Raw genomic sequence first — 223,237 nt, 5'->3', positions numbered from 1 at the left:
GGTCAGTCCGGCAGCCATGTTGTGCGCGAGGTCGTCTCGGTCACAGTCAGCTAGAGGAAAACACAACATGCAGGCAGATCGCCGGCCGACGGTCACCGACGAGGTGATTGCGATCAACGACGACCTCGAGATCAACTACGGGGTGTTCAAGAACGACTTCACCTTTCGTCGGCCAGCAAACTCGTGGCGGCTCTGGCCGATGCTGGGCTTCGTGCCGCCCCGGCTGAATGCCACCATCGCTGAGATGTACCAGGCAGGCGTTACCTGGACCCTGTGCGAGCATGTCTCGATCTGCATCAACGGATCCGCCGACTACGTGTTCGAGGGCCCTGACGGTCCGATCATCCAGACCTGGACCCCTGGCTGCCACAATGTCGAGAATGGCGGTGGCTATCTCCCGGCCGGTGAATTCACCCGGCACTTCCACCACGATTTCACGCTGTGCTGCTTGGTGCAGAAGTTGAAGCGGACGCCTGGTGTACAATACCAGTTCAAGGTGCTGACCGAGCCTCGCGTGCTCACGCAAGCCGCGCTGTTCATCCACTACGCCACCGGCCCACGCCAGCGCCAGACCGACTTCAATCCAACGCCGGGCTACGCTGTCGATCTTGCGCCCGGTGACATCGCCATCATCTGCTCGATCCGCTGAGGCCTGCCATGCCCGAACAAGACCCCGCCGTGGAAATGGCGCTCATCCGTGCTGACCTCGAAGCCGTCCAGGCTGAGCTCAAGGCCGTGCGCAAGGAACTCAAAGATCTGCTCGACGCGTGGAACACAGCCACTGGCGTCGTCCGCTTTGTCAAATGGCTCTCGACCCTGGTTGCCGCGATCGCGGTGATTACGGCTGCCTTCAAGGGCTTTTCCGGCCGTTAACCTCCCACAGGAGAAACTCCCATGAACGCTCTGCCGCCGGCCTATGGCTGGCTCGATGAACTGCGCCCATTGCCCCGGATGCTGGAAGAAGCGCGCAAGCTCTATGGCACCTTCGAAGTGGCTGGCCCGGCTAGCAATCCGCTGATCCTCGACTGGGCCAAGGAGGTCGGGCTTGCCCGGACCTATTTGGAAGACGGCATCCCGTGGTGCGGTCTGTTCATGGCTGTGGTAGCCAAACGCGGCGGCAAGCCGATCGTCGAAGGTTCGCTCTGGGCACGCAACTGGGCAAAGTTCGGCAAGGCCGCTGACAAGGCCCAGCTGGGCGATGTGCTGGTGTTTCGCCGCGGCCAGGGATCCGGTCATGTCGGGCTCTATGTCGGCGAAGATTACGGCGCCTACCATGTGCTCGGTGGCAACCAGTCTGATGGAGTGACCATCACCCGGATTGCCAAGGACCGCTGCATTGCCGTGCGCCGGCCGGCCTATCGCAAGGCGCCGGCAACCGCGAAGCCGGTGCAGTTGGCCGCCACCGGTACTCTGTCCGCCAACGAGGCCTGATCAGACCCCGACCAATCCGCTGCCACCTTTGCGCAGCTGGACAACCACCCGCCCTTTGGCGGGTTTTCTTTTGGAGAACCGAAATGGAAGACTTGAAGCCCTGGTGGACCTCGAAGGCCATCTGGACCGGGATCATCGGCAGCATCTGGGGTGTTGCTGGCGCAATCGGCATCTTGCCGGAAGGTCTCAGCCAGACGGACGTCCTGACCGTCGTCCTGGCGCTGACCGGCATTGGCGGGGTCCTGTTCCGCAAGACGGCGACCACCCGGATCGGCTGAGATCAAATGGCGGGGGCTGCGGCACCCGCCACCCTCCTTTCCCACAGGTGAAGGCATGACCAGGCTGACCATCCGTCGGGGCGGCACCAAGCGCGTGCGCGCCACCTTTTTTGCAGACCAGGGCGCCGGGATCGCTCGGGATCTCTCCGGTCTCGCGCTCATGGTCATTGACCAGAGCCCGAACATTGCACCGCCTGCGCTTGCCATTCTGCTGCCGGCAACGGACGGCCAGATCGAGGTGCTGTGGACCGACGAGCAGACTGCGCCGCTGAAGTCGGGCGCTGGGCGGGTCTGGCTGACGCTCGGTTTCGAGAATGGCAGCGGGGAGCGTGAGGTCCTGCCGACCCTTACGTTTGATGTCGAATGACGGCCGCGCTGCAGATCATCGAGGCGGTTCAGACCATCCTCGTCGAGAGCGACGGCACCAGCATAACCCTCGAGGTCTCAAACGCCGGGATCTCAGGTCCACGCGGGTTTACCGGACCTCAGGGCCCACCAGGTCCACCCGGGCCGCTCAGCGCGCTGACGGACTTGTCCGACGTGGACTTGGCCGCACCCGAGGGCGGCGACGTCCTCACCTACTCATCCCCCACCAACACATGGATCAACGAGAAAGCGGCCAGACTGGTCGACGGAGGTAATTTCTGATGGCCAATACCCTGCGTATCAAGCGCCGGGCCGCAGGCGGTGCGGCCGGGGCTCCGGCATCGCTCGCCAATGCCGAGCTCGCATTCAACGAGCAGGACAACACACTCTACTACGGCACCGGCACCGGGGGTGCTGGCGGAACAGCAACCACGGTCATCGCCATCGGCGGCCCGGGCGCCTTCGTCGGGCTCTCGGGCGACCAGACCGTCGCCGGGATCAAGACCTTCTCGAGCACGATTGTAGGTTCGATCTCGGGCAATGCTGGCACTGCAACCGCGCTGGCAACGGCGCGCTCGCTCGGCCTGTCCGGCGATGTGACCGGCACGGCCTCGTTCAATGGCACCGCCAATGCGACCATTACCGCGACCTTGGCGAACAGCGGCGTCACCGCTGGCTCCTATGGTTCTGCCACGCAAGTCGGTCAGGTCACGGTCGATGCGAAAGGCCGGGTGACAGCCGCCAGCAATGTCGCGATCACATTCCCGGTGACTTCGGTGGCTGGTCGTACCGGTGCCATCACTCTCTCCACCAGCGACGTCGCCGAAGGCACCAACCTCTACTTCACCGATGCCCGGGTGCGCGCCAACCGGCTCGACCAGTTGGCTGCACCTACGGCTGCAGTGGATTTCAACAGCCAGCGCATCACAGGCCTTTCTGACCCGACAGCTGCCCAAGACGCAGCCACCAAGAACTACGTCGATCTGACCGTTCAGGGGCTCGATCCCAAGGCTTCAGTGAAAGCCGCATCGACTGCCAATATTGCCTCGCTGTCAGGCACAATGACGATCGACGGCGTGGCGCTAGTGGCAGGCGACCGCGTGCTGGTGAAGGACCAGACTACGCCATCCCAGAACGGCGTCTATGTCGTTGCCTCTGGCGCATGGGCGCGCGCGATCGATCTCTCGACCTGGGACGAGCATGTCTCGGCTTACCTGTTTGTCGAGCAGGGTACCGTGAATGCCGACGTGGGCTACCTTTGCACGGTTGATGCGGGCGGCACACTGGGCACAACAGCCATCACCTTCGTCCAGTTCAATGGCGCGGGTCAGATCGTTGCCGGCAATGGCCTCACCAAGACCGGCAACACGATCGACGTGGGGGCTGGCACAGGCATTGCCGTCGCCGCTGACGCTGTCGCACTGACCGGTCAGGCGCTGGCGCTCCACAACCTTGGCGCCAACGGGATTATCGCCCGTACGGCCGCTGGGACTGTGGCAGCGCGCACGCTGACGGCCGGCTCGACCAAGATCGCAGTCACCAATGGCGATGGTGTGGCGGGCAATCCGACTGTCGATGTCAACGAAGCAAACCTGACGCTGGGCAATATCGGCGGTACGCTCGGCGTGGCCAAAGGCGGCTCGGGGGCCACCACGCTCACCGGCTACCTCAAGGGCAACGGCACGGCGGCGTTCACGGCATCCGCGACCATTCCTAATACTGACATTTCTGGCCTTGGCACCATGTCGACGCAGGCAGCGAGCAACGTCGCCATCACCGGGGGCTCAATTGATGGCGTGACGCTGGACGGTGGAACCTTCTGATGCCGAACACCATCCTGCTCAAACGGTCTTCAACTGCGTCCAGCGTCCCTGCCGCCGCATCGCTGCAGGCGGGCGAACTGGCGGTCAATCTGGCTGACCAGAAGCTCTATTCGAAGACTGCGGGCGGCACCGTCGTTCAGGTGGGCTTTGGTAATTTGACCTCTGGGATGGTGACGACCGCGCTGGGCTTCACACCTTATAATTCGACCAACCCCAGCGGCTACATCACGGCCAGTGGGTCGATCACCGGTTCGTCAGGATCCTGCACCGGCAATGCCGCGACAGCGACTAGGTGGGCAACGGGGCGCACCATTGCGCTGACCGGCGATGTGACCGGCACCAGCGCGGCATTCGACGGATCCGCTGCTCTGTCATTTGCCGCGACGTTGGCCAATAGCGGTGTGACGGCCGGGACCTACTCCAAGGTCACGGTCGATGCGAAAGGCCGAGTGACAACGGGCGCAACGCTCGCTTCTGCGGATGTAACCGGCGCGTTGGGCTTTACCCCTGCCAACAAGGCGGGTGACAGCTTTACCGGTAGCATTTCCGTGTCGGGATCGATTACCGCGACCGGCGATATCACGGCCTATTCCGACGGCCGCCTGAAGACGGACATCGAGACGATCACTGGCGCGCTGGACCGGGTCCGGAAACTCCGTGGGGTGACCTTTAGTCGGCGCGAGACAGGCAATCGCGGCGTTGGTCTCATCGCCCAGGAGCTGGCGCTCATTGTGCCCGAAGCGGTCATGACCCACGAGGATGGCCTGCTGTCTGTCGCCTATGGCAATCTCGTAGGGGTACTGATCGAGGCCGTGAAGGACCTGGCCGACAAGGTCGAGCGCCTCGAGGCCCAACCATGACCCTGCAGACATCCGGGCCGATCTCGCTTGGCAATGTCGCGGTGGAACTCGGCCGCACATCGACCTCTACGACTTCGCTCGGCGAAGCAGCCGTGCGGACACTGGCTGGTGTCACATCCGGGCCGATCTCGCTCTCCAACCTTTACGGGAAGTCGAACGAGAGCTTCTGGTATGCGACCTTTGGCTCGACCGTTGTCAATTTCCTGATCCTGGGCACTGACAGCAGCGGAAACATCTACGCCAGTGCCACGAGCGCGGTCTTCAAATGGGACCGTGACGGCGCGTTCATATGGGCCCGCAACGTCTCTGGGCCTTTCATCAACGGTGGCTGGATTGATGCCAGCGGGAATGTCTACCTCGCTGGCGCCTACTACTCGAGCAACTACTATGGCTGGCTGGCCAAGCTCGACACCTCGGGAACCCTGCAATGGCAGCGCAGCCTCAACGGCTCCGGCCAGGATCTCTGGTATAATGCGGCGGTCGATGCATCCGGCAACGTCTATGTGGCCGGCTATTCAACATCGAGCGGTGGCTCCGGCAATGCCGACGCTCTGATTGCCAAATACAACAGCGCCGGCACCCTGCTGTGGCAGCGCTCGATTGGTGGCTCGGGCAACGAATATGCCAGCCAGATGGCGCTGAGCCCGGACGGCAGCATGCTGGTCCTCTCGGGCAACACCTCGACGTCAACAGCGGGCAACATCGATGCCTTGATCACCGTCATCAGCACCGCCACCCCCTCTGTCAGCTGGCAGCGCTCGATCGGGAGTACTGGCTATGATTACGGCTATGGCGTTGCGATAGACAGCAGCAACAACATCTACTGGCTCGCGGGCATCAACGGCACGCTGAGCCTGCTTAAGATCAGTTCTGGCGCTGTGATCCAGTGGCAGCTGTCCCTGCCTTCCAGCTACGGCAGTGGTTCGGTGAACCTCGGCCCCGACGGCAGCCTGCGGGTTTTTGCGCCGGTCTATGCCGGGGCGGACATCTATCAGTTTTCGATCGATGGCACCTTGTTGCTGGCCCGGACCGTCAGCCTGGACACGAGCAATGGCGCGAACTCTTTCAGCCTCACGGGTCTGGCGGTTAGCTCAACGGCTATGGTGTTCTCCATCTACACCATGATGGACTTCTCGCCCTACGGGTACATGGATCTGTGCGGCGCCATCTTCAAAGTGCCAATCGACGGATCAAAGACCGGCACCTGGTCAGTGGCCGGGGCCTCGACCCAGGGCGTGACCTACAACACGTCGTCGCCCAGCATTGGCACCACATTCTGGTCGCTGACCTTCCGCAGTTTCTCGTTGCTGAGCCGCACGCTGACCGCGGGGACCCCCACCTACAGCTTTGTAGCCGGGTCCTACACCAACACCACGACCGGGATCTAACCCATGATCATTTCGCATGACCGCCAGACGCTGTTCATTGGCGTGCCGAAGAGCGGGTCGCAAACGGCTCGGGCCGTACTGGGTCAGATCGGGGTCGACCTGGTTGGGGAGTTGGGACGGCATCCGACAGTAACGGAAGCGATCGGGCTGGCGGAGGCGTTGTTACCTGGGGAAACCATTGCGCCAACGACGATTTACGCCTTCTGGCGAGATCCGGTAGAGCGGTTCTGCTCGGCGGTCGAGTTCCACAAACGCTGCCTGCCGAATTCATTAATGCAGCTATTCCCCGATCGGTTTGTTGGCATCAAGCCGCATCCGCGATGGTTCGAGACCAACCCGGCGGAAGTGGCAGCCGATCTTCGCACGTTGATCGAGAGCATCCCCCCGTTAGATATCCTTGCGGCATTGCCGCCGCCTCCTGTTCCCGGTGGCACTCGCCAGCCACGAGGAGGTAATCTCAGTTTCTATCAGTCGCAGTCAGGATGGCTCGACGATCCCCGAATGACGGTGCTCGCTTTTGCAGATTACGAGAATAATCTGCACAAGGTTGCAGCACGGTTTGGTTGGGTAGGATCCAAGTTGGAGATACCTAAGCTCAACAGTTCTGTTGGACCTCTGCCCAATCTTACCGACGTGGAGATTGAAGAGGTGCAAAAATATTATAGCTGAAATTCATTATTTTACGGCAATGCAGGCCAGGACGGTGGAGATGCCGGTAACATTTCTCGCAATGAGGCTGGCTCAATCACCTCAACCTGATCTCCCCAAGACATCAGGTGCCAAGCCATTTCCAATAAACCGCCTGCGCAAAAACGGACGATCAATTCGCCATTGGGTTGATCTTCAATTTCTTGGCTGTGGTGAAAAACGAACGTTCGTGCAAACGGCGCTGCTTCGGCCGAAAAGCGCCAGACGACATTGACGGGCTTCTCTTCAAAAACGCCGAAACTCTGAGAAACAAAGTCCTTTAAGTTGAAGGCTGGATCACGCTCAAAGCTGTCTTGCTCGAGGCGGAGCTTCCCAATGGACGGTAAGCTGAAAAATTTTGGCTTTGGTGTACCGTCCTGAAGGGCAACGAGATAATGTCGATGCCCGTACAGGAAGCCCAAAGGAGCAACTATTCTGCGGCTCGCAGATTTGCCACTCCGTGAGGCATAATCAAAAGAGACTTTCCGGAACGATTTGATCGCCGTCCGCAGGGTATCGAAGACAGCGTGCGGTATATGTGGTCTCGGTCCCGCACGGTGAGCGAGGCCTTCCGCTTCAGTCAGAGCTTCTAGGTCTGGTTCGATTTGGCTGAGCGATGAAACTTCGATCAGGTTTCGCATTTTTGACGCAACCCCCCGCAAGTTCTGCGCATGGATAGGGAGGTTCGCAGTTTCCATCGCGGACGCGGCCACTTCGATGCTCGCGAGATCGTCTGATGTAATCCCTGCGAAAGTCTGCGCGGCACCGGAATTGAGCCGCCAGCGCTTTGTGCGTTCGCCTGTCTGAACTTCACTGGAATTTGGGAATGCCCTAATTACTGCATCCCTCATTCGGATGGCAGTCCGACGGCTTACCTCGAATTTTTCCTGGATCTCGGCGATGGTCAATCCACCACGAGCAGCCTGCATTTCCAACGCTAGTTGGATCAACCGTTCAGCCCTGCTGTAGCGCATATGCCCCCCTTTGACCTACACGATTAGCAAGGCGTTGCACCAAGAGCACCTGCAAAAACCTGATCTGTGCCCCAATCTGACACTCGTGTCGGCTCTCAATCATCAGCCGATTGCGAAGCCTTCAGCCAACGAGGCTTGCCCCGCGGCAGCGTGACCAGGTGGTATTGCCGGTAAAATTGGTCAGCTGAGGTTGTGGCCTTCAGGACCAGACTAACTTCATCCTCGGCCGGCAGGCTGCTCAGAAACTGATACAGCTTTTCAAGGTCGGTGATTGTCCGGTTGTTGATCGCCACGAGATGATAGCTGGGATAAGCTTTCGTCATTTCCGCAGGCGAACCGGGAAGCACAAAGTCGATAACTGGATAACCTTCATGCTGGAATTCAGCACTATCCAGCTTCCATTGATTAGAGATCACCAATCCCGAGAACTCGATCGATCGATTGTCCGTAACCTCAGGCATCACAAATGTGGCTGCCTTTAGGGTGACTTCCACCCCTTCCCGATCAACAATGACATCAACCAAGCCATCAGCACCCCGGAGCCGATTGGCTAGATCCGAGCTGTTTCGAATGTCCTTGCGACCGTTGATCCCGACGACGCGATCACCAATTTTGAGACCAGACGCTTGATCGAAGACGGTCGCCACGATCGGTCGATCATCGTCTTCCGCTGTCGCATATGCGGCCGGCAATTGTCGGTAACGCGCATCGCGCCCCGCTTTGAGCAAATCGAGGATCTGACAAACAGGGCGGATTGGCTCTGAAAAAGAGACCGCAGTTGAATGGTCATCATCCGTGTCGCGGTAGCTGGCTGCCGCGATTCCGACAATCTTGCCAGTCGAAAGATCAATGAGCGGCCCACCCGAGTTGCCCCCATTAATCGTTGCGTCACTCTGAATGATTTCGGTCGGGAAAACCCACGATACACTGGAGATGATCCCGCGTGTCGCGGTGTAAGAAAGATCCCCAGGATGGCCAAAAATGGCCACAGGATTGCCAACCCTCGGCGGCTGGATGCACTCCAGATCTGCCGTCACCGCGTCGGCAGGAATTGCGCCCTTATCAATCTCAAGGACAGCCACATCGGTCAGCCGATCAACAAACACGCGCCGGGCGGGGACATATTTGTGCCCCTTGAACGATACCGTAATTGTTGCTGGCGACCGGCTGGCAACATGAGCGTTCGTCAGGATCCACCCACGGGTTCGATCAACCAGAAACCCGGTCGCACTAGCTGAAGTACCTTCGTCCTCACTGAGGCCGATCGACGCGACACGCCGAATTTTCACTGTGTAGTGATTGGCCTGATCCAGGATCACGTCAGCTGTAGGTGTTCGTGCACTTGCGGGTGTCGAGGCCAAAAGCAGCGCTACTACAAAAATCGGATGCCTCATTTTTCCCCCTGACATGTCGCCGCTAGGCAGCTTGCCTCTAGCAGACGTCGCCCACCTGCCTAGCGCAAGCATGCCAAATAAGGACATTCTGTGGGAAAGCTTGGCTGGCTGATAGATCAATTTCATTGCAAGAAGCGTCGCACACGCTAAGTGTTGCGCATCGTCAAGAAGGGCATCTGCCCTGCCAACCGGCCAACTCCGGCATCGGTGGCTCAACGACGAGGCCCAAGGGCAAACATAGGAGGCGAAGATGAAATGCTTTCATATTTGGACTTTGTCAGAATGCTCGGAATTATATCCGAAGTACCGGCATAGCGGGCTGCTGCCATGCTGACGTCCGGCTATTTTCCGCGCCATGGATCAAGACTGATTGACCTTCGCAACGTTCGTCCAGATCCCTTTGATGATATCTTGGGCGCCAAGATCCGGCGCATGCAGACTATTGAAGGCTGGACTTCAGAGAAGCGGCGTCTGCAGCGGGACCTTGAAGCAATGAGTGCCTGGTTTGGCTATGTCGGTTGGACCGTCGACCCCAGGACCTATCTTGTCCACCAAGTCGGCCAATCGTTCCTGTATGACGTACCACTGAACAAGCGCGGGAACTTTGCGATTTTTCGCGGCAAGCGGGTTCGTATAATCTGTCTCGGCAGCGGAGCATTCACCCGCTGGGTTAGAGTTGGGCCTTTAAACCCTCTGGATATCGAGGCCCCCAGCCCTGAGATGAGCGTACAGCGGGGTAGGGAGCAACTGCACCGCTAAATCTGATCACACCAAGCATAGCGAGTGAGGCTGACGCCTCCGCCAACCTGCCCGCCCGGGTAAGGTGGTTCCGCCAAATGGCGGCATGCGGCCCAAGGCAATCAAGCGGGCAAGACATGGGATGCGGGCAGCCCTCCTCGGCCAACACCGAAGAGGACAAACAAAATGAACGCCCTAACAATCGACGAACCAAGCCAAGCCAAGGCGGGCGCCCACGGTGAAGCGCACAAACTCTCCAAATTCCTGCCTGGCCTTGGGGTTTATGGCTTTGATGAGCTCGAGGTCGCCATCCTGGCTGCTCTCGTAACTGAGGACCCGCTTCTACTCATTGGTCGGTCAGGGACCGGCAAGACCTATTTGCTTAACTCCCTGTCTGAGGCTCTGTGCCTCGAGCACCGCCATTACAACGCGTCACTGATCTCTTTTGACGATCTGGTGGGCTTCCCGTTTCCAGAACAGGAGGCCGGCACTGTCCGCTTTCTGGAGACGCCGGCTACAGTTTGGCCTGCACAATCTGTCCTGATCGACGAGATCAGTCGCTGTAAGCCCGAACACCAGAACCGCCTGTTCGCCCTTGTCCACGAGCGCAAGATTCAAGGTATCGCGCTTTCCAATCTGCGCTTCAGGTGGGCAGCCATGAACCCGCCATCAGGCGATCAAGGCGGCGACGATGATTATCTAGGTTCCGAGCCACTCGACCCGGCATTGGCCGACAGGTTCAGTCTTTTCGTTGAGGCCGCCGATTGGGAACAACTGAGCGAACAGGAACGCCGGGCTATCGCAACGCCGGCCGGCGAAGGCCGAATTGCTAACGATGGCGGAGCCTTGGCCACAGCTTTGACCAACTGGCGTCTCGAGTTCCTGACGCAACTAGGTCGCTGCCCTTCCCATCTGTTGGATTATGTAACAGCTGTCACCAACCACCTCGTAGTCACTGGCATCAGGATTTCGCCGCGCCGCACCAGGCTGCTTGCCCGCAGTCTGCTCGCAGCCGGCATCATCGCTGCAGATGTGCGTGAGGACATCTACCTCTCGATCTTACGATGCAGCCTCCCTCACAGGGCGTGGGGGCAGCAGCTTCCCGCTGACGTTGTCCAGGCAGCCCACCGCGCCGCCTGGGATACTGCAAACAGTACGCAGGCCGCCTGGGTCCATGCATTTCTTGCCGAACCTTCAATTGCACGAAAGGTGGAGATCCTGCTCGACCGGTGCCCCTCTTCTGACGAAGGCACGCAGGCCGTCGCACAGTTGCTTGCGACAGAGCGAAAAGAGAGAGCTGCCGCCTTTGCCTATGTCACCTATCCGGCAGCATCTGCAGGACACCTTCCTATCGGTGCAGAAGGAGTAAATGATCTTGCCAGATTAGCTGCTCCCATCCTTGAAGTTGATGGTCACCTAGAGTGGGGCCAACCGCCAGGCACCAAATCCAGCCATCCCTCAAAGTTAACCAAAGTAGCTCGGCATCTCCAAGAGCTTGCAGGTGCGCGGCTCTCGCGCGCTCGACAGTTTCTGTACCACTGCCTTGTTGAACAGATCCCTATCGAACGGCCTGATCAACTCGAAGAGGATATTCATGCTGCAGTCGAATTTATCCGTTCGCGGGTGCAGCCGTGATATCGATCAGCACCAGTTCGGCACGATATGCCAACTCAGGCGCTCCAATGAGCCGCCGGCACAGGGAGCATCTAACGAGCTCTCTGCTCGGCCCAAGAGATGCCTTCGTGAAGATCCCGCTCGTATTGAGAGTGGGCATCTGGTTCGGAATTGGAGCCAACTCTCGCGAGTTTATGGAAGACCTGCTCAGCGACGCCGGCTGCAACACACCCGAGGAACTGCGCGACCTGTTTGACCATCCGCCGCGGCGCCTGATGGCGCGTCCGGCGCCAGGACACTTTTCACCAAAGGACGTCCGGCTCGAAAAGCCCGAAGTGATCCTGCGTGAAGCTCTGATCCTCGGGTTAGCGACTGGCTCCATTTATGACCCTGGGCGACCGGTAATATGGACAGAGTCAAGCCTTGGGCGGCGCCTCGAACTCTACGATCCGGGGAGCTTTTATCAATGAAACCCGATCATTTCCTCGCACTCTATCGCGAGCTCATCGACGAGAACCCGTTTGCTGTCAGGGCGGTTCTGCGGATCCTTGAGGTGACCTTTACCGACAGTATTCCGACCCTTGCGGTGAGCTGCGAGGCCCAGCCGCGCTTTCTGGTGAACCCGGATTTCGTCGCGACTCACTGCAAGACCGAGAGCCATGTGAAGGCGGTCATTGTTCATGAGTTTCTCCATGTCCTGCTCCGCCATACGGAGAGTTCTGGACCCCTTACGCGTGCCCGCCACATTGCCTTCGATGCAGTGATCAATGCGATCATTTGCCGGACCCAGGGAGAGGATTGGGCATCTTTCTTCCGCACTTATTACGCCGAAGCACAGGGACTTACGAAACTCCTGCGCCCCCCAAACGCGGCAGAGCAAACGGACTTATGGCGCAGCAGCAATGCCCTACCCATCGATCGTGCATGGAAAGGCCTGTACGCTGGCACGTTGGTGGCGGATGACATTGCTGAACTTGCTGAAGAGGTGGCGCGTTCTCAAGCACAGGAAGCCGGCGCAACTGGCCAAACAGGTGAGACCAATGCTCACGGCGACCTGATCGGTAACCACGAAGAGTTGGGCGGCCATCTGCCCCAAGTAATTGCGGGTGCGCTTGAGCAAGCCATGCGCGAAATGAACGGCGCGGGCATATGGCGCGGACAACGTGCGGGCCTTGGTAACAGCCAAGCCCTTGCCGACCTTGAAAAAGCAGCGAACGATCCTGTTCGCCAATGGGAAAAATCGACACTGGATATCCTGCGGCGCCATGTTCTTCCCGATCCAAAAGCCAAACGCTCGTCAAGTGAGACCCGCTCCATCCAGCTTCCGGTCTTGTCCTCCGGAGACCGCCGCGCATTCGTAAGATCGCTATGGGACCCCATCCTGCCTCAATCACGATGGGACAGCGTAGCCTTACAAAAAGGCGCAACCGCTCAGGTCTATCTCGATGTCTCGGGCTCCATGAATTCAGAAATGCCGGCGCTCATCGCGTTGCTGGCAAGGCTTGCCGGCCACATCCGCAAGCCATTCTGGGCATTCAGTGATGAAGTAGTCCCAGCGCGCATCCAAGCGGGACGGCTTGTCACCTCAACGACCGGCGGCACCAGCATGGCCTGCGTCTTGCGGCACGTCATCGAGACGCGCCCCAGAGCCGCTGTTGTAGTCACTGACGGGTTCATCGAAGGGCTCGACCCCAGTCTGGTCGCCGCGGCACGTTCTGCAGTCCGGCTGCATGCAATCATCGCAAGGCACGGTGCGCCTGCAGCCTTGAGAGCGGCCGGCATTCCTTACACCCAATTGCAAAGGTACCCCTCATGATCCGGTTCAGTGAAGCCGTTCTTCCCGGCCACCCAGATAAATTCTGCGACTTGGTTGCGGACGCTATTGTGCAGGAAGCGACCCGGGTCGACAGAGACGCCTATGCTCAGGTGGAGGTCTCCATCTGGTCAGATCAAATGTGGATTTCGGGCGGCGTGGCAACCAGCGTTCCGTTCGAGCGAGCCCTTTCGGAAATCGTGACCGGAGCGGGCAGATCGATAGGTCTCGATGGCTCCAACTGGATTGATGCCAGTAGGTATCGCATTCACTCGGCGCTCTGCCTGGAAACACGTGACCCGGTGCCTTGGTCTCATCATGTCAACGACCAGTGCGTGATTACAGGCTGGGCTGGCTACGATGCAAAAGTCGCCTTCCTGCCACCCGAGCATTTCCTCGCCCTTGCCCTGCGAGATGCGCTGTTCAACTCTTGTCGCGCTGGACAGATCTCGGGGCATGGACCGGACGGCAAGGTACTTGTGCGCCTGCGCGAGGAGAATGGCTGCTTCGAGGTCGAACACATCCTCGTCACTCTGCAGCAAAAAGATGGTGCGCCTTTCCTTCCTTTCGTCGCGGCAGTCGGCGAAGTTGTCTGCGAAGCATATTCGCGACTGCAGACCTCGGATGAGCGCTGGACTGCGCCGTTTGAAAATATCGAGTTGCTGATCAATCCAAACGGCCCCTTGATCCAGGCTGGCAGTGATGGGGATAACGGCCAAACCGGGCGAAAACTTGTAGCCGACTATTACGGGCCAAGGATCCCAATTGGTGGCGGTGCGCTCTTCGGCAAACACTGGACCCACATTGATCGAATTGGAGCAAGAGCAGGTCGGCGGGCCGCGATCGAAGCTGTCAAATCCGGGGCACAGGAATGCTTGCTTAGGATCGCATACGCACCTGGCATCGATAGCCCGCTGGACGTTGTAACGGAAATGATTGGCCGCGGGACCGCTCCTAAACCGTCATCGTTTGCACATTCGAGCCTCAGAGACAGTCTTCTTCCAGAGGACGTCTATCGTCCCTTGGCACACCTATGAAGTGTGTCCTGCAATGGCATCTTATCGGCTCGAATCGTTCCCCATTAGGGCCGGGAGAAGATAGGTTAGTTGATCTGGAATCAGACACCTGACGGTCCGAGAAGTGGAGATTTTATATGGCAATTAACAAGATCGCCGCTCTGGTTGGCCGAGGCAAAGGCAAGGAAGCTGAGTTGGCGGCGACCGATGCTGAGGTGGATGAAACCGTAGCCCAGCCAGTAACATTAAGCCGTATCGCTCTGTTGATGCAGGAAATGGGCTACAGGGGGAAGGTAACCGATGGCGAAGACTGGTGCTGGGTCGAGAGCGCGACCAACGGCACCAAGTTCAACATTTACGCCTTTTCCGATCAACTCTCAGATCCAGACAGCGAGGCAAGATCGATCCAGTTCGATGGCGGATGGGGCGGCTTGTCCTCTATGGACGCCAGGCGCTTCGTGATGCTCTGCAACCGGTTCAATCATGACTGGCGCTATGCCAAGGCCACCATCTCTGCTGACGGAGAACGATACAGCCTCACCGTCAAACTCGACCATTATTGTCCAATCGGTCTCACCGATGCCGAGTTTTATGCGGTTGCAGATATGTACATTCGCTTGATCGAAGACATGGCCAAACGGGCCTTTGCCCCGAACGATGAAGCTCTGAATGTCATGACCGAGCGTCATAAGACAGCGACGGCCATGATGTGGAGCCACGATGCAGATCCTGCCAAGGCGTTAGCAATCTTCATGGCGAACGCGCGTGCCGGTTATGGGCCCTCCATGAACAGTCTTGGCGATGTCTACGAGTGCGGCATTGAGGTTATCGAATCTGCCCCGATGGCTGCACATTTCTTCACGCGTGCTGCCGAACGAGGTCACCCCTCTGCTTACTACGGCCTTGCCCGCATTTTTGCTGAAACTGAGGAAGACGAGGCAATACTGGTAGAGGCAGCAAAGTTTGCCATGCTAGCCTATCGCGATTTGCCGGAAGGCCAGACAAGACATGACGCTGGTGAACTGAGAGACCGATTGATGGAAAAGCTCGACACTGATGCCCGGGAACTCGCCGAGGGACTGGTCGGCAACTGGGCGCCTATGGCGTTTGAGGGTGGTCCAATCGACCCCGAGCCCGTTCTTGATTATGTACGAACTCCGCCCAGCAGCGCTTTGAACTGAGCCAACGGCGATTATTGATGATGGGAGTATAAGTGGGAGGGCAAAAGAGCCTCAGTGGCAAGGCCCATGGCCTGTCAAAATCTCGGATAACTGCTTTCGAGCAGTGCCCAAAGAAGCTTTGGCTTTCGGTGCACCGCCGGGATTTGGCTGAAACCCAAGCACAATCAGAACTGAGGTTCGCCGCAGGTCATCAGGTTGGTGCCATCGCTTGCGACCTCGTGCCTGGGGGCGTGATGGTCGAAGCGCAGCCGGATCTCAAAGCCGCTCTCGAACAAACCACCAATTTGTTGGCTGCAGGACATCAAGGCCCAATCTACGAAGCAACATTCGTCCATGATGGGGTTCTGGTTCAGGTAGACATCCTTGAACCCACTCCGGCTGGAAGCTGGAAGATGGCCGAAGTTAAAAGCTCGACGGGAGTAAAGGATTATCACCTCGGCGATTTGGCAACTCAGGTATGGGTTCTGGAGGGCTGCGGCATGGCAATCGAGGCCGCAACGATCCGCCACATCGATACTGGTTTCGTTTTGGCCGAGCCAGGAAACTATGACGGCTTGCTCCGTGACGCCCATCTTTTGGAAGCGGTACGCCCAATCGCGGAAAGTCGGACCGACATTGTCTCCAAAGCTAGGGAGACGCTTGCAGGCGGTGAGCCCTCAGTAGATGTCGGTGCCCACTGTACCAAGCCATTCAGCTGCGAATTTCAAGCCTATTGCGGCAAAAACCAGCCGCAGCCACCAGAGTGGCCGATCGACATTCTGCCCCGCGTTGGCCGCCGTCTTGCAGACGAAATGGCCCAAGAAGGGGTCTTCGATCTCAGAGAACTTTCACTCGACTTTCTGAAGAAGCCTCAACACCGCATTGTTCACCAGGCAACGATTTCCGGCATCCCTTACCATGACCCTGCCGGTGCAATGAAGGTGACGGAAAACTGGCACTTCCCGAGGTATTATCTCGACTTTGAGACCATTGCCCTGCCTGTACCGGCGTGGATCGGCACAAGACCATACCAGCAAGTCCCATTTCAGTTTTCCTGCCATAGGGAGCTAGCGGACGGGTCTATAACCCATCGCAGTTTCCTAAGCGTAGATGGTGCTGATCCTCGACGAGTATGTGCAGAGGCGCTGATTAAATGCGTCGGAACCGCTGGCGCCATCATAGCCTATAATGCGAGCTTTGAGCGGAGTTGTGTCAGGGGCTTGGCAGATGCAGTGCCTGACTTGGCGCCAGAGCTTTTGGCTATTGCAGAGAGGTTCGTCGATCTCCTGCCTGTTACCCAAGCTCATTATTACCACAGAGATCAACGCGGCAGCTGGTCGATCAAGAAGGTGCTCCCGACAATTGCGCCTGAACTCGACTATTCCGACCTCGAAGTGGGTGACGGCGCCGCTGCACAACTCGCCTGGCTTGAAGCGGCGTCGCCCAATTGCGCACCGGAGCGCAGAAAACAAATAGCCTCCGCCCTCGAAGCATATTGTGAGCGGGATACGTGGGCGATGGTTGTGCTTCTTAGTCGGATGGTTGGATCGCCTTATCCGACCCATCGAAAAGCCGAGTAATGCCATTCAGGGACATAGATGCCTCGGCATATGGCAATCATGCCTGGCTTTGTTCCAATCGAAGGGTACGGTACCTGTAAATTCAGACGTGCGAGGTAATGATGCGGATCGGTTTTCTAACTTTGGTTGCCATCGGCACGCTTTTGGCACCCTCGCAGGTTAATGCCCAAACGATAACCGCATACAAAACTGGCGAAGTTTCCTCAGGCATGACCAAGCAGTGCATCTATGATGGCTTGGGCAGCACGTACACGAGAACAATTTCGTCAGTGGCGCTTTGCCCTTTGTCGATCCAAGTCTCGCGGCCGTCGCCTGCGACTGAAAATCAAATGCGCCAGCCGTCAGGTGGATCAATAACTGCTTATAAGTCTGGTGAGGTCGTCACTGGCATGACCAAGCAGTGCATCTACGACGGTTTGGGCAATACATACACTAGAACAATCTCTTCGGTTGCCCTATGCCCACTGACAATCCAGATCAACCGATAGTCGGCAAGCTAGGGCTAAGTGTTCGATTGGACGCACAAATCAGGATTGGCCCGTTCAGGCGGGCCGTGCCGCACGTATGGTTTGCTCCTTACGTTGCTGATAACTTTGCGGCACGGTCCACCTGAGCGGGACAAGATTTACGGCAAACTGTTTTGATTGATAGCGCTTCTCACTCCATGGAATATAATCTGGATCGTTTTATTGAGGCGCAAACTAGCATCTATTCTCAGGCGCTTAGCGAGATCACTCGCGGCAGAAAAACATCACACTGGATGTGGTTTATCTTTCCTCAGTTGGCGGGACTGGGCAGGAGCGAGACAGCCCAACGTTACGGGATCGGTTCGCTTGACGAAGCACGAGCGTATCTAGCTCATCCGGTTCTAGGCAACCGGTACCTCGAATGCGTTGAAGCCCTTCAGGATTTACCGCTTTCCGATCCTAAAGCTGTGCTTGGCTCAATCGACGCAACGAAGCTGCACTCTTCCCTTACCTTGTTTGCCGAGGCTGCCCCCACGCAGAAGCTCTTTACGGCGGCTCTCGAGCGGTGGTTTCGGGGGACTAGGGACCAGCACACACTCGATTTGCTAAGGGCCATGTAGCCGACCATGCACGGACAAGTTGGGTTTGCTGCCGCGCTAAACTGAGCAATGCCACTTTGGGGCACATTCCCCAATGCCGTCCAGCGACCCGTGCCCGGTTTTGACACTCTGAAAGTCTAAAGAACCTGCAGGTTGCGGGAATCGCCCGCGTCCGTTTTTTCAAAACATTCACCTTCAGGGGGTCTTATGACTAAGCGTCTCTTCGCTGCCACTATTGGCGCACCGATCGCCATTCTCGTTTCCACCGCTGCACATGCCGAAAGCTTTCAGGGCTTCCGCGTGGATCTGCACGGCGGCTACGATGCCGTTTCCAGTGTCTATACCGTCGATGGCGCAACTGCCGGTGTTGGTATCGGCTACGATTTTCCCGTCGGTGAGACCGTCATTGTCGGCGTTGAAGCAAATCTCGACTACTCGTCTGTGAAGGATGAAGGCGTTTATCTTGGTGTGGCCTATTCGCAGGTCGCGCGCCGGGACATTGAACTTTCGGCACGCGTCGGCGCCAAGCTCAGTGATGGGACCCTCGCATACGTTAAAGCCGGCTACAGCAATGCCGGCTACGAAGGTGCAGCAGCCGGCTACGGCCTTTGGGCTTATGAGAGTGGCACCAGTGACGGCATTCGCCTCGGCGCAGGTCTTGAGCAACGCATTGCAGACCGTTGGTTCGTAAAGGGCGAGTACCGGTACACCCGCTACGGTTCTGAAGATGTAAACCGCAACCAGGCCATCTTCGGCGTCGGCTACCGCTTCTGATACTCATTCTCCCGGGGCACCTACGGTGCGCCGGGAGGGTTCCCCCCGTTCAAGAAGGCCTTCTTCATGAAAATCCATCATTTTGCCTGGGCTCTATCCATTGCAGCCATCAGCCCCCAAGTCAGTGCTCAGCCAACGACGACCGCTCCGGCACCAATGCCCACACAAGTCGCACAGCGAGCCCTTCCCGCCAGCACACTGATTTCGGTGACGCCCGATGCCGAAATCTCTTCCAAGCATGTCGAGGTTGGCCAAAAAGTCGGTTTCACGGTCGTCAACGACATATCCGATGGTGGGGTGGTAGTTATTCCCCGGGGCTCACAGGTGGTTGCCAGCGTAACCTGGAAAACCGGCAAGGCGGTTGGCGGCAAATCTGGCAAGTTCGAGGTCACCTTTGAAAAGGTGAATGTCCGAGGCCGCGACTATGCCATGCGCGGCGTCCATCGTCAGGAAGGCAAAGGCAACACGGTCGCCGCCGTATTCGCAACATGGCTGGTAAGCGGCCGCTCGGCTGTGATGCAACCGGGGCAGTTCGTGAACGCCTTCACGGCGGAAGCCATCCCATACTGAATTTGCTTAGTTTCTAGGGGGCTCTAAGCTGCCCCCTAGAACAGCAACTTTAGGTTAGGAATTGCCGAAGGCAGTGAGGAAATACGATGACGACGATGGATCAAAGTGAGCGCACCTGCTCCGCGTGTGGCAAGAAAAGCAAACAGACCGCCATCATGAGTACAAATCAATTTGGTTCGCCAGATCTTGATTTGCGACCACCGGAAATGATGCGATCGACCATGGCATACTGGGTCGAAGAGTGTCCACACTGTCACTATGCCTATCCGTCGATTGAGACCAAAGTCGAAGGCGTGGAAGCGTTGCTGAATGAATTGGCGCAAATGGAGACTTCATGGGCGTCTCGAACCCAAGGCTTGATAAGGCGCTTCATGACCGCGAGCCATATTGCGGAATTCTCGGGCCAGAAAATGGAGGCCGCCGAGTACGCCCTTAATGCAGCTTGGGATGCAGATGACAGTCACGATGATGTGTCAGCGCGCGAGTGCCGCAGGCGCGCTGCTTCATTGCTCGAGAGCGCCTTGGCAAGCGAAGAGCTAGAAGCAGACGAAAAGATCAGCCTCTCTACGCGATTGGTCGACATGATGCGACGCAGTCAACGGTGGGATCCTGCTTCGGAGTTGGCCACATCGCTCCTCATGCAAAATCCCTCGAGCCCAATCGACAAGATCCTGGAATTTCAGATTGAAGCTTGTCGCCGACATGATGCGACCTGCTACAAAATCTCTGACGTGATAAATTAACAGGCTTCGCGGTTTACCCGATAACCTGCGCCAACAGCGTCGCCAGAACGATTAGGGTAAACCATGGCCAAGGCGTCGCCCATGGGTACTGGACCTTCACGTTCTCCAGCCTAGCTATGGCCACTTGAACGGCCGCCTGCTGGAAATGCAGGTCCTTGATAGCGGCCCTCATCACTTCTGCCTCAACATAGCTTGTCGCGTCATCGGCCAACAGTTCGACTTCTTCCAAGAGGCGGAGCACTGCGCGCAGGCGTGGCAGGGCGTTCGGATCAGGCGTGCCGAGCAACGCCATGGCCTCCTGATGCTTGCTCTTGGCCAGCGTCAGCATCTGGCTGATGTGTTCAACAGCAGCGTCAGGCAGGTCTGGATCGGCAGCGTCCATGGCTCACTCTTACCCCATCTTCGCGGCAGGTATATCCCCCCAACGGGTCGTGAAGCTGGGCGAAAGGTTTTCTCGGCGCATGCGCCATTCAGCATCCTTTTGGGCCAACCCCAACCGGGCGGTCCCACGGCCATAGCGACCGTTGATCCGGTCGATCGCCTGCATCAGTCCATCGTCGGGCGCCTCGATTACGTCGAAGAGCGATGCTGGGGCAGACCCGGGGGCAGCCAGATCGAGCAGCAGCACGCCGGCCTTCCGCCAGCCATATCCATCTCTCCAGATGCGCTCGAAAATCCTCAAGACCGCGGCAGTGATGTCGCGGGTGTCGGACGTTGGCCGGTGGAACGTCGCAGAACCTGATACTGACTTCTGTGGCAAGTCCTGCGCGAACGGATCGGTCCGTATGAATAGCTGCACAGCACCTGCCGCCTGACCGGCATGACGCACCTTTTCCGCCGCCCGCTCGGCAAAGCTCATCACGGCATCATGGACCTGGCCCTTGTCGAAAATGGCTTTGCCAAAGGTACGCGAACAACATGTCGTCTGTTTCGGTGGCGGCTGGTCTTCAAGCGCGTGGCAGACGAGGCCGCGCAATTCATGAACGGTTCGAAGACCGACGATACCCATTCGCTGGCGCACCCAGCCGTCCTGAGCGTTGGCGAGGTCGTGGGCTGTCCGGATGCCGCGCTCCTCCAGCATAGCGCTCCATCGGCGCCCCACGCCCCAGACATCGCCGATCGGCGTTTTGCGCAAGGCCGCATCGATCCAGTTCGGATGATGCACCAGGTCGAGCACGCCGCCGGCCTTTGCCGACTTCTTCGCCAGTCGGTTGGCCAGCTTGGCAAGGGTCTTAGTCGGCCCCACGCCGACAGACACTGGGATGCCTGTCCACTGCAGGGTCGTTTGCCGAAGGTTACGGCACCATTCGGTCAGATCCGCCACGGCTAAGCGGTCGAGATCCAGGAAGCACTCGTCGATGCTGTAGATTTCATGGCCCGGAGCATTTGACCCCAGAACGCTCATCACGCGTTCGGAAATGTCACCGTAGAGGGCGTAGTTGGACGAGCAGACAGCAATATCGTGCTCCTCGATCAGTTTGCGGATCTTGAACAACGGCGCGCCCATGGCGACACCCAGCGCCTTCGCCTCATTCGACCGTGCAATTACGCATCCATCGTTATTCGAGAGAACCACAACCGGCCGCCCCCGCAAGCGGGGCTGGAAAAGCCGCTCACAGGATGCATAGAAGTTGTTGCAGTCTACCAGCGCGAAGGTGGCCATCAGCGGCCGCAGTGGCGCCGGATACTATGGGTCACCACGCCCCAGATCTCGCAGTCGCCTTCCACGAGCGGCAATGACGGATACGCGCTGTTTTCGGCAGCCAGGTGCCAGTTCCCGTCGGTCTTTCTGAGGCGTTTGACGGTTAGCTCGCCCTGCAAGATAGCAATGACGATGTCGTCGGGATGCGGGGCGACACCACGGTCGATGATGGGACTGTCAGGAATTCCGTGTGTGGTCGGGCGTTTGAACATTACGCCGCCATGGCCTTGATGAAGCGTTCGCCGAACAGAACGGCGAACTGGGCCTTGGCCATGGACCACTCACGTGGTGGCATTTTCCACTCTTTCTCCGATCGGTTCAAGATCAGATAGAGCAGTTTGGTGGCGGCCTCGTCGCTCGGGAAGTGGCCCCTGGCCCGGACGGCCCGCCTGAGCTTCGAGTTCAGGGCTTCGATCGCGTTCGTGGTGTAGACGATCCTGCGCACCTCGTCGGGAAATGCGAAGAACGGGATGACCTCGCCCCAGGCGCGCCGCCAGCTCTGGCCGATGGCAGGATAGCGCAAGCCCCAAGGCCCCGCCTCGAACGCGGTCAGCGCCTGTTCGGCCGCGTCGGCGCTGGGAGCTCGGTAAATCTCCTTGAGCGCCGTCGCCAAGCCCTTGCGGTCTTTCCAGGAGACGAAGTCCATCGAGTTACGCAGCAGGTGGACGATGCAGGTCTGCACGATCGCGTCCGGGAACACGGCGGTGATCGCCTCGGGAAAGCCCTTCAGGCCATCGACGACGGCCAGCAGGATATCCTCGGTGCCGCGGTTGCGGAGCTCATTCATCACCCGCAGCCAGAACTTGGCGCCTTCATTCTGCTCGAGCCACAGGCCCAGCACCTCCTTGGCGCCATCGGCGCGGACGCCCAGCGCGATGTGGATCGCCTTGTTGCGGACTGTGCCCTCATCGCGGATCTTGACCCGGATCGCGTCGAAAAAGACCAGCGGGTAAATCGCATCAAGCGGCCGCTGCTGCCAAGTGGCGACTTCATCGAGCACCGCGTCGGTCACCGTGCTGATCAGGTCGGGCGAGACGTCGATGCCGTACAAATCGTGCAGGTGCCCGACGATCTCGCGGGTGCTCATGCCGCGCGCGTACATCGACACGATCTTGTCATCGAACCCCGGAAAACGGCGCTGATACTTGGCGATCAGCTGCGGATCAAAGCTCGACTGACGGTCGCGTGGAACGTCGATGTCGATCCTGCCGCTGTCGGTGATCACCGTCTTGCGGCCGTAGCCGTTGCGGCTGTTGCCGGCCTGGCCATCGCCAAGATGATGATCCATCTCGGCATTGAGCGCCCGTTCGGCCAGCGCCTTCTTCAGATTGTCCAGCAAGCCGCCTTGACCCAAGGCAGCAGCGGCATCGGTGCCGGCCAGAAGCCGGTCAAGCAAATCAGACGGGATCGTCGGCTCTTTGCGTCGTGACATAGTGGGACTCCTTTTTACCCATTATGCCCGACCACACACGGAATTCCTGACAGTCCCTCGATGATCAACAAGTCGCCATCAAAGATCCCGGCTCCGCGCATCGACTCCCCTGACGCCCGCACGAAGAACGTGGCTGCCGGCCGGCGCACGAGATGTTCGTTCAGGTCGAGCTTGCCTTCGATGTGGTCGTCCGCCGGGCTCGGGAAGCCGGCCGGCACCGTGGAGGTGAACAGCGGCAGTTCCAAAGGCGTGGGATTATCGACAAGGCGCAGCACGTTTCATATTCCTGGATGAATGGAACATAAATAGAACATCGACACACCGATTCGTCAATTGGACAGATGCCCCCACCTGGTCAGTGCAAGCGTGTCAGCCAACCCAATCAGGGTCGACGGCCTCCTAGATGCCAATCAAAGAGGAACACGCCATGACTTCAACCGGCGCTTTGTATGGTAAGACCTTGCCGCCATCGTCTTCATTGCCTCAGCAAGACGGCCATTGAGCGTATCTGCATGTTCGGAGCCTGACTTGGCCAGTGTGTGGGCGAACTGGATAGAACGCCTAAGTTCGGGGCCCTTCATCGCGTCGAACACCGCCATAAGTTGCTTAGCGGTCAGCGAAGCTAGAAGTTCAACATCCTCCTCTTCCCAACCCTGTTGCGCGCTCATTTGGATTAGAACCTGGCCTGGGTCTCGAACGTCTACGAATGTTGCGCGCTTGGCCTCAAACGCGGCGATAAGCCTAGGATCGGGTGCGTCGCCAGACATGAAGTGATGTTCGTAGAGGTCAAAGAAGGCTTTCCCCTCGTCTTTTCTCGCCTCCATGTAGCGATCAATCAGGTCATCGGCTTCCGCGTTCATACCTGATTCGCGAAGCAACCCGGCGGTGCCACTAAGGTTGACCGGATTTATGATCCCAAGGTTTTCTAGCGCCCCCGTATGAATGTCTTTGAGCAGCTTTTCGTCTGGTACCGATAGATCATGCCAATATTGATCCCACGCCTTGGCGTAGGAATTGTCCCGCGAGTTTTGGATGATTGAATCCTCAAGCGACTTTGCAGCACATTTCAGTTTCTGCTCATCAAAGAAGCCACTCTGGACCCCTTCGAAAATGACGAGGTCAAGATCGTCGGTATGGGTAAAGTCATAGTTCTCCAGCCGATCGGCCCACTTGGGGCGCTCCTCTTCTCTATCGCTCTTACCAGCTTTAAGAGACATAACGAGGCGGTTGTAGCTTTTCAGCGTCTCGAACGCTGGTGCCTCGCTAGGCTGTAATTCCGCCCAGCCACCTAGGACAACAGACGAGACAGCTTGCTCCATTACCTGCTTGTTGGTGCCCGCTAGGATCGCGCAGATGCGAGCAGCTAATCGCTCGATCTTCTTGATAACGCGGATGTTGACGATACCCAGCGAGATCGTCCGTTTGCGAAGCATATCATCCAATTCGGTATTACCGGACAGGGCAATTGCAGCTGCCTCCTGAGGGTTTGGATCGAATACAAGCGAAACGTCCACCACCTTCTCGAGCTGGCGCTCAAACTCCTGCTTCTGCTCAGGAGCCATCTCCTCGACATTGAGAAGCAGCACAACCTTGCAGTTGCGTTGCTCCTTAAGCGCCGACGCAAGTCCAAGAACGTCCCGTTGTGCCAAGCCTTCACCGGCGCGCTCCAAGTCATCAAGGCACACCAACTGGTTCTTCACGAGCATGTAGGCGCTGCGGAACAAGGCTTCACCGCCATCCTTGGAGCCAGCCAGCGCCAGAATGGGTTCGAGCAAACCCTTGGACTTTCGGCCCAGATCAAAGCCCTTCCGGACGAGCGCGTTTACCGTCGATACGTCCGGCCCGGTAAGCAGGTGTTCAGGAGTAACCGTCGCTTCGAATATCGAGTATTTTAAAATATCCAGGGAGTTGAGCCCGAACAAGGAGACGTAGGCATAACTCTTCGACTTCAGGGATCCATCCGCTTCGATATCAGCAAGCCACTTCCGCCACGCGAAAGTCTTTCCAACGCCCCACTTACCTTTGATGCAAAGCACCTCGGCGCGGTCGTCACGAAGAAACCGCTTAATCTCGGCCTCGATCAAAGAAGTTGACATGAGCGGCTCCTTAAGGGGGGCGGAGCGCTTGAATACGAGAAGGGGGGGCAAAGGTTAAGACAAAAGCAAACGTCTGACCTATGGCTTATCGGCTGCGCAGTGAGGCAAGGCTGAGCTGCGGAGGTCGTGCAGACCCTGCTCGATTATCATCCCTCAAGCATGTGAAGGTGCGTCCGAATCTCAGTCCAAAGAAGCTGACAAATGACTGGATGGGGTATCCCACCAGCGACTGGTGTTTTGACGTTCACCGGAAAAATATCGTCAACCCGCGAGTGAACGTCCGGTACCCGAAGGCGCGCTCAACGCGGGACGACCTAGTCAGCGATTGGTCCTCCTTGTCAGAAGCCCTCGCTTAGCGATACATTCAAAAATCGGCGGGAAATGCCAGAAACGGTCATGCGGGGCGACATTTGTTGGGCCTCTTGAAACACCAGCTTTTGCACTCTATCGGATGGAGACAGTTCGCTATCGGGCTGCTATCCACGACCATTCAATACGCGCGAATTCAAAACTGCCCCAAGGGGGCCGAAAAACGGCAGAATTCTGGGGTTTTTCAGAACGGAGAAATTTGGAGATTTTCCAATTTCACCCCCAAAACAGCCAATATTTTTTCCACAACCTCTGGACCGGAGATGGGCTAGGTCACAGAATTCTGCTGTTTCTAGAGCCCGGAACGGGCAATCACAGTTTCCAAAACGCGACGGCTTAGCCCAGACTTCAGACTGCTATTGCCTCCCGTCAGCTAGCGGGGAAAAGTGCTGGAATTACAGTGGCGGGCACAGGCAATGTTACTACGCCATTGACGTAGTTTGGGACGCAAAATAGCAATCGGGAATGAGGCAAAAGCGCAAACCATGGAAAGCCGTGAAGGTCTCTGTAAGCGTCGCATCACCTGACGATCTGATAACCCGCCCGCCTCGTGCCCACGTGCCAGTTGTCAACGTATCCGCGATTAGGGCCAAGGCCGGAATGTCACAAAGCGCTTTCGCGGCAAGCATCGGGGTGCCTCTGGGCACCTTGGTAAACTGGGAACAAGGCCGCCGACAGCCGACAGGAGCCGCCAAGGTTTTGCTCGCATTGCTTGCAAAGAAGCCCTCTCTTGTGGGTGATCTGTATCCAGCGCCCCGCCCAAAGACGCTTCATTGGCCCCCCGGCAGCCCAGACCCCAACGAAATGACCGCCAAGGAGAGGCTGGCTGAGGTCGGTGAAATATTGGCCAAGGGCGTTGCTAGAATGCTGAAAAAGTCAGCGGAGCATTCTTGATCATATTAGCGCGATCTCTTGGGGCGTGCCGGCTCGCCACATAACCGGCACGCCCGTTCATACATCATGCGCGGCAACACCGCGCATGCGGCCGGTCCTTATGACGGCCGGCCTAGTGGGCTCCGAGCGGGTTCGCCGCCATCCCCACACCCATGCTCGATCCGCCCCACAGTGCGGCTTCTCCCATGGTCCCCGCGCTTATCGGGTCCGGGTCCCCATCACACTCAATCTTGAATTGGCAGCGTGGCTGATGCCGGCGCGATCGACTCCATTTCCGCGATCCGCTGGAACTCGCTGAGATATTCCTGGTGATGCTGAGAAAGCCACCGAACGATGAGGGCATTACTTAGGAGCTTGACCATGTATCCGCGCGCTACGGTAAGGTGCAGGTTGTCGATGCCGTAGCTGTCTTCGACCGATTTCACCTGCGTCTGCAGGGCTGCAAGCTCCCGCTCCATTCGAGCGATCTGCTGGGCCGTCGGGCCATTCGCATCGGCCTTCTTATCTTTCTTCGGTTGCTTCGCGAGCTGATCGTCCGGCGTTGCGGCCAGAAGAGCTTTTGCGAACATCAGGCTAAAATTGTTCTGACCGACCATCAGATCTGCCGCTTCGATTTGCCGCGTGGGTGACATGCGGCGCAAAATGTCGAAAGCGTTCATCGGACAGATGGTGTCTTTCAGTATCTCCGCGGCCTCGGGGCAGATTCCATCCAGTAAGCGAAATTTGCGGTGTATCGACGCGACATCCAGCCCTAAAGCCTCGGCTATCACGGTCGGCGCCACCCCTCGCTCTACTGCTCGCGCGATCATGCGATGTTCCTGAAGAGGCGGCAGGCGATTTACACGCTTGTTGTAGGTGTAAGTCTCATCGTCGGTCGCCACGAGACAATCGACCGTTTCGGTGCCGAGCTCTTTGAGTGCCTCGATGCGCAAGTGCCCATCGAGCAGAAAGTACCGCCCAGAATGCTGCGTGTCAGCGATGATGACTGGCGCTTCAACCAACCCGATCGCTTTGATCGAATTTACAATTTGGGCATATTTCTTGCTCTCGCGAATACCTTCGCGGAGCGACTTCAACGGCACAATGACAGAAATCGGGACTGAAACGGTCTGGCGTTCAAAAGCCAGATGAACGTCTGGATCGTCAGAAGCTTCGATAACGTGCTGAGGGAGCCAGTCAGCCATCCAGGCCTCCCGCAATCTTGATAGCAAGCGCCCGTGGCATGGTTTCCAGACCCTCAGCCCTTAGTAAGGTGGTAAACCCCTCGTCGCTCAGGAGATCTTTGATAGCCTCGACAACGAAAAGAAGGCGGGTCTGGGTGAAGTCAGATTTCTTCACGAGCAGGCGCTGTTTCTCGGCTTCGCGTTGATAGACCTGCAGCAGGTCGTTTGCCGTTATGCGGCGGTTGCCACCGCGCGAACCCGACCGGCCTGAATGAATTCCTTTATTCTTGCTCCGCAGGCGCCGATCAAGCAGGCGACGGACAGATGCGAGCTTTTTGCCTTTCAGTTTCCCCGATTCATAGGCTTCGAGCAGAAGGTTTTGAGCCTCTTCTGTTTCAGCCTTTGCCACCTCCATGGCCATCGTTATCGGTATGAGACCAGTTTCAACTGCCGACAAAAGTCGATCCTCGCCGCGCTCGAGCAGCGATACTACCATGCTGACCCAAGAGTTATGGACACCGATCTTCCGGGCGATATCAGCCTCGCTGTAGCCCCGTTTCCTGAGTTCGCCGATTTCCTTCATCACATCGATCGGGCGCTGAACCCGGCGCGCGATATTCTCGACCAAGCTCATGACGAGGCATTCATTCTCAGCCGCCTCGATCACGACGGCCGGGATTTCCTCCTGTCCCAGCATCTGAAACGCCTCAAGGCGCCCTTGCCCGCAGACCAAGTCATATCTTGGCCCACCCGGCCCCTGCCGCAAGCTGACTGTGATCGGCCGTTTCAAGCCGATTGCCTCGATATTGTTCACGATTTCACGGTGCTGCCGCTTGTTGCGGGAACGGGGGTTGAGCACGTTAATCCGTGAAATCGGAATCATCTCGATCTGTTGCGAGCCCATTTCGGTCATCAGGCAGCCTCCGCAATGCTGACTGGGGCGGCAATTTCATAGAGGTAGTCCAGGGTGTCGAAACGATAGGCGTCGAGGCTCAGGCCATTGTCTTCGGCCATCCTTAGCCGCTCGGAGGTTACGTCGATCCGCGGGAACAGGTAGAAATCGAGCGGCGCCCTATTGTCTATGTCCATGCGCACCACGATCGTGATGTCTGACATGGCTGATGTGTCGAAGCGCATCTTCCAGCGCAGCAGGCCCGTTGGCGTGACTAGGCATCGGACTATGACGATCGACAGGCTGAACTCGCCATTGACGATGACGCTGTCGGAAGTGAGATCCTGCCAGGCATCGCTGCCCTGCCCACGCAGCCCGTCCAGTACCTGCCTGAGAACATCGGGATGCATCTGGCGCAGGGTTCGATTGATCGCGACGTACCGGTAGTCCCGGTCTGGAGTGAACCCCACCAGGCTATAGGCTCTCAGCAGGCTGCCGAAACGGGAGCTATAGGCACTGCTTGAGGGCAAACCATCGCACTCGTCGATGACGATCCCCGAGAGCAGGCCTTTGCTGGCATAGAGCCCGCGCAAGGCTTCCAGCATTTCATCATCTGACAGTCGGAACGAACGCGCCGCAATGATCGAATGGGCAGCTTCAAACAGATCCCGCTCTACGATGCCCTCGAACGCACCCTGAGACCGAATCCACATCTCGGGCGCATTCTGTACGCGCTTCTTCTTCAGTTTGAACGAACGGCGGTTCCAAACGTTGTCGCCGACATATTTCTCATTGATCAGTAGCTGGTGAACGGTGCCGCGGGTCCATGGGCGGTCGAGGTCGGTCAGGATCCCCCTGGCGTTGAGGTCTTCCGCGATCTCGCGCTCACTGCGGCCTCCATGCACGAAGGCGTGATAGATCTGACGAACAGTATCTGTTTCCTCTTCTGGGCCCGGCGTCAAAATAACCCGGTCGGTTTGGATGCTCTTGTGCTCGCCGCGCCCCAAAACGCCTTTGATTGCTCCACTCTCGTCGATCAGGGTTCGGCGAAGTCCAAAGCCCGCAGGGCCACCCTGGCGGTAGCCTTTCTCGATCAGCCTGCCCTGCCCAGCGAACACCTTGGTTGAGAGCTCTCGGCTATATTCCCCTGCCATGGCGCGTTTGACGCCTTTGACGATAGTCGAAACTGGACTGCCATCGTTCTCGAATTGCTCCGCGCAGTACTGGACTGCAATCCCAGCGCGCTTGCAGATGTACTCGTAGTAGGCGCTTTCATCCGCGTCCTGGAAACGCCCCCAGCGACTAATGTCGTAAACGAGAATCATGGTGTAGTCGGCTAAGCCAGACTGAACATCATCGATGAGTTGCTTAAGGGCGTCGCGCCCTTCGATCTTCAGGCCGCTCTTACCCGCATCCGCATAGGTACGAACAATGTCGATACCCCGCGCAGTGGCGTAGTGGCGGATCGCATCTGCCTGGTTCTCGGTCGAGTATTTCTGGTGGTCCGTGGACATACGGACATATTCAGCCGCCCTTACATTGCGCCCTGTTTGTTCAGGGCGCTTCCCCCCGTCCTCGTAGTGCCAGTTGCTCAACTCACGCCCTTTCAAATTAAGCCGCCGCAGCAGTCCAGGGCGTCCACCAGCTGCAGTCCGATCAGCGCCTCTGCCTACCGTTCCGCACACACGCGAATGTAACGGGGGAAAGGACGGAGGATGTTGCCGAAAAAGGGCAAGATGTTGCACCTGTGGGTGGGGCTGGCGAAGTCGCCAAAGGACTATGCCGAGTTGATCGCGGACGCTTTGAAAGAGGAGCATGGCGACACGCATCGATCAGTCAAAACGATCATGGGCTGGACCAACGCAAGTGAGCGCAGCGTCAAGAATTGGCTGAGCGGCGAATCCGGGCCAAGCGGGTATTTCTTGATGAGACTTTTCGCAAAATCGGCGGCCGTCCAGGCACTGGTTTTGGAGCTGATTTCCGATGCGAGCGCCCAGCCGCCAACGCCGCAAGTGACCGCTAGGATTGATCTTGGAACCGATGATCGACCGGGCACAGAGGTCGAAACCGGCACTGATTATGGTGACATTATTGGTGACATTTATGGTGACATCGATGTCACCATAAATTGTGCCGAGTTTTCCGGACTTAACCCGAGACAAGAATGGTTTCTGGAGCGAGTCGCACGAAATGAGAAATGCACCGCCGAGGACATCGCCAACCATTGGCAGGTCACGCTGAGAACCGCGAAACGTGACATAGGGGTGTTGCGGGACAACGGTAGAATCATCTTTGTCGGATCGCGTCGCCTGGGACGGTATGTAATGCTGGAATGAGGTGACAGCGCGCCCAGCCATACGTCATTGACCTATGGGTCATTGACGTATAAATAAGGCTTCATGACCACTTTACAGACCGTCGTGGAGCTGCCCGAGTTCCTTCGACGGGCGAAGGCCATCATGACCGAGGCCGAACGCCTCGGTCTTGTGAACTATATCGCGGCAAACCCGGATGCGGGAGTGTCTTTGGGCGGTGGCCTACGCAAGGTAAGGATCCCCCGCGAAGGCGGTGGCAAGAGCGGCGGATACCGGACCATCTACGTTTTTGGCGGCACGCACATGCCCATATTTCTGGTCACAGTGTTCGCCAAAAATGAGAAAGACAATTTGACCAAGGCCGAACAGGCAGCAGCGATCCAGCTAAGCAAGATCCTGGTCGATACCTATGGAGGCAGCCAATGAACGCACATGACAGCATTATGCAGGGTCTTAATGAGGCTCTTGCCTTTACCCAAGGCCAGCATGTCGGCTCGAATGTCCATCACGTCGAGGTGCCTGCCGTCGATGTCGCCGCCATCAGAGCGAGAACAGGGCTGTCGCAAGGCGCATTCGCCCGAAGCATTGGTGTAGCCAAGGGCACATTGCTCAATTGGGAGCATGGCCGACGTCGCCCGACTGGTCCGGCCCAGGTGCTGCTAGCCATGATTGAGAAGAAACCATCGTTGGTAGCAGAACTACTGCGTTAGGGCCGGCCAGTCAGGGCAACAGAACCTTCTCACTGCCTGCACTAACACGGGCATGCCTATTTCTTGGCTACAATCCAGACGGTTAATTTTATTACACCACTGTTATTATTGAATTTTTTACTGGAGACAGTTCGCTATCGGGCTGCTATCCACGACCAATTTCGGCTTTGGCCGCGCTCGTTCCTGACATGCCCGTTGAGGGCCGGAATTCACTGTCCTGCGCCAATGCGCGGGGGGCCCTGCGCGCTGCCGAAAACGCGCCGTCACACCCGCTTTTCGCGACCCCGTAGCCAGCCCCAAAAGGTTAACGCGCTGATTTTTGGCGAATCGCCAGAGGCTGGAATCGCGAGTCCCAAAACGGGATTCGCAGGTCTTTCGGGCTGGGCCATGCCGCATCATGCGAGACGGCGCAGGTCGCGCGATTTCCGGACGCAGGCAACAAAAAAGCCCCGGTTTCCCGAGGCTTCCTTGTTTCGATCGAGTCGGCAGCTTAGCGCTTGCCGAACAGATCAGCGATCCATTCCCACATAGTTGCCTCCAAATAGCTACCAACCAGCTAGAGGCATATTTAACACAAAATTAACCTTAATCAACCGTTAACTACGTTTCTTCCCTCAGCCATCATGCCCAGCAGCTCGGCCATGGAGATCGCCCGCGCGAACAGGTAGCCCTGCGCCTGGTCGCAACCCATGGCGCGCAGAGCCGTGGCGACCGCCTCGTCCTCGACCCCTTCGGCCACCACCACCTTGCCCAGTGAATGGGCAATCTCGATGGTCGCACGCACCACGGCGCGGCTTTCTTCCGAACTTGCCATGTGCTGGACGAACTTCTTGTCGATCTTGAGCTCGGAGCTCGGCAGCTTCTCGATATATTCGAGGTTGGACTGGCCGGTGCCGAAATCGTCGATCGAAAGGCCGATGCCGCGCTGCTTTAGCGCTGCAATCTGGGGCGCGATCAGCTTGTCCTCGAGCTTGGCCGTCTCGGTCAGTTCGAGCGTGAGGTTTTCCGCCGGGAAGCCGATGCGGCCCAGCATCGTCATCATGTCGAACAGCAGATCGGTGTTGCTGAGGCTCTTGGCCGACATGTTGACCGCCAGCTTGAAGCCGGGATCCACAGCAATCGCGCGGCGGCCTTCGGTAAGCGCGGCTTCCATCACGATCAGGGTCAGTTCGTTGATGCGATCATTGGCTTCGGCCGCCAGCACCAGCTCCTGCGGGTTGACGAAGTCCTGCCCTTCCGGCTTCCAGCGGATCAGCGTTTCGGCCCCGACGATGCGGCCTGTGGCGAGATCGATCTTGGGCTGGTAGGCCACCCCGATCTTGCGCTCCCGCAGGCCCTTTTCGAGCACACGCATGATTTCGAGGCGGTGGTTGCGCGCTTCGAGATAGGCGGCATCATTGATGATGAAGCGCACCCCGCGGCTGGCGGCCTGATCGGCGGCCTGCATCGCCTTCTTGATGCGCTGGCCGAGCGGCAGATCATGGTTGGTATCGATCCCGATCGCCGGTGCGCTGCTGGCTGATTGCCAGTCGTGGCTGATCGCGGTCTTGAGCATCAGCGCCAAGCCATCGGCATGGCGTTCGAGGCTGGCGGCATCCATCCTGGGCGCAAGCCACACAAGGCTGTCGCGCTCGAAAGCGACGTCGCCCACCTCGCCCGGACCCTTCACATAGGTGATCAGGGTGTTGACGAATTCGCCCAGCTCGCGCTCGCCCCAGTCTTCCGACATTTCGGCAAGGTTGGCGATCTTGAGTGCGTAGACATCGAGCTCGGCGCCGACCTTGTCCAGCCCCAGTGCGCTGGTGGTCATCGCGTCGGCCTCGCTGCTGTAATACTTGCGCGAGATCCGGTGGAAACCGAAAGCCGCAGCGATCACCGCGAGCACCCCCGAAAGGATGTCGAGATTGATCCCCGCTTCATCGAGGAACAGGGTGATCGCAGAAAGGCCGATCACGGCAGCCCAGAGCGGCTTGTACGAGCGCGACTGGCGCAGGGCCTGGAAAAGGATGGCGATCCCTGCCACGAGCAAGGCCGGATACCACATCAGGTCAACCGGAGTGCTGCGCTTGAGGGTCTGGGCGCCGAGGATGTGAAAATAGGGTCCGGCGACCTTGCCGTAGAGGGGATGACGGAAAACGTCGCTGGATTCGATGTAGGTTGCGCCGACGATCACGTTCTTGCCGCGCAGCTTGTTCGCTCCAATCCGGCCGCGCAACACATCGGCATAGCGATAGGTCGGGATGTCCTTGGGATTATACGCGAAATCGGGCCGATAGCGCACCGGCGGTCCTTCGTAATCCGCCAGCACGGCCGAGATCGAGGGATAGGTGCCGCCCGCCAGTTCCACCTCGGTCGGGAACACCACCGAAAGGTTGAACGGTGCCGAAAAGCCCACCATCGCCGCCATGTTGGCATGATCGCGGAACATCTTCTGTGGGACGATCGCATCGACCTTCTGGAAGGTGAATTCGAGTTCGGGTGTCATCCCGAGCCAGACCCTGCCCTTGTGGCGCTCGAGCGTCTCGGCAAACTGGGCGTCTGCTTCAGGCGTCTCGGGATCGGCATGGGCACGGTCGAACACGACCTTCCGAACCCCGGCGGCCACCAGACGGTCGATCAGCTCGCTTTCATGCTTGCGGGTGGGAAGCGCCACACCGAGCTCGTTAAGCGTGGCGTCATCGATCGCGATCATCGCGACATCCTGCGGCACCATCCGCGCCCGGACCTGCGAGCGGGCCAGCCGGAAAGCATCCTCGGCCGGCAGCGGCATTTCGATCGCGGCGGAAACAATGCCGAAGATAATGGCGAAGATCGCCACCTTCACGCGCTTGCGACGGAGCAGTGACTCGCCCGATTTGAGCGACTTGTCTTCGGTGAGCGCAGAGACACCGGACAAGGCGCCGCCGAGGCTGCCGCGCAGCATTCTCTTCAGCGATGGCATACGAGCAATCATCAAGTTCCCGGGGTCCGCGTTGAAAACCGGGGTTTTGCCTAGATGAGAATGGTTAATTCATCGCCAACGATGCCCGCTGGCCAGTGCGGACTAGACGCCCATCGCCTGCCCCGCAGCCAGACCCAGCGCAATCGTCAGCCCACCGAGACCCAGCGAAAGGTGCCAGCGCAGCCGCAGGAAATCGGGCGCGGCAAAGCCGAGCGCGCGGTCGATCAGCGGCGAGGCGAGGATCAGCGCGCCAAGGTAGAGCAGCGCAGGACCAGGCCAGCTCCACCCGAAAGTCCACGGCAGGAACAGCGCCACCGCCAGCAGGCTCGGCGACACTGCGAGGAGATAGGCGCCGGTGCTGGCCCGCCCCGATTGCACCGCCTGTCCCCACCACACTCCGCCAAGGAAGCTGAAGATCGCAGCCGCGTAGGCAAAGCCGCCGGCCATCGCCGAATAGCGCCATTCATGGCCCGACAGCACCATGGCAAGGCAGATGATCTGAGGGGTGAGCCCGGCATATCCCAGAACGCGAGCGGCGGGAGAAAGCGAAGATTGTCCGTCCATGGCGGCTCAAAACCTGTAGCGCCCAAGCGTTCCCGCGCGCTTGCACAGGATAGCCGTTTGCGCCACTTGGAGAGCCATGGAACTGTTCGATCTCACCGGCCGCACGGCCATCATCACCGGCGGCAACGGCGGCCTCGGTCTTGCCATGGCGCGCGGTCTCGCCAAGGCCGGGGCCAATGTCGCGATCTGGGCGCGCAATGCCGACAAGAACGCAGCGGCAGTGGAGGAATTGCGGACACTGGGCGCGGGCGATGTGCTCGCGCTGACCTGCGATGTGGCGGACGAGGCTGGCATCGAACAGGCGATGGAGCAGACGCTGGGCGCCTTCGGGCGGGTGGATGTGTGTTTCGCCAATGCCGGGATCTCGGGCGCAGGCACCGCCATCCCCGACATCACGGCCGAGGGCTGGGACCACACCATGGCGGTCAATACCCGCGGCGCGGCGCTGGTCTACAAGCATGTGACCCGCCACATGATCGCACGCGCGAAGGACGGCGATGCGGGCGGCAAGCTGATCGCCACCTCCTCGGGCCAGTCGATCATGGGGGTCAACCGCTCGTCCGATTACGCCGCCTCCAAGGCCGCGCTGAACGGCCTCACCCGCGCCGCCGCCTTCGAACTGGCGCGCCACCGGATCACCGCCAACGCGCTCCTTTTCGGCTATTACGAGACCGAGATCACCGCCAAGGCCGATCCCAAATTCGGCGAATGGATGAGCCGCCGCATCCCGCTGCGCCGTCCGGGCGATCATGCGGGGCTGGAGGGACTGGCAGTGTTCTTCGCCTCGCCCCATTCCGATTACATCACCGGCCAGTGCCTGCCCGTTGACGGGGGCCTGTGCATCTCCTGAGCCGGAACAGGCCCGCAGCCCGAACGTTAGCCGCCTGACGCCCCCGAAAGATCAAGGCCCCCTCACCCCGTGTCCGACGACGACCAGATCCCTGATTTCGACAAGCTCCCCGAAGACCGCTCCCGCCAGCGCGCCGTGCCTGCGGGGCGCGTGGCGCGGCTGGGCACCTTCGGGCGGCTGGTGGGCGGCGTGGCGGGCGGCATGGTCGCCGAAGGCGCAAGGCGGCTGGCGAGCGGCGATAGCATCTCGGCGCGCGACATGATCCTCACCCCCGGCAATGTCCAGCGCCTTACCGACCGCCTCAGCCACCTGCGCGGCGCGGCGATGAAGATGGGGCAGATGATCAGCCTTGATGCGGGCGATTTCCTGCCGCCCGAATTGTCGCGCATCCTCGCCACCCTGCGCGATCAGGCCAATTTCATGCCCACCCGCCAGCTTGACGCCGTGCTCAAAAGCGAATGGGGGCCGGACTGGCGCAAGCAATTCCGCTGGTTCAATCCCCGCCCCATCGCCGCAGCCTCTATCGGTCAGGTCCACAAGGCGCTGACCCGCGATGGCGAGGAGCTGGCGATCAAGGTGCAGTATCCCGGTGTCGCCCAGTCGATCGATTCCGATGTCGACAATGTCATGACGCTGCTCAAGGTCGCAGGCTTTGCCCCGCCCGAGTTGGAGATGGGCAAGCTGATGGCGGCCGCCAAGCAGCAGCTTCACGAGGAAGCCGATTACGAGCGCGAGGGCGCGCAGATGGCGCTTTACCGCGAGCAGCTTGCAGGGGTGGACGGCTTTGTCGTGCCGCGCCTCCACGAAGGGCTGACGCGCGGATCGATCCTGGCGATGAGCTTTGAAGAGGGCGTGAGCATCGAGGAACTCGGCAACGAGAGCCCCGAACGCCGCGACGAGGTGTTTGCCCGCCTGATCCGGCTCGTCACGCGCGAGCTGTTCGATTTCGGCGTGATGCAGACTGACCCCAACTTCGCCAATTTCCGCTACCGGCGCGAGACGGGCGAGATCGTGCTGCTCGACTTCGGCGCCTGTCGTCCCGTCGATCCGGCCGTGGCGAACGGCTATCGCAAGATGCTGCTGGCCGGGCTCGAGGGCGATGCGCAGGAGGTCCTCGCCGCCACCATCGAGGCCGGCTTCATGATGCCGATCGTCGCCGAAAAGCACCCCGAGCGGGTCAATCGGATGATCGATATCGTCATCAATGAAATGCGCGCGGATGCGCCCTTCGACTTCGGCGATCGCGCCTTCATCCCGCTCCTGCGCGAGGAAGGCTGGGCGATCGCGCAGGACAAGGACACCTGGGCCTTCCCGCCGATCGAGACCCTGTTCGTGCAGCGCAAGGTATCGGGCACCGCGCTGCTCGGCGCGCGCCTGAAAGCCAGGGTCAACATCCGCCGGATCACCGAAGAGGTGCTGGCGAGCACCCAGCCAATGCCGGTGGGCTAACCAGCGGTCTTCTTCGCAAGCCACGCATCGACGTGGCTCTCCAGCACCGATAGCGGCACAGAGCCGTTTTCGAGCACCACATCGTGGAATTCGCGAAGGTCGAACTTCGCACCCAGCCGCTGCTCGGCGCGCGCGCGCAATTCGCGGATCTTCAGCTCGCCAACCTTGTAGGCCAGCGCCTGCCCCGGCCAGGTGATGTAACGATTGACCTCGGCATCGATATTGGCCGCGCTCAGCGCCGTGTTATCGCGCATGAAGTCCACCGCCTGCTGCTTGGTCCAACGCTTGGAATGGATGCCGGTGTCCACCACCAGCCGCGTCGCCCGCCACATCTCGTAGGACAGGCGCCCCATTTCCTTGGCCGGGGTGTCATAGAGCCCCATCTCGATCCCGAGCCTTTCGGAATAGAGCCCCCAGCCTTCGACAAAGGCGGTGAAGAAGGTGCCGTTGGCGCGCAGCGGATGGATGTCGAGCTCCTGCTGGAGCGCAATCTGCAAGTGGTGCCCCGGCATCGCCTCGTGCACGCCGAGCGCTGGCAGTTCCCACAAGGGCCGCTGGTTCAGCTCGGTGGTGTTGACGCGGTAAATCCCCGGGCGTCCGGCAGCAAAGGAGCCGGGCTCGTAATAGGCCGTGGTGTTGCCCGGAGCGTTGGCGGCGGGGATCGGTAGCACGGTATAGGGCTGGCGCGGCAGGCGGCCGAACAGCTTGGGCAGGAAGCCGTCGATATGCTTCGCCAGCGCGGCGGCGTGCATCATGTAGGCGTTCGCATCGGTGAGGTAATACTGCGGATCGGTGCGCAGATGCTGGATGAAGGCCTCACGCGTGGTATAGCCTGCCGCCTTTGCGACCTCTTCCATCTCGGCCCGGATGCGGGCGACTTCGGAGAGGCCAAGCTGGTGCACCGCATCAGGGGTCAGATCGGTGGTGGTGTAGCTCTTCACCCGGTTGGCATAATAGGCCGCCCCGCCCGGGGTTTCGGAAATCCCCGGCAGTCCGGCGCGGCACCTGGTCTCGTATTCCTTGGTGTAGAAATCGAGAAAGTCGCCGATTGCGGGCGTGACGATCTCGCTCATCGCCAGCGCGGCGCGATCCTGCAGCGCTTGCCATTCGGCCTCGGTAATGGAATCCGGGCGGCGGGCGAAGGGCTTCCAGAACACCGTCTCGCGCGGGTTATCATCGAGCAGCGTGACGACCCGGTCCGACAGCCCCTTCATCGGCTCGCACGGCTGGGTCAGCCCGCGCGCCACTGCCTCGCGGCTGCGGGCGATACCATCGGCATTGATGCGTCCGAAGGCTTCGAGCCGCGCGACATAGCTTTCATAATCGGCGCGGGTGAAGAAGGGCGAGCGCTCGGGCAGACCGGCAATCGAGAGAAACCACCCGCCGCGATTGGTGAAGATCACATAGCGATCGTGATCATGCTGCGCGGCTTCGAGTTGCGCGACCAGACTGCTGCGCAGCACTGCGCGATCGACCTTCAGCGCTTGCGGCAGGGCGTCGGCGTCGATCGCGTCGAGCCGCGCCAGAAAGGCCCGCGCCTCGGCCAGCGAGCGATCATATTCGGCCAACGAGAGATCGCCGAGCTTGCCGTCGCCGCGCCGGTCTCCGACGCTGGTGGCAAGCCCCGGTGAACTGTCGAGGGTGGCCTGCCACATCGCCTCGCGCAGCGCCTCGTAATCCTCGACCGGACCGGCCTGCAGCGGCGCTGCCGTAAGGCTCGCCCAAATCCCCAATGTCGCCAGCCGCGATGCGCGCATGATCTGTCCCCTTCCCGATGGTGGCAGGCGGTGTGCAGACATTGCCGCGAATAATCCAGATGCACGCGTCCGAAATGATGGGCAAAGGCATGGGTAAAGCACGACAATGTCTGAAAAAGTTCAATCTTTTCTGCCGCTCGTTTTCTGCTATAGGCCGCAGCCATGCATGGGAGGGGACACCATCAAATCGCTGTGCTGTTCGTGTGTCTTGGCAATATCTGCCGGTCACCGATGGCTGAAGGCGCGTTTCGTGCGGCGGCAGCGCGGCACGGGCTGGAGTGCGATGTGGATTCGGCCGGAACGGCGACCTACCACATCGGCAACCCGCCCGATCCGCGCGCGATTGCCACTGCGCACAGCAATGGCGTGGACATCACCGTGCAGATCGCCCGCCAGATCGCGCGCGAGGATTTCTACCGCTTCACCCATATCATCGTAATGGACGAGGCAAATCTCGCCGGTGTCCGTTCGCAGGCGCCGCGCGATGCCACCGCCAATATCGCCATGCTGATGGACGCGCTGGAGGGCAGCGAGGGCGCGCAGGTGCGCGATCCTTATTACGGTGACGAAGCCCTGTTTGCCGAGGTGTGGGACGAAATCTCGGCAGCGGCCGAAGCGCTGGCCCGCCGCTTTGTCGAAGAGGGCGTTGCAGTCCGGCTCTAGCCGCCCCGCAGCAGCTGCACGCCCCAGTCCCGTTCGAACAGATAGAGCAGCAACCGCGCCGCCTCGCCGCGCGGGGAGGTAAGGCCGCCGTCGCGCTCCATCAGCAGACGGGCATCGGCATGGGCAGCGGGCAGCAGGCGCTGCACCTGATCGAGGCTGGCAATGCGGAACGCCGCCTCTCCCGATTGCCGCGTGCCGAGCAGCTCGCCCCCGCCGCGCAGGGCAAGGTCTTCCTCGGCAATGCGGAACCCGTCCTGCGTCTCGCGCATCAGCGCCAGCCGCGCGCGGCCCGTCTCGGACAATTCGCCTCCGCGCAGCAGCAGACAGACGGATTTCTCTGCGCCCCGCCCCACCCGGCCGCGTAGCTGGTGCAGCTGGGCGAGGCCGAAACGCTCGGCCTGTTCGATCACCATCAGCGTCGCCGCGGGCACATCCACGCCGACTTCGATCACTGTCGTGGCAACCAGCAGCTTCGCCCTGCCGCTGGCGAAACGCTCCATGTTGGCGTCCTTCACCTCGGGGCGCAGCTGGCCGTGGACCAGCACGATATCCTCGCCGAAGCGCTCTTTCAGCGCGGCATAGCGCGCTTCGGCGGCGGCGATATCGGCCACCTCGCTATCGCGCACCATCGGGCACACCCAATAGGCCTGTTGCCCGCCCGCCAGATGCCGCGCGAGGCCTTCTACGACATCCCCCATCCGCTCCTGCGGCACCACGCGGGTGTCGATCGCCTGCCGCCCCGGGGGCAATTCGTCGAGGCGGCTGACATCCATCTCGCCATATTGCGCCAGCGTCAGCGAGCGCGGGATCGGGGTTGCGGTCATCGCGAGCGTATGCGGCGCGCGGCGACCCTTGGCGGCGAGCGCCAGCCGCTGCGCGACGCCGAAGCGATGCTGCTCGTCGATCACCACGAGGCCGAGATCGCGGTAGGTGACGCTCTCCTGAAAGATCGCATGGGTGCCGACCAGAATGTCGATCGAGCCATCGAGCAGGCCCATCAGGATCGACTCGCGCTCGCGGCCCTTGGCCCGGCCCGTGAGCAGCGCGACTTCGGCACCCGTAGGCGCGGCGAGCTTGCGCAGTGTCTCGAAATGCTGGCGCGCAAGGATTTCGGTCGGGGCGAGAAGTGCTGCCTGCTTGCCCGCCTCGACCGCGATCAGCATGGCATTGAGGCCGACCACGGTCTTGCCCGCGCCGACATCGCCTTGCAGCAGGCGCAGCATCGGGGCCTCCTGCGCCATGTCGCCCTCGATCTCGGCAATCGAGCGCGCCTGCGCGCCGGTGAGGCCGAAGGGCAATTGCAGCTTGGCGCGCAGGCTCCCGTCACCGGCCAGCGCCTGCCCCTTGCGGCGGCGCCCTTCGGCTTTCACCAGCAGCAGCGCGAGGCTGTTCGCCAGCAATTCGTCATAGGCGAGGCGGTCACGCGCCTTTTCCTCGGTGCTCTCGTGGCCCGCCAGCAGCGCCGCGCGCCAGGCGGGCCAGCCGGTTTGCGCCAATTGGCCGGGTTCGATCCATTCGGGCAGCTCGGGCAACCGCGCCAGCGCCTGATGCGCAAGTGCCGCAATGCGCGGCTGGGTGAGGCCTTCGGACAGGCGATAGACCGGTTCGGACAGCCGCTCCATCTGCGCCGCGCTCGCCTCCTCGATATGGTCGGGGTGAACGATCTGGAGCATGTCGCCATAGCGATCGAGCCGCCCGGCCACCCACCGCGTCTCGCCCACGGGGAGCAGTTTCTTCGCCGAATAAGCCGCCTTGCCGAACCAGCTCAGCGAACAGACATTGCCCGCACGGTCCTGCGCCAGCACGCGGTATGGCCCGCGGCTGCCGGCACGCGGCGCGCGGTGTTCCACCGGCGTGAGCGCGATGATCACCTGCTCGCCCTCGCTCGCGCTATCGAGATCGGCGATCGCGCGGCGGGTGACGAAGCGTTCGGGCAGGTGGTAGGCGAGATCCTTGACCCGCGTCAGGCCGAGCTTCTCAAGCGGCTTCATCAGCTTCGGCCCGACGCCTTCCAGCGTCTGGACTTCGGCAAACAGCGGATTGAGAGCCTCGGGGCGCATGGGCCTTCGCTATCACTTGGGCAGCGTCATTGCGAGTTGAAGCGGCGAAGACCTGTGGCTAGATGCGCCCCATGAGTGACACGCCCTCCTTTGCCCAGCGCCTCGCCCGCGCCAAGTTCCGCGCCTGGCACCGCGGCACGCGCGAGGCCGATTACATGATCGGCGGCTTCTATGACCGCTATCATGCCAATTGGGCCGAGGCGGAACTCGCATGGTTCGAAGCGCTGCTCGATGAAGACGATGTCGATGTCATGGCCTGGGCGCTCGGCACCGCCGTGCCGCCGGCGCATATCGCGGGCGATCTGCTGACGGTGATGCAGAAGCTCGATTACGTCGACATTCCGCGCTAGGGGCCGGGCACCGCACGTCCGGCGGGAACCGCTGGGCCAAGCGATGCTTGATGGAAACCAATGCCCGATCTGAACCGCATCCTTGCCACCCGTGAGCCGCTGACCCTGTCCTCGCTGCCGCGCGGGAGCCTGCCGCTGGTGCTGGCCGATCTCGCGCGCGCGGCGCAGGGGATAAAGGGCGGGCAGCGCGCGGTGTTCATCGCGCCCGATGAAGCGGCGATGCGCGTGGCGGGAGAGGCTGCGCGCTTCTTCGCGCCCGAAGTCGAGGTGATCGAGTTTCCGGCATGGGACTGCCTGCCCTATGACCGCGCCAGCCCTGCGCTCTCGATCAGTGCCGAGCGGCTGGCCGCGCTGCACCGATTGCAGAACCCGGCCGCCTCGGCGCAATTGCTGCTCACCACCGTCAACGCCGTGCTCCAGCGCGTGCTCACGCCGTTCCGTGTGCGCGAATCCGTGCGCGAGTTTCGTGTCGGCACGCAGATCGGGCACGAGAGCCTTGCCGCGCTGCTCACCCGGCAGGGCTACAGCCGCACCGACACGGTAATCGATCACGGCGAATTCGCGGTGCGCGGGTCGATCGTCGACATCTTCCCCTCCTCGCTCGACAATGGCCTGCGGCTCGATTTCTTCGGCGACGAGCTGGAGAGCCTGCGCCTGTTCGATCCCGCCACCCAGCGCACGGTGGAACGGATCGACAGCCACCTGCTGCTACCCGCGTCCGAAGCGCTGGTGGACGAGGACAGCATCAAGCGTTTCCGCACCCGCTACCGCGAAATGTTCGGCGCCCATGCCACGCAAGACCCGCTCTACGAGGCCGTGTCGGACGGGCGCAGGCTGGCGGGGATGGAGCACTGGCTGCCGCTGTTCGAGGAGCGGATGGCGAGCCTGTTCGATCACCTTGCGCCCCATGATCTGGTCGTGATCGACCAGAGCGCGCTGGGCGCGGCGGAGGAGCGGCTTTCGGATATCACCGATTATCACGAACAGCGCGGCCGCATCGCCAGCGAGCGCAAGGGAAGCTACCGACCGCTCTCGCCGGACGCGCTCTATCTCACCCGCGCCGAATTCGATGCGGGCCTCGCCAAGGCCCCGGCCCACCGCGCCACCGGCTTTGCCGCCGAAGCGGGCGCTGGCACGATCGATTTCGGCTTCCGTTCGGCCCGCGATTTCTCGCCTGAACGCGGGCGGGGCGAGAACGTCTACGAAGCCGCCGCCGCACACTTGAAGGCGGTTGCCAAGGCGGGCCGCAAGCCGCTGTTCGCCGCCTATTCCACCGGCAGCGCGCGGCGCATCGCCTCGATCCTAGAAGAGGCCGGCGCGCCGACCGCTGTGGCGGAAAGCTGGCAGCAGGGTCTCGGCCTTGCTGCAAAAGCCAAGGTCGCGGTGGTGGTGCTGCCGCTCGAGACGGGCTTTGCGGGCGAGGCGCTCGAACTCCTCACCGAGCAGGACGTACTCGGTGACCGGCTGGTGCGGCGCAAGAAGAAGCGCAAGGATTCCGACGCTTTCCTCGCCGAACTTCAGGCGCTGTCGCGCGGCGATCTGGTGGTCCATGTCGAACACGGCATCGGGCGCTATCTGGGCCTCGAAGCCATTCCAGTCGGCAAGAGCCAGCACGATTGCGTCGCGCTCGAATATGCGGGCGGCGACAAGCTTTTCATTCCAGTCGAGAACATCGACGTCCTAACGCGCTACGGCTCGTCCGAACACGCCGTCGCGCTTGACCGGCTGGGCGGCGAGGCATGGCAGCGCCGCCGCGCCAAGCTCAAGGAGCGCATCACCGCGATTGCCGGCGAGCTGATGCAGGTCGCCGCCGCGCGCGCCTTGCGGCAGGCGCCTGTGCTGGCGGCGGAGGATGCCAGCCTCAACCAGTTCGTCGACCGCTTCCCCTGGGCCGAGACCGAGGATCAGGAACGCGCCATCGGCGATGTGCTGGGTGACCTCGAAAGCGGCCGGCCGATGGACCGGCTCGTCTGCGGCGACGTTGGCTTCGGCAAGACCGAAGTCGCTCTGCGCGCCGCATTCGTTGCCGCCATGGCCGGCCAACAGGTTGCCGTCGTCGCCCCCACCACGCTGCTCGCCCGGCAGCACTACCAGAACTTTGCCGAGCGTTTCGCGGGTTTTCCCCTGAAGGTCGGCCGCCTCTCGCGCCTTGTCAGCGCCAAGGAAGCCGCCGAGACCCGAGAGGGACTGGAAAGCGGGCAGATCGATCTTGTGGTCGGCACCCATGCGATCCTGTCCAAGACCACGAAGTTCAAGAACCTCGGCCTGGTGATCGTCGACGAGGAGCAGCGGTTCGGCGTCACCCACAAGGAAAAGCTGAAGCAGCTGCGCGCCGACGTCCACGTCCTCACCCTCACCGCCACGCCGATCCCGCGCACGTTGCAGATGGCGATGAGCGGCCTGCGCGAACTCTCCACCATCCAGACCCCGCCGGTCGATCGCCTTGCGGTGCGCACCTATGTGATGGAGTGGGACGACATGGTGATCCGCGAGGCGCTGCTGCGCGAACATCACCGCGGCGGGCAGAGCTTCATCGTCGTGCCGCGCATCTCGGACATGGCCGATGTCGAGGAATGGCTGCGCGAAAACGTTCCGGAAGTGAAGTCCGTCTCCGCCCACGGGCAGATGAGCCCCGGCGAGGTCGAGGACCGGATGGGTGCCTTCTACGATCGCAAGTATGACGTGCTGCTCTCGACCACGATCGTCGAAAGCGGGCTCGACATTCCCTCCGCCAACACCATCATCATCCACCGCGCCGACCGCTTCGGCCTCGCCCAGCTCTACCAGCTGCGCGGGCGCGTGGGCCGGGCCAAGCTGCGCGCCTATGCCTATCTCACCCACGAGAAGGACGTGGCGCTTTCGGAAGTGGCCCAGAAGCGGCTGAAGGTGCTGGGCGATCTCGACAGCCTTGGCGCAGGCTTCCAGCTGGCGAGCCACGATCTCGACATTCGCGGCGCGGGCAACCTGCTGGGCGACGAGCAATCGGGCCATATCCGCGAAGTCGGCTTCGAGCTCTATCAGGCAATGCTGGAGGAGGCGATTCTGGCGGCCAAGGCGGGCGAGATGGGTTTGGATCGCCCCTCGGACAAGCTCACCCCGCAGATCACGGTCGATGCGCCGATCATGATCCCGGAGGACTACGTCCCCGATCTCACTGTGCGCATGGCGCTCTATCGCCGATTGAACCAGGCCGAGGGGCAGAACGAGATCGAGAGCCTTGCTGCCGAAATGATCGACCGCTTCGGCGATCTGCCGCAAGCCACCAAGAACCTCATCCGCCTCATCGAGATCAAGCATCAGGCGATCACCGCCAATATCGCCAAGATCGATGTGGGCGCGCGCGGCACGCTGGTGGCGTTCTACAAGGACGACTTCCCCGATCCGGCAGGCCTCATCGCCTATGTCGCGCGCCTCAACGAAGGCGGCAAGGATACCGCCAAGCTGCGCCCTGACATGAAGCTGGTGATCAACCGTGCCTGGGGCGATCCGCTCAGCCGTTTGAACGGGCTGTTCCAGCTGACCAAGGGGCTCTCGGGGATCGTGAAGAAAGCCGCAAAAGCGAAGAAGGCGGCGTAAGCGGTCAGATCGCCGAGAAGCGTTCGATATCCTTGATCTTGCCCGAGACCACCAGTTCGTCATCGGGGAAGATGATCGTGTCGGGCACCGCGTGGATGAACGCCTCGCCCGCGCGTTTCACGCCGACAACCGTGACATTGTACTTCTTGCGGCACGCACTGGTGACCAGCGGCAGACCGATGATCGGCTCTGGCGCACTGAGGCGGGCGATGGCGAATTCGTCGTCGAAGGCGATGAAGTCGAGCAGCCGTTCATTGAGCAGATGCGCCACACGCTCGCCCATGCGCTCCTCGGGGAAGACCACATGGGTCGCGCCGATCCGTTCCAGAATGCGGGCGTGATTGGCGTTGCTCGCCTTGGCCCAGATATTGGTGATGCCCATGTCCGCCAGTGCCAGCACCGTCAGCACGCTGGCTTCGACGTCGGTGCCGATGCCGACCACTGCCGTTGCGAAATCACCCGCGCCCAGCTGGCGCAACACGGCAGGATCGGTGCAATCCGCCTCGACCACCTTGGTCAGGTGTTCGGCATGATCCTGCACCAGTTCGGGGTCACAATCGACCCCCATCACCTCGGTGCCCATGCTGGCAAGCCGGCGGGCAACCGACCCGCCGAACCGGCCAAGCCCCACCACCAGAACGGGTTTGCGCATATCAGCCGACAATGAGGTTCTCCTTGGGATAGCGGTAAAGCTGCGGATGGCTGCCGATTGCCAGCGCCGTGGCAAAGGTGATCATGCCGACCCGGCCGATGAACATCAGAGCCGCAATCACGACCTGCGCGCTCGGTGGCAGATCGGCAGTGATCCCGGTCGACATGCCGACCGTTGCGAACGCCGAGATACATTCGAACAGCACCTCGGCCAGCGGCAGGGTAGTGATCGAGACGATATAGGTGGTCGCCGCGAAAACCAACGATGCGGCGAGCACGGTGACGGTCAGCGCCTGCCGCTCGACCTCGTGCCCGAACCGGCGGCCGAACAGCCCGACATCGCGCCGGCCAAACACTTCGGCCAGCACAATCGCGAACAGGACGATGAAGGTCGTCACCTTGATCCCGCCCGCCGTGCCCGCACTGCCGCCGCCGATAAACATCAGGAGGTAGTTCACCATCAGGGTCGATTCGCGGAAGGCGCCCACATCGAGGCTGTTGAAGCCCGCCGTGCGCGGCATGACCGAGTGGAACGCCGCGTTCAGCGCCTTGTCTCCCAGCGCCATCGGGCCGAGGGTCTGCGCATTGTTCCACTCCATCGCCAGGATCGCGACGAAGCCCAGCACCAGCAGCGCCGCCGAGCCATAGATCGTGACCTTGGAATGGAGCGACCAGCGCCGCCAGTCGAACCGCTTGTCGCGCAGGTCCTGCATCACCGGAAAGCCGATGGCCCCGAGCGTGATCGCCACCATGATCGGGATGAGGATCAGCGGATCGCTCTGGTAGCCCATCACGCTGTCGGCATGGGTCGAAAAGCCGGCGTTGTTGAAGGCGCTGACGGCATGGAACACCCCGTTCCACAGCGCCATGCCAAGGCCCATGTCATAGGCCGCAGCCATGCGGATGGCGAGAACCAGCGCAACCGCCGCCTCCACCGCCAGCGTCACGCCGATGACGAGCTTCAGCACCGAAAGTGCATCGCCGCGTTCCAGCCGCCCGCGCTCCACTTGCGTGGCGAGGCGTTCGTGCAGCCCGAAACTGCGCCCGGCAATGATACCGAACAGCGTCGCGGCCGTCATGATCCCGAGCCCGCCGATCTGGAACATCAGCAGGATCGCGACCTGTCCGAATGGCGACCAATAGGAGCCGGTATCGACCACCACCAGCCCAGTCACTGCCACGGCCGATGTGGCGGTGAACAGCGCAGTGAGGAACGGCGCCCGCACGCCGTCTGCGGTGGCAATCGGCAGGCTGAGCAGTGCGGTCCCGATCGCAATGGCGAGCAGAAACAGGCTCGGCACCAGACGGATCGGATTGTGGAAGAGCTTCACAGCACGACCTTGCCGAAAGTCGCTGCGGCGGGCAACCGAATGATGCCGCCTTCCCCTACCCGTGCCCCATGCCCCGCGCCGTGCGGGCCAGCGCCAGCACGGCATCGCTCGGCATCGGCTGGGCGCGCAGGAAGCCTTGCCAGTAGTCGCAAGCCTCGGCTGTGATCGCAGCGCGCTGGATTTCGGTCTCGATCCCCTCGGCATAGATCGCAAGGCCCAGCGCCTTGCCGAGCTGCACGATCGCGCGGAACACCGCGAGCGCGGTGGGATCGCCCGGCACGCCCTCGACCATCACCTTGTCGAGCTTCAACGCATCCAGCGGAAGCTCGCGCAAATAGCGGAAATTGCAGAACCCCGCGCCGAAATCATCGAGGGCCGTGCGGAAGCCGAGTCCGCGCAGGGCCTTCAATGCGCTCGCTGCCTGGGCGAGGTTCCTGAGCAGCAGATCCTCGGTGATCTCCAGCATCAGCCGCTGCGGAGCGATGGTGGACTGCCCGATCAGCGCGGCGAAATCGGCGGCGAAGCGCGGGTCGCCCAGTTCTTCGGGCGTGATGTTGAGCGACAGGGTGAGGTTGTGCGGCCAGTGGCTCGCATCCTCCAGCGCGCGGGCCACCACATGGCGCGACAGCGGGGCGACCAGCGCAGCCCGCTCGGCAATCGCGAACAGATCGCGTGCGCCGATTTCGCCAAGCGTCGGGTGGCGCCAGCGGGCCAGCGCTTCGGCTCCTGTCACTGCGCCCGAGGCGCAGGCGAATTGCGGCTGGAACAGCACTTCGATCTCGCGCCGGTCGAGCGCGCGCAGCAGATCGGCCTCCAGCACGCCGGGGCGAACGCCGGGAAAGGCGCCGCGCGCCGATCCGCGCAAAGATGTCCGGCCCTGCTCCATCTGTGCCCCCTTTAGCGCGAGATTGTGCGGCTGCCTTCCATCAATTGCAATCTGGCCAAATCTGGCACATCAGGGCGAACCGCTAGCACGGCGCCGTGGATAAGTGGCATGGTGGCGGCGTGGGGCTGGTGGGGGGCATCCGCCCGTGGAGGGGACGAATGGCGAGCAATGGCACACCTTTTCAGCGGCTTGCGCTGCTGGCTTCGGACACGCCGCGGGCCGAGGAAGCGCGCGAGACCCTTGCCGCGCAAGGCGAATGGGTGCCGCTTGAAGAGGCCGATGCCGTGGTGGTGCTCGGCGGTGACGGCTTCATGTTGCAGACCCTACACGCGATGATCGATGCGCGGCGCGTGATCCCGGCCTATGGCATGAACCTTGGCACGGTCGGCTTTCTGATGAACCGTTACGACAAGCGCGCGGCGATTGCGGCACGGGTCGCCAAAGCGCGGCGCTGGACAATTGCGCCGCTGCGGGTCGAGGCCGTGACGCAGGACGGCGAGACCCACGAGATGTGCGCGATCAACGAAATCTCGCTGCTGCGCGAAACCCGCCAGACCGCCAAGATCGAAGTGACCGTGGGTGACCGCGTGCGCATCAACGAACTGGTATGCGACGGGGTGCTGGTGGCAACCCCGGCGGGCTCGACCGCCTATAACCTGTCGGCCCATGGCCCGATCCTGCCCTTGGACAGCAAGCTGCTGGCGCTGACCCCGATCAGCCCGTTCCGCCCGCGGCGCTGGCGCGGGGCGATCCTGCCCGACCGGATGAAGATCATCCTGAAGGTGCTCGATCCGGCCAAGCGTCCGGTGGCGGCCGTGGCCGATCAGAAGGAACTGCGCGACATTGCCGAAGTCCGGCTCGAAATCGCGCAGGACCGCGAGTTGACGCTCTTGTTCGACAAGGGCCAGAGCCTCGAAGAGCGGATCGTGGCGGAGCAGTTTGTCACGGGTTGATTTTCCGCACGCCCTCCGGCGTGCGGTCCTCGCTATACGCGCAGCAAGCTGCGCCCGCTGCGGGCGCGCGTTCGCGCTTGCGGTCGCGGTGCGACCGATGCTCCAGCGGACACGCAGGTTTGGTCTAAAACACCCTTGCAATCGTCCAGCGCCCCCCATATAGGCGCGCCTCTGCCAGCGGTTTTGGCCGCTGGTTGCTCCCCGATAGCTCAGCGGTAGAGCATTCGACTGTTAATCGAATGGCCGTAGGTTCGAATCCTACTCGGGGAGCCACTTCCTTCCAAAATCCGGCATCCTGACGCCGCCTGTTCGCGCAGGTTCGGCGCCGCTCTGATGCGCATGATCCACCCTGCCCTCGCACTTTTGCGAGGCGCAGGCGGCGGAACCAAAAAAAATCTCGGCGATTTGGGCTGACCAAGTGCCTGCTTGCGCGGCGTTCTTGGCGCACCCGAATTTGTGACCAAGCCATTAACTTTAAACTTTAAGACCGCGCCAAGCATGGCGGCATAGCCTTGCGCTGTCTTTCCCTATTGGACATGCGATGATGAAAAAACTTGCTGCTCTCGGCCTTGCGGCCGCCATGATTGCCTCGCCGAGCACGGCCTCGTCCTATGGTGTCGAGCTGCGCGGCCATGTTGCCGTCAGCTGCCATGTCACCGGTCAGGCGCCGGTCGTTAACGTGGCGGGCGGTGTTGCCGATCTCGGCGTGCTGCGCGAATTCTGCAACAACGCGGCCGGCTACAACCTCTATCTCGACTATGCGCCGCAGCTTGCCGGTGCGGTGGTGACGGTGGACGGCACCAGCATCCAGCTAGGCTCCGAAGGCACCGCGGCGCTTGCTGCCGAAGCCGGTCCGGCGATGCGTTCGCGTAGCGTGCAGATCGACCTGTCCGAGGTCGAAGATGCATCCAACCTGGCGATCGCCTTCCGCATCGTTCCGCGCTGAGGCCTAGCCGGGCCGCGCTGCATCACAAGGCGGGACAGTTGAGCCCGCCCGGAGTACCGCCTGCCAGCGGTGCCAGCGTGATGCTGATGATGTCCTGATAGTCCTCGCTCGGCGCTTTGGTCGTCCCGCCCTCGTTGAGCTCGGCGGTCAGCGGCAATTGCTTGGTGTCGAGCGTCGCGCGGGAGCAGATCACCGTGGTGTAGGTCGGGCTGGCATTGTTGACCGACTGACCGGCGAAAGTCGCGGTATAGAGCAGGCGCTGCGTCGGATCAGCCGGATTGCCTCCCGGGAAGGTCAGCAGATACCCGTTCTGCGACACCATATCGACGGTGTAGGGGCCGGAGCTTCGGACATTGACCCAGCCGCTCTTGGTGTAATTGTCCTGATCGGCTGCGATGTCAGCATCGGTCTTGTCGCCGACCTCGCCGAAGTCGAGGACATGCCCCGAATAGCTCGCCTGAAGCCCGCTCAGCACCTTGATGGGGAAGCTCACCGCATTGGGGATCACGCCCTCATCCTCGAACGGCTGTCCGCCGCCTGTCCCGCTGCAATGATAATTGGCGTCGAAATCAATCGTGGGATTGGCGGGGATATCGAGATTCCGTGGCAGCTGGATATCGAAGACAACCGTTACGAAGTCCGAAGCAGCGTTGTTGCCGGTGAATTCGACGATCATGTAGCCCTGCGGGGTGTTGGTCGCGAGATTGAGGAGCGGCCCGGGCGTGCCGTAATTGTAGAAGATGTTCTGGTTGGTCCCGTAGATCGTGACGGACCCGGCCGCACTGATCGGAGTGACGATCGCGTTGTTCGATCCCTCGTCCTGACCGGTCAGGTAGAAGGCCACCAACGCGGTCTTCCCGCCGCCGGCTGGATTGATCCGCTGCATCGTCAGCGTCACCCGCGTCGTGGGCAGGCCGGTGTTGCCGAAAGGATCATAGATCGCCGCCTGCGCAACTGCGCTGCCGGTGATCCCGCAGGTAATCGTCTGCGCCGAGGCAGTTTCGGGCAAGGCCGTGGTGGCCAGCGCGGCCAGCGCGGCGAAAGCGAGCGAGCGAGCGGCGGATCTGTTCATCTCATTGATTTCCCGTTGCACGAACATTGCCAAGACGGATCACATTGGCCTCCGGCGTATCCGGAATGGCGATGATCACCGTGGTCTTTTCCTCATCCATCATCTCGAGCCGCCACTTGCCCGGCGCGAGCCCGGGAATGCCGAAGCGGCCTTCGCGGTTGGTGAACACCTCGTAGCTGATCGGGTCGTCGCCCTCCGCCTGGGTGATCTTGCCGATCGCCAGCGAGACCGGCGCACCATTGCTGCCGAGCAGCACACCGATCGCGGTGAGCGAGAATTCCGAGCCGACGATCATCTTGTAGCCGCTGCGATACTGCGGAATGATCCGGAAGGTGCCGGTGCCAAGGTCGGTGCCAGCCGGCGCCTCGGGGGCCTCGACGGTGATGGTGCGTTCCGAATAGGAATTGAGGCTTGGATGCACCCCGGCACCGAACGGATCGGTGTCGGCCACCCTGCCGTTGATCGTGGGGTCGATCAGGATCCGCTCGCCCTTCAGCTTGGCGTGGGGCTTGATGATCGCGAAGCTGTCGTAGATCGGGCGGCCAATGGCAAAGCTGTCGCCGGCAAAGGCCAGTGAAGTCGCCATCCGCAGCGAGGTGCGCTGGCTGCGCGACTGTCCGAAATCACCGCCGAAATCGCCGAAATGGGCCAGCCCGAACTCGCCGATGTTCGAATAGTAATTGCCGTTGAAGTTGAACCCGCTGCCGAAATCGCTGCGTTCGATATCGGCGCTGAGGTTGAACGAGCCGACGCCCTGCCCGGTCAGCGTCTGGAACGAGGCGCGCGCGCGGTTGTCGCGGGTGTCATACTGCACCCGTCCGCTGGAGAAGCCGCCAAGCCGGATGTTGACCGAGACGAAGGCGCTGATCTCGTCGCGGAAATTGTTCTTCTCGTACCGTGCCTCGGCATTGAGACTGATGCGGTCATTGACGCGGTAGCCGCCCGAGAGGCGGTAGTTATGCTGATCGGTAAAGCCGTTGCGGGCCTTGGAATAGCGCCCGTCGATGCCCACGAAAGCGCGCTCGCTGAGTGCGTGCGAATAGCCGCCACCCACTTCGAAGGCGAAGGGATTGACCGGCAGGAACACCGAGATCGGCGCGAATTTCGCGCTGCGGGTCTCGACAAACAGGTTGAGCGAATCCGCAAAGCCCTGTGGCCGCTGGAACAGGCGCTGGAACGAGACCGTCCCCGCCCAGCCCTCGCCGATATTGTCGACATGCGAGAGCGAAAGGTTGCTGGCAAAGGTGCCGATGGCGGTGCCGAACACCGCCTCGATGCCGCCCATTGCCGAGTTCTCGTCAAGCTGGAGATTGCCGCCCAGCGTCAGGGCGTCGGACAGGCCGTGGCGCACGAAGCCGGTGAACACCAGATCATCCGAATAATCCGGCCCGTCGGCGGAAAGCGGGGCCTGCACGCCCAGATGCACCGCAAACTCCGTGAGGCCCTTGGCGAGCTGCGTCTGGTCGAGGAAGATGTTGAACCGCAGGGTTTCCTGCCGCCCGCTGTCGTCGATGATGTTGACGCGGATGTCGTTCGCGCCCTGCGTGTAGGGAAAGTCGTTGAGGTTGTAGTTGCCCGGGTTGAGCCGGGTGCGCCGGGCCAGCGATCCGTTGACGAAGATCTCCACCGTCGCCGGGCGTTCGAGCAAGAAGGTGCGGTTGCCGCGCGGACGGATGATCTGCTGCGGGCGCAATTCGCTATAGGAGCGCGCCAGCGAGAGCCCGGCCATGTTGGGCGTGACCTGAAACCCGCGCGCAACCGGCTGGAGGTCGCCAGCGGTCATGCGGAACAGGCTGTCGAGATCATCATAGACCAGCCGCGTGCCCTGCCGCTGGAGATCGGGCGCATTGTTCGCGCCAGGCTGCCAGAAGGCCTCGCTTTCGATCACCACATCGCCCAGCCGCGCCGCGCCATCGAGAAAGATGGTCGGCTCTTGCAAGCCCGTCAGCGGGCCATCGCTGACATAGTCGAGCGCGCCGCGGATATTGAGATAGGCGCTGAAATCCTCGGGCGCGAGAAAATCCCCGATCCGCCCGCGATCCAGCGCGCTGACCTGCAGGTTGCGGGTGGCGCGCATCTCGCTCGGCACGACAAATTCGAGCGTGAGCTTGCGCGGATCGAACCGCAACCCGATGCCCGAGGCCTCGAATTCCTCGATACTGATCTCGCGCGGCACGAGGATCGTGCCCTCGATCGCGCGCAGCCGGTCGGCATCGACCGCCTCGGCGAGCAGATCGAGCACCCGGCGCGAGGCGATCCGCAGCCGGTCATCGGCGGTGACCACCACCGGCACATCGCCAAGGATCACCGGCCCGTCGACCGCCGAGATGGTCAGACGGATATCGCGCGCGGTCGGGTTGAGGTCGATCGGCTCGGCGCTCGACCCGCGGTTGACCGGCAGGATGATCTCGGACGGGCGGGCATTGCCGGCAAGGTCCTCCTGATCGGCCGCCACCGCCGGGCTCGCGGCAAACGCCGTGCCCAGCGCAAGCGCCAGCAACGAGGGGACGAACCGCAGGCCGCGGCGCTTATTCAGGCGTGAATCGCGCATCCACGCGTCCTCCTGCTGAGGGAAGCTCCACCGGCACCTGGATGGTGCGGGTGGTATTGGCACCGACCAGGCCGAAGCCGACGATCTGGAGCATCTCCGGGCCGGAGATCGAGCGGCTGAAGACCTGCTCGCCGGCCTCGTTGAACTGGGTGATCTTGAGCCGCCCCTTGGACAGATAGCCATGGGCGCTTGAGCTGTTCGACACTGTCACCGCAGGCACGGGCTTGCCTTCGCGGTTGGTCTCGATCGCCGCCGAGACGATGTCGATCGCCGGACGCGTGGCGGCGGGCGCGACGCTGACGAGCACCTGGAAATTGTAGAGGATCTGGATCGCCGACTGCCCCTCGGCAAGCTTTACCGGAAGCTGGGCGACGGTGACGTAGTAATGCTTGCTCTGCGCCAGTTCGGGATCGCCGACATACTGGACACGAAAGCTCTGGGTCTGCCCCGGCTCGATCAGCGCCTGGGGCGGAAACACCAGCAGATCACCAGGATCCTTGTGGGTGTTGACCAGCTGGCCGTTCTCGAAGGTCAGTTCCTCGATCCGCAATTCGACCGGCAAGCGTGTGGCAAAGGTGTTCTCCACCGTCACCACCCGCGACATGCCGCTGCCGAGCGAAGACAGATCGATCACAACCGGTTGGACGGTCATGGTCCAGGCCGGGCTGACGGGAACCACCGCCGCTGTCGCCATCGCCGCCGCCAGTGCCAGCTTTCTCCAGATACGCATCGCGTCAGGCCTTCCTCTCGTGGTTTCGGTCAATTCGCTGCGGTGATTTCGATCTGCAGCGTGTCGGCATAGGCCCCGGCGACCATCGGCGCGTCGGAGCCGGCAATGGCGATATCGACCCGCAGCAGGCCCTGCCCGGCATTGGGCACGCCCAGCAGCAGCGGTTCGGACAGGTCGGACGTGCCGGTGAGCGTCTGGCCGACCCAGTCGAGCGCAACGGTGTAGGGCAGGAACTGGATGAAGCCCGCGACCGTGCCGGGTGCACCGCCGCTGCGCAGCATCCCGCCATTGGCGCTGCGCAACGAGACCGCGTGGGCGCTGTTGCACACCACCGGGATCTCGACCTGAACCGAGGCCGGGTTGGCCCGGGCGGTTTGCGGGTCGGCAAAGCGGGTGATCGCCACGGTTCCGCCGCTGGTGCCCGAGGACTGGAAGCTGGCATTGTCCGATCCGGCGACCGATCCCGGCGCGATGTTGCAGGCGGGCGCAGCGGTCGCGACCACCTCGATGCGCTGGCGGGCGGCGGGCTCGAAGGTGCCGTTGGCGCGGTCCTGCGCATGGAGCGCAGCAGGCAGCATGGCGGCGATCATGCAGCCCGATGCCGCCGCAAGGGTCAGGGTCCGCGGGCTCATTGTTGGGGCTCCAGAATGATCGTCAGCGTGTCGGAATAGGCGCCCGAGACCATCGGGGCGTTGGCCGACAGGTTGGTCGCGCCCGCGAGGATCTCGAACCGCAGCCGCAGATCGCCGCTCGCCGGACGGGCAATCGGAACGCTGCGCTCGCGCGGTTGGCGGATCGCGGCATCGGCCGAAATCTGCACCACCTGATCGGTCCAGCGCGCGGTGAGGTCATATGGCACCGCCGTGCCGAAGCCTGCGGGCCGGGTCGGCGGGGTTTCGGACAATTGCCACAGCCCGTTGTTGAGGCTTTCCATGCGGATCCGGTGCGCGGTGTTGCACACCCCGTTCAAGGTCAGCTCGAAGGAGGCTGCGCGGGTCGAGAGCGTTGCGGCATCGATCATCTGGTCGACGCGGTAGACGTTGCGGTCGGCGCTGCTGAAATTGTTGAAGCCATCGCCCGAACCCGGCCCGCTGGTGAGCGTGCAGACCACAGGCGTGCGCCCGGCAACGAGGAATTCGGCGCTGTCCTGTGCGGTGGCGCCCTGCCCTGCCCCCTCCTGCGCCGCGAGGGCGGCAGGCAAGGCGCCGAGACTGGCGGCCAGCACGCAGACGAGGATGGGGCGGCGCAGCACCGGACCTACTCCGCCGCCGAGAGAGTGACAGTGATTTCGCCGAGATATTCGTCGTCGGCCACCGGACGCAGGCTCGCCCCGCCAGCGGTGACAAAGTTCGAGACGCCGACCGCAATATCGCCGGTAAAAGCGCTGGCGCGCACCTGGGTCGCACCCGGATTGGTGCTGGCCGCCGTGTTGAAGGTGGCAGGCGTCACCGTCCAGCCGCGCGCGGTCGCGGTGTAATCGACTGCGCTGGAGAAGCCCGCAGGCGGGGTTCCGGCAAAGTTGAGCGCCTGCATCGGCGTGGCACCGATCACGATCGTGCTGCGCGCCGAACAGAAGGCGCCGGCGAGCAGCTTGTCGGGCGCAGCAAGATCGGTGCGCAGCAGGCCGGTGGTGGTGTCGACCAGCACGCCCATGTCGAACACGCCGCCGCTGTTGTCGGGGATGCCGACCGAGCACAGCGCAGGCACCGTGCCGATCACCTGAAACTGCTCGGTATCGGTGGCAGAGCCGCCATTGTCCTGCGCGGCAAGCGGTGCAGCGAGCACCAGAATGGCAGTGGTGGCGGCGAGAATGGGCAGGCGTTTCATGGGTCTATCCTTCACATTTGCGTGGCAGGGCCGAGCGTGACGGTGATCAGCCCGGAATATTCGCCGGCCACCAGCAGCGCGTCCGACGGGGCGGCAAAGCCCGAAAGATCCATCGTCAGGTCCGAAACCTGCGGCAGCGGCTGGCTGGCGCTGGCGGCATTGCCGGCGGGACCGCTGCCATCGGCTGCGGCGGCGGTCAGCAGATCGGCTTCGGCCGCTGCCCAAGGCCCTACCACCACGCGGTAGTTGACGGTGCGGCTGAAGCCGGTGTTGAGCGCGGCTCCGCTTTGCTCGGTCATGGCGCTGGCCACGATCGAGACCATCGTGTTGGCGTAGTTGCAGAAGCTGCCCGGCATGGTGACACTGCGCGGTGCGAGCGCCGCCATGCGTCCGATACGCGGCCCCGAGGTGTCGATCAGCGTGCCGAGATCGATCACGCGTTCCGAAGGCTCGCCGAGCATACAGATCGGCGCGACCGAACCGATCACCTGCACCTCGCCCTCGTCGCTGTCGCCCTGGGTCTGGGCGAGCAGCGGCGCGGGACAGAGGCAGGCAAGCACGGCGGCGAGCACCGGAATGCCGCTTACCGGAGCCTTCGGGGTGTGCGGGGCCGACACCGGATTACTCCGGCTGTCCGAAGCTGACGTTAGGCGCCAGCGTTACCCGGACCAGACCCTGATAGTCGCCCGCAACAAGGATGCCGCTGCCGGGGGAGCTTGCGGCACTGAGAGCGACCGGGATCGGCCCGGTGAACATGCCGACAGCAACCGCGCTGCCGGCCCCTGAGGTGACCGAGGTGTCAGATCCCGCCACCGCGTTTGCAGTTGCAGTCGCGGTGTAGTTGACCACCCGGTCGAAACCGGAAGGCGGGGTGGCGGTGAAGCTGACATTGGCGATGGGCAAAGCCTCGACCGTCATTGTTGCAGCTGTCCCGTTGCACCAGCCTTCCAGTGTCTCGCTTGCGCCGTTGACCTTGCTTGCATCGAGCCGGCCTGCGCTGCCATCGGTGCCCGGCAGCGACAGCTCGCCGAGATCGATGACCTTGGAAGGCACGGTGAACAGGCAGCGATCAGCAACGCGGCCAATGATCGTCACTTCACCCTCAGCCGGTGCGGTCTGGGCAGCCAGCCCTTGCGAGCACAGCGCCAGGCCAAGCGACAGGGCGGCGAATGTCGAAAGCGGTTTCATGCGCTTGTCTCCTTGGATGAGATGGGATCAGCCGGGCTGCGATCAGTTCGGCGAGATCGTGACCGAGACCGTGCCGGTGTAGGTCCCGGCAGTCAGGACATCGGCGGGATCCGGCGTGTGGAAGTTGCTCAGATCGATCTGGACATTGTCCGGACCGGTCGCGAGACGTGCGCTGAGCGAGCCGCTATCGGTCGCGGTGCCGTCGGTGACGACGGTGAAAGTGTCGGTGCCGCCAACGACGCTGAAATTGGCATCGGCGGTGAAGTGGACCGTGTCGGCATAGCCGTCCGGTGCGGTGACAGCCGGGTTGACCATCGGCGCAGCGGTCACCGAGACGCTCGGCGTTGCCGTGGTGCAGACCACCCGGAAGCCGAGATTGTCGAGATCGCTCGATGCGCTGATCGCCGCAATGTTGCGCAGCGTGCCGTCGGTGTCGTCCAGTTGGCCGAGTTCGATCAATCCACCGAAATCGGGATCCGGCACGTCACCCGCGTCGGTGACGATGCACTTGTCGCCCACGGTCCCCGTGATCGTGACGGTGCCGCTCACATCTTGCGCGGCTGCGGGCTGTGCCGCTGCGACGAGCGCGAGAACGGCAATGCTTGCTGCAGTATACTTCATATCTACTCTCCTTGCCTTCCTGATTGATTGAACGAATTCTGGGCGCATTTTCAGGGCGATGCGCTCAGAGTGACGGTAAGAATGTCGTTGTAGGTGCCGCTCGCGAGCACGCTCGCGCCGGTATAGGGGCCGGCCAGCACACGGATGCTCGAGACCGCGCCGGAGGTCGAAGGACCATCGAGCAGCAGGCCGGTATCCTCGTCGGCCGGGCCGGTGAAATTGGTCTGGGTGCCGCCCGCGCCGCCATAGGCGACCGAGCAACTGGTCGAGCCGGCAGCGAGCGAGGCCGCATCGCAGCTAGCCGCAGCCGTCACGCCGTCGTCGCCAGCGAGCGCCAGCCCGACATCATAAGGGGCGATGTTGGCATAGCCTGCGGGCAGGCTCGTATCCTGGTAAAGGCCGCCATTGCTGGAGACCACCGCGACACGGGCCGGGCCAGAGCAGTCGAGCACGAAGTTGAAGGTCGCATCAAAGCCGGTCACATCGAAATTGGCTTGGTTGACCTCACCGAAAGGCGCCTGCGCCTCGGCAAAGCCGCAGCGTCCTCCAACCGAGGCACGCACATAGATCGGGGTCAGGGTGATGCTGGTGCCTGCGCCGCTGCCGGGCGGAATGTCGCCGGGTGCATAGACGGTCGCGGAGATATCCTCGGCCGCAGCGGGTGTCGCAAGCGGCAGTCCAAGCGCGGCGGCAGCGGCAAGCGCTGCTGCGAAGGCTGTCCCCGATCTGTTGCGTGCGTAAGACACGGCTGCCTCTTCCCCATGTTGCAGCCAATCGATGCCGTGTCGGCGAAAATACTCGGAAGGAGATCTCAGTGTAGTCTGGTGATCCCTTCCGAAGCTTTTCTCTTCGGCACCGTTTGACTTGGTAAAGAAGACGTTAATTAGTCTTGGACAGCACGGATAATTGGGGAATCTCCGTAGATCGTTTTCTGTCGCGATTTGGAACAGAAACGTACGGGCACCACCAACAATACGATTGATTCAAAAGCGAAAATCTCGGGCAACCTGTGGACGATTTGCCCTGTTGCGCATGGTTCGCAGCGGCTGGGTGCCAAGTCGATGGGCGAACTCTTACAGCGACTCACCCAATCTACGTATAATCACGTAATATCGGTCCGCCTGCGTGCATTGCTATCGCATCGGCACAGCCCTCGGGCGCTTCTTGCGGGAGAGCCCGCGCGGGCCAGAGATGGCCTGACAGTTTGTGCAATGGACGAAAGGGTGTCAGGGGTCAAAGCGGGTGAGATGTTCCGAAAGGCAATGCCTTGAGTGAGGTTATGACCGACGACAGCCTGATCGCGTCGTTGTCGCAGAGCGATCAGCTGCGCGTTATCCTCGAAACCTCGCCCGCTGCCATGGTGGTGATCGACGATGCCGGGATCATCCGCGGCTTCGGCAAGGCCGCGCAGAAGCTGTTCGGCTATAGCGAGGAGCAGGCAATCGGGCGCAATGTCAGCCTGCTGATGTCTGCGGCCCATGCCGCCCAGCACGATACCTATCTCAAACGCTATCATGCCACCGGCGAGCGGCGGATGATGGGCTTTACCCGGGTCGAAAACGCCTGTGACTGCAACGGCCATGTCTTCCCGGTCGAGATCACGCTGGGCGAGGCCCATGTCGAGAACCGCACCTATTACATCGGTTTCCTGCGCGATGTCGGCGAACAGCTCGCCGACAGGCGCCAGCTGCGCGACATTCTCGACGAGCTCGCCCACGCCTCGCGCATTTCGGCGATGGGTGCCTTTGCAACAGCGATCGCGCACGAACTCAACCAGCCGCTAACTGCGATCACCAACTATGCCGAAGGGGTGCGCGACATTCTCGCCCGGCGCAGCGATCTGGCCGATCGCGAGCAGCTCGTCGAGATCCTCGACAGCTGCAGCAAGCAGGCCGTGCGCGCGGGCCAGCTGATCCATCGCCTGCGCGATTTCGTGCGCGGCGGACGGCCGCGGATCGAGCTGACCGATCCCGCCGCGCTGGTGGACAACTCGGTGACCCTTGCGATGATCAATGGTTTCCGCCGCGACGTGCGGCTTGAAATCACGATCCCGAAAGGCCTTGAGAAGGTCGCGGTCGATCCGGTGCAGGCCCAGCAGGTGCTCTTCAACCTGATCCGCAACGCCTTTGAGGCGATGCATGCCGGAGAGGGCGCTGGCGGCCGGCTTCGCATCGAAGTCATGCCACATGATGCAGATCACATCGAATTCGTGGTCGAGGACAGCGGACCGGGGATCGATCCGCAGGTGGCCGACCGGATGTTCGAAAGCTTCGTCACCACCAAGGGCGGCGGCATGGGCGTCGGCCTGTCGATCTGCAAGCAGATCGTCGAGAGCTACGGCAGTTCGATCTGGGCCACCCGCTCGCCTTCGCTGGGCGGCGCTGCCTTCCATTTCACATTACCCGCGGGTCGCGAGAGTGATGTCGAGGAGAAGGAATGATGCATGTCTACATCATCGACGACGACCCGGAGATCCAGCGCTCCATGGCCTTCATGCTCATGTCCGAAGACATCGGGAGCACATCCTTCGGCAGTGCGGAGGAGTTTCTGCAGCACCTCCCGCAGCTGACACCGGGCTGCCTCCTGCTCGATCTGAGGATGCCGGGCATTTCAGGCCTCGCCTTGCAGGCGCAGCTTCACCAGGCGGGTTGCCAGATGCCGGTGATCATGATGACCGGCCACGGCGAGGTCTCGAGCGCGGTCAGAGCGATGAAGGATGGGGCGATCGACTTTCTCGAAAAGCCGTTTTCCAAGTCCGATCTGATGGCTGCGCTCAAAGCGGCGGGCCGCGCTGGCGAACAGCCGGTCGTAACCTCGCATGAGCAGCAGAAAGCAGAGGAGCAGATCGCCCACCTCACCAACCGCGAACGCGAAGTACTGATAGGATTGGTGCAGGGGCACCTCAACAAGCAGATCGCCTATGATCTCGACATCAGTCCGCGCACCGTCGAGGTGCACCGCGCCAATGTGATGAAAAAACTGGGCGTCCACAGTCTGTCGGAGATGCTGCAGATCGCTTTTCTGGCTGGCTACTCGCGCCTGCCCGACAAGGCGGCAGGATAGGCGGCTAGGCGGAAAACTTGTGGGGGCCGGCGGGAAGATAGCCGCATGCGACCACCTCGAACAATTCCGCCGGCCCTGCCCCGGGCCGCAGAGCAACGGTAACGCCGAGTCCGAAATTGGTGCCGTAAAGGCGCGTGGGGGGCTGCGCATCGGCAAGGCCCTCACCCCAAGTGAAGATGCATTGCTTGTCCTTCACTTCAAGCGCGCCCGATATGACGCCACCTTCAGGCAATTCGCGCGCCACCACTGCGCGGTCCCGGTTGGCGGCGAGTTCGTGCAGCGCGATCCGGCCGTCGCTGATCAGCGGCAGATCTATCGTGTAGCGCGGCGAACCGGGCGCGCATCGCAGCGCGTCAATACAGACCGGTTCAAGTGTAATGCGAGACCATCGCACGGCATCCTCCTGTCCGTGTCGAGGTGTTTTATCCCAGACCGGGACAGCGCGCGGCAACTTGGGGAATCTACGCAGACAATCCCGGCGACGAGCAGTTTCGCCCCTAGACGCCTGCCAGAAGGCGTACGCCCACGACCAGCACCAGCAGCGCTGTCAGCCAGCGGATCCACTTGGGCGGCAGCAGGCGCGCGGCGAGCAGACTACCGATCTGGCCGCCAATCACCACCGCCACCAGCAGCGGGAGGGCAGCACCCAGCGCCGCGCCCAGCAGGCCGGGGCCATTCTTCACCATCTGACCAGCAAGGCCGAACAGCGAGTTCACCAGAATAAACAGGCTCGCCGTCGCCGCGATTCCCCGCGCCTCGTGCCAGCGCGACAGATGCAGCAGGGGCGCGAGGAAGATCCCGCCGCCGATCCCCACCAGCCCCGCGAAATAGCCCAGCGGCGCGGCCGCCAACGGCATCCAGCGCGCCGCCTTTGTGGGTGTACCATCGGCATTTTCGCGCACCGGAACCAGCATGGTCAGGCTCGTCAGCACCAGACTGGCGCCGAGCAGCGCAAGGAAGGTCTCCTCCTTGATCGGCGTGAGCCCGCCCACAAAGCTGAGCGGCGCGCCCAGCATCACGATCACGCCCGCCTTTTTCCACGGGGTCAGGCCAGCGCGGGCGAAGCGGATGCTCGATCCGCTCACCACCACGATATTGCAGGCAAGGCTGATCAGCGGCAGCAGCCGGTAATCAAGCCCGGAGAGCGCGAGCAGTGCGGAATAGGTCGACCCGCCGCCAAAGCCGACACTGGCATAGAGCAGCGCAGTGACAAGGAATGCGAGCGCCAGAAGCGCCGGCACTGCTCCGATCATCATCGCCCCTGCCCCTATCCCAAGACCGGATGCGCCGGACCTAGCTCACCGCGCCGTGGCAATGCTTGTACTTGTTGCCGCTGCCGCAGGGGCATGGCGCATTGCGGCTGATGTCGAGATTGGCGAAGGGGTTGTCGCCGCCGCCAGTCGCCGCAGCCACAGCGCTGTCCAAAGCGCCGAACGTTTGCGGGACCATCGGCGCGCTGTCTTCAATCCCGGCAAAGGGTTCGAGCGGGCCGGTGAGGAAATCGGGCAGTTCGGGCAGGCTCTCGGTCTGCGGCGGCTCGATGCGCAATTCCGCGCGGAACAGGATCTTGGTCACCTCTTCGCGCAGGGTGTCGAGCATGGTCTCGAACAGGCCGAAGGCTTCCTGCTTGTATTCGTTGATCGGCTGCTTCTGCGCAATCGACCGCATCCAGATCACCTGCCGCAGCGCATCGAGCGTGGCGAGGTGTTCCTTCCAGTGGTGATCGAGCTGGCGCAGCAGCACGTCCTTTTCGACAATCCGCCAGATCGCCGGATCCGATGCGCTGATCTTGGTCTCGGACATGGTGTCGGTCAGCTCGCGCAGCCGCTCCTCGAGCAGTTCGGGTTCGACCTCCTCTTCAGCGAGCCAGTCGTCGAGCGGCGGCTCGAAGCCGAAGGTCTCCTCGATCTTGGCCTTGAGCCCGGCGACATCCCATTGTTCGGGATAGGAGCCCGGCGGGCAGGCAGTGCCGACCATGGTGTTGATCGTATCGTGGCGCATGTCGATCACGACATCGTCCACCGCCTCGCTATCCATGATTTCGGCGCGCTGTTCGTAGACCACCTTGCGTTGGTCGTTCATCACGTCGTCGTATTGCACCACCTGCTTGCGCATGTCGTAGTTGCGCGCCTCGACCTTCTTTTGCGCGGTCTCGATCGCCTTCGACAGCCATTTGGAGCCGATCGCCTCGCCGTCCGCGAGGTTCGACTTCATCATCTTGGAGAACAGCGTGTCGGGGCCGAAGATGCGCAGCAGATCGTCTTCAAGGCACAGGTAGAAGCGCGACAGGCCCGGGTCACCCTGACGACCCGAACGGCCGCGCAGCTGGTTGTCGATGCGGCGCGATTCGTGGCGTTCGGTGCCGAGCACGAAGAGACCGCCGGCAGCCTTCACGCGCTCCTTTTCCTCGGCCACTTCGGCGCGGATGGCAGCGACGGCGGCGTCGCGTTCCGGGCCTTCGGGCAGATCGCGCAATTCATCGGCGATACGGAATTCGACATTGCCGCCGAGCTGGATGTCGGTGCCGCGCCCGGCCATGTTGGTGGCGATGGTCACCGCGCCGAACCGCCCGGCCTGCGCCACGATATGGGCTTCTTGCTCGTGGAAGCGGGCGTTGAGAACCGAGTGCCTGACCCCTTCCTTGTCGAGATAATCGCTCAGCAGTTCGGACTTCTCGATCGACACCGTGCCGACCAGCACGGGCTGGCCGATTTCCTGCTTTTTCTTGATCGCCTTGGCAATCGCGCCGAACTTGTCGGCGGTGTTCTTGTAGAACTCGTCTTCCTCGTCGATGCGGGCGACCGGCAGGTTGGTCGGAATTTCGACCACGCCGACCTTGTAGATATCCCAGAACTCCGGCGCTTCGGTGGCGGCCGTGCCGGTCATGCCGGACAGCTTGGGATACATGCGGAAATAGTTCTGGAAGGTGATCGAGGCCATGGTCTGGTTCTCGGGCTCGATCTTCACGCCCTCCTTGGCTTCAACCGCCTGGTGAAGCCCGTTCGACCAGCGGCGGCCATCCATCATGCGGCCGGTGAATTCATCGATGATGATGATCTTGCCGTCCTTGACGATGTAGTCGGTGTCACGCTTGCGGGCGAAATTGGCGACCAGTGCCTGATCGAGGTGATGGACGACCTGGGTGTTCTCGACGTCGTAGAGGTTGCTGGTGGCAAGCAGGCCCTTTTCAGCCAGGATCTTCTCGACTTCCTCAAGCCCGTCCTCGGTCAGCTGGACGCGGCGCACCTTCTCGTCGATATCGAGCCATTCGAGCGGCAATTCGCGCGCCACGGCATCGAGCGCCACGTAAAGTTCGGACTTGTCCTCGGTCGGGCCGGAAATGATCAGCGGGGTGCGCGCCTCGTCGATGAGGATCGAGTCCACTTCATCGACGATCGCGAAGTTGAAGGGACGCTGCACCATCTGCCCGCGCTCGTGCTTCATGTTGTCGCGCAGGTAATCGAAGCCGAACTCGTTGTTCGTGCCGTAGGTGATGTCAGAGTGATAGGCCTCGCGCTTGTCCTCCTCCTGCATCCCGGGAACAATCACGCCGACGCTGAGCCCGAGCCAGTTGTAGAGGCGCCCCATCTCGGCCGCGTCGCGCCGGGCGAGGTAATCATTGACGGTGACTACGTGGACGCCCTTGCCCTCGATCGCATTGAGATAGACCGCCAGCGTCGCCATCAGGGTCTTGCCCTCGCCGGTGCGCATTTCGGCGATTTCGCCGCGGTGGAGCACCAGACCGCCGATCAGCTGCACATCGAAATGGCGCATCCCGAACACGCGCACCGAGGCTTCGCGCACGGTGGCGAAGGCTTCGGGCAGGATGTCGTCGAGCTTGGAGCCGCCTTCGATCAGGTCGCGCAGCTTGGCAGTCTGGCCCTTGAGATCCTCGTCCGAGAGCGCCTGGATTTGCGGTTCGAGCGCATTGATCTGTGCGACGATCTTGCGCAGCTGCTTGACGTAGCGATCATTCGAGGAACCGAAGACCGTCTTGATGATGGTGTTGAGCATGGAAAAATCGAGCCTTTGAACGCTTGTGCCCCTGGCGCGAAAGACGCTTGCCGAGGGCCTGAATGCTTGCTGGGGTTACGGCTCCGCGATCATGCGCGGCGCCGTCAGAATCGGGATATGTGATCGAAAACGCGGGCCTATTCGTAGGCGCGCTCGATCCCCATCAAGACCGGAAGACGCAGCGCTTGCGGCGCAGCAGGGCGCGCCTCAGGCGCGGCCAGAGCGCGGGTTGCGCGCAGCGAAGCCGGCACGGGTTGCACCGCAACGCTCTCGCTCCCCGCAACCTCGTCCCCGGCGGCCGCAGCAATGCTCGACGAGCACGCCAGCGCCTCGGCCAGCGACGCGTGCGCCGGGCTGCCGAGCGCAGCAAGGCCGGTGAGCAAGGCCAGAAGGGCGAAGAAGTGCCGGGTCATCGGACAGGCAGATAGGGAATCGCAGCCGCTTCGTCCACCAGCTTTGCTGATTTACTGCACGGGCCTGCCCGCCTAGAGGCGCAAATCATGCAGATCGATACCTCGCCCCTCGCCCGTCCTTTTCCGCAAATGCCCGCAATTGCCGGGGTGACCCTGCGTGTCGCCCGCGCGTGCTACAAGGCGTGGGACCGCGCCGATCTGACCTTTGCCGAACTGGCCGAGGGCACCAGTGTCGCGGGCGTCTTCACCAAGAGCGCCTGCGCCTCCTCCGAAGTCGAACTGGGCCGGGCCGATGTGAAGCAGGGCCATGCGCGGGCGCTGATCGTCAATGCGGGCAATTCCAACGCCTTTACCGGCTATCGCGGGCGCGAGGCGGTGGACGCGATCCGCGCGCAGGTGTCCGAAGCTCTGGGCTGCCCGCAGGAACAGGTGTTCGTGTCCTCCACCGGCGTGATCGGTGTGCCGCTGCCCAAGGACAAGGCCCGCGCCGGGATCGAAGCCGCGCTGGTGGCCGAGCCTTGCGGGTGGGAGGATGCGGCGAACGCGATCGGCACCACCGACACCTTCGCCAAGGGCGCGGGCGCGAGCGCGATGATGGGCGAAACCCGCGTCGAACTGGCCGGGATCATCAAAGGATCGGGCATGATCGCCCCCGACATGGCGACCATGCTCGGCTACATCTTCACCGATGCCAACGTCGCGCCGGCCTTCCTCCAGGAAGCGCTCGAACGCGCCAATGCGGCGACCTTTTCCTGCATCACGGTCGACGGCGACACTTCGACCAGCGACACGGTGATGGTCTTCGCCACGGGCAAGGCGGGCAATGCGCGGATCGAAAGCTGGGACAGCCCGGGCGCGGATGCCTTTGCCGCAGCCCTGGCCGATGTGTGCCGCGAACTTGCGCATCTGGTGGTGCGGGACGGCGAAGGCGCTCGGAAGTTCATCACCATCCGCGTTGCGGGCGCAGCAAGCGACGAAAGCGCGCGCCGCGTGGGTCTTGCCATCGCCAACTCTCCGCTGGTCAAGACCGCCATCGCAGGCGAGGATGCGAACTGGGGCCGCGTGGTCATGGCGGTTGGCAAGGCGGGCGAACCGGCGGACCGCGACCGGCTCTCGATCGCTTTCGGTGGTATCTGGACGGCGAAGAACGGGGTTCCGGTCGAAGGCTATGACGAGGCGCCGGTGGCCGCGCATCTCAAGGGCGAGGTAATCGATATTGCGGTCGATCTCGGCCTCGGGGATGGTCGTGCGAGTGTGTGGACCTGCGATCTTACGCATGGCTACATTGCGATCAATGCGGATTACCGCTCATGAGCGCCCTCGATGATGAAATCCGCGATCTGATGCGCTTTGCAGCGCAGCGCTCGATGCTGCCGCGCTTCCGCCAGCTCGCTGCGCACGAAGTCGAGATGAAAGGCGCGGATGATCCCGTCACCATTGTCGACCGCGAGGTCGAGGCTTTCCTCACCGAAGCCCTGACCAAGCTCGCCCCCGGGGTTGCCGTGGTCGGCGAGGAAGCGGTCCATGCCGACAAGAGCGTGCTCGATCACCTTTCGGGCCAATGCTGGATCATCGATCCGCTCGACGGCACGGCGAACTTTGCGGAGGGCAAGGAGCCCTTTGGCATCATCATCGCGCTGGCCGATGCTGGCCGCACGGTCGCAGGGTGGATCTATGATCCGGTGCGCGACCGGTTCTGTCATGCGCGCCTCGGCGATGGCGCTTTCGTCAACGGCGAGCGGATCACGGCGCGCTCCACAGGGGCCGAGCGGCCCGTCACCGCGGTCAGCCGCATCTTCCTCACCCCAGAACAATCGGCGATGGTCGATGCCAAGCTCGCCCCGCATTACACGCTGGTCGATATTCCGCGCTGCGCCGCAGAACAATATCCGCGGCTTGCGCTGGGCGAGAACGACGTCTCCAGCTTCAAGCGCACGCTCGCCTGGGATCACGCGGCAGGCGTGCTGTGGCTCAACGAGGCCGGCGGCAAGGCCGCGCGGCTTGATGGCAGCGAATACCGGGTGGACCAGCACGACGCCCCCGGCCTCGTCGGCGCGTCAAGCCCCGCGATCTGGGACGAATTCGTCGGCAGGGTGCTGGCCTGAGAGCAAGCGGTCCCCGATCAAGCCCGGGACGACGCTGCCATCAAAGCTCGCTTTCGATCCACGCCTTCAACTGGCCCTTGGGCGCAGCGCCAACCTTGCGCGCGACCGCTTCGCCGTTCTTGAACAGCACCATCAGCGGGATCGACTGCACGCCCATCTGCGCGGCGATATCGGTGTTCTCCATGATATCGACCTTGGCGATGGTGAGCTTGCCAGCGAGCTCGTCGCTGATTTCTTCCAGCGCCGGAGCGATCATCTTGCACGGCCCGCACCAGTCAGCCCAGAAATCGACCAGAACGGGGGTGTCGCTGCCCAGCACATCGGCCTGAAAGCTGGCGTCGGTGACATTGATGGTGGCCATGTCTCAAATCTCCTTTGGGCGGCAGCATAGGACTGCCGGTCACAGGAATGCAATCTAGGGCTTCGCGTTCTTCACTCAATATCGGGCAGCGAATAGGATTGCTGCGCGGCCTGCAATGCGTTCTTGTGTGCCGCGAGGGTTTCCGGCGACAGATCGAACAGCACCGGGGCATGGGTATAGAGCACGCCCGCACGCACCTCGCGCCCGGGATAGATCGCTTCGAGCGCTGCGGCATAGGCCGCCATCTGGCGCAGCGTGGCGAGCGGAATCTCTGCGGCACTCGCGGGCGGACGGCGGGTGGTCTTGAAATCGACCACGGTGACGCGCCCCTCCTCGATCAGCAGGCGGTCTGCCGTGCCCGCCACCACCACGCCTTCGACTGTCGCGGCCAGCGGCACTTCGGCCAGCGCGGCATCGGAGAAAATCGCGGCAAAGCCGGGATAATCCAGCACCGCCAGAACGCTGGCGAGCATTTCGTCGCGCAGGTCCGCTGGCAGATCGCTCGCCTGGCGTTCCAGCCAGCGGCGGGCTGCTTCGACGCGGGTCTCCGTCGGCACATCGGGCAGGCGTTCCAGCAGGGCGTGGATCAGGCTCCCGCGCCTTGCGGCATGGCGCGCGGCCTCGGGCGGAAGCGGCGGCTCGGCACCCGCCTCCTCGCCCACCGATGAAGGCGCAAGCGGGCGCGGCGGGCGCGGTTCGGCCCCGATCGGTGTCACCGCCCATTGCGGCAGTTCCGGCTGCGCATCGGCCCGCGCCTCGACCTCAGCCGAGGTCTCAAGCGGCGCGGCGCGCTCGCCCCATTCCTTTCGCCACGTCCAGACCGGATCGGCAAGCTCCTCGCCCTCGAACAGCGGCGCGAGCCGCGCGTACCAACTGTCCGGGTGCGGCTCGCCCTTCTTCGCCTCGTTCTTGTTGAGCGATCCGCCGATGAACAGCGCCTCCTCGGCGCGGGTGAGCGCGACATAGAGCAGCCGCCAGTGCTCCTCCATCTGCGCTGCCTTGGCCGCTTCCTCGGCCTCGGCAATCGCGCCCTTCTTCTCGGTCTTGCCGAGCGGGGGGAGCGGGACGAGGCGCGGGTGCTCGCGCTGCTGGCCGGGCGCGTTGTCCTCAAGCGCCAGATCGCCCGCATCGCCCGGAGCGCCGGTGGCATCGGCGAGGATGACGATCGGGGCCTGCAAGCCCTTGGAGCCGTGCACCGTCATCACCCGCACCTGCCCGCTGGCGCTATCGGGATCACGTTTCAGATCGCCCGTCCCGGCATCGAACCATGTCAGAAAGCCCGCCAGGCTGGGCCAGTGCTCGGCCTCGTAGGCGAAGGCGGCGTTGAGCAATTCGTCGAGCGGGTCATTGGCCTCGGCGCCAAGCCGTTCGACCAGACTTGCGCGGCCCTGCCACGGGCCGGTGAGCAGCCATGCGATCAACGCCTGCGGGGTCTGGAAATCGGCGCGGCGCAGCAATTCCCTGAGCCGCTCGGCGGCGGCAGCGGCAAAGGCGGGTGCATCCTCGCGGCGCAAGTGATCCCACAGCCGGACATCGTAATCGCGCGGCACATGGGTGAGGATATCCTCCTGCGTCCACCCCATCAGCGGGGAAGCGAGCAGGTTGGCAAGGCTCAGGTCATCGCGCGGCTGGGCGGCAAAGCGCAGCGCTGCCAGTACATCCTTCACCGCCAGCGGCGCGCCCAGCCGCAGCCGGTCCACCCCTGCCACCGGCACGCCCTTTGCGTGCAGCTTGGCGACGATCTGCTTGGCGAGTTCCTTGCGTTGGCGCACCAGCACCATGATGTCGCCCGCCTGCGCGTGGCGACGGGTGCCCTTTTCGAGCACGAAGGGCTCCTCAAGACTGACCCAGCGGTGCACCTGATCGGCGATATGTCCGGCGAGCACCGTGTCGTGCTTGGGCAGCCAGCCCTGCCCGCCTGCGCTGTCATCGGTGTTGTTGTCGCCCTCGTTGCTCTCCTGTTCGGCCTCAGCTTCGGCCTCGGCCTCGCGTTGCTCCTTATCGGGCACCGCCGGCGGCCACAGAGTGACAAGGCCGGGACGGACATCGCCCTTGTGCTCGGGCGGCGCCTTGTCGAGCCCGAAGGCGGGAAAGCCGAGGTCGCCGATCATCCGGTTGACGAAGGCGAGCACGATATCGGCGGTGCGGAAGCTCTCGCCGAGATCGAGATCTTCCCAGCCCGGCTCGCGCAGATTGTTGCGCGCGGAACGGATGCCGCGCCGCGCCGCTTCGATCCGGGTGTGGACGCGCTCCTTGGCGCGGGCGAAGTTTTCCGGGCTGGTGCCCTGAAAGCCGAAGATCGCCTGCTTGTAATCGCCCACGGTGAAGATCGTGCGCAAGCGGTCACCGCGCGCGCCCTCGCCGGCGAAGAAGTCGTCGATCAGCGCCTCGACGATGTCCCACTGCGGCTGGTTGGTGTCCTGCGCCTCGTCGATCAGGATGTGATCGAAATGGCGATCGAGCTTGTAGCGGATCCAGTCAGCCGCGACCGATGTGCCGAGCAGATCGGCGGCCTTGCGGATGAGATCGGGGAAATCGAGCAGGCCCTCGCGCGCCTTCCTTGCCTCCCAGCGAAGGGCAAAGGCGCGGCCCACTTCGAGCGCCGAGGTGATGATCCCGGCGGCTGCGATGAGAGCCAGACGATCCTCGTGCATGCGAACGGCAGCGGCGATCTTGTTCTGGCGGTCCTTGAACCCCTTGTCTTCCTTCTCGGGCGTCGGCATCGCCCGCGGCTCGCCATCGGCCTTCAGCAAGGTCTTGCGGAAGCCCGCGACGATGTTCGCCCGCGCAGCCTTGTCCAAGGGCAGCCATTGGCGGATGAAAGCGGCACTTTCCTGACCCGACTTGGCCTTCCACCCGTCGAGCAGCGGCAGCATCACCTGCAATTGGTGATCAGGGAAAAGATCAGGGTGGAGCGGCTCGTTCGCCCAGTCCTCGTCGGCATCGGCGGGCATCCCGAGCGTCTGGCGCACCCGCCCGTCCATCGGCGATTGCCAGCTGTCGCGGCCCACCCACAAATCATGCGCGCCAGCCGCGCGCATCAGCCAGGCGTGGAGCGCGCCCGGCTCCTTGCGCATCACGAAGCTCCGGATCCCGTCCATCAGGCGCGCATCACCGCTGCGTTCGGCCTCCTCGACCATGTCGGCCAGCACCTCGCGCGCGAGCAGTTCGCGGCTGCGATCATCCATCACCCGCGTGCCCGGAGCGAGATCGGCTTCCTCGGGGAAATTGCCGATCAGGAACTGCGCGAAGGCGTGGATGGTATCGATCCGAAGCCCGCCGCCCGGACAATCGAGCACGCTGGCAAACAGCGTGCGGGCGCGTTCCTGCGCGGTGGGGCCATAATCCGCGCCGAGGTGCTTCAGCTCCTTGCCCAGCGCCCCCGCATCCAGCCGCACCCAGCGCGCCAGCACCGCGTTGATCCGGTTCGCCATTTCCGCAGCACCTGCCTTGGTGAAGGTGAGGCACAGGATCTGCGACGGGCTCACATCCTCGCGCAGCAGCAAGCGCAGCACGCGGGCAGAGAGCACCTGCGTCTTGCCCGTCCCCGCCGAGGCCGAGAGCCAGACATTGTCCTCGGGGTTTGCCGCCTTGAGCTGGTTGTCCCGCAGCGGAAAGACCTTGCCGCTCATGCCTCGCGCTCCGTCTCGGTCAAGCGCACCAGCCATTCCTCCAGCCGCATCAGCTGGTCATATTCGTTATAGCCCTTGTAGTCGGGGTTTTCGCGCGCGAGGAACGGCGCGGTGCCCTTGATGAAGCGGGCGATCGCATCGCTCAGCTTCGCCGCGTGGTGGGGCAGGAACTCCTCCGGCGTCAGCCCGCTCTGGCGCTCGCCGAGCTTGAGCGGCTTCATCACCTTGCCGAACACGCCCTTCTCCTGCCCGAAAGACCAATATTCGAACCCGCGCGCCGGCGCCGCTGCCACGCCCTTGCCGGCAAAACCGCCAGCCTCGGCGATCAGGCCGAGCAGGCCAAGCTGGAGCGCCAGGCCTTCGGTGACCTGCTTCTTGGTCGGCACATTGCCGGTCTTGTAGTCGACGATCGCCAGGCTGCTATCGGCGAGCCGGTCGATGCGGTCGGCGCGGCCTTTGATCTTTACGCCATCGAAGATCATCTCGCCGTCGATCTCGCTCGCCACCACCTTGCGGCCCTCGTCGGCCTCCTCGGCGGCGATCCTGCGCTCGAAAGTCTCCAGCGCGGCGATCAGGCGCGGCTGCCACAGGGCGCGGAACAGCGGGTGGACGCGCTCGCGGGCGAAATGGTCTGCCGCAAACGGCGCAATGGCAAGCGCAGGATCCTCGGCCCGCGCCTTGTGCCAGGCATCGAGAATGGCGTGCACCAGCGTGCCGCGCAGCGCCGGATCGCTGAAGGGATCGGCAGCCAGCGGAGGCAATTGCTTGAGGCCGAGGATGGCATTGGCGTAGAATTCGTAAGGATCGCCCAGCAGCCGGTCGAGCGCAGTGACGCGGAGCGTCACCTTGCGCAGGTCCGGCGCGGGATCGGGCGCGGGGCGCTCATAGGCGGGAGCCGGAGGACGCGCGCGATCGAGCTGCGGCAGCAGCGCCGGGATCGCTCGCTCGCGGTGCTCCCTGGCCAAATCCTCGCCCAGCAGCGCCTCGACCCTAAGGAGGAAGCGCGAAGGCAGCGTCGGCCCCTCGGCATCGCGCAAGGCGCGGCTGAGGACGACTTCGGGCGCACCCATTGCGCCGGCAAGGTCATGCGCGGCAAGGCCGATACGGAACTCAGCCCCCGGCACGCCCAGCGCGCGCAGGATCGCCGGGGCGAGCAGCGCGTCGGCGCCGGGGGGCTGCGGCCAGGAGCCTTCGTTCAGTCCGCCGCAGATGACCAGATCAGCCCGCGCCATGCGCGCTTCGAGCAGGCCGTAGATCGCCACGCGCGGATGGCCGCCATAGCCCGGACGCACCGCCACCTCGTCCATCGAATCGCGCAAGGTGCCAGCCAGATCGGCGGTCTCGATCACTGTGCCCGCCGCCTGCGCCTGCCCGCGCAATTCCTCGATCAGCGTGCCGAGCGCGCGCCCGTCCTCGCGCTCCCAGATCGCTGTCCGGGCAAAGGCCTCGGCGACGTCGGCCAGCCGGGTGAGTGCCTCGGCGAGCGCGATGGTGTCGGGCCAGTTGCACAGCGGCGCGATCAGCCCCTCGGCCTCAGCCCACCATTCGCTCACCCCGGCCTTGTCAGCCGCCTTGCGCAGCGGCGCCATCCCCGGGGCCAGCGCCGGTCCGCGCAATTCACGGTCAAGAGCGCGCAGGCCCGTGAGCCATTGGCGCCGCGCCGTGCTGTCCCAGCCGCGCACCAGGGGATGACCGAAAGCGGCCACCAGACCGGCCGGATCGGGGCCATCGGCAGCGATCTGCGCGATCAGGCCGAACAGGCGGCCTGCCGGGGTGAGCGCCAGCGGACGGCCCGCCGAATCGTCCGCGACAATGTTCCAGCGTTCAAGATGCTGCGCCACGCGCCGCGCCAGCCCGCGATCGGCGGTGACCACCGCGATGCGCTTTTCCGGCACCTCCAGCCCCTGGCGCACCAGCAGCGCGATGGCTTGCGCTTCCTCCTCGATCGTCGCGCTGGTGAGCAGGCGCACGCCCGCCAGCCGCCGGTCAGCCGCCTCCAGCGTCGCCCAAGCGCGGCTCGCCTGCGGGGGGAGGAACAGCGAGGAGATCGCGCGGCTGCGCGCGGGCTCTGCCGCTGCCGCCCCGCGCCGGTGCCAGGCCTGCACCTCGGCGCGGTTCACGCCCATGCGGTTGAGCAGCAGCTTCAAATGATATTGCGGGTGGGTGAGCGCATCATCCGCCGCGAAGACCGGCCCGCCGGCCTCCTGCGACGCGCCGGCAAGGCCCAGTTCCTGCCACGCCTCATCGCTCATGTCGCGGTCGAGATCGGGCAGCACCACCGCGCCATTGGGCATGTCCGCGATCACCCGCAGCAGCCGCGCCAGCGCGGGCGAGGCGCTGGTGACCCCGGCGGCAACAATCGGGAAAGGTGGCGGGGTCTCTTTCCAGCGCTTGGCGGCGCGATCGAACAGCGCGTTGCGGCGGGTGGCGGCATCGACCTGCCCTCGTTCAACAAGCTCAAATTGCCAACGCACCGCGACCTTCGAGAACAAGCAGATCGAGCGTTCCCAATGGGTTGCCAGTCCGGCCAAACTGTCCTTGACTGCCTCACTGGTCCAGAGATCGGCGATATCCTTCTCCTCCACCAGCAGCCGGTCCATCGTGCGCGCCATCTCGCGCGCCAGATTGAGCCTCGCGCGCCCCGGCAAGGCGGTCATTCCCTCGGCCGCGCGTTCCTCGCCGATCAGCCGATCGAGCGTAAGCCAGCGCGAGACCGGATCGCAGGCGGGGGGAATGTCGCTTGCGCCCAGCGGATCGAGCGCGGCGCCGAGCTTCTCGTCGAGATCGAGATCGCCCACCGCGATCATGCGCGGCATCAGCAGGCCGCCCTCGCCGCTGGCCCCGGCGTGGCGAATAAAGGCTTCGGACAGGGTGCGCGCCGCGCGGCTTGAGGGGACCAGCACGGTCAGGCGCGCAAGGCCGAAGCCGTCCTCGCGGTAACGCGGCACCAGCCCTGCGACCAGCGCATCGGCAAAGCCGCGGTGCGCGGCGATGGAGTAGACGAGAGGACCGGTGCGGCGCGGATCAGCCACCCAGCAGCGCCTCCTCGGTCGGGCGGATCGCCTGCGGCGTGCCGACTTCGAACCACAGCCCGCCGAAGGACAGGCCGAACAGTCGGCCTTCCTCGATCGCGCGGCTCCACAGGATGTTGGTCGAGAAGGGGCCTTCGGGCGCATCGCGCAGCAGGCGGTGCGAGACGAGCTGGATGCCGGTGTAGATGAAAGGCGCCACCCGGCCATCCCGCCGCCGCGAGACGCGGCCTAGCGCGTCCATGTGGAAATCGCCCGGCCCGCTGAAATTGATCGCCCGCGCGTGCGGCACCAGCAGCAGCAGCGCGTCCATCTGATCCGGGTCCCAGCGGCGCGAAAGCTCGGCAAAGGCGTTGTTCGGCCCGTCGAGCCAGATGTTGTCTGCATTGAGGGCGAAGAAGGGATCGGGCAGCTTCTCCTGCGCCTTGATCATCCCTCCGCCGGTTTCGAGCAGCAGCGCGCGTTCGTCAGACACTGCCACCTTGGGCGCGGGGCGGGCGGTGACATGGGCCTCCAGCGCATCGGCCAGATAGTGGACATTGACCACCGCCTTCGCCACCCCCGCATCAGCCAGACGGTCAAGCGCGTGATCGATCAACGGCTTGCCCGCAACCCGCACCATCGGCTTGGGCTGGGTTGCAGTGAGCGGACGCATCCGCTTGCCGAGACCGGCAGCAAGCACCATCGCGGTGTCCGATACCAGTCTGCTCATGCCGCAAAGGCTCCGCGGGCAAAGCGCAAGGTATCAGGGATATTGGCGTCGAACCACGCGGCCACCGGCGCCAGCGCAGGGTGGGCCAGATCGCGCTCCAGCGCGTCCCACACCCGCGGGATCATCGAAAGGTAGCGAGGCTTGCCATCGCGGGCGTTGAGCCGGGTGAAGATGCCGACGATCTTCGCATTGCGCTGCGCGCCGAGCCGGGCGTAGTCGGCCAGAAACTCCTCGTCCGCCACGCCCGCATGATGGGCGTAGTGGAGCAGCATGGCGGTTTCGAGATCGACCGACACATCGCGCCGCGCATCCTGCAACAGCGAGACGAGATCATAGGCCGGATGGCCCACCAGCGCGTCCTGGAAGTCGATCAGCCCCTGCGGCGCATCCGCCTTGCCGCCCAGCAGCATGATGTTTTCGGCATGATAGTCGCGCAGCACCGTGACGCCCGGGCTCTGGCGCGCCAGCATCGGGGAGAGCACCTCCTCCCACGCGGCCGCATAGCCTGCCACGTCAACCTCGAGGCCCTGCGCGGGGCAATACCATTCGGTCAGCAGCGCCGCCTCGCGCTGGTAGACCGCCATGTCATAGGGCGCGAAGGGCCCCGGAGCGACACGATGGAGCGCGACCAATGCCTCGACCGCAGCTTCATAGGCCGCGCGCTCGTCCGCCGGGTTTTCGTCGAGCCAGTCGCGCATCCGGTCATTGCCGAAATCCTCGGTCAGCACCCAGCCCTGCGCGGCTTCCTCGGCAAGGATCGCAGGCGCGCGCAGGCCATTGTCCGTCAGCCAGCGGGCGACCGAGAGGAAGGGCGCAGGATCCTCGTGCGGCGGCGGCGCGTGCATCAGCATCGCGCTCGTCCCGTCCCGCACCAGCCGGAAATAGCGGCGGAAAGAAGCATCACCGGGAAGCGGCTCGACAGCGGCGTCGGCCCAGCCCGCGCTGGCGGTGAATTCGGCAAGACCCTCAGGCAAGTGGTTCATGGGGGGAAGTTCGCTCATGGCATCCGCCCTACCCAATCCGCGCCCCCGCGGGCAATCGCAATCCGCCCGCCTTCCCCGCTTTCTCCCAAAGCTTCGAGCGTGATGTCGAGGCATCCGGCCTCATGCGTGAAGCCACCTGCGTGATCGGGCCATTCGGCGATCAGCACCGCGCCCTCGCGGTAGTCGTCGAGCCCGATTTCGGCGATTTCGGACGGGTCTTCGAGCCGGTAGAAATCGGCATGCGCCACGGCCAGACGCAGCGGCGGGGCGGCGTAGGTCTCGATGATGGTGAAGGTCGGCGAAGGCACCTCGCCCGCGTGCCCCAGTGCGGTGAGGATCGCGCGGGCTAGCGTCGTCTTGCCCGCCCCCAGCCCGCCTGTAAGCGACACCACATCCCCTGCCTGCAGACGCGCGGCAATGCGCGCGCCGTAGGCTGCCATCGCCGCCAGATCGGGCAGAGCCTCGCGCGTCCCGCTCACGCCAGATACCCCGTCATGGTAGCCGGATCGTCGCCATGGTGCCCGCGCCCTGCCGGCTGACAATATCGAGCGTGCCATCATGCGCCTCGATCAGTTGGCGGGCGAGCGGAATGCCTAGGCCGGTGCGGCGTTCGGGCTTGCCCGCGCGGCCCTGCGCCAACCCGCCCATGGCGCGCGCCAGTTCCGCCGAGGACATGCCGCGGCCATTATCCGATATCGTGATCTCCGCGCCGCCCGCCGCCGCCGCGTCAGCCGACGTGGGCGCTTTCCTGATCTCGATCACGATACGCCCGCCTTCGGGGGTTCCGGCAATCGCGTTGTCGAGCAGGTTGCCGAAAGCGCGCCCCAACTGGCGCGGGTCGCCATCGATGATGCGCCCGCGCCGGCCCTTGAGATCAAGGCTGAGGCCGCCGCCGATGATCGCCGCCTCGCGCTCGCGCACCAGCGTGGTGAGGAATTCGAGCAGGTCGAGCCGCTCCTTGCGGATCGGCAGCAGCCCCGCCTCGCTCTGGGAGAGATCCAGCACATTCTCGACCTGCTCGGTCAGGCGTTCGACCGCAGCGAGGATCGCATCGACATATTCGCCCGCGCTTTCCGGATCGCTCGCCGCGCCCGATTTCAGCAGCTCGGCATAGCCGCCGATGGTGGTGAGCGGCGTACGGAATTCGTAGCTCATATTGGCGAGGAACTTGGCCTTGACCGCATCGGCCTCCTCAAGCGCTTCGGCGCGCTCGCGCAGCGCCTGTTCGGCCTTTTGCGAGGCGGTGATGTCGAGCACGGTCAAAAGGCCATTGCCATCGGGCAGCGGGATACCGGCAAAGCGCAGGGTGCGCCCGTCGGCGAGTTCCACCTGCCCGCCCTTCTCGCGCCGGTCGAGCGTGGCGGCACGGACCGCCGCGCCGATCAGCGCGGCTTCCTCTGGGTTCAGCAGGTTGCGCCCGATCGCGCCGAGCAGTTCATCGGCGCTGGGCCGCGCATCGAGCAATTCAGGGGTCAGGCCCCAGGTCCCGGCAAAGCTGCGGTTCCACAGCTGCGCCGAGCCATCGGGCGCAAAGATCGCCAGCGCCTCGAACAGGCTGTCGAGCGTTGCCGTTCGGGTGCGCAGCAGCGTATCGCGCACCGCCGAAAGCGCCAGCTGTTCGGTGCGATCCTCGGCGATCAGCAGCAGGCCGCCATCGGGCAGCGGCTGGGCGACGATGCGCAGATGCGTGCCGCCGGGGAGCGGCCAAGCCTCCTCCAACGTGGCGCTTGCCTCGAACCAGCCCGCGCGCTCGCGCCGCCATTCGGGAAAGTCGCGCACTTCGGGCGTGCGTCCGCGCTCGCGCGCTTCGGCGAGGAAGCGCTCGAACGGCGTGCGCGCCTCGATGGCCTCATCGGTGAGCGAGAACAGGCGGCGGAACGGGCGGTTGGCAAAGACCAGCTGCTCTTCGGCATCGAACTGCGCCACGCCGACCGAAAGCTGATCGAGCAGCGCGCGCTGGGCATCGCGGAAGGCGCGGAACTCGCGCGCGACCTGCTGTTGCTCCTCGATGTCGATGGCATAGCCTGCCACTCCCTCCTGCCCCAATGGCAGATCGGAGACGCGCAAGGTGCGGCGCGCGCCGTGGATGGTGGCGGCGACAGAGCGTTCCGACTTGTCCTGACTGCGCAGCGTGTCGCGCGCGATTTCAGCCGGAGAGCGGCCGTCTTCGGGTTCGAGCAGCTCGATCTGGCCTTGCACCACCTCGGCCGCGCTGGCGGCGCCCACGGCATCGACATAGGCCTGATTGACGAGCTGGAGCGAGAGATCGCTGCCGCGAAACCACATCGGCATGGGCGCAGCCTCGATCAGGCCAACCAGCGCGGCGAAATCTCCCGTCGCGCGCGATGCCGCAGCGCGCAGGCGGGCCATTTCTGCGTGGCTCTCGGTAAAGTCGAATACCCACACCAGCGCCGCGCCGCCGGGCGAGACCGCCGGATCGGCGAGCGTGCCATAGAGCGCGAGGCTGCGCTGCGAGCCGGGGGGATTGAGCGCCATACGGAAGGGCGCGGCGGTTTTCTGGGTAGTCTGCACCCTGCTCCACAGCTGATCCAACTGATCGGAGGCCAGCCCTCCTCCGGCGCGCTGATCACCGGGCGGGACGACCAGTTCGGAGAGATATTGCGGCATGGCCTTGAGACCGAGCAGCCGAGCCAGCTTGTCCGGCGCTTCGATGCGTCCGTCCACCCGCACCAGCAGCGGTACGGCAGGGGCCACGTCGAGCAGGGTCTGCACCCGCTTCAGACTGCCCTTCAAGGCGCGCGCGCGCTTCATCGAGCGGCTGGCGCGCAGCACCACCACCGCCGCGCCCGCCGCCCACGCGGCAAGCATCAGCGCAATCAGCACAAGCGAAAGCGGTGAGGTGTCCATCACCTCACCGCTATGCGCCTGCTGGCGTCAGTGCAACCGGGTAGAACCCGCTCGCCCACCACCCATTCACAAAAGGGGTGGAAGCGAGCGGTTTAAGGCGATCAGTAGCGGTAATGATCGGGCTTGAACGGGCCGGCTTGCGGCACGCCGATGTAGCTCGCCTGCTTGGTGCTCAGCTGGGTCAGCTTCACGCCGAGCTTTTCAAGGTGCAGCGCGGCGACCTTTTCGTCGAGGTGCTTGGGCAGGACGTAGACGTCGTTGTCGTATTCGTCCGCCTTGGTGAACAGCTCGATCTGGGCCAGCGTCTGGTTGGTGAAGCTCGCGCTCATCACGAAGCTCGGGTGGCCGGTGGCGCAGCCGAGGTTCACGAGGCGACCCTTGGCCAGCACGATGATCGACTTGCCATCGGGGAAAGTGACGAGATCGGTGCCTTCCTTGATCTCGCGCCATTCGTAGTTCGAAAGCGCCGCAATCTGGATCTCGCTGTCGAAGTGGCCGATGTTGCAGACGATCGCCATCGGCTTCATGTTCATCATGTGATCGGCGGTGATGACGTCTTCATTGCCAGTGGCGGTGACGAAAATGTCGGCGCGCTTCACGGCGTCTTCCATGGTGACGACCTCGAAGCCGTCCATCGCGGCCTGAAGGGCGCAGATCGGATCGATCTCGGTCACCATCACGCGCGCGCCGCCATCACGGAGCGAGGCCGCCGAACCCTTGCCGACGTCGCCGTAACCGGCAACGCAGGCGACCTTGCCGGCCAGCATGACGTCGGTCGCGCGGCGGATCGCGTCGACCAGCGATTCCTTGCAGCCGTAGAGGTTGTCGAACTTCGACTTTGTCACCGAATCGTTCACGTTGATCGCCGGGAACGGCAGCTTGCCCTGCTTGGCGATCTGGTAGAGGCGCATCACGCCGGTGGTGGTTTCTTCCGAAACGCCCTTGATCGCCTTCACCGTCTTGGTGAGGTAGCCAGGCTTGGCAGCGACGAACGCCTTGAGCGCGCGCTGGAACTCGATTTCCTCGGCGTTGGTCGGCTCGCCCATTTCCTCGCCCGCTTCAAGACGCGCGCCCCACAGGGCAAACATGGTGGCATCGCCGCCATCATCGAGGATCATGTTGGCGGTGAGATCGGGATCGGCTTCCGTGGCCCAATCGAAGATGCGGCCCACATAGTCCCAGTATTCGGCCAGCGTCTCGCCCTTGATGGCGAAAACGGGGATGCCGGCTTCCGCGATGGCGGCGGCGGCGTGATCCTGGGTCGAGAAGATGTTGCAAGTCGCCCAGCGCACTTCGGCACCCAGCGCCACGAGGGTCTCGATCAGCACGGCAGTCTGGATGGTCATGTGGAGCGAGCCGGTAATACGCGCGCCCTTCAGGGGCTGGGCCGCACCATATTCCTCGCGCAGCGCCATCAGGCCGGGCATTTCGGTTTCGGCGATCAGGATTTCGTCGCGGCCGAAACGGGCGAGCGCGATGTCCTTGATGACATATTCGTGGGTCGGGGCGGCAGCGAGGGTGGCCATGTGATTATCTCCTGAGGACAGGTCGCCGCATTGGGGGCACGGCGCTCTGCTGATGACCGCAGCCCCTAGACGGACTGGCGACGGGAGGCAAATATAAACTTATCTTTATATGTCTATTTGTTGCCCGCTCCGTAAGGGGCGCTATAGGAGGGGCCATTCATCCCCACCTTGCAAAGGACACCCCGATGACGATTTCCGTTGGCGACAAGCTCCCCGAAGTGACGCTGATCAAGGCCACCGCCGAAGGCCCGCAGCCCGTCAAGTCTTCCGACTATTTCGCCGGCAAGCGCGTCGCGCTGTTCTCGGTCCCGGGTGCCTTCACCCCGACCTGCTCGGCCAAGCACCTGCCGGGCTTCGTCGAGAAGGCCGCCGATCTCAAGGCCAAGGGCGTCGACGAGATCGTCGGCACCGCCGTCAACGACCCCTTCGTGATGGGCGCGTGGAACAAGGCTGCGGGCAGCGACGACATCACCATGCTGGCTGACGGCAATGGCGATTTCGTCGAGGCGATCGGCCTCACGATGGACGGTTCGGCCTTTGGCCTCGGCAAGCGCGGCCAGCGCTTCTCGATGGTCATCAATGATGGCGTGGTCGAGCAGCTCAATGTCGAAGAGCCGGGCGACTTCAAGGTCTCGAGCGCGGACCACATGCTCGGCCAGCTGTAAGGCCGTCATCTACCGGACAACGAAAAGGGGCGCTTCCCGCGATGGGAGGCGCCCCTTTTGTGTGTCGGCCTAGCCCCTGTGTCAGATCAAAGGCGGTACGCCAAAGGTGATCCACAGGGCAAAGCCTGCCGCCAGCGCAATCGCGATTGCCCCCCGCAGCCACGGCATAGGCCCGATCCCGCTCACCCCCGCCATCGGCGGACGCGTGCCGCCCACCATCGGGCTCAGCAGATCATTGCCCTTCATCGCATACCAGCAGATCGCCGCGAGATGCAGCACGATCAGCCCGGCCAGGACGTTGAAGAAGGCCTCGTGCACTTCGGTGATGGCATCGGCCAGCATCACCCCGACCAGCGGATTAAGCGGCCCGGTCATCCCGTCAAAGGGATCGCCCGCAAACAGTCCGAGGCTGACCTGCACCAGCATCGCCCCCAGCAGCGCAAGCGTGCTCCACCCGCCGATCGGCGAGTGCCCGATCGCGCTCGGCCCCGCGCTCGCGCCGCCGTGCCAATAGGCCAGCACCGCGCGCGGCCCCTTCACGAATTGCGAAAAGCGCGCGGTCTCCGGCCCGATGAAGCCCCACACGAAGCGGAACACCAGCACCCCCAGCAGCACCAGCCCGAGCCGCTTGTGCAGCCCCCACTTGTCGTTCTCTGCCGTCCACCACATGGCGACAATCAGCAGCGGAAAGCTCCAGTGGGTGAGGCGCAGCAAAGGGTCCCACACCCGGATATCAGGCGTCAGGAGCGCCGGGCTACCAGCCGTCTCGCTCATTTCTTGTCGTCGAGCCGGAACTTGTCGTGGCAGCCCTTGCACGCGCCGCCCATCGCCATAGCCTGCGCGCCAACAGCGGCCTTGTCGCCGCCGCCTGCGAGGGTCACCAGCTTGGCGCTTTCATCGACCAGCTTCTGGGAAGCGGCCTTGAACTCTTCGGGCTGCTGCCAGATCGTGGCGAGGGCTTCGGTCTTGAGCCCGTCATCGACACTGGTGCCTGCCGGGAAATGGCCTTCGATCTTCAGCGCGCGGGAGTTGATGTCGCTCGCCTTGGCGGCGATCAGGGTGAAGTCGGGCGCATCCTTTTCGAGCTCGCCGCGCAGCGCCTTGAAGCTGTCACCGATGCCCTCGAAATTGTCGTGCCGTTCCTTGAGCACTGCCTGCACATCGACCGGCGCGGCCACATCGCCAGGCGTTGCGGCATCGCTGGGTGCATCTGCAGGCGCATCGGCCGGAGCCCCGCCCGAACAGGCAGCAAGCCCGGCAGCAAGCGCAGCGGAAAGAAACAGGCGGGTGGCGGATTTGCGCAGCATCAAGAATCTCCTTCGGTAATGCCTTCCGGCTGATCCCGAAGCGCAGGCTATGCCGCTTTGACCCCGCGCGCAAATACGAAAAAGGGGCACCTCCCAGCCGGGAGGCGCCCCTGTTCGCGGGGAAGACCTTGAGCGGTCAGCCCTCGCGGCGGCGCACGCCGTCCGCCTCGGCGACAATCGCGCTGCGATCCTGCTCGACCAGTTCGAGCATCGCAGTGCGGAAGGTGTCGCGGCGCGCGGCCACCAGCGCATCGATCGCCTTGGTCTGGGTTTCGCACCAGCCCGGCTTTGTCCCGCGGGCGACATCGTCGCGCGACAGGGTGCGGCGGGTCTGGAGCGCCTGACCGAGCTTGGCGGTCCGCTCGACATTGAGCGTCGCTCTCCATTCGCACGCCAGCGTGCTGGGACGCCCGGCAACGCCTGCGGCCCCCACCTGACGGGTCTCGATGGTGACTGCGCCGCTATAGTCGGCAGCGATGGTCCCGGCGGGGTGTTCGATCACGACTTCATGCTCGAGTGCAAGTGCGGGTGCAGCGAGGCTAGACGCCAGCGCCGCCCCGATAAGGGCACGTTTCACCATGATTGCTTCTCTCCTGCATAGACGCGAACCTTTTGGCCGTCGTCACAGGAGAATATAGCAGGCCGGAAGAACCGGACCAATCACCCTCAATTGCAATTTCTGCAATATCGCATGAGCCCCCTCAATCTGCCGAATCACGAAGATTTGCAGGCAGGCCCGAGGGGGACCGGGTTCAGTAGCCCATCAGGCTCATCACTTCCTTGCGGCTGCGATCATCATCCATGAAGCAGCCGAGGATGCGGCTGGTGACCATTTCGACGCCGTGGGTCTTGACCCCGCGTCCGGTCATGCAGCCGTGCTGCGCCTCGATCACCACGGCCACGCCATGCGGTTCGAGATGGTCCCAGATGCACTGCGCCACCTCGGCGGTGAGACGCTCCTGGATCTGCAAGCGGTGCGCAAAGCCGTGGAGCACGCGGGCGAGCTTGGAAATGCCCACCACCTTGTTCTTCGGCAGATAGGCGATCGCGGCCTTGCCGGTGATCGGTGCCATGTGGTGTTCGCAATGCGACTGGAAGGGAATGTCCTTGAGGATCACGATCTCGTCATAGCCGCCCACTTCGGTGAACTGCCGGCTGAGATGGATCGACGGATCTTCCTTGTAACCCTCGCAATATTCGAGCCACGCGCGGGCCACGCGCTTGGGGGTGTCGAGCAGGCCTTCGCGCTCGGGATCATCACCCGCCCATTCGATCAGGGTGCGGATCGCCTGCTGCACGTGGGGCGGCACATCCGGCTTGCCCAGCGGGTTGTCCGGATCGAAATCGTCATCATGCGCGCAGGCGTAATTCATTGTCTCGTCTTTCTTCGCAATCTGTAAGGAGCGCAGCCGCGCCCTTCCCCCCTGTCGAGCGCTCAACCGCCAAGCCCGCCGCGTGTTCCGCACGAATGCGCATCGCTTGCGGCCATTGCGACTTTGGCGGCCTTGCCCCTAATACGATATGTAAGGCGCGATTGACGCAATTCACCCCCGCAGCTGTCAAAAAGCGAGCCGAATAAGGAGCCCCGCGTGCACGAGCCCAGCGTCGCAGAATTCGAGGCTCTCGCGCGCGACGTGCTGGCGCGCCTGCCCGAGCCGTTCCGCGCACATCTGGACGATGTCGTGCTGCGCATCGCCGAATTCGCCACCGACGAGCAGCTGGACGGGGTCGACATGGACGATCCCTGGGAGCTCACCGGACTTTATGAAGGCATTGCCCTCACCGAACAATCGCAATGGGATCACGAACGTCTGCCGCCGATGATCAGCCTGTTCCGCCAGCCGCTGCTGGCCGAGATGGAGGAGACCGGAGTCGGCTTTGCCGAACTGGTGCGCCATGTCGTCATTCACGAGGCCGGGCACCATTTCGGCCTGTCCGATGAGGACATGGACGCGCTCGAAGCGAGCGTCGCGGATTAACGCGGCGCGCCCGTCACCCGCCGATAGAAGGCCCAGTTGCTCTCACCCATCGCGGCAAACAGGGCGAGGACATCATGTCCGACGCCGGGAACCTCGACATATTCATGCGCAATGCCCTGTTGCCCGAGGTGCTGGTGAAAGCGCTGGTTGTCGCCCGCGGTAAAGTCGGCGGTGCCGATCACAAGCCGCATCGGGCCCGGCGCGGTATCCTGCCGCGCCCGCAACGCCGACAGCTCCCACGCGCTTTCGGCCCGGAAGCGTGCGAGGCTTCCGCCATGGACCTCGTCCAGCACACGGCGGCGCAGCGCGGGATTGCCGCGCGCTCTCGGACCGTTGAAGTCGGGGTCGAGCGGGCCTGCCGCGATCATCGAGATCGTTCCGAACAGGCCCGGATGCCTGAACCCGATGCGGGCAGCACCGAGGCCGCCCATGCTGAACCCTTCGAGGATGCGTCCCTCGGCGGTGGCGATGGTCCGGTAGGCACGATCCACCTGCGGCACAATTTCGCTGACGAGGATCGTCTCGACCGGTCGCCGGCCATCTGCCGAATCGGTCCACATTCCAGTCGCAAGGCCGTTCGGGAACACCACGATCATCGGCGCAATCTTGCCGGCGGCGATCGCCGCATCGAAATGGGCGGTCACAGAAGCAATGCCGCGTACGCCGCCGCCGGTTCCGTGAAGCCAGTAGAGCACCGGAAAGCGCCGGTCGGTTTCGCGATCATACTGGGGCGGCGTGTAGACATGGAAACTCACCCGCGCCGCCGCCGCCGCACTTTCATAGGTCACATAGGCGAGACCGGGCCGGGTGATGCGCGGCGTTGTCCATTGCGCATCCTCCGCCCCTTCCGCTTGCGCGGCCGCCGCAGAGTCTTGCGCCCGGGCGGTGGCGGCGCTGGCCTGCGCCATGCCGGCCGCAATCAGGCCCGCGAGGAGAATGCGTGCCAGGCGGCGGGGGAGAGACGTTTCCATGGGCGCAATCCTAGCGCCGGCCCGGGCCAAGGCCAACGGCGCAAGCGCAGGGGCGCATCCGAAAGGATCACTCCGCCGCTACGCGGCTCCGTTATCTGCGCGCCTGCGGCGCTCCGATTCCGAAAGTTCGCTTCCCTTCATGATCCGCCAACAAAAAAGCCGGCCCCGACAGGACCGGCTGTTTTGTTGGCGCACCCGAAAGGATTCGAACCTCTGACCCCCAGATTCGTAGTCTGGTGCTCTATCCAGCTGAGCTACGGGTGCGCGCTAGGGGGCGGCCTTTAGGGGGGTCATTCAGGCTTGGCAAGGGGGTTCGGCGCGAATTCGCGATTTTGGAACAACTGCCCGGCGAGCACCGCATCGAGCGGCGGTTTGGCGAGCGAGGCTATCTGATCCGGCGTGAACCATGCGGTCGCCCCGCCCTCCAGCGCCGCCGGCTCGCCCTGCCATGCGATCAGCCTGTAAAGCAGAATGACAATCGCCGGCCCTGCCTCGCCGGATGTTGTTTCGGCAAATCCGACAGGCCTCAAATCGTCCGGATCGCAGATGATACCCAGCTCCTCCAGCAGCTCGCGGGCAAGAGCTTCTGTCAATTTTTCAGCAGGTTCGACCTTTCCTCCGGGAAACTCCCAGAGCCCCGCATGGTGCTTACCCGGCGGGCGGCAATGCATCAGCCAGTATCCGTCACCCCGCTCCAGCGCAGCGGCAACCACCAGCATGCGCTGATCGGGTGCGTCGGATTTTTTTCCAATCATCGTACGACCATCAACTCTTTCTTAACCCGTACCTACGATTTCGAGAGCATCAGGACGCAGGAAAGCGGATCAACCCAAGATGCTGACGAACCTTCTCAGGACCATCAAGGCCGACACGTCAGGTTCTTCCGCTGTCGAATACGGCCTGATTGTGAGCCTCATCATTGTGGCCATACTCGTGGGGATGCAAGAAGTTGCAACCGAAACCATCGCGATGTGGCGCGTTGTCGAGACAAGCACACTGGGCGCCATGGGGGGCTGAACTTCGAAAATAGTATTCGATGTTAGGAATTCCTCAATAGCACGCAGTTAAACACAACTACACCGGGCCGGGCCAAGCGGAACGGTATGGGTACCGAAGGCCGAAACCAGGAGACTAGACATGACCACCATCAAGAACCTTTTCCGTGACGAAGCTGGCGCGACCGCTATCGAATATGGCCTGATCGCCGCTCTCATCGCCGTTGCCGCCATCGTCGGCATGCAGGCTCTGGGCACCAGCCTCAACACCACCTTCGGCGGCGTGTCGACCACGCTGAACACCGCCAACGCGTAATCGCGGGCGTTCGCCAAAACACGAAGCGGCGGAGGGCAACCTCCGCCGCTTTTTGTTTGTGTGCTTGAGAATACAGATCTCCCGCCCACGAACCCGCTCAAATCAACGCGATTACCACCGAGCAGAAAGAGCAACGCCTGTTAACCTTTTGCAAGGGGTTGCCGGATATTCTGACAGTGCTGGGCCGCTAGGACAGGAACGGCATTGGTACCGAAGACCGAAACCAGGAGACTAGACATGACCACCATCAAGAACCTTTTCCGTGACGAAGCTGGCGCGACCGCCATCGAATATGGCCTGATCGCCGCCCTCATCGCCGTTGCCGCCATCGTCGGCATGCAGGCTCTGGGCACCAGCCTCAACACCACTTTCGGCGGCGTGTCGACCACGCTGAACACCGCCAACGCGTAATCGCGGGCGTTCGCCAAAACACGAAGCGGCGGAGGGCAACCTCCGCCGCTTTTTGTTTGTGGGCGGTTCGCGCCAGCGAACCCGCGCAAATCTAACGCGCTCTAACCACCAGCTTGACCTTCTGCCCGGGCGTCAGGGTCGCGGTGTTGCCCAGCGCATTCAGAACGCGGAAGCGCGCTTCCTGTTCGTTGGGATAGGCCATCCGGCGCGCAAGGCTGGCGATGGTGTCGCCGCGCGCCACGGTCACCACCTGCAACTTCTTGGGCACCACGGCCCCGGCTTCCGCCGCCGAGATCCGGCGCATCGACTGGAACATCGGGTTGAAGGTCGCCGTGCTCCCGGCCGGTGCGATCGCGACGAAGTGGTAAGCCCGGTCGCGCGCGAATTCATAGGCGTAGACGACCACGTCCACCTGTCCCTGACCATTGCTGACCCGCGCCACGCCATAGGCCGCCGGAAGCCCGTTCACTGCGGTGCGCTCGAGCTGCTGCGGTGCGAGATTGCCGCGCTCGCCGCCCAGCGCGGTGAAGGCAGCGCGCACATAGGTGTCGAGATTGCCATTATAGGGTGCCAGCGTCATCTGCGCCTGCCCGCCCTGCCCCTGGATCGCCACCGCCCGCGTGCCGTTGACCATGTAGAAGCCCTGGGGCGCGGTGAAGGCGAGGCGCAGTTCGGGGTGGATGAAGCTGCTGCCTTCGATCATCCCTTGCGCCGGATCGTCGCCGTAAAGCAGCCCGTCGATCCGCGCGAGGAAGGTGTCGCGGTTGGTGATCCCGCCGCTTGCCCCTGCCCCGCCAGCCTTGGCCAGCGCGCCCTGCACCCGGCTCGCCGGATCGGGGTGGGTCGAGGCCCATTCGGGCACGCTGGCATTGCGTCCTGCCAGCCGCGCCTCCAGCGCGTTCTGCGCGGCAAGGCTCGCCAGCACCGTGCTCATCGCGCGGCGATCATAACCGGCGCGGGCGAGATACTGGATGCCGAGATTATCAGCCTCCAGCTCCTGCTTGCGCGAGAACCGCAGGGTCAAGAGCTGCGAGCCTTCGAGAAACCCGCGCGACAGGGTGCTGCCGATCCCCGAATCGCCCAAGAGGATCGAGGAGCCGATCGCGCCGAGCACACCGAGGATCGAATTGCGCTGCGCCGCCTTTTGCCGCCGCTGCGAATGGCGTGCGGCGACATGGCCGACCTCGTGGCCCATCACCGCGGCCAGCTCCGCCTCGTTGTTCATCAGCGTCACCAGCTGGCGGGTGGTGTAGATATAGCCGCCCGGCACCGCGAAGGCATTGTGGACCGATGAATTGAGCAGGCTGACCGTAAAGCTCTCGCGCGCATTGCCGAGGCCCGATTGCACCGCGATATTCTTGCTCACCTGCTCCACGTAAGCGGCCTGCGGCCCGCTCATCGCGCCGCCGAATTCGGCGAGGAACTGCGGGTGATATTCTGCGCCCATCCGGGCTTCCTGCGGCGTGATCGGGGCAGAGGACGCGGGGATCTGCGCCGTGGCCACGCCGACGCTGCTGGCCAGTGCCAGCGCGGCAACGCCGACCGCGAGGGTCTTGCGCGTGATTCTATGTGCCATGGCCTTGTCTCCCGCTGTTCTGTCCGGCCCCCAGACTATCGGGAAAGCCGCCCGCGACAAGGGCTTGCCTGAGCGAAGCTTAACCGCCGATGGCGAGGAACCGCTCTTCGCGCTGGGCGATGATCTCGGCGCGGGTCTTGGTGGAGAGCCCGTCAAGCTCCTCGGCCAGAGCCTGCCCCAGCAGGCGCGAGGCCGTCACCGGATCGCGCTGCGCCCCGCCGACCGGCTCCTTGACGATCCGGTCGATCACATTGTCGCGCTTCAGATGCTGCGCGGTGACCTTCATCGCCTGCGCGGCGTCAGCAGCCTTGTCCGAAGTGCGCCACAGGATCGAGGCGCAGCCTTCGGGCGAGATTACCGAATAGACCGCGTGCTCCATCATCAGCACCCGGTTGGCCGAGGCGAGCGCCACCGCGCCGCCCGATCCGCCCTCGCCCACGATCACCGCAACCATCGGCACGCCCAGCGCCAGACAGGCTTCGGTCGACCGGGCAATGGCTTCGGCCTGGCCGCGCTCTTCCGCCTCGATCCCCGGAAAAGCGCCCGAGGTGTCGACCAGCGTCACCACAGGCAGGCCGAATCGGTCCGCCAGTTCCATCAGGCGGATCGCCTTGCGATAGCCTTCGGGTTTGCCCATGCCGAAATTGTGCGCAATCCGCGTCTTGGTGTCGTGGCCCTTCTCGTGCCCGATCAGCATGACCTTGCGTCCGCCCAGCGTCGCAAAGCCGCCCATGATCGCAAGGTCATCGGCATAGAGCCGGTCCCCGCCCAGCGGCATGAAGTCGCTGAAGGCATTGGCAACATAGTCGCGGAAATGCGGGCGCTGCGGATGCCGAGCGACCTGCGTCTTCTGCCACGGGGTGAGCGAGGCATAGGTGCTGGCGAGCAGCTCGGTGCTTTTGGCTTCGAGCCGGGCAATCTCGGCCGCGACATCCACATCGTGCAGCGCATTGACGCTTCGAAGCTGGGTGATGCGCTCTTCCAGCGCTGCCACCGGCTTCTCGAAATCGAGATAGGAAATCATGGCAAGGCGCTAGTCCGATGTGGCGCGGGTTGCAAGCGGGTGACGGGCATTGACCAACGCCACCAGCCGCGCGGCATCGACATGGGTATATATCTGGGTGGTGGAAATGTCGGCATGGCCGAGCAGGGTCTGCAGCACGCGCAGGTCCGCCCCGCCTTCCAGCAGATGGGTGGCAAAGGCATGGCGCAAAACGTGCGGGCTGATCGCGGCGGGATCGAGCCCGGCCCGGCCTGCGAGGTCCTTGAGGAGCTGGAACAACCGCACCCGTGACAACGGCTTGCCCCCGCGCGAGGGGAACAGGAAGCGCGAAGGCGGATCGGCCGGGCGCAGCACGGTCCAGCGCGCCAGCGCCGCCAGCGCCCGCCCGCCGACCGGCACCAGCCGCGTGGTCCCGCCCTTGCCCGTCACCGTGATGAAAGGCGCATCGCGCGGCACAGCGGAGAGCGGCAGGGTGACAAGTTCGGAGGCGCGCAGGCCCGAGCCATAGAGCAGCTCGATCAGCGCCAGCATCCTGACGGCAGCGGGATCATCGCTTCTCGCCTCCTCCTCGGCACGGGCGAAGAGCGCGGCGATCGCATCGTGGCCCATAACCTTGGGCAGCGGACGGCGGGTGCGTGGGCGGGGGAGCGCGCCCGAGGGATCATCGCCGCGCCAGCCCTCGTCGATGGCGAAGGCGAAGAACTGCCTGAGGGCCGAGGTCTTGCGCGCGACACTGGCAGGCGCGAGGCTCGCCCATTCGCCTGCAAGCGTGGCAACGGCATCGCGCGGCGCAGCGGCCAGATCGCCGATCGCTTCCTCGGCCTGTGCAAGATCGCGGGCATAGGCCGCGAGCGTGTTGGCGGCTGCTCCGCGCTCGGCAGCGAGCATCGCGAGAAACGCCTGCGTTGCCGCGGACATTATCCGCGCGCCACCGCCTCGGCGGCGATCATCCGGGCTTCGGCATTGAGGCCCACGCGGTTGAGGGCCGAGACGATGTGATAGAGGTGGAGCGGGGTCATCTGCTCCCAGCTCGTCCCCTGCATCCCGAGCCCTGCGAGCAAGGCCACCAGCACCGGATTATTGACCTCGCCCGCTCGCGCAATGGTGCGGGTCCAGCGGGTCTGGCGCGCCAGATCGAAGCCGGTGTCGTCCGCCAGCGCGGCCGCATCGCCTTCGGAGAGCTTGCCGAGCCCCGCGAGGCCCGCCACGAGGAAGGCCGATTTGCGGCTACCCGCGCTGTCATCATCGCTGATGAAGGTCTCGACATCGCCCTGCGACACCTCGCCCGCTGCGCCATCAGCCAGTGCGATCAGCGCCCAGGCGAGCGAGCCGTCCTCGACCACATCGCGCCACGCCAGCGCATCGCGATCCAGCCCGGCGGTAAGCATCGCCGCGATCAGCCCGCCAGCACTGTCCGCAAGCGCCGCATCGGCCGGAATGCGCGCGGCGGCATAGGCGGTGAGCACCCTTGCCCCGTAGCCGTCCCCGCCGCCAATGGCATTGCCCGCATCCCACAATCGCTGCATCGCCGCGATCCGGTCCGCCGGGTCTTCGGCGAGATAGGCTTCGCGCAAGGCCGCGGCATGGGTCTGCGTCTCGCCCTCGGCCGCAGGATCGGCATAGACCGCGGAATAGAGATCGATCAGCGCCTGCGAGGACATGATCCCCTCGCGCGCGGCCCTTCCGGCAAAGCCGGCGCGGGTGCCGGCAGGCAGCATCGGCAGCAGGGCCCCTGCACGGGCGAAATAGGCCCCGCCGCGGGCTTTCAGCGCGCCATCGAGCAGCTCTTCGGGCACCGGCTCGCCGAGGGCAGTTGCAAGGCTGAAGCGCAAGGGACTGAGATCATCGACCCCCTGCCATTCGATATTCACCGCCCGCTGCCCGCGCCCTGCCGCTCCGGCAAAGCGCCGCGCCAGCAACACATCGACCCGCGGTGCCACCCCGCGGAACAGCGCGCGGTCCAGCTGGGTCGCGGCCAGCGCGGTCTCTCCCCCGAAGGCGTTGCAGATCGCCTGCATCAGCTGCCATTCGCCATCCTCGCGGGTGGAACCCTGCAGGCGCACCGCCGGGCAGGCGCCGGTGACATCGCCGGTCGCCAGATAGGCTTTCAGCGCAGCATCGGTGAGCGCGGGCGACCAGCTCGCCGTGTCGATATCCTGCGCCACCGCGCGGGCGACGGCATATTCGCCGATCCGGTCAAGCAGACCGACGCGCAAGGCGGCAAAGTCTATAGGGTCCATGCCGAGCGGCGCGGCCATGCGGCTCGCCAGCGTGCGGCGCAGCAGGATATGCCCCCAGCGCGACACCAGCGGACCCTTGTTGCCCGCGAGCACCGCCCGCACCAGCGCTTCGGGCTGGTTGGCGAGCGCACGCGGCGGCAGACCGCCCTCCTCCACCGCCAGCACGCCCACGCGGGTCAGCGCCCGGCGCGCGCCCGAGGGCATGTCCGAACGCGGCTTCAGCCCGAGCAGCTGGTCAAGTTCCTCGGTCGACATGTTTTCGAGCTGTTCGAGCGTCGGCAGGCGCGCGAGTTCGTCGCGGGTGATCGATGGCAGCGGCGGCGCATCGACCGGCATGGCCGGCCCCGTGCCGGGGAAGACAGTGCCCGGCCCTGCCACGCCCGGTTGCGTGCCGGTGGAGGGGCGGGTCACAGTCGGCTGCGAAGGGCCCTGTGCAGGGCGCTGCGCAGGCGCGGGCGCAGGACGCGGCGCGGGGGCGGGATCGTCAAATCCCGGGGGGAGGATCGATTCGGGCTTGCCCTGCGCGCTCGCCATGCCGGCAAGACCCGCCCCGGCGATCGCACCGCCAATGCCCAGAGCGAGGACAGAGGCAGCAAGGGCAAACTTAGCGCGGCTCCCCGAACGGCTCATCGCGCGGCTCCGGGAAGTTCGATCTCCTGCGCAATCGGATGGAGCGGCTCTTCCCCGCCATCCATCCACGCGAGCGCCACCAGCGCCAGCAGCACCAGCACACCCGCCACCACCCGCCCACGCGGCACGCGCATCCTCTGCGCCGGTTCGCGCGAGAGAATCTGCCGGGCGGGCACGGGGCGGGCAAGGTTTGGCATATTGCACGCGCCCTAGCCCATCTATAGGCCGTGCGGCAATGTCCGCTGCATCGCTCTCACCCGATCACCAGCCTGCCGATCTGGCAGGGCTGGCTCAGCGCATCACCCGTCCGGTGGTGCTGGTGGGGCTGATGGGGGTCGGCAAGTCCACCGTCGGCCGCAAGCTGGCCGGGCTGCTGAAGCGCGATTTCGTCGATGCCGACGAGGCGATCGTCGAGGCTGCACAGCTCTCCATCGCGGAAATCTTCGCCCAGTTCGGCGAGCCCTATTTCCGCGACGGCGAGCGGCGCGTGATTGCCCGCCTGATCGAGGAAGGCCACGGCGTGATCGCCACCGGCGGAGGCGCTTTCGTCGATCCGGCGACCCGCGCGCTGATCCTCGAACGTGGCATCGCGGTGTGGATCGACGCCGATATCGATACGCTGGTGGAGCGCACCGCGCGGCGCAACACGCGGCCCTTGCTCAGGAACGGCGACCCCCGCGAAATCCTCACCCGCCTCGCCGCCGAGCGCGCGCCCTTCTATGCCGAGGCCCCCATCCGCGTGCGCAGCGATAACGGCCCCCACGCCGATACCGCCCGCGCTATCCTCGAGGCGATTGATCAATGGCTGTAATTCCCGTCGCGCTGGCCGGGCGCCCCTATGAGGTGGTGATCGCAGAAGGCCTGCTGGCGCGCTTTGCCGAGGCCGCTGCGCCCTTCCTCAAAGGCTATGCCGGGGGCGCGCGCAAGGTGCCGGTGGTGGCCGATACCAACACCCACCGCCTCTATCACGCCGCGCTGGAGGCGAGCCTTGCCGCGGGCGGATACGGCGCCGAATGGTTCGTGGTGGAGCCGGGCGAGGATGCCAAGACGTGGCCCGTGCTCGAACGCCTGACCGACAGGCTGCTTGCCCTTGGCGTCACCCGCAAGGATCACGTGATTGCGCTGGGCGGCGGGGTGGTGGGCGATCTCGTCGGCTTCGCCTGCGCCATCACCAAGCGCGGAGTGGGTTTCGTGCAGGTGCCGACCACGCTGCTCGCGCAGGTGGACTCCTCGGTCGGCGGCAAGACCGCGATCAACACGCGCGCAGGCAAGAACCTGATCGGCGCCTTCCACCAGCCCTCTCTGGTGCTGATCGACCCGCTGGTGCTCGCCACCCTGCCGGACCGCGAAATGCGCGCCGGCTATGCCGAGGTGCTGAAGTACGGCCTGCTCGGCGATGCGGTGTTTTTCGCGTGGCTGGAAGCCAATGGAAACAAGGTACTGGCGCGCGAACCTCAGGCGCTCGAACACGCGATTGCCACCAGCATCGCGATGAAGGCGCGGATCGTTGCCGAGGACGAGCGCGAGACGCTCTACCTGCGCGCCCTGCTCAATCTCGGCCACACCTTCGGCCATGCGCTGGAAGCGGAGACGGGCTTTTCCGACCGCCTGCTCCACGGCGAGGCGGTCGCGCTCGGCATGGTGCTGGCGGCGAAATATTCGGCGCGGCGCGGAGAGATTTCGGCAGAGGATGCCGCGCGCGCGGGCGGCGCGATTGCTGCGGCGGGCCTGCCTGCAAGTCTCGCGCCCCTCGGCCTCACCTGCGACGGCGCGGCGCTGGTCGATCACATGCGTCACGACAAGAAGGCCGAAGGCACCACCCTGCCCTTCCTGCTGCTGCGCGCTCTGGGCGAGGCCTATGTCGCGCGCGACGTTGATCTCGCCGACATTGCCGCGTTCCTCGACGCGGAGCTTGCCGCATGACCCGCTTCGTCGATCTCTCGATCCCGATCACCAACGCCGTCATCTCCGATCCCGAGGTGATGCGCCCCAAGGTGACCTATATGACCCACGAGAGCACGTGGGAGCAGATCGCGATGTTCTTCCCCGGCCTCACCCGCGAGGACCTGCCCGATGGCGAAGGCTGGGCGGTAGAATTCGTCGAACTTTCAACGCATAACGGCACCCACATGGACGCGCCGTGGCACTTCCATTCGACCACGGACTCAGGCGCCTCTCCCGCCCCCAGCATCGACGAGGCCCCGCTCGACCGCTTCTTCCGTCCGGGCGTGAAGCTCGATTTCTCGCACCTCCCCCACGGCCATGTGGTGAGCGCGGCCGAGGTCGAGGCGGAGCTCGCGCGGATCGGATATGACCTCCAGCCGCTCGACATCGTGCTGGTGCAATCGGGCGCGATCTACGGCACCGACAATTTCACCGATCAGGGCGTAGGCCTCGGCGCGGAGGCGACCTTGTGGCTCACCGAAAACGGCGTCGAGGTGGTCGGCACTGACGCCTGGAGCTGGGACGCGCCTTTCAGCCATACCGCCAAGCGCTGGGCCGAAACCCGCGACCCCTCGATCATCTGGGAAGGCCACAAGGCCGGGCGCATCCGGCCCTATTACCAGATTGAAAAGCTTGCCAATCTCGCCGCACTGCCGCCCCACGGCTTCATGGTGAGCTGCTTTCCGGTGAAGATCGAAAGGGCCAGCGCAGGCTGGATCCGCGCGGTGGCGATGATCGACGAATGACGATGCGGATCGAGGTCGCAGATCTGGAGGACCCCGAGGTGCAGGCGCTGATCGCCTACCACCAGCGCGCGATGCTGGAAGGCTCGCCCCCGGGCCTCAGCTTCGCGCTCGACCTTTCAGGACTTCAGGCCGAGGGCGTGTGCGTGTGGGCTGCCTACGTCGAAGGCCGTGTCGCGGCCATCGGCGCGCTCAAAAGGCTGGACGATAAATCCTGCGAAATCAAATCGATGCGGACGCATCCTGAGTATTTGCGACAAGGCATTGCCGCCGCTCTGCTCGAAACCATCATCACCCAAGCGCGGCTTGCGGGCTTCAAAACGATCAGCCTTGAAACCGGCACCGGCCCCGCCTTCGAACCGGCGCTCGCGCTCTACCGGCGGCGCGGTTTCGTGAACGGCGCAGCTTTCGCCGACTACACTCTCACCGACTTCAACCAGTGCCTCCATCTGGCACTGGATTGAGGAGGCCGGTTCAGACCGCCGGACGGCTCGGCAGCTTGGCGACGTTGTCCATCGCCTCGCCCTGCCGCGCAGCCTTCATCGCCGCCTCTTCCTCGAGCATTTTGTCATGCTCGGCAAAGAGACGCTCGATCTCGGTGCGGCGTTCGAGCAGCGTATAGGCAATCCCCGGCGCAAGGCTCTCGCCCTCGCCGATCTGCCCGAGCAATGCTGCCAGATCGCTCACCGTCGCATCGCGCGCTGATTTGAAGAAATGGCCTTTCCGATCGAAAAAGCCGGTGCCCGTATGTGCCATGATCAAATCCTCCGACTGAGATTCAATCCCGTGCGCGGGAAATACCGCGACTCGGCATGGGAAAGTGTCTCGCAACAAGGCCCTGTAGGGCAGGGTGGAGCGCGAAATCGGGCGGTTCATCAACAGTCTGGCGCGAATCTACAACAAGGCGCGTAAGTTTGTTTCCGGCGGCCGCAGCAATAATTCTGCTTGACGCATGAAACGCCCCCGCCCTGCACCCGTCAAGCGCCGCTTGAGTGGAGACAAAGGGCGCCGGACAGTCGACAAAAGGGGGGTCAAAGGGGTGCCAAGCGGGGGTCAAGTGGGGGCTAACTTGGGGTCAAATCGAGGCTGGAGGGGGTCTGGCGGGGGTCTGGCAGGGGTCTGAAACAACGCTTTTGTTGGCTTGCCCGAGACGGATCCCAACTTCGCCGCCAAAATCAGCGAAAAATCCCTGAAAAACATCCCGCCGGAGCTTTCCCATGCCGAAAATGCGGCGGGTAGGAAAGCAGCGCGGGGGCACGATGCGGAAGGCGTGGAAATCGCTCCGGGCAGTCTGGCCAAGCACTTAGCAGCGCTGCCACACCTGTCCGCACCCCTGATCCGGAGGTCGCAATGTCCCGTTCGCTTTCGCCTGCCCGCCTCGGCCTCGCAATGCTCGCCCTGGGCCTGCCCGCGCAAGCGTGGGCGAACACACCCGAGGAATTGTCAGCCCCCACGCCGCTCGATTTCGGGGACGTGCGCAAGAAAACCGATGCGCTGATTGCGGACATCATCGCCAACAAGGGAACGCCGACCTTGCGCGCTGCCTTGAGCGAGAATGCCCTGCTCGCCGAAAAAACCAGCCAGATCAATCTGCTGGTCACCCAGTACGAAAGCCTCGTTGCGACCTATGGCAAGCCGGAGCAATGCGTGGGTCTGGAGCAGAGCTACCGTTCCAGCCTGCGGATCACCACCAGCTATGTCTGCCAGCACCGCGACTTGCTGGTGCGCTGGCTGTTCGAAGTTGACCGCCTGCCCAAGGGCTGGACCTACTCGAACATCAGCTTCAAGAGCGACTTCTAACGCTGGGAGGGCGCGCCTTTTCGCGCCCTATTCCAGTTCGAGGATCACCGCATCCACCGCCAGGCTTTCGCCCTCGGCGGCGTTGATCTTGGCGATCACGCCTTCCTTTTCGGCGCGCAGGATGTTCTCCATCTTCATCGCCTCCACGGTCGCCAGCGGCTGGCCGGGCTGGACGGTGTCGCCCTCGGCCACGTGCAGCTTCACCAGCATCCCGGGCATCGGGCAGATGAGGAGGCGCGAGAGATCGGGTGGGATCTTTTCGAGCATCAGCGATTCATGCCGTGCAAGCCGCTGCGGGATCACCAGCGCGCTATGCGCCGCGCCGCGGGTGGTCAACTTCCACTGGTTGCCGATGCGCTCGACGATCAGGCCAAGGCGATAGGTCTCGCCGCCCGCGACCGATCCGGTCGCTTCGGCCTGCACCATGCCCGGACGCCAGGTGCAGGTGCCCTCGACCTTCACGCCATCCACCAGCGCATGGCCTTCATGCAGGCTGACGTGGAAGCGCTCGTCCCCCAGCTTCACCAGCCATTCGCTCGTCACCGGCTGCGGCGCATCGAGCTGGCCGGTGATGTGGCGGCTGCGTGATTGCAGGGAGAATTCATTGCCCGCGCACACCGCGGCGAGGATGCGCTTCAGATCATCCGCAGTCGCCGCGCCGTGGAAGCCTTCGGGATATTCCTCGGCGATGAAGCCCGTTGTGAGCTCGCCCGAGCGGAAGCGCGGGTGCTGCATGATCGCGGAGAGGAAATCGACGTTATGGCCGAGCCCCTTGATGCGGAAATTGTCGAGCGCCTCGATCTGAAGGTCCGCCGCTGCGTCGCGGGTGGGGGCCCAGGTGATGAGCTTGGCAATCATCGGATCGTAGAAGCGCGAAACCTCGCCGCCTTCATAGACGCCGTCGTCAACCCGCACCGAGCCGGTGCCGCGTGCAACCCCGCGCCGCGCCTTGCCCGCGACAGTCTCGTCCTCGCTCCAGCCGGCCAGCGGGGGCGAATAATGCACCAGCCGTCCGGTGGAGGGCAGGAAGCCGCGATAGGGGTCTTCGGCATAGACGCGGTTTTCGATCGCCCAGCCGTCGATCCCGATATCGTCCTGCGTGAAGGCCAGCTTCTCGCCCGCGGCCACGCGGATCATCTGCTCGACAAGGTCGATGCCGGTGATCGCTTCGGTGACGGGGTGTTCGACCTGAAGCCGGGTGTTCATTTCGAGGAAGTAGAAGCTCTCCCCCGTCGGGTCCGCGCCGCTGACGATCAGCTCGACCGTGCCCGCAGAGTAATATCCCACCGCGCGCGACAGGGCGACGCATTGCTCGCCCATCGCCTTGCGCATCTTGGGCGTGACGAAGGGCGACGGCGCTTCCTCGACCACCTTCTGGTGGCGGCGCTGGATCGAGCATTCGCGCTCGTTGAGGTAAAGGATGTTACCGTGCTGATCGCCGAGGATCTGGATCTCGATGTGGCGCGGGTTGAGGATGAACTTCTCGATGAAGACGCGGTCATCGCCGAAGGAATTGAGCCCCTCGCGCTTCACGCTTTCAAAGCCCTCGCGCACGTCGGCCTCGTTATAGGCGAGGCGCATCCCCTTGCCCCCGCCGCCGGCCGAGGCCTTCATCATCACTGGATAGCCGATCTCGTTGGAGATGCGCACCGCGTGCTCGGTATCCTCGATCTCGCCGACGAAACCGGGGACGACATTGACGCCCGCCTCTTTCGCCAGCTTCTTGGATTCGATCTTGTCGCCCATCGCGGCGATTGCGCCCACCGGCGGGCCGATGAAGGCGATGCCTTCCTTGGCCAGCGCTTCCGCGAAGGAGGTGCGTTCAGAGAGGAAGCCGTAGCCCGGGTGCACAGCCTCGGCCCCGGTCTGCTTGCACGCGGCGATGATCTTGTCGGCGATCAGATAGCTTTCGGCCGCAGGCGACGGCCCGATATGCACCGCCTCGTCCGCCATCGCCACAAAGGGCGCGCGCGCATCGGCATCGGAATAGACCGCGACGGTCTTGATCCCCATCTTGCGGGCAGTGGTGATGACCCGGCAGGCGATCTCGCCGCGGTTGGCAATCAGGATTTTCGCAAACAAGGGTTTGGGCCTCTCTCCAAAGGGGCATGTCTTGCCAGCGGCTATGCCGAGGGTTTGGCTGGCAGGCAAGCTAGCGGATTTGGGGCTTCAGCCGGGGACTTCGACCAGTTCCTTCAGCTCTGCGGTGCGCATCCGGGTGAGGCGGGTCTTGCAGGTGGCGACGAGGAAGGGTTCAAGGCTCCCCATGCGCGCGGTGTAGCCGTCGGTGCGGCAATGGGCGTCGCGGTAGCGCAGCCAGCCGCGCTGGGCTTCGAGCAGGCTCCTGAAGAAGCCCGGGCGCTTGTCAGACGAGCCGAGCGCGTCCCATTCGATATCGCGCTGCTTCATCACTTCGGCAGTAATGGCCCATTGCGCGTTGAGCGCAGCATCGGCGGCCTCGTAGTCCTGCCCCGCGCACCAGTTCATCTCCTGCTGGAATTGCGGATCGGCGCAGTTCCATTCGGGCACGGGAGGCTCCGCCGATTGCAGCAACAGCGGGAGGATCAGCGCGAGCGTCATGCGGCAGACCTTTCGGCAAAGGCGATGAGACTATCGGCATAGGCGGGCGCGCCCCGCCGGTCACCCTCGCCGCTGACGAGGGTCTGCACCGCGCGGCCCAGCATGGCGATGTTGGCAGGCGAGAGGCTGCCCAGCGGTTCGACGTAAATCCCGATGCCGAACAGGATCGCCCCCGTCTGCGGCAAGCGCCGGAGCGTCTGGCGTTCGGAGCGCACGAACAGCGTCTCGCCAGCGTTGTCCGGCGTGACATGGGCGAAGGCCTCTTGCGGAGGCCGGTCGGGGAGCCAGCGGCGCTCCCCCGTGGCCGCGATGAACCAGTTGCACCGGCCATAGATCGGGCCGGGGCGCAGGGTTTCCATGAAGCGGTCGACGCCGGTGGCGAGTTGTTCTTCATAGCCAGCGATGGGCGCATGGAGAGCGCGCAGGGGGAGGCCGATTTTGTCCGCAGGGTGCCAGTCGGAGGGCCATGCGACCGCCGCGCCGATCAGGCGATAGACCTCCTCGCCTTCGCGTCTGGTCAGCAGGCACAGGTCTTCGTGGACGGCGAGCGCGGCTTCGGGGAGCGCGCCTTCCTGCCCGAGCATCGCGGCAAGCTCGCGGCCCGGAGCGTCCACCTCAGGGGTGAGCTGCACGCCCTGTGGCCAATGCGCAAACCCCTCGGCCCGCGCGGCCAGATCGGGCGCGGGCTGGAGCCAGCCCTGCTCCTCCAGTTTGACCAGCCCCATGCGCAGCTGCCCGCCCCCGCGCGCCTTGGGGAGCAGATCATCGACGGAGAAGCCGAGGGTCATCGGGTGATCTCCGTCGCCCCTGCGCAGGCAGGGGCCCATCCTGCCTCGACTGCGCCACCAACAGAGCGTGATGGATCCCCGTCTGCGCGGGGAAGACGGGGGTTGGTCATGGGATCACCCTCCCCGCTTCTCGCAGCGCAGCACCATGCCGTATTCCTCGAGGTAATCGGCCCCGGTCGGCAGGAGATATTGCAGCGCCTCGGGCAGCAAGCCGTGCAAGCTCGTGGCGTGACGCAGTTCGGTCCGCCGGTCGGAGAAGCAGTAGGGCTGCGATGGCGGCAGGCTGGAAAGCAGGCGCATCATCCCCGTCTCGGTCGCCCCGCCCTCATCGGCAAGGCTGAGGTAGAGCGGCGGGCGCTTGCCCTCGCCCAGAGGCTTGCGGCTCAGCGCTTCGAAATCCCATTGCAGGCTGGGGCTGATCGCCGCGTAGCCGGTGAACATGGCGGGCGCGGTGGCCCAGGTTTCGACCACGAAATGCCCCGCCGCGCTCTCGCCGACGAGGACAGATGTGCCATCGGTGCGGAAGCGCGCCTCGACCATCGGCTTGACGATATCCGCGATCCACGCGCGGAAGGCGGCGCTTTGCCCTGCTGTGGGGTAGCGCTTGGCCTCGGCCTCGTCGGCGGTCGGCGGGAGCAATTCGCGCTGGCGGTTCCTGGTTGCGATCCCGACAATGATCGCGTCCTTGCTGCGCCCCCAGATGGTGTTCCAGCGCTGGAGCCCGGCGCCCATAAACAGGTCCTGCGCCTCACCGCCATCGAGCAGATAGACCACCGGCCAGCGTTTGTCCGGCTCTTCGCCGTAGCCGAGTGGCAGGACGATATTGACCTCGCGGGCCTCGCCCAAGGCATCGAGCGTCACCGTCTCGCCAATGGTCAGCGGCTGGGGCTCAGGGCTTTGCGCCTGCCCGACCGCCGCCGCCGTCAGGGCCAGCGCAGCCAAGGCGGCGCGGGTCCAGTCGGTGCGGGGGTGGGTCATTGCGAACTTTCTGGTTTCAAGGGGCCGGATTGCGGGCTTTTCAATGTCTCGTCGCGATAGCCGGGACAGCGGCAGCCCAAACAGGTGCAAAACATCTCCGGCTCCATTCCGCCATGATGGTAGCCAATCTCATGGCCGCAATTGAGGCAGTCACAGGCCATTTGAGAGCGTCTCATTCCTCACAACACACAAATAACCGTTCGGGCTGAGCTTGTCGAAGCCCTGCCCTTTCTTCTGCACTTTCGGCGAAAAAGAAAAGCGGCCCTTCGACAAGCTCAGGGCGAACGGAGGGAGGCGGGGCTACTCCGCCGCCTCGTCCAGCCCCTCGCCCAGCGGCGGCATGTTGTGGCCGAGCAGCACGAGGATATCCGCCGCGCATTCCACCACGTTGGAGCCGGGGCCGTAGATCCCCTGCACCCCTGCCTCGCGCAGATAGTCGTAGTCCTGCGGGGGGATCACGCCGCCTGCGGTCACCTTGATGTCGCCCCGCCCGGCTTCGCGAAGGAGCCGGATCAGTTCGGGGATCAGGGTCTTGTGGCCCGCCGCAAGGCTCGACGCGCCGACCACGTCGACATCGTGTTCGAGCGCCATCGCGGCCGATTCCTGCGGGGTCTGGAACAGCGGGCCGGAGACGACCTCGAAACCCATGTCGCCGAACGCGCTGGCGATCACATTCGCGCCGCGATCGTGGCCGTCCTGGCCCATCTTGGCGATCATGATGCGGGGCTTGCGGCCCAAGCGGCGGCCCACGGCTTCGACCCCGTCCGTCACCTGCGCCCAGCGGCGGTCGAATTCATAGGCGCTGGCATAGACGCCCGTGACCGGCGCAGGCGTCGCATCGTGGCGGCCAAACACCTCTTCCATCGCCGAAGAAATCTCGCCCAGCGTCGCATCGTGGCGCGCGGCTTCCACCGCCAGAGCGAGCAGGTTTGCGCCCGACTTGCACCCGTCCGTCAGTGCCGCCAGCGCCGCGCGGCAGGCGGCCTCGTCACGCCCTTCGCGCACCTTGGCGAGGCGGGCGATCTGGCCGGCGCGCACCTTCTGGTTGTCGACTTCCAGCGTCTCGAGCGCGTCCTCGGCATCCTTGCGGTACTTGTTGACGCCGACGATCACGGTCTCGGCCTTGTCGACCTTGGTCTGCTTTTCCGCCGCCGCGCGTTCGATCGCGGCCTTGGGCGCGCCGGTGGCGACGAAGGCGGTCATCCCGCCTGCCGCGTCCACTTCCTCGATCAGCTTCCATGCTTCTTCGACGAGGGTGGCAGTCAGCGCCTCGATGTAATGCGAGCCGCCGAGCGGATCGACGACGCTCGTGATGCCGCTTTCCTCTTGCAGCACCAGCTGCGTGTTGCGGGCGATGCGGGCGCTGAAATCGGTGGGGAGCGCGATGGCTTCATCGAGCGCGTTGGTGTGGAGCGACTGCGTGCCGCCCAGCACCGCCGCCATCGCCTCGACCGTCGTGCGGATGACGTTGTTATAGGGGTCCTGCTCCTGCAAGCTCACGCCCGAAGTCTGGCAGTGGGTGCGCAGCATCTTGGAGCGTTCGTCCTTCGCCCCCAGCCCGTCCATCACGCGGTACCACAAGGTGCGCGCGGCGCGCAGCTTGGCGATCTCCATGAAGAAGTTCATGCCGATGCCGAAGAAGAAGCTGAGGCGGCCCGCGAAAGCGTCGATATCGAGGCCAGCGGCCATGGCGCGGGTGGCATATTCCTTGCCGTCGGCGATGGTGAAGGCAAGCTCCTGCACCGCCGTCGCCCCGGCCTCGTGCATGTGGTAGCCCGAGATCGAAATCGAGTTGAATTTCGGCATGTTGGCCGAGGTATATGCGATGATGTCCGAGATGATCCGCATGCTCGGCTCGGGCGGGTAGATATAGGTGTTGCGGACCATGAACTCCTTCAGAATGTCGTTCTGGATCGTGCCATCCAGCTTGTCCTGCGACACGCCCTGACGTTCCGCCGCAACGATGAAGAAGGCCAGCACCGGGATCACCGCGCCGTTCATCGTCATCGAGACGGACATGGAATCCAAGGGGATCTGGTCGAACAGGATCTGCATATCCGCGACCGTGTCGATCGCCACGCCCGCCTTGCCGACATCGCCGACCACGCGCGGGTGATCGGAGTCGTAACCGCGGTGGGTGGCGAGGTCGAAGGCGACCGAAAGCCCCTTCTGCCCCATCGCCAGATTGCGGCGGTAGAAGGCGTTCGATTCCTCGGCGGTCGAGAAGCCCGCATATTGCCGGATCGTCCACGGACGGCCCGCATACATGCTTGCCTTCACCCCGCGCGTGAAAGGCGCGAAGCCGGGCAGGCCCGGATCGAAGCCTTCGTGATCGTCTGCCGTGTAGAGCGGCTTGATCGCGAAGCCCTCGGGCGTGTGCCAGGTGAGATCGCGGCCCTTGACTTCCTTGGCGGCGAGGGCGTTCCAGTCGGACAGGGTGGGTTTGTCGGTCATTTCTCAACCATTTCCGTTCGTGTCGAGCGAAGTCGAGACACCGTTCTCGGGCATCTCGACTGCGCACTGCGTGCTCCGCTCGATACGAACGGAGATGGGCGCGATTAGTGCCCCTTGAATTCCGCTTTCCGCTTCTGGAGGAAGGCCATGCCGCCCTCCATCGCGTCCTTGGTCGCGCCGGCGATGCGCTGGCCCTCGGCCTCGGCGAGCAGCACCATCTGGAGGTTCTGGTCCATCGCGGTGGCGATGTTGCGCTTCATCGTGGCGTAGGCAACCGTCGGGCCGTTCGCGAGCTTCTCCGCCAGCGCGCGGGCTTCGCTCATCAGGTCAGCATCCTCGACGCACTTGTAGACGAGGCCCCATTCCTCGGCCTGGCTACCGGAGATCTTCTCGCCCAGCATCATCATGCGGGTGGCACGCGCGCGGCCGATGGCGCGGGCGAGCAGCCAGGTCGAGCCGCCATCGGGGACAAGGCCGATATTGACGAAGGCTTGCAGGAAATAGGCGCTCTTGGCCGCGATAGTGAAGTCCGCCGCCAGCGCGAGCGAGCAGCCGACACCCGCCGCCGGGCCATTGACCGCGCAGATCACCGGCACATTCGCGCGGATGATCTGGCTGATCGCGGGGTTGTAGTGATTGATCAGCGCCTCGTGGCTACCGCCCTTGCCGCCCAGCGCAGAGCCGCTCCCGCGAGCGGACAAATCCGCGCCCGAGCAGAAGCCCTTGCCCTCGCCCGTGATCAGCACCGCGCGCGCATCGCCAAGGTCATAGAAGGCCTGACCCAGCTCGTCCGCCATCGCGGGCGGCATGGCGTTGAGCCGCTCGGGGCGGTTGAGGGTGATGGTCAGCAGCGGGCCGTCACGTTCAACGCGGATGGTTTCGTAGGACATTTTCAGACAACTCCCGTTCGCCCTGAGCCTGTCGAAGGGCCGTTCTTCCTTCTGGCGTGGCGATCAAAGTGAAGTGCGGGGCTTCGACAAGCTCAGCCCGAACGGCTCTATGTTAATTAGACCAGTGCGCATCCTCGCGCGGGGTCTCCATGATCTCGGTAAGCATGCCGCCCATGTCCTTGGGATGGACGAAAAAGATAGGGGTGCCGTGCGCGCCGATGCGGGTGGGGCCGAGGATGCGCTTGCCGAGGCTCTCGAACTCGGCGCGCGCCTCGGCAATATCGGGCACTTCGAAGCACAGATGATGCTGCCCGCCGAGCGGGTTCTTGGCGAGGAAGCCTGCGAGGGTGGAGTTTTCCCCCAAGGGCTCGATCAGTTCGATCTGCGTCCCGTTCATCACCCCGTCCGCACCGGGGGTGTCGACGAAGCAGACCTTCACGCCCTGCTCCTCAAGGTCGAAGGGCGTATGGATCTTCGTCGCGCCCATCACGTCGCGGTAGAAGGCGATGCTATCGGCGATGGAGGGCGTGGCGACCCCGATGTGGTTCAATCGGCCGAGTTTCATGGTTTCCAGTCCTTGCTAGTTTCATTCCGCACAGAGACGATGAGCTTGTCGTAGACCAAGTTCATGAATTGCCGAGCATCGGAAGGTTCTTTGAAATAGACATACACGCCGAGACCATCATTGACCGCCGAGCGTGGATCAAACTCAGCACCGCGCGTTGAATTCCAATCCCTCCATTCCTGGAGAACTTGTTGGCGCATTGGCAGCAAGTAATCAGCAATCGCTGCATCCACTGCAGCTTCAGGCGTGCCATAGTCTTCAGGCCAATCCTGATGACAATAGGCACCCAAGAATTGATAGAGCGTCGGCCAACGCTCTTCGGCCTCCAACCTAATCTCGCGCGTTTTCTTGCTCATAGCGGAATATTGTCATGCTTCTTCCACGGGTTCTCCAGCTGCTTCGTCCGCAGCTTCCTTAGCCCCAGCGCGATGCGCTTCCGGGTCGAGTGCGGGTAGATCACCTCGTCGATATAGCCACGCTGGGCTGCGACGAAGGGGTTGGCGAAGCGGTCTTCGTATTCCTTGGTCCGCTCGGCGATCTTGGCGGGGTCGTCCTTTTCCTGGCGGAAGATGATCTCCACCGCGCCCTTGGCGCCCATCACCGCGATTTCGGCGGTGGGCCAAGCATAATTCAAATCACCGCGCAGGTGCTTCGAAGCCATCACGTCATAGGCCCCGCCGTAAGCCTTGCGGGTGATGACGGTGATCTTGGGCACGGTCGCCTCGGCATAGGCGAACAGCAGCTTCGCGCCGTGCTTGATGATCCCGCCCAGTTCCTGCGCCGTGCCGGGGAGGAAGCCGGGGACGTCGACGAAGGTGACGATCGGGATCTCGAAGGCATCGCAGAAGCGCACGAAACGCGCGGCCTTCTTCGAGGAATTGATGTCGAGCACGCCCGCCAGCACCATCGGCTGGTTCGCGACTACGCCGACGGTGCGGCCTTCCACGCGGCCGAAACCGCAGATGATGTTGCCCGCGTGGGCCGGCTGGATCTCGAAGAAATCGCCCTCGTCCAGCACCTTGGTGATCACCTCGTGCATGTCATAGGGCTGGTTGGCATTGTCGGGGATCAGCGTGTCGAGGCTGTTGTCGATCCGGTCCCACGCATCGCCGGTGGGGAGCACCGGGGCCTCGTCGCGGTTCGACAGCGGCAGGAAATCGAAGAAGCGGCGGGTCGCCAGCAACGCATCGACATCGTTTTCGTAGGCGAGATCGGCGACGGAAGTCTTGGTGGTGTGGGTGATTGCGCCGCCAAGTTCCTCCTGCGTCACGACCTCGTTGGTGACGGTCTTCACCACATCGGGGCCGGTGACGAACATGTAGGAGCTGTCCTTCACCATGAAGATGAAGTCGGTCATCGCAGGCGAATAGACCGCCCCGCCCGCACACGGCCCCATGATCAGGCTGATCTGCGGGACGACGCCGGATGCGAGCACATTTCGCTGGAACACCTCGGCATAGCCGCCGAGCGATGCGACGCCCTCCTGAATGCGCGCCCCGCCCGAATCGTTGAGGCCGATCACCGGCGCGCCGACCTTCATCGCGGTGTCCATCACCTTGCAGATCTTCTCGGCATGGCGTTTGGAGAGGCTTCCGCCGAACACGGTGAAATCCTGCGAGAACACATAGACCAGCCGGCCATTGATCGTGCCGCTGCCCGTCACCACCCCGTCGCCCGGAATGCGCTGGGTTTCCATGCCGAAATCCATGCAGTCGTGTTCGACATAGGTGTCGATTTCCTCGAAGCTGCCTTCGTCGAGCAGCACGTCGAGGCGTTCACGCGCGGTCAGCTTGCCCTTGGCGTGCTGGGCTTCGATGCGCTTGGCCCCGCCACCCATCCGGGCAGCTTCGCGGCGACGTTCCATTTCGGCGATATTGGCGGACACGAAGGGTTCCTCTCCTGTGGCTCTCTTGGCGCAATGCGTTGCCTTAGCGCGTTCCAAGCGTCAACGTGGCAAAAGTGGCGGGAGTTTGTCGATGAACAGGGCCGATGTGCTGGTGGTGGGCGGCGGGATTGCGGGGCTGAGCCTTGCAGGCCGGCTTGCACCGCATATGCAGGTGGTGGTGCTGGAGGGCGAGAGCGCGCCGGGATACCACGCCTCGGGCCGCTCGGTCGCCTTTGGGCATTACGGCCTCGGCAATGAGCCGGTGCGCGATCTGACCGCGCTGAGCATGACGGAGCTGGCCGCGCATGGCTCGGTGCATCCGGCGCTCCATATCGCGCACGCAGAAGAGATCGCGGCGCTCGATGCGCTGGAGGATGTGCACCGCCACTATGCTTGCGATTACACGCGGGCCGGGCCGGAGGAGGCCCGCGCCCTGATGCCCGCGCTGAAGGCGGAGGCCTGCGCGGCGGCGCTGATCGACCATGCTTCGCTGAAGCTCGATACGCACGCAATGCTGCAAGCCTGCATCGCGGTTTTGCGCGAACACAACGGCAAGCTGGTGACGGGCGCGCGGGTCAGCGCGATTGCCCGTGACGGCAGCGGCTGGCGGGTGCAAACGGCGGCGGGCGACTTCGCTGCGCCGATCCTCGTCAATGCGGCGGGGGCCTGGGCGGACGCAATTGCGCGGATGGCGGGCGTCACGCCCATCGGGATCGAGCCGCGCCGCCGCACGGTGATCTCCTTTGCAGCACCCGAAGGCGAGGATGTGAGCCACTGGCCCTTCACCAAGACCGTGGGCGAAGGCTTCTACCTCCTGCCCGAGGGGCGCGGGGCGCTGCTCGCTTCCAGCATGGACCAGACCCCGTCCGAGCCTTGCGATGCGGCAGCCGAAGAACTCGACATCGCGATCGCGGCAGACCGCGTGGAGCAGGCGACCACGCTTCCTATCCGCCGCATCGCCCATAGCTGGGCGGGCCTCAGGAGCTTTGCGCCGGACGAGCTTCCGGTGATCGGCGAGGCAGCAGGCGCGCCGGGGTTTTACTGGGTAGCCGGGCAAGGCGGCGCGGGGTTCCAGACCGCCCCTGCACTCTCGCGGATCGCGGCGGCGACGGTGCTGGGCCATGCCTTCCCCGAGGATGCGGCGGCGAAGGGGCTGTCCTTCGCAACCTTCAGCCCCGCGCGGCTGGGGGTCTAGAACCGCTGCATCACGCTCCGCGCCAGCGCGGGCGAGATCGAATAGACCGCGCGCAGCAGCTTCACCATGCCGACATTGGCTTCGGGCCGGTTACCTTCAATCGCGGCGATGATCTGGCGCGCGCATTCCTGCGGAGGCATCTTGGACATGTCGCGGTCGGCCGTCATCTGCGTGTCGACCACCGGCGGCAGGGCCTCGACCACGAGGATCGGTTCCTTGGCGAGCTGCGCGCGCAGGGCCATGGTGAAACTGCGTAGGCCCGCCTTGCTGGCGCAATATACCGAGCTTGCGGTGTTGGGCGCAATCGCCAGCCCGCTCGTCACATTGACGATCGCCGCTTCAGGGCGCGCCCGCAAGGCAGGGAGCAGCGCGGTGATGAGCCGCACCGGCGCGGAAAGGTTGGCGTAGAAGCACCCGTCCGCTTCGTCGGGATCAGGCAGGGCATTGCGCACATCATGCGGCACGCCGAGGCCGGCATTGTTGATGAGGATGTCGATGCTGCGATCCCCCAGCGCCGCGACCAGCGCATCGACGCCCGCCGCGTTCGAGAGGTCAGCGGCGATCACGTCAAACCCCTCGCCCCGCATCGCTTCGAGCCGCGCCGGATCGCGCCCGGTGAGGATCACGCTCGCGCCCTTGGCCTGCAATTGCCGCGCAATCTCGCGCCCGATGCCTGCGCTGCCGCCGGTCAGCAACACGGTCTTTCCGTTGACGTTCATTCTTCGCCCCTCATTTGAACAGCACCAGTTCCTCGGCCATGGTCGGGTGGATCGCCACGGTGGCGTCGAAATCGGCCTTGGTCAGCCCGGCCTTCACTGCGATGGCCGCCGCTTGCAGGATTTCGGGCGCGTCGGGGCCGATCATGTGGATGCCGACGATCCGATCGTTCGCGGCATCGACGATCATCTTGTAGAGGCAGCGCTCGTTACGGCCTGCCAGCACATTCTTCATCGGTCGGAAATCGGCCTGATAGACGCGGATATTGCCAAGCTGGTTGCGCGCCTCGCTCTCGGTCATGCCGACAGCGGCAATGGGCGGGTGGCTGAACACCGCAGCTGGCACGCAGGAATGATCGACCGCATAGGGCTCCACCCCGCCAAACACCGAATCCGCGAAAGCCTGCCCTTCGCGGATCGCGACGGGGGTAAGCTGCACCCGGTCGGTCACATCGCCCACGGCATAGATGTGATCGACATTGGTGCGGCTGAAGGCATCGACCAGGATCTCACCCCTTGTGCCGGTGGCAACGCCGACCGTCTCCAGCCCCAGACCTTCGATATTGGGCACGCGGCCGGTGGCGAACATCACCGCATCATATTCGGCTGCGTCCTGCCCGGTCAGCTTGACCAGCAGCGTGCCGTCAGCCTGCTTTTCAATGCTCTCGAACTCGGCATGGAACAGGAAGCAGATGCCCTTCACCATCGAGATCTGGAGCAGCCGGTCGCGCAACGCTTCGTCATAGCCGCGCAGGATCGTGTCGGACCGGTTGGCGATTGTCACCTTGCAGCCGAATTCGTTGAAGATGCCGGCGAATTCATTGGCGATATAGCCCCCGCCGGCAATCAGGATGCGGCGCGGCAGGGTGTCGAGATGGAAGGCCTCGTTCGAGGTGATGACATGCTCGCTGCCCGGAAAGGCGGGCACATGCGGGCGCGCGCCGGTGGCGATGAGGATGTATTTCGCCGTGATCACCTTGCCGCTCGCCAGCGTGATCTGGTGCGGGCCGGTGATCTCGGCGCGCTCGTTGATGGTGGTGACATTGTGGTTGGAGAGCGTCTGGCCATAGAGCCCCTCAAGCCGCGTCACATCGTTCTGGACGACATCGCGCAGCGCCTTCCAGTCGAAGCTCTTGCCCTCGATGGTCCAGCCGAACTGCTTGGCGTCCTCCAGATCCTCGGCAAAGTGGGCGCCGTAGACGAGCATCTTCTTGGGCACGCAGCCGCGGATCACGCAGGTGCCGCCGACCCGGTATTCCTCGGCCACCGCCACCCGCGCGCCGTGCGCGGCAGCGACGCGGCTGGCGCGCACCCCGCCCGAGCCTGCGCCGATGGTGAAGAGGTCATAATCAAATTCGGCCGACACCATGCTGCTCCCTGACTTGCGGGGAGCATATGGCGGCGGTCCGGGCAAAAAGCAAAAGGGCGGGAGTTTGCCGCTCCCGCCCTTTCATGCTTTGTGTCAGCCCTGTGCTGCGCGGGGGCGACCACCACCGCCGCCGCCGCCGCCGGGGCGACCGCGCCCGCGGCCACCGCGACCACGATTACCGCCGCCGCCATTATTGCCGCCAGCATTGGCGCCCTGGCCCTGCGCTCGACGATCACCGCCCTGATGCTGCGACCCCTGCGCGGGCTTGCCGCCCTGCGGACGACGATCACCCTGCGGACGGCGCTCGCCCTCGGCGCGGCGCTGTTCGCCCTGTTGCGGACGACGATCACCTTGCGGACGACGCTCGCCCTGAGGCGCACTGGCGGCACGGCGCTGTTCGCCCTGCTGCGGGCGACGTTCGCCATCCGGACGGCGATCACCCTGGGGCTTGCGCTGGCCGAGCGGACGGGCCTGCACCCGCTTCATCGGCTGGCGCGGCGCGGGCTTCTCGGGCCCTTCGCCTTCCACCACCGCGCGGAAATTGTCCGGCAGGGGCAGTCGTTCAAGCTCGGCGCCGGTCGTCTTGCGAATATCCTTGAGGTAGGCGCGCTCGTCCTCGGCGCAGAAGGCAATCGCCACCCCGTCGCGGCCCGCACGCGCGGTGCGGCCAATGCGGTGAACATATTGCTCAGGCACGTTGGGCAGCTCGTAATTGATCACGTGGCTGACGCCCGGAATGTCGATCCCGCGCGCGGCCACATCCGTGGCGATCAGCACCGGCACGCGCGCCTTGCGGAACTCGTCCAATGCGCGCTGGCGCTGCGGCTGCGACTTGTTGCCGTGGATCGCATTGCTCTCGATCCCGGCCTGTTGCAGCTTCTTCACCACGCGGTCCGCGCCGTGCTTGGTGCGGGTGAAGATCAGGATGCGCTCGAATTCGCCCGGCACCTGATGGCGGCGCTTGAGGATCATTTCGAGCAGGGCCGTCTTCTCGTCCTGCTGGACCATGAAGAGATACTGGTCGATGCGCTCGGCCGTGGTGCTTTCCGGTGTGACCGAAACCTGCACCGGATTGTGGCAATAGCCGCTCACCAGTTCCTTGATCGCCTTGGGCATGGTGGCGCTGAAGAACAGCGTCTGGCGATCCTTGGGCGCGAGCTCGCGGATCTTGCGCAGGGCGTGGATGAAGCCGAGATCGAGCATCTGATCGGCCTCGTCGAGCACCAGAACTTCGATGCCGTTGAGGTTCAGCGCCTTCTGGTCGATCAGATCAAGCAGACGGCCCGGGGTGGCGACCAGAATGTCGGTGCCGCGGTGCAGCTTGTTGCGATCCTTGCCCACGCTCGTGCCGCCGACGATGCATTGCACCTTCAGCCCGGCGAGCGCGCCGTAATCCTTGGCGCTGTCGGCAATCTGCACCGCCAGCTCGCGCGTCGGCGCCAGAACCAGCATGCGGCAGGACTTGAACGGGATCGGCTTGTCCGCCTCGCGCAGGCGATCGATGCTGGGGAGCATGAAGGCCGCGGTCTTGCCGGTGCCGGTCTGCGCGATGCCGAGCAGGTCGCGGCCCTTGAGCACCGGCGGGATCGCCTGTTCCTGGATCGGGGTGGGAGTGTTGTAGCCCTTCATGTCGAGGGCCTGGAGCACGGGCTGCGACAGCCCGAGGTCAGCAAAAGTAGTCATGTAATAGGTAACTCGCAAATATGCTGCGACGCGCTTCCGCCAATCCCAAACGGATTGCGGGCGCGGCGCGGGGGTTGAAACCGCCCGCGTGAAAAGGGAAGTCTTGGGGGTAGAACCGAAGTGCGGCCGGGGCGGATGCTTTCAGAATTCCGCCGCTTCACGCATGGCTAGCGCTCTTCGATGGGCGCCATGTGGGGGCTGCCCGGCGAAATGTCAAAGGATTATTGCGTCGCAGCAAAGGGCGACTGGATGCGGATCATGCCCTGATAGGTGCCGCTGACCGGATTGCCTGCCGCGTCGCGCGCCGGAGCAAGCGTGACCGCGCGGGTGATGCTGCGGCACATCTCCCTCGTCGTGATCGGATTGCGGAAACTGCGCGAGAGCTGGCAATTGGTCACCGTCCCGTCCGCCGCAACAGCCAGAGTGTAGCCGAGATCCTGCGTCAGCAGGCCGAGGTTGAAGGCGCGCTTTGTGACGCGGATGAAATCGATTTCGAGCAATTGGGCCAGCCGGGCACCCGTCACATCGGCGGAAATGGGCTGAAGTTCACTCGCCATCAGCGGCACTGCGAGCGCCAGAGCGGCGGGGACGAAACCGAGACGAAGCCAGTTCATGCGCGTGATCCTCGCAATACCATAGCCCCTGAAGCCTATGGAAGATCACATGATTTCAGGCGATCGTCAATCCTTGCCGCGCAATTCCAGAAAATTGAGCCGCCCCTGATAGGTGCCCTCGACGCTCGCGCCGCTGGCGTCCTGCGCGGGCTCGAAGGTGTGATGCTTGAGCAGCACCTCGCACAGCTTCTCGTTGACGTAGTTCATGCGGAACTTTTCGGTCAGCTGGCAATCGGTTGGCGTGCCGGCCTGATCGACCGACAGGGTGTATCCCACCTCGGCGCGCCAGACGCGCAGGCGCGAGGAGGCGGTGAGGAATTCGCGCTCGCCGTCGAAAGACACCAACCGCGCCGGCTTCACCTTGGACCGCGCCGTGCCGTCGCCCTGATTGTCTTGGGCAAGCGCGCTGCCGGCACAGCCAAGCGCGAGGAGGACAGCGGCGGTAAGGCGCAGGTGCTTCATGGTGGTCCTTGAGGTCGCAGGATGCGGGAGGAGACGAATCTGCGGGCAAGGATAGAAGGTTGCGTCCGGCGTGCAAATCTTGCCGCGCTCATGGGGCATTTTTGCGGATAATGTCGCAAGGCGGCGGGCCTTGCGACATATCCTTATCCACTTACGTAAATATGCAACAGCGCGGTAAAATTTCCGCAATATCTGACACGGCACGGCTCAGCCAGGTGTGGCGATCATGCATCACGCCGCTCAGGCAAGACCGGCTGCCGCCATCAGCGCCTGGGTGCTCGGATCGAACTGCCCTTCCCCGCTGTCGATCTGCTTGGCGATCGCCTTGCCCAGCTCCACCCCGAACTGGTCGAAGGGATTGATCCCCATCAGGACCGCATTGGCGAAGGTGCGCTGTTCGTGGAAGGCGATCAGCGCGCCGAGCGCCGCCGCATCGCAATCATCGACGAGGATCGTGGTCGAGGGCCGATCCCCCGGATAGGCGCGCGCAGGGTCGTCCGAAGGCTTGCCCGCCATCAGCGCCGCCCCTTGCGCAAGGCAGTTCATCAGCAAGGTGCGGTGATGCGCGGGATCAAGCTCGTCGCCCGGCGCGATGCTGGCCAGAAAATCGACCGGGATGAGATGCGTGCCCTGATGCAGCAGCTGGAACACAGCGTGCTGCGCGTCGGTGCCCACCCCGCCCCAGGTGACAGCCGCGGTCGGCCCGTCGACCGGCGTTCCATCGGCCTTCACGCTCTTGCCGTTCGATTCCATTTCGAGCTGCTGGAGATAGTCGGGCAGCAGCGCGAGCCGCTCGTCATAGGCGAAGACCGCGCGGGTCTGGCAGCCGCGCAGGCGGGTGTAATACTGGTCCGCGAAAGCCGCGAGCAGCGGGGCATTGGCGCGGCCTTCGGTGCTGCGGAAGTGATCATCCACCGCCTTGGCGCCGGTCAGCATCGCGGTGAATTCCTCAATCCCGATGGCGAGCGCGATCGGGAAGCCGATGCTGGAGAACAGCGAATAGCGCCCGCCCACGCTTTCGGGGAAAGGCAGCACGCGGGTCTCGTCCACGCCCCATTCCACCGCCTTGTCCGGCGCGGCGGTGAGCGCCACCACGCGGCCGCCGGGATCGGTGACGCCATTCTCCGCCAGCCACTTCAGCGCGCTGGCCGCATTGGTCATGGTCTCGATGGTGGTGAAGGTCTTGGAGGCAAGAGCGATCAGCGTGGTCGCCGGATCGCAGGCGGCGAAGGCCTGTTCCAGCGCCAGCCCGTCAATGTTCGAGACGACATGGACATCGACCAGCGCGAGGTCACGGGTCAGCGCGTCGATGGCGAGCGCGGGGCCCAGTGCCGATCCGCCGATGCCGATGGCGATGCAGTGGCGCACTTCGCCCAGCGCCCCTTCGTGGATCGCTTCCACCAGCATCCCCATGCGCGCCAGCAGCGCCTCGGCCTCCTCGACCGCCGCGGGTGTGCCGCTGCCGCGCAGCGCGCCGTGGGTGGCCGCGCGGCCCTCGGTCACGTTGATGATGCCGCCGCCGAACAGCGCCTCGCGCGCAGGGCCAAAGCCCATGGCCTCGGCCAGCGCTTCGAAAGCGGCGAGTTCAGGTTCGCCCAGATGGGTCTTGGAAAAGTCGATCCGCATGCCGGCCGTCGCTTCGTCGCCAAGGCCGATGGGCCATGCAATGCGGCGGGTCATGGCCTCCACGCGGGCCGGATCGCCAGCGAACAGCGCGTCCAGCCGCTGCGGCGCCAATGCAGAGAGGTCCGCCCAGATTTGCGCTGCCACACCCCCGCCTGCCATTTCGCCCGATCCGCTCATGTCCGTTCCCCTTTGCGCTGCTGCGCGGCTGCGAGTAAGGGCAAGGGCGATGGATGTTAAGACCCAATCGCTCGGGCAAGTGCCCCGCGCCGCAGACATTGCGGGTTCTGGTGACAGCTGGGGCGGATTTGTGTGGTTTATCATCAAGCTGTTGCTCGCCGTGCTGGCGATCAGGGTATTCGTATTCTCGCCATTCTCGATCCCTTCCGAGAGTATGCTGCCACGGCTGATGAACGGGGATTACCTGCTCGCGGCCAAGTGGCCCTATGGCTATTCGCGCCAGTCCCTGCCGTTTGATGTGCCGCTGCCGCATGGCCGTCTGCTGGGCGGCGCGCCGGAGCGCGGCGATGTGGTGATCTTCAAGCATCCGGTCGACGGGCGCGACTATATCAAGCGGGTGATCGGACTGCCGGGAGACAGCGTGGCGGTGATGGGCGGCCAGCTGGTGCTGAACGGCGCGCTGGTGAAGCGCGAGCGGCTCTCCGATTTCCTCATCCCCACCTCGCTCAATACGGGGTGCGAATGGGGCGGCGAGACGGCGCGCATGGGCGATGGGCGCGAGGCCTGCCGCTATGTCCGTTTCCGCGAGACCCTGCCCGGCGGCAAGGCTTACGAGGTGCTCGACTTCGGGCTCACCACCGGCGACAGCTTCGCCCCCGTCACTGTGCCCGAAGGCGCGATGTTCGTGATGGGCGACAACCGCGACAATTCGCGCGACAGCCGCTGGCCGGCGGCCGAAGGCGATGCGGTGGGGCTCGTCCCGCTCGACCGGCTGGTCGGCCGCGCCGCGCTGGTGGTGTGGTCAACCGATGGCAGCGCGAGCTGGCTGAACCCGATCTCTTGGTTCTCCGCCGCGCGCTGGGCGCGGATCGGTGGGATGCTGTGAGCAGTCTCGATCCCGCCGCCCGCGAATGGCTCGCCTCGCAGGGCTTCATCGTCACCAACGAGACCCCCTGGCTCGAAGCCCTGACCCATGGCAGCTATAACGGCGCCGGCCCCGGCGGGGCGACCGATTACCAGCGGCTCGAATTCCTCGGAGACCGCGTGCTCGGCCTCTCGGTCGCCAGCTGGCTCTACCGCGCGGGCGACGGACCGGAGGGCAAGCTTTCGCAGCGGTTGAACGCGCTCGTCAGCGGGGCGACCTGCGCACGGATTGCGCGGGTGATCGGGCTTCCCGCGCACATCCGGCTCGGCAAGCAGGCGCGCGATGATGGCGGGGCAGATAGCGACAAGATTTTGGGCGATGTGATGGAGGCGCTGATCGGTGCCTGCTTCATCGAACACGGCTTTGATACGGCGCGCGATGCGATCTACCGGCTGTGGGCGGGCGAACTGGAAGGCGATGTCGGCAAGGCCAAGCATCCCAAGAGCGCATTGCAGGAATGGGCCGCAGGCAATCGCCGCGCCATGCCGCATTACGAAGTGGTGGACCGCGCCGGCCCCGATCACGCGGCGCGCTTCACCGTGCGCGTGAGCATCCGCAATGTCGGCCACGCCGAAGCCACGGCCAACTCCAAGGGCGAGGCCGAAAGGCTCGCCGCCAAGGCCTTTCTGGAGGCCTTCGGGTAAGCGAAAGAATGATGGAAGAACACACCACCCCCACCCGCTGCGGCATGGTTGCCGTGCTCGGCGCGCCCAATGCGGGCAAATCGACCCTTGTGAACGCCCTCGTCGGCCAGAAGGTCGCGATCACCAGCGCCAAGGCGCAGACCACCCGCGCGCGGATGCTCGGCATTGCCCTGCATGACCTCGCGGACGGCACGCCGGTGCAGATGATTTTGGTCGATACCCCCGGCATCTTCGCCCCGCGCCGCCGGCTCGACCGCGCAATGGTGAGCGCGGCATGGGAAGGCGCAGAGGCTGCTGACGCGGTGCTGCTGATGGTCGATCCGATCAAGCAGCGCCGCCATGAACTCGAGCCGCTGCTGGAGGCGCTCGCAGGTCGCCCGGAGCGCAAGATTCTCGTCCTCAACAAGGTCGACCGCGCCAAGAAGGAGCCGCTGCTGGCGCTCGCGCAGGAGCTTGCGGCCAAGGTCGATTTTGCCGAGATCTTCTTTATCTCTGCTCTCACCGGCGAAGGCGTGCCCGAGATGAAAGAAACGCTCGCCAGGCTGATGCCCGAGGGCGAATGGATGTATCCCGAAGATCAGGTCTCGGACGCCTCCGAACGCCTGCTCGCCGCCGAGATCACCCGCGAACAGCTCTACCAGCAGCTCCACGAGGAACTGCCCTATGACAGCGCGGTGCGGCCCGAGAAATACGAGGTGCGCCCCGATGGCAGCGTGGAAATCCACCAGCAGATCGTCGTCACCCGCGACAACCAGCGCGCAATCGTGCTCGGCAAGGGCGGATCGAAGATCAAGGCCATCGGGGCCGCCGCGCGCGCGGAATTGATGGAGGTGCTGGGGGTGAAGGTGCACCTCTATTTGCACGTGAAGGTTCTGGAGAACTGGGCCGAGGACAAGGAAGTGTTCGAGGAAATCGGGCTCGACTGGGTGCGGTAGGGGCGCCTTCTTTCGTCGCCCTGATGCCAGCATCACGCGCTTCGTGTCCGCAAAAAAGTAGTGTAGACCTCCACCGGGGGCCCAACTCGGGCTTGGGGGGACATTTTATGCGTATCGCAAATCGCTCGTGGGTTCTGTGCGCGGTCATGGCCGCTGCAATTCCAGCCAATGCTTCAGCCGGTGTCGTCAACAACGTGCTGACCCAGTGGCGCGCGCAGGTCGACAAGTGCGAGGACCCGCTGCAGCGCGATGCCGATGCCATGGTGAGTGTCGCCATGTTCGAAGCCATCAACGCGGTCACGCCAAAGTACACGCCCTACACCAGAAAGCTGACAGCGCCCGAGGGCAGCTCGCCGGAAGCTGCAGCCGCGCGCGCAGCGCATGATGTGCTGGTGCTTGTCTGTGCCGATCAGAAGGACATGTTCGAGGGCGCGTTGAAAGCATCCCTCGGCGCGGTCACCGACAAGACCGCGAGCGCCAATGGCGAGAAGGTCGGTGCCGAAGCGGCGGCCGCCGTTATCGCCGCCCGGGCCAACTCCAATGCCGAGGGCAAAGACCCGGTGAACCGCCCCCAGACACCGGGAACCTATGTGCAGACTACGCCCTTGGTCGGCACCATCCTCGCCAAGCAAACGCCGTGGATCATGACCAGCCCCGCCGAAATGCGGCCCGCGCCGCCGGTAACTTTGGGCAGCGCGGCCTGGGCGCGTGACTTCAACGAAGTCAAAAGCCTCGGGGCGAAAAAGTCGAAGGATCGCACCGCCGAGCAGAGTGACATCGGCGAATTCTGGGCAGGGCGTGACGTGCGGATCGTGCTCAACCAGCTCATCGGCCGTCCCGGGCGCAGTCTGGTGGACGACGCCCGCTTTCTTGCTCTGGCGGAAATGGCATTTGTCGATTCCTACGTCTCCATGATGGACGGCAAATACCATTACAATTTCTGGCGTCCGATCACTGCGATCCGCAATGCCGAGACCTACGGTAATGAAGCCACCGCGCCCGATACCCAGTGGGAAGCCATGGTCACAACGCCGTGGCACCCCGAATATCCTTGCGGCCATTGCCTATCGGCAGGGGCCGTGGGTGCCGTCATCGAACAGGAATTCGGCAGCAGCGCCCCGCCGATCGTGCTCGAAATGGAGGACGCGCTGCTGCGCCGTTACGATACGCCCCGCGAATACATCGATGATGTCTCGGAGTCCCGTATCCTTGCCGGGGTCCATTACCGCTTCTCGATGGAAGCCGGACGTGACGCAGGAATCGCTATCGGCAATGTCGCCGCAAAACGCTATTTCATGCCGCTCGGCAAGTAACCCCAATCAACCGGAGGACACCATTCATGCGCCTAGCCATTACCGTCGCGAGTTTCGCTCTCGCGCTTGCCACTCCCCTGCTTGCCCAGTCTGCGGATGAAGGTCCGAAACCGGTCGCGACCTTCGAGAACCGCAACATGGAACCCGAAAAGCTGGGCGAGCAGCTGCGCGCCGGCGGGCTTGTCATCCTGATGCGGCACGAGCGCACCAATGTGCCCTCGCGCGGGGATGACTATTCGCGTCCCGCCAATGATTGCAACGCGCAGCGCAACCTCTCGCCCGCGGGCGTTGCAGGGGCCGCCGAAACGGGCGTTGCCATCCGTGCGATCGGCTGGCCGATCGGCCGCGTCCTCTCAAGCGAGATGTGCCGTGCGACCGAGACCGCGCGGTTCATGTTCGGTCGCTACGAGATCGAGCCGCGCCTGATGCACCACGACAACACCGCCGAACGCACCGTCATCGTTTCCGGCAAGGAGCTGAATGCCCTGCTCGCGGATCTGCCGGGGGACAGCAAGGACAACACCGTGCTGGTCAGCCACATCGGCAATATCTACTTCGCGACGGGCATCACCCTGAGCGAAGGCGAGTTTGCCGTGCTGCAGCGGCAGAAGGATGGCTCTTACATCGCTCTTGGCACCTTCGATCCCGGCTTCATCGGCGCCGGGGCCCGCTATGCCCAATACCTGGAAGCACAGGCCGCCAAGGAAGCGGCGAAGTAGCACAGCGGCGCGGGCTTAGCCCCGCCCCAGCTTCTCCAGCTTGGCGCGCAGGGCCGCTTCGTCGAAGGGTTTGACGATGTAGTCGTCCGCGCCTGCCGAGATGCCCTCGTGGATGTCCTTGGCCTCGCCGTTCGAGGTGCAGAACACCACGATGGGCTCCTTGGGCGTGGGGATCGCGCGCAGCTTGGCGACGAATTCGATGCCGTCCATTTCGGGCATGTTCCAGTCGGTGAGCACGAGGTCGGGCATGGCCTTCTTGCAGCGCGCCAGAGCCTCCTCGCCGTTTTCGGCCTCGATCGCGACATAGCCGAGGCTGATCGCGATCTTGCTCGAAACCTTGCGGATCACGCGGCTGTCATCGACGATGAGGCAGGTCTTGGCCACCGCTGCCGGAGCAACGCTGCCGGCAAAGCGGTCACGCATGGCCTTGGCGGCAGCGACAATCGAATCCGTGTCGCCGCTTTCCGGGCCGGGGGCAGCAGGCGCGCGGGCCTGCATTTCGGCGCGGGTGTCAGCTGCGGGAGCGGGAGCGGCTTCGACTTCAGCCACGACCGGGGCGGCAGTGCCCCCCTGCGCCGCCTCGCGCGCCTTTTCGCCAGCGGCCAGCTTTTCAGCCAGCGTCTTGCCTTCCATGCCGGTGCGGCGGTGCGGGCCGGAATTGCGCTTGATCAGGTTCTGCACGATCAGCGCCCTCCGCCGATAGCGGCATAGCCCGCGTCATATTCGCCGTAATCCTCGGCGTAGGGGTCTTCGGGCAGCACGCCCTCGCCCGGGGTCATGCGGACATGGAGATAGGGCATCCAGACATCGCCGAATTCGGCCTTCTGGTACCACACGTCGAGCACGTCATAGCTCGCCCACATGCCATCGGGTTCGCGCAGGCGCAGGCCTTCGCCGATGCGCGGCACGGCGGCAAAGCGGATGCGCGCCTGGGTCTGATGCGTCTCGTTCTGGACTTCGATTTCAATCACGGTGCAGCCCCTGGTCTCAGGGCTCCGTGATAGAGGGTAATGCTTTATGATTTACCAACGCGCCGGTCCCGACAGGCGGGACGGCACGCCGGGATCATTTGGCCGCCTTCTTGGCCGGAGCTTTCTTCTTGGGGGCAGCCTTCTTCTTGGGGGCGGCCTTCTTCTTGGCCTTCCCCTTGGCCGGACCCTTGGCCGCACGCGCATCGATCAGTTCGATGGCGGCTTCGAGCGTAACCTCTTCAGGTTTCACGTCGCGCGGGATCGTCGCATTGGTGGTGCCGTCGGTGACGTAAGGCCCGTAGCGGCCCGGCATGACCTTGATCTCGCCCCCGCTGACGGGGTGCGCCCCAAGTGCCGCAATCGCCTCCGCCTTGCCGCGCGAGCCCCCGCCCGCGCCGCGATTGGCAGCCTGCGCGAGGATATCGACGGCGCGGTTCATCCCCACCTCGAACACCTCGCGGGTATTGGTGAGTTTACCATACTTCCCGTCGTGCCGCAGGTACGGCCCGTAACGCCCGATATTGGCTTCGATTTCGAGGCCGGTGTCAGGATGCGCGCCGATAATCCGCGGCAGGTCCAGCAGCTTCACCGCCCAGTCGAGATCGAAATCATCGAGGTCCTTGGGGATCGAGGCGCGCTTGGCATCCTTGCCGTCACCCATCTGCACATAGGGGCCGAAGCGGCCCGTCTTGCGGTGGATGTCCTCGCCGGTTTCGGGGTGCTGGCCGATCACGCCGTCCTCGGCCCCGCCCTCACCCTCGCCGCCCGGCTGGGCGAAGCGGCGGGTGTATTTGCACTCCGGATAGTTGGCGCAGGCCACAAAGGCGCCGAAGCGGCCACCGCGCAGGGAGAGCCTGCCATTGGCGCGGCCTTCGGCAGCGCACATCGGGCAGGCGCGCGGATCGTGCCCGTCCTCGCGCGGCGGGAACAGGAAGTCGGAGAGATATTCGTCGAGCGCCTCGGTCACTTCCGAGGGCAGCTTCTCCATCACCTCGTCGGCCTTGGGCTTGAAGTCCTTCCAGAAGCGGGCGAGCAGCGCCTTGTAATCCTCGCGCCCGTCGGAGACGACATCGAGCTCGTCCTCCATGCCCGCGGTGAAATCATAGGCGACATAGGTGGGGAAGAACCGTTCGAGGAAGGCGGTCAGCAGGCGGCCGCTCTCTTCCGCAAAGAAGCGGTTCTTCTCCATCCGCACATAGGCGCGGTCCCGCAGGGTCTGGATGGTCGAGGCATAGGTGGAGGGCCGCCCGATGCCGAGCTCCTCCAGACGCTTGACCAGCGAGGCTTCCGAAAAGCGCGGCGGCGGCTGGGTGAAGTGCTGGGTCGCCTCGACACCGCGCTTGGCGGGCGTGTCGCCAGCCTTGAGCATCGGCAGCAGGCCGTCCTCGTCCTCGTCTTCGCCCTGCCCCTTGTCGTCAAAGCCTTCCTGATAGACCGCAAGAAAGCCCGGGAAGCGGATCACCTGCCCTGTGGCGCGCAGCTCGTGCTGACCCGTGGCATCGCGCAGGGTGACAGTGGTGCGCTCCATCTGCGCGGTCGCCATCTGGCTCGCCATGGCGCGCTTGAAGATCAGATCATAGAGCTTGGCCTCATCGCCCGTGCCCGCCCGTTCGCGGGTGAAATCGGTCGGCCGGATCGCCTCGTGGGCCTCCTGCGCGTTCTTGGCCTTGGTGCTGTAGAAGCGCGGCTTTTCAGGGAGATAGGCGCTGTCGTAACGCGCGACGATGGCATCGCGCAGGGCCATGATGGCACCGGGGTCCATCTGCACGCCGTCGGTGCGCATATAGGTGATCGCGCCGGCCTCGTAGAGCGATTGCGCCAGCCGCATGGTGTGCTGCGCGGAATAGCCGAGTTTTCGCGCGGCCTCCTGTTGCAGCGTCGACGTGGTGAACGGCGGCGCAGGGTTGCGCTTGACCGGCTTGGTCTCGACGCCTTCCACCGTGAAGCGCCCGGCCTCGACCGCCGCCTTGGCTTCCAGCGCAATACCCTGATTGCCGAGGCTCAGCCGCTCCAGCTTCACGCCCTTGAACTTGACGAGGCGCGCGTCGAACTCGGTGCCATCGTGCTGGAGCTTGGCGAGCACGCTCCAGTATTCCTCGGCCCGGAAGGCTTCGATCTCGCGCTCGCGCTCGACGATCAGGCGCAGCGCCACGGACTGCACGCGGCCTGCGCTCTTGGCCCCGGGGAGCTTCCTCCACAGCACCGGCGAAAGCGTGAAGCCGAACAGATAATCCAGCGCGCGGCGGGCGAGATAGGCGTCGATCAGCGGCTGATCGAGCTCGCGCGGGCGGGCCATGGCCTCGGTGACGGCGGTCTTGGTGATGGCGTTGAAGGTGACCCGCTCGACGAGCTTGGGCAGCGCCTTGCGCTTGGCCAGCAGCTCCTGCACGTGCCAGCTGATCGCCTCGCCCTCGCGGTCAGGGTCGGTGGCGAGCACGAGGCGGCTTGCGCCCTTGGCCGCGTCGGCGATTTCCTTGAAGCGGCTCTGCTTGTCGCGGTAGAGTTCCCACTCCATCGCGAAATCGGCGTCCGGATCGACGCTGCCATCCTTGGGCGGCAGATCGCGCACATGGCCGTAGGACGCGAGAACCTTGTAGTCCTTGCCCAGATATTTCTCGATGGTCTTCGCCTTGGCCGGCGATTCAACAATGACAAGCTGCATGGGCTGAGAAGAGGTGTCCTTACGTGTACGTACGCGCGAGGGTGGGGCTGCGCCGCCTAGGCCGTCAAGCGGCTTGTGTGAAGAGCAGGGACGTGAATCAGGCGAAGACTTCGGCGATTTCGTCCGTCCGGTCGCGCAGCAGGGCATAGGCTGCGATCCCGATGGCCGTGATCGCCGCGCCTGCCACCGACATCACCAGATTGGCAATGGCCGAAACCGGCAGAGGGATCAGCCCGGCCTCATCGCTGGCGAGAGTATAGATAGTGACCGCCACCAGATTGGCCGCAACGGGCAGCAGCAGGGCGATGGCCAGAGGCGCAAAATGTCCCCTGCTGCGCTCCCAGGCGAGACGCATCCCCTCGGTGATGCCGACCTCGTCGCCCAGCGCAAAGCCATAGGCCGGCGCCCAGCGCACGAACAGCACCAGCCCCGGGATCAGCAGCGCCACGCAGCCAAGAGCGATGCCCAGCACGACAAGGATCGACAGGCCGAAATAGGTGCCGAAGCCGCCGGTGACATGGGTCAGCCCGCCCTGGCGCAGCAGGGAGATGGTCAGCGCATAGCCGACAATGGTCGAGACGACCGAGAAGGCGAAATTGGCGCCCGCCACATCAGTCCACTGGTCGCCCACCATGCCGATCGCCACCAGCGCCGCGACATAGAACAGCATCGCTGCCCAGGCCGCGCGCGCCAGCCGCAGGGCTTCCTCGGTAATCAGGCCAAGGCGCAGGCCGATGGAATCATTCACGTCCAGCATGGTCTATCCGAAAACATCCTCGATCATGGTATTGCGCGGCCCGAGCAGTTCATAGACTGCCACCGACAGGCCGAGCAGCATCAGCGGAAACAGGTGCGCCTCGATCAGATTGAGCGGCTGGGCCGCGCGATAGGCGGCAATCCCGGCAAACAGGCCGCCTGCCGCCGCGCCGAGCGTGCCGAACAGGCTTGCGATCAGGAACATCATCACGACGATGCTGGCGATCTTGCCGGTGTGGCCGCGCACCGTCTGCCAGCTGCCCCCCGCCGCTGCCCATGCGCTCCCGCCCCGCGCCGCCACGAAAGCGGGCGCGGCTATCCAGCGCGCCACCAGAAACAGGCCGGGCAGGATCAGAGCGAAAATGCCGACCATGATCGGCCCGATCAGCAGCATCGCCAGCAAAAGGAAGGGGGCGAGATGATTGCCCTGCGTCTCCAGCAGCCCGCGCGTCTTCAACAGGGCCTGAAACAGCCAGTATTGCCCGAAAAGATAGATCACCACGCCCCCGCCGCTGGTGAAGCCGATGCCGAGCAAGGGAATGGTGAAGGCCGCCACGGCCACCACCGCAAGATAGATCGCCACCGGCTTGCGGATCGCCCAGAGGTTCTCGAAGGAGCGGGAGACGAGCAGGCCGAAATCGGCCTCGCGGGCGGGGGTCATGCGCTATCCTCGGGGCTGGCGCGGCGCACCGTGCCGTCAGCCTCGCGCACCAGCTCGCCCACAAGTTCCAGTTCGAGCAGCGCCATGTGGACCTCGGCCGCGCTGGCGCCTGACTGGTGGATCAGCTCGTCGACCGGCACCGGCGCGTTGGTGAGCAGGTTGGCGATATCGCCAGACAGATCAGCCCGCGCCTCGCCCCATTCGAGCCGGGCAAGTTCGGCATAGTCGAAATCGGCCGCGCCTTCGGCCACGCGGTAGCGCGAGCGCGGGGCGCCGGTGAAGCTCTGGAGCAGTTCGATCACATCCTCCGGGCTCTGCACCAGCACCGCGCCTTCGCGGATCAGCTGATTGCATCCCGAGGCGCGGGCATCGAGCGGGGAGCCGGGGATTGCCATGACCTCGCGCCCCGCCTCGCCTGCCAGACGCGCGGTGATGAGGCTGCCCGATTGGGGCGCCGCCTCTACCACCAGCGTGCCGCTCGCAAGGCCTGCGATGATGCGGTTGCGCGAGGGGAAATGCCGCCCGCGCGGCTCGGTGCCGGGGGGCTGTTCGGCGATCAGCAACCCCTCCCTCGCGATGCGTTCCTGAAGCTCGGCGTGCTGCGGCGGATAGGCGATGTCGATCCCGCTGGCGATCACGCCGATGGTCTGCGGAAAGGCGCCCTCGTGCGTTGCACCGTCGATGCCGCGCGCAAGGCCCGAGACAATCGTGAAGCCCGCCTCGGCCAGCGCAGCGGCGAAATCGCGCGCCAGCTTGACCGCCGCAGCGCTGGCATTGCGCGCCCCTACCACCGCCACGCAGGGCGCGCTGGCGAGGTCAAGCCGGCCGCGGCAGGTCAGAATGGGCGGCGCGCTGTCCAGTTCGGCCAGCAGCGCGGGGTAATCGGGCTGATCGTGGAACAGATAGCGCGCGCCTGCCGCGCGCACGGCGGAGACCTCGCGCTCGATGCTCTCGGCACTGGCCGGGCGATAGGGCCCCCTCCCCCGGCTGGCGAGATCGGGCAGCGCATCCAGCGCCGCCCCGGCGCTGCCGAAGCGCGCAATCAGCTGGCGATAGCTCACCGGGCCAATGTTGGGCGAGCGCAGCAGGCGGATGCGCGCGAAAGCTTCCTGTTGGCTGAGCACCGGCTGCGACCCCTCGTGCTCCATCAGATGAGGCCCCGCATTACGGCTTGGACGAGGCGCCGATCTTCGGCTCCTCCCCCCGCATCAGGCGCCCGATATTGGCGCGGTGTTGCACCATAACGATCGCCGCGATGGCGAGCAGCGGCGGGATGACCTGCGGGTAGCCGAGGCCCCATGCCACAATCGGCGCGGCGATCACGCTGACCATCGAGGACACGGACGAAATCCGGCTGAGCCAGAGCGTCGCCGCCCATACGCAGGCGCAGGCCAGCATCACCGGCCAAGCCAGCGCCAGCAGCGCTCCGGCAGCGCTCGCAAAGCCCTTGCCGCCCCTGAAACCGAGCCACGGGGTGAAACAATGCCCCGCCACCGCGCCGACGGCGGCCACGCCGCCGACCTGGGCAAGATCAGGCCACAGGATGCCTGCCACCACCACCGGGATCACAGCCTTGGCCGCATCGAGCAGCACTGTGGCCGCAGCGAGGCCCTTGTGGCCGGTGCGCAGCACATTGGTCGCGCCGATCGAGCCGCTGCCGATATTGCGCACATCGCCCAGCCCCGCCGCGCGGGTGAGGATCAGGCCGAAGGGAATCGATCCCAGCGCAAAGCCCATCACGGCTGCGAAAACGAATTCCATCAGGTCCCATCCCGTTCGGGCCGAGCTTGCCAGCGACCGCGAAGGCGGTTGTCGAAGCCCTGCACTTTCTTTAGCGCATCCGACTGTAAGGCAAAACAGCCCTTCGACAAGCTCGGGGCGAACGGAAGTTATTCGGTGAACCCAGATTCCCCCATCCTGCTGTTCGATTCCGGCGTGGGCGGGCTCACCGTCTATGACGGCTTGCGCAAGGTGCTCCCCGACGCTCCGGTGATATACGCCGCCGATCTTGCCGGCCTGCCCTATGGCACCAAGACCGAGGCCCAGATCGCCGCGCGGGTCGCGGGCCTGCTCGGGCGGATGGCAGAGCGGTTCCGCCCGCGCCTCGTCTGCATCGCCTGCAACACCGCCTCCACGATTGCGCTGGGCATGGTGCGCGATGTGCTGGAAGTGCCGGTGGTGGGCACTGTCCCCGCGATCAAGCCCGCCGCTGCCCTCACGCGGACCGGCACCATCGGACTTGTCGGCACAGGCGCGACGATCCGGCAGGCCTATGTCGATGATCTCGAAGCCCGCTTTGCACAGGGCAAGCGCCTGCTCCGCGTGGCCGCGCCCGGGCTGGTCGAGGCGGCCGAGGCCAAGCTGCGCGGGCGCGGTGTCGATCCGGCGCTGATCGCCGACGTCCACGCCGAGCTCACCGCCATGCCGGGCGGCGAGGCCATCGACACGTTGGTGCTCGCCTGCACCCACTTCCCGCTGCTTTCGGAGGAACTCGCCGCCGCTTTCGGCCCCGAGGTCCGGCAGGTGGATGGAGCCGAGGGCATCGCGCGGCGCATCGCCCATCTGCTCGAAGGGCAGAGCTTCGAAGCACACGGCCCCAACCGCTTCATCGTCACCGGGCCGATCGCAGGCGCAGCAGGCCTCGAAGACGCACTGGCAACCCGCGGTTTCGGCCCTGCGGAAGTGTTCTGATTTGCGCATCACCGCTTGCGAAACGCTCGCAAAGATCGCTGTGGCAAAACGCCGGTCTCGGCCTTAAATATCGCGCGAAACCATCCGCCGCCTCGGCAGTTGTAGCGGATGAAGCAGGCAGGAACTCAGGCAGTGCCGCATAAGCGCACGCCCCAGTGAAGAGACGCAAGTGAACTACGATCAGATCTTCGATTCTGCGATCGACCGCCTGCACGAGGAAGGCCGCTATCGCGTCTTCATCGACATCATGCGCAACAAGGGCGCCTATCCCAATGCGCGCTGCTTTCACGGCCATAACGGCCCCAAGCCGATCACGGTGTGGTGCTCCAACGACTATCTCGGCATGGGCCAGCACGACAAGGTGATCGGCGCGATGGAAGCCGCGCTGCACGATGTCGGCGCAGGCAGCGGCGGCACGCGCAATATCGGCGGCAACACCCACCTGCATATCGAGCTCGAAAACGAACTGGCCGATCTCCACGGCAAGGATTCTGCGCTGCTGTTCACGAGCGGATATGTCTCGAACGATGCGACGCTTTCCACCCTCGCCCGCCTCTTGCCGGGCTGCATCATTTTCTCCGACGAGCTGAACCACGCCAGCATGATCGCAGGCATCCGCAATTCGGGCTGCGAGAAGCGGGTGTTCCGCCACAATGACGTGGCGCACCTCGAGGAGCTGCTGGCGGCCGAGGACGCGAACACGCCCAAGCTGATCGCCTTTGAAAGCGTCTATTCGATGGACGGCGATGTCGCCCCGATCCATGCGATCTGCGACCTCGCCGAGAAATACAACGCCCTCACCTATATCGACGAGGTCCACGCGGTCGGCATGTATGGCGCGCATGGCGGCGGGATTTCGGAGCGCGATAACGCCGCGCACCGGATCGACATCATCGAGGGCACGCTCGGCAAGGCCTTCGGTGTGATGGGCGGCTATATCGCGGCCTCGACCAAGGTGGTGGACTGCATCCGCAGCTACGCGCCGGGCTTCATCTTCACGACCTCATTGTCGCCGGTGCTGGTGGCAGGCGTGCTCGCCTCGGTGCGGCACCTGAAAGAGAGCAGTGACGAGCGCAACGCCCAGCAGCGCGCCGCCGCGATGCTCAAGCTGAAGTTTGCCGAAGCCGGCCTGCCGGTGATGGATTCGGTCACCCACATCGTGCCGCTGATGGTGGGCGATCCGGTGCGCGCCAAGAAGATCAGCGACATCCTGCTCGCCGAATACGGCGTCTATGTGCAGCCGATCAACTTCCCCACCGTGCCGCGCGGGACCGAGCGTCTGCGCTTCACGCCGGGTCCGTTCCACACCGATGCGATGATGGACGAGCTGACCGCCGCCCTCGTCGAAATCTGGGACCGGCTCGATCTGGAGCTCGCCGAAGCGGCCTGATCGCTCCCCGCTGCCGTAGCGTCCTTTGTGGTGCCGGTTTTTGCCGCTAGCACATCTCCCGAAAACAGATTCGGGAGAGAGACAATGGGCGGCACGCCTGAACAGACTTATGCCGAGGTCGTCCTCGGACGGCGGAGCATCCGCGGCTACCTCGACAAGCCGGTGCCGCGCGCGCTGATCGAAGAGATCCTGACGTTGGCGATGCGCTCGCCCTCGTCGATGAACACCCAGCCCTACCACTTCCATGTGATCACCGGCGAGCCGCTTGACCGGATCCGCAAGGGCAACACCGAAAACATCCTCGCCGGCGTCCCCGACAGCCGCGAATTCCGCCGCGGCGAGGCCTTCACCGGCGTCCACCGCGACCGTCAGGTCGGCTGCGCGATCCAGCTGTTCGAAGCCATGGGGATCGACCGCGACGACAAGGAAGCGCGCCAGGACTGGGTGCTGCGCGGCTTCCGCCAGTTCGACGCGCCGGTCTGCGTGATCATAACCTACGACCGCGAGCTGGACGGTTCGGACGACACCCCCTTCGATTGCGGCGCGGTGACGACGGCGCTGGTCAATGCCGCATGGAGCAAGGGCCTGGGCTGCGTGATCAACTCGCAAGGCATCATGCAAAGCCCGGTGGTGCGCGAGCACGCGGGCATCCCCGAGGATCAGGTGATCATGAAGGCGGTCGCACTGGGCTGGCCCGATCCGGATTTTCCGGCGAACCCGGTGAAGATCACGCGGCGCAGCGTTGACGAGGCGGCGCGCTTCGTGGGGTTCGAGGGCTGACCCCTAACCCCTGAAGTCCTAGCGCAAGGACACCACGTTGTCGGCGGCTTCGCGCTGACGCGAGCCGTCGAACAGGCTCATCATCGGCTCGTCGGCGACCATCACCTGCTGGGCCGCGCCGAAGCCGTTGAAGCCGGTCTTCATCGCCGCGCCATAGGCACCGAGCATCCCGATCTCGACATAGTCGCCCGCCTGGATGTCCGAAGGCAGCACAAACGGCCCCTTCATGTAGTCGGCATCATCGCAGGTCGGCCCGTAGAACGCGAAGTCCTCGTCCTCGCCGATCAGATCGTCCTCGAGCGCCTTCACCGGGAAGCGCCACGCCACGTGGGCGGCATCGTAGAGCGCGCCGTAAGCGCCGTCGTTGATGTAGAGCTCCTCGCCGCGCCGCTTGTTCACCTGCACGATCATCGAGCTGTATTCAGCCGAGAGCGCGCGGCCGGGTTCGCACCACAGCTCGGCGTTGTAGGCGATCGGCAGGGCTTCGAAGTGGCGCGCGATGATCGCGAAGTAATCTTCCATCGGCGGCGGCTCGAGGCCCGGATAGGCGCTCGGGAAGCCCCCGCCCACGTCGATCATGTCGATCACCACCGAAGCCTCGGCAATCGCGGCGCGGGTGCGGTCCATCGCCTGCACGAAGGCAAACGGGGTCATCGCCTGGCTGCCGACATGGAAGCACACGCCCAGCCAGTCACAATGCTGGCGGGCCTGCTGGAGCAGCAGCGGCGCCTCGACGAGATCGCAGCCGAACTTGCTGGCCAGCGAGAGCTCGGAATATTCGCTCGACACGCGCAGGCGCACGCACAGACGCAGGTCGCGCGGCGCTTCGCCGGTTTCGGGCGAACGGCAGGCGTCGATGATCTTCTCCAGCTCCTCGACAGAATCGAGGCTGAAGGTGCGCACGCCGTGATCGAAATAGGCCTCGGCAATCGCGGCAGCGGTCTTCACCGGATGCATGAAGCACAGCACGGCGTCCGGCAGCAGCGAGCGCACCAGCCGCACCTCGGCAATCGAGGCGACGTCGTAATGGGTCACGCCTGCATCCCACAGCACGCGGATCAGCTCCGGCGCGGGGTTGGCCTTGACGGCATAGAGCACCTTGCCCGGGAACTTCTCGACAAAGAAGCGGGCGGCGCGCCGCGCGGCGTGCGGGCGATTGAGGATGACGGGTTCGTCCGGACGGAGGTCGCGGACTACAGCCAGTGCGTCAGGATAGATGTGCAACTCAAGGGACCCCCAAAACGGCTCTGTTGAACCATAAAACGACAAGCTGCCTTGCGGTTTGGAAGTCCCCTTGGGGCAGCGGAAGGGCGCAGATAGGGCCTGAGGGGGGAAATGCAAACAAAAAATGGCCCCCGCCGGGGCCAAATGTTGCTTTTCAAAGACAGCCCCGCAAGCGTGACCGGAATGTGACGGAAATCGCTCGGATTTCCGTCACATCGCAGGTGTCAGAAAGCGACTTTCGGGGTCTGGTCGACAACGCCCTTTTCGCTCTCGGCGAGCCGCGAGAAGTCCGCCTCGCCGAATCCGAGCATCCCGGCAAACAGCACTGCCGGGAAAGATTCGCGCGCGGCGTTGAAACGGGCAGCCGCAGCATTGAGCGCGCGGCGGGCCGCAGCCAGATTGTCCTCGACATCGCCGAGCTCGTTCTGGAGCGACTGGAAGTTCGCGCTGGCCTTCAGATCGGGATAGGCCTCGCCCAGCGCCAGCAGGTTATCGAGCGCGAGCTTGAGCTGCGCTTCGCTGGTACCGCCCGGCGCGTCGCCCTTGGCGGCGGCATTGCGTGCCGTGATCACCGCTTCGAGCGTCGAAGCCTCGTGCCCGGCATAGCCCTTCACCGCCTCGACCAGATTGGGGATCAGATCGTGGCGCTGGCGCAGCTGCGCGTCGATATCGGCCACCCCCTGCCGCACATTCTGCCGCAGGCGCACCAGTTGGTTGTAGATCGCGATCAGCAGCACCACCGTGCCGACAGCAATCACGAGGATTGCCGAGGTCCAGAACCAGCCGAGAATATCAATCATGATGCAAGTGCTCCCTTGATTGGCCCGGAGCTTAGCGGGGAAACGTTAAGGGATTGCAGAGGCCTTGCGCACTATAGCGGGAGGCTATGAACGCGAATGTCGATCATCTGATGCAATCGGGCCTCGGCCAGTGGCTGGAGGAGCAGACCGCCATGCGCGCGGCTGCACGGGAAAAGGCGGCATCGCGCTGGACGTGGAGCGCGGCGATCCTGATGCCGGTGCTGGCCTTCGTGTGGTTCGGCCCCGAATCGTTCTCGACCTTCCGCGGGATCGTCGCGCTGGGCGGGATCGGCACGGCAATCTGGTGGGGCTACCAGCCGATCGCGGCGGCCAAGCGCACCGTCAAGATCGGCATCAACAGCGCCATCGCGAAGAGCCACGGGGTCGAATATTCCCACAAGGCCGAGGCAGGCCCCGAATTCGAAGCAGCCAAGCGATACGGGCTTGTCCCCTCGCATGATCGCTCCGGCTTTGAAGACCGCTGGTTCGGCACGCTCTCGGGCCATGGCTTCGAGCTTTACGAAGCACACCTTGAAGAGCGCCGCGGCTCGGGCAAGAACCAGCGCTGGGTGACGGTGTTCCGCGGGGTCATCATCCGCATGGGCTTTGGCCGCCCGTTCCGCTCCACCACCCTGCTCCAGCGCGCGGGCGAGCATCGCAAGTGGTTCGGCCTCGGCGGGACCAAGGACACGGTCAGCTTCGGCGGCCACCGGCTCGATGTGGTCGATCAGGTCCATCCGGCCTTCGATGCGGTGTTCGGCCTGTTCAGCGACGATCAGGTCGAGGCACGCGTGCTCGTCCACCCCTCCTATATCGAGCACCTGCTGCGGCTGGAAAAGGCGTTCGGCGGCAAGGAGCTGCGCGCGCTGTTCACGCAAGGTCAGGTGATCATCACGGTGGAAAGCCGCGATCTGTTCGAGAGCGGCGCGATGGACGCGGCAGAAGACCGGATGCGAGTGGCCGAAGCCGCCGAGCAATTCGCCGCGCTGGCAGGGCTGGCGCTGGCGATCAACCAGACGGAACGCGGACGGGTGCTGGCCGAGGCCCAGCTCCCGGCCGCTCCCCCTGAACCTGCCCCTGCCCCTGTAACTGCTCCTGCGCCGGTCCCCCCGGAAAACGCTGCCCTGCCCGAGGAAGCCTTCGCCGCCATGCCGGTGACACGGCCCATGCGCGGCTTCGGGCGCAAGGGACTTTAGGAAGAAGGCGCTGCGGGCTCTTCGGCCACCGGCTCGCCTGCGGCAACCGGATAGGCATCGCCCACAAGGCTCAGCAGCACTTCCACATTGGACTTGAGATTGGCCATGGTCACCCCGTTGTCGAGCACGACATAGCGGGTGAAGCCCAGCGACTTCTGCTCGAAATCGACCCACACGTTGAGCGCGGCATAATTGAGATTGGCCTGCGCCACGGTTTCATAGGTGGTGCCCGCCGGCAGCTCGAACTGCGCCTGCATCAGCACCCCCTGACAGCCCGGCACCCCGTCCATGTCGCAGGCCGTGCCCATCAGCACATATTTGAGCTGGTCCTGGTTCTCCGCGAGCACCAGCACGCCGTCATCCTTTCCCTCTTCGAGCACCTGATGCCCGAGCGCGCCGACCACGGCGGCAAGATCGGCGGTGGTGACCGATTTCTTGACCGTGTCGGGGACATAGCCCTGCGCCATCGCGGGCGCGGCAGCGCTGCCAAAGGCGAGCGCAGCGGCAAGCAAAACGGGCGCAAACTTCATCGCAATTTCCCCCACCGGTCGCCGGTCAGCCCAGGCGATCCCTGAAATCCTCGTAGTCGAAGCGCTTGATGCAGTCGAGCGCGTCGGTCTCGCTGTCCCACATCCAGATGCTGGGCAGGGCCACGCCGTTGAAGGTGTTGGTCTTGACCATCGAGTAATGGGCCTGATCGAGGAAAGCGAAACGCGCGCCCGGCTCGGCCGCGACCGGCAGGCGATAATCGCCGATCACATCGCCTGCGAGGCACGAGGGCCCGCCCAGGCGGATCGGAATCATGTCCTCGTCCGTCAGCTCGCCGAGCATGGCAGGGCGATAGGGCGCCTCCAGCACATCGGGCATGTGGCAGGTGGCCGAGATATCGGTGATCCCCACCGGCACCTCGTTGAACATCGTATCGAGCAGCGTGCCGACGAGAATGCCCGCATCAAGCGCCACCGCCTCGCCGGGTTCGAGGATGATCTGGCAGCCGGTGTCGCTCGCCGCGTCCTTGAGGAACTCCACCAGTTCATCGCGCTGGTAATCGGCGCGGGTGATGTGGTGGCCGCCGCCCATGTTGATCCATTTGAGCTGATCGAAAAAAGGCTCGATCACGTCGAACACGCGGTCCCACGTCGCCTTCAGCGGCTCGAAATCCTGTTCGCACAGGTTGTGGAAGTGGATGCCTTCGACGCCTTCCATATGCTCTTCGGTGAGCTGGTCGAGCGGGAAGCCGAGGCGCGATCCCGGCGCGCTGGGGTCATACTTGGCGACTTCGCCCGTCGGCACCTGCGGATTGATGCGCAGGCCCACGCTGACCGGCGAGCCGTTCGCGGCAGCGTGTTCAAGGATCAGCCGCGCGCGTTCGTGCTGGAAGGGCGAATTGAAGATCACATGGTCCGAAAGCCGGCAGATTTCCTCCAGCTCCTCGGGCTTGAAGGCGGCCGAATAGGTCGCGATCTCGCCGTCGTAGAATTCCGAGGCGAGGCGCGCTTCCCACAGGCCCGAGGTGGACACCCCGTCGAGATATTCGCCGATGATGGGCGCGGCCGACCACATCGAGAAGGCCTTCAGCGCGGCGAACACCTTGATGTCCGCGCCGTCCGCTGCGGCAGCATCGCGCACGCCTGCCAGCACGCGGCAATTGGCGCGCAGCTTCGCGGCATCGACGACGAAGGCGGGGCTGTCGACACGCGACAGATCGAAATGGGCGAAGGCGCCCGGATCACCGGCTTTGGTCTGCATTGGTCCTGCTTACTTGGAAGGAAGGGAGAAGCGCACCACGCGCCCGCCGGCCACATCGGTGACGTAGATATGCCCGTCCGGCCCGATCGCAAGATCATGGCCGAGGCTCGCGTCCTTTCCGGGCAGGCTGATATCGAAGGACTGTTCGATGGCGCCGTCGGCACCATAGACCCGGATCACCGCGCCCTTGCGGTCCGCCCCGTCGCGCCCCTCGACCGCGAGCAGCCGCCCGCCGCCCAGGGGCTTGAGGGAGTAGGTGTGATTGCCCGCAGGCGAGACCCGGCTTTCGGCGAGCTTGCCGGCATGATCGAAGATCTGGATCCGAGCATTCTCCCGGTCGGCGACATAGATGCGGCCCTCGTCCACTGCGACGGCGTGGGCAATATCGAACTCGCCCCAGTCGCGGATGAACTGTCCCTGCGGCGAGAACTCGGCGACGCGGGTGTTGACGTAGCCATCGGCCACCAGCACCCGCCCCGGAAGGAAGCCGACATCGGCGGGACGGCCGAAATGCGCGCTATCCTGCGCGGTGACGCCGCGTGTGCCGATCACCAGCTCCTGCTTGCCTTCAGGGCTGAAGCGGAACACCTGTTCATGCGCGACATCGGTGATCCAGACCTTGCCGTCCGGATCGATCGAGATGCCGTGCGGCATGATGAAGAGCCCTGCGCCCCATTGCGCGAGCAAGGTGCCATCGGGGGCGAACTTGAACACCGTGGACTCGGCAATCGGCGTGGTCGGAAAAGGCTCCTCCCACTTGCGTCCGGCGCGGTGGAGCACCCAGACATTGCCTTGCGCGTCCACATCGACCCCGCTGACCTCGCCGAACGTCGCGCCCGCCGGAATGGTCGGCCAGCCCTTGTCGACCTCCAACACCGCGACCACCTCGCGCGGGGGCGGCGCGGCATCGCAGGCCGCCAGCGCGATGACTGCCAGCCCGGCGAGGACGCGGCGCATCAGAAGGTGACCGGCCCGGCCATTTCCTCGACCGTCCACGGCAGGCCGTGTTCGTTGAGCATCGCCATGAAGGGATCGGGATCGAGCTGTTCGATGTTGAACACGCCCTCGCCCTGCCAGTCCCCGCGCACCATCATCGCCGCGCCGATCATGGCGGGGACGCCGGTGGTGTAGCTGACCGCCTGATTGCCGGTTTCCTCGTAGGCCGCCTCATGCGAGCAGATGTTCTTGATGTAGAACGTCTTCTCGCCCGAGCCGTCCAGCGCCTCGCCGGTCGCGATCACGCCGATATTGGTGTTGCCCTTGGTAGTCTCGCCCAGCGTTTCGGGCTGCGGCAGCACCGCGGCGAGGAATTGCAGCGGGATGATGTCCTTGCCCTGATACTTGACCGGCTCGATCGAGGTCATGCCGACATTCTGGAGCACGGTGAGATGGGTGATGTACTGGTCACCAAAGGTCATCCAGAAGCGCGCACGCTCCAGCTCGGGGACGAACTTCGCGAGGCTTTCCAGCTCCTCGTGATACATCAGGTACATGTTCTTGGGGCCGACCGCTTCGAAGTCGAACGCCACCTTGTTCGACATGGCCGGGGTCTCGACCCACTCGCCGTTTTCCCAGTGGCGCGCGGGCGCGGTCACTTCGCGGATGTTGATTTCCGGGTTGAAGTTGGTGGCGAAATGCTGGCCGTGATCGCCGCCGTTGCAGTCGAGAATGTCGAGCTGGCGGATGGTCTTGAGCTTGTGCTTCTTGAGCCACATGGTGAAGACAGAGGTGACGCCCGGATCGAAGCCCGAACCCAGCAGCGCCATCAGGCCGGCATCCTTGTAACGGTCCTGATAGGCCCACTGCCACTTGTATTCGAACTTCGCCTCGTCCTTGGGCTCGTAATTGGCGGTGTCGAGGTAATCGACGCCCGCTTCAAGGCAGGCATCCATGATCGGCAGGTCCTGATAGGGCAGCGCGAGGTTGACCACGAGGCCCGCACCCACCTTGCGGATCAGATTGACCATCGCCGGGACTTCCTCGGCGTCGATCTCGTAGGTCGGAATATCGCGCCCGCAGCGCTCCTTGACGCTGGCGGCAATCGCATCGCATTTCGATTTGGTGCGGCTGGCGAGGTGGATTTCGGGGAAGATATCCGGATTGAACGCCATCTTGTGGACGCAGACCGAGCTGACCCCGCCCGCACCGATGACAAGGACGGTTTTGTTCTCGGGGGTGGATTTCCCTGCCGACATGATAGGAACCTTTCGTGAAGCGCGAATCTTGGGCCGCGCCTTAATCCAATGCTTGGCGGGGGACAAATGATCCGGACCGAAGTCAGAATGCCAACCACCGAGGGCGTGCGTGCCGCGGCAGAGGCGGTGGCCGCAATCCTGCCGCCCACCCCGCTGCTGCCGGTGGAGATCGGCGGTGTGCGGGCGTGGGTGAAGGCGGACAATCTGCAACCCATCGGTGCCTTCAAGATCAGAGGCGCGTGGTGGCGGCTGTCCTCGCTCTCGCCCGAGGAACGCGAGGGCGGCGTGGTCGCGGTGTCATCGGGCAATCATGCGCAAGGGGTGGCATGGGCCGCACGGCGGCTCGGTGTGAAGGCGGCCATCGTGATGCCGCATGACGCGCCGCAGGTGAAGCTCGCCAACACCCGCGCGCTGGGGGCCGAGGTGGTGCTCTACCAACGCCCCGGAGAGGATCGCGATGCGGTTGCGGCCAAGCTGATTGCCGAGCGGGGCGGCACGCTGGTCCACGCTTTCGGTGATCCCTGGGTGATCGAGGGACAGGGCTCGGCCGCGATAGAGGCCGCGGCGCAACTGGGCCGCGCGCCCTCGCGCATCATCGCCTGTTGCGGCGGCGGCGGGCTGGCGGCGGGCCTCGCATTGGGCGCGCCGGACAGCGCGATCCATCCGGTCGAGCCGGTGGGCTGGGACATGGTCGGCCAGTCGATGGCGGCGGGAGCCATTGTCCACGCCTCTCCGCAAGCGCCCAAAACCATCTGCGACGCGCTCCAGCCGCCCGCGACCAAGCCGATCAACCTCGCCGTGCTCAAGGGCCGCGCCGAACCCGGCGTCGCGGTGACCGATGCCGAGGTCCGCGCCGCACAGCGCTTTGCCTTTGCCACCCTGCGGCTCGTGGTCGAACCGGGCGGCGCAGCGGCGCTGGCAGCAGCGCTGGCGGGCAAGGTGCCGGTGGACGAAGGTACCGTCATCATGATCACCGGCGGCAATGCCGATCCGGCAGCCTTTGCAGCGACGATTGCAGGGACGGACTGAGGCTCCGGCCAAGGAGACTGTGGAAAGCGTCACACAGCCGACACGCTAGGGCCATACTGCGCCAGCCAGACACAGGCTGAGGACGCGTGGCACATGGCGACACAGGCAAAGCGGATCATCGAGGATGCGGTGGTCCGCAAGGATGCAGGGCTTGGCGACAAGCTGCTCGACAAGGCCTTCGCCCTCGCCTTCAAGGGCCTCGTATACGCCCAGATCTGGGAAGATCCGGTGGTCGACATGGAGGGGCTCGATATCCGTCCCGACAGCCGCCTGATGTGCATCGCCAGCGGCAGCTGCAATGCGCTGTCCTATCTCACCGCGAACCCCGAAAGCGTGACAGCCGTCGATCTCAACCATGCCCATGTAGCGCTCGGGAAGCTCAAGATCGCGGCGATCCGCCACCTGCCCAGCTACGAGCGCTTCCACCGCTTCTTCGCCCATGCCGATCACAAGGAGAATGCGGCGGTCTACCGCGAGATGATCGCGCCGCATCTCGATGCGACCAGCCGCGCCTATTGGGAGCAGCGCGACCTTCGCGGACGCAGGCGCATCAGCTATTTCACGCGCGGCATTTATCGCAAGGGCTTGCTGGGCAATTTCATCGGCCTGGCCCATGTCTTTGCCAAGCTCTACAAGATCGATCTGGCCAAGGTGCTCGACGCTTCGACGCTGGAGGAGCAGCGCGCGGTGTTCGAGCGGGAGCTCGCACCGGTGTTCGAGAAGCGCTTCATCCGCTGGCTGACCGATCAGCCCGCCTCGCTGTTCGGCCTCGGCATTCCGCCTGCACAGTTCGAGCATCTCGCCGGTGATGAACGCATGGCCGAAGTGCTGCGACGCCGGCTCGAAAAGCTTGCCTGCGATTTCGAGGTCAAGGACAATTACTTCGCATGGCAGGCCTTCGGGCGCGGTTATGACCGCTCGGAAAACGCGCCGCTGCCGCCCTATCTCCAGCGCGCCAACTGGGAGGTGATGAAGGAGCGGGTGGAGCGGCTCGACGTGACGCGCGCCAATATGGTCGACTGGATTGGCGCGCGCGAGGAGGCGAGCATGGACCGCTTCGTGCTGCTCGACGCGCAGGACTGGATGAACAACGCCCAGCTCGATGACCTGTGGACGAAGATCACCCGCGCCAGCCGCCCGGGTGCGCGGGTGCTGTTCCGCACCGCTGCCGAGCCAAGCCTGCTGCCCGGGCGGCTCGATGACAGCATCCTTTGCAAGTGGCGCTACCTCGATGCGCTCTCCGCCGATCTGACCCGCCGCGATCGCTCGTCGATCTATGGCGGCGTCCATGTCTACGAGCTGGCGTGATGGCTTCTGCCCCCCGCCCCTCGCACGCAGCGCTGATGGACGAGGTCTATCGCGGGCAGCGCCACATCTATGATCTGACGCGCAAATATTACCTGTTCGGGCGCGATACGCTGATTGCGGGTCTGGATGCGCGGCCCGGAATGCGGGTGCTCGAGGTCGCCTGCGGGACGGGGCGCAACCTTGCCAAGGTCGCCAAGGCCTGGCCGGGTGTGCGGCTGTTCGGCCTCGATATCTCGGCCGAAATGCTCAAGAGCGCGCGCGCCGCGCTGGGCGAGGCGGCGCGGCTTCGCGAAGGCGATGCCTGTTCGTTTGACGCCGCCGTGCTGCTCGGCGAGCCGCAGTTTGACCGGGTAATGATGTCCTATTCGCTCTCGATGATCCCCGAATGGGAGGCCGCACTGGATCATTCCGCCAGCCTTCTGGCTCCGGGCGGGACGCTCCATGTGGTCGACTTCGGTGACTTCAGAGGCCTTCCAGCCCCGCTATCGCGCCTGCTTGAGGGCTGGCTGGCAATGTTTCACGTGAAACCCCGCCACGATCTACCCCAAGCCGCCGCCCGCATCGCCGCCGCCCGCGGACTGCTGCTGACCAGCAAGCGTGGGCCGCTGGGCTATTTCCAGAGGCACGTTCTCACCGCCTGATAGGTTGCAATTGACAATCGGTAATCGCTCTCGCACCTAGGGCTGCAGAGGCTTTCGAGAGGGGATCAATCGATGCAGGCGCAAATGCTCGCGCCCGCCGCCGTGCTGGTGGTGTGGACGCTGATCGTGCTGTTGTGGATCATTCCGGCGCGGTTCGGTGCGGTGGCGAAAATCACCGACAAGTCAGTGCTGCCCAACAAGACGGGCGTGCGCGGCAATGATCTGGAAGGCGTGCTGCCGGACAAGGCCAACTGGCCCGCGCATAACTACACCCACCTCGTCGAGCAGCCGACGCTGTTCTATGTCACGGTGGTGATCCTTGCGCTGACCGGCCCGGCGGCGCTCGATGTGACGCTGGCCTGGGCCTATGTGGCCCTGCGCGTCGTCCATTCGCTGTGGCAGAACCTCGTCAACACGATCCCGGTGCGCTTTCTGCTGTTCATCACCAGCTCCATCGCGCTGATCGTGCTGGCGATCCGTGCGGTGATGGCAACCCTGCTTGCGGATCCGTCCGCGCTTCCGGCCTGAGGAGAATAAGACAATGATAGGAATGGACATCCTGCAGCCGGTGGTGGCCCTGCTGGCGTGGACGATGGTGATGTGGGTGTGGATGTACGCCACCCGCATCCCGGCGATGAACAAGGCCGGGATCGATGCCAAGAACCTCGTCGGCGGCGAAGGTTCGAGCCTGCGCGGCTTGCTGCCCGATACGGTCAGCTGGAAGGCGGACAACTACAACCACCTGCATGAAGCGCCGACGCTGTTCTACGCGGTGGCGATCGTGCTGGCGATCATCGGTCAGGGCGACGGGCTCAACACGCAGATTGCCTGGGCCTATGTCGGTTTGCGCGTGGCCCATTCGATCGTGCAGGCGACCTTCAACCGCGTGGCGATCCGCTTCGGGTTGTTCGCGCTGTCGAGCTTTGCGCTGATGGCGCTGATCCTGCACGCCGCAATCGCGGTGTTCCACGGGTAACGCTTCCATCCCTCCCCGTTCCCCCGGAATGGGGGGGGCTGGAATATCAAATCACTCCGCCGCTTCGGCCTGCAACTGGTGCGCGCGGGCGGCGAGGAAGCGTTCGCCGTCGAGCGCGGCCATGCAGCCCATGCCCGCCGCGGTCACTGCCTGCCGGTAGACGTGATCGGTCACGTCTCCGGCAGCAAACACGCCGGGAATCGCGGTCTTGGGCGTGCCGGGTTCGGTCAGCAGATAGCCGCTGTCATCGAGCGGCAGCTTGCCCTTGAACAGCTCGGTCGCCGGCGCATGGCCGATCGCGACGAAGGCCCCGTCGACCTCGATGGTCGAAGCCTCGCCCGTCACCGTGTCGGTCAGCGCGAGGTGGTGGAGCATGCCGTTCCCGCCCGCTTCGAAGCTGTCCACGGCCTTGTTCCACAGCACGGTGATCTTGGGGTTGTTGAACAGGCGTTCCTGCAGGATCTTTTCCGCGCGCAGACTGTCGCGGCGGTGGATCAGGGTCACGTCGTCCGAATGGTTGGTGAGGTAGAGCGCCTCTTCGACTGCGGTGTTGCCGCCGCCGATGACCGCCACCTTCTTGCCGCGATAGAAGAACCCGTCGCAGGTCGCGCAGGCCGAAACGCCCTTGCCGCCCAGCTCCATCTCGCCCGGCACGCCCAGCCACTTGGCCTGTGCACCGGTGCAGATAACCAGCGTCTCGCCGATATATTCATCGCCGCTGTCACCGATGGCGCGGAACGGCGCGCCGTTCTCGAGATCGACCGAGACGATGGTGTCCCACATCATGCGCGTGCCGACATGTTCGGCCTGCGCCTTCATCTCTTCCATCAGCCACGGGCCCTGCACCACATCGCGGAAACCGGGATAGTTCTCGACATCGGTGGTGATGGTGAGCTGGCCGCCCGGCTGGAGGCCCTGCACCACGATCGGTTCGAGCATGGCGCGCGCGGCATAGATCGCTGCAGAATAGCCTGCCGGGCCGGAGCCGATGATGAGCATCTTGGTATGATGGGTGGCCATTGATGGTGCCTCTTGTGAATCTCAGGGCCGCGATATGGGAGCGGTTGCGGCGATTGTCACGCCACCAGCCGTTCGCGCAGGCGCGCTTTCATCGCCTCGTCCACACCTAATCGCGCGGCGAGATAGGCGTCGATAGAGCCATGATCGCGCGTCACCTCGGCAAAATAGATGTCGATATATTCGGGCAGCACTCCCATCAGGTTGTGCAGCGCCTCGGGTTCGATCGCGCCGTAATGGGCCTCCATGCGCGGCAGGGACTGGCGTTCGAGGATAGCGCGGGTGGGCGCATCATTGGTGCGCAGGAACTCGGCCACCTGATCGTCGCGATGCACGCCCAGCACATGGAGCAGCAGGCTCGCGGCGATCCCGGTGCGGTCCTTGCCGGCAAAGCAATGGACGAGGTTGCCCCCGTCACGCTGATCAAGCGCAGCGAAATAGCGGGTGAAGATGTCGATCATCGCCGGGTTCACCGGCATGCGGGTATAGACCGCCAGCATCCGCTCGCGCGCCTTTTGCGGGGTCATGACAATCGCCCCGCCCCCGCCTTCGTGCGGCGGGGAATTGCTGGTCTCGCCATCATAGGCGATCACCTGCGCGGCAAATTCGGGATGGCGGCGGCAGGGAAAGCCCTCGCGCTCGCTGGTGCCGCGCAGATCGATGATGGTGCGGATATCGAGCGCGTGGATCAGATCGAGATCGGCATCGCTTGCCTCCATGTGCTGGCCCGAGCGGAACAGCACGCCGCGCCGCACCCGCCCGCCGCCCGGCACCGCATAGCCGCCATAATCGCGCAGGTTGTGGATGCCTTCGGTCGGCAGGAACGGCCCGATGCCATCGGGCTCGGCCAGAGTGCTGGTGGTTTCGCGAATCATCCTGCGACACTGGCAGCGCCCGGTGACAGGAGCAAGGCGAGCGCCGCTGCGGCGACACTAGGGGCGAATGCGAGGGCGCGGTCCAAGGGGCCTTTCAGCACCGCGTGGTTAACAGCGCAGCAGGAAACCGACCGACACGAAGACCTGCCCATGGCCCGCATCCTGATTGCCGATGATGACGAACTGGTCGCCGAACTGGCGAGCGAGGTGCTGATCGATGCCGGGCACGCCTGCGGCTGGGTCACCAGTGCCGAGGAGGCCTTCGCCTGCATCAAGCGAAAGCGGCCCGATATCCTGCTGCTCGATCACGCCATGCCCGGCGAAACCGGCCTCACCCTGCTGCGGCGGCTGCGCCGGTCAGAACGGTTCTATGATCTGCCGGTGATCATGTTCACCGCGATGAACGGCGCGGCGGACGAGGCCCAGGCGAACTATGCAGGCGCGCAGGATTTCATCCGCAAGCCCTTCGATCCGGCGCTGCTGGTGCGGCGGGTCGGGCGGATCATCACCGCGCGCGGCAATCGTCCGCGCCATGTCGATCTGCGCACCGCACTGGCGATCGACGGCCAGAACGAAGGCCCGGCGCTGCGCCGACGGATGATCTAGGCCGCCTGCGCGCTCAGCAACCCGCGTCCGATCACCTGCGCCTGAATCTCCGCTGCGCCCTCGAAGATGTTGAGAATCCGCGCATCGCACAGCACTCGGCTGATCGGATATTCGAGCGCATAGCCATTGCCGCCGTGGATCTGCACGGCATTGTCAGCCGCCGCCCAGGCCGTGCGCGCGGCGAGGAGTTTCGCCATCCCCGCCTCGATATCGCAGCGCGCCTCGCGGTCCTTGGCGCGGGCGGCATAATAGGTCAGTTCGCGCGCCATGATGATATCGGCGACCATGAGCGCGAGCTTGTCCGCCACCCTCGGAAAGGCGGCAATCGGCTGGCCGAACTGCTTGCGGCCCTGCGCATAATCGAGCGCGAGATCGAAAGCGTTCCACGCCACGCCTATGGCGCGCGCGGCGGTCTGGATGCGGGCGCCCTCGAAGGTGCGCATCAGCTGCTTGAAGCCCTGCCCCTCGCTACCCCCAAGCAGACCGTCGGCTGCAACCGCAAAGCCATCGAAGCCCAGCGCATATTCCTTCATCCCGCGATAGCCGAGCACTTCGATCTCGCTGCCATCGATTCCGGCATCGGGGAACGGCGCTGCATCGCTGCCGCGGGTCTTTTCAGCGAGCAGCATCGAGAGACCGGCATAGCCCGGACGCGCCGGATCGGTGCGCACCAGCATCGTCATCAGATCGGCGCGGGCTGCGTGGGTGATCCAGGTCTTGGCCCCTGTCACCCGCCAGCTGCCATCGGACTGCCGCTCGGCCCGGGTGCGTACGGCGGCAAGGTCCGATCCGGTGTCGGGTTCGGTAAAAACGGCGGTGGGCAGGCATGATCCATCGGCGATGCGCGGGAGGAAATGGGCCTTCTGCGCCTCGGTACCATTGTGGGTGATGAGCTCGCCCGCGATCTCGGAGCGCGTGCCGAGGCTGCCGGCGCAGATCCACCCGCGCGACAATTCCTCCGAGACCACCGCCATCGCCAGCTTGCCCATGCCGAGCCCGCCGTGGCTTTCGGGGATGCACACGCCGAACACGCCGAGCTGCGCCATCTCGGCGATCACCGCATCGGGGATCAGGGCATCGGCCAAGTGCCAGCCGTGGGCGTGGGGCGTGATCTTTTCGGCAGTGAAGGCGCGGAATTGCCCTCGCACCATATCGAGCGTCTCGTCCCCCAGAGCCTCGTCGGGACGCGCGCCGTCTGCCAGCAGCGCGGCCAACCTCGCACGGGTCTGCGCGGTGCTGCCTTCGGCCAGAAACCGCTCCACAGCCGGATCGGCGGCAAGCCCACGCGCTTCCGCATCGGCGCCCAGAGCTGCGGGGCGCACCACCTCGCTGGCGCTCATCGCGAGGCCATAGGCAAGCTGGCCCAGCGCTTCGCCAAACCCGATCCGCAGGGTCAGTTCCTCGGTCTCGCCGAAAAGCCCGGTGCTGTGTGCACGTGCGGCCCAGTCGGCCGTGGCTTCGAGCGCGGCGAGCGTTGCCGCAGCCCACGCATAGCCATGGACCGCGTGCTGTTCGCGCTCCAGCAGTGCCGGATCGGGCGCGCCGCCGGGCGCCACCCGCGCGAACAGCCCTGCCCGCACCGCCTCGCAATAGTTGCGCGCTGCCGCAATCGCGCCGCGCGCTTCGATGATCCATTCGTTCATGACGAAGGCTGCTAGCAGAGCGCACCGCCTGAGGCGAACCCGCAAAAACGTAAAAACCCCGCTAGCCGCAAGCGCGGGACAAAGTCCATGTTGCCATTGGGTTACACTGTCACATCAAAAGTCAATTGCGAGGCAGGCTTGCGGACTTCACGGGTTGCCGCGCCGCGATGGCTGCGGCATTTTTGGTGTCCGGCCTGTGAAAGAAGGCAGGCCGTTCAACACCAAGGTGGGCTGAGACCCGGAGCCAATCCGGGGCCTCGCCTTGAGCAGGAAGAACCGCTCCGGAGCTTGCCCGGCGCGCGGCAATTACCGTCGTGTGCCAGCAGCCCCGGTCACACGTGGTATCCGAGCTCCTCCGGCGTAGCTCTGGATATCCTGCAAAGTTTTGTACGCCGGTGCGAGGACACACAATGCGTTATTCGACACATACCCGCCAAACCGCATCGCGCGGGGCGCTGGCCGCCGCGCTGTTCGTTTCGCTGCTCGCCCCGGGCGTCGCCCAGGCGCAGGACAGCGTCGCTGAAGAAGACGCCGCAGAAGCCCCGGGCGAACAGATCGTCGTCACCGGTTCGCGTATCGCGCGCGATCCCAATGCCGTCGCGCCGCTGCCGGTCAGCACGCTCGATGCCGATGCGCTGCGCAATTTCGGCTCGACCGACGCAACTGCCGCGCTGCGCCAGATCCCGGCGCTGATTTCCTCGGGCACTGTCGCCGACTCGATCGAGCGCGGCGCGGGCGGTGTCGGTCAGGCAACGCTCAACCTGCGCCAGCTCGGCGCCAACCGCACGCTGGTGCTGATCGATGGCTGGCGCCACGTCTCGGGTGTGGCCGGTTCGCAGACCGTCGACGTCTCGACCATCCCCAACGCCCTGATCGAGCGCGTCGAAGTGCTCACCGGCGGCGCCTCGGCCGTCTATGGTGCGGACGCGGTGACCGGTGTGGTCAACTACGTCCTCAAGCGCGATTTCGAAGGTGTCCAGCTGGACGGCCAGATGAGCATCTCGTCGAAGGGCGATGGCCGCAGCTACCGTCTCGAAGGCGTTGTCGGCCAGAACTTTGCCGATGGGCGCGGCAATGTCACGCTCGCGGCAGGCTACACCAAGGACGATGAAATCCTGTTCGGCGCGCGCGAGTTCACCCGTGACAATGGCCGCGGCAACAACTCGACCACCTATGCCAATCCGCTGCGTCGCTTCCAGCGCGGCGAGATCAATGCGGCCACCATGCCCAACTTCGCCAACCGCTTCCGCGTTGGTGGTGCTGGCCGCTTCCCCTATGGCCAGCTGATCCCCACCGCGACGCAGGTCGCAACATTCTTCCCGGGCGGCATCACCCCTGCCGAACAGGCGCTGGTTGACCGCGCAGCGGCAGCGACCGGCTTCGTCATCGGTTCGGACCCGCGCTTCGCGATCTCGTCGAACCAGGGCCTCGTGTTCCGCAACGACTTCAACTTCTTCTCGGCCGACATCAACAACAACGGCGTTCCCGATTGTAACGAGAGCTTCATCGGGCGCACCGGCTTTGGCGGCGGCGGCTGCTATGTCACCACCCCCGAAGGCGGCGTGCGCATCTTCCAGGATGGCATCGTGGCAACCGGCGCCAACCAGTTCGGCGGTGACGGCGCGGTGGAACGCACCAACGAAACCTCGCTGATCCCGGGTTCGGAGCGTATCTACGCCAACCTGCGCACCAGCTTCGAATTCTCGCCCGCCGCGCGCGTGTGGATGGATGCCAAGTATGTCCGCAACGAAGCGACCAGCCGCAACAACTACAACACCTTCTACGACACGCTGTTCATTGCCCCGGACAACCCCTTCATTCCGGCCGTGCTGCGCGCGGATTCGAACGCTGCCGGGGGCCTGCGCATCAGCCGTGACTTCCTTGACCTCGGGCCGGGCATCTCGACCGCCAAGCGCGAGACCTACCGCATCGTCGGCGGGGTTGATGGCGAGATCACTCCGCACCTGAAGTACGAAGTGGTCGGCAACTACGGTCGTACCGACAACGCGACCACCTTCAGCAACTCGGTGCGCTATGACCGTCTGTTCGCCGCGATCGACGTGGTGACCGACCCGCGCACCGGCCAGCCGGTGTGCCGTTCGACCCTGAACCCCGCAGCCGCGCCGCACCCGGGTTCGGAAGCCTTCCCGGTCATCGCACCCGGCTTCTTCACCTTCCGTCCCGGCGACGGCCAGTGTGTTCCGGTCAACCTTTTCCGCGGCACCAACTCGGTCAGCCAGGCCGGTGTGGACTTCATCACCACGCCGACCACCAACCGCGCCCGCCTCGAACAGACCGTCATCACCGGCCTGCTGAACGGCGACACCGGAGCGTTCTTCAACCTGCCGGGCGGTGCTGTCCGCTTCTCGCTGGGCGCGGAATACCGCAAGGAAAAGTCGCGTTCGACGTTCGACGATCTGCTGCTCGGCCTGCTTCCGGAAGGCTCGCCTGCAGGCCCTGCCGGCACCTTCATCGGCAACGTTTCGCCCAACCAGAGCCTCGTGTTCGATGCGACCCGACAGTTCAACGCCGGCGGCCAGTTCGATGTCTACGAAGTCTTCGGTGAAGTGCTGCTGCCGATCCTTGCCGATACGCCGTTCTTCCAAGAGCTTACGCTGGGTGCAGCGGGTCGCTATGCGGATTATTCGACGGTTGGCGGGGCCTTCACCTGGAACGTCAACGGCATCTGGGCCCCGATCGAGGATATCCGCTTCCGCGGCACCTACGCTCAGGCCATTCGCGCTCCGAACATCTCGGAACTGTTCAGCCCGCAGCAGACCGCGACCTTCCGTCCCAATGATCCGTGCAGCCAGTCGAACATCGACCGGTTGATTGCGAGCAATGATCCGGCGGCACAGAACCGTCTGAACAACTGCCGTGCGGACGGGATTCCGGCCGGGTTCGAGGATCCGCTGACCGCGCGCTTCTCGGGCACTTCGGGCGGCAACCCCAATCTGAAGGAAGAAACCGCAACGACCTTCACCGTCGGCGCGGTGATCCAGCCGCGTTGGGTGCCTGGTCTGTCGATCTCGGCAGATTATTACTCGATCAACATCGAGGACGCGATCCAGGCGGTTACCGCGCAGGATATCGTCGACAGCTGCTACGATCTGCCGACCTTCCCCAACGATTTCTGCGGATTGTTCACCCGTAACCGCACAGCGGGATCGCAGACCTTCCTGGGCCTCAACTTCCTCCAGCAGAGCCAGATCAACTTTGCGAAGCTGGACACGCGCGGGGTCGACTTCCAGGTCAATTACGGTTTCGATCTGGGCAAGAACAACTTCAACCTGCAGGTTGGCGGCAACTGGACCGAGCGGCTCGATCGTTTCTTCGATCCGGTCGATACCACCTTCGTCAACCCGGGCCTGCGCGAACTGGGCGCTCCGGAATGGGCGGGCTTCGGCTCGGTCACCTGGAACCGCGGCGACTTCACCCTCAATTACGGGGTGCAGTATATCGGTTCGACGGCGGTTGCCTCGGTCATCCAGATCGAGCGGATCGACACCGAGTTCGGCCCGGCCGGGTTTGCGCCGGAATACTGGCTCCACAACCTCGCCTTCAACCTCGATGCCACCGACGAGATCACGGTCTACGGCGGCATCAACAACCTGACCGACGAGGAGCCTTACCTGTCGAGCTCGGCCTACCCGGTCTCGGGCATCGGCCGCACCTTGTTCCTCGGGGTGACCGCGCGCTTCTGATCGCGATCACAGGCCCATAAAAAGGCGGGCGGGGCAGCAACACGCTGTCCCGCCCGTTTTTTGTTGCACGGCGCTATCGTCTCAGCGCGGCTCGGCCTTGGCGAAGGCAGCAATCCTTTCCTCCTGCGCAAGGCCGAATTCGGCAAGGCAGTGCATGTAGCGCGGGAAGAACTCCATCGGCTTGTCGATCCGCTCATCCTCCAGCCGCCATTGCCAGCATGTCCTCGGCTCCTGCTTCACCCCGTCAAAGGTGATCGCAGACGTGAAATTCAGATGCGCCGGATCGAGCCGCAGGAAGCGGGTCTTGAAGCCTTTGTCGCGAAATTCCTTGTCGGCCATGAACACCGAGCTGCGATAGGCCTGATTGGTCATCACGCTGACGGTGCGCTGGGCGAGTTCGGCGAAGTTCCATTTGGGGTGGGGATCATCGATCCCGGGCTCGATTGGCTTGCCCTCGTCATCCACCGGACAGCGCTCGAGCCCGCAGAAGCGCGGCACTTCGAGCGTGGCATTGACGATCAGGAACAGGTTGCGCGGGGTATTCGGCTCGCGCTGCTGCTGCTGGGTCTTGGCGATCGCGGCTTCGTAGGACTTGGCGGTAAAATCGACCAGCACCCCGAACCGCGCACCGCCATCGATATAGAGGCGGTTGTCGATGAAAACCGGATCGGCCTGCATCGGCACAGACGACGACGCGAGCAGCGCCTCGATATAGCATTGGCGCATCTGCTCGGCGCCCGCCGGATCGGTCTTCTTGCGCGCTTCGTGGAGCTTGGCCGCCTCGGTCAGTTTGAAGATCGACAATTCGCCCGTCCCCATCTCGACCGCGCCGACCAGCAGCTGGCGCCCCGCGAGCGCCTCGTCGGCCACGGCCTTCATGATGTCGGGCGTGATCAGCGCATTGAGCCGTTCGCGCAGCGGGGTGAGGCGGGCGAGCGTGCCCTTGGTCGCAAGGCTGCGCCCCGCCGAAAGCGGCTTCTGATCAAGCCGGCCCTTCACCAGCGGCTTCAGCAATTGGGCCTCGTCCGATATCCGGTATTCGCGCAAGGGCACATCGGTGCGACCGAGAAAGGCGAAGGTCGCTTGCAGCGATCCGGTGCTGATCCCGGTCACCAGCCGGAAGCGCGGCAAGGTGCCGCCGCGCGCAGGGTGATCGGCCCAGCCCTTGAGGAACCCGGCTCCGAAAGCACCCTGCTGGCTGCCGCCCGAAAGCACCAGCACCGATTGGCTCACATCCGGCTTGCCCTCGGCATTGGCTTCGGTCTCGAGCGTCTTCAAGGGCTGCGACAGCATCTCGGTCAGCATCGTCTCGATCGGATTGCTCTCGGCGAGGCTCTCGGACACGCTTTCTTCCGGCGGTCCGTCGTCGGGCGCGACCACTGCGGCAGGCTGGCGGATGTTGCTGGGAGGCAGGGGCACGCACGCGCCCGAGGTGATGATCTCATGGCACCCGGTCGGCGCGGGGCGCGGGGCCAAATTGTGCTTCGGCGTGATCGCACAGCCGGCCAATGTCGTCGAAAGCAGCGCGAGGGCAGACAGCCCGCAACCCGTTTTGTACAAAGCCTTTTCCCCCTTCAGACATGGCCTTGCTGCGCTGTTAGGAAAAACGGCTGCGCTTGTCAGCCTCCAGCTTGGGGAAAGCTCGAACCCCTAGCGCGAAGCCGCCGCTCGATCAGCCACAACGCGCCGCTTGCCAGCAACCAGCCGAGGAAGAACGGCCATGCCGCACCGCGCTGCTCGGGACGGTCGCTCGCTGCGGGACGCGTCTGCGCCATCGCCCAGCGCAAGGTTTCCGCGCCGGTTTCGCGCGCCGCGATGCCGGCCAGCGCCGCGCGCGGCAACACGAGCAATGCAAAACTCTGCGCCGGCGCCTGCCCGCGCGCAGGGGTGGTGATGACATGCACCCCCGGCTCGGCAGGCCATAGCGCCGCGCAGCCCCTTGCGCCCGCCGCCGGATCAACCACCAGATCATGGCGCGTCCCGTTCGGTGCCGACACCTGCGCCGGGCTGGACAGGCCGCATACCGCCATACGCTCGCCCGTGCGCGGTAGCGGCGGCACTTCGGGACGGAAGCCGCCTTCGGGCCGGGCCACCGCGCTCAACGCCTGGCTCCACCACTGGGCATAGCGATCCCCCTCGCCCCCGAGCACCAGCGCGTAGGAATTGGGGACGGTCCACAGCATCACCCGCCCCTGCCCGCGCTGCTGCCAGCCCGCGATCAGCGCTCCGTCGGCATCAGACACCGCGGCCACCAGATCAACGCCGCCGCGCACATCCCAGCGGCCGAGATCGGGGACAGGATCGTCAAAGGTGTTGAGGCCCTCGGGCTGATCGGCGCTGCCCGGACCGCGCCGCAGGGCCAACGTCTCGGCATCGGGCGCGAGCGGGGGCAGCGCGACCGGTTCGATGGCGCTCCCGCCCTCCACCGCGAGCCCAAGCCCGCGCCACGACTGGCGCGTCGCACCGCTCGCGGGAGCTGCCATGCGGATCACCACGCCGAGCCCGCCCGCTAACGCCTCGGCCAGCACTGCCCGTCCGCCGCCGCCAAGGCTGGCGAGCGCCGCATCATCGATGATCACCACATCGAGCTCGCGCAAGGCCGCCGTATCGAGCCGCACACCCTCGCCCAGCGACACGCCGCCGCCCGCATCGAGCCGGCTGGACAGGTCGATCCCCGCATCCTCGGCCCAGCGGCGCAGATATTTGGCTTCGGGCGAAGGCGCGCCGATCAATGCCACGCGCACCGGCGGCTGCTCCAGCGTGCGCAGCGGCACGGGCGTATCGGAAACAATCGCCTTGTCAGCCCCGCGCAGTCGCAGGGTAAAGCGGGCGAGACCCGGCGCCCGGGCGACCGCGCCAAGCGTGAAGCTGCCCTCCTCCCCGATCACCCGCACATCAACGCGGCGTCCGGCTGGATCGAGCAGTTCTGCCATCCCTCCCGCCAGACCCGCCGCTTCGCCGCCCAGCGCAAACACCGCGCCCGCAGGCGTGTCCGCCGGAGGATCGAGGCGCACCAGCCCGCGCAGGTCTGGCAGCGGGCGGAACTGGACCGGCACGCCCGCCGCCGTGTCGCGATCGCGCGGCGGCAAGCCGCGGCCAAGGATGCGGATCGTTTGCACCTGCCCGTGGCGGCGCAGCGCCGTGGCGAGATCGGGGACGCGCTCGGCCCCGGCAATCGCGGGCGCTTCGGGCAGCGCGACGAGCCGCTCTCCCGCCCCTGCGCGCGTATCGGCAGGCGTTTCGGCGGTCGCGACCAGCAGCGTCTCACCGCCAACCGGAAGCATGGGCGGGAACAATGTCAGCCACAAAAGCAGCCCGCTCGCCAGCGAAAGCCCGGCCGCAAGCCAGCCCTGCCAGCCGCGCCGCAACAGCGCAAAACGCACCGCAGCCGACACAGCCGCGACCGCGATCAGCGCGCTGGCGAGCATCTCCGGCCCCGGCATCAGCGCAGACCTCTGGTGTAGCGGCGGCCGATGTCTCCGCCATCATGGCGGCGGCGCACCTGCGTGGGCGGGCGCGTAAGCACGCTCCACAAATGTCCGCGCAGAGCCTCGCGCAGGGCCTGCGAGCCGGGCTTACTGCGCAGCGCGTCGATCGCGGCCAGCACGGCGAGCGGATCACTGAGGCGCGTGGAATTGCTGCGCACCCAGCTCTCAAGCCCGGCAAGATCGATCGCCCCCGGCTGCGCCAGCGCGCGCCATGCCGTCGCCGGAACCGCGTCGGCAATCGCGAAAGGCACCAGCTGCGCGCCCTTGCCGACGATCCCTTCGCGCTTGCCGGTCAGCCGCCGCGCGAGGTCGATCGGCGGCTGCTGCGATCCGATCCGCGGCAGATAGATGCGGGTCGCCTGCTGCACCTTCTTGATGTTCTCGAGCGCGATGTTCTCGAACGGCAGCGCCGCCTCGGGACGGCCCGAGCGCAGGTTCAATTCCGCCTCCCACATTGCGTCCAATGCCGCCTTCAGGAGCGCGCGCGTGCCGGGATCGAGCAAGGTCGCCGCTTCGCTCTCGTCGTGGGTGTGGCCATATTCGGCGGTGACATCGCCGAGCGAACCGAACACGGGGCTTTCGGGCGCCGAGCCGTGATCATGGCCATCGCCATCGTAATGCTCCGGCTCGGGCGGGGTATCCTTGTCGGAGGTCGGCAGCGGCGGCTTGGGGGTCTCCTCGGCCTCCATCCCCACGAACTGGCCATAGCGCAGGCGAAGCAGGCGCTGATCGACCCCGATGGTGTCCGAGCGCAGCATGAATTCATCGGCACTGAGGTTGCGGCGCTGCTTGATCAGGGCCTCGGTGTCGATGATCACCTGCCGCTGGCTGCGGAAATAGGCGGGCATCTGCTGCTTGGCCATCAGATCAAGACCCTCGGCCTCGACCGCGCGCTTGGCGGGATAGCGCAGGATCACACCCGGACCGCGCACCACCTGCGGCTCCGGCGCGCGGGTGTCGGCAATGGTCAGCTGCGCCACCAGATCGCTGCCGGGCTGGAGACCATAGGGGCCGAGCGGAAGATCGATCACGAAGCACCGGCGACGCGGATCGCCCCCGCCCACGGCTGTGCCGCGCACCGTCTGGCTCCGCTCAGAAAAGCGAACATTCTCGCCCTCGCCGATGGCAGTCGTGAGAGTCAGACGGGCAAGCGGATCGACGGCATAGTCATCGCTCGCCTCGAAGACGATGCGCCAGCTCCTCTGCCCGGGGCGCATCTCGACAAGGCCCGAGGCAGGCTCGATGGCGCGCACCTGCGGTGGCTCGTCGGCGATGGGTTCGAGCCGGTGGGTCGGCTGGGCTGCACGCATGCCTGCGGCGGTGAGGCGGTAGAGCGAAGGCACGTCGAGCCTGAGCCCGCCCGTCCAAGCCTCGCCATCGCGCGCCAGCGCCACGCGCTGCCCACCGACCAGTTGCAACGCGGCCACCGTGGGCTGCGGCGCAAAGCCGAAACGCCATTCGATCCGCGAACCGGCGGGCGCACGGATCTCGAGGCTGTCGGCATCGCGGGCAGGCAGGCCGGTATAGGCAGGCGGGATGATCCGCACGCGCTGGCCGACAAGGCGCGGTTCGCTAGGTAAGCTGGCTGGGTCTGCGGCCACCTCGGCCAGCGGCGGCGGAGCGGAACGCTGGGCCTGCCACAGGAGCACGCCCACGAGGGCCAGCGTGCCGATGATCCAGCTTACGATGATGCGGCCCCGCGACCAGCCTTGGGCAAGGCTCGCCGGATCGATGGCTGCGATGCGTCCGGCCATGCGTTCGGCCTGAATGCGCTGGAAGGGAGCGAGATCGCCCTCGCCAAACACAAGATCCGCGCTGTCCTCAAGCTGCGGCTCGCGGGCATTGAGACGGCGCACCAGCCAGTCGCGGTCAAGCGCCCGGGCGCGGTGCCAGGCCGCAGCGCCCAGCCCTGTCCCGCCCAGCAAGAGCATCCCTGCTCCGCCCGCCCAGCCGCCCAGCACCCAGCCGATAACGGCGAGCACCAGCACGGCCGGGCTGCCCAACAGCAGCACATCGGCCATGGCGCGGCGGCGCGCGGGGGCGAGCCAGTCCTCGAAGCGGATCATCCGGCTCATGCGGCAAACCTGCGGCGGCGCGCGGCAAGCAGGCGTTCGGCCAGAAACACCGCCGCGATCAGCACGCCGAGCCATGAGGAAAGCTCACGCGGGGGGAGTGCAAAGGGCGCGGTGCCGGCCTTGGGGGCATAGTCCTGGGCCTTGACCCGCGCGGGTGGCGGCGCAGGGGGCAAGACCAGATCGCGCAAGGCGGTGGCAAAGCCCGGGGCGAGCAGATCGGGCATGGCCGCCGGTTCCAGCGGCTGGGCAAAGCGCATGATCCGCCCGGCCCCCAAGGGCCCGCCTTCGACCAGCACCACCCCGCCCTCGCCCTGCCAAAGGGGCGCGCTCGCTGCCGGCATGGCCACCTCGGCGCTATGGCCGAGCAGGGCCGTGCCGCCATCTTCCACCCAGCGCGTCACCGCTGGCGGGAGCGGACCCGGGGTGAGCCAGACAAGCACGGTGTCGGGCGGCGGCAGGCTGTCATCGCTCTTCGCCTCGAACCGCAGCGCGCCTCCCCATGCCTCGGCGGCGGCGCGCAGAAAGCGCAATTGCCCAGCCTGCGCAGCCGCATGGCGCACAGCCATCGCGGGGTTAGCCACGGGTTCGGCCCTGGTCTCGGCAGCAGGTGCGTCAATCACGCGCCATTCCGCCTTGCGGGTGAGCCGCAAGGGCGCGGCATCGGCCCCATCGAACACCGCAGGGACAAGGATCATCAGCCCCGCGCCCTCGGGCAATTCGGCATCGAATTGGCGGATCAGGCTCGCTATCGCCTGCGACCGCTTGGGCGACGCGTTTTCGACGGGCGGGAAACCCGGCGCGATCCAGCGGATATCGGCATCGGCCCCGGCCGCCTTGCGCGCTGCGGCAGGATCAAGGCCGGGCGCGGCGAGCACCCGGGCGCCGTCATCCTCCCATCCCAGCACCGCCGGCCGCGCCAGCAGAAGTGCGAGCAGCGCGACCAGCAGCAGGCGCAGGGCGAGCAGCAGCCACTCGTCGAACTGCAAGCGCTGGCGCGGCCGGGGGCGCGGATCGAGCCAGCGCAGCGCCGCGAAATCGAGCGGTATCTCCTCGGTGCGGCGACGCAGGTGGATGAGCAGCGGGCCGATCAGCGCAGCCAGCGCCACAAGGCCGAGCGGGGCGAGCAACAACGGGGTCACGGCGCGTCAGCTCCGCGCCCGAAGAACACCTGCAAGGGCCGGTCGATCCGCTCGTCCAGCACATAGGCACAGTGGCGGATTCCCGCAGCATCGAGCCGCTCGCCCAGCGCCGCGCGGGCGGCTGCGAAGCGGGTGAGGAAGCTTGCACGCAGCGCTGCACCATCGCCGATCAGCGCCTCGCCGCTTTCCTGATCGCGGAAACGGTAGCCGCCATCGAAGGGGAAATCGCGCTCCTCTGTCGTCAGCATCTGCACGCAGAGCACCTCGCGCCCGGCCTTGGCCAGCCGCTCGATCAGCGCGATGCCGCGTTCGTCGAAACAGTCGCTGAGAAACAGCACCAGATCATGCGCGCCGATCCGTTCCCACAGCGGAGCCAGAACGGCCGCATCGGGGAAGCTGCCGCCGGGCTGAAGTCTGCCGAAGTCGAGCTGCAGGCGATCGATCTGCGCCCGCCCACCGCGCGGCTCGGCAAGGCCGAGCGCATCCTCGCCCAAACTGACCCAGCCGAACCGGTCACCCTGCATCTGCGCCAGTTCGGCAATGCACAGCGCCAGCAGTTTCGCCGCATCGAGCCGCGTGTGATCGGGCCGCGCCCGGTCAGCCTGCCCCATCGACGCGCTGGCATCGATCAGGATCCACACCGAAACCGGACTTTCCTCCTCCGCCTCGCGCACGAAGAACTTGTCTGAGCGGGCGAACAGCTTCCAGTCGATCCGGCGCGGTTCGTCACCCGGTTCATAGGCACGGTATTGGGCGAACTCGATCCCGGAGCCCTTGTTGCGGCTGGGATGCATGCCGAAGCCGCGCTCCCCCAGATCGCTGCGCGTGCGCAGGCGCAGACGCTTCAGGCGGCTGCGGATCTCTGGCGGGATAGTGAGCGGCTGGCTCGCCACGGATCAGGCCGATGGCGGCGGCAGATGGGCCAGCAGCGCGGCGACCACATCATCGGTGCTCTTGCCCTCGGCCTCGGCGGCGAAGGACAGCAGCAGGCGGTGACGCAGCACCGGGGCGGCAAGCGCGGCTATATCCTCGCGCGTGGCGGCAAAGCGGCCCTTGAGCAGCGCCCGCGCCTTGGCACACAGCACCAGCGCCTGCCCCGCACGCGGGCCTGCGCCCCAGCGCACATAGCTACCCACCTCGGGCGGTGCAGCCGCATCGCCCGGACGGGTCGCGCGCACCAGTGTGGTGATCCAACCGAGCAGATCATCGCTGAGATGGACCTCGCGCACATAGGATTGCAGCGCCAGCACATCCGCCGCCCCCATCACCCGCGGCACCGCCTCGCCCGCGCTGCCGGTGGTGCGGGCGAGAATGTCGCGCTCCTCGTCTGCGGTCGGATAGCCGACGCGCACCAGCAGCAGGAAGCGGTCAAGCTGGGCTTCGGGCAGCGGATAGGTCCCGGCCTGTTCGAGCGGGTTCTGCGTCGCCAGCACGAAGAAGGGCTTGGGCAGCTGGTAGGTCTGTCCAGCGTAGCTGACAGTCTTTTCCTGCATCGCCTCGAGCAGTGCGGCCTGGGTCTTGGGCGGGGTGCGGTTCAATTCGTCGGCGAGCAGGAGATTGGTGAACACCGGCCCCTTCTGGAAGCGGAACGAGCGGTGCCCGGTGCCGTGATCCTCCTCCAGCAGTTCGGTGCCGAGAATGTCGCTGGGCATGAGATCGGGGGTGAACTGCACGCGCCGGAAATCGAGCTCCAGCGCCTCGCCCAGCGTGCGCACCAGCAAAGTCTTGCCCAGCCCCGGCACGCCTTCGAGCAGGCAATGCCCGCCAGCAAGCAGCCCGATCAGCAATTGCTCGACCACATCTTCCTGCCCGACAATCGCTGTGGCGACCGCCTGCTTCAGCTTGCCGAGAAGGGCGAGCCGCTGTTCGATCTGCAGCCCATCCGCCGCCACCTGCTGTGCCACTGTCCTGAACCCTTCAATTGCTGAGTGCGTACATGATGATGTTCACCCCGAAACGGGTGTTGTCCTCCGCGAGGAAGCGCTTGTTGCGCCAGTCGTAGTCCCACTCGCAGCCATAGTCCTTGTTGCTGTAGAGCACGCCCAGACGTCCGTTGATGGTGATACCCTTGAGGTAATCATGGATCAGGTCATCGCCCCAGCCGTTGAGCTCGAAGCTGGTCGCGGGCGGGCCCTTGAACTTGAAGAAGCTCGAATAGAGCGGGTGATCATTGGGCAGCTTCTTCATCGCATCCGCGCCGAAAATGCCCGCCATCTGCGCCTCGAAGGACTTGGCGAAGAGCCCATCGATGTCGTGGTTGCAGTCATCGACGAAAACAAACCCGCCATTCCTCACATAGCGTTCGAAATTGCGGCGTTCGGTGGCGGAAAACTCCACCGCCTTGTGCCCGGCGAGATAGCAGAACGAGGCGCCCAGCATCTGCGGATCGCCGAGCGCCACCACGTGCTCCTTGGGATCAACCCTGAGGCTGGTGTAGTCGATCAGCGACGTGATGAGATTGGCGGGCATGCGCTGGTCCACATCCCAGTCGCCCGAATTGTATTTGAGCCGGGTGAACCAGAAATCATAACCACCCGTCGCCGCCCCGCCCGGACGCTGCGCAGCAGCCGCGCTTGCCACAGCGCCGGCGATGCCGGAGGCGGCCAGCCGGAGAAAGCCGGCGCGGGTCATGGCTGTTCTGCTCACGGTTCCCGCGCCTGCTTTCCGGTTAGCGTCAGACGGCGTCCGACAGCGAGGTGAAGGTGAAGTCCCGCAGCTTCATCGCCGGAACCATCATGCTGCCATCCTCAACCCGCACCGAACGGCCGAGTTCCTCGATGTTGTTGAGCATGATCACCGGGCTTTCGTTGAAGCGGAAGTTCTTGATCGGATACTTCAGCTGCCCGTTCTCGATGTAGAAGGTGCCATCGCGGGTAAGGCCGGTGAGCAGCACGGTCTGAGGATCGACCATGCGGATATACCAGGTGCGGGTGACAAGGATCCCGCGTTCGGTGCCCGCGATCAGTTCCGAAGTCGACTTGGTGCCGCCTTCCATGATCGTGTTGCCCCATCCCGCGGTCTCCGGCCGGCCCTGCTTGTTCGCCCAGAAGCGCGAATACTGAAGGTTCGCGACCTTGCCGCCATCGATGATCTTGGTGCGCTCCCGCGGGAGGCCATCGCCGTCCCACGGCATGGCCGGCACGACCGGGTGCGAGGGATCGGTGTAGATGTTGACCCGCGGATCCATGATCTGCTCGCCGATCTTGTTGCCACCGCCCTGCTTCGACAGGAAGCTGCGCCCTTCATCGGCCGAGCGCGCGTCGAAGAAGTTCATCATGAAACTGATGAGCCCCGAGGCCGCCGCCGGTTCGAGGATGACGGTATACTTGCCCGGTTCGAGCGCCTGGGCATCGACCGAGGCTGCGGCCTTTCGCATCGCGATCTGGACATCGCTGCCCGCATCGAGATCGGCCACGCCCTGAACGTTGCTGGCAACCCAGCCCGATCCGCGACCGTCCTCGGTCCGCACCGTGCAGGTGTAGTCGGCCACGGTCGACTTCTGGTAGCCGAAATTGCCGTTGGAATTGGCGTGAGCGAAGAAGGTGGTGCCATCTTCAAGGAAGCCCGCAGCCACCAGTCCGCGTTCGCGGCAGGGCTTGATCGAAGCCTCGGCGATCTTGGCGCGCGCTTCGGCAGTCAGCGCGGCCGTGGACTCGCTGTAGGTCTCGGTTGCGCTGTAAGTCTGCTTGCCCACGTTGGGCATGTATTCCGGGTTTTCAGGCGCCAGCTTGGCGAGATCCTCGGCCCGGCGCACCACGCGTTCGAGCGAGGCATCGTCGAACTGGTTGATCGTCGCCGTGCCCACGCGCTTGCCGAAAGCGACCTGCACGCCAAGCTCGATGTCATCGACAATGCCCGAGGTGGAGATGTCGTTGCGCGCAAAGCGGACGTTGCCGCGAATGCCGCCGCCCAGCTGTGCACTGATTTCGTCAGCGGTCGAGAAGGCGATCACCTTGTCGAGGATGGCCTTGGCCTGCGCTTCTGTAAGAATGCTCATGTGTTCTTCTCCTGCGCCTGGCTCAGCCCAGCGACCGGGCAGTGTTGATGACGTTGATGCCGTCGAAACGGGTGGTGGACGAGCCGTGGCTCACAGCCGAGACCTGGCTCGGCTGGCCCTTGCCGTCGAAGAACGAGCCGAACATGCGGTAATCGCTCTCGTCGCAGATCGCCGAACACGCGCCCCAGAATTCGGGGGTGCGCATCTGGTAGGCGACATCCTCGATCATGGGGCCAAGCTTGCCGTTCTTGATCTCGTAGAACACTGTCCCGCCGAACTGCGCATTGTAGCGCTGCTGATCGATCGAGAAGGAGCCGCGGCCGGCAATGTAGATGCCGTTCTCGATCCCTGCGATCATGTCGTCCGGGCTCAGCTTGGTCTTGCCGGGCGCGAGGCTGACATTGGCCATGCGCTGGAACTGCACGTTCGACCAGCTATCGGCATAGCAGCAGCCATCCGAGGCGTCCTTGCCGAGGATATGGGCCTGATCGCGGATGGTCTGGTAATCGACCAGAATGCCGTCCTTGATCAGATCCCAGCGCTTGGTCTTCACGCCTTCATCGTCATAGCCGACCGCGCCGAGCGAGCCGACCTGGGTCTTGTCGGCGAACAGGTTCACGATCTCGCTGCCATACTTGAAGCCCGCATCGCGCTTATCGATCGTGGCAAAGCTGGTGCCGGCGTAGTTGGCCTCGTAGCCGAGCACGCGGTCGAGCTCGAGCGGGTGGCCGACGCTTTCGTGGATCGTCAGGCCGAGGTGGTTGGGATCGAGCACCAGATCATACTTGCCCGGCTTCACCGAAGGCGCCTTGAGCTTTGCCTGCGCATCATTGGCCGCAGCGATGGCATCTTCCTTCATGTCGTAGGAATTGCCGTAAGTGGTGAGCCCGTTCGACAGGACGAACTTGTCCTCGGGGCGCCCGTCCATGTATTCATAGCCCAGCCCCATCGGCGCCGAGAGCCCCTCGCGCGAGCGGAACTTGCCGGTGGTCTTGTCGACCGCCGTGACGGTGAAGGGCGCCCAGATGCGGTGCACGTCCTGATCGATATAGGACCCGTCGGTCGAGGCGAAGTACTTCTGCTCGTTGACGAGGAACAGCAGCGAATTGACGAAGCTCGCGCCGGCGCCAAGCGCGGCTTCGTTGACGCCCATCAGCAGGCCGACTTTGTCGGCGATCGGCACGTCCATCGCATTCTTCTTGATCGGCGTACGCCAGCTGACTTCGCCCACCCCCTTGGTCGGGGCGAGCTGAACCGGCTGGGCGAGCGTGCGGGCATTGGCCTTGGCAATCGCGGTCGCCTGGCGGGCAGCGGCGGCGACTGCGTCCTCTGTCAGTTCATTGGTGGCGGCAAAGCCCCACGATCCGTCGGCAATCACGCGCACCCCGGTGCCGGTGCTTTCCGTGTTGACGATGTTCTGGACGTTGCGTTCGCGGGTAATGACGAACTGGCGCAGATAGCGCCCGACGCGCACGTCGCAGTAGCTCGCCCCCGCCGCCGTCGCTGCGGACAGGGCCGCATCGGCCAGCCGCTTCTTCACCGCGATATCGATCGCGTCCTGAAGCTGGCTGGCGGCAATCGCCTTGCCGAAGATGGAGGGCGAAAGCGCGGCTCCGGTAAAGAAGGTGCTGAGCGCCAGAAAATCGCGTCTGTCCACGTGAAACTCCCCAAGCGGCCGGCCAGCCCTTCGGCTGATCCGAAGGCTGCCGGGCAAGTGCTGTGTAGCGGGGAACATGACTGCCGACCGGATGCAGGACAGTCAAACCGCCCGAAGAGCGTTACCCGCAATCCCGGCACGGCCAATGATGTCGTCCCGATTCCGAAGGGCTAGCAACAGGATCGGGAGGCTGGGCCGGGCAGACGACGAAGTGCCCGATGTTATCGACGAACAGGTCATAGCTATGCGCAGGCAGAGGTCCGAGACCTGAAGACATCACGCCAATCGAACGATATGACCGCGACATGGCCCGGCTGCTGCTGTTCAACAAACCCTTCGAGGTGCTCTCGCAATTCACCGACCGGGGATCGCCCACCACACGCGCGACCTTGTCGGATTTCATTGCGGTCAAGGGCGTCTATCCCGCCGGACGGCTCGACCGGGACAGTGAGGGCCTGCTGCTTTTGACCGATGACGGGCGGCTGCAGGCGCGCATTGCCGATCCGCGTTTCAAGCTGCCCAAGACCTATCTTGTGCAGGTCGAAGGCGATCCGCAGGACGCTGAACTGGAGCCTTTGCGGCGGGGCGTCCGGCTGAAGGACGGAGTGACCCTGCCGGCCGAAGTCGTCCGCATCGATGCGCCGGACCTGTGGCCGCGCAATCCGCCGATCCGCATGCGCAAGTCCGTTCCCGATAGCTGGCTGCAAATAACCATCCGGGAAGGCCGCAACCGGCAGGTGCGCCGCATGACAGCGGCGGTGGGCTTGCCCACCTTGCGGCTGGTGCGCTGGTCGATCGGCGAATGGACTGTCGCCGGAATTGCGCCCGGCGCGTTTACGGAAATAACTGCATGAATTATCGTCATTCCTTCCATGCCGGCAACAGCGCCGATGTCGTGAAGCACTGCCTGCTGATCGCGCTGGTGGGGGCCCTGCAAGAAAAGCCTTCCGCGCTGACACTGATCGATACCCATGCCGGCTGTGGACTGTATGACCTTAGCGGCGATGAAGCCCGGCGCACCGGAGAGGCGAACGCGGGCGTGCTGCGCGCCTTTGCCGATGCGAGCCCCTTGCTTGATGACTACCGCGCTGCAGTGCGGGCGGTGAATGACGCTGCGGAGCCGCAGCTCTACCCCGGAAGCCCACACATTCTCGCGCAATTGCTGCGAGAGCAGGATGGCTTGATCCTCAACGAAAAACATCCCGAGGATGCCCGCTTCCTGCGCGGCGCGATGCGCGGCATGCCTGCCGCCATTCACGAGCGCGACGCCTACGAGCTTTGGCTGGCGCTACTGCCGACCCGAAGTCCGCGCGGTGTGGTGTTGGTCGACCCGCCCTACGAGCAGACGGACGAACGCGCCCGGATCACAGCCACCCTCGCCGCTGCTCACCGCAAATGGGCGCATGGGGTTACGGTGATCTGGTATCCGCTGAAAGACCGCTCAGTGCATGAAGACTGGAAGCGGAAGCTCGCCAGGCTCGGCATCCCGAAATTCCTGAGCGTGGAGCATTGGCTCTACGATGCCGATCAGCCCGGCATCTATAACGGAGCGGGCCTCTTCATCATCAACCCGCCTTACGCCTTCACGCAAGCTCTCCCACCAAGGCTTGAAGCCCTGCGCGCCGCGCTGGCGCCCGAGGGGCATCGGGGCGAGATTACAGCCGATTGGGTGAGCAAATAGGGCACAGCTTCGGCAGATCTCGACCCAGAGGCGGTCGTTCACGATCGCCAGGGCGAACGTCCGGTTCTGACAGAAGCCGCCGGTCACCGTGCATTCAACGCCTGATTAACTCCCCGGACAGCGCCCGTCCGGCAAGCCAAGGAACGCGCCGAGCAGGGCGTTGGCAGCCTGCGGGTCCTCGAAAGGGGTCCAGTGGCCCACGCCCGGGAGCATTGCTGTGGTGAGGTTTTCTGCCTTAGCGCGGGCCCGCTTGGCGAGGGTGGGAGCAAAAGTCTTGTCCTCGCTTCCCTCGATCAACAGCACCGGCATGGTTATGGTGCCGGCGCGCCTGGGCCACCCGCCGCGGGGACTTATGGCATCAAAGGGCGGGATATTGGCGCGGTACCAAGCAACACCGGCGTCGATCGCTGCCGGGTCGGACAGCGCGCCGCGGAACAACTCGCCTTCCTCGGCGGTCAATACACCTTCCGAGATTGCGCGGCCATAGGCGGTTTCGAACAGGGTTGACGGTACTTTCAGCCGCTCAATGCTCTCACGGTTGAGCGCCTGTAGGCGCGGGACGTAAACCGAGGCGGCACGCTGCGCCTGGTCGTCAGCCAGCATTTCGAGAAACAGGTCATAAGGCGGCGCGCTGAATACGGCGAGCCGATCGAGCCGCTGCGGTTTCCACAGTGCATAGGACCACGCCAGCGCGCCGCCCCAGTCATGGCCCACCAGCGTGACTTTCTGACCCGGTGCCAGCGCCGCAATCGTGCGGTCAAGCTGCCGCGCGATGCGTGCCACCCGGTAGTCAGCATCGCGCGCCGGACGGCCCGAAAGGCCTGCTCCTGGCGCATCGATGGCGATCATTCTCCGGCACGCGCCGAAGGCCTCCATCTGGTCAAACCATGCATACCAGAAGCTGGGAAAGCCGTGGACGAGTATCACGGGCGGGCCCTCACCCGTAGAGACATAGTGAATGCGGTCATCGCCCTTGCCGATGAAACCTTCGGTATAGGGGCGGCTGCCGACGCGGTTGGCATGAATGACTGCGGGATCTGCGGCAGCCGCCACCGTTGACAGTCCGGCGACCAAGGCAGCAATCAAGCGCCGCGCCAGCTCAATGATCCGCATTGACACCCCCTTTTTATTGCAATATTCGTCAATAACAGAGGGAGAGCTTAATGTCACTAAGGTTTGCAGGGGCTTTGGCTGCAAGTCTCCTGATCGTCGGCTGCGCGCCGTCGGAAAGCGAAACCAATCCCGATGCCGCATCCTCACTCAGCGGGCAGGCCGAGCTCGGCGAAAGCCTTTATCTCACCCATTGCAGCAGCTGTCATGACAATGCCACGGGCGGCGCCCCTGTCCGGGCAGCCATCGAAAAACGCAGTGCGGCCTATATCAAACAGGCTCTCACGACCGGGGTGATGAAGGCGCAGGGCTCTGCGCTCAATCCCTATGAAATCGCGATCCTCGCGGATCATCTGGGGACTGATGCCCCGCCGCAGGTGGTGGCGGGAAAACGCTGCGAGGGTCGCCTCGCGGTGTCTGGCGCGCCGCTCTGGAACCGCTGGGGCAACGGCCTGTCCAACGCGCGTTACCAGCGCCAGACTGCGATCACGCCCGCCAATGTCGGACGACTGGAACTTGCCTGGGCCTTCGGCTTTCCCGAAGCGCAGCGTGCCCGTTCACAACCTGCGGTAACCGAGCAGGCAGTGTTCACCGGCAGCCAATCGGGCCGGGTCTATGCGCTCGACCGGATGACGGGGTGCATCTGGTGGACGTTCGATGCCAAGGCCGAAGTGCGCAATGCGCCCGTCCTCGACGTCGATGCCGCCGCTGGCCCGACGCTGTATTTCGGGGACTTTGACGCGCGTGTTTATGCGGTCGATGCCGAAACCGGCAAGCTGCGCTGGACCACAACGGTGCGCGACCATCCTGACGGCACGATCACGGGCAGCCTCGCACTGCATGGCGGTCGGTTATTCGTGCCGATGTCCTCGACCGAAGTTCTCAGCGCCTTCAATGAGGATTACGAGTGCTGCACGTTCCGCGGCGGTGTGACGGCGCTCGATGCGTCGGATGGCAGCCGGGTGTGGCGTTGGTATTCGGTCGACAAGCCCGTCAGGCACAAGGGCGGCGAGACCGCGCCGAGCGGCGCGCCGGTTTGGGGCACCCCCACAGTCGATCCGGCGCGCGGGCTGTTGTATGTCGGCACGGGCGAAAACTACTCCTCCCCCGCCAATGACCAAAGCGATGCGATCATCGCGATCGAACTTGCCACCGGCCGGCGCAAGTGGGTGATGCAGGCCACCGCCGGAGACGCGTGGAATGCGGCTTGCGGTACAAAGCAAAGCGCCAATTGCCCGGCCCAGGATGGACCCGACTTCGATTTCGGCGCGCCCCCGATGCTGGTGAAAGCGGGCGCTCGCGATATCCTGCTCGCCGGACAGAAATCCGGTGAGATCTTCGCGATTGATCCGGACCGGGGAAGCGTGTTGTGGCGCCAGCGGGTCGGGCGCGGCGGGTTCAACGGCGGCATCCACTGGGGCATGGCAAGCGATGGCGCAACGCTGTTCGTGCCGATTGCCGACACGCCCGGCAGCCGTTTCGCCAAGGGCGACCCGCGCCCCGGCATCCATGCATTCGACGTCGCAACGGGCCGCCCGCTGTGGTCGCGGATCGAAAAGCTTCGCTGTCCGGAATTCTCCTTTGCCTGCATCACCGCACTATCCGCTCCGGTCACACTGATCCCCGGGGTGGTGTTCGGTGGAGGGCATGACGGGCGGTTGGTCGCCTTCGCCGCCAAGGATGGCGCAGTGCTGTGGAAGACAGACACCAACCGCGCCTTTGCGACAATCAACGGGGTTGAGGCCAAGGGCGGCACGATCGACGGCCAAGGCCCGGTGGTGGCAGGGGACATGGTGATCGTGAACTCGGGATACGACAAGTTCGGCGAGATCGCGGGCAATGTGCTGCTCGTCTATCGCCTCAAGGGAGCCAAGTGATGATGCGACCTGTTTTGACCGCACTGGCCTGCGGATTGCTTGCAAGCTGCGCAGCGACCAGAGACACGGCTGCGCCGGCTGCTGCGGCAGCCGCACCTGTCCCGGTTATTGCAGGGCCGATCAAGGGCGTTCATCACATCAGCATCACTGTCAGCGACATCGACGACACGCTCGCCTTCTACAGCCGGTCTGTGCCTTACGAACTGGTCGAGCGGCGGATGGTCGATGCTGATGTTTTTCCAGCAGACGTCTTGAACAAGCGCCAAGGCAAGATCGAGATTGCGCTGGTGCGCACGCCCACCGTCTTCCTGCAGCTGATCGATATCGATCCTGCTGCCAAGGCCGCGCCCGATCGCCGCCCGGTGATCGGGCCGGGCTATACCCATATCTGCTTCCAGTCGCCTTCGACTGCGCCGAAATACGACGTGTTCAAGGCCAATGGCCTCGCCATGCTGTCGCGCGGAGACGGGCCTGTCGATCTGGGCGGATACGGGGTGACCTATGCCTATGGCTTCGATCCTGACGGCATCATGATCGAGATGGAGCAGCTGACGCCCGAGGTGATTGCTGCGCATGGCGAGCTTGGAACCAAGCGGATGCGCTTTCCTGCCTGGGCAACGCATATCGGCAATGTCACCGGCGACAAGGAGCAGATGGTGGCGTTCTACTCCAAGGTCCTCGGCCATGGCCCCCGCCGCGAGCTGCCGCCGACCCGGCGCCAGACCTTCGACGAGATTGCCGATATCGACGGCATTGTTGCCGCTGCGAGCTGGTTCGACGTCGGCAATTTCGAGCTGGAGTTCTGGCATTACATCGAACCGCGCACGCCGAAGGGCACAGCCGCGCAGATGATCGACGCGATCGGTTACAATGCCATCGTCTTCGAGACCAACGATCTTGCCGCCACGCTCGAGCGGCTGGAGGGCGAGGGCGTGCGCTTTGCCGGCAAGACATTCGAGCTGGGCGGCTGGCGGGTGCGCTATGCCCGCGACCCGGAAGGCAATCTCATCGCTTTCCAGCAGAACATCGGCGCCGGTGCGGCGCGTTCGATTGACGACATGCTGTGGTTGAAGGACCGGGCGCCGCAGTGAGTTGCCATCTGGATTGGTGCCGCCAGTCTGCTAGGCTTGGCCCATGACTATTGTCGCCACCAAGCGCAGGACCCGGCTCGCCCCGGAGGAGCGGCGTTCGCTGATCCTTGATCACGCGGCCGACATGATTGCGCGCGAGGGGATCGCCGAACTCTCGATGGAGGCCATAGGGCGCGCGGCGGGGGTGAGCAAATCGCTGGTCTACAACTACTTCCCCAACCTCCAGATGTTACTGAGCGAGCTGCTCGAACGTGAACTGAAGAGGCTGCGACGGCTCCAGAGCGAGGCGGTCAATGGCGCAGAGACATTCGAGGGCATGGTGCGCGCTACCACCCACGTCTACCTCACCTATATCGAGGAGCGAGGGCTGATCATCGAGCGGCTCCAGCAGGAACCCTCGATCAGCGATTTTCACGATCCGACCGAATATGGCCGGGACACGGCGGTCGAATTTCTCGCCGCTATCATCGAGCGCCATTTCGACCTGCCGCCCGACGTTGCCCGGGCGGCGACCGACATCAGCTTCGGCCTTCCGGCTTCGGCTGGAGCCTACCTGCTGCGCACCGGGATGGACCGGCAGCAGCTTGAGGACATCACCGTTTCCATGATTTTGGGATCGGTGACGTCGCTCAAGACCGATTTTGCCGCGCGCCGCAAACCGCTGTGGGATGGCCGGCCAGCAGGTTAGCCATCGCCGCGGCCTACATCGGGAAGATCGACTGTCCCCCGTCGATCACCAGCGAATGACCGGTCATATACTGGCTCGCCGGGCCAGCCAGAAACACCGCAGCCCCGGCCATATCGTCGACAGTGCCGAGCTTGCCCGAGGGGGTCCGCCGCAAGCATGCATCCTGGAACGCTTTGGGTGTGTTAAGGCTCATTTCGGTTGCAATGAACCCCGGCAGGATCGCATTGGCGCGAATACCGGCAGGGGCCAGCTCCACCGCGAGCGAGCGCACCAGGCCCGACACGGCAGCCTTTGTGGCGGAATAGCCGCCACCCGGCACTCCCAGCAGCGCCGCGACCGACGAGGTGACGACGAGACTTCCGCCGCTCCCTTGTGCGATGAACTGCCGGGTCGCCGCTTGAAAGGTGTAGACCACGCTGTTGACGTTGAGGTCGAGCGTGCTTTGCCAGTCTCCGGGAGAGAGTTGGGTAAAAGGCTTTCGCACGCCCGACCCGCCGGCATTGGCAAAACAGCTATCAAGCCGGCCAAAGCGAGCGATCGTCAATTCCATCGCTGCTGAGATCTGTTCCGGGTCGGTAACGTCGCAGGCGAAGTCTGCCACGTCTGCCCCATTGGCCTTCAGCGCCTCGCTCGCCGCCCGGTTGCGCTCGGCATTTCGCCCCCAGATCGCAACGCTGGCCCCGGCGCTCGCGAGCCCTCGCGCCATGCCGATGCCTAGACCCCCATTACCCCCGGTCACAAGTGCGACATGTCCGGTCAGATCGAACAGAGATGGCATGGCGCCGGCCGTGCTGTTGGCGGATGTGCCCATCAGAAGCCCATCCGCACGTTAACGCCATACACCCGCGGATCGAGCAGGAAGGCGCTGCGGAAGCTGCCGACGAGGTTGGAGTTGACTTCGAGGAACGTGATGTCGTCGTTGTTCTGGACGTTCTTCACAAAGAAGATCAGCGCCAGATCACGTTCGTCATTGGCAACCTGCAACTGAAGGTCGAGCTGTTCCCAGCTGCCGACACGGTCCGCCGCGACATTGAATTCCCGCGCCCAGAAGCCGGTCTGCGAATAGTAATCGACACGCGGTTTTAGCGACCAGCTTCCCGCAACCGGAATGTTGTATTCCGCCGCCAGCTTGAGGGTGCGGCTCGGCGCGTTGGGCAATTCGTTGCCTTGGATCTGGAAGAACGCCCCCCCGCGCGACGGATCGGATGACCGGAAATCGCTGCGGATATCGGTCTTGAGCAGGCCCAGCGCCCCTTCCAGTTGCAGCCCTTCAAGCGGCGTGAAGACCGTCTCGAGCTCGAAGCCTCGCACGCGGGTTTCGGGAATGTTGACGTTAGTGGCAAGGGTGCCAACGATGTTGCCGACGATCAGATTGCTGTAATCGTATTGGAACAGAGCCCCGTTGAGGGTCAGCTTGGAGTCAAGCAGCGTGTTCTTCGAACCGAGTTCCCACGAGTTGATGAATTCGGAATCGAACGTCGGCGTGCCGACGTTGCCCGGATTGAACCCCCCCGATTTGAACCCGCGCGAGAAGGTCAGATAGAGATTATTGTCTGGCGTCGGCTGCCATGTCACGCTGCCACGTCCGGTCCAAGCATCGAATGAAGCTTCGCCTTCAAAGAACGGCCCCAGCGCGAAGGTGCCGCTGGCGGTGCGGATAGACTTGTCATCCTTGGTGTAGCGGATGCCGCCGAGCACGCTCAGTTCAGGCGTGATATCGATGTAAACCTCACCGAACACCGCGTGCGAGGTAACGCTGGCATCGGTAGTCACGCCCGCCGCGACAAAGCCGGCGGTCCGGTTGGCGGGCATATAGGTGATGACATCGCCTGCGCTGTTGGCCTTCAGATAATATCCGCCTAGCAGGAAGTTGAACGGCCCTGACAAGTCTGATGCAAGGCGCAGTTCTTGGCTGACCTGATCGCGCTCTCCCGAACCATACTGGGCTGAACGCCAATCGGGCGACGAAATCACCTGACCCGGACCAAGCAGGTAAGTCAGGACACCATTGCCCGCGCCATTTGCGGGCGAAATCGCGCTGGGATTGAAAGCATTGGGCCGCGTGCCCTGATCGAAGTCCCGGACGGAATTATTGCTGCCGTCCCGAAAGCCGGTGACCGAAGTGAGGCGCAGCCAGTCACCGATGTCCTGGTTGATCTCGAAGGTGGCGAGCAGGTCCTTGGCCCTCTGTTCGGGCAGAACATCGATCCGCACTTCACGCAGATCAGCCGGATTGGAGCTGAACGTATCGGCTCGCACAACCCCGGGAATCAGAAAGCGGTCGATCGGGAAGTTGACGGCGGGGAAATCATTGGTGACCGAGTCAGGCGAGCAGCCCAAAGTCGGATCGGGTGTGCACAGCGTCTTCACCGCGTTGGCGCGGTTGCTGTCTTCTTCGAAGTACGTGACCACGAAGTCGACCGTCGTGCCGGAGCCGGTGTCGAGCCGTGCGCTGCCGCGCAGAGTGAACTGGTCACGGCCGTCGATGCGCGAGCCATCCTCGAGGTTGCGGGTATAGCCGTCGCGCTTGAGATAGTGCCCGGCAAACCGCAAGCCGAAGCCGTCGGTGACCGGCACGTTCACGGCGCCTTCGATGCGACGCCCGTCAAAGTTCTCGACCTGCGCGCTCACATAGCCTTCGAAGGCATCTGTCGGCTTGCGGGTGACGAAATTGATCAGGCCGCCGGTGGTGTTACGACCGAACAGGGTGCCCTGCGGGCCGCGCAGCACTTCGACCCGTTCAAGGTCGAAGAATTCACCAAATGTGCTGCCCTGCTGCAGGAATACGCCGTTGATGAGGACGCCGATGTTGGTGTCGCTGGAACCACCGAAGGACTGCGACCCGACCCCGCGGATCGTGAGGTTGCGGTTGGCTGAAAGGATGACGTTCGGTGCGTTGAACTGAAGGTCCAGCGCGTCTTCGATACGGGCATTGCGGATGTTCTCGCCAGTCAGGGCTGTGATCGCGATGGGCACTTCCTGCACGTTTTCCTCGCGCAGCTGCGCGGTCACGATGATGACGTTTTCGCTTTGCTCAGTGGCTTCGTCAGCCTCCTGTGCGAACACAGGTTGGCTGCACAGCGCAGCAAGCGGCAGGGCCGAGATGGCCGGGAACAGCTTTTTCATTGGTATCCTCCCCTCGTTATGGGAGGGAGATGACACTTAATGGACTAACCGTCAATATAAACGCCAATACGAGTGCATATGCGTGCATTTCCCAAGCCAATATCGGGTTTTGCGGCATCATTCGTCATTATCGTCCGCAACCCTTCCCCGCTGATGGAGCGCGCCACATGGCCCACCGCAAGTGGCCTGCGAGGACTGCGCAACGTTCTCTCATCAATCGCTGAGGCTCGACTCGACCAGACTGGCATTGCCGAGCCAAACGAGCTCGCCTTGCGCAAAGCGGAACGCAAGACCGGCGACCCAGCATTCGTCTCGTTCGCTTGCGATGAAATGGGACGGTCGGACGAACGCTGATTGTCGGCTTCTATCAAAACCAGACATCTGAAACATCTTGGGGAACGGCCGTTTCGTCCCAAACACGGTAATTCAAAGCGGCTGGCTGGCATGTTTGCTTTCACACGATGCGTGCGGCATCAAATACCACACATAAATCAGCGTCGAAAACGTCACCGATCAAGCTTAAATTCTGATTTTCAGAGCTTTGGCACCGATGCTTGGAGAAGCAGGACACGCCGGATGTGGATCCCGCATTAGCGACGGAACCGTTCGGATTCGAACCCACAGGGGGCAATTGGATCGCAAGTTTCGGGCTGTTGCGAGCTTCCACCGTGTTTCGCTGCTGTGCCCCCAAATCTGCCAATTCCCGCCCCCAGATGTGCCCCCAATCAGCGTCTACATAAATGGGCCGAACAAGCTTATTTCAGCTTGATGAGTTTATACAAGATCCAGAGCGCTAAGTTTCGTAATTATCATGCTATTATTAGCATCTTACGAACTTAAATTAGCAACAAAATGCTTGGCGGAGAGGGTGTCCTACAAACTATAATCCAGACGCATCCCATTACAATCGCAAGGCCCTTGTAAATTTGGCATTCTAGCGGAGATTTTGTTATTACCCGTCCGAATGCGTCCCATTGCGTTCCCATAAAATCACGCTATCATCAGGGAGCTTTTGTGGGAACGATGGCTTTGGCGGACAATTGTTTCGTTATGCGGATGCGCTCCCCGATAGGAGGGCAAATGCCGCGTAAGCTTCACAATGCACTGACGGTAATGACGGTGAAGAATGCGAAGCCTGGGCGACACGCCGACGGCAGTGGACTGCACTTGCTTGTGAAAGATACAGGCGCGCGCTCTTGGGTTTATCGGTTCATGCTCAAGGGCAAGTCGCGCGACATTGGTCTGGGTGCGGCTGGTCCCGGCGGCATCTCGCTTGCCGATGCCCGCGATCTGGCGACTGCGCTTCGCCTCAAGGTCAAGTCGGGCATTGATCCGCTGGAGGAACGGCAACGCTCCGAGGTCGAGGCCAAGGCGGCAGAGCAGGCGGCGAAGGTCGCCGGAATTACCTTCAAGGCGATGGCAGAAACCCATATCGCCGCGAATAAGGAAAGCTGGCGTAATGCCAAGCACAAGCAGCAATGGGAAAACTCCCTCAAGACCTATGCCTATCCGGTGATAGGCGATCTGCCTGTGGCCGAAGTAGATACCCCGCACGTGCTCAAGGTGCTGGAGCCGATCTGGCGCGAGGTCCCCGAGACCGCCAGCCGGTTGCGGGGCCGGATTGAAACCGTGCTCGATAGCGCCAAGGCGCGGGGCTATCGGCAAGGCGAAAACCCCGCTCGCTGGCGCGGACATTTGGCGCAAATCCTCCCCGCCCGCACAAAGCTATCGCGGGGCCATCACAAGGCGATGCCGTATGATGCGATACCCGCCTTCCTGAAGCAGCTCCAAGAGCGCAAGGCGGTTGCGGCATTGGCGCTGGAGTTTGTCATTCTCACCGCGGCGCGCACGGGCGAGGTCATCGCCGCCGAATGGTGCGAGATCGATCTGGCGAAGGCGGTTTGGACGGTGCCAGCCGAGCGGATGAAGGCGGGCAAGGAGCACCGTGTCCCGCTGGCCCCGCGCGCGGTGGCGATACTGGAGGAAACGAAGCAGCTGGGCGGGAGATACCTGTTCCCCGGCACGCAACGTTCCAAGCTGTCCAGCATGGCCATGGCGATGCTGCTTCGCCGCATGAAGCAGGACGTTACGGTTCACGGGTTCCGATCCGCGTTCCGAGATTGGGCAGCGGAATGCACCGGCTATTCGCACGAGGTCTCCGAGATGGCGTTGGCGCATACCATCAGCAACGCCGTGGAGCGGGCCTATAGGCGCGGCGATCTGTTCGAGAAGCGGCGGCGGCTCATGGACGAGTGGGCTGCATATTGCGCCACGGGCGGTGCCGTGGCTGGTGACAACGTGAAGATGATCCGAGGTGTGGCATGAGCGACTGGGTTCCCGCCAATCTAGCCCGAGACAGGCTCAAAAAGGCGATCGGAAAGGGTCCTGACGTCCTTGTCGCGTGGGCCTCTAATGGGTTGCTGCGGTCTCACGCGGCGACTTGGGAGCGAGATTGGCGGGAGGCAGAAAAGAATGTTGATCTGCCAACAATGTTCTGGCGCGGAACTCCAGTTACCGATGACAGAACCCCGCTTGATTGCTTCAGAGCAAACGACTGGGACAACGGTACTTTCAGCGTGATGGTCAACGAGACTGGCTTAAGGCGCTACGTTGAAGGCCCGCCGCCCTATCAACACACGGCCCATTTCGTTAAATTTTCAGCGGACGACCTGACAAGATGCATTGCCAGCTTGAAGATTAAGCGGCGCCAAGGATTGCAGGAAGAAAATCCGGCACTGTCACCGGCCAAACTCGAAAAATGGTTCCAAGATCTCGGCCCCGATGTCGAAAGAATATCGCAAACCCAGCTACTGCAGCTTTGTCGTGAAGCCCATCCGAACAATCGGATTACCCGGGATAGAATTCGAGATAAAACTCCTGACCGAAAGCGCGGTCCAAAACCGAAGGCGCACTAGTTCCGCCAGAAAAGCTGGCGCAATTGCGGCCGAAATTGCCCGCCGAATTTCCGTCCCAGATGATCGCACTCGTTCAACAGAGAACGAGGCAATCCAATGCAAACCTTCACTAATGCCAATCCCAAGCTGGGTTACAGCATCCGCGAGGCCTGTCAGGCGTCCAGTCTGGGCAGAACCACCATCTACAATCACATCGCCGCAGGTCGGCTGCGCGTGACGCGGGTAGGCGGGCGAACCATAGTCCCCGCCGAGAACCTTCGCGCGCTTATCGCCGGTGACGTCGTCGCCGACACCGCAGAGTAAAAAACCCCGGCTCCCAAGGGGAACCGAGGCTTTAGCGGCTTGAGGAGTATACCCTTAAAGACAGCCGGTTGTCCAGCATACTGGAGAACTGACATGAATTTCTATATCCCGAACACGAACCCGAATCTGACCGTCGTCCGCCGCGCAAGCGATGGCACGATCTCTCTTGTCCCCATCATCTGTTGGGGGGAGTTCCGACTTGCTCGCGTCCCAGTCGACCTGACGCATATGGGAACCGATTGGGCCCAAGTTATGTATTCGGACTTCGCTATCCACGACGCGGTGACCGGGCGGGTCTATCTGCGTAACGGCGATGTGTTCGACACGCTGGTGGCCTTCGCGGAGGCAAGTCGATGAGCGGCTTCGCGGGGTTAATCCCCAACCTCGACGCGGCGCGGCGGCTATTTGAGGCCCTCGATCAAATCCATCTCGTCAGCATTGAGCCAGATGGAACCGAACGTTCTGCGGGCCGAAACTTCGGCGTTAATGTGGACGCTGCAATCGAGTGGGCCGCCGACCAGAATGGCAACGGGCGCAATGTCTACTGGACGGTGAACCGCGTCCGAGAACGGATACACAAGAAACCGAAGAAGACCGATATGACCGCCGCGCGCTTTGCGCATCTGGACATTGACCCGCCCAAGGACGGTACCCTGTGGGATCGCGCGGGCAAACTAGCGGGGCTGCAGGCGCTCGATCCACAGCCAAGCATGATCATCGATAGCGGAAATGGCCTGCAAGCCTACTGGCGGTTGAATGACGGCGTGGCTCCCGAAGAGATTGTGGCGATAAACTCCGCACTAATCGCAAGCCAGAGCGGCGACAAGGGAACGCAAAATCACGATCGCCTAATGCGGGTGCCGGGTTTTGTGAACTTTCCCAGTGAGGAAAAGCGTGCGCGGGGTCGCATGCCGGTGCTGTCTGGATGGGCGCAACCGGACACGGGCGAGCGTTTCACGCTGGCCGAACTTGGGGCGGCATTCATCGCCGGGGCGAAGCCCACAATCAAGGTGCCGCGCATATCTAACGGCACGCCCAGTCCCATCGAACGGTTCAATGCCGAGAACACCATCTCCGCGCTGCTGGCGAAGTATCGATACGCCCGGTTCGGCAGCTCGAACGATCACCGCAGCCCACACCAGACCAGCGGAAGCTTTGCGACACGTGACTTCGGCGAATACTGGGTTAGCTGGTCGGCCAGCGACCTCGAAGCCGGACTTGGGCGCGCTGCCGACTGCGGTGGCTGCTTCGGCGATGCGTTCGATCTGTTTGTCCATTACGAGCATAGCGGAGACAGCAAGGCCGCGCTGGATGGGCTTGGGTGCAGTGCCAATGGCAGAGGCGGTGGCAGCAGTAACTTCCGCTTCATTCGGGTTGGCGACCTAGAATACAGACCGCCTGAATTCTTGGTTGATGGCCTGATCGAAACGGAGACGCTCGGGCAGATCTTCGGAGATCCCGGAGCCGGCAAGAGCTTCGTGGGCGTGGATTTAGCTTTATCGGTCGCCACTGGCGCTCCGTTTCATGGCCGCGCCGTTCGCCAAGGCCCAGTGTTCCTGATTGCTGGTGAAGGCCACAATGGCCTAGCCCGCCGCTTCGCGGCGTGGAGCCTGCACAACGGCGTAAGCATTGAGAACGCACGCCTCTTTATGTCCAACCGGCCTGCACAGTTTCTCGACGCTGACAGCGCGGCAGGCGTTACCGAAGCCGTGAGAGAGCTCGCCGCGCAGCATGGCAAGCCTGCGCTTATCGTGATCGACACGCTTGCCAGAAACTACGGGCCGGGTGACGAGAACAGCACCAGCGACATGAGCGCTTTCATTTCTGTTGTTGACGACCTCAAGGCCGAATTCCCCGGCTGCACCGTCGCGCTCATTCACCACACAGGGCACGCAGAGAAAAAGCGTGGGCGCGGAGCAATGGCCCTGAAGGGTGCGCTCGACTGGGAATATCTGGTCGAGAAAACCGACGATATCATCCGCTTTACAAACACAAAGATGAAGGACGCGGAACCGCCAGCGCCGCTTGCCTTCTCCTTGGAGTCTGTGACCCTACGCGATGGCGCTTCAAGCGCAGCGCTACAGGTGACGGACGCGCCGCTCCCATCACGGCGACTGTCCCGGTCACTGCAATTGGCTGTCGATGCCCTCGTCGAAGCCTCCGGTGGTAGCACGGACGGCGTCCATCTGGAGCAGTGGCAACGCGTCTTCCTCGCCCGCCACACCGGCTACAACGAGGCCAGCAAAAGCCGCGCGTTTCGCCGGGCGAGGGCGGAATTAGTGGGCTTGTCCGCGGTGTCCACGACCGATGATTTCTACAAAATCGAATGGCCCGAGATTGCCGCCGCGGGCGCCAAGGCGGACAAATAGCGGACATGACTAAGTTAATGAAATTCAGAACACGGACAAAGCCGGACAAAGGGCGGACAACGCCATTCCATCCGTCTGCGGAAGCGGGCGAGTGGGCGGACGGACACGGACAGGGGTATATACCCTGTCCGCTTGTCCGCCCTCCGACCGGAAGTCGAAAGATTAGCCCCCCCGATGGCTGTAATATGACCGCCACTGACACCCCCCCCGGCGGCACGACAGGCTTGCTGACCCCGCTGGGGGGGGGCGCAAGTGAGGCGCCAGACTTCACGCGCGCGCGCGATAGCTGGGCATAATTCTCCGATTATGCTAAACAAATTCGGCCCAAAAACCCCAACGAGGTCCGCCATGAATACAGCCATCGCCAAGCGTAGCGTAGGCCGCCCGCCTGTGATTGATCCAGCCGAAGTCTGGCCGCTGGTGCTGGGCTACATCGCCAGCGGGGACGCTTTGGCGACAGCCTTGCAGCGGCTCGACCCGGCGCCGTCCTACAGTTGGGCGAAGGTCCAGCTGCGCGAGAATCCCGACCTCCAAGCGGCCTACCGCGCCGCGATCGAAGACCGCGCCGACACGCTGGCGGATGACATCATCGCGTTGGCTGACAGCGAACCACCCGCGCACCTTGAGGGACCAGCGCTGTCGGCATGGGTGCAGCAGCTAAAGCTGCGTGTTCATGCGCGCGAATGGACCGCAGCCAAGCTACGCCCGCGCGTTTACGGCGAGAAGATCGATGTATCAGTCCAGCACACACAGATCAGCGTGCTTGCAGCGCTGGAACGGGCAGAGCAGAGGGTGATCACTTTGGCTAATGGGCCGGTCAACGCTTGAAGCCAATGCATTCATACCACATCTTTCATTCAATTATTGAGAGTGAGTCGGGATGAGATATTTCAAGCTTCTGCGGAATGAGATAGACACGCGGACGCTGCTGGCAGAAATTGCAGCAGTCGACAGCGCGTTTGACGAAAACCGGGGCCGGCAGCAAAAGATCGCAGTTCAGCGTGAGGCGCTGGCCATCCCGTTGCGTGGCCTGCGGGCCTCGAAGATCGGAACGCGTAAGCGGCGCGACGTGCATGAAAGCCGCTGGACGACAGGTGCGCAGCGTTTCCCGTTGGCCCGTGCCTTCCTTGAGCGGGTTGCGGCACAGGAAGATGCGCTCTTGTCGCGCGCTAAGATCGTATCCCTGCCGCCGGGCCACAAAGTCTATCCGCATGTTGACCGGGGCGAGTATTACAGGCTGCGCAATCGCTATCACTTCGTGCTCAAGTCGACCGGATCATGGATGCGTGCCGGTGACGAGGAGGTGCGGATGCGCACCGGAGAATTATGGTGGTTCGATAATGATCAAGAGCATGAGGCCTGCAACGACGGTGATACCGATCGCATTCATCTCATATTTGATCTGTTGCCGCTGGAGTTGGCGTCCAAAATCGGCTTGGGAACTAAATTCTGAGAAAAAACCGGCGGTATCAATGACGGTAGGCAATATTAATAAATAGTCTGCTGGCGACTATACTACTCACTAGCGGGCTATTTTCATTGAATGCTGTCAAGGCAACACGGTATTCCCTAATAGGCATATCCGGTTACACCAGTGCTTTGGCTGCTGCATCAATCAGACCGCCATGGCTAACGCAAGCGGTGAAATCATGCGAAACATCGGGCAGGGTGATCAAACGGACATTGGTTGGTCGCCCCTGTTCATGGGCGTAAGCTGCCATGGCCTTCACAAAGCCATGCGCGCGGCGCAGGCGGTTCTTGCCCTGATGAGCGACGATTACTGCATCCTGACGCACGGAATCATCAATCCTAACATCGCGATTACCCACAATCACGGTGGTGGGAATATCGAGGAACTGCGGCCCCACCAGAGTCTCTCCCGCTGTTCCGCCGATGCCATACGGATAGGCCAGATCGGTGCGCGGCAGACAATACCAGCCCGCCGAAGCGACGCATAGGCGGGTGACGCGTTCAGGGTAGAACATCGCAAATCGGTGGGCCATCTGTGCTCCACCGGAAAAGCCGAACAAACGCACTTTGTCAGTAGCGATGCCGTAGTCGGTGGCAATTGCCTCCAGCAGAGCGATCAGCGCCTTGTCCGATGGCGTCTCGCCCCGCCTGCGCGCCCTCATCTGTTGGTATCTACCGAAAGGCTTTGGTGTGAAAAGCGGAGCAATGATGGTCGTGCGGGCAAAGGCTGGGTGCGCGGCAAAGCGGGTGGCCATCTCGGCCGCATTGCGGCTGATCCCGTGGATTGCGACCACCACATCCTGATCGGGACGGGCATTGGCAAAAAAGCAGCCAGGTACCCCTTCGCCTGAGGGGGGGCGAAAGCTTGGGAAGGAAGCCACGGGGATCATATACGAGGTTCGTTCATGCCGGCCTTATCCTTGACCTTCGGCAATGATGCGCGGAACGTTGTCTGGGGCCTGGTCTGAGCCAAGGAGTGGGGCTTCGCAGGCCGGGCCAGCATTTGGCCGAGACGCGCCAGAGCAATGCCGCCGCCGATACGGGCGTGCAGCGCGCGCGATGTTTCCATCAGGCGGCCGGAAATAAATGCGATCAGCGTGAGACTGCCGGCGATGCTGGCGACGGTGCCTGAGGCAACCGCCTGGGTCGCTACTATCAGCGTTGCGAGCAGACCGGAAACCGCTATCGCCGCCGACATGCAGCCCGCAAGGACCGCTCGGCGAACTGAAAGGTGCTTAAGCTCCTCCGAATGATTTGCGAGCGTACGATAACCGTGCCCGTTGGTGACCGGCAGGTCGGCCATAGCAATGCGCACCCGGCGAACGAAAAAGCGGTTCATTCGCCCACGCTGCGTGCGCTGGTCCGTAATGGCGCGTGACAGCGGGCGAGTAAGCAGGATCATGCATCCCACGCCCAGCGCCAACGGAGCGAGCGCAAGGCGCAGCTCTGGCATGGCGAGGCCGACCCAGATGGTCGCTCCGCAGGCGGACAGGGTGCTGGTCCACAGCCGCACTGTGCCGCGTAGCGCATAGTTGCGCAAAGCGGCCATGTCATTGACCAGCCCGGTCAGCCATCGCGCGTCATTGCCCTCGCCGCGGTGGCGCATCACTGCCTTGTAGAGCGCCTCCCGGCAATCAATCACGAAGGATTGGGCGAACCGTTCACCCGCCCAGCGTTCGCTCAGTAGGGCAAGGCCCGCGAGTCCGGTCAGCCCGGCCGCCACCGGCAGCATAGGCCATCCCAACAATGTCCCGCCCCCATGCAGCTGGTCGATCGTTTCAGCGAGCAGAACCGCCATCAGAGCCTGGCTCAGGGCGAGGACTGCCAGCAGCACCGCAAGCTTCATCCGGTTGCCGTACAGCAGTGCTGGCGTAGCGATACTCATGCTGCGACCGTAATCGTCCGGTTGCTGAAGGCCAGCTGCGCGGACTCGACCGGATCGCGCAACTGGTCAAGGGTGGCCACGGTAATCCCAGTCGCATCGGCCACCTCACGCGAGGCGAGCGGCGAGGCCGACACCAGTCCGGAAACCGCCAGCGGCGTGATCTGCCTGTCGGCAAGCCAGCGGCAGCCGAAAGCCGCGCCCATCGCATCGTTTGCAGCAAAGATGAAGCCGTCGAACCAGCCCTTGTTGTGGCCCATTTCGACCAATCTTGCGGTTTCATTTTGAAGCAGCCCGTCGGCGATTTCCACGACAGCGATATCGGCATTATCGTCGGCCAAACTCGCCAGCAGGCCCAGAGCAACGTTACCAAGTTCGTCTGCCCCCACCTTAAAGGTCGAGGCGTGCCCGGCATCGGTGAAATCCACCGCCAGCGCCGCGCCTGCATCGCGCATCGACCAAACGTCACCGCCCGATCCGGTGCCGGTGAGCTTGGCCGCGCCGACCCGGAAGCCTGCGCGGGTAAGACCGTGGACGATCCCGGCTACCGTGGTGGTCTTGCCGGCATTCATAGAGCTACCAACAACTGCGATCACCAGCGGCGGGCGATTGCACCGAGCAGAAGCCGGAGCGGCGGGCGCAAAATCTGCCAGGTTGATGGTGCAGCCGTCAGCCCGCACCAATGCACCAATGACAGTGATTACGGTGGGCGCCTTGATCCGAGCGTGACGGCATGTCGCACGGGCTGCCACACCGCCACCGGCCACCAGATGGCACGGGCCGAAATCTTCGGGAATGTAAGCCTCAAACTGGTCGGGGGCATAGCGATTACCATAAGCCACGATGATTTCATCACCGACATACAGATCGCCGCGGCGACCGTGGACGTTCTCCAGACGCCGATGCTGGCCAAGGCTGGTGACCCGGGCAAGGATCAGGTCGCCAGCTTGCGGCTTGCGACCGCTGCGCACGATGCGCGCCGCCAGATTCAGATCTACATTACGAGTGGTGAAGGCGCGCTTGGCAGCGCCAAGACGCGTCTGCAACCGTTTTGCACGTTCATTACTGGTGGGAGCGGGAATAGGGTTAACAATCATGGGGTGATCCGGGCCTTTGGAAATCGCTGAGTTAACGCCTCAGCGGAATCGGTTATTCGTCGTAACCGAAAAATAAGAATGATCCCTTAAAGCGGAATAACCAGCCTAACGGCCCCGTTGGGATCCCGGCTGGCAAAAACTGCGATACACACGCGGCGTGCAGACGCTCGCCATCTTGGAGATTAGATTTGAGCATTCAGAGTTTCCGCCGCAGCACAATGCTTGCGGCGACACTAAGCGCCTTCATGGTACCCACTCTGGTGCATGCCGATGACGGGGTTGAAGCCGATTCTGGCGGTCTTTCTGTGAAGACCGGTGATCTCGAGATGAACCTTGGCGGCCGCCTGCATCTAGACGCCACAGTGTTCGACATTGGCTTCGACAGCGTCACTGAAACCGACGTTCGCCGCGCCCGTGTCGAATTCTCGGCGAAGTATGGCGATGTTGTTCAGGTGCGGGTCGACCGCGAGTTCGCGCAGGCCGATGGCTGGCGCAACCTGTGGGTCGGTATCACCCCGGCAGAAGGTTTCGAAGTGCGGGGCGGCAACCAGATCGTGCCGTTCAGCATGGAAGATATGGGCAGCTCGAACATGATGGCGCTGGCCGAACGGTCGCTTGCCAACACGCTGTCGCCCGCGTTCGGCCTTGGGGGCATGGCGCGCTATCACTCGAAGAACTTCACGATCGCAGGTGGTTACTTCACCGACGCCCTCGATGACGAAGTCGGACAGTCGCGTGTGCGCGGTGACGGTTTCACGGTCCGGACGACCTTTGCACCCGTAACCAGCCGCAAGGGTTACCTCCATTTCGGCGCGGCTTATGAAAACCGTTCCTATAATGTGACCGAACCTCCGCGATTCACCGCGATTTCGGCGTCGAGCCTTGCGCCGAGCCTTCTGCGCACCGGTGCACTGAACGGGGCCACCGGGTTTGACGCCTATAACGCCGAATTCGCTTACGCCCGCGGGTCGGTGCAGGTGCAGGCACAGTATATCGGCGCCACGGTTTCACGGGCTGGCCTTACCGACCTCAACTATGCGAGCTGGTATGTCCAGTCTAGCTTGATGGTGACTGGCGAAAAGCATGGTTATTCGCGCAGCACCGGCACGCCGCTGGGTCCGCGCATCGGCAAGAAGGGCGGTGCGATCGAACTTGCCGGGCGTTACAGCGAGCTTGATCTTGACGATGACAGTCTAGATAGAGGGCGGGCGTCTATCGCGAACATCGGCGCAACCTGGTATTTAAACCAGAACATCCGGGTGCTCGCCAATTACGCCCGCACCAAAACCGATGGCAGCCTGTTGGTGCCCGATACCAGCGGTAATCTTGGCGTCGTGCGCTTCCAGGTCGCCTTTTGATCCAATTTTGCCGCCAACATCAAAGATGCCGGGCACTCCTCCCTCTAGGGTAGCCCGGCGTCACCCCGATCCGTAGGCGCCTCACCTCGCGACATCCTTGCTCGCGAAGCTGGCAAAACGCCGTCATTCCGGTTTCACCCACTTGCGGTCAAGAGCACGGTCGTTGCGCTATCCCGAAGCGGTATTTCGGCATCAAGCGCCTGGCCGCCGAAACCCGACATCCACCAACCCATGCCGCAACGGAAATGTGGGGCATGACCAACCGGCGGCGATATCTGGCGCAGATCCCTATTCCCTGATTAGGCAACCTACACATCGTTGAATATGGATTTGTTGACGATCGACGACCTCTTGCGGACGATTGCCTGCGCAAGGAGGCACCACTTTCGGGGCGAACTGACGGTCGTAAAGCGGCCAGCTAATGTCGCTGCAAGTATTCAGAGCGAGGGCCTGTAGGCCCTGAACGCTTGGCTGTTGCGAGGGGCACGAATGAGGGAGCGTGGGCTTATGCATTTGCCCTAAGGCACGAGAATTTCCATATCACCTGCAAAAAAATTTCGCGCAGGGGTAGCCCGTGACAGTCGCGCCACGCTCGGCCCCACCCCCGGGGGGTAGGGCGAGACCTAAATCGAGAATTGAAAACGATCGGCTGGAATTACATGTGACCCATCGGGCTAGCCATGGAACCGCTAAGGCGGCGACCCATTCAAGTCGGCTCTCCATCGGGGAGCTATTATGGTAATAGGCGGCGATTGAGAGAAAAAGTCCAAGATTTACAGATGATATTGGCGGAGAGGGTGGGATTCGAACCCACGTTACCGTTGCCGGTAAACCGCATTTCGAGTGCGGCGCATTCGACCACTCTGCCACCTCTCCGCGAGGCCTGTCGCGCGTCTGGCAAGGCCGCGTGGTCGGGCGGCTGGCGACAGGGAGCGCGCCCGTTAGCCCAAGGCGATTGGCTTGCCAAGTCCTACCGCACCACAAAATTCGGGCATATCTTGCCCCTGCCACAGCGACGTGCTTGTTTTGCGCCCGCAAAGGTTCATATTAAATCCATGGAACGCGCAGAGTTCTTCTCGAGTCAGGCTGGACGCACAATCATCGCGCCCCGCCAGACACGCGCCCGCTTCGGCATTGGCGATGTGGTTCGCCACCGCCTGTTTTCCTTCCGCGGCGTCGTTTTCGACATCGATCCGGTCTTCGCCAATAGCGAAGAATGGTACCAATCGATCCCCGAGGATATCCGCCCGAACCGGGATCAACCGTTCTACCATCTGCTCGCCGAAAACGAGGATTCGTCCTACGTTGCCTATGTGAGCCAGGGCAATCTTCTGGCCGATCCGCAAGGCGGCCCGATCGATCATCCCACCGTCCGCCAGCTGTTCGACAGCTTCAAGGACGGCCGCTACCGGATGCGGCGATCGCTTACGCATTGACAACCTTGTCGGGTGTATCCCGGCAGAATGCAGGCTCCAGCCCCTTTAGAGACTGATCGCACCGCACGGCTCCGGCTGGCGCTTGAGCGCGAGTTGCGGCCTGGCGAAAGCGTGCTGTGGCATGGCTGGCAGCTCGCGCGGATCGATCCGCGCCAGTTTCTGGGCTACGTCTTTGCGATCCCCTGGACTGCCTTTTCGCTCGCTTGGACGGGTATCGCGGTGGCTGCCGTTGCCAGCGCCGGTCCGGGAGAGAACGAGCTCGGACTCGTCGCCTGGGCCTTTCCGCTGTTCGGCCTGCCCTTCGTCGCCGTCGGCGCATGGATGCTGGGCCAGCCCTTCAAGCCGCTGCGCGAACGCGGGCGGGTGCTCTATGTCATCACCGACGAGCGAGTGCTCAAGCTCAGTCTTGCGCGTGCGCTCGATGTCACGGCGGTTCCCGCCGCACGCATCGGCATGGCCGAAAGGCGCGAGCAGCGCGACGGCACAGGCATTTTGCAGCTTGCCGTAAAGGTTGGCATCGACAGCGATGGAGACCGGCAGACCGAGCACTTCGTGATCGGCGCGGTCGAGGATGTAATGGGCGCGCAGGAAGCGTTGAACCGGATCGCCACTGTTGGCCGCGACCAACCGGTCATGGGCGCACTCAGTTCTTGAGTTTCCACCCCGAACGCAGCAGCGCATAGACACCGGCTGCGAGAACTGCGTTGAGCCCCAACAGGCCTGCGCCGGCAACCAGCACATGATCGGCCGCGCCGATGTCGCTTTGGCCGAGGAAGCCATAGCGGAAGCCCGAGATGACGTAGAAGAACGGGTTCGCCCGACTGATCGCCTGAAACACCCCGTGCAGGTTCTCGATCACGTAGAAGGTGCCGGAAAGCAGCGAGAGCGGAGCGATCACGAAATTGGTGATTGCGGCATTGTGATCGAATTTCTCGGCCCAGATCGAGGTGGCAAGGCCTGCGGTTGCCAGAAGGAGCGATCCCATCAGCCCGAACCAGACAACCGCCCAAGGGTGCGCAAAGCCGAGCGAGACACCCGGCCAAAGCGCCATTGCCAAGCCAACGGTGCCCCCCACTGCAATCGCGCGCGTGATCGCGGCGGCAAGGATTCCTATCATCAGCTCGCCCGGGGAAAGCGGAGGCATCAAGAGATCGATGATCGTGCCCTGCATCTTGCCTGACAGCAGCGAGAATGAGGAATTGGCAAAGGCATTCTGCATCATCGCCATCACGATCAGGCCCGGCGCGACGAAGGTGGCGAAGGGCACGCCCAGCACTTCGCGCCCCTCGCGGCCCAGCGCGACAGTGAAGATGACCAGAAACAGCAGCGTCGTGAAGGCCGGCGCCCAGATCGTCTGGGTCTGCACCTTGAGAAACCGGCGCACCTCCTTCATATAGAGGGCATTGAGGCCCACGCGGTTGATCCCGGTAATCACCGGGCGTCCGCGCGGGGCAAACCGGGTGCTCCCGCCGGTCTTGTCAGAAGCCGTGTTTTGCGTCACGGGAGCGGCATTGCCATCTAAGCGTGCTGGAACAGGTTCGGCCATGGTGCTAGCGCCTAGGCCCAAGCGGCTTTCGTGACAAGCGTGGCACCCGCAATCAGGCCCGGCTAAAGCGCCGGGACAAGAACAGGTAGAGTATATGAGCTGGACGGACGAGCGCATCGCGACGCTCAGGAAAATGTGGGAAGGCGGCGCCACCGCCAGCGAGATCGCCACCGAGCTCGGCGGAGTTAGCCGCAACGCGGTGATCGGCAAGGCGCACCGGCTCGGGCTCAAGGCCCGCCCCTCGCCCGTCAAGGCCAACGAGAAGAAGAAGGCGGCCGCGCCCAAGAAACCGGCTGCGCCAGCGCCCAAGCCTGCACCCGAAGCGCACCGCGATGCCGAGGCGACTGCGCCGGTGGCTGCGCCCCCCGAGCGTACGGTGCGCACAGCCGCGCCTGCGCGCAATGATGCGGCCGATAACCCCGCGAGCGCCAGCCCGTCGCAGCCCATGCCCAATCCGCAGGCCGACATGCCCAAGATCGTCTCGGTCGGTCCCGGCGGTTTCCTGCGTCAGGGGCCCGGCGATCAGCAGGCGCCGATCCCCCCCGCCCCGCCGCGCCGTCTCGTGCCGGCCAAGCCGAGCCCCGAGATCGCGGGCAAGACGACGCTGCTCGATCTGTCGGACAAGGTCTGCCGCTGGCCGATGGGCCACCCGGGCGAACCCGATTTCCACTTCTGCGGCGAGCAGGTGAACCCCGGCTTCCCCTATTGCGTCGAACATTGCGGACGGGCTTATCAGGCCCAGCTCCCGCGCGGCGTCCGCCGCCCGCCCCCGCCGCTGCCTTTCGGCGGCCCGCGGGTTCGCTAAATCGGGGGCGACCGGCATGACCCCTGCCGTTCGTCTCGCTGCGGCGCTGGCCGCCACCGGCCTCGCCGCTCTGCCGTCAGCCGCCTTTGCGCAGCTGCCGCAGCCGGTGCGCGCCATGATCGATGCCGCTATCGCAACCGGTGACGAGGCCAAGGTCCGCACCGTCATCGAGATCGCGCGAGTGACCAATCCGGGCGATGGGGCTGAAATCGATGCCATTCTAGCCGGTTTCGAGCAGCAGCAGATCGCCGTAAAGGCCGCCGAAGCTGCCGCGAAGACCGAGGCAATCCGCACCGCCGGCCTATTCCAAAACTGGTCCGGCAAGGGCGAGTTCGGCGCTTTCCGGGCGACTGGCAACACCTCCAACACAGGGATCACCGCCGGCCTTACCGCCGAGCGCCAGGGCATTGACTGGCGGCACCGCCTGACGGGCCGCATCGACTTCCAGCGCGCCAACGGCGTGACCACGCGCGAGCAGTTCCTTGCCCGCTACGAGCCCAACTTCAATCTGTCGGACCACGTCTATGTCTACGCGCTCGGGCAATATGAGCGCGACCGGTTCCAGGGCTTTTCCGCACGCTATGCCGTGTCGGGCGGCATCGGCTATCAGGTGTTCAACGCCAATGATCTCAAGCTCTCGGTCAAGGCGGGCCCGGCTTACCGGGTCACCGAATTCACCGATGGTCGCAGTGAAAGCCGGATCGCAGGACTGATAGGGGTCGATTTCGACTGGAACATAACCAAGCGGCTGACCCTGACGCAGGACACCAATGCGGTGGCCGAAACCGGCGGATCGGCTATCGCGATCATCGATTCGCGCAACACCACGCTCGATCTCGTCACCGGCCTCAATGCCGCGATCAGCAGCAAGCTATCGGCGCGCTTTTCCTATGCGATCGAATATGACAGCAACCCGCCGCCGGGTGCCGTGCAGACCGACACGCTCAGCCGCGTCACGCTGATCTACGATTTCTAGAAACTCAGGCCTTCTGGGCAAACCAGATGATGTGATGCGCGCCCTTATTGCCCGGGCGCGAGCGGACATTCCACTCGGTCACCTGGAGGCCAGTGTCATACAGCCGCTTGCGAAACGCCGGGTCAGGGCCGGCTGACCAGACCGCAAGGATCCCGCCTGACCTCAAGGCATCGCGCGCCTTGGCCAAACCGGTGCGTGAATAGATGCGGTTATTCGCATCGCGCACGATCCCGTCCGGGCCATTGTCGACATCGAGCATGATCGCATCGAATTTGGCGCAAGTGCCGTCATTGGCATCGTCGATCAGCGCAGCGACATCGCAGATCTTGAGATCGAGGCGGGGGTCGGCAAGGCCCTCCCCTGTCAGCGTCGCCATCGGCCCTTTGGCCCACTCGATGATCGCCTCGGAAATCTCTGCGACCACAATCTGCGACGATGCGCCCAGTTTTGCCGCAGCTGCGCGATAAGTGAAGCCCATGCCGTAGCCGCCGATCAGAATGCGGGCATTGTCCTTGCCGAGCCGATCGATGGTGAGGTCAGCGAGCTGTTCTTCGGAGAAACGCATTCGCGTGCTCATCAGCTCGTTGCGCCCCATCACGATCATGAAATGGCCCGCATGGGTGTAGAGCTCGAGGCGCACGCCATCCTCGATCTGGGCAGTGTCGATGAGTTCACGCTGGAGCATCGGTCAAACTTCCAAAAGCAAGGCCGCCCGGATCGCTCCGGGCGGCCTCTTGTTCATAGCTTGAAGAAGGGAATTAGTCCTTCAAGAAGTCGGGAAGCCCGGCCGGACCGCTGTCACGGTCACGACCGCCGCGATCGCCACCGCGACCGCCGCGATCGCCGCCACGGCCACCACGATCACCCCGCGGACCACGACGGTCACCGCCGCGATCACCACGATCACCGCGCGGTTCACGCGGTTCGCGGGGCGGACGGGTGTCCTCCAGCTCTTCGCCGGTTTCCTGATCAACCACGCGCATCGACAGGCGGACCTTGCCGCGGTTGTCGATCTCGAGCACCTTGACCTTCACTTCCATGCCTTCGGAAACGACATCGGTCGGCTTCTCGACGCGCTCGTTGCGCATTTCCGAGACGTGGACGAGACCGTCCTTGCCGCCCATGAAGTTCACGAAAGCGCCGAAGTCGACGATGTTGACGACCTTGCCGTTGTAGATCTTGCCGACTTCAGCTTCCTCGACGATGCCGAGGATCCACTTCTTCGCCGCTTCGATCTCGTCGAGGTTCGAGGAGCTGATCTTGATCACGCCCTCGTCATCGATGTCGACCTTGGCGCCGGTTTCGGCGACGATCTCGCGGATCACCTTGCCGCCGGTGCCGATGACGTCACGGATCTTCGACTTGTCGATCTGGATCGTCTCGATGCGCGGCGCGTGCTTGCTGACTTCGGTGCGGGCACCGGTCAGGGCCTTGGCCATTTCACCAAGGATGTGCATGCGGCCGGCCTTCGCCTGCTCGAGCGCCTTGGCCATGATCTCCTGCGTGATGCCGGCGATCTTGATGTCCATCTGCATGGTGGTGATGCCAGCTTCGGTACCGGCAACCTTGAAGTCCATGTCGCCAAGGTGATCTTCGTCACCCAGGATGTCCGACAGAACGGCAAAGTCGCTGCCTTCGAGGATCAGGCCCATGGCGATGCCCGAGACCGGAGCCTTCACCGGAACGCCCGCGTCCATCATCGAAAGACAGCCGCCGCACACGGTCGCCATCGACGACGAGCCGTTGGACTCGGTGATGTCCGACAGAACGCGGATGGTGTAAGGGAAGTCTTCCTTGCTCGGCAGCACGGGGTTCAGCGCGCGCCAGGCGAGCTTGCCGTGGCCGACTTCGCGGCGACCCGGTGCGCCGAAGCGGCCGACTTCACCGACCGAATAGGGCGGGAAGTTGTAGTGCAGCATGAAGCTGGAATAGCTCAGGCCTTCCAGACCATCGATCATCTGCTCGGAATCCTTGGTGCCGAGCGTGGTGGTGCAGATCGCCTGGGTTTCGCCGCGGGTGAACAGCGACGAACCATGGGTGCGCGGCAGGAAACCGACGATCGCTTCGATCGGGCGGACCTGATCGAGCTTGCGGCCATCAATGCGGCTGCCTTCCTTGAGGATGGCGGTGCGCACGATGTCGGCCTCGACCTTCTTCATGGTCTTGATCGCGACCATCTGGGTCTGCGGGGTTTCGTCCGCAAAAGCAGCCTTGGCCTTGGCCCGCGCCTCGTTCAGCGCATTCGAACGCGCCGACTTGTCGGTGAGCTTGTAGGCGGCGGCGATATCCTTGCCGACGAGATCCTTGAGCTTCGCCTTGATGTCGGCCGTGTTGTCCGACAGGTCGACGACCCACGGATCCTTGGCGGCCTGTTCGGCGAGGCTGATGATGGCGCCGATCACCTTGCGGATTTCGTCATGCGCAAACATCACAGCGCCGAGCATTTCGGCTTCGGTCAGTTCCTTGGCTTCGGATTCGACCATCATCACGGCCGTGTCCGTGGCGGCGACCACGAGGTCGAGACGACCTTCGGCAAGCGCCTTGTCCTGCTTCGGGTTGAGGACATATTCGCCATCGATGAAGCCGACGCGTGCAGCGCCGATCGGCCCCATGAAGGGCACGCCCGAAATCGTCAGCGCAGCCGAAGCGGCGATCATCGCGACGATATCGGCTTCGGTTTCGCCGTCAAACGAAAGGACCTGCGCGATAACGTTGATTTCGTTGTAGAAACCTTCGGGGAACAGCGGACGGATCGGACGGTCGATCAGGCGGCTGGTCAGCGTTTCCTTCTCGGTCGCGCCGCGTTCACGCTTGAAGAAGCCACCGGGGATACGGCCGGCAGCCGAGAACTTTTCCTGATAGTGGACGGTGAGCGGGAAGAAGTCCTGCCCTTCCTTCACCGACTTGGCGGCGGTGACTGCGCACAGCACCACGGTTTCGCCATAGGTCGCCAGCACGGCGCCATCGGCCTGACGGGCAATACGCCCGGTTTCCAGAGTGAGGGTCTTTCCGCCCCACTCCAGCGATACGGTTTTCGTGTCGAACATTGGTTTTCCTTCTGACCCGCGCGGCCATATTGCCGGGCGGGGCCTCATGTGCCGGGGAAACAACCGTCCCGGTCCGGTGCGGGGCACTGGTTTGGCCCCAAGGCGCAGCAGACCGAATGTCTGCCAGCCCCAAATGCAAGAAAGGCGGCCTCTAGAGCCGCCCTTCCCGCTAAACTCTTACTTACGCAGACCCAGCTTCTGGATCAGGGCGTTGTAGCGCTCGACATCCTTCTTCTTGAGATAGGCGAGCAGCGTGCGACGCTTGTTCACCATCATCAGAAGGCCACGACGCGAGTGGTTGTCCTTGTGGTGATCCTTGAAGTGCTCGGTCAGGTTGCGGATGCGCTCGGTGAGGATCGCGACCTGGACTTCGGGGCTGCCGGTGTCCTTGGGATCACGGGCGTTCGAGGAGATGATTTCCTGCTTCTTTTCGGCGGTCACCGACATGATATTCTCTTTCTACTCAGCGACATCGGATAGGTTGAAACCCCTGACGACCTTCGCCGTCCCCTCCGATATTTCCATCAGGGCAACCGGGACTGCGCCCAGCTTGGCCAGATAGAGCCCGGATGATTGGGGCATGCCAGACAGCACCCGGCCCTGTCGGACCGCCTGCGCGCTTGTCTGGTCGAGGTGAAGGGCCGGGATGTCGTCCAGCCCTGCCTCCAGCGGCAGGAGAAGGTGTTCAAGGCTCGCGCGCTTAGCGCTTTCCTCCAGATTGTCCAGCGAAATCGCCTGTTCCTCAAGGAACGGCCCGGCCTTGGTGCGCCTGAGATAGGTGACATGGCCACAAGTGCCCAGAGCATAGGCGATGTCGCGGGCTAGGCTCCGGATATAGGTGCCCTTGGAGACGTGGGCAACCAGAGTGATGGCGTCGAGCGGGCCTTGACCTTCGCCTTGGCGAATATCCAGCGCGTGGATCACCACCGCCCTCGCCCGCAATTCCACCACCTCTCCCGCCCGTGCCCGATCATAGGCGCGTTGGCCATCGACCTTGAGTGCGGAATAGGCCGGCGGCACCTGCTCGATCGGGCCGGTAAAGCGGGGGAGCACAGCTTCAACATCGGCCAGCGAGGGGCGCACATCACTCGTCGCGATCACGGCTCCTTCTGTATCGAGCGTCTCGGTCTCGGCCCCGAAGCGAAGCGTGAATTCGTAGACCTTGCTGGCATCGAGCATCCGCCCGGCAAGCTTGGTCGCCTCGCCCAGCGCGATCGGCAGCACACCTTCAGCCAGCGGATCGAGGGTGCCGCCGTGGCCGACCTTGGTTTTCGCATAGCCGTTCTGCCGCAGCACGCGCTTGACCGCGCTCACGCCCTGAGTGCTGCCAAGCCCGCGCGGCTTGTCGAGGATCAGCCAGCCCGAAAGCGGCGCAGGTTTGCCAGCCGTCTCCACCCCAAATCCTCGCTATCAGGCGATCAGAGCCGCGACCCAGTCGGCCAGCGCGAGATAGTAGCCGAGCACGAAGGTCACCGGCCCAATCAGCAGATCGCCCAGCCAGCTGGTGCCGAACACCCAACTCGCCGCCACCAGCACGAGGATCAGCGCCATGCCGATGCCCTGCAGCTTCTCCCACGGCGCCCGCAGCTGTTTGGGCAGAATGCCACCAACGATGTGCGAACCATCGAACGGCGGGATCGGCAGCAGGTTGAACAGGCCGAGGAACAGATTGACGAGAATGAAGTAGAACAACCCCGTCGCCAGCCACAATGGCTCGCCCGAAGCATCAATGAGCAGCGAAGTGCCGCCTGCCGCATCGCCGTCGAAGCCGGCCCCAAGCGGGATTGCCAGACCGAGCAGAACTGCACCGATGCCAGCGAGAACGAAATTGCTGCCCGGCCCTGCCGCGGCCACAGCCATCATGCCCAGGTGCGGATTGTTCAGCCGCCACTTGTTGACCGGCACAGGTTTGGCCCAGCCGAACACCGGCCCGCCCAAAAGCGCCAGCGCGCCGGGAACCAGCACCGTGCCGACCGGATCGACATGGGCGAGCGGATTGAGCGTCAGTCGCCCGCGCTCGCTCGCCGTCGGATCACCGAGCAAACGCGCGGCATAGCCATGCGCGACCTCGTGGAACACGATCGCAATCACCAAGGCGGGGATCAGCACGAGGCCGAGAAGGAAAGTTTGGCTCATCGCTTCCCAGATAGGATTGCGACCCGACGAAAGCCAGAGCGCACGCGATTAGGCGGCAAGCGCCCGCACAAAATGCTTGCGGCACAGCGCGACATAGCGGTCGTTGCCGCCGATTTCGGTCTGCTGGCCCTGCTTCACCGCCGCACCGCTTTCATCGACGCGCAGGTTCATCGTCGCTTTGCGCCCGCAGTGGCATACCCCCTTGAGCTCCACCAGCGCGTCCGCGATCCCCAGCAGCACCACCGAGCCGGGGAACAGCTCGCCCTGAAAATCGGTACGCAAGCCATAGCAGAGCACCGGAATGCCTGCCTCGTCCGCGAGCCGGGCCAATTGCCATACCTGTTCAGGTGCCAGAAACTGCGCCTCGTCTATCAGCACGCAATCAAGCAGTGTTCCGGCATGGACAGCGCTGACTTCGGACCAAAGATCGGTGTCGGGGTGGAACCGCTGCGCTGCGCTCTCCAGTCCGATCCGGCTTTTTACCAGCCCGGCCGAGCGGCTGTCGAGCGCCGCAGTCCATAACATCGTGCGCATGCCGCGTTCGCGATAATTGAAATCGGCCTGCAACAGGTGCGAGGATTTGCCGGCATTCATGCTGGCATAGTAGAAATAGAGCTTGGCCATCGCGACAGCCTAACCGTTTGGCCTGCGCGGGGCGAGGCGGGGGTTGACCCTTTTGCCCGGTTGAAGCGTATTAGGAACCATGATGACCAAACCGATTTCCCGCCTGCGCCTGATGCTGCTGCCCTTGGTGGCGGTGTTCGCGCTTGCCAATATCGGCGCGCCGCAGCGTTATGTGCTCGATTCCTCCGCCAGCAATGTCTCGGCCAAGGTCCCGTTCTTCGGCCTCGCCAGCAAGACCGCACGTTTCCCGCGCATGCAGGGCGCAGTGACAATCGTGCCGGGTGCCCCCGAGCGCGCGCTGATCGACGTCACCTTCGATGCCACCGCGATCGAAGCGCCCGACTCTGTCACCCTCGCAAGGCTGCGCGGCGACAAGTTCTTCTGGGTGGAGAAATATCCGACGATCCGCTTCCTCGGCCGCTCGATCAAGCTGTCGAGCGCGACGCGGGGCACGGTGAGCGGAGAACTGACAGCGCGCGGTGTCACCCGTCCGGCGACACTTGCTGTCACCTTCGATGCCGATCCACTGGCCCGCGCAGGCCAGCCGGTCAGCTTCACCGGCACCACCACCATCGACCGGCGCGCCTACGGGATGAAATCCTATCAGCTGATCGTCGGTAATGAGGTGGACATCATCCTGAAGGCGCGGATGCTGCCGAAGTAGGCGCTATTCGCCCTCGTCATCCGCATCCAGATCGCGGGCGACCTTGGGATCGCGCAGCAACGCCTCGATCCGGTCGGCCTCGGCAAAGCTTTCATCCTTGCGGAAGCGCAGCTTGGGCGCGAATTTGAGCCCCAGCCGCTGAGCGACCTCGCGCTGGAGAAAGGCGGTGTTCTGCCTGAGGGCGTGGACGACTTGCTCGTCGCCCGCACCCAGCAACGGCTTCACATAGGCCGTCGCATGGCGCAGGTCAGGGGTCATGCGCACCTCGGTGACCGAGATGTTGGATGCGCTCACCACATCGTCATGCACTTCGCCGCGCGCGAGCAGTTCGGACAGGATGTGCCGCACCCGCTCGCCCACCTTGAGGACGCGGACCGATTGCTGCTCGGCAGTAAAGGGTGCCTTGGCCATCAGCGGGTCATCCCGGTCTGTTCAGGAGTTGGGCGCGGCGTGGGGATCGCGGTAGAGGTGGCACGGGCATGGAGCGTGCCGTCTTCCGCCAGCAGCTCACCTTCCAGAAAGATCACCCGCTGCCCGGCGCGCACCACCCGGCCTTTGCCGATCAGCGGCCCTTCCGGGATCAGCCGGATGAGGCTCATCGATATCTCGAGATTGAGCGGAGCCATGACGCCGCCGGTCGCCGCGACATAGGCATAGCCCATCACGTCATCGAGATAGCCCGCCACCAGCCCGCCCTGCACGCCCCCGCGCCAGGTGGTCATCTCGCGCTTCACCATGAAGCGCATGGTCACGGTCTGCGTAGCCTCGTCGAAGCTGACGAACTCGCTGCCGAGCAGCGCCGTATGCGGCGACTGCCCGGCATCGTCTGGGTAGTGTTCGTTCCCGCTCACAGCGTCCGCTCACGCTCCTCGACCGAGAAGACTTCGAGCATGTCGCCCGCCTTGATGTCGTTGGTGTCTTCAAGCACCACACCGCATTCGAGGCCGGTGCGCACTTCGTCGACATCGTCCTTGAAGCGCCGCAGCGAGGCGATCTTGGTGGCCGAGACGATAACGTCCTGACGGGTAAGACGCGCGAAGAGACCCTTGCGGATCGCGCCTTCCAGAACCAGCAGGCCAGCGGCCTTGTCCTTCTTGCCCGCAGGGAACACCTGCTTGACCTCGGCACGGCCGACCACGGTTTCGATCCGCTCCGGCCCGAGCTCGCCCGCCATCTCCTTGGCGACTTCATCGGTGAGGTGATAGATGACATCGTAATACATCATCCGCACCCCGTCGCGCTTGACGAGGTCGCGTGCCTTAGCGTTGGGGCGCACGTTGAAGCCGATGATCGGCGCCTTCGAGGCCGCTGCCAGCAGCACGTCGCTTTCCGTGATCGCCCCCACGCCTGCATTGAGCACGCGGACCTTGATCTCGTCATTCGAGAGGTTGTGGAGCGCATTGACGATCGCTTCGACCGAGCCCTGCACGTCGGCCTTCACCACCACCGGGAATTCGATGACGTTGGAGGCGAGGTTGTTGAACATCGTATCGAAGTTGGTCGGCGCCAGCGCAGTGCGCTTTTCGGTGGCGATTTCCTGACGATACTTGGCGACCTCGCGGGCGCGCTGCTCGTTCTCGACCACGGTGAGCTGATCGCCCGCCGACGGCACACCGCCGAGGCCGAGCACCTCGACCGGCATCGAGGGGCCGGCTTCCTTGATCTGCTGCCCCTTGTCATCGACGATGGCGCGCACCTTGCCGCTCTGCGTACCGACGACGAAGGTATCGCCGCGCTTCAGCGTGCCGCGGGTGACCAGCACGGTCGCCACAGGCCCGCGTCCCTTGTCGAGCTGGGCTTCGATCACGGTCGCTTCGGCATCGCGGTCGGGCCGCGACTTCAGTTCGAGCAGTTCGGCCTGCAAGCCAATCGCCTCGATGAGCTTGTCGAGCCCGGCGCCGGTCTTGGCCGAAACCTCGACATCCTGCACTTCGCCCGACATCGCCTCGACCACGATTTCGTGTTCGAGCAGACGTTCACGGATCTTCTGCGGGTTGTACTCGGGCTTGTCCGACTTGGTGATCGCCACGATCATCGGCACGCCGGCCGCCTTGGTGTGATTGATCGCCTCGATCGTCTGCGGCATCAGCCCGTCATCGCCCGCTACCACCAGAATGACGATGTCGGTGACATTGGCACCGCGCATGCGCATCTCGGTAAAGGCCGCGTGACCCGGGGTGTCGAGGAAGGTGATCTTCTGCTTGTCCTTGGTCGTGATCTGGTAGGCACCGATGTGCTGGGTGATGCCGCCGGCCTCGCCCTTCACCACATCGGTTCCGCGCAGCGCATCAAGCAGGCTGGTCTTGCCGTGATCGACGTGGCCCATGATCGTGACCACCGGCGGACGCGGACGCAGGGTCTCTTCCGGATCGGCATCCTCGCTGGTGTCGATGTCGACATCGCTCGCCGAGACGCGGGTGATGTTGTGGCCAAACTCCTCGACCAGCAGCTCTGCGGTGTCCTGATCGATGGTCTGGTTGACCGTGACCATCATCCCCATGTTGAACAGCGCCTTGACCAGATCCGCACCCTTTTCGGCCATGCGGTTGGCAAGTTCGCTCACGGTGATCGCCTCGGGCACAACCACGTCGCGCACCTGCTTCTCGCGCGGCTTGGAGGGGCCACCCTGACCACGGCGTTCCTTCTCGCGCGCACGCTTCAAGGCGGCGAGACTACGCGCACGGCGGCCTTCATCCTCGTTCAAAGCCCGCGTGACGGTCAGCTTGCCTGAACGGCGGTTGTCCTTGCCTTCGTCGCTCGGTGCTGCGCGCTTGTCGTCCTTCTTCTTGCCCTTGACCTCGGGCCGCTTAGGCTCGGGCCGTTCGACGGGCGTGAACCTGCGCGCAGCAGGCACGGTGTCGCCCTTGCCGGCCGGGGCAGCAACGCTGTCGCCGGCATCTTCATCGGCAGGCGCCGCGGCGCTGTCCTCGGCAGGCGAGGCAACGGGAGCAGCGGCACGCTGCTTTTCGGCCTCTTCTTCCGCACGGCGATTGTCTTCGGCCCGGCGACGCTCTTCTTCTTCGCGCTCGCGGGCTTCGGCTTCCTCACGCTTGCGCGCTTCTTCGGCCATCCGCAGCCGTTCTTCCTCGGCCTCAAGCTGGAGGCGCTTCACGCGCTCCTGCGGGGTCTCGCCAGCCGGCGCCGGACGGGCCGGGCGCGGCGCGGGTGCGGGCCTTTCAGCAACCGGCGGGGGCGGCGGAGGCGGCGGCGGGGGGGGCGGCGGCGGAGCCGCTTCACCGGGCTTGCCGAGCACGCGGCGGCGCTTCACCTCGACCACCACCTTGTTGGTGCGGCCGTGGCTGAAGGTCTGCTTGACCTCGCCCGCATCGACCGAGCGCTTGAGGCCCAGAGGTTTGCGGATGCGCTGGTTGTCGTTGTCGTCGCTCATTATCGCTCGTCAGTCCTTCACGTATTCATCATATGCCGAACGGCCAGCCGGAAGCGGCCGATCGCTGTGGCCGGGCGTATCCCGGCCAGAATTGTCCACCAAGTCGCGCCCGGCGCCGGCAGTGTAGCCAGCGACAAAATGCGAAAGTCGGGAAACCGCCTGCAGCACCCGCGTCGCGGCGCGCATGTCACCGGAATGACCGGCAACGCCAAGGTGGACGACATTGTCGCGGCCCAATGCCACAGACAAAGCATTGCGGTCCAGAGGCAAGACCAGTCCGCGCAAGCCCGAACCTTCCGCGTCGCTGCCCACGCGCCAGGCCTGATCGAGCTTGCGCCGCCCATCCTTGCTGCTGTCGCTGGCGTGGAGCAAGGCTGCGACCCGGCCGGACCGCGCCTGCTCCTCGATCCGGGCCGAGCCCAGCACGATATTGCCTGAGCGCAGCTCCAGCCCCAGGCGGTCACACAGATGACGCGCCAAAGCGCCTTCGACGAGGGCGGGAAGATCGGCCGGAATGGTCAGGGCGGCGCCCTTGAAGGCGCGCATCAGAGCCCGCTTCAAGCCGCCATCGGCCATCGCTGCTTCCAGCTCTAGCCGGCTGACACCAATCCACGCCCCACGCCCTGGCGCCTTCGCAGCAGGATCGGGCAGCACCAGACCATCGGGCGAAATCGCCAGCCGCACGAGCGCATCACGCGCGTCATGCTCCCCGGAGAGGATACAGCGCCGCTCGCTCCCGGCCTTGGCGGGAAGCGACGGCTCAGCGATGTCGGACGTCAGGCGCTCATTGGGTGGAGTCCGCATGGGCGGCCTCCTCGGTCGGCTCGTCGTCGAACCAGTGTGCGCGGGCAGCCATGATGATCTCGTTGCCCTGCTCTTCGCTGAGACCATATTCGCCAAGCACACCGCCCTTGTCGCCTTCGCGCTGCGGACGCCGCTGCGGCGGGCCATCGGCAGCCCCGCGACGACGCGGCGCTTCGCGCTTCTTGGCGATCAGTTCGTCGGTGGCGAGATCCGCCAGATCGTCGAGCGTCTTGATGCCCGCCTTGCCGAGCGTGACCAGCATCGCTTCGGTGAGGTGCGGCATCTCGGACAGCGCATCTTCGACGCCCAGAGCGCGGCGCACTTCGCGGTGCGCCGCCTCTTGCCGTTCGAGAGCTTCGAGAGCGCGGCTCTGGAGTTCCTCGGCCAGTTCATCGTCGAAGCCTTCGATGCTGGCGAGTTCGGCGAGATCGACATAGGCCACTTCCTCGAGCTCGGCGAAGCCTTCGGCCACCAGCAGCTGCGAGAGGGTTTCGTCGACGTCGAGCTCTTCCTCAAACATCTTCGAACGCTCGGCGAATTCCTTCGAGCGCTTCTCCGATGCCTCTTCCTCGGTCATAATGTCGATCTGGTGGCCGGTCAGCTGGCTCGCCAGACGGACGTTCTGGCCGCGGCGACCGATCGCGAGGCTGAGCTGTTCATCCGGCACTACCACTTCGATACGGCCGTCATCCTCGTCGAGCACGACGCGGCTCACCGTGGCGGGCTGCAACGCGTTGACGACGAAGGTCGCGGTGTCTTCCGACCAGGGGATGATGTCGATCTTCTCGCCCTGAAGTTCCTGCACCACCGCCTGCACGCGGCTGCCCTTCATGCCCACGCAGGCGCCGACCGGATCGATGCTGGAATCGTGGCTGATCACACCGATCTTGGCGCGGCTGCCCGGGTCGCGGGCGGCGGCCTTGATCACGATGATGCCGTCGTAGATTTCGGGCACTTCCTGCGCGAACAGCTTCTTCATGAAATCGGGATGCGCGCGGCTCAAAAAGATCTGCGGCCCGCGATTGTTGCGCTCGACCTTGGTGATCAGCGCGCGCACGCGCTCACCGGTACGGGCGGCTTCGCGCGGGATCTGCTGATCGCGACGGATCACGCCCTCGGCGCGGCCGAGGTTGACGATCACGTGGCCGAACTCGACCGACTTGATCACGCCGGTGATGATTTCGCCGGCGCGGTCCTTGAATTCTTCGTACTGACGCTCGCGCTCGGCATCGCGAACCTTCTGGAAGATCACCTGCTTGGCCGACTGCGCGTCAATACGGCCCAGATCGACCGGGGGCAGCGGATCGACGATGAAGTCACCCACCTTGGCGCCCGGCTGGAGCTTTTCGCCCTGCTTCAGATCGACCTGCTTGAAGTAGTCCTCGACCACATCGACCACTTCGACCACGCGCCACAGCGTGAGATCGCCGGTCAGCGGATCGAGCTTTGCACGGATGTCGTTTTCCGCGCCGTAGCGGTTGCGCGCCGATTTCTGGATCGCCTCTTCCATCGCCTCGATGACGATCGCCTTGTCGATCATCTTTTCCGAGGCAACCGCGTTGGCGATCGCGAGGAGTTCGGCCTTGTTGGCGGAAATGGCACTGGCCATCAGTCGTCTGCCTTTTCTTGCTGGGAGTCTTCGATAAGTTCGTCTGCTCCGCTCATGTCGAGCGGGCGGGTGGCGGCAATCAGCGCGTCGGTGAGGACGAGCCGGGCCGAATGGATCTGTTCGAGCGGCAAGCGCACGTTGCCGGCCTTGGCCTCGGCCACCAGCACCATGTCGCCTTCAAGCCCGCCAAGCAGGCCCTTGTTGACGCGCTGGCCGCCATAGCCCTTGTCCATGACAATCCGCACTTCGTGCCCGGCCCAGTTCGCGTAGTCCTTTTCGCGGGTCAGCGGACGATCGATGCCCGGCGAGGATACTTCGAGGTGGTAGGCGCCTTCGATCAGCACTTCGCCAGCCTCTTCGGCAGCGTCGATCACATCGGACACACGGCGCGACAGGGCGGCGCATTGGTCGATCACCAGCTGGCCGGTGGCCGGATCTTCGGCCATGATCTGGAGCGCCATGCCGCCATCACCTGCCTCGGACGGAAGCATCGCGACGCGCACAAGATCAAAGCCGAGCGCGGTGGCCTCGGGTTCGATCAGTGCAGTCAGGCGCGCGATATCGGCCATTGGTTCTCCGGTCGGAAGACATATTTGCAACGCGTTTCGGGCCGGCCCCCGGAGGCGCCAGCATCCAAACCTTGTCACGACAATGCCGGGATTGCGGCCCACTTAGGCGCGGATGCGCGGTTTGGCAAGTGCCTAGCTTGTGCGGGCCGGTGTCAGAGACGGATCTGCCCTTCGACCCAGCTGCGCACCTGTTCGCGAAGCATTTCGCGTTCACGCTGCTCGAACCCCTCGGCAAAATGCCGCACATCGAGGACCGCTGCCTCGTCGAGAGGTTCGTCAAACGTCAAGCCGTTGATACCCCCGCCATCACCGAGCTCGCGCCACACCACCTCGGCAAACACCTCGAAGCCAGCCAGCCGCAGATAAAGCATGTCTCCCGGCGGCAAGGGGTCGGCAAGACCGATGCGGGCGCCGGTGCGGGACAGATCGAGCAGCACGCAGGTGCCGGTCGCATGGGTCGCAAGCAGACGCGCCGGGATCGCCAGGCGCAGGCGTGCGAAAGCCCGCCTTCCCGGAAGGATCCGGCGCGCCGGATCGCTGCCGGGTTGCGCTTTGGCGAGATAGACAGGCTGGGCCATTGCAGGCCACGTTGCCACCTGTCGATGAAATCGCGCCGAAACCTGCCCTAGGGATAACTTCTGTGGATTTCGTTGCACCTGTCAGCGGACGAAGCGCTTACTCGGCCCAGCCGTCGTCACCTTCGGAGGGGACCTTCGTGCCCGCGTCCTGCTCGCCGGCCGATGCGGCTGCCGCGCTGTAGCCCCAGCCGTCTTTCCCCATCTCATGAGCAACGCGCTGCGCCTTTTCTGCCGCAATAGCCTTTTCCCCGACCCGCTCCACCACCTCTGGCGCGACCGTCGCGACACCCGCGGTGAAAAACAGACCGATCAGCAAACCGGCCACCACAACCAACCCGACGATGAAACGGATCGAGCTGGTCACGTTTTCGACGATATCGACAATGAAACGCATGGAGGGGCTCACTGGTAGCTGCTGAACCCGCACAGACTAACTTGCAATTCTTAGCAATCGGTTAGGCACCCGGGCTGCCGTCCTGGCTTTCCATGATCCCGTGCTTGCGGATCGCATGACGGAGTTGGTCATAGGTCAGCCCCAGCGCCCTTGCGGTCTGGCGCTGGTTCCAGCGGTGCTTGCCGAGCGCATGTTCAAGGATCGCGCGCTCATGTGCATCGACAGCGGCGCGCAGGTCCTCGACCGTATCGAAGTCGCTGGCCGCCGGTGCGGCGGCGCGTGGCTGGCCAGCCGATGCGGCCGGCGCGCCTGCGGAACTGCGGCGATGCTCCGGCGGGCGCGGTCGCCATGGACTGTCGAAGGGATCGAACTGCACATGGGCAATCGGGCTGTCGTAATCGCCCCAGCGGTAGACCGCGCGCTCGATCACGTTGCGCAGCTCGCGAACATTGCCCGGCCAGTGATAGTCCTCGAGGCTCGTCATCACATGCGCCGCAAAGCCGGGCCAGCGATCCCAATCAAGCTCGGCCGCCATGCGTCGCCCGAAATATTCGGCCAGCACCCCGATATCACCCTCGCGCACCCGCAGCGGCGGCAGGGTGATGACTTCGAAACTCAGCCGGTCGAGCAGATCCGCACGGAATTCGCCGCTGGCCGCCAGCCCGGGCAGATCGTCGTTGGTTGCCGCGACAATCCGCACATCGACCCGGATCGGACGCGAGGCACCGATGCGGGTGACCTCGCCATATTCGACCGCACGCAGAAGCCGCTCCTGCGCACCCATCGACAATGTGCCAAGCTCGTCGAGAAACAGCGTGCCGCGATCGGCTTCCTCGAAACGGCCCGCGCGCGCCTTGGTTGCCCCGGTGAAGGCTCCCGCCTCATGCCCGAACAGCTCGGCCTCGATCAGGGTTTCGGGCAAGGCCGCGCAATTCATGGTAACGAGCGGCTCGTCCCAGCGGCTGGAGAGGCGATGGAGACGTTCGGCGATCAGCTCCTTGCCGGTGCCGCGCTCACCGATCACCAGCACCGGACGGTTCATCGACGCCGCGCGGCTGGCGCGCTCGACCGCGTCGAGAAAGGCGCCCGATTGGCCTATGAACTGGCTCTCGCGTTCCATGGCCAACCTGTAGCAATTTTCACCAATGCTTGGCAATAGCCACCAATGATGACCCAGCGAAATCCATTAAAAATCCCTGATTTCCGCCATTTTTCGAGTTTGGCACGGCGGTTGCAAATTCACTGGCAACACCACCGACTTTCACTTTGGGAGGCCCAAATGATCAACCGCAACACCGCGCAGAGCAGCTTCTGGAGCACCAAGCTCGGGCAGGCCGCAATGGCCAGCATCGCAGCGATGGTGATGATGATCGCGCTGTCCTCGCAGATCCAGCCGGGCGCGGCCCATGCCGCCCCTGTCGTCCACCCCGCGTCGGGCTCCGGCGCGGTGATCGAGATTGCCTGAGATGGGCGATCCCCGTGACCCCCTCGGGCCGGAGCGTAGTGTCCCCCCCGCAGATGCTGCCGGTGACGCACGCCCCACAAGCGACAACCTGAGCAGCGATGCTCCGGCCCAACCTTCCCGCCTGCTGTCGTCCGGACGGCTGTCGCGGCTCGACGAGGAAATCGAAGCCTTGCGCCGCAGCCCCACCCCGACGCAATCTCGCGGTGACGCCCATAATGGCGATGCGCCGCGAGTCGCACCGCAGGACCGGGTCAATTCGTTTCTCGATGGAGTAGCCTTCATGGGCATTTTCAGCCGCACCCGCGACATCATTGCCGCCAACTTCAACGACATGCTCGACAAGGCAGACGACCCCACGAAGATGATCCGCATGATCATCCTCGAGATGGAGGAAACCCTGGTCGAAGTGCGCGCCTCGGCTGCACGCACCATCGCGGACCAGAAGGAAATGCATCGTCATTGCGTGAAGCTTGATCGCCTCCAGGCCGACTGGGCCGAGAAGGCTCAGCTTGCCCTTTCGAAGGATCGCGAGGATCTCGCCCGCGCTGCCCTCGTCGAAAAGAAGAAGGCCGGCGACATGGCCGACCAGCTCAAGACCGAGATCGCCGTGCTCGACGATGCCCTGCGCGCCTACGAGGACGACATCCAGAAGCTGCAGCACCGCCTGCGCGAAGCCCGCAGCCGCCAGACCGCGATCGCTGCGCGCCTCGAAAGCGCCGAGAACCGCGTCAAGCTGCGCACGCTGATGAGCACCGAGCGCACCGACGAGGCGCTGGCCCGCTTCGACCAGCTCGAACGCCGCGTCGACTACGCCGAGGGCCGCGCCGACGCCTTGCAGATCGCGGAAGGCAAGCCCCCGTCGCTCGCCGATGAAATTGCCGCACTCGCCGGTTCGGACGCGATCGATGACGAATTGGAAGCCATGAAGAAGGCGCTCGGCAAGGCCGACGACGGGAAGGGAGAATAAGCCATGGAAATCGAAGGTGTCATGGCCATCGGCGCGATCTTTATCGCCCTGCCGTGGATGGTGCTCCACTACATGACCAAGTGGAAGACCGCGCCGACCATCACTGCTGATGACGAGGTGTTGCTTGAGGAGCTCTACAACCTCGCCAAGCGGCTCGATGAACGGATGGACACGGTCGAGCGGCTCGTCGCAGCCGATGATCCGGACTTCACCCCCGCCCGCCGCCTGATCGCCGACCAGGAAAAAGACAACCAGCAGCTGCGCGAACTCGAAGCGCTGATTGCCGAGAAGAAAGGAACCCGCGCATGAACAGCCCCCGCACCACGCTTTACCGCGACAAGCACAATGCCAAGCTGATGGGTGTCTGCGCAGGGATCGCCGACTACACCGGGGTCAATGTCTTCTGGGTCCGTCTCGGAACGCTCGCACTGTCGCTCGGGCTCGGCTGGCCGATCTTCGCCTACTTCATCGCCGGCTTCATCCTCAACAAGAAGCCGCCCTATCTCTACCGCGATGAGAGCGAGCAGAAGTACTGGCAGGGCGTGCGCCAGAGCCCGCGCCGCACGGCCCGCGAGATCCGCTCGAGCTTCCGCGATATCGACCGCCGGCTGGCCGCCGTGGAAACCCACTACGTCAGCAGCAATCCGCGCCTGACCGCCGAAATCGAGCGGCTGCGCTAAGCCTGCACACCAGCAACAGGGGACTGCAAAACATGGAAGGTTATCTTGCCCTGATGATCCCGATCGTCGCGCTGATGATCCCGATTGTCGCCATCTGGACCAAGCACCAGCAGCGGCTGGCCGAAATGCAGATCGGCGCGACCGCCGAGCAGACCGCCGAGAAGGCCGCGCAATATGCCAGCCATATCCAGCGGCTCGAAGACCGCGTCCAAGTGCTCGAGCGCATCGTCACCGATGGCGGCTACAATGTCGCCGCCCAGATCGAAGCCTTGCGCGACACCCGCCGGGTGGATGAAGGCGCGGGCGTGCCGCTCGGCATCGAAAAGAAGGAACGTGTCTGATGTTTCATGACCCTGGCGCTATTGTCGCCATCGTGGTGGTCTGCACCATGGGTTGGCTCATCAACAACTGGATCCGCGCCAAGCATGGCTATGCCCTCGAAGACGAATGGGGCGGCAAAACCGAGCGCAAGGACACCGCCGAGACCCTGCGTCTCAAGACAGAGAACAAGGCGCTCCATGACAAGGTCGATGCGATGCAGGACCGGCTGGTCGTGCTCGAAAAGATTGTCACTGATCGCGGCTATTCGCTGGCCGCCGAGATCGAGGCGCTGCGCGATGACAACGGCGCACCGATCGGGCTCGCGCAGACCACCAAAAAGGAACGTGTGTAATGGAACCTGCTGATTTTCTGCCCTATCTTGGCTGGATCATCGCCGGCGGCTTCGTGCTCGGCGCGATGGGGATCCTGACCTCGTTCCAGAACACCCGGATGAAGATCAAGAACGGCTATCCGCTCGAAGGCATGTGGGGCCAGTCGCTGAAGCCGGGCTCCGACAAGGAAACCGCGCACCGCGTGACCCTGCTGACCCAGGAGAATGCCGAGCTGCGCGCGGAACTGGGTTCGATGAAGGACCGTCTCGCCAATGTCGAACGCATCGTCACCGATGGTGGATACCACCTCGGCGCCGAGATCGACGCCCTGCGTGACCGCGCGCTCTCGAACCTGACCGACAAGGGCGAAGCGTAATGAGCAGCTGGGCGATTGTCGCCCTGGTGGGCATCATCATCTGGGGTGTGGTCGAGATTGCCCGCGCCCGCGCCGGGATCGTAACCGACGAGGACGGCAACCAGAAACTTGCCGCCCGCGATGAAACGGGCGGGCGCGCCGAACTTGAAGCGGCACGGCGCGAGCTGACCGACCTCAAGGAGCGGGTGAAGGTGCTCGAACGCATCGCCACCGACGCAAATACCGGTGATGCCCGCGAACAGGCGCGCATTGCAGCGGAAATCGAAGCCCTGAGGGCACAGCCCGACTCACAGGGAAAGACGCGGGCTCTGCCTGCAGCAAAGGAGGAATAGTCCCATGATCTCTCCCCTGCTCGACCCGACCCTTATCACGACCGGCGGGAGCCTGATCGGCCTTGTCGTCATTGCCGCCGCCCTTCTGCGCGGCTGGCAGGGATGGCTGGAGCTGAAACGGCAGGAACTCGATTGCACCGCGCCCAAGCCTGCCCAGGCCGAAGAAGGCTCGGGGATCGGCACGGCCCGGATCGAACTGGCTGATCTGAAAGAGCGCATCCGCAAGCTTGAAGCCATCGCCAGCGGAGTGGACATGTGAGCAGCGCATCGCAATCCGCCGCGCAGGCCGGGATCGGCCTCGGCAGCGCAATCGCTGTGGCAATCAGCTGGAGCATCCACAAGTCGATCATCTGGGCGATCGTCCACGGCTTTCTCGGCTGGTTCTACGTGATCTGGCATGCCTTCACCCGGCCGGGCGGCATCGCCGGCTAGCAAAGCCCTCTTCCGTTTGGCGCGCAGCCTGCCTAATTGCGGGTGATGCGCACCCTTTCCGACATTCTCGAAGAATATGAGTTCCTCGAAGGCGACGAACGCTACGGCCTGCTGATCGAGCTGGGCCGCACGCTGGAGCCGATGCCCGACGCTCTCAAGACTGACGCGACGCTGGTGCGCGGCTGTTCGGCAGCGGTGTGGGTCTATCCGGCGGGCCATGAAGCCGAGCGGCTGCATTTTCTCGCCGATAGCAACGCCGCGATCACCAAGGGCATCGTCGCACTGGTGATCGCTGCGGTGCAGGACAAGCCCGCTACCGACGTAGCGGCAATGGATGTTATGGCCGCGCTTGCGCCCTTCGATCTCAGAAACCAGCTCTCCTCCAACCGAACGCAGGGCGTCCCCAACATGATCGCGCTGGTGCAGGAACACGCAGCGCGGCTGGCTGCGGCCGGAAAGGAATGACCATGGCTGACACCCCTGCCCTTCCCAGAATGCGCTCATGGCTGTTCGCGCCGGGAGACAGCGAGAAGAAGATGGGCAAGGCGATCGCCAGCCCCGCCGACATCGCGCTGCTCGATCTTGAAGATTCGGTCTCGCCCGAAAACAAGCCGGCGGCGCGCCTGATGGTGGCCGAACAGATCGCCGCCAACGCCAATCGCGCAAGGCTGTGGGTGCGGATCAATCCGGTGGCGAGCACCGATTGCGTGCTCGATTGCGCCGCGATCATTCCCTCGCGCCCGGGCGGCGTATTTCTGCCCAAGGCCGAAGGGGCCGCCGACATCACCCGGCTGCACCACTATCTCACCGCGCTGGAAGCCGCCAACGGCATTCCGCTGGGCCGCACGCTGATTGCCGCTCTCGTCACCGAGACGGCAGCGGCGATGTTCAAGACCGGCGATTATGTCGGCGACTATCCGGGCCGCGAGCGGCTGGTGGCGATGAGCTGGGGCGCAGAGGACTTGTCATCCGCGCTGGGTGCGCGCGAGCAGCGCGGGCCTGATGGCGAGTATTCGCACACCTATGAAATGGCGCGCAGCCTGTGCCTGATCGGCGCGTCTGCCGCGGGCGTGGCGGCGATCGAGACGGTTCAGCCCGAGTTCCGCGATCTCGAAGCGCTGGCGGCCCGCGCACGGCGGGTGCGGACGCAGGGTTTTGCCGGGATGCTGGCGATCCACCCCGCACAGGTTGATCCTATCAATGCTGCCTTCACTCCCAGCGCCGAGGAACTGGCCCACGCCCGCGCGGTGGTGCAGGCCTTTGAAGATCATCCCGGCGCAGGCGTGGTGGCGCTGGATGGAGCAATGCTCGACCGCCCGCATCTAGTGCTCGCACAGAGGCTCTTAGCCGAAGCTGATACAAAATAGGTTAATTCATTTTCCTACATTAACCGATTTGGTCATTTTTTGCACGACTCACCCGCAAGGAGCGCAAAACATGGCCCTGATCGACGTCCTTATCGGCCCCATCGCCTCGCTGATCGACAAGATCATTCCGGACAAGGAGGCCCAGGCCAGGGCCAAGCTCGAACTGATCACACTGCAAGGCTCGCAAGAAATGCAGATGATTGAGGCCCAGCTTCAGGCGATTGTCGCCGAGGCGAACTCGAAAGACCCCTGGACCAGCCGCGCTCGCCCGAGCTTTCTCTACGTGATGTACATCCTGCTGCTTGCCGCGCTGCCGATGGGGGTGCTGAGCGCCTTCAACCCCGTGGCGGCAAGCGATATCGCGGCGGGGATGAACGCCTACCTGACCGGGCTGCCGGAGCCGCTCTACGCCCTCTTCGGCACCGGCTACCTCGGCTACACGGCGGCGCGCCAGTGGGGAAAGGTCAAGGGCGTGGACCGGTAGGCGGGAACCGAGCAGGCACCCTCTCCGCCACACCTAACAGCATTTGTAACAAGCATCGCGGCAGCGACCTGATAAACATGCATCGCGACCCGAGGAGCCATGAGGCTCCAGACCTCAAGCCCCTGCCTTCGGGCAGGGGCTTTTTTTACTTATGTCGGCGCTGCAAGCGCTCGGGCAAGCTCGCAAAAGGTGACCGATCAGGTCTTCCGGAACGCCGCGCGCAAGAAAACCCTATCCCGTTTCTGCATCCCGGTCTCGCACATCGCGCATGTCACGGCCACAGCCCCCGGGTATCAGCACACTCTTCCCCGCCCCGCACCTTCCCGCTATCCCCGCCCCCATGAGCAACCTCGTCTACGTCCTCAACGGCCCCAATCTCAATCTCCTCGGCACACGCGAGCCGGAGATCTACGGCACCACCACGCTCGATGATATCGCGGGAATGCTGGAGGATCGCGCCCGCGAACTCGGGCTCGAAATCGAGATGCGCCAGACCAATCACGAAGGGATGCTGGTCGACTGGCTGCACGAAGCTCAGGCCGAAGGCGCGCGGGCGGTGCTGCTCAATGCGGCCGCCTATACCCACACTTCCATCGCGCTGCTCGATGCGATCAAGGCGATCCGCACGCCGGTGATCGAGGTGCACCTCTCCGCCCCCAAGACCCGCGAGGCTTTCCGCCACTTGTCCTATGTCGGCATGGCTGCGGCCATGACGGTCGAGGGGCACGGGGCCGATTCCTACCGCATCGCGCTCGAAGCCGTAGCGTCAGGCGCGGTTTAATCGTCATCCAAGTTTCACATTTTGCACCGCTGCCACTTGCCTGCCGCAATTGGCCGCAATAGACGCTCGCGCTTTATCCGCGCAGTTTCGAGCGCACGGCATTTGACAAGGGGCATACATGGCAAACGACGCTGGCCAAGGCAGCAAGGCGAACGGGCGCAAGTCGGGCATGAACATCGACACCGCAATGGTGCGCGAACTGGCCGAACTGCTGAACGAGACCGGGCTGACCGAGATCGAGGTCGAGGATGACGACCGCAAGATCCGCGTCTCGCGCGCAAGCATGGCTGCCGCTGCCCCGGTCTACGCCGCAGCCCCTGCGCCTGCCGTGGCTGCCGCTGCACCCGCCGCTGCCGCTCCGGCCGCAGCCGAGCCTGCTGCACCCGCCGGCCCCGATCTCAAGAACGCGGTCAAGTCGCCGATGGTCGGCACCTGCTACCTCGCGGCGGAGCCGGGTGCCGCGAACTTCATCGCGGTCGGCAAGGCGGTGAAGGAAGGCGACACCCTGCTGATCGTGGAAGCGATGAAGGTGATGAACCCGATCACCGCGCCCAAGTCGGGCACCGTCACCGCGATCCTGATCGAGAACGCCCAGCCGGTCGAATTCGACCAGCCTCTGGTGGTGATCTCGTAAGATCATGGGCATCAAACGCATCCTGATCGCCAATCGCGGCGAGATCGCGCTGCGCATCCACCGCGCTGCCCACGAAATGGGGATCGAGACGGTTGCGGTGCACTCCACCGCTGATGCCGATGCGATGCACGTGCGCCTCGCCGATCACGCGGTCTGCATCGGCCCGCCGCCAGCTGGCGAGAGCTATCTCAACATCGCCAACATCATCTCGGCAGCCGAAGTCGCGCAATGCGATGCGATCCACCCGGGCTATGGCTTCCTGTCGGAGAACGCCAAGTTCGCCGATATCGTCGAAGCGCATGACATCATCTGGATCGGCCCCAAGCCCGAGCATATCCGCACCATGGGCGACAAGGTCGAGGCCAAGCGCACCGCTGGCGCGCTGGGCCTGCCGCTGGTGCCGGGTTCGGACGGCGCGGTCAGCGATTTCGACGAGGCGCGCAAGATCGCCAAGGAAATCGGCTATCCCGTGATCATCAAGGCCGCTTCGGGCGGCGGCGGTCGCGGCATGAAGGTGTGCGAAAGCGAGGACAAGCTCGAAACCCTGATGCAGCAGGCAGGCAGCGAGGCAAAGGCCGCTTTCGGCGATGCGACCGTCTATATCGAGAAATATCTCGGCAATCCGCGCCACATCGAATTCCAGGTCTTCGGCGACGGCAATGGCGGAGCGATCCATCTGGGCGAGCGCGACTGCTCGCTCCAGCGCCGCCACCAGAAGGTGCTCGAAGAGGCCCCGTCGCCCGTCATCAGCGCCGAAGAGCGGATGCGCATGGGCGAAGTCTGCGCGCAAGCCATGCGCGACATGGCCTATCGCGGTGCAGGCACGATCGAGTTCCTGTGGGAGAACGGCGAGTTCTACTTCATCGAGATGAACACCCGCCTGCAGGTCGAACACCCCGTGACCGAAGCGATCACGGGCGTTGATTTGGTGCGCGAGCAGATCCGCATCGCCGAGGGCAAGCCGCTTTCGGTGAAACAGGAAGAGCTCGAATTCCACGGCCATGCGATCGAGTGCCGTATCAACGCAGAAGACCCCTTCACCTTCGCGCCCTCGCCCGGCCTTGTGACCTATTATCACGCGGCAGGCGGGATGCATGTGCGCGTCGATTCAGGGCTTTACGCCGGCTACAAGATCCCGCCCTATTACGACTCCATGATCGCCAAACTGATCGTCTATGGCCGCACCCGCGAAGGCTGCATCATGCGTCTGCGCCGCGCGCTGGAGGAAATGGTCGTCGAAGGGGTCAAGACCAACATCCCGCTCCACCAGGAATTGCTGCGCCAGACCGACGTCCTCAACGGCGACTATTCGATCAAGTGGCTCGAGCAGTGGTTGGAGACCCGCGAGGACTGAACCAACCATCGGTGCATTTATGTTGCACCGCAACACAAATCGGAATGATTGACGGGCGGAAGGATTGGACCCTTCCGCCCGTTTGCTTATGGACGAACTCGCCTCCCCTCGAGAAAGATCGTGTCGCAGGTCAGCGGCATGATTCGACGCGATTTTGTTTTTCAGCCCGGCTATAGTCAGCGCCGGGATTGCGCTGCACAGCCGTGCCAAGGAGTGCCCGATGAACCGCAAGACCCAGATCGTTGTCGTCGGTGGCGGCGCCGGAGGGCTCGAGCTTGTCCGCCGGCTGGGGGCTAAATACGGGCGCAAGCATCACGACATCATCCTCGTCGACAAGAACCTTTCCCATATCTGGAAGCCGCTGCTGCACGAGGTTGCCGCCGGCTCGCTCGATGCCAATCTCGATGAAGTGGGCTATCGCGGCCATTGCTTCCGCTGGGGCTACCGCTTCTTCCAGGGCAGCCTTGAAAGCGTTGATCGCACCGCAAAGACCATCCGCCTTGCGCCGGTGAAGGACGAGGACGGCAGCGAACTGATCGCGGGGCACACCATCCGCTACGATATTCTGGCGCTCGCCTTGGGCTCGGTTTCCAATGATTTCGGCGTCCCGGGTGTGAAGGACCATTGCCTCTACCTCGACAGCCGCGAACAGGCCGATCGCTTCCGCACACGGCTATTGAACCACTGCCTGCGCGTCAGCCGCGCGATGATGAAGGACCCGGGCGCCAACGAGCAGGTGCGCGTCGCGATTGTCGGCGGCGGCGCCACCGGCGTGGAGTTGGCCGCGGAACTCTACAATGCGGCAGGAGCCCTGCGGCACTACGGCCTCGAGGTGTTCGACGAGAGCCGGATGCATGTGACCCTGCTCGAAGCCGGACCGCGCATCCTGCCTGCGCTGCCCGACAAGCTGGCGGCTGCGGCGACTTATGAACTGGGGCAACTCGGTGTGCAGGTGCGCCCGGCGGTGCAAGTGGTCGAGGCGCGCCCGCGCCAGCTCATAACCAAGACCGGCGAGGCGATCGAGGCTGACCTCATCGTCTGGGCTGCCGGCGTGAAGGGCGCGGATTTCCTCTCCGGCCTTGGCCTCGAAACCAATCCGCGCAACCAGATCCTCGTCACCGACACGCTCCAGACCACGGTCGATCCCGATATCTTCGCGCTCGGGGACTGCGCCAGCTACACGCCGCCGGGCGAGGATCGTCCCGTGCCCCCGCGCGCGCAGGCCGCGCACCAGATGGCCGAGGTGGTGTTCGCCAACATCGTGCGCAAACAATCGGGCCGCCCGCTCAAGCATTTCACCTATCACGACAAGGGTTCGCTGGTGTCGCTCTCGCGCTTCTCGACCGTGGGCAGCCTGATGGGCAACCTCATCGGCGGGAGCATGGCGATCGAAGGACGGCTGGCGCGGTTCATCTACACCTCGCTCTACCGCCTGCACCTGATCGGCATCCACGGCTGGCTGAAGGCGACATTCCTGATGCTGATCGGCCGCGTGAACCGCATCGTGCGTCCACGCCTCAAGCTGCATTAAGTCGGAGTAGCGCTACTCAGCCCCGTGCTTCGCCATCGCCGCAGCGATGCAGGCGGCGGCGCGGGCAGCGATCGCTTTGGGCTGATCGGCCCCCATCAGCGCGGTGCGCTTGCGGTTGATGAGGTCGGCCTGATCGCTCAGGCCTTGCGGGATCGCGTAGGCATTGTGGTGCCATGCGAGGGCGAGAGCGGATTGTCCGGCCAGTTCGCGGTCCTCGGGCAAGGTGCCGGCCGCGATCAGATAGGTGTAGGCGCTGATATCCACCGCGCAGGCGAGATGCTCGTCTGGGGCCATGGCATCGAACGGCTTGGCGCCTTCGGGTTCGGATCCGTCACTGGCAGAACAGCCGGACACCAGCGTCAAGGCCGCAACCAGACCGGCCGATGCGAGCGCCGCCCTTGCCTTCACAGCGGGACGCCGGGTTCCTGTTTGGCGGTGCGGATCGTCAGCGAAGTCTTGACGCTTTCCACATTGGGAGCAGGCGTCAGCTTGCCAGTCAGGAATTCCTGAAAGCTCTGAAGGTCCTTGCTCACGATCTTGAGAATGAAGTCGATTTCCCCGTTGAGCATGTGGCACTCGCGCACTTCGGGAAGGGCGCGCATATGCTCTTCGAACTCGCGCAAGGACGCTTCAGCCTGGCTCTTGAGGCTCACCATCGCAAAGACGGTGATGGCAAAGCCGAGCTTGGACGGATCCAAATCGGCATGATAGCCGCGGATCACGCCGTCCTCTTCGAGGCCCCGCACCCGGCGCAGACAGGGCGGCGCGGTCAATCCGACACGCTGGGCCAGCTCGACATTGGTCACCCGGCCTTCTGCCTGCAGTTCGGCCAGCAGACGGCGGTCGATATCATCCAGATTGGCCACTCGGATTCAGCTCCTTGCCCAGCCTCGCGTTCACCTGTCGGCAACGCTGCTTGCCCTATCGTTGCGAAGTAAGAAGAGGCGTGCCGGAAGGCTCGCTTCGCTAATATTATTAGGTCTGCCAGCAATTGTCCCGCTTTGCAACGCACCTTGCGCGTCAGACTGTGACAATTGTCCCATCCTGTTAGAACATCGCAAGCAGGGCGCGCTACGCGCTGCTTCTGCGCCGTGATGGAGGCCGCCGATTCGGGCGGTGTGCGGGCCCAGTGGGCCGTGGCAGTCGCCGGAGGAGTGAGCCCAAGCGTGTTCTTCGATGATCGCCTTGCCACCGTGCTGCGCCAGCGCGCCACCGGCGAGGCGGGGTTGCGCACGCAATATCGCCAGCTGCTCGATCTGCTCGGCAAGGACCGCCTGCATCCGGCCAATGCCCAGCACCAGAGCCTGGTCGCAGCGGCGTGGCTGCGAATGGACACGCTCGCCGACGCCATTCCCGCGCCGCAGCGGGCCGGGATCATCCGCGAGGCCGGCTGGCGCTTCCGGAGCGCCGATCTCGCTGCCCATCTTGCCGATCAGGAGCCAGAGGTCGCGATGGCCGCGCTCTCGCGGGCGGAGCTTTCGGTCGAAGATTGGACTGCGCTGATCCCGCGCCTGCCCGTGCGTGCGCGCGGTTTTCTGCGCCTGCGCCGCGATTTGCCGGTGGATGTCGAGGCGCTGCTGGCACGGCTGGGCATCCATGATCGCGGCCTCCCCCGGCCCGACAACAGCGTGGCCCCGGAACCGGCGTCATCCGCGCACGCGCCCGCAACCCGCCCGCTCGAGCCTGCCGAGCCGGCCGAGCCGTCCGCCCCACCCGTCGCTCCCGCCCTGATCCCGCTGCACCGCCGCGAGCGTGCCACGGTGGCAGACCCCGACGAGACCGGCCGCAGCGAAATCTCGGCGCTGGTCGAACGCATCGCCCAATTCCGGCGCGAGCGCAGCGAAACCGGGAGCGACGCGGACATCGCGCCGCGCCTGCCACTGGGCGAATTTCCCGAGCTGCCAGAGCGCCCGATTGCCGCCTTCGGCTTCGCGGCGGATGCCGCCGGACGGATCGAATGGGCCTCAAGCGAAGTCGCGCCGATGGTGATCGGTACCCGGCTGGTTGCCCCGCGCGCCCTGGCCAGCACGATCGTCGAAGAAAGCGCTATCGATCGCGCTTTCGCACGCCGCCAGCCAATCCTTGGCCATCGATTCACCCTTGGCGGGGCCAGCGCGATCAGCGGCGAATGGACCCTCGATGCCCAGCCCAGCTTCAGTTTCGAAGGGCATTTCACCGGCTATGTCGGCCGCCTGCGTCGTCCTCTGGCCGACCTCGAACAGCCTGCGCCTGCCGAAGCGCGCGAGGCGGACCGCATCCGCCAGTTGCTCCACGAATTGCGCACGCCGGTCACCGCTGTGCAAGGCTATGCCGAGGTGATCCAGCAGCAGCTTTTCGGCCCCGCCCCGCACGAATATCGCGCGCTCGCCGCCGCGATCGCTGCCGATGCGGCGCGCATTTTGGCCGGGTTCGACGAGCTAGACCGGCTGGCGCGGCTCGAAACCGGTGCGCTCGGGATCGATCCCGGCGAGGCTGATATCGCGCGCCTCACCCGTCGGATCGTCGACCAGCTCACCCCTGTGCTCGCCGCACGCGAGGCGGGGATCGCGCTGGTCCTCACCCCCGATGCAAGCCTGCTGGCGGGCTGCGACAGCGATGATGCCGAGGCGCTGCTGTGGCGGCTGCTCGCCAGCCTTGCCGCAGCCTGCGGTGCGGGCGAACAGCTCGCTGCACGCCTATCGCCTGTAATTCTTCAGGGCCAACCGCAAGCGCGGCTCGAATGCAGCCTGCCGGCCGATCTGGCACGCGAGGACAACCTGTTTGCCGCGACCGCGCGCCCGCCAGAAAGCGCGATCAATGCCGGGCTGTTCGGCGCCGGCTTCGCCTTCCGCCTCGCCCGCGCCGAGGCGCGCGCGGCTGGCGGGGCGCTGACTTGCGAAGACGGCAAGCTGGTGCTCACCCTCCCGCTCTTGACCCTGTCGGATGACCTGCCTAGCCATCAGGCTGGGGTCGCGCGCTAGAGGGATCAGGCTGATGGCAACAGAATCGATGCTGGTGCCGCCCAGTTCCGCGGCGACCGCGCAATTTGCGCCCGGTTTCGGCCAGCGTGTTCTGCTGACGGTCGATACCGAGGAAGAGTTCGACTGGGGCGCTCCGTTCCGGCGCGAGGGCTACGGCCTCAGCCACGTTGCCGCGATTCCGCGCTTCCAGAGCTTTTGCGAAAGCATCGGTGCACACCCGGTTTACCTCGTCGACTGGCCGATCGTGAAAGATGCCGCCGCAGTCGAGATCATCGGCGATGCGGTGCGGCGCGGGACGGCCGAGGTCGGGGTACAGCTCCACCCCTGGGTCAACCCGCCCTTCGACGAGGATGTTAACGTCCACAATTCCTACGCGGGCAATCTTCCGCGGGAACTGGAAGCGGCCAAGTTCATGGGGCTACGGGATGCGATCGAGGCCGCTTTCGGATCGCCGCCGCTGATCTACCGCGCCGGGCGCTATGGTCTGGGGCCGGACACTGCCGATCTGCTCAAGGCGGCGGGCATCCGCATCGACACCTCGGTGCGCACGCTGTTCGATTACAGCGATCAGGGCGGGCCGGACTATTCGCGCCACCCCGTCAGCCCCTATTGGGTCGATGCCGAGCGCCAGCTCCTCGAACTGCCGGTGACCAGCGTCCACTGGGGCATTTTCCGAAATGTCGGTGTCAGTCTCCAACGCCTGCGCCCCGCCCTGCCGACAGTGCTGGGCGCGATGTCGCATTTCAGCCTGCTTGAACGCATAGCCCTGACACCCGAAGGCGTGACCATCGCAGAGGCCCTGCGCGGGATCGACATTGCACATGACAGCGGCCTTCCGGTGCTGGTGCTGTCGTTCCACAGCCCCACGCTCGCGCCCGGCAACACCTCCTATGCCAAGGACGAACAGGCGGTCGAGGCGCTGTATGAATGGTTCGCCGCAATCTACGCCGACCTGGACCGTCGCGGGATCCGCAGCTGCACTGTCGCCGACATCATCGCCGCCACCTCCGGCTGATCCGCCAGAACGGGCTCGGTCATCGCGGCTTGTCTCTGTGCGGGCAGCGCAGTAGAGGCAAGCATTCGCCCTGTCTCCGGCCCCATATCACGGGCCTGTAGCTCAGCGGTTAGAGCTGGCCGCTCATAACGGCTAGGTCGCGGGTTCGAATCCTGCCGGGCCCACCGGGGCGGGGGCGAGCGTCGGGGAGTAGCGCAGTCTGGTAGCGCATCTGCTTTGGGAGCAGAGGGTCGCAGGTTCGAATCCTGTCTCCCCGACCAACTTTTTCAGAGAGTTAGATTAAAATTATGGATGCTATTTAGCGGCCTAACCACCTTCAGCAATCATATAGCAATCACGGGCGCGCCCAGGCGTGATGGTCCCGCGTCAGGTCTTTCGCTGGCCAGGCCGATAGGTCACACGCCATCCCAGCAAATCGTTTCGATTCTCGATTTAGGTCGCGCCCCACCCCCCGGGGGTGGGGCCGAGCGTGGCGGGACTGTCACGGGCTACGTCCGCGCGAATTTTTTTTGATGATGAACTGGAAAATCCGAACCGGCCGATCACAAGCCCGCTTCGGCCCATCGCGATGCTTGAGCAGGAGCGCGAGGGGCTCGCAAACACCTCTGACCCCAGCGCTACGCCCGAACTCTTGCGCCACAAACGGCATCATGAAGCGCCTTTAGCCCGCTCGTATCGTCAGGCAAAACGTTGAACCAGCCCTCGCCTTTGGGTTGACCCTCGACCGAGCCATCTTTCTGGTAAACACGGCTTCTGAGGATGCGATACGCCGGGTCCTTGCAATCAAGCTCGTACTGAACGCGGATCTCTTTGATGGCGTTAGGGTTAGGTTTGAAGACCTGCTTTGCCCACACCTGCCGATATCCGTTACCGGCGCGGATCGATTTCAGATCAACGTAGGTCGAGCTATCATCGTGGTTATCAGTCTGAATGCGCACCCAGTCCGGCGCGTCCCTGTCGTGTTGGGCTGAGGTGGTGCCGGTTTTCTGGACAGGATGCTAAGCTAATCCCGACCTGATGGATTGGTACGGGAATGAAGACGACGAGGAAGCGCTACAGCGCGGAGTTCAAGGCCAAGGTGGCGCTGGAAGCGATCCGGGGCGACCTGACGCTGGCGGAGCTGGCAGCGAAGCATGGCGTGCACCACACGATGATCGCGGCCTGGAAGCGGCAGGCCATCGACGGGATGGCGAGCACCTTTTCCGGGGCTGGTGATGCGGCCAGGGCGGTCAGCGAGGGCGAGGTGGAAAAGCTGCACGCCAAGATCGGGCAACTGGTGGTGGAGCGGGATTTTTTAGCGAAAGCCTTCGGTCGATGAGCCTGGACCGGAGGCGGGCGATGGTCGAACCTGCTCACCACCGCTTGTCGATCTCGGCGCAGTGCCGCCTGCTGCGGATTAGTCGTTCGTCCTATTACTACGCGCCGGTGCCGGAAACGGATGAGACGCTGGCGCTGATGACGGTGATCGACGAAACCTTCATGGAGTGTCCGTGGTACGGCAGCCGCCAGATGGCGCGGCACCTGCGTCGCAACGGCCACGAGGTCGGTCGTCGCCGTGCACGGCGGTTGATGGCGAAGATGGGCCTGACGCCGATCTACCAGCGGCCGCGCACGAGCGATCCGCACCCGCAGCACCGGGTCTATCCGTACCTGCTGCGCAAGCTGGCGATCGAGCGGCCCAACCATGTCTGGTGCGCCGATGTGACATACATCCCGATGCGCCGCGGCTTCCTCTACCTGGTGGCGATCATGGACTGGGCCACCCGCAAGGTCTTGGCGTGGCGGCTGTCGAACACGATGGACGCCGGGTTCTGCGTCGCGGCGCTGGAGGAGGCGCTGGTCCGGTTCGGCAAGCCGGAGATCTTCAATACCGACCAGGGCAGCCAGTTTACCAGCTACGCCTTCACCAGCGTGCTGCGAGACGCCGAGGTCCGCATCAGCATGGATGGCCGGGGGCGGTGGATGGACAACGTCTTTATCGAGCGCCTCTGGCGCTCCCTGAAATACGAATGCGTCTATCTCCATGCCTGTGAGACCGGATCGGAGCTGAAGGCTGGCCTTGGCCGGTGGATCACCTATTACAACACCCAGCGTCCGCACTCGGGCCTGGCCGGGCGAACCCCGGTCGAGGCCTATCGGCGGATCGGGCAATCAGATCATGGGGGGCATGCCCCCCATGATCTGATGACCAAACAGGCGGCATGAACGACAACCGGGATTAGCTTAACTTAGCCGCCAAACTGTCCAAAAAGGCGGGACCACCTCAGACCGGGAGTCGACGCTGGAACGAGAGCGCAGAGAGCATCAGCGGTCCGTCGCCGCCCATCAGGAAGCCGTGCGAGTGCACCACGATGCCGTGCGCGATCTGGATGTCAGGATCGCGAACGTCAGCGAGTCAGAACGACAGATCAAACAGCGGCTAGACGCGGCAACGGAGGCATCGAACGCCGCTGCGGCGAAGGAAAGACAGGCTAGCGCCGCGATGCTGGTGCAGGAGCACTGGATGGCCTTGATCGCCGCCACCGCTTCGGCACCTGACAAGATCATCATTGATGGCAGCGGCAAGGTTGCTGTCGCACCTCAACTGATGGCGTCAATGCCGGAACCGCTCCGTTCAACCGTCCAGAAAGACGCGCCCGACTGGGCGAGAGGCATTATCAAGGCAAGACATGAGCTTGGCAAAGCATGGCAGCAAGCCGAAGCGGCCAAGGCCGATTGGAAGCGCAAAGCAGAGGCGCTTTCCGCCGAGCAGCAGCGCATTGAAAAATCGCGGAAGATTCTGGATGCAATCACGTCCGGCCAGTGGGCTGCCTCGATTGAAGGCGATAGCATGACCATGCGCCCTGCCAATGACAGCGACCCCGGAAATGTGGCGAGGATGCCTTTGGCTGACTTGGAGTCGAGCTTTGTTCACGCGGCACAGGCGTTCACGCATTTGAGCACGACGACAGACAGCGTCCTCGAACTCCGCGAAAGCCTGAAGAAGGAACGCTCAGCCTTGGCCAAATCACAACCCGAGCGTGCGTCGCAACTCGATGAAGAGCAGCGGCAAACGGATGAAAAGGTCAGAAAAGGGCTCCGATTGCCGCCTGGATTTGGACAAGGACTCGGTATGTGATCCATCCTGCACTGCGGCACTCGTTGTCCGGTTTTGTCGTTGCAGCGTGGTGAGCGGGATGACCGGTGTTGAGTGGATTTGAGAAGGTCTGCTCCTGTTGTCGCGCGCGGGTCTTGCGGCGGTGCGATTAGATCAAAAAGCGAACAAACCGCTCTTATTCCGCCGCGATTGGTGATGCGGTAAGCCTTCGCTCGAATCGGAGAGAGCGACCCTATGGCAAAACGAAAGACCGCACTGGAGCACCTGAACAACGGGCGCGAACCGCACATTGTCCATATGATTCCACCAGGTGCACCTGGCTATCGTGAGGCCGATGGCGGGGCGATGGTTGTCTCCTCCCCCGCGGAGGTGAACGCCATTGTGCGCACGCTCAAGTCGGGAGAGGTCGTTACGCTCGATGACCTTCGCGCCGCAATCGCCCGCCGCCATCAGGTCGCGGTGGCCTGTCCCGTTTCGACCGCGATCTTCCTCAATATGTGCGCACGCGCAGCAGAGGAGCAGCGCGCGATTGGTTTGCCTGAAAGTGAGCTTACGCCTTGGTGGCGCGTGCTGAAGAAAGGCGGCTTTCTCAATCCCAAATACCCCGGCGGCACCGAGGCGCAGCAGGCGCTGCTGGAAGCCGAGGGCGTGCGCGTTTCGCCGCTGCGCAAGAAGCCTGCCGTCTTTGACTTTGCCGATCGGACGCCAGCGGATCCGCTGGAGAGGCGCGCATGATCCGGAAGGCCTTGCTGGCGCTTGCCGCGCTTGCGGTGCTTGCCCTCGGCGGACTTTACGCCTGGGGTCTTTCAATCCCCGCAACCACCAGAACCGAGCGTGAGGTCCAATTCGCAGCATCGCCCGAGGGGGTCCACGCTCGTATCAGCGACGTTCGCGGTCAAAAGGCGTGGCGTAGCGATATCGGCAAGGTTGAGGTCAGCAGCGACGGCAAGCAATGGACCGAATTCCCCGACGACGGAAGCACGCTTGCCTTTCGGTTGATCGAGAGCCGTCCCGCAAGCACCTTCGTCATCGCCTACAAGTCGTCGCTTGGTTTCGAGGGACTTTGGCGTGCCGGGCTTGAACCCGATGGCAACGGCACACGCGGCGTGTTTGCCGAAGAGGTCACGATCCCAAATCCTTTCCTTCGGGCAATCGGTCGTATGACCAGTCCACCGGGCCAGCATCTTGACCTTTACCTACAGGATCTCCGGCGCGTAACTGAACCCCAATGATGAAGCACGGCCGATCGCGGCAGGAACGGGGTCGATAGCCGAAGGGCAGGAATTCTTCAGAAACGAGGCAAAGCCGCCATGCGGCTTTCGGGATCGCGAATCGGCTCCGCTCATGGCCGGTGATGGGTGGGAAGCGGCCCTTACGCTGCGGCCGCACAGGGGAGGAACTTGCCGACTGCGGTGCTGGCGCGATCGATCCACTGGTCCTTCTCACCCACCGGAGCCACGTAATGGATCGCCTGCGCCGCGTCCTGCCACGACGCTCCCCGCGCGATCATCCACGCTGCGAGATATTGAGATGACAGGCATCCGCCAGCCGTGGCAACATTGCCGTGCGCGACAAAAGGTGCGTCGATGACCCGCACGCCCGCCTCGATTACCCAAGCCTTTGTAGTGAGGTCGGTGCATGCCGGAAGATCGCCCACGAACCCGAGCTTTGCCAGCAGCAAAGTTCCCGAGCACTGGGCACCGATTAGTTGCCGCTCGGGGTCAAGGTCGATCTGACCGATCAACGCCGGGTCGGTGGCGATTTCGCGGGTCTTTATGCCGCTGCCGATTAGCACAGCATCAGCTTCCTTTGCGAAGGATAGAGGTCGCTGGCGGGTGACTGTGACACCATTCATCGAAGTCACCTGCTCCGTAGGCGAGGTGATATACGCTCCCCAGCCTTTCGGTTTCATCCTGTTGAGGATGCCCGCAGCGATGAACGAGTCCAACTCGTTGAATCCGTCGAAGGTGAGAACGGCGATCTGCATTTCGGTCAAACTCAAAGTTAGGCTGAACGCCTTAGCGCGAAATACTCGATGGCGGAATGACCACAATGGGGTCGCTTGCTGAATGGCAGGAATTTTGCGCGAATGCGGCAAAGCGGACATTGTCAGCAGCCACCGCCGGGCATGGTTGACCGATTGTCGAAGCGGCAGGCCCGCGACCGGATCAGCGATACAAACGGACCGATCGCGTCCCCCAATTGCGCTCGCCGATCAGCACCCTGCCCCGCCCTAATTCGGCCCTTGCAGCGGGATTCATCGTATGTCACATGCCTGTGCACACGGCCTTCGCGCCGTGCTGCAACCCGCGGCTTTCCGGGCTTTGCGGGTGGTCGGAAAAATGGACTCGAATCCTGTCTCCCCGACCACTTTTCACAAGACCCGCAAAACCCATCTTCCCCTATCCCGACAATCGCGCCACACATGGTCGGCAAGGGACAAAGGGAGACGATCATGCGGTTCATCCTCGGCATGCTGGCGTGTGCAATGACGGCAGGCATGCCAGCGCAGGTGCTGGCGCAGACACAAGCGCAGGCTCCGGTGGTTGATGCGGGTTATGACGCACTCGTCACCCTCAACGAGGATCTGCGCCAATATATGCTGCCCGGCTTTACCGCCGGTGTGGTGATGGATTCGGGCGCGCGCATCGGCGATGTCTATGCCGATGATCTGATGGCGCGAAAACTCGCCGGGCTGGCCGCTTTCGAGGCGCGGCTGAGTGCCCTTCCTGTCAAGAGCTGGTCGCGCGCAGGGCAAGCCGATTACCTCGCGGTGAAATCGATCCTCAACGGCTACCGCTTCAATCTCGAAGTCTTGCGCCCGTGGAAGCGCGATCCCGGCTTCTATCTCGATCCGCTGATGGCAGTCGCCTTTGCCGAGGTGACGAAGAGCGATGCGGACATCGCCAAGCTGCGCACAAGGCTGCGGGCCGTGCCGCCGTTGCTAGCCTCGGCGCGGGGCAATCTCACCGAGGTGGCGGGCGATTTTGCCGATCTTGCCCTCCACAACCTGGAGAACAGCGACGGGGTCAATCACTATCACCCCTATCGCACAGTGCCGCCCGCCGGGATCATCGGCTGGTATGACGATCTGCTGGCGCGGGCCCGTACGAGCCGCCCCGATCTGGTGGATGATGTGCTGGCTGCACGAAATGCGGTGGTGGCTTTTCGCGACTGGCTGCGCGCCGACCGGGCGCGGATGAGCGCTCCCGGCGGGGTCGGTGCGGCGCGTTATGACTGGTATATCCGCCACGTCCGCATGATCCCGCTGACGGGCGACGAAATGGTCACCCTCGCCGAACGCGAGCATGAACGCATGACCGCCGCCCTCGTGCTGCTGCGCCACCGCAACCGCAATCTGCCGCAGCTCACCCTGTCGCAAAGCGCTGCTGAGCAAGCCGCCAAGATCGCCTCGACCGATGCCGCCGTCCGCCGTTTCCTCAAGGACGAGAATATCGTCACCATCCCCGGTGATGTCGGCGATCTGGGCAGCAACACGCCCTATATCGAGCGCCCGGGCGGCCCCAATTTCTGGGAGCAGATCCAGTTCCGCGATCCGATCCCCGATCACCTGCACGCGGTGATCCCCGGCCACCGTTTCGATGCGGTGCTGGCCGAGCGCGACACCCGTCCGATCCGCAGCGCCTATAGCGACGGCGGCCGCGCCGAGGGCTGGGCAACCTATCTCGAAGAGGCACTGATGATTGCCGGCGCCACC

At 63.9% G+C, this 223,237-nt stretch carries 224 protein-coding genes, 5 tRNA genes and 2 riboswitches (2 of these 231 only partly in view); of the genes, 109 read left to right on the top strand and 120 right to left on the bottom strand.

Translation table 11 applies throughout. The features are described from left to right. The 11 genes from RSE14_RS01450 to RSE14_RS01400 form a co-directional block, all read left to right on the top strand. Positions 1-54: the 3' portion of a hypothetical protein gene (locus RSE14_RS01450; protein ID WP_324075476.1), read on the top strand. It extends 855 nt beyond the left edge of the window; the window shows 54 of its 909 coding nt (coding positions 856-909); its start codon lies off the left edge, out of view; the stop codon is at positions 52-54. Positions 55-67: 13 nt separating this feature from the next. Beyond that, positions 68-649 (top strand): hypothetical protein, encoded by a 582-nt coding sequence (locus RSE14_RS01445; RefSeq protein ID WP_324075475.1) that lies wholly within the window; start codon positions 68-70, stop codon positions 647-649. Between the two features lie 8 nt (positions 650-657). Beyond that, positions 658-873, top strand: coding sequence for a hypothetical protein (locus RSE14_RS01440; RefSeq protein WP_069309505.1), 216 nt, complete (start codon positions 658-660; stop codon positions 871-873). Positions 874-894: 21 nt separating this feature from the next. Beyond that, positions 895-1,431: a TIGR02594 family protein gene (locus RSE14_RS01435; RefSeq protein ID WP_324075474.1), complete on the top strand. Its 537-nt coding sequence runs from the start codon at positions 895-897 to the stop codon at positions 1,429-1,431. 83 nt (positions 1,432-1,514) lie between these two features. Beyond that, positions 1,515-1,709: a hypothetical protein gene (locus RSE14_RS01430; RefSeq protein WP_109799524.1), complete on the top strand. Its 195-nt coding sequence runs from the start codon at positions 1,515-1,517 to the stop codon at positions 1,707-1,709. Positions 1,710-1,764: 55 nt separating this feature from the next. After that, the gene (locus RSE14_RS01425) at positions 1,765-2,076 is read left to right on the top strand and encodes a hypothetical protein (protein ID WP_324075473.1); all 312 of its coding nucleotides are present in this window, start codon (positions 1,765-1,767) and stop codon (positions 2,074-2,076) included. Then, positions 2,073-2,357 (top strand): hypothetical protein, encoded by a 285-nt coding sequence (locus tag RSE14_RS01420; RefSeq protein WP_324075472.1) that lies wholly within the window; start codon positions 2,073-2,075, stop codon positions 2,355-2,357. The genes RSE14_RS01425 and RSE14_RS01420 overlap by 4 nt, the downstream gene beginning before the upstream one ends. Next, positions 2,357-3,898 (top strand): hypothetical protein, encoded by a 1,542-nt coding sequence (locus tag RSE14_RS01415; protein WP_324075471.1) that lies wholly within the window; start codon positions 2,357-2,359, stop codon positions 3,896-3,898. Before RSE14_RS01420 ends, RSE14_RS01415 begins: the two co-directional genes overlap by 1 nt. After that, positions 3,898-4,758, top strand: a complete 861-nt coding sequence (locus RSE14_RS01410) for a tail fiber domain-containing protein (RefSeq protein WP_324075470.1) — start codon at positions 3,898-3,900, stop codon at positions 4,756-4,758. The genes RSE14_RS01415 and RSE14_RS01410 overlap by 1 nt, the downstream gene beginning before the upstream one ends. Then, positions 4,755-6,146, top strand: a complete 1,392-nt coding sequence (locus RSE14_RS01405) for an NHL repeat-containing protein (RefSeq protein WP_324075469.1) — start codon at positions 4,755-4,757, stop codon at positions 6,144-6,146. The genes RSE14_RS01410 and RSE14_RS01405 overlap by 4 nt, the downstream gene beginning before the upstream one ends. A 3-nt stretch (positions 6,147-6,149) precedes the next feature. Continuing rightward, the gene (locus tag RSE14_RS01400; protein ID WP_324075468.1) at positions 6,150-6,815 is read left to right on the top strand and encodes a hypothetical protein; all 666 of its coding nucleotides are present in this window, start codon (positions 6,150-6,152) and stop codon (positions 6,813-6,815) included. Between the two features lie 11 nt (positions 6,816-6,826). Here the strand turns inward: RSE14_RS01400 and RSE14_RS01395 are convergent, their stop codons facing one another. Both RSE14_RS01395 and RSE14_RS01390 read right to left on the bottom strand, forming a co-directional pair. Further along, on the bottom strand, positions 6,827-7,807 hold the full coding sequence (locus RSE14_RS01395) for a helix-turn-helix transcriptional regulator (protein WP_324075467.1): 981 nt from the start codon (positions 7,805-7,807) through the stop codon (positions 6,827-6,829). A 95-nt stretch (positions 7,808-7,902) separates the two neighbouring features. Then, on the bottom strand, positions 7,903-9,327 hold the full coding sequence (locus RSE14_RS01390; RefSeq protein WP_324075466.1) for a S1C family serine protease: 1,425 nt from the start codon (positions 9,325-9,327) through the stop codon (positions 7,903-7,905). A 29-nt stretch (positions 9,328-9,356) separates the two neighbouring features. Beyond that, positions 9,357-9,450, top strand: a riboswitch (SAM-I-IV-variant riboswitch). A 78-nt stretch (positions 9,451-9,528) separates the two neighbouring features. On the opposite strand from RSE14_RS01390, the gene RSE14_RS01385 reads away from it, so the two are divergent. The 11 genes from RSE14_RS01385 to RSE14_RS01335 all read left to right on the top strand — a co-directional run bounded on the left by RSE14_RS01385 (position 9,529) and on the right by RSE14_RS01335 (position 20,275). Next, positions 9,529-9,960, top strand: coding sequence for a hypothetical protein (locus RSE14_RS01385; RefSeq protein WP_324075465.1), 432 nt, complete (start codon positions 9,529-9,531; stop codon positions 9,958-9,960). 10 nt (positions 9,961-9,970) lie between these two features. Further along, positions 9,971-10,075, top strand: a riboswitch (SAM-I-IV-variant riboswitch). 50 nt (positions 10,076-10,125) lie between these two features. Further along, a complete protein-coding gene (locus tag RSE14_RS01380; protein ID WP_324075464.1) occupies positions 10,126-11,574 on the top strand; it encodes an AAA family ATPase in 1,449 nt (482 codons plus the stop codon). Positions 11,575-11,681: 107 nt separating this feature from the next. Beyond that, a complete protein-coding gene (locus RSE14_RS01375) occupies positions 11,682-12,023 on the top strand; it encodes a hypothetical protein (protein ID WP_324075463.1) in 342 nt (113 codons plus the stop codon). Continuing rightward, positions 12,020-13,369, top strand: coding sequence for a hypothetical protein (locus RSE14_RS01370; protein ID WP_324075462.1), 1,350 nt, complete (start codon positions 12,020-12,022; stop codon positions 13,367-13,369). Before RSE14_RS01375 ends, RSE14_RS01370 begins: the two co-directional genes overlap by 4 nt. Continuing rightward, complete coding sequence (locus RSE14_RS01365; protein ID WP_324075461.1) at positions 13,366-14,403, top strand: methionine adenosyltransferase domain-containing protein; 1,038 nt, start codon at positions 13,366-13,368, stop codon at positions 14,401-14,403. Before RSE14_RS01370 ends, RSE14_RS01365 begins: the two co-directional genes overlap by 4 nt. 116 nt (positions 14,404-14,519) lie before the next feature. After that, positions 14,520-15,563 carry a hypothetical protein gene (locus RSE14_RS01360; protein ID WP_324075460.1) on the top strand — a complete coding sequence of 348 codons (1,044 nt, stop codon included), beginning with the start codon at positions 14,520-14,522 and terminating at the stop codon, positions 15,561-15,563. 32 nt (positions 15,564-15,595) lie between these two features. After that, positions 15,596-17,122 (top strand): DUF2779 domain-containing protein, encoded by a 1,527-nt coding sequence (locus RSE14_RS01355; protein WP_324075459.1) that lies wholly within the window; start codon positions 15,596-15,598, stop codon positions 17,120-17,122. Positions 17,123-17,786: 664 nt separating this feature from the next. Continuing rightward, on the top strand, positions 17,787-18,209 hold the full coding sequence (locus RSE14_RS01350; protein WP_324075458.1) for a DUF1810 domain-containing protein: 423 nt from the start codon (positions 17,787-17,789) through the stop codon (positions 18,207-18,209). Positions 18,210-18,395: 186 nt separating this feature from the next. Continuing rightward, positions 18,396-18,962 (top strand): outer membrane protein, encoded by a 567-nt coding sequence (locus tag RSE14_RS01345; RefSeq protein WP_324075457.1) that lies wholly within the window; start codon positions 18,396-18,398, stop codon positions 18,960-18,962. 66 nt (positions 18,963-19,028) lie between these two features. Further along, entirely contained in the window at positions 19,029-19,532 is a 504-nt protein-coding gene (locus tag RSE14_RS01340; RefSeq protein WP_324075456.1) for a hypothetical protein, read from the top strand. Positions 19,533-19,618: 86 nt separating this feature from the next. Beyond that, on the top strand, positions 19,619-20,275 hold the full coding sequence (locus tag RSE14_RS01335) for a hypothetical protein (RefSeq protein ID WP_324075455.1): 657 nt from the start codon (positions 19,619-19,621) through the stop codon (positions 20,273-20,275). A gap of 13 nt (positions 20,276-20,288) precedes the next feature. Here the strand turns inward: RSE14_RS01335 and RSE14_RS01330 are convergent, their stop codons facing one another. The 6 genes from RSE14_RS01330 to RSE14_RS01305 form a co-directional block, all read right to left on the bottom strand. Beyond that, entirely contained in the window at positions 20,289-20,657 is a 369-nt protein-coding gene (locus RSE14_RS01330; RefSeq protein ID WP_324075454.1) for a hypothetical protein, read from the bottom strand. A 9-nt stretch (positions 20,658-20,666) separates the two neighbouring features. Continuing rightward, entirely contained in the window at positions 20,667-21,938 is a 1,272-nt protein-coding gene (locus tag RSE14_RS01325; protein ID WP_324075453.1) for a Y-family DNA polymerase, read from the bottom strand. Next, positions 21,938-22,189 (bottom strand): LexA family protein, encoded by a 252-nt coding sequence (locus RSE14_RS01320; protein ID WP_324075452.1) that lies wholly within the window; start codon positions 22,187-22,189, stop codon positions 21,938-21,940. Before RSE14_RS01320 ends, RSE14_RS01325 begins: the two co-directional genes overlap by 1 nt. Then, on the bottom strand, positions 22,189-23,409 hold the full coding sequence (locus RSE14_RS01315) for an IS256 family transposase (protein WP_324075451.1): 1,221 nt from the start codon (positions 23,407-23,409) through the stop codon (positions 22,189-22,191). The genes RSE14_RS01320 and RSE14_RS01315 overlap by 1 nt, the downstream gene beginning before the upstream one ends. A gap of 14 nt (positions 23,410-23,423) precedes the next feature. Continuing rightward, positions 23,424-23,684 (bottom strand): LexA family protein, encoded by a 261-nt coding sequence (locus RSE14_RS01310; protein WP_324075450.1) that lies wholly within the window; start codon positions 23,682-23,684, stop codon positions 23,424-23,426. 135 nt (positions 23,685-23,819) lie between these two features. Then, positions 23,820-25,505: a hypothetical protein gene (locus RSE14_RS01305; RefSeq protein ID WP_324075449.1), complete on the bottom strand. Its 1,686-nt coding sequence runs from the start codon at positions 25,503-25,505 to the stop codon at positions 23,820-23,822. An 834-nt stretch (positions 25,506-26,339) separates the two neighbouring features. Between RSE14_RS01305 and RSE14_RS01300 the strand changes: the two genes are divergently transcribed. Continuing rightward, on the top strand, positions 26,340-26,768 hold the full coding sequence (locus RSE14_RS01300; protein ID WP_083234628.1) for a type II toxin-antitoxin system RelB family anti-toxin transcriptional regulator: 429 nt from the start codon (positions 26,340-26,342) through the stop codon (positions 26,766-26,768). Positions 26,769-26,992: 224 nt separating this feature from the next. On the opposite strand, the gene RSE14_RS01295 is transcribed toward RSE14_RS01300, so the two are convergent. From RSE14_RS01295 to RSE14_RS01285, 3 genes are read right to left on the bottom strand one after another with little or no spacing between them, the layout of a single operon-like run. Beyond that, a complete protein-coding gene (locus tag RSE14_RS01295) occupies positions 26,993-27,952 on the bottom strand; it encodes a plasmid partitioning protein RepB C-terminal domain-containing protein (RefSeq protein ID WP_324075448.1) in 960 nt (319 codons plus the stop codon). After that, positions 27,945-28,844: a plasmid partitioning protein RepB C-terminal domain-containing protein gene (locus RSE14_RS01290; RefSeq protein ID WP_069310093.1), complete on the bottom strand. Its 900-nt coding sequence runs from the start codon at positions 28,842-28,844 to the stop codon at positions 27,945-27,947. Before RSE14_RS01290 ends, RSE14_RS01295 begins: the two co-directional genes overlap by 8 nt. Next, positions 28,844-30,418 (bottom strand): recombinase family protein, encoded by a 1,575-nt coding sequence (locus RSE14_RS01285; RefSeq protein ID WP_083234627.1) that lies wholly within the window; start codon positions 30,416-30,418, stop codon positions 28,844-28,846. The genes RSE14_RS01290 and RSE14_RS01285 overlap by 1 nt, the downstream gene beginning before the upstream one ends. A gap of 120 nt (positions 30,419-30,538) precedes the next feature. On the opposite strand from RSE14_RS01285, the gene RSE14_RS01280 reads away from it, so the two are divergent. From RSE14_RS01280 to RSE14_RS01270, 3 genes are all read left to right on the top strand, one after another. Continuing rightward, on the top strand, positions 30,539-31,159 hold the full coding sequence (locus RSE14_RS01280) for a hypothetical protein (RefSeq protein WP_069310091.1): 621 nt from the start codon (positions 30,539-30,541) through the stop codon (positions 31,157-31,159). A gap of 123 nt (positions 31,160-31,282) precedes the next feature. After that, the gene (locus tag RSE14_RS01275; protein ID WP_324075447.1) at positions 31,283-31,564 is read left to right on the top strand and encodes a type II toxin-antitoxin system RelE/ParE family toxin; all 282 of its coding nucleotides are present in this window, start codon (positions 31,283-31,285) and stop codon (positions 31,562-31,564) included. Next, positions 31,561-31,848, top strand: coding sequence for a type II toxin-antitoxin system RelB family anti-toxin transcriptional regulator (locus RSE14_RS01270; protein ID WP_083234626.1), 288 nt, complete (start codon positions 31,561-31,563; stop codon positions 31,846-31,848). Before RSE14_RS01275 ends, RSE14_RS01270 begins: the two co-directional genes overlap by 4 nt. A 589-nt stretch (positions 31,849-32,437) precedes the next feature. Here the strand turns inward: RSE14_RS01270 and RSE14_RS01265 are convergent. Then, positions 32,438-34,801: an EAL domain-containing protein gene (locus RSE14_RS01265; protein ID WP_324075440.1), complete on the bottom strand. Its 2,364-nt coding sequence runs from the start codon at positions 34,799-34,801 to the stop codon at positions 32,438-32,440. Between the two features lie 90 nt (positions 34,802-34,891). Further along, positions 34,892-35,353, bottom strand: a complete 462-nt coding sequence (locus RSE14_RS01260) for a DUF3429 domain-containing protein (protein WP_324075438.1) — start codon at positions 35,351-35,353, stop codon at positions 34,892-34,894. A 76-nt stretch (positions 35,354-35,429) separates the two neighbouring features. Between RSE14_RS01260 and RSE14_RS01255 the strand changes: the two genes are divergently transcribed. Both RSE14_RS01255 and RSE14_RS01250 read left to right on the top strand, forming a co-directional pair. Beyond that, positions 35,430-36,203: an SDR family NAD(P)-dependent oxidoreductase gene (locus RSE14_RS01255; protein ID WP_324075436.1), complete on the top strand. Its 774-nt coding sequence runs from the start codon at positions 35,430-35,432 to the stop codon at positions 36,201-36,203. Between the two features lie 69 nt (positions 36,204-36,272). Continuing rightward, complete coding sequence (locus RSE14_RS01250) at positions 36,273-37,652, top strand: ABC1 kinase family protein (protein WP_324075434.1); 1,380 nt, start codon at positions 36,273-36,275, stop codon at positions 37,650-37,652. Here the strand turns inward: RSE14_RS01250 and RSE14_RS01245 are convergent. Continuing rightward, on the bottom strand, positions 37,649-39,409 hold the full coding sequence (locus RSE14_RS01245; RefSeq protein ID WP_324075431.1) for a DUF885 domain-containing protein: 1,761 nt from the start codon (positions 39,407-39,409) through the stop codon (positions 37,649-37,651). The two genes, RSE14_RS01250 and RSE14_RS01245, sit on opposite strands and share 4 nt — an antisense overlap. Positions 39,410-39,571: 162 nt before the next feature. Between RSE14_RS01245 and RSE14_RS01240 the strand changes: the two genes are divergently transcribed. After that, positions 39,572-40,072 carry a low molecular weight protein-tyrosine-phosphatase gene (locus tag RSE14_RS01240; RefSeq protein WP_324075429.1) on the top strand — a complete coding sequence of 167 codons (501 nt, stop codon included), beginning with the start codon at positions 39,572-39,574 and terminating at the stop codon, positions 40,070-40,072. Here the strand turns inward: RSE14_RS01240 and recG are convergent. Then, complete coding sequence (gene recG, locus RSE14_RS01235) at positions 40,069-42,132, bottom strand: ATP-dependent DNA helicase RecG (RefSeq protein WP_324075427.1); 2,064 nt, start codon at positions 42,130-42,132, stop codon at positions 40,069-40,071. The two genes, RSE14_RS01240 and recG, sit on opposite strands and share 4 nt — an antisense overlap. Positions 42,133-42,203: 71 nt before the next feature. Between recG and RSE14_RS01230 the strand changes: the two genes are divergently transcribed. After that, the gene (locus RSE14_RS01230) at positions 42,204-42,482 is read left to right on the top strand and encodes an FAD assembly factor SdhE (protein WP_324075425.1); all 279 of its coding nucleotides are present in this window, start codon (positions 42,204-42,206) and stop codon (positions 42,480-42,482) included. A 60-nt stretch (positions 42,483-42,542) separates the two neighbouring features. Beyond that, positions 42,543-46,058 carry a transcription-repair coupling factor gene (mfd, locus tag RSE14_RS01225; RefSeq protein WP_324075423.1) on the top strand — a complete coding sequence of 1,172 codons (3,516 nt, stop codon included), beginning with the start codon at positions 42,543-42,545 and terminating at the stop codon, positions 46,056-46,058. Between the two features lie 4 nt (positions 46,059-46,062). On the opposite strand, the gene RSE14_RS01220 is transcribed toward mfd, so the two are convergent. Genes RSE14_RS01220 through RSE14_RS01210 form a run of 3 tightly spaced genes read right to left on the bottom strand, consistent with a single transcriptional unit; the run spans position 46,063 to position 48,926 of the window. Further along, entirely contained in the window at positions 46,063-46,722 is a 660-nt protein-coding gene (locus tag RSE14_RS01220) for a potassium channel family protein (RefSeq protein ID WP_324075421.1), read from the bottom strand. Continuing rightward, positions 46,712-48,040, bottom strand: a complete 1,329-nt coding sequence (locus tag RSE14_RS01215; protein WP_324075420.1) for a TrkH family potassium uptake protein — start codon at positions 48,038-48,040, stop codon at positions 46,712-46,714. Before RSE14_RS01215 ends, RSE14_RS01220 begins: the two co-directional genes overlap by 11 nt. A 55-nt stretch (positions 48,041-48,095) precedes the next feature. Continuing rightward, complete coding sequence (locus RSE14_RS01210) at positions 48,096-48,926, bottom strand: EAL domain-containing protein (RefSeq protein WP_324075417.1); 831 nt, start codon at positions 48,924-48,926, stop codon at positions 48,096-48,098. 158 nt (positions 48,927-49,084) lie between these two features. Between RSE14_RS01210 and RSE14_RS01205 the strand changes: the two genes are divergently transcribed. From RSE14_RS01205 to RSE14_RS01195, 3 genes are all read left to right on the top strand, one after another. Continuing rightward, positions 49,085-49,879: an NAD kinase gene (locus RSE14_RS01205; RefSeq protein ID WP_324076956.1), complete on the top strand. Its 795-nt coding sequence runs from the start codon at positions 49,085-49,087 to the stop codon at positions 49,877-49,879. Between the two features lie 198 nt (positions 49,880-50,077). Beyond that, positions 50,078-50,152 (top strand) — tRNA-Asn (locus RSE14_RS01200). A 268-nt stretch (positions 50,153-50,420) separates the two neighbouring features. Then, positions 50,421-50,825 carry a hypothetical protein gene (locus tag RSE14_RS01195; RefSeq protein WP_324075415.1) on the top strand — a complete coding sequence of 135 codons (405 nt, stop codon included), beginning with the start codon at positions 50,421-50,423 and terminating at the stop codon, positions 50,823-50,825. A gap of 22 nt (positions 50,826-50,847) precedes the next feature. On the opposite strand, the gene RSE14_RS01190 is transcribed toward RSE14_RS01195, so the two are convergent. The 10 genes from RSE14_RS01190 to RSE14_RS01145 are packed head-to-tail and all read right to left on the bottom strand — an operon-like array spanning position 50,848 to position 59,560. Further along, positions 50,848-51,897 (bottom strand): hypothetical protein, encoded by a 1,050-nt coding sequence (locus RSE14_RS01190; protein ID WP_324075414.1) that lies wholly within the window; start codon positions 51,895-51,897, stop codon positions 50,848-50,850. Between the two features lies 1 nt (position 51,898). Then, the gene (locus RSE14_RS01185; RefSeq protein ID WP_324075412.1) at positions 51,899-54,448 is read right to left on the bottom strand and encodes a fimbrial biogenesis outer membrane usher protein; all 2,550 of its coding nucleotides are present in this window, start codon (positions 54,446-54,448) and stop codon (positions 51,899-51,901) included. Continuing rightward, positions 54,426-55,178, bottom strand: coding sequence for a fimbria/pilus periplasmic chaperone (locus RSE14_RS01180; RefSeq protein WP_324075410.1), 753 nt, complete (start codon positions 55,176-55,178; stop codon positions 54,426-54,428). Before RSE14_RS01180 ends, RSE14_RS01185 begins: the two co-directional genes overlap by 23 nt. Positions 55,179-55,207: 29 nt before the next feature. Then, complete coding sequence (locus tag RSE14_RS01175) at positions 55,208-55,810, bottom strand: hypothetical protein (RefSeq protein ID WP_324075408.1); 603 nt, start codon at positions 55,808-55,810, stop codon at positions 55,208-55,210. After that, positions 55,807-56,430 carry a hypothetical protein gene (locus RSE14_RS01170; RefSeq protein WP_324075407.1) on the bottom strand — a complete coding sequence of 208 codons (624 nt, stop codon included), beginning with the start codon at positions 56,428-56,430 and terminating at the stop codon, positions 55,807-55,809. The genes RSE14_RS01175 and RSE14_RS01170 overlap by 4 nt, the downstream gene beginning before the upstream one ends. 5 nt (positions 56,431-56,435) lie before the next feature. Then, complete coding sequence (locus tag RSE14_RS01165) at positions 56,436-57,005, bottom strand: hypothetical protein (RefSeq protein ID WP_324075405.1); 570 nt, start codon at positions 57,003-57,005, stop codon at positions 56,436-56,438. Between the two features lie 11 nt (positions 57,006-57,016). Next, complete coding sequence (locus RSE14_RS01160; RefSeq protein WP_324075403.1) at positions 57,017-57,622, bottom strand: hypothetical protein; 606 nt, start codon at positions 57,620-57,622, stop codon at positions 57,017-57,019. 4 nt (positions 57,623-57,626) lie between these two features. Then, entirely contained in the window at positions 57,627-58,193 is a 567-nt protein-coding gene (locus tag RSE14_RS01155) for a hypothetical protein (protein WP_324075401.1), read from the bottom strand. Positions 58,194-58,235: 42 nt separating this feature from the next. Further along, positions 58,236-58,814 (bottom strand): hypothetical protein, encoded by a 579-nt coding sequence (locus RSE14_RS01150; protein WP_324075399.1) that lies wholly within the window; start codon positions 58,812-58,814, stop codon positions 58,236-58,238. 50 nt (positions 58,815-58,864) lie between these two features. After that, positions 58,865-59,560: a hypothetical protein gene (locus RSE14_RS01145; RefSeq protein WP_324075397.1), complete on the bottom strand. Its 696-nt coding sequence runs from the start codon at positions 59,558-59,560 to the stop codon at positions 58,865-58,867. Positions 59,561-60,081: 521 nt separating this feature from the next. Between RSE14_RS01145 and RSE14_RS01140 the strand changes: the two genes are divergently transcribed. Both RSE14_RS01140 and RSE14_RS01135 read left to right on the top strand, forming a co-directional pair. After that, entirely contained in the window at positions 60,082-61,254 is a 1,173-nt protein-coding gene (locus RSE14_RS01140) for a PAS domain-containing sensor histidine kinase (RefSeq protein ID WP_324075394.1), read from the top strand. Then, the gene (locus RSE14_RS01135) at positions 61,251-61,877 is read left to right on the top strand and encodes a response regulator transcription factor (protein WP_324075392.1); all 627 of its coding nucleotides are present in this window, start codon (positions 61,251-61,253) and stop codon (positions 61,875-61,877) included. Before RSE14_RS01140 ends, RSE14_RS01135 begins: the two co-directional genes overlap by 4 nt. 4 nt (positions 61,878-61,881) lie before the next feature. Here RSE14_RS01135 and RSE14_RS01130 read toward each other — a convergent pair whose 3' ends face one another. The 4 genes from RSE14_RS01130 to RSE14_RS01115 form a co-directional block, all read right to left on the bottom strand. Then, on the bottom strand, positions 61,882-62,328 hold the full coding sequence (locus tag RSE14_RS01130; RefSeq protein ID WP_324075389.1) for a hypothetical protein: 447 nt from the start codon (positions 62,326-62,328) through the stop codon (positions 61,882-61,884). Between the two features lie 46 nt (positions 62,329-62,374). Further along, positions 62,375-63,130 (bottom strand): sulfite exporter TauE/SafE family protein, encoded by a 756-nt coding sequence (locus tag RSE14_RS01125; RefSeq protein ID WP_324076954.1) that lies wholly within the window; start codon positions 63,128-63,130, stop codon positions 62,375-62,377. A 40-nt stretch (positions 63,131-63,170) separates the two neighbouring features. Further along, positions 63,171-65,891 carry a preprotein translocase subunit SecA gene (gene secA / locus RSE14_RS01120; RefSeq protein ID WP_324075386.1) on the bottom strand — a complete coding sequence of 907 codons (2,721 nt, stop codon included), beginning with the start codon at positions 65,889-65,891 and terminating at the stop codon, positions 63,171-63,173. Positions 65,892-66,028: 137 nt separating this feature from the next. Next, positions 66,029-66,304, bottom strand: a complete 276-nt coding sequence (locus tag RSE14_RS01115; protein WP_324075383.1) for a hypothetical protein — start codon at positions 66,302-66,304, stop codon at positions 66,029-66,031. An 87-nt stretch (positions 66,305-66,391) separates the two neighbouring features. On the opposite strand from RSE14_RS01115, the gene argJ reads away from it, so the two are divergent. Together argJ and RSE14_RS01105 are read left to right on the top strand one after the other, a co-directional pair. Then, on the top strand, positions 66,392-67,618 hold the full coding sequence (gene argJ / locus RSE14_RS01110; protein WP_324075382.1) for a bifunctional glutamate N-acetyltransferase/amino-acid acetyltransferase ArgJ: 1,227 nt from the start codon (positions 66,392-66,394) through the stop codon (positions 67,616-67,618). Beyond that, positions 67,615-68,409: an inositol monophosphatase family protein gene (locus RSE14_RS01105; RefSeq protein WP_324075380.1), complete on the top strand. Its 795-nt coding sequence runs from the start codon at positions 67,615-67,617 to the stop codon at positions 68,407-68,409. Before argJ ends, RSE14_RS01105 begins: the two co-directional genes overlap by 4 nt. Positions 68,410-68,449: 40 nt before the next feature. On the opposite strand, the gene trxA is transcribed toward RSE14_RS01105, so the two are convergent. The 8 genes from trxA to ahcY form a co-directional block, all read right to left on the bottom strand. Beyond that, entirely contained in the window at positions 68,450-68,770 is a 321-nt protein-coding gene (gene trxA, locus RSE14_RS01100) for a thioredoxin (RefSeq protein WP_324075378.1), read from the bottom strand. Between the two features lie 71 nt (positions 68,771-68,841). Next, on the bottom strand, positions 68,842-72,402 hold the full coding sequence (gene addA, locus RSE14_RS01095) for a double-strand break repair helicase AddA (RefSeq protein ID WP_324075376.1): 3,561 nt from the start codon (positions 72,400-72,402) through the stop codon (positions 68,842-68,844). After that, the gene (locus RSE14_RS01090; RefSeq protein ID WP_324075374.1) at positions 72,399-75,434 is read right to left on the bottom strand and encodes a PD-(D/E)XK nuclease family protein; all 3,036 of its coding nucleotides are present in this window, start codon (positions 75,432-75,434) and stop codon (positions 72,399-72,401) included. Before RSE14_RS01090 ends, addA begins: the two co-directional genes overlap by 4 nt. Beyond that, positions 75,427-76,143, bottom strand: a complete 717-nt coding sequence (locus tag RSE14_RS01085) for a nucleotidyltransferase family protein (protein WP_324075372.1) — start codon at positions 76,141-76,143, stop codon at positions 75,427-75,429. Before RSE14_RS01085 ends, RSE14_RS01090 begins: the two co-directional genes overlap by 8 nt. After that, positions 76,140-77,126 (bottom strand): aminoglycoside phosphotransferase family protein, encoded by a 987-nt coding sequence (locus tag RSE14_RS01080; protein ID WP_324076952.1) that lies wholly within the window; start codon positions 77,124-77,126, stop codon positions 76,140-76,142. The genes RSE14_RS01085 and RSE14_RS01080 overlap by 4 nt, the downstream gene beginning before the upstream one ends. A gap of 14 nt (positions 77,127-77,140) precedes the next feature. Continuing rightward, on the bottom strand, positions 77,141-77,605 hold the full coding sequence (tsaE, locus tag RSE14_RS01075) for a tRNA (adenosine(37)-N6)-threonylcarbamoyltransferase complex ATPase subunit type 1 TsaE (protein WP_324075369.1): 465 nt from the start codon (positions 77,603-77,605) through the stop codon (positions 77,141-77,143). A gap of 13 nt (positions 77,606-77,618) precedes the next feature. Continuing rightward, positions 77,619-79,994, bottom strand: coding sequence for a PAS domain-containing sensor histidine kinase (locus RSE14_RS01070; RefSeq protein WP_324075367.1), 2,376 nt, complete (start codon positions 79,992-79,994; stop codon positions 77,619-77,621). 101 nt (positions 79,995-80,095) lie between these two features. Next, on the bottom strand, positions 80,096-81,520 hold the full coding sequence (gene ahcY / locus RSE14_RS01065) for an adenosylhomocysteinase (protein WP_324075365.1): 1,425 nt from the start codon (positions 81,518-81,520) through the stop codon (positions 80,096-80,098). 185 nt (positions 81,521-81,705) lie between these two features. Here ahcY and RSE14_RS01060 point away from each other — a divergent pair, with 185 nt between their 5' ends. Further along, a complete protein-coding gene (locus tag RSE14_RS01060; RefSeq protein WP_324075363.1) occupies positions 81,706-82,185 on the top strand; it encodes a peroxiredoxin in 480 nt (159 codons plus the stop codon). An 81-nt stretch (positions 82,186-82,266) separates the two neighbouring features. Here the strand turns inward: RSE14_RS01060 and RSE14_RS01055 are convergent, their stop codons facing one another. The 4 genes from RSE14_RS01055 to folE all read right to left on the bottom strand — a co-directional run bounded on the left by RSE14_RS01055 (position 82,267) and on the right by folE (position 84,865). Further along, positions 82,267-82,959, bottom strand: coding sequence for a cytochrome b/b6 domain-containing protein (locus RSE14_RS01055; protein WP_324075361.1), 693 nt, complete (start codon positions 82,957-82,959; stop codon positions 82,267-82,269). After that, entirely contained in the window at positions 82,956-83,492 is a 537-nt protein-coding gene (locus RSE14_RS01050; RefSeq protein WP_324075360.1) for a c-type cytochrome, read from the bottom strand. The genes RSE14_RS01055 and RSE14_RS01050 overlap by 4 nt, the downstream gene beginning before the upstream one ends. 136 nt (positions 83,493-83,628) lie before the next feature. Further along, entirely contained in the window at positions 83,629-84,072 is a 444-nt protein-coding gene (locus tag RSE14_RS01045) for a hypothetical protein (protein ID WP_324075357.1), read from the bottom strand. A 172-nt stretch (positions 84,073-84,244) separates the two neighbouring features. Then, on the bottom strand, positions 84,245-84,865 hold the full coding sequence (gene folE, locus RSE14_RS01040) for a GTP cyclohydrolase I FolE (protein ID WP_324075355.1): 621 nt from the start codon (positions 84,863-84,865) through the stop codon (positions 84,245-84,247). A gap of 216 nt (positions 84,866-85,081) precedes the next feature. On the opposite strand from folE, the gene RSE14_RS01035 reads away from it, so the two are divergent. Then, positions 85,082-85,471, top strand: coding sequence for a metallopeptidase family protein (locus RSE14_RS01035; RefSeq protein WP_324075353.1), 390 nt, complete (start codon positions 85,082-85,084; stop codon positions 85,469-85,471). Here the strand turns inward: RSE14_RS01035 and RSE14_RS01030 are convergent. The 3 genes from RSE14_RS01030 to RSE14_RS01020 form a co-directional block, all read right to left on the bottom strand. Continuing rightward, entirely contained in the window at positions 85,468-86,442 is a 975-nt protein-coding gene (locus tag RSE14_RS01030) for an alpha/beta hydrolase (RefSeq protein ID WP_324075351.1), read from the bottom strand. The two genes, RSE14_RS01035 and RSE14_RS01030, sit on opposite strands and share 4 nt — an antisense overlap. 187 nt (positions 86,443-86,629) lie before the next feature. Further along, a tRNA-Arg gene (locus RSE14_RS01025) sits at positions 86,630-86,706 on the bottom strand. Positions 86,707-86,732: 26 nt separating this feature from the next. Continuing rightward, positions 86,733-87,197, bottom strand: coding sequence for a (deoxy)nucleoside triphosphate pyrophosphohydrolase (locus RSE14_RS01020; RefSeq protein ID WP_324075348.1), 465 nt, complete (start codon positions 87,195-87,197; stop codon positions 86,733-86,735). 79 nt (positions 87,198-87,276) lie between these two features. Here RSE14_RS01020 and RSE14_RS01015 point away from each other — a divergent pair, with 79 nt between their 5' ends. The 3 genes from RSE14_RS01015 to RSE14_RS01005 all read left to right on the top strand — a co-directional run bounded on the left by RSE14_RS01015 (position 87,277) and on the right by RSE14_RS01005 (position 88,164). Then, positions 87,277-87,459, top strand: coding sequence for a Flp family type IVb pilin (locus tag RSE14_RS01015; protein WP_324075346.1), 183 nt, complete (start codon positions 87,277-87,279; stop codon positions 87,457-87,459). A 120-nt stretch (positions 87,460-87,579) separates the two neighbouring features. After that, entirely contained in the window at positions 87,580-87,753 is a 174-nt protein-coding gene (locus RSE14_RS01010) for a Flp family type IVb pilin (protein WP_324075344.1), read from the top strand. A 237-nt stretch (positions 87,754-87,990) separates the two neighbouring features. Beyond that, complete coding sequence (locus RSE14_RS01005) at positions 87,991-88,164, top strand: Flp family type IVb pilin (protein WP_324075344.1); 174 nt, start codon at positions 87,991-87,993, stop codon at positions 88,162-88,164. Positions 88,165-88,255: 91 nt separating this feature from the next. Here RSE14_RS01005 and RSE14_RS01000 read toward each other — a convergent pair whose 3' ends face one another. The 5 genes from RSE14_RS01000 to RSE14_RS00980 form a co-directional block, all read right to left on the bottom strand. Next, positions 88,256-89,740 carry a M48 family metalloprotease gene (locus RSE14_RS01000; RefSeq protein WP_324075342.1) on the bottom strand — a complete coding sequence of 495 codons (1,485 nt, stop codon included), beginning with the start codon at positions 89,738-89,740 and terminating at the stop codon, positions 88,256-88,258. 79 nt (positions 89,741-89,819) lie between these two features. Continuing rightward, positions 89,820-90,764, bottom strand: coding sequence for an acetyl-CoA carboxylase carboxyltransferase subunit alpha (locus tag RSE14_RS00995; protein WP_324075340.1), 945 nt, complete (start codon positions 90,762-90,764; stop codon positions 89,820-89,822). Positions 90,765-90,773: 9 nt separating this feature from the next. Beyond that, a complete protein-coding gene (locus RSE14_RS00990) occupies positions 90,774-91,661 on the bottom strand; it encodes a tyrosine recombinase (protein WP_324075338.1) in 888 nt (295 codons plus the stop codon). Beyond that, on the bottom strand, positions 91,661-93,613 hold the full coding sequence (locus RSE14_RS00985) for a hypothetical protein (protein ID WP_324075336.1): 1,953 nt from the start codon (positions 93,611-93,613) through the stop codon (positions 91,661-91,663). Before RSE14_RS00985 ends, RSE14_RS00990 begins: the two co-directional genes overlap by 1 nt. Further along, on the bottom strand, positions 93,610-93,810 hold the full coding sequence (locus RSE14_RS00980) for a hypothetical protein (protein WP_324075334.1): 201 nt from the start codon (positions 93,808-93,810) through the stop codon (positions 93,610-93,612). The genes RSE14_RS00985 and RSE14_RS00980 overlap by 4 nt, the downstream gene beginning before the upstream one ends. Positions 93,811-93,848: 38 nt before the next feature. Between RSE14_RS00980 and RSE14_RS00975 the strand changes: the two genes are divergently transcribed. Genes RSE14_RS00975 through RSE14_RS00960 form a run of 4 tightly spaced genes read left to right on the top strand, consistent with a single transcriptional unit; the run spans position 93,849 to position 96,764 of the window. Further along, on the top strand, positions 93,849-94,424 hold the full coding sequence (locus tag RSE14_RS00975) for a shikimate kinase (RefSeq protein ID WP_324075332.1): 576 nt from the start codon (positions 93,849-93,851) through the stop codon (positions 94,422-94,424). Continuing rightward, the gene (gene aroB, locus RSE14_RS00970; protein WP_324075330.1) at positions 94,415-95,536 is read left to right on the top strand and encodes a 3-dehydroquinate synthase; all 1,122 of its coding nucleotides are present in this window, start codon (positions 94,415-94,417) and stop codon (positions 95,534-95,536) included. The genes RSE14_RS00975 and aroB overlap by 10 nt, the downstream gene beginning before the upstream one ends. Then, positions 95,533-96,303: a cyclase family protein gene (locus RSE14_RS00965; protein ID WP_324075328.1), complete on the top strand. Its 771-nt coding sequence runs from the start codon at positions 95,533-95,535 to the stop codon at positions 96,301-96,303. Before aroB ends, RSE14_RS00965 begins: the two co-directional genes overlap by 4 nt. Continuing rightward, entirely contained in the window at positions 96,300-96,764 is a 465-nt protein-coding gene (locus RSE14_RS00960) for a GNAT family N-acetyltransferase (RefSeq protein ID WP_324075324.1), read from the top strand. Before RSE14_RS00965 ends, RSE14_RS00960 begins: the two co-directional genes overlap by 4 nt. A gap of 10 nt (positions 96,765-96,774) precedes the next feature. On the opposite strand, the gene RSE14_RS00955 is transcribed toward RSE14_RS00960, so the two are convergent. Then, positions 96,775-97,056, bottom strand: coding sequence for a hypothetical protein (locus RSE14_RS00955; RefSeq protein WP_324075323.1), 282 nt, complete (start codon positions 97,054-97,056; stop codon positions 96,775-96,777). 594 nt (positions 97,057-97,650) lie between these two features. Here RSE14_RS00955 and RSE14_RS00950 point away from each other — a divergent pair. Then, complete coding sequence (locus tag RSE14_RS00950) at positions 97,651-98,100, top strand: hypothetical protein (protein ID WP_324075321.1); 450 nt, start codon at positions 97,651-97,653, stop codon at positions 98,098-98,100. Positions 98,101-98,127: 27 nt separating this feature from the next. Here RSE14_RS00950 and RSE14_RS00945 read toward each other — a convergent pair whose 3' ends face one another. From RSE14_RS00945 to RSE14_RS00905, 9 genes are all read right to left on the bottom strand, one after another. After that, positions 98,128-100,182, bottom strand: coding sequence for an ATP-binding protein (locus RSE14_RS00945; RefSeq protein WP_324075319.1), 2,055 nt, complete (start codon positions 100,180-100,182; stop codon positions 98,128-98,130). An 87-nt stretch (positions 100,183-100,269) separates the two neighbouring features. Continuing rightward, entirely contained in the window at positions 100,270-100,680 is a 411-nt protein-coding gene (locus tag RSE14_RS00940) for a lysozyme inhibitor LprI family protein (protein WP_324075317.1), read from the bottom strand. Beyond that, complete coding sequence (locus RSE14_RS00935) at positions 100,677-101,468, bottom strand: heme-dependent oxidative N-demethylase family protein (protein ID WP_324075315.1); 792 nt, start codon at positions 101,466-101,468, stop codon at positions 100,677-100,679. Before RSE14_RS00935 ends, RSE14_RS00940 begins: the two co-directional genes overlap by 4 nt. A 114-nt stretch (positions 101,469-101,582) precedes the next feature. Then, positions 101,583-102,446: an alpha/beta hydrolase gene (locus RSE14_RS00930; RefSeq protein WP_324075313.1), complete on the bottom strand. Its 864-nt coding sequence runs from the start codon at positions 102,444-102,446 to the stop codon at positions 101,583-101,585. Between the two features lie 300 nt (positions 102,447-102,746). Then, positions 102,747-104,900, bottom strand: coding sequence for a methylmalonyl-CoA mutase (gene scpA, locus RSE14_RS00925; RefSeq protein WP_324075311.1), 2,154 nt, complete (start codon positions 104,898-104,900; stop codon positions 102,747-102,749). Positions 104,901-105,004: 104 nt separating this feature from the next. Next, positions 105,005-105,790: an enoyl-CoA hydratase-related protein gene (locus RSE14_RS00920; RefSeq protein ID WP_324075309.1), complete on the bottom strand. Its 786-nt coding sequence runs from the start codon at positions 105,788-105,790 to the stop codon at positions 105,005-105,007. Positions 105,791-105,902: 112 nt separating this feature from the next. Then, positions 105,903-106,355, bottom strand: coding sequence for a methylmalonyl-CoA epimerase (gene mce / locus RSE14_RS00915; protein WP_324075307.1), 453 nt, complete (start codon positions 106,353-106,355; stop codon positions 105,903-105,905). After that, a complete protein-coding gene (locus tag RSE14_RS00910; RefSeq protein WP_324075306.1) occupies positions 106,352-106,711 on the bottom strand; it encodes a contact-dependent growth inhibition system immunity protein in 360 nt (119 codons plus the stop codon). The genes mce and RSE14_RS00910 overlap by 4 nt, the downstream gene beginning before the upstream one ends. Beyond that, positions 106,708-108,240, bottom strand: a complete 1,533-nt coding sequence (locus RSE14_RS00905) for an acyl-CoA carboxylase subunit beta (RefSeq protein WP_324075304.1) — start codon at positions 108,238-108,240, stop codon at positions 106,708-106,710. Before RSE14_RS00905 ends, RSE14_RS00910 begins: the two co-directional genes overlap by 4 nt. A gap of 91 nt (positions 108,241-108,331) precedes the next feature. On the opposite strand from RSE14_RS00905, the gene RSE14_RS00900 reads away from it, so the two are divergent. Further along, the gene (locus RSE14_RS00900) at positions 108,332-109,435 is read left to right on the top strand and encodes an NAD(P)/FAD-dependent oxidoreductase (protein WP_324075302.1); all 1,104 of its coding nucleotides are present in this window, start codon (positions 108,332-108,334) and stop codon (positions 109,433-109,435) included. Here RSE14_RS00900 and RSE14_RS00895 read toward each other — a convergent pair. From RSE14_RS00895 to pgi, 6 genes are all read right to left on the bottom strand, one after another. Next, positions 109,432-110,154 (bottom strand): SDR family oxidoreductase, encoded by a 723-nt coding sequence (locus RSE14_RS00895; RefSeq protein ID WP_324075300.1) that lies wholly within the window; start codon positions 110,152-110,154, stop codon positions 109,432-109,434. The genes RSE14_RS00900 and RSE14_RS00895 overlap by 4 nt on opposite strands. 10 nt (positions 110,155-110,164) lie before the next feature. Further along, complete coding sequence (gene gorA / locus RSE14_RS00890) at positions 110,165-111,520, bottom strand: glutathione-disulfide reductase (protein WP_324075299.1); 1,356 nt, start codon at positions 111,518-111,520, stop codon at positions 110,165-110,167. A 93-nt stretch (positions 111,521-111,613) separates the two neighbouring features. Further along, positions 111,614-113,203 carry a DEAD/DEAH box helicase gene (locus RSE14_RS00885; RefSeq protein ID WP_324075297.1) on the bottom strand — a complete coding sequence of 530 codons (1,590 nt, stop codon included), beginning with the start codon at positions 113,201-113,203 and terminating at the stop codon, positions 111,614-111,616. Positions 113,204-113,424: 221 nt separating this feature from the next. After that, complete coding sequence (locus RSE14_RS00880) at positions 113,425-113,817, bottom strand: hypothetical protein (RefSeq protein ID WP_324075295.1); 393 nt, start codon at positions 113,815-113,817, stop codon at positions 113,425-113,427. Positions 113,818-113,883: 66 nt separating this feature from the next. After that, the gene (locus tag RSE14_RS00875; RefSeq protein WP_324075294.1) at positions 113,884-114,279 is read right to left on the bottom strand and encodes a hypothetical protein; all 396 of its coding nucleotides are present in this window, start codon (positions 114,277-114,279) and stop codon (positions 113,884-113,886) included. 240 nt (positions 114,280-114,519) lie between these two features. After that, a complete protein-coding gene (pgi, locus tag RSE14_RS00870) occupies positions 114,520-116,064 on the bottom strand; it encodes a glucose-6-phosphate isomerase (RefSeq protein WP_416379388.1) in 1,545 nt (514 codons plus the stop codon). A 67-nt stretch (positions 116,065-116,131) separates the two neighbouring features. Here pgi and lepB point away from each other — a divergent pair, with 67 nt between their 5' ends. From lepB to RSE14_RS00845, 5 genes are all read left to right on the top strand, one after another. Further along, positions 116,132-116,968: a signal peptidase I gene (lepB, locus tag RSE14_RS00865; protein ID WP_324075290.1), complete on the top strand. Its 837-nt coding sequence runs from the start codon at positions 116,132-116,134 to the stop codon at positions 116,966-116,968. Beyond that, complete coding sequence (rnc, locus tag RSE14_RS00860) at positions 116,965-117,651, top strand: ribonuclease III (protein WP_324075288.1); 687 nt, start codon at positions 116,965-116,967, stop codon at positions 117,649-117,651. The genes lepB and rnc overlap by 4 nt, the downstream gene beginning before the upstream one ends. Positions 117,652-117,662: 11 nt before the next feature. Further along, entirely contained in the window at positions 117,663-118,586 is a 924-nt protein-coding gene (gene era, locus RSE14_RS00855) for a GTPase Era (RefSeq protein ID WP_324076950.1), read from the top strand. A 107-nt stretch (positions 118,587-118,693) separates the two neighbouring features. Then, on the top strand, positions 118,694-119,899 hold the full coding sequence (locus RSE14_RS00850) for a vanadium-dependent haloperoxidase (RefSeq protein ID WP_324075286.1): 1,206 nt from the start codon (positions 118,694-118,696) through the stop codon (positions 119,897-119,899). A gap of 26 nt (positions 119,900-119,925) precedes the next feature. After that, positions 119,926-120,618 carry a histidine phosphatase family protein gene (locus tag RSE14_RS00845; protein ID WP_324075284.1) on the top strand — a complete coding sequence of 231 codons (693 nt, stop codon included), beginning with the start codon at positions 119,926-119,928 and terminating at the stop codon, positions 120,616-120,618. A 15-nt stretch (positions 120,619-120,633) separates the two neighbouring features. On the opposite strand, the gene RSE14_RS00840 is transcribed toward RSE14_RS00845, so the two are convergent. The 7 genes from RSE14_RS00840 to plsY form a co-directional block, all read right to left on the bottom strand. Then, on the bottom strand, positions 120,634-121,299 hold the full coding sequence (locus tag RSE14_RS00840) for a response regulator (protein WP_324075282.1): 666 nt from the start codon (positions 121,297-121,299) through the stop codon (positions 120,634-120,636). Positions 121,300-121,301: 2 nt separating this feature from the next. Further along, positions 121,302-121,589, bottom strand: a complete 288-nt coding sequence (locus RSE14_RS00835; RefSeq protein WP_324075281.1) for a hypothetical protein — start codon at positions 121,587-121,589, stop codon at positions 121,302-121,304. 94 nt (positions 121,590-121,683) lie between these two features. After that, on the bottom strand, positions 121,684-124,251 hold the full coding sequence (topA, locus tag RSE14_RS00830) for a type I DNA topoisomerase (protein ID WP_324075279.1): 2,568 nt from the start codon (positions 124,249-124,251) through the stop codon (positions 121,684-121,686). Positions 124,252-124,348: 97 nt separating this feature from the next. Continuing rightward, on the bottom strand, positions 124,349-124,999 hold the full coding sequence (locus tag RSE14_RS00825) for a hypothetical protein (RefSeq protein ID WP_324075277.1): 651 nt from the start codon (positions 124,997-124,999) through the stop codon (positions 124,349-124,351). A 12-nt stretch (positions 125,000-125,011) separates the two neighbouring features. After that, positions 125,012-125,668, bottom strand: coding sequence for a hypothetical protein (locus RSE14_RS00820; protein ID WP_324075275.1), 657 nt, complete (start codon positions 125,666-125,668; stop codon positions 125,012-125,014). After that, entirely contained in the window at positions 125,665-126,816 is a 1,152-nt protein-coding gene (gene dprA / locus RSE14_RS00815; protein ID WP_324075274.1) for a DNA-processing protein DprA, read from the bottom strand. Before dprA ends, RSE14_RS00820 begins: the two co-directional genes overlap by 4 nt. A gap of 16 nt (positions 126,817-126,832) precedes the next feature. Then, positions 126,833-127,429: a glycerol-3-phosphate 1-O-acyltransferase PlsY gene (gene plsY / locus RSE14_RS00810; protein WP_324075272.1), complete on the bottom strand. Its 597-nt coding sequence runs from the start codon at positions 127,427-127,429 to the stop codon at positions 126,833-126,835. Between the two features lie 135 nt (positions 127,430-127,564). Here plsY and murI point away from each other — a divergent pair, with 135 nt between their 5' ends. The 3 genes from murI (at position 127,565) to RSE14_RS00795 (ending at position 130,529) form a co-directional block, all read left to right on the top strand. Beyond that, a complete protein-coding gene (gene murI, locus RSE14_RS00805) occupies positions 127,565-128,359 on the top strand; it encodes a glutamate racemase (protein ID WP_324075270.1) in 795 nt (264 codons plus the stop codon). A 169-nt stretch (positions 128,360-128,528) separates the two neighbouring features. Next, positions 128,529-129,749, top strand: coding sequence for a 5-aminolevulinate synthase (gene hemA, locus RSE14_RS00800; protein ID WP_324075267.1), 1,221 nt, complete (start codon positions 128,529-128,531; stop codon positions 129,747-129,749). A gap of 84 nt (positions 129,750-129,833) precedes the next feature. After that, positions 129,834-130,529, top strand: coding sequence for a nitroreductase (locus RSE14_RS00795; protein ID WP_324075266.1), 696 nt, complete (start codon positions 129,834-129,836; stop codon positions 130,527-130,529). A gap of 18 nt (positions 130,530-130,547) precedes the next feature. On the opposite strand, the gene RSE14_RS00790 is transcribed toward RSE14_RS00795, so the two are convergent. Both RSE14_RS00790 and RSE14_RS00785 read right to left on the bottom strand, forming a co-directional pair. Next, entirely contained in the window at positions 130,548-131,753 is a 1,206-nt protein-coding gene (locus RSE14_RS00790) for a type III PLP-dependent enzyme (RefSeq protein ID WP_324075263.1), read from the bottom strand. Positions 131,754-131,977: 224 nt separating this feature from the next. Further along, a complete protein-coding gene (locus RSE14_RS00785) occupies positions 131,978-132,553 on the bottom strand; it encodes a LemA family protein (protein WP_324075262.1) in 576 nt (191 codons plus the stop codon). An 86-nt stretch (positions 132,554-132,639) separates the two neighbouring features. On the opposite strand from RSE14_RS00785, the gene RSE14_RS00780 reads away from it, so the two are divergent. After that, entirely contained in the window at positions 132,640-133,749 is a 1,110-nt protein-coding gene (locus RSE14_RS00780; protein ID WP_324075260.1) for a DUF3137 domain-containing protein, read from the top strand. On the opposite strand, the gene RSE14_RS00775 is transcribed toward RSE14_RS00780, so the two are convergent. Genes RSE14_RS00775 through RSE14_RS00760 form a run of 4 tightly spaced genes read right to left on the bottom strand, consistent with a single transcriptional unit; the run spans position 133,746 to position 137,693 of the window. Continuing rightward, positions 133,746-134,279 carry a YbjN domain-containing protein gene (locus RSE14_RS00775; RefSeq protein ID WP_324075258.1) on the bottom strand — a complete coding sequence of 178 codons (534 nt, stop codon included), beginning with the start codon at positions 134,277-134,279 and terminating at the stop codon, positions 133,746-133,748. The genes RSE14_RS00780 and RSE14_RS00775 overlap by 4 nt on opposite strands. Before the next feature lie 25 nt (positions 134,280-134,304). Next, positions 134,305-135,498, bottom strand: a complete 1,194-nt coding sequence (locus tag RSE14_RS00770; RefSeq protein ID WP_324075257.1) for a carboxynorspermidine decarboxylase — start codon at positions 135,496-135,498, stop codon at positions 134,305-134,307. Between the two features lie 9 nt (positions 135,499-135,507). Next, on the bottom strand, positions 135,508-136,455 hold the full coding sequence (locus RSE14_RS00765; protein ID WP_324075255.1) for a peptidyl-alpha-hydroxyglycine alpha-amidating lyase family protein: 948 nt from the start codon (positions 136,453-136,455) through the stop codon (positions 135,508-135,510). Next, positions 136,455-137,693 (bottom strand): saccharopine dehydrogenase family protein, encoded by a 1,239-nt coding sequence (locus tag RSE14_RS00760; protein WP_324075254.1) that lies wholly within the window; start codon positions 137,691-137,693, stop codon positions 136,455-136,457. Before RSE14_RS00760 ends, RSE14_RS00765 begins: the two co-directional genes overlap by 1 nt. Before the next feature lie 87 nt (positions 137,694-137,780). Here RSE14_RS00760 and RSE14_RS00755 point away from each other — a divergent pair, with 87 nt between their 5' ends. From RSE14_RS00755 to RSE14_RS00735, 5 genes are all read left to right on the top strand, one after another. Further along, complete coding sequence (locus tag RSE14_RS00755; RefSeq protein ID WP_324075253.1) at positions 137,781-138,722, top strand: threonine ammonia-lyase; 942 nt, start codon at positions 137,781-137,783, stop codon at positions 138,720-138,722. Between the two features lie 93 nt (positions 138,723-138,815). Further along, positions 138,816-140,030 (top strand): BtaA family protein, encoded by a 1,215-nt coding sequence (locus tag RSE14_RS00750; RefSeq protein WP_324075252.1) that lies wholly within the window; start codon positions 138,816-138,818, stop codon positions 140,028-140,030. Next, positions 140,030-140,671 carry a class I SAM-dependent methyltransferase gene (locus RSE14_RS00745; protein ID WP_324075251.1) on the top strand — a complete coding sequence of 214 codons (642 nt, stop codon included), beginning with the start codon at positions 140,030-140,032 and terminating at the stop codon, positions 140,669-140,671. The genes RSE14_RS00750 and RSE14_RS00745 overlap by 1 nt, the downstream gene beginning before the upstream one ends. Positions 140,672-140,743: 72 nt before the next feature. Next, the gene (locus tag RSE14_RS00740; RefSeq protein ID WP_324075250.1) at positions 140,744-141,199 is read left to right on the top strand and encodes an MAPEG family protein; all 456 of its coding nucleotides are present in this window, start codon (positions 140,744-140,746) and stop codon (positions 141,197-141,199) included. A 13-nt stretch (positions 141,200-141,212) separates the two neighbouring features. After that, the gene (locus RSE14_RS00735) at positions 141,213-141,647 is read left to right on the top strand and encodes an MAPEG family protein (RefSeq protein WP_416379356.1); all 435 of its coding nucleotides are present in this window, start codon (positions 141,213-141,215) and stop codon (positions 141,645-141,647) included. A gap of 51 nt (positions 141,648-141,698) precedes the next feature. Here the strand turns inward: RSE14_RS00735 and trxB are convergent, their stop codons facing one another. Then, positions 141,699-142,667: a thioredoxin-disulfide reductase gene (gene trxB, locus RSE14_RS00730; RefSeq protein ID WP_324075248.1), complete on the bottom strand. Its 969-nt coding sequence runs from the start codon at positions 142,665-142,667 to the stop codon at positions 141,699-141,701. A gap of 56 nt (positions 142,668-142,723) precedes the next feature. Beyond that, entirely contained in the window at positions 142,724-143,539 is an 816-nt protein-coding gene (locus tag RSE14_RS00725; protein ID WP_324075247.1) for a tyrosine-protein phosphatase, read from the bottom strand. A gap of 150 nt (positions 143,540-143,689) precedes the next feature. Here RSE14_RS00725 and RSE14_RS00720 point away from each other — a divergent pair, with 150 nt between their 5' ends. Continuing rightward, complete coding sequence (locus RSE14_RS00720) at positions 143,690-144,145, top strand: response regulator (RefSeq protein WP_324075246.1); 456 nt, start codon at positions 143,690-143,692, stop codon at positions 144,143-144,145. Here RSE14_RS00720 and RSE14_RS00715 read toward each other — a convergent pair. Continuing rightward, positions 144,142-145,788: an acyl-CoA dehydrogenase family protein gene (locus tag RSE14_RS00715; RefSeq protein ID WP_324075243.1), complete on the bottom strand. Its 1,647-nt coding sequence runs from the start codon at positions 145,786-145,788 to the stop codon at positions 144,142-144,144. The genes RSE14_RS00720 and RSE14_RS00715 overlap by 4 nt on opposite strands. A gap of 410 nt (positions 145,789-146,198) precedes the next feature. Here RSE14_RS00715 and RSE14_RS00710 point away from each other — a divergent pair, with 410 nt between their 5' ends. After that, entirely contained in the window at positions 146,199-149,492 is a 3,294-nt protein-coding gene (locus tag RSE14_RS00710) for a TonB-dependent receptor domain-containing protein (RefSeq protein WP_324075241.1), read from the top strand. 81 nt (positions 149,493-149,573) lie between these two features. Here the strand turns inward: RSE14_RS00710 and RSE14_RS00705 are convergent, their stop codons facing one another. From RSE14_RS00705 to RSE14_RS00665, 9 genes are all read right to left on the bottom strand, one after another. After that, entirely contained in the window at positions 149,574-150,911 is a 1,338-nt protein-coding gene (locus RSE14_RS00705; RefSeq protein WP_324075239.1) for a patatin-like phospholipase family protein, read from the bottom strand. A 200-nt stretch (positions 150,912-151,111) separates the two neighbouring features. Continuing rightward, the gene (locus tag RSE14_RS00700) at positions 151,112-152,935 is read right to left on the bottom strand and encodes a carboxypeptidase regulatory-like domain-containing protein (RefSeq protein ID WP_324075237.1); all 1,824 of its coding nucleotides are present in this window, start codon (positions 152,933-152,935) and stop codon (positions 151,112-151,114) included. After that, positions 152,935-155,055 carry a DUF4175 family protein gene (locus RSE14_RS00695; protein WP_324075235.1) on the bottom strand — a complete coding sequence of 707 codons (2,121 nt, stop codon included), beginning with the start codon at positions 155,053-155,055 and terminating at the stop codon, positions 152,935-152,937. The genes RSE14_RS00700 and RSE14_RS00695 overlap by 1 nt, the downstream gene beginning before the upstream one ends. Next, a complete protein-coding gene (locus tag RSE14_RS00690) occupies positions 155,052-156,194 on the bottom strand; it encodes an N-terminal double-transmembrane domain-containing protein (RefSeq protein ID WP_324075232.1) in 1,143 nt (380 codons plus the stop codon). The genes RSE14_RS00695 and RSE14_RS00690 overlap by 4 nt, the downstream gene beginning before the upstream one ends. Beyond that, positions 156,191-157,087, bottom strand: coding sequence for a DUF58 domain-containing protein (locus RSE14_RS00685; protein WP_324075230.1), 897 nt, complete (start codon positions 157,085-157,087; stop codon positions 156,191-156,193). Before RSE14_RS00685 ends, RSE14_RS00690 begins: the two co-directional genes overlap by 4 nt. 3 nt (positions 157,088-157,090) lie before the next feature. Continuing rightward, on the bottom strand, positions 157,091-158,098 hold the full coding sequence (locus RSE14_RS00680; RefSeq protein WP_324075229.1) for an AAA family ATPase: 1,008 nt from the start codon (positions 158,096-158,098) through the stop codon (positions 157,091-157,093). Positions 158,099-158,111: 13 nt separating this feature from the next. Beyond that, the gene (locus RSE14_RS00675) at positions 158,112-158,840 is read right to left on the bottom strand and encodes a DUF4159 domain-containing protein (RefSeq protein WP_324075228.1); all 729 of its coding nucleotides are present in this window, start codon (positions 158,838-158,840) and stop codon (positions 158,112-158,114) included. Between the two features lie 28 nt (positions 158,841-158,868). After that, on the bottom strand, positions 158,869-160,191 hold the full coding sequence (locus RSE14_RS00670) for a TldD/PmbA family protein (RefSeq protein ID WP_324075226.1): 1,323 nt from the start codon (positions 160,189-160,191) through the stop codon (positions 158,869-158,871). A gap of 22 nt (positions 160,192-160,213) precedes the next feature. After that, a complete protein-coding gene (locus RSE14_RS00665; RefSeq protein ID WP_324075224.1) occupies positions 160,214-161,848 on the bottom strand; it encodes a TldD/PmbA family protein in 1,635 nt (544 codons plus the stop codon). A gap of 305 nt (positions 161,849-162,153) precedes the next feature. Here RSE14_RS00665 and RSE14_RS00660 point away from each other — a divergent pair, with 305 nt between their 5' ends. Together RSE14_RS00660 and RSE14_RS00655 are read left to right on the top strand one after the other, a co-directional pair. Continuing rightward, entirely contained in the window at positions 162,154-162,702 is a 549-nt protein-coding gene (locus RSE14_RS00660) for a pseudouridine synthase (RefSeq protein ID WP_324075223.1), read from the top strand. After that, a complete protein-coding gene (locus RSE14_RS00655) occupies positions 162,699-163,529 on the top strand; it encodes a 23S rRNA (adenine(2030)-N(6))-methyltransferase RlmJ (RefSeq protein ID WP_324075221.1) in 831 nt (276 codons plus the stop codon). The genes RSE14_RS00660 and RSE14_RS00655 overlap by 4 nt, the downstream gene beginning before the upstream one ends. Before the next feature lie 105 nt (positions 163,530-163,634). On the opposite strand, the gene RSE14_RS00650 is transcribed toward RSE14_RS00655, so the two are convergent. Beyond that, positions 163,635-164,699 carry an alpha/beta fold hydrolase gene (locus tag RSE14_RS00650; protein WP_324075220.1) on the bottom strand — a complete coding sequence of 355 codons (1,065 nt, stop codon included), beginning with the start codon at positions 164,697-164,699 and terminating at the stop codon, positions 163,635-163,637. Between RSE14_RS00650 and RSE14_RS00645 the strand changes: the two genes are divergently transcribed. From RSE14_RS00645 to RSE14_RS00635, 3 genes are read left to right on the top strand one after another with little or no spacing between them, the layout of a single operon-like run. Next, complete coding sequence (locus RSE14_RS00645; protein WP_324075218.1) at positions 164,693-166,516, top strand: BamB-related PQQ repeat family beta-propellar protein; 1,824 nt, start codon at positions 164,693-164,695, stop codon at positions 166,514-166,516. The two genes, RSE14_RS00650 and RSE14_RS00645, sit on opposite strands and share 7 nt — an antisense overlap. Beyond that, positions 166,516-167,607 (top strand): VOC family protein, encoded by a 1,092-nt coding sequence (locus RSE14_RS00640; protein ID WP_324075216.1) that lies wholly within the window; start codon positions 166,516-166,518, stop codon positions 167,605-167,607. The genes RSE14_RS00645 and RSE14_RS00640 overlap by 1 nt, the downstream gene beginning before the upstream one ends. A gap of 43 nt (positions 167,608-167,650) precedes the next feature. Beyond that, positions 167,651-168,295: a TetR/AcrR family transcriptional regulator gene (locus tag RSE14_RS00635; protein ID WP_324075215.1), complete on the top strand. Its 645-nt coding sequence runs from the start codon at positions 167,651-167,653 to the stop codon at positions 168,293-168,295. A gap of 13 nt (positions 168,296-168,308) precedes the next feature. Here RSE14_RS00635 and RSE14_RS00630 read toward each other — a convergent pair whose 3' ends face one another. Together RSE14_RS00630 and RSE14_RS00625 are read right to left on the bottom strand one after the other, a co-directional pair. Then, positions 168,309-169,106, bottom strand: coding sequence for an SDR family NAD(P)-dependent oxidoreductase (locus tag RSE14_RS00630; RefSeq protein WP_324075213.1), 798 nt, complete (start codon positions 169,104-169,106; stop codon positions 168,309-168,311). Then, a complete protein-coding gene (locus RSE14_RS00625; RefSeq protein WP_324075211.1) occupies positions 169,106-171,421 on the bottom strand; it encodes a TonB-dependent receptor in 2,316 nt (771 codons plus the stop codon). The genes RSE14_RS00630 and RSE14_RS00625 overlap by 1 nt, the downstream gene beginning before the upstream one ends. A 1,080-nt stretch (positions 171,422-172,501) precedes the next feature. Between RSE14_RS00625 and RSE14_RS00620 the strand changes: the two genes are divergently transcribed. The 7 genes from RSE14_RS00620 (at position 172,502) to RSE14_RS00590 (ending at position 178,461) form a co-directional block, all read left to right on the top strand. Then, complete coding sequence (locus RSE14_RS00620; RefSeq protein ID WP_324075209.1) at positions 172,502-173,746, top strand: tyrosine-type recombinase/integrase; 1,245 nt, start codon at positions 172,502-172,504, stop codon at positions 173,744-173,746. Then, positions 173,743-174,336 (top strand): hypothetical protein, encoded by a 594-nt coding sequence (locus RSE14_RS00615; protein ID WP_324075208.1) that lies wholly within the window; start codon positions 173,743-173,745, stop codon positions 174,334-174,336. Before RSE14_RS00620 ends, RSE14_RS00615 begins: the two co-directional genes overlap by 4 nt. A 96-nt stretch (positions 174,337-174,432) precedes the next feature. Beyond that, positions 174,433-174,639 (top strand): helix-turn-helix domain-containing protein, encoded by a 207-nt coding sequence (locus RSE14_RS00610; protein ID WP_324075206.1) that lies wholly within the window; start codon positions 174,433-174,435, stop codon positions 174,637-174,639. Positions 174,640-174,732: 93 nt separating this feature from the next. Then, a complete protein-coding gene (locus RSE14_RS00605) occupies positions 174,733-174,996 on the top strand; it encodes a hypothetical protein (RefSeq protein ID WP_324075204.1) in 264 nt (87 codons plus the stop codon). Continuing rightward, positions 174,993-177,008, top strand: coding sequence for an AAA family ATPase (locus RSE14_RS00600; protein ID WP_324075202.1), 2,016 nt, complete (start codon positions 174,993-174,995; stop codon positions 177,006-177,008). Before RSE14_RS00605 ends, RSE14_RS00600 begins: the two co-directional genes overlap by 4 nt. 348 nt (positions 177,009-177,356) lie before the next feature. Beyond that, positions 177,357-177,836, top strand: coding sequence for a terminase small subunit-like protein (locus RSE14_RS00595; protein WP_324075201.1), 480 nt, complete (start codon positions 177,357-177,359; stop codon positions 177,834-177,836). Between the two features lie 52 nt (positions 177,837-177,888). Further along, positions 177,889-178,461, top strand: coding sequence for an aspartyl/asparaginyl beta-hydroxylase domain-containing protein (locus tag RSE14_RS00590; RefSeq protein WP_324075198.1), 573 nt, complete (start codon positions 177,889-177,891; stop codon positions 178,459-178,461). 133 nt (positions 178,462-178,594) lie between these two features. On the opposite strand, the gene RSE14_RS00585 is transcribed toward RSE14_RS00590, so the two are convergent. The 3 genes from RSE14_RS00585 to RSE14_RS00575 are packed head-to-tail and all read right to left on the bottom strand — an operon-like array spanning position 178,595 to position 181,457. After that, positions 178,595-179,368 carry an alpha/beta hydrolase gene (locus RSE14_RS00585; protein WP_324075196.1) on the bottom strand — a complete coding sequence of 258 codons (774 nt, stop codon included), beginning with the start codon at positions 179,366-179,368 and terminating at the stop codon, positions 178,595-178,597. Continuing rightward, positions 179,365-180,363, bottom strand: coding sequence for a hypothetical protein (locus RSE14_RS00580; protein ID WP_324075194.1), 999 nt, complete (start codon positions 180,361-180,363; stop codon positions 179,365-179,367). Before RSE14_RS00580 ends, RSE14_RS00585 begins: the two co-directional genes overlap by 4 nt. Next, complete coding sequence (locus RSE14_RS00575; protein WP_324075192.1) at positions 180,360-181,457, bottom strand: DUF1611 domain-containing protein; 1,098 nt, start codon at positions 181,455-181,457, stop codon at positions 180,360-180,362. The genes RSE14_RS00580 and RSE14_RS00575 overlap by 4 nt, the downstream gene beginning before the upstream one ends. Before the next feature lie 245 nt (positions 181,458-181,702). Between RSE14_RS00575 and RSE14_RS00570 the strand changes: the two genes are divergently transcribed. Continuing rightward, the gene (locus tag RSE14_RS00570; protein WP_324075190.1) at positions 181,703-182,815 is read left to right on the top strand and encodes an OprO/OprP family phosphate-selective porin; all 1,113 of its coding nucleotides are present in this window, start codon (positions 181,703-181,705) and stop codon (positions 182,813-182,815) included. A gap of 786 nt (positions 182,816-183,601) precedes the next feature. Here the strand turns inward: RSE14_RS00570 and RSE14_RS00565 are convergent. Next, positions 183,602-183,691: transfer RNA gene (locus RSE14_RS00565), tRNA-Ser, on the bottom strand. A gap of 179 nt (positions 183,692-183,870) precedes the next feature. On the opposite strand from RSE14_RS00565, the gene hspQ reads away from it, so the two are divergent. Both hspQ and RSE14_RS00555 read left to right on the top strand, forming a co-directional pair. Next, entirely contained in the window at positions 183,871-184,251 is a 381-nt protein-coding gene (hspQ, locus tag RSE14_RS00560; protein ID WP_324075188.1) for a heat shock protein HspQ, read from the top strand. 27 nt (positions 184,252-184,278) lie between these two features. Further along, a complete protein-coding gene (locus tag RSE14_RS00555) occupies positions 184,279-184,905 on the top strand; it encodes a hypothetical protein (RefSeq protein ID WP_324075185.1) in 627 nt (208 codons plus the stop codon). Here the strand turns inward: RSE14_RS00555 and RSE14_RS00550 are convergent. Next, positions 184,895-185,752 carry an ABC transporter permease gene (locus tag RSE14_RS00550; protein WP_324075183.1) on the bottom strand — a complete coding sequence of 286 codons (858 nt, stop codon included), beginning with the start codon at positions 185,750-185,752 and terminating at the stop codon, positions 184,895-184,897. The two genes, RSE14_RS00555 and RSE14_RS00550, sit on opposite strands and share 11 nt — an antisense overlap. Positions 185,753-185,891: 139 nt before the next feature. On the opposite strand from RSE14_RS00550, the gene RSE14_RS00545 reads away from it, so the two are divergent. Next, complete coding sequence (locus tag RSE14_RS00545; RefSeq protein WP_324075181.1) at positions 185,892-186,602, top strand: GcrA family cell cycle regulator; 711 nt, start codon at positions 185,892-185,894, stop codon at positions 186,600-186,602. 16 nt (positions 186,603-186,618) lie between these two features. Next, positions 186,619-187,578, top strand: a complete 960-nt coding sequence (locus tag RSE14_RS00540; RefSeq protein ID WP_324075179.1) for a DUF481 domain-containing protein — start codon at positions 186,619-186,621, stop codon at positions 187,576-187,578. Between the two features lie 4 nt (positions 187,579-187,582). Here RSE14_RS00540 and RSE14_RS00535 read toward each other — a convergent pair whose 3' ends face one another. The 6 genes from RSE14_RS00535 to RSE14_RS00510 all read right to left on the bottom strand — a co-directional run bounded on the left by RSE14_RS00535 (position 187,583) and on the right by RSE14_RS00510 (position 193,385). Then, on the bottom strand, positions 187,583-188,263 hold the full coding sequence (locus RSE14_RS00535) for a spermine/spermidine synthase domain-containing protein (protein WP_324075177.1): 681 nt from the start codon (positions 188,261-188,263) through the stop codon (positions 187,583-187,585). 73 nt (positions 188,264-188,336) lie between these two features. Further along, positions 188,337-190,625 carry a polyribonucleotide nucleotidyltransferase gene (pnp, locus tag RSE14_RS00530; RefSeq protein WP_324075175.1) on the bottom strand — a complete coding sequence of 763 codons (2,289 nt, stop codon included), beginning with the start codon at positions 190,623-190,625 and terminating at the stop codon, positions 188,337-188,339. Between the two features lie 177 nt (positions 190,626-190,802). After that, positions 190,803-191,072: a 30S ribosomal protein S15 gene (rpsO, locus tag RSE14_RS00525; protein ID WP_067403000.1), complete on the bottom strand. Its 270-nt coding sequence runs from the start codon at positions 191,070-191,072 to the stop codon at positions 190,803-190,805. A 12-nt stretch (positions 191,073-191,084) separates the two neighbouring features. Next, complete coding sequence (gene truB / locus RSE14_RS00520) at positions 191,085-192,020, bottom strand: tRNA pseudouridine(55) synthase TruB (protein WP_324075171.1); 936 nt, start codon at positions 192,018-192,020, stop codon at positions 191,085-191,087. A 15-nt stretch (positions 192,021-192,035) separates the two neighbouring features. Next, the gene (locus RSE14_RS00515; RefSeq protein ID WP_324075168.1) at positions 192,036-192,761 is read right to left on the bottom strand and encodes a site-2 protease family protein; all 726 of its coding nucleotides are present in this window, start codon (positions 192,759-192,761) and stop codon (positions 192,036-192,038) included. Between the two features lie 48 nt (positions 192,762-192,809). Further along, positions 192,810-193,385 (bottom strand): thymidine kinase, encoded by a 576-nt coding sequence (locus RSE14_RS00510; protein ID WP_324075166.1) that lies wholly within the window; start codon positions 193,383-193,385, stop codon positions 192,810-192,812. A 79-nt stretch (positions 193,386-193,464) separates the two neighbouring features. Here RSE14_RS00510 and RSE14_RS00505 point away from each other — a divergent pair, with 79 nt between their 5' ends. After that, entirely contained in the window at positions 193,465-194,049 is a 585-nt protein-coding gene (locus RSE14_RS00505; protein ID WP_324075164.1) for a YceI family protein, read from the top strand. A gap of 3 nt (positions 194,050-194,052) precedes the next feature. Here the strand turns inward: RSE14_RS00505 and rbfA are convergent, their stop codons facing one another. The 9 genes from rbfA to pspF form a co-directional block, all read right to left on the bottom strand. Next, positions 194,053-194,460 (bottom strand): 30S ribosome-binding factor RbfA, encoded by a 408-nt coding sequence (rbfA, locus tag RSE14_RS00500; RefSeq protein ID WP_324075162.1) that lies wholly within the window; start codon positions 194,458-194,460, stop codon positions 194,053-194,055. Further along, positions 194,460-194,900: a PaaI family thioesterase gene (locus RSE14_RS00495; protein ID WP_324075160.1), complete on the bottom strand. Its 441-nt coding sequence runs from the start codon at positions 194,898-194,900 to the stop codon at positions 194,460-194,462. The genes rbfA and RSE14_RS00495 overlap by 1 nt, the downstream gene beginning before the upstream one ends. Then, the gene (gene infB, locus RSE14_RS00490) at positions 194,897-197,437 is read right to left on the bottom strand and encodes a translation initiation factor IF-2 (RefSeq protein ID WP_324075157.1); all 2,541 of its coding nucleotides are present in this window, start codon (positions 197,435-197,437) and stop codon (positions 194,897-194,899) included. Before infB ends, RSE14_RS00495 begins: the two co-directional genes overlap by 4 nt. Before the next feature lie 9 nt (positions 197,438-197,446). Further along, positions 197,447-198,241, bottom strand: a complete 795-nt coding sequence (locus tag RSE14_RS00485) for a DUF448 domain-containing protein (protein ID WP_324075154.1) — start codon at positions 198,239-198,241, stop codon at positions 197,447-197,449. Further along, positions 198,222-199,850 carry a transcription termination factor NusA gene (gene nusA, locus RSE14_RS00480; RefSeq protein ID WP_324075152.1) on the bottom strand — a complete coding sequence of 543 codons (1,629 nt, stop codon included), beginning with the start codon at positions 199,848-199,850 and terminating at the stop codon, positions 198,222-198,224. Before nusA ends, RSE14_RS00485 begins: the two co-directional genes overlap by 20 nt. After that, entirely contained in the window at positions 199,850-200,419 is a 570-nt protein-coding gene (gene rimP, locus RSE14_RS00475) for a ribosome maturation protein RimP (protein ID WP_324075150.1), read from the bottom strand. The genes nusA and rimP overlap by 1 nt, the downstream gene beginning before the upstream one ends. Before the next feature lie 152 nt (positions 200,420-200,571). Next, entirely contained in the window at positions 200,572-200,997 is a 426-nt protein-coding gene (locus tag RSE14_RS00470) for a PilZ domain-containing protein (RefSeq protein WP_324075147.1), read from the bottom strand. Positions 200,998-201,094: 97 nt separating this feature from the next. Then, the gene (locus RSE14_RS00465) at positions 201,095-201,391 is read right to left on the bottom strand and encodes a hypothetical protein (RefSeq protein ID WP_324075145.1); all 297 of its coding nucleotides are present in this window, start codon (positions 201,389-201,391) and stop codon (positions 201,095-201,097) included. A 61-nt stretch (positions 201,392-201,452) separates the two neighbouring features. After that, complete coding sequence (pspF, locus tag RSE14_RS00460) at positions 201,453-202,511, bottom strand: phage shock protein operon transcriptional activator (RefSeq protein ID WP_324075143.1); 1,059 nt, start codon at positions 202,509-202,511, stop codon at positions 201,453-201,455. A gap of 159 nt (positions 202,512-202,670) precedes the next feature. Between pspF and RSE14_RS00455 the strand changes: the two genes are divergently transcribed. The 17 genes from RSE14_RS00455 (at position 202,671) to RSE14_RS00375 (ending at position 212,447) form a co-directional block, all read left to right on the top strand. Continuing rightward, positions 202,671-202,856: a hypothetical protein gene (locus RSE14_RS00455; protein ID WP_324075141.1), complete on the top strand. Its 186-nt coding sequence runs from the start codon at positions 202,671-202,673 to the stop codon at positions 202,854-202,856. 1 nt (position 202,857) lies between these two features. Then, entirely contained in the window at positions 202,858-203,823 is a 966-nt protein-coding gene (gene pspA / locus RSE14_RS00450) for a phage shock protein PspA (protein WP_416379355.1), read from the top strand. Between the two features lie 3 nt (positions 203,824-203,826). Further along, positions 203,827-204,132: an envelope stress response membrane protein PspB gene (pspB, locus tag RSE14_RS00445; protein WP_324075139.1), complete on the top strand. Its 306-nt coding sequence runs from the start codon at positions 203,827-203,829 to the stop codon at positions 204,130-204,132. Then, positions 204,129-204,503, top strand: coding sequence for an envelope stress response membrane protein PspC (gene pspC, locus RSE14_RS00440; protein WP_324075137.1), 375 nt, complete (start codon positions 204,129-204,131; stop codon positions 204,501-204,503). The genes pspB and pspC overlap by 4 nt, the downstream gene beginning before the upstream one ends. Before the next feature lie 32 nt (positions 204,504-204,535). After that, positions 204,536-204,844 carry a hypothetical protein gene (locus tag RSE14_RS00435; RefSeq protein ID WP_324075135.1) on the top strand — a complete coding sequence of 103 codons (309 nt, stop codon included), beginning with the start codon at positions 204,536-204,538 and terminating at the stop codon, positions 204,842-204,844. Beyond that, complete coding sequence (locus RSE14_RS00430) at positions 204,844-205,176, top strand: hypothetical protein (protein ID WP_324075133.1); 333 nt, start codon at positions 204,844-204,846, stop codon at positions 205,174-205,176. The genes RSE14_RS00435 and RSE14_RS00430 overlap by 1 nt, the downstream gene beginning before the upstream one ends. Further along, complete coding sequence (locus RSE14_RS00425; protein ID WP_324075131.1) at positions 205,176-205,532, top strand: hypothetical protein; 357 nt, start codon at positions 205,176-205,178, stop codon at positions 205,530-205,532. The genes RSE14_RS00430 and RSE14_RS00425 overlap by 1 nt, the downstream gene beginning before the upstream one ends. Next, complete coding sequence (locus tag RSE14_RS00420) at positions 205,532-205,864, top strand: hypothetical protein (RefSeq protein ID WP_324075129.1); 333 nt, start codon at positions 205,532-205,534, stop codon at positions 205,862-205,864. The genes RSE14_RS00425 and RSE14_RS00420 overlap by 1 nt, the downstream gene beginning before the upstream one ends. A 4-nt stretch (positions 205,865-205,868) precedes the next feature. Continuing rightward, positions 205,869-206,123: a hypothetical protein gene (locus RSE14_RS00415; RefSeq protein ID WP_324075127.1), complete on the top strand. Its 255-nt coding sequence runs from the start codon at positions 205,869-205,871 to the stop codon at positions 206,121-206,123. Then, complete coding sequence (locus RSE14_RS00410) at positions 206,120-206,296, top strand: hypothetical protein (RefSeq protein ID WP_324075124.1); 177 nt, start codon at positions 206,120-206,122, stop codon at positions 206,294-206,296. The genes RSE14_RS00415 and RSE14_RS00410 overlap by 4 nt, the downstream gene beginning before the upstream one ends. A gap of 45 nt (positions 206,297-206,341) precedes the next feature. Then, positions 206,342-206,761, top strand: a complete 420-nt coding sequence (locus RSE14_RS00405) for a SufE family protein (RefSeq protein ID WP_324075122.1) — start codon at positions 206,342-206,344, stop codon at positions 206,759-206,761. Continuing rightward, positions 206,758-207,663 carry an HpcH/HpaI aldolase/citrate lyase family protein gene (locus RSE14_RS00400; protein WP_324075121.1) on the top strand — a complete coding sequence of 302 codons (906 nt, stop codon included), beginning with the start codon at positions 206,758-206,760 and terminating at the stop codon, positions 207,661-207,663. The genes RSE14_RS00405 and RSE14_RS00400 overlap by 4 nt, the downstream gene beginning before the upstream one ends. Before the next feature lie 70 nt (positions 207,664-207,733). Then, positions 207,734-208,147: a holin family protein gene (locus RSE14_RS00395; protein ID WP_324075119.1), complete on the top strand. Its 414-nt coding sequence runs from the start codon at positions 207,734-207,736 to the stop codon at positions 208,145-208,147. Positions 208,148-208,487: 340 nt separating this feature from the next. Continuing rightward, the gene (locus tag RSE14_RS00390) at positions 208,488-208,928 is read left to right on the top strand and encodes a type II 3-dehydroquinate dehydratase (RefSeq protein WP_324075118.1); all 441 of its coding nucleotides are present in this window, start codon (positions 208,488-208,490) and stop codon (positions 208,926-208,928) included. 118 nt (positions 208,929-209,046) lie between these two features. Continuing rightward, positions 209,047-209,562 carry an acetyl-CoA carboxylase biotin carboxyl carrier protein gene (gene accB / locus RSE14_RS00385; protein ID WP_324075115.1) on the top strand — a complete coding sequence of 172 codons (516 nt, stop codon included), beginning with the start codon at positions 209,047-209,049 and terminating at the stop codon, positions 209,560-209,562. A gap of 4 nt (positions 209,563-209,566) precedes the next feature. Beyond that, positions 209,567-210,916 (top strand): acetyl-CoA carboxylase biotin carboxylase subunit, encoded by a 1,350-nt coding sequence (gene accC / locus RSE14_RS00380; RefSeq protein WP_324075113.1) that lies wholly within the window; start codon positions 209,567-209,569, stop codon positions 210,914-210,916. 220 nt (positions 210,917-211,136) lie between these two features. Next, positions 211,137-212,447, top strand: a complete 1,311-nt coding sequence (locus tag RSE14_RS00375; protein WP_324075111.1) for an NAD(P)/FAD-dependent oxidoreductase — start codon at positions 211,137-211,139, stop codon at positions 212,445-212,447. Between the two features lie 12 nt (positions 212,448-212,459). Here RSE14_RS00375 and RSE14_RS00370 read toward each other — a convergent pair whose 3' ends face one another. Both RSE14_RS00370 and RSE14_RS00365 read right to left on the bottom strand, forming a co-directional pair. After that, the gene (locus tag RSE14_RS00370; RefSeq protein ID WP_324075108.1) at positions 212,460-212,810 is read right to left on the bottom strand and encodes a hypothetical protein; all 351 of its coding nucleotides are present in this window, start codon (positions 212,808-212,810) and stop codon (positions 212,460-212,462) included. Positions 212,811-212,851: 41 nt separating this feature from the next. After that, positions 212,852-213,313, bottom strand: a complete 462-nt coding sequence (locus RSE14_RS00365) for an Lrp/AsnC family transcriptional regulator (protein ID WP_067405649.1) — start codon at positions 213,311-213,313, stop codon at positions 212,852-212,854. A 228-nt stretch (positions 213,314-213,541) separates the two neighbouring features. On the opposite strand from RSE14_RS00365, the gene RSE14_RS00360 reads away from it, so the two are divergent. The 4 genes from RSE14_RS00360 to RSE14_RS00345 all read left to right on the top strand — a co-directional run bounded on the left by RSE14_RS00360 (position 213,542) and on the right by RSE14_RS00345 (position 216,682). Continuing rightward, complete coding sequence (locus tag RSE14_RS00360) at positions 213,542-215,407, top strand: histidine kinase dimerization/phospho-acceptor domain-containing protein (protein ID WP_324075106.1); 1,866 nt, start codon at positions 213,542-213,544, stop codon at positions 215,405-215,407. A gap of 13 nt (positions 215,408-215,420) precedes the next feature. Continuing rightward, complete coding sequence (locus RSE14_RS00355) at positions 215,421-216,422, top strand: polysaccharide deacetylase family protein (protein ID WP_324075104.1); 1,002 nt, start codon at positions 215,421-215,423, stop codon at positions 216,420-216,422. A 91-nt stretch (positions 216,423-216,513) separates the two neighbouring features. Next, a tRNA-Ile gene (locus RSE14_RS00350) sits at positions 216,514-216,586 on the top strand. A gap of 19 nt (positions 216,587-216,605) precedes the next feature. Continuing rightward, positions 216,606-216,682, top strand: a tRNA-Pro gene (locus RSE14_RS00345). A gap of 357 nt (positions 216,683-217,039) precedes the next feature. Here RSE14_RS00345 and RSE14_RS00340 read toward each other — a convergent pair. Continuing rightward, complete coding sequence (locus RSE14_RS00340; protein WP_324075102.1) at positions 217,040-217,360, bottom strand: surface-adhesin E family protein; 321 nt, start codon at positions 217,358-217,360, stop codon at positions 217,040-217,042. Positions 217,361-217,455: 95 nt separating this feature from the next. Between RSE14_RS00340 and RSE14_RS00335 the strand changes: the two genes are divergently transcribed. The 4 genes from RSE14_RS00335 to RSE14_RS00320 all read left to right on the top strand — a co-directional run bounded on the left by RSE14_RS00335 (position 217,456) and on the right by RSE14_RS00320 (position 220,751). After that, positions 217,456-218,627, top strand: a protein-coding gene (locus RSE14_RS00335; RefSeq protein WP_324075101.1) for an IS3 family transposase whose coding sequence is annotated in 2 segments (ribosomal slippage) — positions 217,456-217,720 and positions 217,720-218,627 — 1,173 coding nt in all. Because the reading frame shifts where the segments join, the coding sequence is not laid out codon by codon here. Positions 218,628-218,763: 136 nt separating this feature from the next. Next, entirely contained in the window at positions 218,764-219,540 is a 777-nt protein-coding gene (locus tag RSE14_RS00330) for a hypothetical protein (RefSeq protein WP_324075098.1), read from the top strand. 213 nt (positions 219,541-219,753) lie between these two features. Beyond that, a complete protein-coding gene (locus RSE14_RS00325; RefSeq protein ID WP_324075096.1) occupies positions 219,754-220,254 on the top strand; it encodes an MGMT family protein in 501 nt (166 codons plus the stop codon). Beyond that, positions 220,251-220,751 (top strand): SRPBCC family protein, encoded by a 501-nt coding sequence (locus RSE14_RS00320; protein ID WP_324075094.1) that lies wholly within the window; start codon positions 220,251-220,253, stop codon positions 220,749-220,751. The genes RSE14_RS00325 and RSE14_RS00320 overlap by 4 nt, the downstream gene beginning before the upstream one ends. A gap of 140 nt (positions 220,752-220,891) precedes the next feature. Here the strand turns inward: RSE14_RS00320 and RSE14_RS00315 are convergent, their stop codons facing one another. Continuing rightward, complete coding sequence (locus tag RSE14_RS00315) at positions 220,892-221,506, bottom strand: DJ-1/PfpI family protein (RefSeq protein ID WP_324076946.1); 615 nt, start codon at positions 221,504-221,506, stop codon at positions 220,892-220,894. A gap of 468 nt (positions 221,507-221,974) precedes the next feature. Here RSE14_RS00315 and RSE14_RS00310 point away from each other — a divergent pair, with 468 nt between their 5' ends. Then, on the top strand, positions 221,975-223,237 hold the 5' portion of the coding sequence (locus tag RSE14_RS00310; RefSeq protein WP_324075092.1) for a DUF885 family protein. 414 nt of this gene lie beyond the right edge of the window; 1,263 of the gene's 1,677 nt are visible here — the first part of the coding sequence; its start codon is at positions 221,975-221,977; its stop codon lies beyond the right edge, outside the window.

The sequence above is a fragment of the Erythrobacter sp. genome (assembly GCF_035194505.1).
In the GTDB taxonomy this organism is placed as follows: domain Bacteria; phylum Pseudomonadota; class Alphaproteobacteria; order Sphingomonadales; family Sphingomonadaceae; genus Erythrobacter.
This window is presented reverse-complemented; position numbering and strand designations above follow the sequence as displayed.

What these genes read in the sequence shown, in the direction of transcription:
- RSE14_RS01265 (WP_324075440.1), bottom strand. Translation starts at nt 34,801, where the DNA reads ATGATTGCTCGTATGCCATCGCTGAAGAGAATGCTGCGCGGCAGCCTC.
- RSE14_RS00850 (WP_324075286.1), top strand. Translation starts at nt 118,694, where the DNA reads ATGCGTATCGCAAATCGCTCGTGGGTTCTGTGCGCGGTCATGGCCGCT.
- scpA (WP_324075311.1), bottom strand. Translation starts at nt 104,900, where the DNA reads ATGACCGACAAACCCACCCTGTCCGACTGGAACGCCCTCGCCGCCAAG.
- RSE14_RS00750 (WP_324075252.1), top strand. Translation starts at nt 138,816, where the DNA reads ATGGCGACACAGGCAAAGCGGATCATCGAGGATGCGGTGGTCCGCAAG.
- RSE14_RS00585 (WP_324075196.1), bottom strand. Translation starts at nt 179,368, where the DNA reads ATGATCCCCGTGGCTTCCTTCCCAAGCTTTCGCCCCCCCTCAGGCGAA.
- RSE14_RS00515 (WP_324075168.1), bottom strand. Translation starts at nt 192,761, where the DNA reads ATGAGCCAAACTTTCCTTCTCGGCCTCGTGCTGATCCCCGCCTTGGTG.
- secA (WP_324075386.1), bottom strand. Translation starts at nt 65,891, where the DNA reads ATGCTCAACACCATCATCAAGACGGTCTTCGGTTCCTCGAATGATCGC.
- RSE14_RS00360 (WP_324075106.1), top strand. Translation starts at nt 213,542, where the DNA reads ATGGAGGCCGCCGATTCGGGCGGTGTGCGGGCCCAGTGGGCCGTGGCA.
- RSE14_RS01425 (WP_324075473.1), top strand. Translation starts at nt 1,765, where the DNA reads ATGACCAGGCTGACCATCCGTCGGGGCGGCACCAAGCGCGTGCGCGCC.
- RSE14_RS01360 (WP_324075460.1), top strand. Translation starts at nt 14,520, where the DNA reads ATGGCAATTAACAAGATCGCCGCTCTGGTTGGCCGAGGCAAAGGCAAG.
- RSE14_RS01370 (WP_324075462.1), top strand. Translation starts at nt 12,020, where the DNA reads ATGAAACCCGATCATTTCCTCGCACTCTATCGCGAGCTCATCGACGAG.
- RSE14_RS01245 (WP_324075431.1), bottom strand. Translation starts at nt 39,409, where the DNA reads ATGCGCGCATCGCGGCTGGCGACATTGGGGATTTGGGCGAGCCTTACG.
- RSE14_RS01015 (WP_324075346.1), top strand. Translation starts at nt 87,277, where the DNA reads ATGCTGACGAACCTTCTCAGGACCATCAAGGCCGACACGTCAGGTTCT.
- pspB (WP_324075139.1), top strand. Translation starts at nt 203,827, where the DNA reads ATGGAAATCGAAGGTGTCATGGCCATCGGCGCGATCTTTATCGCCCTG.
- RSE14_RS01185 (WP_324075412.1), bottom strand. Translation starts at nt 54,448, where the DNA reads ATGCGCGATTCACGCCTGAATAAGCGCCGCGGCCTGCGGTTCGTCCCC.
- RSE14_RS01300 (WP_083234628.1), top strand. Translation starts at nt 26,340, where the DNA reads ATGAGGCAAAAGCGCAAACCATGGAAAGCCGTGAAGGTCTCTGTAAGC.
- aroB (WP_324075330.1), top strand. Translation starts at nt 94,415, where the DNA reads ATGGCTGTAATTCCCGTCGCGCTGGCCGGGCGCCCCTATGAGGTGGTG.
- RSE14_RS01230 (WP_324075425.1), top strand. Translation starts at nt 42,204, where the DNA reads ATGAGTGACACGCCCTCCTTTGCCCAGCGCCTCGCCCGCGCCAAGTTC.
- RSE14_RS01150 (WP_324075399.1), bottom strand. Translation starts at nt 58,814, where the DNA reads ATGAAGTATACTGCAGCAAGCATTGCCGTTCTCGCGCTCGTCGCAGCG.
- RSE14_RS00375 (WP_324075111.1), top strand. Translation starts at nt 211,137, where the DNA reads ATGAACCGCAAGACCCAGATCGTTGTCGTCGGTGGCGGCGCCGGAGGG.
- RSE14_RS01085 (WP_324075372.1), bottom strand. Translation starts at nt 76,143, where the DNA reads ATGAGCAGACTGGTATCGGACACCGCGATGGTGCTTGCTGCCGGTCTC.
- RSE14_RS00570 (WP_324075190.1), top strand. Translation starts at nt 181,703, where the DNA reads ATGGTACCCACTCTGGTGCATGCCGATGACGGGGTTGAAGCCGATTCT.
- RSE14_RS00405 (WP_324075122.1), top strand. Translation starts at nt 206,342, where the DNA reads ATGCGCACCCTTTCCGACATTCTCGAAGAATATGAGTTCCTCGAAGGC.
- RSE14_RS00700 (WP_324075237.1), bottom strand. Translation starts at nt 152,935, where the DNA reads ATGCCGGGGCCGGAGATGCTCGCCAGCGCGCTGATCGCGGTCGCGGCT.
- RSE14_RS01380 (WP_324075464.1), top strand. Translation starts at nt 10,126, where the DNA reads ATGAACGCCCTAACAATCGACGAACCAAGCCAAGCCAAGGCGGGCGCC.
- RSE14_RS01400 (WP_324075468.1), top strand. Translation starts at nt 6,150, where the DNA reads ATGATCATTTCGCATGACCGCCAGACGCTGTTCATTGGCGTGCCGAAG.
- RSE14_RS00640 (WP_324075216.1), top strand. Translation starts at nt 166,516, where the DNA reads ATGATGCGACCTGTTTTGACCGCACTGGCCTGCGGATTGCTTGCAAGC.
- pspF (WP_324075143.1), bottom strand. Translation starts at nt 202,511, where the DNA reads ATGGAACGCGAGAGCCAGTTCATAGGCCAATCGGGCGCCTTTCTCGAC.
- RSE14_RS00575 (WP_324075192.1), bottom strand. Translation starts at nt 181,457, where the DNA reads ATGATTGTTAACCCTATTCCCGCTCCCACCAGTAATGAACGTGCAAAA.
- RSE14_RS00910 (WP_324075306.1), bottom strand. Translation starts at nt 106,711, where the DNA reads ATGAGCAAGAAAACGCGCGAGATTAGGTTGGAGGCCGAAGAGCGTTGG.
- RSE14_RS01000 (WP_324075342.1), bottom strand. Translation starts at nt 89,740, where the DNA reads ATGGCACATAGAATCACGCGCAAGACCCTCGCGGTCGGCGTTGCCGCG.
- RSE14_RS00645 (WP_324075218.1), top strand. Translation starts at nt 164,693, where the DNA reads ATGTCACTAAGGTTTGCAGGGGCTTTGGCTGCAAGTCTCCTGATCGTC.
- RSE14_RS01045 (WP_324075357.1), bottom strand. Translation starts at nt 84,072, where the DNA reads ATGGTGAAACGTGCCCTTATCGGGGCGGCGCTGGCGTCTAGCCTCGCT.
- accB (WP_324075115.1), top strand. Translation starts at nt 209,047, where the DNA reads ATGGCAAACGACGCTGGCCAAGGCAGCAAGGCGAACGGGCGCAAGTCG.
- RSE14_RS00845 (WP_324075284.1), top strand. Translation starts at nt 119,926, where the DNA reads ATGCGCCTAGCCATTACCGTCGCGAGTTTCGCTCTCGCGCTTGCCACT.
- RSE14_RS00990 (WP_324075338.1), bottom strand. Translation starts at nt 91,661, where the DNA reads ATGTCCGCGGCAACGCAGGCGTTTCTCGCGATGCTCGCTGCCGAGCGC.
- pnp (WP_324075175.1), bottom strand. Translation starts at nt 190,625, where the DNA reads ATGTTCGACACGAAAACCGTATCGCTGGAGTGGGGCGGAAAGACCCTC.
- RSE14_RS00580 (WP_324075194.1), bottom strand. Translation starts at nt 180,363, where the DNA reads ATGAGTATCGCTACGCCAGCACTGCTGTACGGCAACCGGATGAAGCTT.
- RSE14_RS00415 (WP_324075127.1), top strand. Translation starts at nt 205,869, where the DNA reads ATGATCTCTCCCCTGCTCGACCCGACCCTTATCACGACCGGCGGGAGC.
- RSE14_RS01325 (WP_324075453.1), bottom strand. Translation starts at nt 21,938, where the DNA reads ATGGCCACCTTCGCGCTGGTAGACTGCAACAACTTCTATGCATCCTGT.
- rpsO (WP_067403000.1), bottom strand. Translation starts at nt 191,072, where the DNA reads ATGTCGGTGACCGCCGAAAAGAAGCAGGAAATCATCTCCTCGAACGCC.
- RSE14_RS00505 (WP_324075164.1), top strand. Translation starts at nt 193,465, where the DNA reads ATGATGACCAAACCGATTTCCCGCCTGCGCCTGATGCTGCTGCCCTTG.
- RSE14_RS01020 (WP_324075348.1), bottom strand. Translation starts at nt 87,197, where the DNA reads ATGATTGGAAAAAAATCCGACGCACCCGATCAGCGCATGCTGGTGGTT.
- RSE14_RS01155 (WP_324075401.1), bottom strand. Translation starts at nt 58,193, where the DNA reads ATGAAACCGCTTTCGACATTCGCCGCCCTGTCGCTTGGCCTGGCGCTG.
- RSE14_RS00355 (WP_324075104.1), top strand. Translation starts at nt 215,421, where the DNA reads ATGGCAACAGAATCGATGCTGGTGCCGCCCAGTTCCGCGGCGACCGCG.
- RSE14_RS01060 (WP_324075363.1), top strand. Translation starts at nt 81,706, where the DNA reads ATGACGATTTCCGTTGGCGACAAGCTCCCCGAAGTGACGCTGATCAAG.
- RSE14_RS00820 (WP_324075275.1), bottom strand. Translation starts at nt 125,668, where the DNA reads ATGACCCCCGCCCGCGAGGCCGATTTCGGCCTGCTCGTCTCCCGCTCC.
- trxB (WP_324075248.1), bottom strand. Translation starts at nt 142,667, where the DNA reads ATGGCCACCCATCATACCAAGATGCTCATCATCGGCTCCGGCCCGGCA.
- RSE14_RS01435 (WP_324075474.1), top strand. Translation starts at nt 895, where the DNA reads ATGAACGCTCTGCCGCCGGCCTATGGCTGGCTCGATGAACTGCGCCCA.
- RSE14_RS00880 (WP_324075295.1), bottom strand. Translation starts at nt 113,817, where the DNA reads ATGAACTGGCTTCGTCTCGGTTTCGTCCCCGCCGCTCTGGCGCTCGCA.
- RSE14_RS01335 (WP_324075455.1), top strand. Translation starts at nt 19,619, where the DNA reads ATGACGACGATGGATCAAAGTGAGCGCACCTGCTCCGCGTGTGGCAAG.
- RSE14_RS00995 (WP_324075340.1), bottom strand. Translation starts at nt 90,764, where the DNA reads ATGATTTCCTATCTCGATTTCGAGAAGCCGGTGGCAGCGCTGGAAGAG.
- RSE14_RS00960 (WP_324075324.1), top strand. Translation starts at nt 96,300, where the DNA reads ATGACGATGCGGATCGAGGTCGCAGATCTGGAGGACCCCGAGGTGCAG.
- RSE14_RS00620 (WP_324075209.1), top strand. Translation starts at nt 172,502, where the DNA reads ATGCCGCGTAAGCTTCACAATGCACTGACGGTAATGACGGTGAAGAAT.
- RSE14_RS01365 (WP_324075461.1), top strand. Translation starts at nt 13,366, where the DNA reads ATGATCCGGTTCAGTGAAGCCGTTCTTCCCGGCCACCCAGATAAATTC.
- RSE14_RS01005 (WP_324075344.1), top strand. Translation starts at nt 87,991, where the DNA reads ATGACCACCATCAAGAACCTTTTCCGTGACGAAGCTGGCGCGACCGCC.
- RSE14_RS00975 (WP_324075332.1), top strand. Translation starts at nt 93,849, where the DNA reads ATGTCCGCTGCATCGCTCTCACCCGATCACCAGCCTGCCGATCTGGCA.
- RSE14_RS00325 (WP_324075096.1), top strand. Translation starts at nt 219,754, where the DNA reads ATGGCAAAACGAAAGACCGCACTGGAGCACCTGAACAACGGGCGCGAA.
- RSE14_RS00965 (WP_324075328.1), top strand. Translation starts at nt 95,533, where the DNA reads ATGACCCGCTTCGTCGATCTCTCGATCCCGATCACCAACGCCGTCATC.
- RSE14_RS00545 (WP_324075181.1), top strand. Translation starts at nt 185,892, where the DNA reads ATGAGCTGGACGGACGAGCGCATCGCGACGCTCAGGAAAATGTGGGAA.
- rimP (WP_324075150.1), bottom strand. Translation starts at nt 200,419, where the DNA reads ATGGCCGATATCGCGCGCCTGACTGCACTGATCGAACCCGAGGCCACC.
- RSE14_RS00590 (WP_324075198.1), top strand. Translation starts at nt 177,889, where the DNA reads ATGAGATATTTCAAGCTTCTGCGGAATGAGATAGACACGCGGACGCTG.
- RSE14_RS01115 (WP_324075383.1), bottom strand. Translation starts at nt 66,304, where the DNA reads ATGACCCGGCACTTCTTCGCCCTTCTGGCCTTGCTCACCGGCCTTGCT.
- RSE14_RS01190 (WP_324075414.1), bottom strand. Translation starts at nt 51,897, where the DNA reads ATGAACAGATCCGCCGCTCGCTCGCTCGCTTTCGCCGCGCTGGCCGCG.
- RSE14_RS01210 (WP_324075417.1), bottom strand. Translation starts at nt 48,926, where the DNA reads ATGGAGCAGGGCCGGACATCTTTGCGCGGATCGGCGCGCGGCGCCTTT.
- RSE14_RS00470 (WP_324075147.1), bottom strand. Translation starts at nt 200,997, where the DNA reads ATGGCCCAGCCTGTCTATCTCGCCAAAGCGCAACCCGGCAGCGATCCG.
- RSE14_RS00660 (WP_324075223.1), top strand. Translation starts at nt 162,154, where the DNA reads ATGGCCCGGCTGCTGCTGTTCAACAAACCCTTCGAGGTGCTCTCGCAA.
- mce (WP_324075307.1), bottom strand. Translation starts at nt 106,355, where the DNA reads ATGAAACTCGGCCGATTGAACCACATCGGGGTCGCCACGCCCTCCATC.
- RSE14_RS01135 (WP_324075392.1), top strand. Translation starts at nt 61,251, where the DNA reads ATGATGCATGTCTACATCATCGACGACGACCCGGAGATCCAGCGCTCC.
- RSE14_RS00615 (WP_324075208.1), top strand. Translation starts at nt 173,743, where the DNA reads ATGAGCGACTGGGTTCCCGCCAATCTAGCCCGAGACAGGCTCAAAAAG.
- RSE14_RS00655 (WP_324075221.1), top strand. Translation starts at nt 162,699, where the DNA reads ATGAATTATCGTCATTCCTTCCATGCCGGCAACAGCGCCGATGTCGTG.
- RSE14_RS01125 (WP_324076954.1), bottom strand. Translation starts at nt 63,130, where the DNA reads ATGATCGGAGCAGTGCCGGCGCTTCTGGCGCTCGCATTCCTTGTCACT.
- RSE14_RS00630 (WP_324075213.1), bottom strand. Translation starts at nt 169,106, where the DNA reads ATGGGCACATCCGCCAACAGCACGGCCGGCGCCATGCCATCTCTGTTC.
- rbfA (WP_324075162.1), bottom strand. Translation starts at nt 194,460, where the DNA reads ATGGCCAAGGCACCCTTTACTGCCGAGCAGCAATCGGTCCGCGTCCTC.
- RSE14_RS01290 (WP_069310093.1), bottom strand. Translation starts at nt 28,844, where the DNA reads ATGACCGAAATGGGCTCGCAACAGATCGAGATGATTCCGATTTCACGG.
- RSE14_RS00710 (WP_324075241.1), top strand. Translation starts at nt 146,199, where the DNA reads ATGCGTTATTCGACACATACCCGCCAAACCGCATCGCGCGGGGCGCTG.
- hspQ (WP_324075188.1), top strand. Translation starts at nt 183,871, where the DNA reads ATGGAACGCGCAGAGTTCTTCTCGAGTCAGGCTGGACGCACAATCATC.
- RSE14_RS01350 (WP_324075458.1), top strand. Translation starts at nt 17,787, where the DNA reads ATGGAATATAATCTGGATCGTTTTATTGAGGCGCAAACTAGCATCTAT.
- RSE14_RS00395 (WP_324075119.1), top strand. Translation starts at nt 207,734, where the DNA reads ATGGCCCTGATCGACGTCCTTATCGGCCCCATCGCCTCGCTGATCGAC.
- RSE14_RS01295 (WP_324075448.1), bottom strand. Translation starts at nt 27,952, where the DNA reads ATGGCTGACTGGCTCCCTCAGCACGTTATCGAAGCTTCTGACGATCCA.
- RSE14_RS01345 (WP_324075457.1), top strand. Translation starts at nt 18,396, where the DNA reads ATGACTAAGCGTCTCTTCGCTGCCACTATTGGCGCACCGATCGCCATT.
- pspC (WP_324075137.1), top strand. Translation starts at nt 204,129, where the DNA reads ATGAACAGCCCCCGCACCACGCTTTACCGCGACAAGCACAATGCCAAG.
- RSE14_RS01340 (WP_324075456.1), top strand. Translation starts at nt 19,029, where the DNA reads ATGAAAATCCATCATTTTGCCTGGGCTCTATCCATTGCAGCCATCAGC.
- RSE14_RS01305 (WP_324075449.1), bottom strand. Translation starts at nt 25,505, where the DNA reads ATGTCAACTTCTTTGATCGAGGCCGAGATTAAGCGGTTTCTTCGTGAC.
- RSE14_RS00885 (WP_324075297.1), bottom strand. Translation starts at nt 113,203, where the DNA reads ATGACTACTTTTGCTGACCTCGGGCTGTCGCAGCCCGTGCTCCAGGCC.
- RSE14_RS00735 (WP_416379356.1), top strand. Translation starts at nt 141,213, where the DNA reads ATGATAGGAATGGACATCCTGCAGCCGGTGGTGGCCCTGCTGGCGTGG.
- RSE14_RS00920 (WP_324075309.1), bottom strand. Translation starts at nt 105,790, where the DNA reads ATGTCCTACGAAACCATCCGCGTTGAACGTGACGGCCCGCTGCTGACC.
- RSE14_RS00720 (WP_324075246.1), top strand. Translation starts at nt 143,690, where the DNA reads ATGGCCCGCATCCTGATTGCCGATGATGACGAACTGGTCGCCGAACTG.
- RSE14_RS00400 (WP_324075121.1), top strand. Translation starts at nt 206,758, where the DNA reads ATGACCATGGCTGACACCCCTGCCCTTCCCAGAATGCGCTCATGGCTG.
- RSE14_RS01260 (WP_324075438.1), bottom strand. Translation starts at nt 35,353, where the DNA reads ATGGACGGACAATCTTCGCTTTCTCCCGCCGCTCGCGTTCTGGGATAT.
- infB (WP_324075157.1), bottom strand. Translation starts at nt 197,437, where the DNA reads ATGAGCGACGACAACGACAACCAGCGCATCCGCAAACCTCTGGGCCTC.
- RSE14_RS00765 (WP_324075255.1), bottom strand. Translation starts at nt 136,455, where the DNA reads ATGCGCCGCGTCCTCGCCGGGCTGGCAGTCATCGCGCTGGCGGCCTGC.
- RSE14_RS00635 (WP_324075215.1), top strand. Translation starts at nt 167,651, where the DNA reads ATGACTATTGTCGCCACCAAGCGCAGGACCCGGCTCGCCCCGGAGGAG.
- RSE14_RS01010 (WP_324075344.1), top strand. Translation starts at nt 87,580, where the DNA reads ATGACCACCATCAAGAACCTTTTCCGTGACGAAGCTGGCGCGACCGCT.
- RSE14_RS01050 (WP_324075360.1), bottom strand. Translation starts at nt 83,492, where the DNA reads ATGCTGCGCAAATCCGCCACCCGCCTGTTTCTTTCCGCTGCGCTTGCT.
- RSE14_RS01105 (WP_324075380.1), top strand. Translation starts at nt 67,615, where the DNA reads ATGAGCGCCCTCGATGATGAAATCCGCGATCTGATGCGCTTTGCAGCG.
- RSE14_RS00485 (WP_324075154.1), bottom strand. Translation starts at nt 198,241, where the DNA reads ATGCGGACTCCACCCAATGAGCGCCTGACGTCCGACATCGCTGAGCCG.
- RSE14_RS00980 (WP_324075334.1), bottom strand. Translation starts at nt 93,810, where the DNA reads ATGCCAAACCTTGCCCGCCCCGTGCCCGCCCGGCAGATTCTCTCGCGC.
- RSE14_RS00725 (WP_324075247.1), bottom strand. Translation starts at nt 143,539, where the DNA reads ATGATTCGCGAAACCACCAGCACTCTGGCCGAGCCCGATGGCATCGGG.
- RSE14_RS00895 (WP_324075300.1), bottom strand. Translation starts at nt 110,154, where the DNA reads ATGAACGTCAACGGAAAGACCGTGTTGCTGACCGGCGGCAGCGCAGGC.
- RSE14_RS00770 (WP_324075257.1), bottom strand. Translation starts at nt 135,498, where the DNA reads ATGCAGACCAAAGCCGGTGATCCGGGCGCCTTCGCCCATTTCGATCTG.
- RSE14_RS01255 (WP_324075436.1), top strand. Translation starts at nt 35,430, where the DNA reads ATGGAACTGTTCGATCTCACCGGCCGCACGGCCATCATCACCGGCGGC.
- RSE14_RS00780 (WP_324075260.1), top strand. Translation starts at nt 132,640, where the DNA reads ATGAACGCGAATGTCGATCATCTGATGCAATCGGGCCTCGGCCAGTGG.
- nusA (WP_324075152.1), bottom strand. Translation starts at nt 199,850, where the DNA reads ATGGCCAGTGCCATTTCCGCCAACAAGGCCGAACTCCTCGCGATCGCC.
- gorA (WP_324075299.1), bottom strand. Translation starts at nt 111,520, where the DNA reads ATGGTGTCGGCCGAATTTGATTATGACCTCTTCACCATCGGCGCAGGC.
- RSE14_RS01195 (WP_324075415.1), top strand. Translation starts at nt 50,421, where the DNA reads ATGATGAAAAAACTTGCTGCTCTCGGCCTTGCGGCCGCCATGATTGCC.
- RSE14_RS01410 (WP_324075470.1), top strand. Translation starts at nt 3,898, where the DNA reads ATGCCGAACACCATCCTGCTCAAACGGTCTTCAACTGCGTCCAGCGTC.
- RSE14_RS00745 (WP_324075251.1), top strand. Translation starts at nt 140,030, where the DNA reads ATGGCTTCTGCCCCCCGCCCCTCGCACGCAGCGCTGATGGACGAGGTC.
- RSE14_RS00540 (WP_324075179.1), top strand. Translation starts at nt 186,619, where the DNA reads ATGACCCCTGCCGTTCGTCTCGCTGCGGCGCTGGCCGCCACCGGCCTC.
- RSE14_RS00670 (WP_324075226.1), bottom strand. Translation starts at nt 160,191, where the DNA reads ATGAGCATTCTTACAGAAGCGCAGGCCAAGGCCATCCTCGACAAGGTG.
- RSE14_RS00755 (WP_324075253.1), top strand. Translation starts at nt 137,781, where the DNA reads ATGCCAACCACCGAGGGCGTGCGTGCCGCGGCAGAGGCGGTGGCCGCA.
- RSE14_RS00900 (WP_324075302.1), top strand. Translation starts at nt 108,332, where the DNA reads ATGAACAGGGCCGATGTGCTGGTGGTGGGCGGCGGGATTGCGGGGCTG.
- argJ (WP_324075382.1), top strand. Translation starts at nt 66,392, where the DNA reads ATGCAGATCGATACCTCGCCCCTCGCCCGTCCTTTTCCGCAAATGCCC.
- RSE14_RS01330 (WP_324075454.1), bottom strand. Translation starts at nt 20,657, where the DNA reads ATGGACGCTGCCGATCCAGACCTGCCTGACGCTGCTGTTGAACACATC.
- RSE14_RS01030 (WP_324075351.1), bottom strand. Translation starts at nt 86,442, where the DNA reads ATGGAAACGTCTCTCCCCCGCCGCCTGGCACGCATTCTCCTCGCGGGC.
- topA (WP_324075279.1), bottom strand. Translation starts at nt 124,251, where the DNA reads ATGCAGCTTGTCATTGTTGAATCGCCGGCCAAGGCGAAGACCATCGAG.
- plsY (WP_324075272.1), bottom strand. Translation starts at nt 127,429, where the DNA reads ATGGAATTCGTTTTCGCAGCCGTGATGGGCTTTGCGCTGGGATCGATT.
- dprA (WP_324075274.1), bottom strand. Translation starts at nt 126,816, where the DNA reads ATGGAGCACGAGGGGTCGCAGCCGGTGCTCAGCCAACAGGAAGCTTTC.
- RSE14_RS01270 (WP_083234626.1), top strand. Translation starts at nt 31,561, where the DNA reads ATGAACGCACATGACAGCATTATGCAGGGTCTTAATGAGGCTCTTGCC.
- RSE14_RS00605 (WP_324075204.1), top strand. Translation starts at nt 174,733, where the DNA reads ATGAATTTCTATATCCCGAACACGAACCCGAATCTGACCGTCGTCCGC.
- RSE14_RS00795 (WP_324075266.1), top strand. Translation starts at nt 129,834, where the DNA reads ATGGGCGGCACGCCTGAACAGACTTATGCCGAGGTCGTCCTCGGACGG.
- RSE14_RS01080 (WP_324076952.1), bottom strand. Translation starts at nt 77,126, where the DNA reads ATGAACCACTTGCCTGAGGGTCTTGCCGAATTCACCGCCAGCGCGGGC.
- RSE14_RS01055 (WP_324075361.1), bottom strand. Translation starts at nt 82,959, where the DNA reads ATGAGCGAGACGGCTGGTAGCCCGGCGCTCCTGACGCCTGATATCCGG.
- RSE14_RS00465 (WP_324075145.1), bottom strand. Translation starts at nt 201,391, where the DNA reads ATGCGTTTCATTGTCGATATCGTCGAAAACGTGACCAGCTCGATCCGT.
- RSE14_RS00935 (WP_324075315.1), bottom strand. Translation starts at nt 101,468, where the DNA reads ATGACCCTCGGCTTCTCCGTCGATGATCTGCTCCCCAAGGCGCGCGGG.
- RSE14_RS00715 (WP_324075243.1), bottom strand. Translation starts at nt 145,788, where the DNA reads ATGAACGAATGGATCATCGAAGCGCGCGGCGCGATTGCGGCAGCGCGC.
- RSE14_RS00930 (WP_324075313.1), bottom strand. Translation starts at nt 102,446, where the DNA reads ATGACCCACCCCCGCACCGACTGGACCCGCGCCGCCTTGGCTGCGCTG.
- RSE14_RS01385 (WP_324075465.1), top strand. Translation starts at nt 9,529, where the DNA reads ATGCTGACGTCCGGCTATTTTCCGCGCCATGGATCAAGACTGATTGAC.
- RSE14_RS00320 (WP_324075094.1), top strand. Translation starts at nt 220,251, where the DNA reads ATGATCCGGAAGGCCTTGCTGGCGCTTGCCGCGCTTGCGGTGCTTGCC.
- RSE14_RS00695 (WP_324075235.1), bottom strand. Translation starts at nt 155,055, where the DNA reads ATGAGCCGGATGATCCGCTTCGAGGACTGGCTCGCCCCCGCGCGCCGC.
- RSE14_RS00595 (WP_324075201.1), top strand. Translation starts at nt 177,357, where the DNA reads ATGAATACAGCCATCGCCAAGCGTAGCGTAGGCCGCCCGCCTGTGATT.
- RSE14_RS00315 (WP_324076946.1), bottom strand. Translation starts at nt 221,506, where the DNA reads ATGCAGATCGCCGTTCTCACCTTCGACGGATTCAACGAGTTGGACTCG.
- RSE14_RS00535 (WP_324075177.1), bottom strand. Translation starts at nt 188,263, where the DNA reads ATGCTCCAGCGTGAACTCATCGACACTGCCCAGATCGAGGATGGCGTG.
- RSE14_RS01415 (WP_324075471.1), top strand. Translation starts at nt 2,357, where the DNA reads ATGGCCAATACCCTGCGTATCAAGCGCCGGGCCGCAGGCGGTGCGGCC.
- addA (WP_324075376.1), bottom strand. Translation starts at nt 72,402, where the DNA reads ATGAGCGGCAAGGTCTTTCCGCTGCGGGACAACCAGCTCAAGGCGGCA.
- RSE14_RS00875 (WP_324075294.1), bottom strand. Translation starts at nt 114,279, where the DNA reads ATGAAGCACCTGCGCCTTACCGCCGCTGTCCTCCTCGCGCTTGGCTGT.
- ahcY (WP_324075365.1), bottom strand. Translation starts at nt 81,520, where the DNA reads ATGGCCACCCTCGCTGCCGCCCCGACCCACGAATATGTCATCAAGGAC.
- RSE14_RS00425 (WP_324075131.1), top strand. Translation starts at nt 205,176, where the DNA reads ATGGAACCTGCTGATTTTCTGCCCTATCTTGGCTGGATCATCGCCGGC.
- RSE14_RS01430 (WP_109799524.1), top strand. Translation starts at nt 1,515, where the DNA reads ATGGAAGACTTGAAGCCCTGGTGGACCTCGAAGGCCATCTGGACCGGG.
- RSE14_RS00430 (WP_324075133.1), top strand. Translation starts at nt 204,844, where the DNA reads ATGTTTCATGACCCTGGCGCTATTGTCGCCATCGTGGTGGTCTGCACC.
- RSE14_RS01315 (WP_324075451.1), bottom strand. Translation starts at nt 23,409, where the DNA reads ATGTCACGACGCAAAGAGCCGACGATCCCGTCTGATTTGCTTGACCGG.
- pspA (WP_416379355.1), top strand. Translation starts at nt 202,858, where the DNA reads ATGGGCGATCCCCGTGACCCCCTCGGGCCGGAGCGTAGTGTCCCCCCC.
- accC (WP_324075113.1), top strand. Translation starts at nt 209,567, where the DNA reads ATGGGCATCAAACGCATCCTGATCGCCAATCGCGGCGAGATCGCGCTG.
- RSE14_RS00600 (WP_324075202.1), top strand. Translation starts at nt 174,993, where the DNA reads ATGAGCGGCTTCGCGGGGTTAATCCCCAACCTCGACGCGGCGCGGCGG.
- RSE14_RS01180 (WP_324075410.1), bottom strand. Translation starts at nt 55,178, where the DNA reads ATGCGTATCTGGAGAAAGCTGGCACTGGCGGCGGCGATGGCGACAGCG.
- RSE14_RS01395 (WP_324075467.1), bottom strand. Translation starts at nt 7,807, where the DNA reads ATGCGCTACAGCAGGGCTGAACGGTTGATCCAACTAGCGTTGGAAATG.
- RSE14_RS01175 (WP_324075408.1), bottom strand. Translation starts at nt 55,810, where the DNA reads ATGAGCCCGCGGACCCTGACCCTTGCGGCGGCATCGGGCTGCATGATC.
- RSE14_RS01205 (WP_324076956.1), top strand. Translation starts at nt 49,085, where the DNA reads ATGGCGAGCAATGGCACACCTTTTCAGCGGCTTGCGCTGCTGGCTTCG.
- RSE14_RS00455 (WP_324075141.1), top strand. Translation starts at nt 202,671, where the DNA reads ATGATCAACCGCAACACCGCGCAGAGCAGCTTCTGGAGCACCAAGCTC.
- RSE14_RS00950 (WP_324075321.1), top strand. Translation starts at nt 97,651, where the DNA reads ATGTCCCGTTCGCTTTCGCCTGCCCGCCTCGGCCTCGCAATGCTCGCC.
- RSE14_RS01420 (WP_324075472.1), top strand. Translation starts at nt 2,073, where the DNA reads ATGACGGCCGCGCTGCAGATCATCGAGGCGGTTCAGACCATCCTCGTC.
- era (WP_324076950.1), top strand. Translation starts at nt 117,663, where the DNA reads ATGGAAGAACACACCACCCCCACCCGCTGCGGCATGGTTGCCGTGCTC.
- RSE14_RS00760 (WP_324075254.1), bottom strand. Translation starts at nt 137,693, where the DNA reads ATGTCGGCAGGGAAATCCACCCCCGAGAACAAAACCGTCCTTGTCATC.
- RSE14_RS01165 (WP_324075405.1), bottom strand. Translation starts at nt 57,005, where the DNA reads ATGAAACGCCTGCCCATTCTCGCCGCCACCACTGCCATTCTGGTGCTC.
- RSE14_RS00955 (WP_324075323.1), bottom strand. Translation starts at nt 97,056, where the DNA reads ATGGCACATACGGGCACCGGCTTTTTCGATCGGAAAGGCCATTTCTTC.
- RSE14_RS01275 (WP_324075447.1), top strand. Translation starts at nt 31,283, where the DNA reads ATGACCGAGGCCGAACGCCTCGGTCTTGTGAACTATATCGCGGCAAAC.
- RSE14_RS01445 (WP_324075475.1), top strand. Translation starts at nt 68, where the DNA reads ATGCAGGCAGATCGCCGGCCGACGGTCACCGACGAGGTGATTGCGATC.
- RSE14_RS00740 (WP_324075250.1), top strand. Translation starts at nt 140,744, where the DNA reads ATGCAGGCGCAAATGCTCGCGCCCGCCGCCGTGCTGGTGGTGTGGACG.
- RSE14_RS00435 (WP_324075135.1), top strand. Translation starts at nt 204,536, where the DNA reads ATGGAAGGTTATCTTGCCCTGATGATCCCGATCGTCGCGCTGATGATC.
- RSE14_RS00985 (WP_324075336.1), bottom strand. Translation starts at nt 93,613, where the DNA reads ATGAGCCGTTCGGGGAGCCGCGCTAAGTTTGCCCTTGCTGCCTCTGTC.
- RSE14_RS01320 (WP_324075452.1), bottom strand. Translation starts at nt 22,189, where the DNA reads ATGTTCAAACGCCCGACCACACACGGAATTCCTGACAGTCCCATCATC.
- recG (WP_324075427.1), bottom strand. Translation starts at nt 42,132, where the DNA reads ATGCGCCCCGAGGCTCTCAATCCGCTGTTTGCCGAAGTCCAGACGCTG.
- RSE14_RS00785 (WP_324075262.1), bottom strand. Translation starts at nt 132,553, where the DNA reads ATGATTGATATTCTCGGCTGGTTCTGGACCTCGGCAATCCTCGTGATT.
- mfd (WP_324075423.1), top strand. Translation starts at nt 42,543, where the DNA reads ATGCCCGATCTGAACCGCATCCTTGCCACCCGTGAGCCGCTGACCCTG.
- RSE14_RS01240 (WP_324075429.1), top strand. Translation starts at nt 39,572, where the DNA reads ATGCATGGGAGGGGACACCATCAAATCGCTGTGCTGTTCGTGTGTCTT.
- RSE14_RS00940 (WP_324075317.1), bottom strand. Translation starts at nt 100,680, where the DNA reads ATGACGCTCGCGCTGATCCTCCCGCTGTTGCTGCAATCGGCGGAGCCT.
- folE (WP_324075355.1), bottom strand. Translation starts at nt 84,865, where the DNA reads ATGAATTACGCCTGCGCGCATGATGACGATTTCGATCCGGACAACCCG.
- RSE14_RS01280 (WP_069310091.1), top strand. Translation starts at nt 30,539, where the DNA reads ATGTTGCCGAAAAAGGGCAAGATGTTGCACCTGTGGGTGGGGCTGGCG.
- RSE14_RS00610 (WP_324075206.1), top strand. Translation starts at nt 174,433, where the DNA reads ATGCAAACCTTCACTAATGCCAATCCCAAGCTGGGTTACAGCATCCGC.
- trxA (WP_324075378.1), bottom strand. Translation starts at nt 68,770, where the DNA reads ATGGCCACCATCAATGTCACCGACGCCAGCTTTCAGGCCGATGTGCTG.
- RSE14_RS00420 (WP_324075129.1), top strand. Translation starts at nt 205,532, where the DNA reads ATGAGCAGCTGGGCGATTGTCGCCCTGGTGGGCATCATCATCTGGGGT.
- RSE14_RS01390 (WP_324075466.1), bottom strand. Translation starts at nt 9,327, where the DNA reads ATGAAATTGATCTATCAGCCAGCCAAGCTTTCCCACAGAATGTCCTTA.
- RSE14_RS00555 (WP_324075185.1), top strand. Translation starts at nt 184,279, where the DNA reads ATGCAGGCTCCAGCCCCTTTAGAGACTGATCGCACCGCACGGCTCCGG.
- RSE14_RS00390 (WP_324075118.1), top strand. Translation starts at nt 208,488, where the DNA reads ATGAGCAACCTCGTCTACGTCCTCAACGGCCCCAATCTCAATCTCCTC.
- RSE14_RS01405 (WP_324075469.1), top strand. Translation starts at nt 4,755, where the DNA reads ATGACCCTGCAGACATCCGGGCCGATCTCGCTTGGCAATGTCGCGGTG.
- RSE14_RS00625 (WP_324075211.1), bottom strand. Translation starts at nt 171,421, where the DNA reads ATGAAAAAGCTGTTCCCGGCCATCTCGGCCCTGCCGCTTGCTGCGCTG.
- RSE14_RS01070 (WP_324075367.1), bottom strand. Translation starts at nt 79,994, where the DNA reads ATGGACACCTCACCGCTTTCGCTTGTGCTGATTGCGCTGATGCTTGCC.
- lepB (WP_324075290.1), top strand. Translation starts at nt 116,132, where the DNA reads ATGGATGTTAAGACCCAATCGCTCGGGCAAGTGCCCCGCGCCGCAGAC.
- RSE14_RS00510 (WP_324075166.1), bottom strand. Translation starts at nt 193,385, where the DNA reads ATGGCCAAGCTCTATTTCTACTATGCCAGCATGAATGCCGGCAAATCC.
- pgi (WP_416379388.1), bottom strand. Translation starts at nt 116,064, where the DNA reads ATGGCAGGCGGGGGTGTGGCAGCGCAAATCTGGGCGGACCTCTCTGCA.
- RSE14_RS00775 (WP_324075258.1), bottom strand. Translation starts at nt 134,279, where the DNA reads ATGAAGTTTGCGCCCGTTTTGCTTGCCGCTGCGCTCGCCTTTGGCAGC.
- RSE14_RS01440 (WP_069309505.1), top strand. Translation starts at nt 658, where the DNA reads ATGCCCGAACAAGACCCCGCCGTGGAAATGGCGCTCATCCGTGCTGAC.